Raw genomic sequence first — 229,732 nt, 5'->3', positions numbered from 1 at the left:
TTCAACGCGCGGAGCTCTTCCCTGCGGGTGCCGGTGACACCGGCACCGAAGCTGTTGCCGACGCCGTGCACGGTGACGATCCGCAGCGGTGGACTACCGGGGGCGGTCACTGAGTCTGCCTTTCAGAGGTGCGAAGCTGAGAGCGGCGACCTCGTTTCCGAATCCGGCGACCACGGTGGCGTCCGGGGTGACGGTGAGGGCCTTCACGGGCGAGGGACAGGGATACCTGGTCAGGCAGGTGCCCGAGCTCAGGTCCCACACCTGCACCGAGTAGCCGCCGGTGACGGCGTAGGGGCGGCCGTCCAGCCGCACCACCTCCAACGCGGACAAGAGGCCGGCGAAATGTTCCTGGACCAGGGCGCCGGTGGTCAGATCCCACACCCGCACCGCGAGGCCGTCCGCCGTGACGACGTGGGGACGGTTGTTCAACTCCACCACCCGTACCGCCTCCACCCGCCCGTTCGGGATGTGGCCGAGCAGCTCGCTCGGCTGCTCACCGTTGGTCAGGTCCCACACCCGTACCCGTCCGTGACTGCCGCCTGTGATGGCGACGGGGCGTCCGTCCAACTCCGCCACCGCCACCGCCATCACCGCGTCATGACCGGGGCCCGTCAATTCTCGGACCCGGGTCGCGGTGGTCAAGTCCCACACGAGCGCCGATCCGGAGTCGCCGTTGGTGACGGCGTGCGGGCGACCGTCCAGCTCGGCCACCGCCACCGCATTCAGCGAACGGAGGCCGGCCAGCTCTCGGCTGCGGGCGCCTGTGGTGAGGTCCCATACCCGCACCGACCCGTAGCTGCCGATGATGGCGTGCGGCCGGCCCTCCAGCTCTACCACCCGCAGGCCATGCACCGGCGTGGTGTGGCCGGTCAGTTCACGGATCAGGACGCCAGTGGCCACGTCCCAGATCAGCACTCGTCGGTCGAAGGCGCTCGTGACGGCGTGGGCGCGGCCGTCCAGTTCCATTGTCTCCACCGCGCTCACCTGATCCGTGTGACCGGCCACTTCAGGACGCTCGGCACTGACCGTCAGGTCCCAGACGAGCACCGACCCGTCCTGGCCGCCCGTGACGGCGTGTGGCCGGCCGTACAGCTCGACCACCCCCACGCCGCTCACCGCGCCCGTATGACCGGCGAGTTCACGGACCTGGACGCCAGTGGTGAGGTCCCACACAAGGACCGAACCGTCGTAGGCGCTGGTGATCGCGTGCGGCCGACCCTCCAGCTCCGTCACCTCCATCGCCGACACCCAGCGTGTGTGGCCGACCAGTTCACGGATTGCGGTGCCGGTGATGAGGTCCCACACGAGCACCCGCCCGTTGCCGCCGGTGACGGCGTGGGGTCGGCCCGCCAACTCCACCACCGCTGTCGCGGACACCTCGTCGTCGTGCCCCCCGGCCAGTTCGGCGACCTGCGTGCCGGTGGTCAGATCCCATACGCGGGCCGGACCTTTGCCACCGGTGATGGCGTGCGGACGCCCGTGCAGCTCCACCGCGGTGACCGTCGAGAGGTAGGCGCCCTCGTCGCTGTCGTCCTCGTCGTAGTCGATGTCGTCCTCGTGGACGTACAGCCAATGGGTCCTGGCAGCAGTGATCAGATCCCACACGACCATTTCACCGCTGAGGTCGCCGATGACGGCGTGGGGCCGGCCGTCTATCTCCATCGTCGCTATCGCGGTCACCATGCTGAAGCCACGCGCCAGTTCACGGACCCTGGTTCCGGTGGAGAGGTCCCACACGAGCACCGAACCGTCTTCCCCGCCCGTGATGGCGTGGGGCCGACCGTTCAGCTCCACCACCCGTAGCGCGGACACCTCGCCGTTGTGCGCTCCGGCCAGTTCGCGGGTCTCGGCGCCGGTGGTCAGGTCCCACAGCCGGACCGTGCCCTCGTTGTTGCCGGTGACGGCGTGGGGTCGGCCGTCCAGCTCCACCACTCCTGCCGCGGTCACCGAACACAGGGTGTCCGTGAGAGCGCGGACCAGTGCGGTGGAGATCTGGCTGCCTGTCGCCCACCGCACCTGCCAGTCCCTGTCCCCATGCAGCTGTGCCCGCAGCGAGGCGTTTCGGAAACGTGTCGCGTCCAGGGCGAGAAGCTGCCGGCGCTCCTCGGGGGACAGGTCGTGGTGCCTGGCCCAGGACGCCCGGTAGACCGCGGCGTTGAGCCTGGCCCGCTGGGAACGGGCGTGCCTGAGGGCATCCGCGAGGGCGTTGGGGTCGGCGTGCAGGAGGAAGCCGCCGTCGTCGAGGAGTTCGTCCAGACACCCGGCGCTGATCGCGTGCTGGGCGGTGTGCCGTAGCAGGTACGGGACGGCCCGATGCCACTGTCCGCGGCCCGAGGCGTCACGGGGTACGGAGTCCAGCAGCCGCTCGTACAGCCGCTCTGCCGGTCCGAGCGGGCGGCCCGGCGTTGTGGAGGCGCCCTGATCGAGTGGCCGTCCAACCGGGTCGCGCAGCCAGTCGGCGAGCCCTTCGTGGAAGAGCCGGTAGAGGGTGGTGCCGTCGTCGTCGACGTCGCGGCGCAGGTAGAAGCGGGCTTCCCCGTCCAGGAGCCGGTACAGGTCCGGCAGGGACAACGGGGTGGCGTCGTCGGTACGCGCGGCGCCTTCGGTAGGTGTGATGAAGGCCGGGGCGACCTGCGCCAGGACGCTTTCCGGCATGCCCCGGCCCTGGGCGAAGGAGAGGGCGGTCAGCACGGGCCGCAGGAGGGGCCGGTCGTCCAGGTGGCGTCGCAGGTCGAGTTCCAGAAGAGCGGGCAAGCTGCGGGGCACGGCCCGCCCCAGCGCGGCAGCTTCCTCGACGCCGCCGGGCAGGGGGCCGGTGAGGAGGTAGTGGGTGTAGAGCCCGGCGGTCAGGAACTCGCCCCACTGCAAGGCACCGGTGTCCTTGGTTTGTCCGTTGCCGTACCCGGTGAGCGTGTCGGCGATCGCCTTCGCCAGGGTGTCCCGAACCGGCCGCAGAGCACCGGCGGCATAGGGGCCCTCGGCCGCGAGGAGCCGCCTGACGTAGTCGGCCACGTCCCCGCGCACGGCCTGGGGCGGGGCGGCACTCAGGTCCATGCAGTCACCGGCGTCCCGTGCCAGGGCCAGCAGGCCGTGGAACCGCTCGTCGTCACGGGTGCCCACCAGCAGCCGCAGTCGGCTGCCCGGCCCGCGTGCCTGGCGGGCGAGCGGGAGCAGCAACGCGGTGGTGATGTCCTGGGGCCGCAGGGCTTCGTCGAGGGCGTCGATGACCACGGTGACCGGCCGCCCGTCCAGGGGCAGCATCCGCAGCAGGCGGTTCGCAGGGCTACGCGCAGCCGCCTCACTCGCGCCACCCCCGTCGAAATCGTCGGCTTCTCCGCGGATGTGCCGCAACTGGCGGGCCAGGGAGTCGACGACGTCGTCCAGGCCCAGGCGGCGTGCGTGGACCACGATGATCCGGTCGTTCGCCCCTGGGGCTCGGTTGCCCAGGCCCGCCCACAGGGACCTGGTGTGCCGGCGCAGGTCCGGGTGCGCGGCGCAGATCAGCACGCCGAGCAGCGCGGACTTCCCCGCGCCGGGCTTGCCCGTCAGCACGCGCAGCCCCGGCGCGGCCTTCTCGTCGTCGAGCCAGCCGGTGAGGACGTCCAGCTGAGCGGTTCGCCCGCTGAAGTAGCCCTCGGCCCAGTCGCGGTGCACCGGCTCCGCGCCGCCGGCGCGTCCCATGAAGTGCAGCGGGTCCACGGCCCAGTCCGCCAGCCGGGCTATCTCCGGCGGCAGGTCCGGGGCCACGGCGGGGGATCCACGATCGTGATCGAAGGAGGGGTTGGGGAAGAACGGCAGGTGGGACAGATCCGCGTGCCCGGGTACGAGGCTGGTCAGAATCGTCTGCGGCAGGCCGCCGGTCTGCGCGGCCAGCTCGTTGACCGTGTCCTCGATGTCCCTCCAGACCGTGTGCGGCGGGATGTACCGCACGGACGGATCGAAGCGCACCTTCAGGGTGCGGTACTTCTCCAGGACCTGTACCAGGGCCTGGCTCAGGCGGTAGCCGAACGCCCGCTGGCCGGGCCCGGAAGCGGCCAGCACCCAGGCCCGGCGCCGGGCGACATCCATGCGCGAATGCCAGGCGGTCACCGCGGCCTCGCCCGCGTAGCAGACGTCGAGGACGAAGAGTGTGGTCGGCCGGTGCCGCTGCGGGTGGTCCTCGATCAGGTCGATCCACGCGCCCACTGGCCGGCTCAGGCGCTCTCCGTCACTGCCCAGGACATAGAGCTTCTCGCTGCTGCCCTCGGCCAGTTCGCCGTGCCCGACGACGTGCACGATCAGCACGTCGACGTGCTGGGCCACCACGGCCTCCTCGACCAGCCTCCCGTACCCGTCCGCATCGAGGGACCCGGTGCCTGGGAACGGCTCGTACTGGAACTCCGACAGGATCTCGGCAACCCTGTCGGCGTGAACGGGGGCTTCCGCCAGCACGTCCAGTCCCGCGCGTGGAGGGTCACCGTCCTCGTCACGCGTCAACGCGATTCCCAAGGAGACCACGGCATGCCGTCGCGCTCCGCCCGCATTCCCCGTCGGCTGTCCAGCCGCTGTCGACTCCCGCACTGATCCTTCCCCGTCCGGCACATGCCCCGACCACCGGGCCAAGACCGACGCTAGACATGTCCGGCCGTCCCAGTGGCCACATCCGGCAAGAAAGCGGAAGGACGGGGACGGGATTCGACGACCGCTTGAGAGTGCGGCAGTCGAGACAGCCACGTCAAGGTTGCGGTTGAAAGTGTTTGCTATGACTTTCAACTCTCTTGCTGTAAACCTTTCGTGGCGGTACGGTCGCGCCGACGCCCGGCAATGACGCCGCGCCGCGGCGCAGGGGGGACCCAACTGAGCCGCACTCGCAAGGAGTTCAGCCTGTGATACCGACACACTCGGCGCCCCCGAAGCGCCACAGGAAGCACCGCCGCACCGCCGCCGCGGCCGCCGTCACCGCGCTCGCAGCGGCCGCGGCCGCCACCCTCGTCCTTCCCGGCACCACCGCCTCCGCCTCCCCGCCCGGCACCAAGGACGTCACCGCGGTGATGTTCGAGTGGAACTTCGCCTCGGTCGCCAAGGAGTGCACCAACACCCTCGGGCCGGCCGGTTACGGCTACGTCCAGGTCTCCCCGCCCCAGGAGCACATCCAGGGCTCGCAGTGGTGGACCTCGTACCAGCCCGTCAGCTACAAGATCGCCGGCCGTCTCGGTGACGCCACCGCCTTCCGGAACATGGTGAACACCTGCCACAACGCGGGTGTGAAGGTCGTCGTCGACACCGTCATCAACCACATGTCCGCGGGCAGTGGCACCGGCACCGGCGGCTCGTCGTACACGAAGTACGACTACCCCGGCCTGTACTCCGCGGCCGACATGAACGACTGCACGGCCACGATCAGCGACTACACCAACCGCGCCAACGTCCAGAACTGCGAACTGGTCGGCCTCGCCGACCTGGACACCGGCGAGGAGTACGTCCGCGCCACCATCGCCGGCTATATGAACACCCTGCTCGGCTACGGCGTGGACGGCTTCCGCATAGACGCGGCCAAGCACATGCCCGCCGCCGACCTCGCCAACATCAAGTCGCGTCTGAGCAACCCGTCGGTCTACTGGAAGCAGGAGGTCATCTACGGCAGCGGAGAGGCCGTCCAGCCCACCGAGTACACGGGCAACGGGGATGTGCAGGAGTTCCGGTACGCGTATGACCTGAAACGGGTCTTCAACAGCGAGAACCTCGCCTATCTGAAGAACTACGGCGAGGGCTGGGGCTACCTGAGCAGCGGCGTCGCCGGTGTCTTCGTCGACAACCACGACACCGAGCGCAACGGCTCGACCCTCAACTACAAGGACGGCGCCAACTACACCCTGGCCAACGTCTTCATGCTGGCCTACCCGTACGGCGCCCCGGACATCAACTCCGGCTACGAGTGGTCCAGCACGGATGCGGGGCCGCCCGGCAACGGCTCCGTCACCGCCTGCTGGCAGGACGGCTGGAAGTGCCAGCACGCCTGGCCGGAGATCATCCGCATGGTCGCCTTCCGCAACGCCACCCGCGGTGAGGCCGTCACCAACTGGTGGGACAACGGCGGCGACGCCATCGCCTTCGGGCGGGGCGGCAAGGGCTATGTGGCCATCAACCACGAGTCGGGCAGCCTGACCCGCACCTACCAGACGTCACTGGCGGCGGGCACGTACTGCGACGTGCAGAACAACACGACGGTGACGGTCAACTCCAGCGGCCAGTTCACGGCCACCCTGGGCTCCAACACCGCCCTCGCGATCTACTCCGGCAAGTCGAGCTGCTGAGTCCACCGTACCGCCGAGGCGGCCACCCCGGTCACGGCTGACCACGCCGGCGCAGGGGTGGCCGTCCGAGTATCTCGATGTACATGATCCGGCCGTGCACGACGTCGAGGATCAGATCGCCCGAGGAGGGCAGCAGCGGCACACAGCGATGGCCCGGACCGTACGGCTGTCCCGGCGGTCGGTCCGTCGTCCGGATGCTCTGGCAGAAGTCGTCGCGGCAGCCGCACTCGCCGACGAGGCGGACATCCCGCACGCAGACGGCCAGCCAGTGTTCCCCCTCCTCCTCCAAGAGGGTGGCCAGTTCGTCGACGAGCTCCGGGAAGACGTCGCGAACGAGCGGTGGTTCCTGCTCCATGCGAGGACGGTAGCCAGGGTGGTCGCGGGTGGCGACCGGTTATCCGTGGCACGGGTGGGGTTGACGTGTTCAGAACATCGTCCTACGTTCCGCCCTGTGAATGGGAGCGCTCCCACGATTGGCGGATCATGACACGCAGACTCAGGAAATGGACGCTGACGTCGCTGTCGGTGCTGCTGACAGCGGCCGGCTTCACCGCGGCGGGCACACCCAACGCCTACGCAGCCACGACGGCCACCGTCAACGGCTCCACCACCCACCAGCCCATCGACGGCTTCGGCTTCTCCGAGCACTTCGGACGGGCCGACATCATGCGCGGCTCGCAGGGCTTACCGGCTCAGAAACAGCGCGAGATCCTCGACCTGCTGCTCAACCGCACCACCGGCGCCGGCCTCAGCATCCTGCGCCTCGGCATCGACTCGGGCATCCAGCCCACCGACCCCGGCGGCCCGAACGCCACCCCCAAGTACGTCTGGGACCGCCAGGACAAGGGCCAGGTGTGGCTCGCCCAGCAGGCCAGGGCGTACGGGGTGAACCGCTTCTACGCCGACGCCTGGACCGCGCCCGGCTATATGAAGACCAACGGCACGGATGCCAACGGTGGCACGCTGTGCGGACTCTCCGGGGCCACCTGCGCGAGCGGCGACTGGCGGCGGGCGTACGCGAACTTCCTCGTCCAGTACGCGAGGTTCTACGGCCAGGAGGGCATCGGGATCACCGACCTCGGCTTCACCAACGAGCCCGACTGGACCGCGACGTACGACTCCATGCGGCTCACTCCCGCCCAGGCCGTGGAGTTCACCAAGGTCTTCGGGCCGGTCGCGAACGCGGCCGGGTACAAGGTGGCCTGCTGCGACTCCTTCGGCTGGAACCAGCAGAAGGCCTACAGCAGCGCCATCGAGGCGGACGCGACCGCCCGGAACCTCGTCGCCACCCACACCGGACACACCTACGCCAGCCGGGTCGACGGGCCGCTGCCCACCCAGAGGCGCACCTGGATGTCGGAGTGGTCGCCCGACGGCACCACCTGGAACGAGAACTGGGACGACGGCAGCGGCTACGACGGCTTCACCGTCGCCTCCGCGGTCCATGACGCCCTCACCAAGGGCAACACCAGCGGCTATGTGTACTGGTACGGCGCCTCGGTCGGCGCCACCCGCGGCCTGATCCAGATGGACGGGGCGAACTACCGGGTGTCCAAGCGGCTGTGGGCGCTGGCCAACTACAGCCGCTTCGTCCGCCCCGGCGCCACCCGCATCGCCGCCACCACTCCCGACACCAACCTCCGGCTGTCGGCCTTCCGCAACACCGACGGCACGCTCACCATCGTGGCGCTCAACGCGGGCACCGCCGCCCAGCAGGTGTCGTACAGCCTGCAGAACACCGGCATCACGACCGGGACCGCGACGCCGTACGTCACCAACGGCTCCAGCAGCATGGCCCGGCAGGCCGCCGTCGCGGTGAGCGGAGGCTTGCTGACCGCCACCGTCCCGGCCCGTTCCCTCGTCACCTACTCCGTCAAGCGATAGGAGTCGCCATGCGTGTGACCAGAATGCTCGGGGTCCTGGCCGCCGCCCTCGCCCTGCTGCTCGGCGCCATGGCATCGCCGTCGGCCGCCGCGCTGCCGAACAGCTTCCGGTGGAACTCCAGCGGCGTGCTGATCTCCCCGAAGTCCGACGCGGCCCACCAGCTCAGCGCGATCAAGGACCCGTCGGTCGTGTACCACAACGGCCGGTGGCACGTCTTCGCCAGCACCACGACCACCAACGGCACGTACAGCATGGTGTACCTGAACTTCGCCAGCTGGCAGGAGGCCGGTGCCGCGCAGCACCACTACCTGGACCGCACCGCGATCGGCGCCGGGTACAAGGCGGCGCCGCAGGTGTTCTGGTTCGCCCCGCAGAAGCTGTGGTACCTCGTCTACCAGACCGGGGACAACGCGGCGTACTCGACCACGACGGACATCGCCAACCCCGCCTCGTGGACCGCGCCGAAGAAGATCTACGCGAACGGCATGCCGCAGATCATCAAGGACAACATCGGCAGCGGCTACTGGGTCGACTTCTGGAACATCTGCGACAGCTCCAAGTGCTACCTGTTCTCCTCCGACGACAACGGGCACCTGTACCGCTCGGAGACCTCGGTGGCCAACTTCCCGAACGGCTTCACCAACACCGTCATCGCGCTGCGGGACGCCAACAAGTACCGCCTGTGGGAGGCGGCCAACGTCTACAGACTCAAGGACTCGGGCAGCTACCTGCTGCTCAACGAGGCGATCGGCGGCAACGGCAGGCGCTACTTCCGCTCCTGGACGTCGAACAGCATCGCCGGCACCTGGACCCCGCTGGCCGAGACCGAGTCCAATCCCTTCGCGCGGTCGAACAACGTCGCGTTCAGCGGCACTCCCTGGAGCCAGGACATCAGTCACGGAGAGATGGTCCGCCACTTCAACGACCAGTCCCTCACCATCAACCCGTGCCGACTCCAGTTCCTCTACCAGGGCATGGACCCCTCGGCGAGCGGCCCCTACAACACCCTGCCCTGGCGCCTCGGCCTGCTGACGCAGACGAACTCCTCCTGCTGAAAGTTCTTTCCTGTGGTTTCAGAAGTCTTGCTGTAAACCTTTCGACGGCGATACGGTCACGCGGGGTCGGACCCAAGAGAGCCGCAATCGCAAGGAGTCCATCTGTGATACCGAGATGGCCGACGCCGTCGAGGCGCCGAACAGCCCATGCCGGGCGGGTCGCCGCGGTCACCGTGACCGCGCTGGCCGCAGCACTCGTCCAGCCTCTGGCGGCGCGGGCGGACACCCCGCCTCCGCCGCCGTCCGACGCCAAGCTGGCCGCCGAGCCCGCCAGGCACGACGCGACCCGCGAGCAGTTCTACTTCGTCCTGCCGGACCGTTTCGCCAACGGCGACACGGCCAACGACAAGGGCGGCCTGACCGGCTCGCGCCTCGCCACCGGCTACGACCCCACCGACAAGGGCTTCTATCAGGGCGGTGACCTCAAGGGTCTGACCAAGAAGCTCGACTACATCAAGGGCCTCGGCACCACCGCCATCTGGATGGCCCCCATCTTCAAGAACCAGCCCGTGCAGGGGACGGGGAGCGACGCCTCGGCCGGCTACCACGGCTACTGGATCACCGACTTCACCCAGGTCGACCCGCACTTCGGCACCAACAAGGACTTGGAGACCCTCATCTCCAAGGCCCACGCCAAGGGCATGAAGGTCTTCTTCGACGTCATCACCAACCACACGGCCGACGTCGTCGACTATGAGGAGAAGTCGTACGGCTACCTCTCCAAGGGCGCCTTCCCCTACCTCACCAAGGACGGCAGGCCCTTCGACGACGCCGACTACACGGACGGGAGGTCCAGGTTCCCGGCCGTCGACGCCGACTCCTTCCCGCGCACCCCGACCGTCCCGGCCGCGAAGAAGAACGTCAAGGTCCCGTCGTGGCTCAACGACCCGACGATGTACCACAACCGCGGCGACTCCACCTTCGCCGGTGAGAGCTCCACGCACGGCGACTTCGGCGGCCTCGACGACCTGTGGACCGAGCGGCCCGAGGTCGTCAGCGGCATGGAGAAGATCTACCAGCGCTGGGTCAGGGACTTCGACATCGACGGCTTCCGGATCGACACCGTGAAGCACGTCAATCCGGAGTTCTGGACCCAGTGGGCCACGGCCCTCGACTCCTACGCGGCCAAGAAGGGCCGCGACGACTTCTTCATGTTCGGCGAGGTCTACTCCGCCGACACGAACGTCACCGCCCCGTACGTCACCCAGGGCCGCCTCGACGCCACGCTCGACTTCCCCTTCCAGGAGGCGGCACGGCAGTACGCCTCCCAGGGCGGCAGCGCGCGGAAGCTGGCCTCGGTCTTCGGTGACGACTACAAGTACACGACCGACAAGGCCAACGCCTACGAGCAGGTCACCTTCCTCGGCAACCACGACATGGGCCGCATCGGCTACTTCCTGAACCAGGACGACCCGAAGGCCACCGACGCCGAACTGCTCGCCAAGGACAGGCTCGCCAACGAGCTGATGTTCCTCAGCCGCGGCAACCCGGTCGTCTACTACGGCGACGAGCAGGGCTTCACCGGCGCCGGCGGCGACAAGGACGCCCGCCAGACCCTCTTCGCCTCGAAGACCGCCGACTACCTCGACGACGACCAGCTCGGCACCGACCGCACCCACGCGAGCGACGCCTACGACACCAGCGCCCCGCTCTACCGGCAGATCAGCGCCCTCTCGAAGCTACGCAAGGCCAACCCCGCCCTCGCCGACGGCATCCAGACCGAGCGCTACGCCGCCGACGGCCCCGGCGTCTACGCCTTCTCCCGTACCGACGCCCGGACCGGCACCGAGTACGTAGTCGCCTTCAACAACGCGGGCGAGGCGAAGCCGGCGACCTTCGCGACCGGTTCGGCGGGCATGACGTACAAGGGCCTCTACGGCACCGACGTCTCCCCGAAGAGCGACGCCGACAAGAAGCTCACGGTCACCGTCCCGGCCGGCTCGGCGATCGTCCTCAAGGCGACCGGCAGGCCCGCCAAGCCGGCCACCGAGCCGACGATCACGCTCAAGGCCCCGGCCGCCGGTGCCACCGGCACCGTCGAGATCGGCGCCGACGTGGACGGCGGGCAGCTCAACCGCGTCGTCTTCGCCGCGCAGGTCGGCGGCGGCAGGTGGCGGACCCTGGGGTCCGCCGACCACGCCCCGTACAAGGTCACGCAGGCCATCGGGAAGGACGTGCCGGCCGGAACGGCCCTGCGCTACAAGGCGGTCGTGATCGACTCCGCGGGCCGCACGGCGAGCGCGACAGCGGCGAGCACCACCGGTACCCCGCCCGCCCCCGAGACCCCCTCCGCCTCCTCCCGCGACTACGCGGTCGTCCACTACAAGCGCACCGACGGCGACTACGCGAACTGGGGCCTGTACGCCTGGGGCGACCTCGCCGACGGCGAGTCCACCGACTGGCCCGACAGCCACCCCTTCGTCGGCCGTGACTCCTACGGAGCCTTCGCCTACGTCAAGCTGAAGCCGGGCGCCTCCAGCGTCGGCTTCCTCGTCATCGACAAGGACGGCGACAAGGACGTCTCCGCCGACCGCACGATCGACGTCACCAAGACCGGCGAGATCTGGATCGAGCAGGGCAAGGAGACCGTCCGCACCGAGAAGCCGGCGGCCGACTACCCGGCCCCGGACAAGACCAAGGCCGTCCTGCACTACCAGCGCGCCGACGGCGACTACGACGGCTGGGGCCTGCACGTCTGGACGGGTGCCGCGAACCCCACCGACTGGTCGAACCCGCTCAAGCCGGTCAAGACTGATTCCTATGGCGCAGTCTTCGAGGTACCGCTCACCGACGGTGCCACCAGCCTCAGCTACATCCTCCACAAGGGCGACGAGAAGGACCTGCCCACCGACCAGTCGCTCGACCTCACGGCGAACGGCCATGAGGTGTGGCTGTTGAGCGGCCAGGAGAAGTACCTGCTCCCGCAGCCCGCGGGCTCCGCCGCCGCGCTCGACCTGACCACCTCCAAGGCGATCTGGATCGACCGGGACACGCTCGTCTGGAACGGCGCCGAGACGGCCGCCTCCACCCAGCTGCTGTACTCCCGCGACGGCTCGATCGAGGTCAAGGACGGCGCCCTGACCAGCGACGACGAGCGCTGGCTCCGGCTGTCCAAGACGGCGCTCACCGACGCCCAGAAGGCCAGGTTCCCGCACCTGAAGAACTACGCCGCCTGGTCCGTCGACCCGCGCGACCGCGACCGGGTCCGCGAGGCCCTCCGCGGTCAGCTCGTCGCCTCCCAGCGGGCCGCCAGCGGTGCCGTCCTGGCCGCGACCGGTGTACAGATCGCGGGCGTGCTCGACGACCTCTACTCCTCCGCGGCGACGAAGGCCGACTTCGGTCCGGCCTTCGCCAAGGGCCGTCCGACGCTCGCCGTCTGGGCGCCCACGGCCCAGTCGGTCAGGCTGGAGATCGGCGACTCCACCGTCGCCATGAAGCGGAACGACACCACCGGCGTCTGGTCCGTCACCGGTCCGCGGTCCTGGAAGAACAAGCCGTACCGGTACGTGGTGAAGGTCTGGGCGCCCAGCGTCCGCAAGGTCGTCACCAACAAGGTCACCGACCCCTACGCCGTCGCCCTCACCGCGAACTCCGAGCGCAGCCTGGTCGTCGACCTCGGCGACCGGTCCCTGGCGCCGAGCGGCTGGTCCACGTACACCAAGCCCAGGGCCGTACCGCTGAAGGACGCCCAGATCCAGGAGCTGCACATCCGGGACTTCTCGGTGGCGGACAAGACGGTGCCGGCGGGGGACCGGGGCACCTACCGCGCCTTCACCGACAAGCTCAGCGACGGCTCCAAGCACCTGAGGCGGCTGGCCGAGGCGGGCACGTCGTACGTCCATCTCCTGCCCGCCTTCGACATCGCCACCATCCCCGAGAAGAAGTCGGAGCAGGCGACCACCGACTGCGACCTGGCCTCCTTCCCGGCCGACTCCGACAAGCAGCAGGAGTGCGTGGCGAAGATCGCCGCGAAGGACGCCTTCAACTGGGGCTACGACCCGTACCACTACACGGTCCCCGAGGGCTCGTACGCCAGTGACCCGGACGGGACACGGCGCACGGTCGAGTTCCGCGAGATGGTCAAGGCGCTGAACGAGGACGGCCTCAGGGTCGTCATGGACGTCGTCTACAACCACACGGCGGCCAGCGGTCAGGCGGACACCTCCGTCCTCGACCGGATCGTCCCCGGCTACTACCAGCGGCTCCTGGCCGACGGCTCGGTCGCCAACAGCACCTGCTGCTCCAACACGGCCACCGAGAACGCCATGATGGGCAAGCTGGTCGTCGACTCGATCGTCACCTGGGCCAAGGAGTACAAGGTCGACGGCTTCCGCTTCGACCTCATGGGCCACCATCCGAAGGCCAACATCCTCGCGGTCAGGAAGGCCCTGGACGAGCTGACCCTTGCCAAGGACGGCGTCGACGGCAAGAAGATCATCCTGTACGGCGAAGGCTGGAACTTCGGCGAGATCGCCGACGACGCCCGGTTCGTCCAGGCCACGCAGAAGAACATGGCCGGCACCGGCATCGCCACCTTCTCCGACCGCGCGCGCGACGCCGTACGCGGCGGCGGCCCCTTCGACGAGGACCCGGGTGTCCAGGGCTTCGCGTCCGGTCTGTACACCGAACCCAACTCCTCGAAGAACAACGGCACTTCGGCGGAGCAGAAGGCCCGCCTGCTGCACTACCAGGACCTGATCAAGGTCGGCCTCTCCGGCAACCTCGCCGACTACCGCTTCACCGACACCGACGGCAAGGAGGTCAAGGGCTCAGAGGTCGACTACAACGGCGCACCCGCCGGCTACGCGGCCGCCCCCGGCGACGCCCTCGCCTACGCGGACGCGCACGACAACGAGTCGCTGTTCGACGCCCTCGCCTTCAAGCTGCCCACGACGGTGAGCGCCGGCGACCGCGCCCGGATGCAGGTCCTCGCCATGGCCACGGCCACCCTGTCGCAGGGCCCGGCCCTGTCCCAGGCGGGCACCGACCTGCTGCGCTCCAAGTCCCTGGACCGCAACTCCTACGACAGCGGCGACTGGTTCAACGCCATCCACTGGAACTGCGCCGACGGCAACGGCTTCGGACGGGGGCTGCCGCCGGCGGCCGACAACGCGTCCAAGTGGCCGTACGCCAAGCCTCTGCTGGGCACCGTCAAGGTCGGCTGCGAGCAGATCGAGGGCAGCTCGGCGGCGTACCAGGACCTGCTGCGGATCCGTACGACGGAGAGCGCCTTCTCCCTCGACACGGCCGGTCAGGTGCAGTCGAAGCTCTCCTTCCCGCTGTCCGGGAAGGACGAGACGCCCGGCGTGATCACCATGCGCCTCGGTGACCTGGTCGTCGTCTTCAACGCGACGCCCGAGCGGCAGGAGCAGAAGATCGCCTCACTGGCCGACGAGGGCTACCAGCTGCACCCGGTGCAGGCCTCGGGTGCGGACCCTGTCGTCAGGACCTCGTCGTACGACGAGGCGACGGGCACGTTCGCCGTCCCGGGACGCACGGTCGCCGTCTTCACCAGGGCTCACTGACACACGGGTGGGGCGGTCCGGTCACCGGGCCGCCCCGCTCGTGTGTCCGGTTAGGGTGAGCGCTGCTGACGTAGAACAGGAGTGCTCATGCCGCAGATCACCGTCGACTACTCGAACACGATCTCCCTGGACCGGGAGGGCTTCGCCCGGGACCTGCACACCGCGACCGTCGAGATCGCGGCGGCCAAGCCGGAGGCGTGCAAGACACAGTTCCGGCCCAGCCAGTACACGGCCTTCGGCTACGAGGACCCCGAGGAGCAGGGCCACGCGGTCGTCCACGTCACCCTCGGCCTGCTCGCCGGCCGAACGGACGAGACCAAGGCCAAACTGACCGAGAAGGTCCTGGACCTGCTGCGCAAGCACATCGAGGACAACGGCATCGTGCTGCACGCCTCCGCCGAGGTACGCGACCTCGACCCGTCGTACCGCAAGTTCGAACGCTAGGACGCCAGCGAGATCAGCCGGCCGACCAGCACGCTGAACGGGCCGTCGGCCGGCTCGTCCTTGAGCATGCGGCGCAACAGCGCGCCCATCTCCTCGTCGCAGGCGGCGCTGACGGCGGCCAGCGCGGCGAAGTCGTGCACGAGCTGCACCTCCAGCTCGGCGCGCGGGATGCGCCGGCCGTCGAGCCAGATCAGGGCCGTGGACTCGGCGAGCGAGATCCAGGAGCGGACGACCAGCTCCAGGCGGGCGGGCGGGTTCTCCACGTTCAGATGCGAAAGGATTTGGACATACGCGGCCTGCCGTACGGAGTCGATGAGCGCGTTCGTCGCCGTGGAGCCGACGGCCGGGCCGCCCCGCATCAGTGCCGAGAAACCGGGCCCGTGCTCGTCCACGAAGTCGAAGAACCGCCGCATCACCCGCAGCAGCCGTGCCCCCAGCGGCCCCTCGTGCGGCTCTACGAACCGGCTCGCCAGGTCGTCCGAGGCCCGCTTCAACGCGGCTTCGTACAGGCTGAGTTTGCCGGGGAAGTAGTGGTAGACCAGCGGGCGTGAGATGCCCGCGGCCGACGCTATCTCGTCGATGGAGACATCGTCGGGCGAGCGCTGGCTGAACAGTTCGAGGGCGACGCCGATCAACTGCTGCCGTCGCTCCTCGACTCCCATTCTTCGGCGTACCCCGGTAGTCATGCGAACACCTTACCGATCGATTCCGGCCCCGAACGGGCCGGACCGATCAAGGACGTTCACACACCCCCTCATGCCTGTGCTCACATGTCCAACACCAGGCGATCACTCCGTGCCCGCGACACACAGATCAGCATCGAGTCGGCCCGCTCCCCGTCGGTCAGCAGCTCGTCCCGGTGCTCCACCTCGCCCTCCAGCACCCGCTGTTGGCAGGTCCCGCAGAAGCCCTGCTCGCAGGAGTAGGCGGTGTCGGGCAACTCCGCCCGTACGGCGGCCAGTACGGTCGAGTCGGCCGGGACCGTCAACGTCCGCCCGCTGCGCCGCAGTTCGACCTCGAACGAACCGCCCGTCGAGGCACGCGGCGTGAACCGCTCCAGCTGGACGTGCGGGAACCGCTCCTCGACGGCGGCCATCAGCCCTTCCGGGCCGCAGCAGTACACGGCGGCGCCCTCGGGCACGTCCGCGAGGAGCCCGTCGAGGTCGGGCACCCCCTCCACGACGCTCACCCGGCCCCCGCCCAGCTTTTCGACCTCTTCCAGGAACGGCATCGAGGCGCGGTCCCGCCCGCAGTACAGCAGCCGCCACTCCACGCCCTCGCCCAGCGCCCGCAGCATCGGCAGCACGGGCGTGATCCCGATACCGCCCGCGACGAACACGTACGACGGCGCCTCCGCCAGTGGGAATCGGTTCCGTGGCCCCCGCACCTCCAGCTCCATCCCCTCCCGCACCTGCTCGTGCACCTCGCGCGAGCCGCCCCGCCCGTCCGCGACCAGCCTGGTCGCCACCGTGTACGACGAGCCGTCCTCCGGGTCCCCGCACAGCGAGTACTGCCGGACCAGCCCCGACGGCAGCACGAGATCGAGATGCGCGCCGGGCTCCCAGCCCGGCAGGTCGCGCCCCTCCAGCCGTAGCTGGACGACCCCCTCCGCGATCTCCTCCCGCGAGGCCACCAGCACCCGCAGCGCCCGCGACCGGGGCCGCCCGGAGACCGGCTCCTCCAGGGCGGGCATCGGCCACAGCGGAGAGGTCCGGATACGGCGCCGCATCGCCCGCCGGACGAGCAGGGCGGTCCCGGCGAGGACGGCGACCGTGCGCGGCTTCGGCATCAGGCGGCACCCTTCTCGGCGGCCAGGGCGGCGGGGGAGGAGGCCAGATAGGCGACGGCCTGCGCGGTGGAGCCCTCCTGCGAGGGGTGGTACGCGCGGCTCAGATACCGGGGGATGGACCTGAGCATCTCCCCGGTCGCCGGAAGCGTGCCCCGCCTGCCCCGGACGTAGAAGTCCTTGAAGGTGGCCCGGCCGTCGACGAGCGTCGGGTCGTTCTCCATGAAGAAACGCGCCCCGCGCTGCCACAGGAAGACCAGCGCGGCGAACGCCGTCGCCCAGGTCCGCACCCGCCGCCGGTAGTCGCCGTCGACATGCGTGAACAGGTCGAACGCCACCGACCGGTGCTCGACCTCCTCGGCGCCGTGCCAGCGCAGCAGGTCCAGCATGGTCGGGTCGGCGCCGCGCCGGTCCAGCTCCTGCGCGTTGAGCACCCAGTCGCCGAGGAAGGCGGTGTAGTGCTCGATGGCCGCGATGATCGCCACCCGCTCCATCAGCCACCAGCGGCGCGCGCGGCCCGGCGGCAGAGTGCGGTCGCCGAGCAGCTTCTCGAAGAGCCAGTCGACCTGGGCGGTGTACGGCGTCGGGTCGAGCCCCTGCTCCCGCAGATGCGGCAGCACCTCGTCATGGGCCTGCGAGTGCATCGCCTCCTGCCCGATGAACCCGATCACGTCCTCGCGCAGCCGCTCGTCCCGGATGTACGGCAGCACCTGCTTGTAGACATGCACGAACCACCGCTCGCCGGCGGGCAGGAGCAGATGCAGCACATTGATGGTGTGCGTGGTGAAGGGATCGCCGGGGACCCAGTGCAGCGGGGTGTCGTCCCAGGAGAAGGACACCTTGCGGGCCTTGAGGGGTATCCGGTCCTGCGTATTAGACATGGCGTCAATGTACTGACGGGTAGGACCGGGGTGAACCCTTGTGCGGCCCCTTATTTACTTTCCCGTCAGCAAGCCTGGGCCTCACTTGAGCCCGTCGATCGAGCGCCCGCTCTCCAACCTGCCCTGCAGCTCCGCCTGCGCACCCTGCTTCGCCCGCACCGCCAGCAGACTGCTCTCGGAGCTGCCACGCACCCCGCCCGTGGCCCGGATCGACTCCGTGTCCGCGGTGCCCGCCGCCAGCAGGTACCAGCCGCCCGCCCGCGCCTTCCACAGCACCCCCGCCAGCACATGCGGATCACGCGCCCCGCACGCCGGCACGTTCTGCGCCTTCGCCGCCACCGTCGCGTGCGTCGCGCCCGGCGTCCGGAACTGGGCCAGCACCCGCTCGCCACCGCCCCGCCAGGTCTCGGCACGCGAGCACACCCAGTCCGCGGCGCCGGTCCCGTCGGGCAGCGGCTGCCGGGCGTACGCCCAGGCGTTGACCGTGCGCACACCGGCCGAACGCATCGCGCCCAGCCAGCAGGAGTACGGCGCCCAGGTGTGCAGCGCCTGTGTGCCGGACACGTCCTTGGCCTCGCCGGGGCGGCCGGTGGTGAGACGGGCCGGGACCAGTTCGGCGAGGTCGGTCAGCAGCCGGGTGCCGGTGCCGTCGGTCACCTGGAGGGCGTTCCACGACGAGCACGCGCCGGTCTGCTGGGCGGCGGGGCTCGCCATCGGCGAGGTGACCCCGTCGGTCACCGTGAGGTCCATCGCCCCGGCGTCCGGCTTCAGCAGATCCCGCTCGGCCGCCTTCTTCACCCAGGGCGCCATCAGATAGCGGACATTGCCGTCGGCACGGCTCAGCACCACCGCGCTCGCCTCCGCCCTGGTCGCGTTGTCGACCCGCGAGAAGTCCAGGGCGGCACCGGCCGTGCCGTCCAGCGGCTCGGCGTAACGGGCGATGCGCAGACCGTCGTAGAGGATCACCACGCGCGCGTTGTCGACGGCGCCCGCGTACAGCAGTTGCGGCGCGCCGGACGGGCCGCCGGACGGGGTGCCGGGCGTCGCCGAGACGGTGACCGTTTCGCCGGGGCGCGCCCACACCGCGAGCGCGCGCCGCAGCAGGGCCGAGTCACCGGCGAGGTCGCCGCGCGCGGGCCACACGGAGAAGTCGGTACGGGCCGAGGACTGCCAGGCCAGCGTCGGGACCTTCGACAACTGGGCCGGGTCGAGGGCCGCCTCGGCAGCCGGGTTCTGCGCGTACGAGGGCGCGGCCGGACCGTCGGGGCCCCAGCCCTCACCGGGCAGACCGAGCAGCGCCCCGCACACCAGGAGCGCGGCCCCGGCGGCCAGCGCCGCCTTCGTGTGCTGTCTGCGCCGCATCAGGTCGGTGGGCCGGGCCTGGAGCGAGCACGGGTCGAACTCGGGGGAGTCGAGCAGCGCGTACTGCGCCGGGACGGCGTCGGCCTCCTCCAGCGCGTCGTCCACGTCCTCGACACCGGCCGCCTTCAGCACGTCGCGCACCTCGCCGTCCGGGAGCTGCTCCAGCCCGCGCAGCACGTAGGCCGCTCGCGCCGGGCCGGACAGCGCCGACAGCCGCTGGTCCAGCGCGAGCTCGTCGGCGCCGCCCGACCGGGGGAACAGGCGCAGGCCCCAGATCTGGGGCAGCAGGGGCGGCAACTGGGAGCGCTTCGGCCAGGCAAGGCGGCGCAACGGCAGACCCGCCTCCAGCGCCGTACTGAGAACCCGCAGTCGCAGCAGGGCGTACCCGGGGTCGCCCTCGCGTCCCGTCGACTGGGCCGGGATCGCGGGCGCCGACGCCGCCCGGCCCCGGGGCAGCGCACGCTGGGTGAGCGAGTGCGCGGTCACCACACGTCGGTTGCGGCCGAGGCTCGGCGGCAGCACCAGGTAGGCGAGCCGGACAAGACGCGGATAGTGCTCGACGAGCGCGGCCTCGGCCCGCTCGACATCGACGACCGGATCGGCGGATTCGGGTGCGGGGCGCGGGGCGACATCCTGTGACTGCACGTTCAGCAGAACGAGCGAATGGTCAGTAGGTCACAGTCGCCGGAGGTCGGCTGCCGTGTGCCGGCTCGTTGTGGCTGGTCGCGCCCCGCGGCGGAGCCGCATATCGATACCGCCCCGCGCCCCTCAGGGGCGCTGGCCGACCGGCGTATCCACCAGCGCCCGCGCATAATTCGCCATCGACCTCTGGTATCGCGGCAAGTGTCCCGCAAGCGCCTCCAGCACCAACGACAACCCCTCCCGATCCCGCCCGAGGCTCGAAAGACACAGCGCCAACGTCGCCCGCACGGCGTCGTCCAGCTCGTCCGACGGCGCGTCGAGCTCGGGCGTCAGCAACTTGACGCCTTCCTCCGCCAGTCCGATGTTCCGCAGCGAACTGGACAGCTGGATCTTGGCCCGCCGTGCCTTGTAGCCGCTCAGCCCGAGCTCCAGGGCCTCCCGGTACAGCGGCACCGCGTTGTCCGAGTGGCCCGTCGAGTCCCACGCGCACGCCCGCTCGAACGGCCCGAGCGGGCTGTCGGCCGGCAGTTCGGCGACGAGGGTGTCGATGACGGCGCGGAAGTCGGCCGCGTCCTGCTCCGCGTAGGTGTCGAACGTCGACCACGCGGCGGTCACGCGATCTTCCCAGTCCTGGTTCATCGCGCCACTTTCGCACGGTGGGGCGAACACCGGCAGCGGTATTTTGAGCGCTCCGCGTGCGGGAGCCGTATCCACCGGGAGGCCCTCAGGGAGGAAGACATGAAGGTGACCCGACCGATGCTGGTGGCGGCTGGTGCGGCGGCGGTGTTCGCGCTCGCAGGTTGCGGATCCGGCGGTGACGAGCAGGCCGCGGTGCCCGAGACCGCCACCGGCAGTCTGGAGCACCTGGCAGCCGAGGCGAAATGCGAGCCGAACATGCAGACCGACGCCGACGAGATCCGGCAGGCCATCTGCAAGAGCGGCAAGGAGAAGTACATCCTCGTCACGTTCGCCACAGATCGCGGTCAGCGCGAGTGGATCAACTCGGCGAAGGACTACGGCGGGTACTACCTCGTCGGTCGCAAGTGGGTGGCCGTCGGCCATAAGGACGTAGTCACGTCGTTGCGGGGCGAGCTGGGGGGAGGCATCGAGATAGGGACCGACCACTCCGGTCACTCGGACGACCACTCCGCCTCGCACAAAAGCTGACCACACGGAATCCGGACATGCGAAAGCCGGCGGTGGGAAATCCCACCGCCGGCTTTCTGGTGTGGGTCAGTTGCAGTCCTGGCCCGAGTTGATGCACTGGACGACCTGGTTCATCAGATCTTCGGACATGAAGTTGATGAAGTCGTTGTGGTCAGTGATCGGCTTGTGCAATTGCTCGGGGAAGCCGTCCACCGCGAACGGGTTCACGACCTGCCCGTTCTGGATCTGCGGGGCGGGAACGTCGTAGACCAGCTTGGCCTGCAGCTGCGGGATCGCCTGGAAACCGTTCGGGCAGCTGCCGTCCGCCTGGACGAAGGCAACGTGGTCACGGTGGTTGGCGCTGTCGGTGTTCTGACCGTCCCAGCAGCTCTGGAAGTTGGACGTCCGCACCACGGAGCTGCCCTCGGGGCAGATCGGGTACTGCTCCGTCAACTGCCGGTCCTCGAAGCCGGTGCAGCTCCAGGAGGTGTTGGCGTTCGCGAGACCGTTGGTGAACGCCTTGGCGTCACCGGTGATGATGCGCAGGGCCGTCGGCATCGCCACGACGTCGCTCGTCTTGTTGCCGACGAACTTCAGCTCCGCCTGGGAGGCACGCAGGACCTTGCCCACGTTGCCTTCGAGACCGCCACCGGCCTCGTTCGCGTCCGCCTCCTGCGTACCGTCCTGCAGACGCAGCACCGGCCAGTAGTACGTGGACTTGTCGGCCTGGTTCTGGCAGCTGGTGTCGGCCTGCAGGAACTCCTGATCGCTGGTGAAGGCGTCGTTGTCCTGGTTGCCGACGTAGTCGTGGCGGTGGTGGGCGCCGTTGTCGACACCGGGAGCGACAATGATGTTGTCCGTGTTGGCGTTGCCGTTCTCGTTGGTGCCGCACTCGGTGGTGAAGGTACCCGTCGAGCCGGAGTCGCCGTTCGCGGCCAGGCCGTTCTGCAGGTTGCGGGAGTTGGGCTGGACGTCCTCGATGTTGACGAAGTCCTGCGCCACCGGGCCGTTGCCGGCCTGGCCTCCGTTGCCCTCCGGCACCGGGTCGAGACCGTTGTCCTGGCCCTGACCGCCGTCCTGGCCCTGGTCCTGACCGTCGTTGTTCTGGTCCTGGTCCTGGCCGTCGTTGTTCTGGCCGTCACCGTTGCCGTCGTTGACCCCCGGCTGCTCGGCCGGGACGCCCTGGCACTGGGCGAGCTGGTCGAGGCCCTGCGGTCGCTGGCCACCGGCCCGGTTGATGTTGATACCGATCCGGTCGAGCGTGGCCACGCGCTTGGACTTCAGCGGGCCGAGGATGGCGTTGTTGACGAAGCCGGGGTCACCCGCCTGAGCCCTCCGCGTGTCCGCGAGACGCGCATAGGCGTCCGTGATCTGTTTGTCGAGCAGCGCCAGCTCCTTGGCGACACCTTGACGCGCGCCTTCCGGGACGTCTGTCAGCTGCTGGCCGACATCCGGGCAGTTGATCGTCGCGACCTGGGCGTTCGTGGACTTCGTCTGGTTCCACCCAGAGTTGTTGTCCTCGTGTGCCGAAGCATAGAAGTTGGCCCATACAAGCCCGCCCCCACCGAGCGCTAGGGCCGCCGTCCCAGCTATGGCCTTGGTGGCCAGCGGCATCCGGCGTTTTCTTGTGTTGCGTCCCATGGAACTCCTCTGACTTCCTTTTTCGGGGGCATCGAGGCGCCCGACAGGAGTGAAGCGGCTCCCATTCATACGGAGGGCGCCCCAGAGGTGTTCAGCCGTCCCGGAAATTGTTGAGAGATTCGTGAGAACGCCGCGTGCTCAACCGCCCCGAAAACACCGGTAGTTGTTGATCCCGCACGGCGGGTGCGCGGCCCGGTCCGATTTCACCGGCCATGGTCGAGATACGCGAGAACCGCCAGCACGCGACGGTTGTCGTCGTCCGACACCTCAAGGCCCAGTTTGGCGAAGATATTGGCGGTGTGTTTCGCGATGGCCCGTTCCGTGACGACGAGCCGGTCGGCGATGGCCGCGTTCGTCCGCCCCTGCGCCATCAGCTCCAGCACCTCCGTCTCCCGGGGGGTGAGCCGGGCCAGCGGCTGGTCGTCGGCCGCGCGCCGGGTCAGCAGCTGCTGGATCACCTGCGGGTCCATCGCGGTGCCGCCCGCCGCGACCCGCCGTACGGCGTCCACGAACTGGTCCGCGTCGAACACCCGGTCCTTCAGCAGATACCCCACCCCGCCGCTGCCGTCGGCCAGCAACTCCCGCGCGTACAGCTGCTCCACGTGCTGGGACAGCACCAGCACCGGCAGTCCCGGCTTCCTGCGCCGGGCCTCCAGCGCGCACTGCAGCCCCTCGTCGGTGTGGGTCGGCGGCAGACGTACGTCGACGACGGCGACGTCCGGTTCCAGCTCGGCCAGCGCCCGCGCCAGCTCGGGGCCGGTCTCGACGGCCGCCGCGATCTCGAAGTCGTAGGCCTGGAGGAGCCGGACGAGCCCGTCGCGCAGCAGGAACAGGTCTTCGGCTAGGACAACGCGCAAGGAATCTCCATGGTGACCATGGTGGGACCGCCCGCGGGCGAGCTGACGGCCAGGACGCCGTCGAATGTACCCAGTCGCCGCTCGACCCCGGCGAGCCCCGAACCGCTCCCGACCACCGCACCGCCCTTGCCGTTGTCGGTGACGCTGATCCGCAGCATGCCGCCGCCCTCGGCCACGTGATGCAGGTCGATCCAGATCCGGTCGGCGTCGGCATGCTTGACGGCGTTGGTGAGGACCTCGCTGACCGCGAAGTACGCCGCCGACTCCACAGGCGCCTCCGCCCGCCCGGACAGCTCCACGGTCACCTCGGTCGCCACCGGCAGCCGTAGCGCCAACGCCCGCACGGCGTCGCCCAGTCCACGCTCGGCCAGCACCGGCGGATGGATGCCGCGCACCAGGTCGCGCAGCTCGGCGAGGGCGTCCGCGGAGGACCGGCGGGCCTGCGCGACGAGCTGCTTGGCTTTCTCCGGGTCCTTGTCGAGGAGCATCTCGATGGTCCCGAGATCCATGCCCATCGCCACCAGCCGCGCCTGCGCCCCGTCGTGCAGATCCCGTTCGATACGGCGCAGCTCGGCGGCGGACGTGTCCACGGCGTCGCGCCGGGTCTCGGTCAACACCCGTACCCGTTCGGCCAGTTCCCCCTGGTTGGACGCGAGGACGGCCCGGGTGAGCCGGAAGTGGACCTGGAGCAGACGCGCGGTGAGGAAGTGGGCGAAGAAGAGCAGGACGAGCCCCAGAGCACCGGCGGCGAGCGCGGAAGCCTGCCCGGTGACCGGCACGAAGCCGTACCAGTACGTCCCTCCACCCGCGTCCGTGAAGGCCCGCCACAGCCCGGCGGCCACCGCGAACCCCTCCAACGGATAGATGAGCAGCACGGCCGGCAGCAGCGCGGTGACGAACCCCGCCGTCATGTCGACCGGCAGCCACCGCAGATCGCGCCAGGTCGCCGGGTCGCCCAGCATCCCGAAGGTCCGCGTCCACGGGTTGGCGACCCACGGCGACGGCGACGGCCGGTACGCCCGTGGAATCAGCACCCCGCCCCACTCTGCCGCCAGGACCCGCCGCCAGTCGGCGTACGCCCGCACCCCCGTCAGTACCCACGGCGTCGTGACCAGTCCGACGCCGATGGGGATGAGCGCGATGGACACGAGGGACAGGACGAAGCAGAGAACGGACCCCGGCAGTGCGACGAGGGCCAACGCCAGCCCCCGCAGCGCCGCGACCCCCATGCCGCGCGCCCTCGAACTCCGGCCGCTTTTCGTGTCATTGGTCATGGCGTCAGTCTCGCCGAGGGCCGCGGCACCGGTCACGGGGGCAGAACCCCCGATCAGGAGGTGGTGTCAGATACACCCCCAAGGCCCGCCAGCACCTTCGCCTCCACCTTTGGATCGAGCCCCTTGAGGGTCCGGTCCGGCCGCATGGGCGCCGCGCCGCCGAGGTCCTGGAGCCACCGCCAGGTGTCGGCGACGGTCTCCTCCACGGGCCGGCAGCGCAGCCCGGTCGCCAGGGCCCGGGACACGTCCGCGCTGTGCAGGGCGTCGTGCATGTCGCTGGCCGGCGGCACCCACACCGGCAGCTGCGTCCACGGCTCGATCCCCGCGTCGAGGATCACCTGCGGCTCGACCCACCGGAGCTCGGCCGCACCACCGACGGTCGCGACACAGGCGTCCAGCAGGCTGCCCATGGTGGCGTGTCCCTGCGGGCCGATCAGGTTGTACGGCCCGCTCAACTCCTGCTCCACCGCCCCCAACGTCCACTCCGCGAGATCACGGACGTCGACGTACTGGAGCGGCAGCTCCCGTGGCCCCGGAGCCAGCACCGGACCGCCACGGGCGATCCGGGCCAGCCACCACGGCAGCCGGCCGACGTTCTCGTACGGCCCGAGGAGCAGCCCGGCCCGCACGAGCACCGAGTGCTCGGCCCCGAACTCCTCGACGACGGCGAGTTCGGCGCCCAGCTTGTCCTGCGCGTACTCGGTCTGCTCCGCGCCGGGCTCGGCACCCGTCACCACCGGCGCGTCCTCGCCGAACCCCGCGGGCGGCGCCCACTCGTACACCGACACGCTCGACACGTACGCGTACCGCCCGGCGCGGCCCCGCAGCAGCCGCGCCGAGTCCCGCACCGCACGGGGCGCCGCCGACCAGGTGTCGACGACGGCGTCCCACTCACCCTCGGCCGCGAGCGCGGCCAGCCCGTCGGGCGCGGTGCGGTCGCCGTACAACGACCGCACCCCGGCCGGGCCCGGAGGTCCGGCGGGTGCCCCCCGGAAAGGCACAGTGTGCCGCCCCCGGTGGAAGACGGTCACCTCCCAGCCACGCCCGAGGGCCGCCTCCACGACGGCCCGTCCCGCGAACTCCGTACCACCCAGCACCAGAAGCCTCATACAGCCGACTCTGCACGCCGCGCGGCCCGGACGGAACAGGACTCTGCCGTCAGCAGAGGACGGGATCAGCGGCCGACCGGCGGGGTGTACTTGTAGCCGACCCGCCGCACGGTCCGGATCGTGTCCCGGTGCTCGGCGCCCAGCTTGCGGCGCAGCCGGGCGATGTGGACGTCGACGGTACGGCCGTCCCCCACATGCCCGTACCCCCACACCGTGGTGACCAGCTGGTCGCGGGTGTGCACGCGGTGCGGGTTGGCCACGAGGTGGGCGAGCAGCTCGAACTCCAGGTAGGTGAGGTCGAGTTCACGCCCGTCGACCGCCGCGGTGCGCCGCACGGTGTCGACGGTGACGAGCGGATCGCCCGCCGCGCCGACGGGCGCCGCGACTGGCGGGGGCTGCCGGTCGGCCGGAACGAGCACCAGGTAGCCGATCATCGGCGGCCGGCCGGGCAGCGCGGGCAGGGAGTGCTGGGGAGCGGGCAGCCAGGTGGCACCCGGGGGCAGGAGGTCCGCCAGGTCGATGAGCTCGTCCCGGTCGACGGCGCGCAGATGATGCCGGGCACCGGTCGGGGAGGTGAGCGTGGGGGCGGGGGAGAGGGAACGAGTGGTCGCCATGAGAGGTCAGCTCTTTTCGCGCGAGAGGTCCGTGGGGGACGTACGTCGTTGCGCGCTGGCCGAAGGCCGGGAGGTTACGGCTTTACAGGGCCCGCGCGTTCACGCGCGGCAACACACCCGGTCGAAGTCGTGGTGCTGACGGGAAGGCCAGAAGGGCTCAAGGTCATGGCGACCTGTCGCGGAGTACTTCTGGAAGCCGGTCATGCCCCCATTGAAGCAGACACCGACCATGGAAAGGAGCCTCCTCTCACTGCTCGGACGCCGACACGCCTCACATGGCGAAGGGGCGCCCACCACGACGGTGGACGCCCCTTCGGGGAAGCCGGGAGCCGGGCGGATCAGACCTGGCCGGCCTTCTCCAGCGCGGAGCAGCACGTGTCGACGAGCAGACGCGTCACCACGTACGGGTCGACGTTGGCGTTCGGGCGGCGGTCCTCGATGTAGCCCTTGCCGTCCTTCTCGACCTGCCACGGGATACGGACCGAGGCGCCGCGGTTGGAGACGCCGTAGGAGTACTCGTTCCACGGGGCGGTCTCGTGCAGACCGGTCAGGCGGTCGTCGATGCCGGCGCCGTAGTTCTTGACGTGGTCGAGCGGCTTGGAGCCCTCACCGAGCGACTCGCACGCGGTGATGATCGCGTCGTATCCCTCGCGCATCGCCTTCGTCGAGAAGTTGGTGTGCGCACCGGCGCCGTTCCAGTCGCCCTTCACCGGCTTCGGGTCCAGCGTCGCGGCGATGCCGAAGTCCTCGGCGGTGCGGTAGAGCAGCCAGCGGGCGACCCACAGGTGGTCGGAGACCTCCAGCGGGGAGACCGGGCCGACCTGGAACTCCCACTGACCGGGCATGACCTCGGCGTTGATGCCGGAGATCGCGAGACCGGCGGCCAGGCAGTTCTCCAGGTGGGCCTCGACGACCTCACGGCCGAAGATCTCGTCGGCGCCGACACCGCAGTAGTAGCCGCCCTGCGGGGCCGGGAAGCCGCCCTTGGGGAAGCCGAGCGGGTAACCGTCCTGGAAGAACGTGTACTCCTGCTCGATACCGAAGATCGGCTCCTGGGCGGCGAACTTCTCCGCCACCTCGGCGAGCGCTGCACGGGTGTTGCTGGCGTGCGGGGTGAGGTCGATGTTCAGGACCTCGCACAGCACCAGGATGTCGTCGCCGCCGCGGATCGGGTCGGGGCAGGAGAAGACCGGCTTGAGCACGCAGTCCGAGGCGTGGCCCTCGGCCTGGTTCGTGGAGGACCCGTCGAAGCCCCAGATCGGCAGCGAGTCGACACCGGCGGGAGAACCCGTCATGATCTTCGTCTTGGAACGAAGCTTGGCCGTCGGCTCGGTGCCGTCGATCCAGATGTACTCAGCCTTGAAGGTCACGGGCCACATCCTTCGGGGGTGGGTCTAGGCGCACTTGCGGGTGCTGCGGCGCAGCGGCACTGAGGCGCCGCACTTGATGCCCGCGAGCCTGTCAACAGGCGATTTCCCGATCATTGCCCGAATGTGAACCCCGTGTTACCGGCCGACGGTGTGGCGAGCTTCACGCCCGCCCGCACAAGCGGGGTCCCGCCACCCGTGGCCGCGAGCGGCGGGACCCCTGACACGTACGGCGTGGTTACCGGAGCCTCACCCCACCTTCTCGATCACCGCTCGCCGGATCAGGAACTTGCCGGCCTCTCGCACCTGCTCGAACGCCGCGTTGTTGAGCAGCACGCAGCTGCCGGAGACCGAGGTGACCTCCACCGTCGTGGACTTGTTGTTGTCCAGGTTGGTGACCTTCAGCTTCGTACCGGCCGGGAACTGGCTGCTGGAAGCGGCCGGGGCCCCGCCCTCACCGGAGAGCGTGACCGTCGACCCGTTGCAGACCTGCTGCCCCGAGGCCGCGGCACCGCCGCCGTTGCCCGCCGCGTCCCCCGCGTTCCCGGCGCCCTCGGCGCCTCCCGCCTCCTCGGCACCCGCCGGAGCACTCGGCGCCGCCGGCTGTGCGGCCTGGGAGTCCTGAGCCGACTCCCCGGCGACACACCCGGACGCCTCCTGCTGGACCTTGATCTGCGCGATCACGGCCTCGCGGTTGGCGATCCGCGCTTCGGACTGGGCGTCGGGATCGGCCCGTTGCCCGTCGATGAACCGCTGGTTGTTGCCGAGTGCGGTGGCGAGCCCCTGGCAGACGGTCGAGTCCGCGGCGGACTTGACCGTCGGCGCCTGCGAGGCGTTCGAGGTGTTCGCCATGACGAAGGCGCCGCCTCCCGCCACCGTCGCCGCACTCACCAACAGCGCGAGCTTCTTCTTTGCACTGACAGTTCTCCTACGCGACATGCGCGCCTCCTGAAGAGGTCGGGGAGCGTACGCCGCTATGTACGAGATACCGAACGTAGTTACTCAGTGGTCATGCGAGCCGCTCAAGTAACCTGCGTCACACCCGCCTTGGGAGCCCCTCAGGCGCCCTCCCGTGACAGCGCGTCCCGCACGGCCTCCTCGCTGCGCCCCACCACTGCCGTACCGTCCTGCGCCGTGATGATCGGCCGCTGGATCAGCTTCGGATGCTCGGCCAGCGCCCGCACCCACCGCTCCCGCGAACCCGCGTCCCGGGCCCACTCCTTGACCCCGAGCTCCTTGGCCTCGGCCTCCTGGGTCCGGGTGATGTCCCACGGCTCCAGCCCCAGCCGGTCGAGCACCTCCCTGATCTCGTCCTCGCTCGGCACGTCCTCCAGATAACGGCGGACGGTGTAGTCGGCCCCTTCGGCGTCGAGCAGTGTCAGGGCGCTACGGCACTTGGAACAGGCCGGATTGATCCAGATCTCCATGTCGCTCACGGTATCCCGAGCCGCCCGAGCCGATCCCGGACCGGGCCGCCGCCACCCTCCCGAGCCAGCCGGTGTTCGAATTTTCCGCCACCTCAACCACATCTCGCGACCCCACCGTGACAGAGACACAATTTCGTTGCTGACCAGGCCATTTCAGCGAACGCCCACACCCCCCGATTGTCAGTGCCGGGCAGTAAACTGTAAGCAGTGTTCGAGAGCGTCGCCGGGCAAGCCGGACGGCGCTCCACCGCGACAGGAGGATGCCTGTGCCCGCTGCCGCACTGAAGCAGAAGCCGGCCCGGAGGCCGCTGCCCACCCAGTCCACCGCGCAGCACCCGGTGCTGCTCGACCTGCCGTACGCGCCCGTGGAGAAGCGGCCGCTGCCGCCGGGCCGTCCGCGCGAGTGGTACATCACCCACAACCGCCGCCTCAAGGCCCTGCGCCTCGCGATAGCCCTCCTCGACACGGGCGTCTACATGCCCAACCAGGCCCGCAACGAGACGATCCGCAGCACAGCCGAGACGATCGGCGTCCACCCGCCGTCGGACACGACGTGCCACATGGTGCGGGCGCTCATGAGGTACTCCAGGTAAGCCGCGCCACGCCGGGTGCCCTCAGGACCACGGGCACCCGGCACCCGGTACCCGGCATCGGGCGACGGCCCACCGCTACGCCGACAACTCCCGCTCCAACGGCGTCCGGAACCGAGGCGTCACCCGAGCCGCCCCCACCCACCCCCGCAGCCGCTCCGCCTCCACCGCGACCGCCGCCTCCACGGCCCGCCGCTCCACGCTCCCCAGCTTCTCCAGCAACCGCCAGACGACCTCCCCGTCCCTGCGCTGGGCCCATCCGCCCACCACCCGTCCGTCCCACCACACCGTCGGCCCCACGTTGCCACTCCGGTCGAACAGCTGCGGCCACAGCTCCGGCGCCAGATACCACTCGCGCCGCTGCCACCCCATCGCCGTGGGGTCGAGCCCCGGCAGCAGTGCCGCCCACGGCTCCTCGGGCCCCGCCACCGGATCGACGTCGCCGTCGACGACGTACCCCGTCCCCTCGTCGAGGGACACGGCCCGCGCCCCCGTCGCCGCCAGCGCCCGGCGCACCTCGGTGACCCGCCACCCCGTCCACCACTTGAGGTCGGCCTCGGTCGCCGGCCCGCACACCGCGAGCCAGTTCCGCAGCAGCTCCGCCTGCGCCCCGGCGACGTCCAGCTCGGGATGCGCGGGTGCCGGCGCCCACCGGAACTGCGAGGACGTCCAGGAGCCCAGCGGCCGACCCCGCACCACCTTCCCCTCGACGCCCAGCACCCGCAGCAGCCGCGTCGAGACGGTGTGCACCCCCTCGTAGCTCTTGCCGGCCGCGTACACGAACTGCTCGCGCAACCGCGGCTCGTCCTGGGCGAGTTCGGCCGCCGTGGCCTGTCCGCGCCGCGCGAGCGCGGCCAGCGTCGACGCCTCGACCTCCGTCAGCCAGGCAGCGTCCGGCGCCCCCGCCGTCGCCATGTGCTTGACCAGCGAGGCCCGCTCCCGGGCGGCCACCGCGAGGCCGGTCGAGGCGTGCACGACGGCCGTCAGCCGGGTGGGGAAGACGAACACGGTGTGCCGCATGCCGTGCATCCGGACCAGCGCCCGCTCCTCGTACAACGCCCGCTCGGTCTCCGCCACGGTCTTCGCGGGCTCCGCCAGCCGCGCCCCCACGGCCAGGTACACGGTCGCCGGGTCGGTGCCGTGCAGCGCGACGAGCGACTCCGCGACCTCCTCCGGGCTCCCGGCCCGCGCCGCCCCCGCAAGCCGATGCCGCAGCCCCAGCCGAGCACGCCGCTCCGCCGCCCCGATGTACCGCAGTCCGTCACGCCCCATCCCGACCTCCACCCGTCGCGTACCAGTGACCGCATCCTCCCCGACGCCACTGACAACGGCCCCCGCGCGCCCGACGGCCCGTCACCCGATTGCCGTACCCGGCATGCGTCCACCCCCGGCCCCGCCTTCACTGCGATCAGGAGGTGACGGACCTCGCCCCGAGCGGGCGTGGCGGCGGGAGGCGCGATGGGCAGGCACGGCATACGAAGGCCGGTCGACGGGTCGGCCGTACCCGTACCGGCGCTCAGGGCGGACGTACACAGAACCCTCTCCCCATGACGACCCCCGCCACCCCTGCCGACCGGGCGCTTCGCGGCAAGACCGCCCGCAAGCTGGTCCCCCGGTCCGCGCACGCCGCCTGGGTCCCCTCCGTGGACCGCCCCGACCCCGTCGCCGTACTGGAACGCCAGGGCCGCGACCGGCTGCCGGAGCTGCTGCCGATCAGATACGGCAGGATGGCGGCGTCCCCCTTCGCGTTCCTGCGCGGCGCCGCCGCCGTGATGGCCGCCGACCTCGCCGCCGCCCCGCACACCGGCCTCACCGTGCAGCTGTGCGGCGACGCCCATCTGCTCAACTTCGGCCTGTACGCCTCGCCGGAACGCTCCCTGCTCTTCGACCTGAACGACTTCGACGAAACGTTCGGCGGACCCTTCGAGTGGGACGTCAAACGGCTCGCCACCTCGGTCGCCGTGGCCGCCCGCGAGATCGGCCACCCCGACGCCAAGGCCGGCCGAGCGGCCCTCGCGGCGGTGACGGCGTACCGCACCACCATGCGGCGGCTGGCCCGGCGCGGCGAACTGGACGTCTGGTACACGAGCATCGAGGCCGACCAGCTTCTGCCCCTGGTCCGCTCCACCCGCGACCGCCGCCGCGTCGAGGCCGGCCTCGGCCGCGCCCGCCGCCGCACCAGTCTGCGGGCCTTCGGCCGGCTGACCGAGGTCGTCGACGGCCGCCGCCGCATCATCCACGACCCGCCGCTCCTCGAACCCGCGGGCATGTCCGACATGGCCTCGCTGCGCAAGATCTTCAGCGACTACCGCTCGACCCTCACCGAGGAACGCCGACTGCTCCTCGACCGCTACCGCTTCGTCGACGCCGCCCGCAAGGTCGTCGGCGTCGGCAGCGTGGGACTGCGCTGTTTCATCGTGCTGCTCGCCGGGCGGGACACCGACGACCCTCTGTTCCTCCAGATCAAGGAGGCGCGGCCGTCCGTACTGGAGGAGCATCTGCCGAGCGGTCCGTACGTCCACCCCGGCCATCGCGTCGTCGCGGGGCAGCGGCTGTTGCAGGCGGCCAGTGACATCTTCCTCGGCTGGATGTCCGGGCCGCAGGGCCGTGCCTTCTACTGGCGCCAACTGCGCGACATGAAGGGCTCCGCGGACGTCGCCGGGATGAGCCCGGACGACCTCCTCGCCTACGCCCGGCTGTGCGGCACCGCCCTCGCCCGGGCACACGCCCGCTCCGGCGACCGTATCGCCATCGCCGGCTACCTCGGCAGTGCCGACACCTTCGACCGGGCGGTCACCGACTTCGCCCTGGCCTACGCCGACCAGACCGTCACCGACCACACGAGCCTGGGCGCGGCCGTCGGGGCGGGGGTGATCACCGCCGCGCCCGGGGTCTGACCACCTCAGACCCGCCCGGCGCCCCCGCCACGGGAAAAGGGGGTGCACGCCCGGTGACCGGATCCCTACGCTGGACACGCGTAACGGAGCAGCTCACGCCGCTTCGCGCAGGGCAGGCGTCACCCTGCGGACTCGACGCTAGTCTCTACGCACCGACGGACGGTCGCCCTTCCCCTGGGTTGTGTCCCTCGTGTTCACCGCTCAAGATCCAGATTCGATCCACGCTCACGGAGGCCCGTGATGGGCACCATCGTCATGTCCGGGACAGTCGTCCTGGTGATCTTAGGATTCGACAACCACCTCTACTGGCTGGCCGCCGTCGCGGTGCTCTTCCTCTACTCGCAGTACGGCCGGAGCTCCTCCGCGCCGAGCGGCAGGGCCGGGGGAGGGGCCTCGGCGGGAAGCTCCATGCCCGCGGACTACCGGTCCTACCGCGACCGCCGTGACATGCAGGCCAAGTGGGAGCGCCGCTACCGCCGCGAGCGCCCCCTCGAAGCCCGTCGGCAGGAGCGTGGGAAGAGCAAGTGAGACCAGTTCCGCTGGTAGCGCGCCCGCAGCCCGAGGCGCCTTCCGGTCACAGACCGGGGGCGCCCCACAGCGGGAACCAGCGGCCCAGGTCCTGCTCGATCCGCAGATCGTTCGTGAGGGCCGCCTTGACCCGCAGTTCCAACGAGTTGTCGCGCCGCTCCGCGGTGCCGGACAGCGGCGCGAACGGGTAGAAGGTGCCCCGCTTGTAGAGGTAGACGAGGGCGAGCCGCCTGCCCGCGTCGTCCTCGAACCCGGCCAGCGAGCACAGCAGCTGCGGCCCGAACCCGTTGACCTCCATCGCGCTGTTCACCGCGTGCAGGTCGTTGACCAGCTCCGGCAGATCGTCGGGCTTGCGCGTGGAGACCAGCCACGAGTAGCCGTAGCCGTCCCGCGTCAGCCGCACCGGCCGCCCCTCGCGCTCGGCGTCCGCGTCCAGCAGCGCCTGCACCTCGCGGTGCGTCTGTTCGAAGACGGCGCCCTCGACCGTCGCGAAGCACACCGCCCCGCTGCCCGTCGGCCGGAACCCGGCCGCGACCTCCAGGGTCACCGCGGCCGACGGCAGCGCGAAGAGCTGGTCGAGATCGGGCGCGACCGGCTTCGTACGGCCGAACAGGATGTCCAGCAGCCCCATGCTCACACCCCTCCGGGAGCCGCGGCCTCGCCCAGCTCGGCGGAGATCCGCCCCAGCTGGTCGAGCCGCTGCTCCAGGCTCGGGTGAGTGGAGAAGATCCGCGCCACGCCGGGCTCGCGGCCCAGCGCGGGCGTGAAGTAGAAGGCGTTGAAGGCCTGCGCCGTCCGTAGGTCCTTCGTCGGGATCCGGGCGATGTCGCCGGAGACCTTGGTCAGCGCGGAGGCCAGCGCCGAGGGCCGCCCGGTGAGCAGCGCCGCGGCCCGGTCGGCGGCCAGCTCCCGGTACCGGGACAGGGCCCGGATCAGCAGGAAGCTGATCGCGTACACGGCCGCCGACACACCCATCACGGCGGCGAAGACCACGGCGGTGTTCTGATCCCGCCGCCCGCCACCGAAGAGCTGACTGTAGAACGCGAACCGCACGATCAGCCCGGCGATCACCCCGAGGAACGAGGCCACCGTGATCACGGCGACGTCCTTGTGCGCCACATGCGACAGCTCGTGCGCGAGCACACCCTCCAGCTCGTCCGGCTCCAGCCGCCGCAGCAGCCCCGTGGTCACACAGACCACGGCATGGTCGGGGTTGCGCCCGGTCGCGAACGCGTTCGGCATGTCCATCTCCGACACGGCGACCACGGGCTTCGGCATGTCGGCGATGGCGCACAGCCGGTCGACGACCCCGTGCAGCTCGGGATACTCCTCCCGCTCCACGACCCGCCCCCGCATCGCGAACAGCGCGACCCGGTCGGAGAAGAAGTACTGCGCCCCCAGCAGTCCCGCTGCCACGACCACGACGAGCACCCAGGACTTCAGCAGAAATATCAACGCGACCACGAACGCCACGTACAACAACCCGAGCAGAAACAGAGTGATCCCCATCCGGGCGGTCAACCGCCGATCACTCCGGAACCGGCTCTGCATCTCGCATCACCCCGCGCGCACACTCAGGCACTCGTCCCACTGCCCAGTGTGCACCCGGTGACCCCCATGAACGGGTCGTGATCGGCCCTAGGGCCAGCAAAGGCCGCAGGGAGCGGCCGCCGCCTAGTAGGCCCCGCGGAAGTTGACGTAGCCCAGCAGCACGATCACCCCGGCGACGCAGCCGAGCACGATGGCCGTGGAGATCCAGCCCGACCGGCGCTGCCGTCGCGCCACATGATCGGGCTCGGCCCGGAACGGCACCGGCCCGGGCGGGTTCTCCTTCCAGCGGGCGGCGAGCATCCGGGCCCGGGCCGAGGGCTCCTTGTGCTCGGCGCTGTCCGCCCAGCGCAGATCGAACTCGCGCTCCTGGTCGTCCTGTTCGTGCCGCTCCGGCATCTCGTCCACCCCCGTGTCGTCCCAGCGACAGAAGAATAGAACATACGCCCGCGCCCCCGCCGTCGGTATGACAGCGGGGGCGCGGGCGCGATGCCTGGGTCAGGCGTCGACGGTGCCGATCACACGTCGAAGTAGAGCTCGAACTCGTGCGGGTGCGGACGCAGCTGCAGCGGCGCGATCTCGTTCGTGCGCTTGTAGTCGATCCACGTCTCGATCAGGTCCGGCGTGAAGACGTCGCCCTGGAGGAGGAACTCGTGGTCGGCCTCGAGCGAGTCGAGGACGGCCGGGAGGGAGGTCGGGACCTGCGCGACGTTCGCGTGCTCCTCGGGAGCCAGCTCGTAGAGGTCCTTGTCGATCGGCTCGGCCGGCTCGATCTTGTTCTTGATGCCGTCCAGGCCCGCGAGCAGCAGGGCCGAGAAGGCCAGGTACGGGTTGCCGGAGGAGTCGGGCGCGCGGAACTCGACGCGCTTGGCCTTCGGGTTGGAGCCCGTGATCGGGATACGCATCGCGGCGGAGCGGTTGCGCTGCGAGTAGACGAGGTTGATCGGGGCCTCGAAGCCGGGCACCAGACGGTGGTACGAGTTCACCGTCGGGTTGGTGAAGGCCAGCAGCGACGGGGCGTGCTTGAGGATGCCGCCGATGTAGTAGCGGGCGGTGTCCGACAGGCCCGCGTAACCGGCCTCGTCGTAGAAGAGCGGCTGGCCGCCGGTCCACAGCGACTGGTGGACGTGCATGCCCGAACCGTTGTCACCGAAGATCGGCTTCGGCATGAAGGTCGCGGTCTTGCCGTTGCGCCAGGCGACGTTCTTCACGATGTACTTGAAGAGCATCAGGTCGTCGGCCGCGGCGAGCAGCGTGTTGAACTTGTAGTTGATCTCGGCCTGGCCGGCGGTGCCCACCTCGTGGTGCTGGCGCTCGACCTTCAGGCCCTGCTTGTCCAGCTCCAGGGAGATCTCGGCACGCAGGTCGGCGAAGTGGTCGACCGGCGGAACCGGGAAGTAGCCGCCCTTGTAGCGGACCTTGTAACCACGGTTGTCCTCGAGGGCGCCGGTGTTCCAGGCGCCCGCCTCGGAGTCGATGTGGTAGAAGGACTCGTTCGCGCCGGTGGCGAAACGCACGCTGTCGAAGACGTAGAACTCGGCCTCAGGACCGAAGTACGCGGTGTCCGCGATACCGGTGGAGGCGAGGTAGGCCTCGGCCTTCTTGGCCACGTTCCGCGGGTCACGGGAGTACTGCTCGCCCGTGATCGGGTCGTGGATGAAGAAGTTGACGTTGAGGGTCTTGTCCCGGCGGAACGGGTCGACCCGGGCGGTCGACAGGTCCGCGCGCAGCGCCATGTCGGACTCGTGAATGGCCTGGAAACCACGGATCGACGATCCGTCGAAGGCGAGCTCCTCGTCCGGGTCGAACGCCTCGACGGGCACCGTGAAGTGCTGCATGACGCCCGGCAGGTCGCAGAAGCGGACGTCGACGAACTTGACGTCCTCGTCCGCGATGAACTTCTTGGCCTCGTCGGCGTTCTGGAACATCCAGCTCCTCCTACTCCCGACCGTCCGACCGGGGTGGTAGTTCGTTCGTGCGGCCAGTGCGGTGGCACACGCTGTCCTCGACCCTAGGGACGGGTGATTTCTCGGGCGTGACCCATTTGTTTCGCACACGTTAACCGGACATCCCGCACCTCACCCCACCTGTCCACATCGCAAAACGTGCACAGTACGGTGGTCGGGTGGACAAGAGGCAAGCAATCGGATCCTGGCTCTCGGGCCCCCGCGCGGCCGCCGAGGAAGCGGGTGTCGACTTCGGATACCGGGGTCAGCAACTCGGCCTTCCGGAGGACGGGCCGGGCTCCATCGCCCGCCCGGGACGACGGCTCGGAGCACTGGCCGTCGACTGGGGCATCAGCCTGTTGATCGCATACGGTCTCATCACCGACGGCTACGGCCAGGCGACCAGCAACTGGGCGCTGCTCCTCTTCTTCCTGATGAGCGTCCTGACCGTCGGCACCGTCGGCTACACCCCGGGCAAACGCCTCTTCGGCCTCCGCGTGGTCACCCTGGAGACCGGCACGGTCAACCCGCTGCGCGCCCTGCTGCGCACGGCCCTGCTGTGCGTCGCGATCCCGGCCCTGATCTGGGACCGCGACGGGCGGGGGCTGCACGACCGGCTGGCGCGGACCGTGGAAGTACGCATCTAGCGGCCGTATTCCTCACGTACGACGAAGGGGGCGCCCGGAGTGATCCGGGCGCCCCCTTTCTCGTACGAGCTTTCTCGTGCGAGGGAGATCAACGGGCCTTCGGTCCGCCCTTCGGCAGCTTCATGCCCTTGGGCATCGGGCCCTTCGGCAGCGGCATGTTGCTCATCAGGTCGCCCATGGCCTTCAGCCGGTCGTTGGTGGCGGTCACCTGGGGGCCGGTCAGCACGCGGGGCAGCTTCAGCATGGTGGTGCGCAGCTTCTTCAGCGAGACCTGGCCCTCGCCGACACCGACGACCAGATCGTGCACGGGCACGTCCGCGACGATGCGGTTCATCTTCTTCTTCTCGGCGGCCAGCAGGCTCTTCACCCGGTTCGGGTTGCCCTCGGCGACCAGCACGATGCCGGCCTTGCCGACGGCCCGGTGCACCACGTCCTGGCTGCGGTTCATCGCCACCGCGGGCGTCGTCGTCCAGCCCCGGCCGATGTTGTCCAGGACGGCCGCTGCCGCGCCCGGCTGGCCCTCCATCTGCCCGAAGGCCGCCCGCTCGGCCCGGCGCCCGAACACGATCGCCGACGCGAGGAAGGCGAGCAGCAGGCCCAGGATGCCGAGATAGATGGGGTGCCCGATCAAGAAGCCGATCGCGAGGAAGACACCGAAGGTGACGATTCCGACAGCCGCGAGTACAAGACCGATCTTCTTGTCGGCCCTGCGGGTCATCTTGTAGGTCAGAGCGATCTGCTTGAGTCGCCCGGGGTTCGCAGCGTCCGCTGCCGTGTCCTTCCTCGCCATGCCACGAAGTCTACGTGGCCCGGGGAGCGCCGACGACGGCAGTGCCGTGACGGACGGGGCAGGGCTCAGGGGCGGACGACGGTGACCTGGTCCAGGACGCGCTGTGCCTCGACCCGGTCCTTGGCGCGACGGCGGTCCTCCAGCACGGACGTCCAGGCGTTGCGACGGGCGGTGCGCTGGCCACTGCCCATCAGCAGCGACTCGACGGCACGCAGTGCAGTGGTGAACGACGGGATGGCGGTGGCGCGAACGGGCGCGGCCTGCATGGTGGAGGTCCCCCCTCGGGAATGGCGGCTTTGGTGAGTGGTGCACGGGGTGTACAACCAGGGTCACTGATTGGTGTTACCAGGGCGTGACCGACCGGTCAAACACCAATGAAGCCTTGATGTGTGGCCCGAAATGCTTGACGCGGCCCTGATGGGCCCCCTATCTGCGGGGACGTCCAGGGCCGCGTCAATCGGCCACTGCCGAGGGGCGGTTGCTTGTGCGCAGGTTCACATGAGCCGGGTGGCACTCCGTGCCATCAGACGGCCTGCGAGGCGACGTACGAACCACGCTTCTCGATGGCCATCTGGTACAGCCGGCCGGCACGGTAGGAGGACCGGACCAGCGGGCCGGACATCACACCGGAGAAGCCGATCTGCTCGGCCTCCTCCTTCAGCTCCACGAACTCCTGCGGCTTGACCCAGCGCTCCACGGGGTGGTGGCGGACGCTGGGGCGCAGGTACTGCGTGATGGTCACCAGTTCGCAGCCGGCGTCGTGCAACTGCTGCAGCGCCTCGCTGATCTCCTCGCGGGTCTCGCCCATGCCGAGGATCAGGTTGGACTTGGTGACCAGGCCGTAGTCGCGGGCCTCGGTGATGACCTTCAGGGAGCGCTCGTAGCGGAAGCCCGGGCGGATGCGCTTGAAGATGCGGGGGACCGTCTCGACGTTGTGCGCGAAGACCTCGGGGCGGGAGGCGAAGACCTCCTCCAGGAGCTCCGGTACGGCGTTGAAGTCGGGGGCGAGGAGCTCGACCTTGGTACGGCCGGCCTCGCGCTCGGCGGTCTGCTGGTGGATCTGGCGGACCGTCTCGGCGTACAGCCAGGCGCCGCCGTCCGGGAGGTCGTCGCGGGCGACGCCGGTGATGGTGGCGTAGTTCAGGTCCATGGTGACCACGGACTCGCCGACGCGGCGGGGTTCGTCGCGGTCGAGGGCCTCGGGCTTGCCGGTGTCGATCTGGCAGAAGTCACAGCGTCGGGTGCACTGGTCGCCGCCGATGAGGAAGGTCGCCTCGCGGTCCTCCCAGCACTCGTAGATGTTCGGGCAGCCGGCTTCCTGGCAGACCGTGTGCAGGCCCTCGCTCTTCACGAGGTTCTGCATCTTCGTGTACTCGGGACCCATTTTCGCCCGGGTCTTGATCCACTCGGGCTTGCGCTCGATGGGGGTCTGGCTGTTGCGGACCTCCAGGCGCAGCATCTTGCGTCCGTCGGGTGAGACTGCGGACACGTCGGCTCCCTGTAGCTTCGATTCTTCGGCGTACACCAGGGTACGCCCGTGCGTTTTGCCTCTCCGGGCTGGGCAACCTTGCGGAACGTCGGCGCATTCCTGTGGGCCCCACGTTTCCTCGCCCCCGCCGCCCCTACCCGTCCCATCCCTGGGGGCTGCGCCCCCAGACCCCCGCCATCGGCCCTGCGGGCCTCGTCCTCAAACGCCGGACGGGCTGAACAACCCAGCCCCTCCGGCGTTTGAGGAGCGGCGGGGGCGAGGAGCCCGGGGTTGGGTCACGCGGCCGGGGTCTTCTCGATTTGCCTGGGCTTCAGGTCCGCGTTCTCCAGTACGGCCTTCAGGTGGTGCTCCACCACAGGCAGCACCTCGTCGATCGTCACGTCCCGCCCGAGCTCACCCGCCAGCGAGGCGACCCCCGCATCCCGGATCCCGCAGGGGATGATCCGGTCGAACCACTTGTTGTCGGGGTTCACGTTCAGCGCGAAGCCGTGCATCGTGACGCCCTTCGCCACCCGGATCCCGATCGCCGCGATCTTGCGGTCCTCGCGCCGCTGGCCGGCGTTGGAGGGGGCGTACTCGGGCCCGTTCAGACGGGGGTCGAACTCCTCGTCGGTGAGCCGGGGGTCGAAGTCCAGGGCGAGGCCGCCGAGCGCCGGGCGCTGCTCCACGGGGTCGCCGAGGACCCAGACCCCGCTGCGGCCCTCGACCCGGCTGGTCTCCAGGCCGAACTCCGCGCAGGTGCGGATCAGGGCCTCCTCCAGGCGCCGGACATGGGCCACGACGTCCACGGGGCGGGGCAGCTTCTGGATCGGGTAGCCGACCAGCTGGCCCGGGCCGTGCCAGGTGATCTTGCCGCCGCGGTCCACGTCGATGACGGGGGTGCCGTCCAGGGGCCGCTCGTTGTCCGCCGTGCGCCGGCCGGCCGTGTACACCGGAGGGTGTTCGAGCAGCAGGACCGTGTCGGGGAGCTCGTCCTCGAACCGCGCCGCGTGCACCCGGCGCTGCTCGTCCCACGCCTCCTGGTACTCGACGGCGTTCGCGCCGAACCCCATACGGACGAACCGCAACTCACTCACGGCAAGCGCCTCCCTAGAAGCACCGGAAAGTCGTAAGGCACAAAGCGTGCCTACGCCACTGTACGACCGGCTTGTTCGGGTGACGTCTCACGGTCCGCGTCAGCCCGGCAGGGCAATCCTCACACGATCGGATGAATGGGCGGGGAAATGTGCGATCGGCTGCTTACTCTCCGCTACATTCGCGCCGTTCGAGAGGCCAAAAGGGCTGCTCACCGGCAATCCGGGCACTCGGCGGCCGTAGGGGGCCGCGAGGTCCGAAAGGCAGGAGACCGCACCGCAGATGACGGAACGACCCGCGCAGCGCACTCCCAACCGCCAGCTCGCCGCGCTCATTGCAGAAGCGGGATTCTCCAACGCGGGTCTCGCCCGCCGGGTGGACCAGCTCGGCCTCGAACACGGGCTTGATCTCAGATACGACAAGACATCGGTCACCCGCTGGCTGCGCGGGCAGCAGCCGCGCGGCACGACGCCCGCCCTCATCGCCGAGGTCTTCACCCGTCGCCTCGGCCGTCGGCTCTCCGCCCAGGACCTCGGGCTCGACGCCTGCGCGCCCGTGTACGCGGGGCTGGAGTTCGCCGCGACCCCCGAGGAGGCCGTCGACATCGTCAGCGGCCTGTGGCGCAAGGACTCCGGCAGCCATGCCGAGCTACGAAAGATCGCTTTCACGCCGGCCGGGCTCGTCGTGCCCAGCCGGGACTGGCTGATCGGCCGCGCCGACGAGAAGGTCGCCCGGGGCGAGCCGCTCGCCCGCATTCCGGTCCAGGGCCGACCCCCGGCCGTACCCCGCCAGCGCGGCCAGGCCGAGCGCGGCCCCGGCCAGAAGGTCACCGGTGGCGACATCGCCGCGCTGCGCTCGGTCGGCGAGCTGTTCCGCTCCCTCGACGACATGTACGGCGGCGGGCACGCCCGCCAGGCCCTCGTGCGCTACCTGGAGCACGAGTGCGAGCCGATGCTGCGCGGCACCTACGGCGAGCAGACCGGCCGCCGGCTGTTCCAGGCCGCCGCCGACCTCACGAGGCTCGCGGGCTGGACGTCGTTCGACATCGCGGCGCACGGGCTCGCCCAGCGCTACTTCGTGCAGTCGCTGCGCCTCGCGCAGGCCGCCGGGGACCGGGCGTTCGGCTCCTACGTCCTGGTCACCATGAGCCGCCAGGCCGTCTATCTCGCCCATGGCCGGGAGGCCGTCCAGCTCGCGCGGGTGGCCCAGCAGGGCGTGGGCACCAGCGCGCCCCCGGTCGTCCAGGCCCTGCTGCACGCGTGTGAGGCGCGCGGGCACGGCGTACTGGGCGAGGTGCGCGCCTGTACGGCCTCCCTGGTGCGGGCCGAGCGCGCCCTCGAAGCGGCGCGGCCCGGCGACGACGTTCCGCACTGGGCGCGGTTCTTCGACGAGGCACAGCTCGCCGACGAGTTCGGGCACTGCCACCGGGATCTTCAGCAGTTCCGGGCGGCGGCGCAGCATGCGGAGCGGTCGTTGCAGCTGCGGGCGCCCGCCTATGCCCGCAGCCGGTTGTTCTGCCGGGTCGTGCTCGCCTCCGCGCGGCTGGGGCTCGGTGAGCTCGATCAGGCCTGTGCGCTGGGGGCGGAGGCGGCGGGCGCTGCCGCGGAGATGCGGTCGGTTCGGGCGATCGAGTATGTCCGGGACTTCGAGCGGAGGTTGGAGCCGTACCGGGATGCGGCACCGGTGCGGGGGTATCGGGACAAGGTCGCGGCGCTGCTGTAGGGGGCTCGCCGCAACTTCGAACGGTTCGTGGCCGAGTGCTGCCTTCGTTGTGGCTGGTCGCGCCCACGCGGCGGAGCCGCGGATCGACACAGCCCCGCGCCCCTTACAGGGCGCGGGCGCCCTGCACCTGTCAAGCCGCTGCTCGTAACGGTTCCGCCCTGTTCATGGACCCCGCCGCCCCCAGGTCCGTCAGAATCGCCGCCGCGGCCCTGTGGGCCGAGTGGAGGGCGCCCTGGACGGTGCTGGTGTCTCGGTGGTCGCCGCATACGTACAGGCCCGCCAGGAGGCGTACCGGGCGGCGTAGGTCGTGGGGTGGGCGCATCGCGGGGACGGCCTCGGGGGTGTGGTGTACGGCGAGGGTCTCCCAGCGGGTGGTGGAGCTGCCGTAGAGGCGGGACAGGTGCATCCGTACGGCCGTGTCGATGTCGGGCGGCGGGGTGCCCAGCACCGTCGAGGAGATGAGGGCCCGGCCCGCCGGTGCGCGGGTCGGGTCCACCTGGCTGATCACCGCCGTGTGCGCGACCGGGCCGCCCCGGTCGGCGTCGAGCAGGAGCGAGGCGCCGGTCGTGGGCGGTTCGTCCGTCGTGTGGTGGACGACGGTCACCGGGTGGAAGTCGGGTACGCGCAGGCCGGGCAGCAGCTCGGCGGCGGTCCGGGCGTCCGTCGCCAGCAGGACGGCCCGGCACCGTATCTCGCCGTGCTCGGCGGTGGTGACGCAGGTCGTGGCGATCGACGTGACGCGTACGCCGGTGTGCACGGTGCCCGGCGGCAACCCCTGGGCCAGCAGTTCCGGCAGCGCCTCGGCGCCACTCTCGGGCAGGCACAGGCGTCCGCTCGCGAAGGCGCGCAGCGCCAGGTCCGCGCATCGGCTGGAGGTCGTCAGATCCGGGTCGCACAGCAGCGCGGCGAGCAGCGGACGCAGGAAACCGTCGATCGTGCGTGTGGGGACCCCGCGCTCCGCGAGGGCCTGTGCGGCCGGCAACTCCGGGCGGGCCAGCAGCCGTTCGACGGGGGCGGTGGCGAGCCGGGCGAGGGAGGCACCGAGCCGGGCCTGGTCGACGGCGGTGCCCAGGGGGGCGCCGGCCCGCACCCTCGGCAGGGTCGTCGGGCCTGGGATGCCGCGTACGGCAGCTGTCCTGGGCGTCCTGGGGGCGCTTGCCAGGGCGCGCACCGCGTGGAGTGCGCCCCTCGCGCGCCTCGCGCTCTTCGGGATGACGAACGCGCCCGCGCGCTGCCGGCGCCCGTCGCTGTGCAGCAGTACGCCCGGCGTGAAGGGGCGCAGTGCCAGCGCGTCGAGGCCGGGTGTCAGGCGTAGCTCCGGATACGACGTCGACAGAAGCTGTCCGATCCGGTCGAGCCGGAACCCGTCGATCTTCTCGGTCGACATGCGACCGCCCGGGCAGGGGGCGGCCTCCAGGACTGCGGTCCTCACTCCTGCGCTGGTCAGTCGATGCGCCGCGGAGAGTCCGGCGACCCCGGCTCCCACGATGACGACGTCCGCCTGGTACGCGGGCTCAAGCACGTGCCCCTCCTCGAGGTTGCGCGGCCGGTGGAGACGTCATGCCCCCAACAGGCGTCGGAGATACCCGAGTTCGGGACGAGGTTAGGGCCGTGACTGGTCGGAAACAGTCGCGCATGGACAGAGCACGGTCGCACGACGGTCGCATACGGACGTCCGCCCCTGTTCGGGCGGTACTCCGCGATTGCCGCGGGAGCCCCCTCTCCGCTACCCGACGGCCGCCCGGATCGCCCCCTCGATGTCCGGGAACGCGAAGGTGAAGCCCGACTCCAGCAGGCGCTTCGGGAGGACCCGTTGGCTGCCCAGTACATCCCCGGCCATCTCGCCGAGGACCGTGCGCAGTACGGGGGCCGGGACCGCGAAGAGGGTCGGGCGGTTCAGTACGCGGCCCATGACCTCGGTGATCTCACGGTTCGTCAGCGGCCGCGGTGCGGTCACGTTGAAGGGCCCCGACAGGCCGTCGGTGTCGATCAGATGCCGGATCGCGGCGACCTCGTCGTGCAGCGAGACGAACGACCAGTACTGCCGCCCGTCGCCCATGCGGCCGCCCAACCCGGCCTTGAACAGCGGGAACAGCCGCCCCCAGGCCCCGCCCCGCCGGGCCACCACCAGCCCCGTGCGGGGGAACACCGTCCGCACGCCGGCCGCCTGCGCGGGCGCCGCCGCGCCCTCCCAGTCCACGACCAGCGAGGGCAGGAAGCCCTCCCCGGGCGGCGCGCTCTCGTCGACGGTCCGCTCGCCGGTCTCGCCGTAGTAGCCGATCGCGCTGCCGTTCACGAAGACCCGCGGCGGCTTGTCCAGCGAGGCCATCGCCTCCGCGAGCGCCGCCGTACCCTGCACCCGGCCGCTCCGGAGCCTCGCCTTGTACGCCTCCGTCCAGCGTCGCGAGCCCACGTTCGCGCCGGCGAGATTGACCACGGCGTCACACCCGGCGAGCCCGGCCACGTCCACGTACTTTCGCTCGGGATCCCATCGCACCTCGTCCGCCGAACGGGGCGCGCGCCGCACCAGCCGTACCACCTCGTGCCCGTCCGCGACCAGCGATCGCACCAGGGCGCCTCCGATCAGTCCGGAGGAGCCGGCCACCGCGATTCTTGAAAGTTCCATAACCTCATCCTGTCTCTGACCGCATAAAGTCCCGGTCGGCTCCCCGGATCCCGGTCGTAGGGTGACGCGCATGTCCGATTCGTACGTACCCCGTATACGCGCCGCCCTGCCCGACGACGAGGAGGAGCTCGCGCACCTCGACCGGGTCACCTGGTCGCCGCTGCACGCGGTCATGCCCCGACCGCGGCCGCCGTACCGGCCGTTCTTCGACGAGCGGCACGCCCCCGAGGACCATCTGGTCGCGGAGCTCGACCGGCGCATCGTCGGCTACGTCCGGCTGGCCCTTGCCACTCCGCTCGCCTGCAACGCGCACGTCCGGCAGATCCAGGGCCTGGCCGTCGCCGACCAGGTCCGTGGCCGTGGCGTCGGCCGGACGCTGATCCGCGCGGCCGTCGCGGAGGCCCGCCGCAGGGGCGCTCGTCGGCTCACCCTGCGCGTCCTCGGCCACAACACACCGGCCCGCAAGCTGTACGAGTCCGAGGGGTTCGTGGTGGAGGGGGTACTGCCCGAGGAGTTCTTCCTGGACGGGGCGTATGTGGACGACGTGCTCATGGGGCGCGGTCTCTGACGGACCGCGGATGCGTGGGTGAGGCAAGCGCCTCAGGAGGTGACGAGGTCGCCCGTGTCCACCGGCGCCGTCGCGTTCGCCGCCCGCTTCGCGTCGGAGGCGACCTCGGCCGCCGTCAGGACGTAGCCCGTCTCGACGTCGGAGGTGGAACGGGCGAAGACGACGCCGAACACCTTGCCGTCGGTGGTCAGCAGCGGGCCGCCGGAGTTGCCGGGACGGACGGTGGAGCGGATCGAGTAGATCTCGCGGGTGACGGTCGCGTCGTTGTAGATGTTCTGGCCGGTCGCCCGCACCCGGTTCGCGACCGTCGCCGCCTGGAGGTTGAGATCGCCGTCCTCCGGATAGCCCGCCACGACCGCCGAGTCTCCGCGCGTGGCGTCGTCGTCGAACCCCAGGACGGGGGCGCGCAGATCGGGCACGTAGAGCACGGCCACGTCCCGCTGCGGGTCGAAGAGCACCACGCGTGACTCGTACGACCGCCCGACGCCGCCGACCCGGACGCTGGGTGCGTCGATCCCGGCCACGACGTGGGCGTTGGTCATCACGTGCTGCGGAGAGTAGACGAAGCCGCTGCCCTCGCGGCCCTGGTTGCCCGAGACGCCCTCGATCTTGACGGTGCTGAGCTTGGCGGCGTTCGTCGCGGCCGCGGTGACGCTGTCGCCGGAGGGTTTGGCGACCTCGGCGGTCGACTCGTTCTCGAACGGGTTGAAGACCTGGGGGAAGCCCGCCTCGGTGAGGGCGGTGGTGGCCCGGGAGAACCAGGCGGGTGTCGTGTCCGGCATGGCGTCCTGCACGGTGCCGAGCAGTCGGGAGTCGCGGATCGCGGAGCTGAGCACCGTGGAGGAGGACGCGGCGAGGACACTCGCCGCCACCCAGGCCACGATCAGCACGGCCACCGAGTTGGCCACGGCCCCACCGACGCCGTCGGCCACCCTGAGCGGCCCCCGGTCCAGCTCCCGGCGCAGCCGCAGGGCCAGCCGGCCGGCCAGCTCGTGCACCACCACGGCCGGGACCAGCACCGTGAGCACGGCGATCACGGTCGCCTGCGTCGTACCCGGTGTGGCCAGGTCCATCATCCACGGCAGGAGCCATACGCCGATCACCGCGCCGCCCACGAAACCGGCCAGCGAGACGCATCCCGCCACCAGTCCGCGCCGGTAGCCGGACGCCGCGTAGGCCAGGATCACCAGCAACAGCAGGATGTCGAGCAGGTCCACAGAGCCGCCTTTCTCTCGGACCCCTTAGTACGCGCGTAAGGCGCCCGTTGATCAGCACACGCACACATGCCGCCAGGAACCGGCCACGCCGCGTTCACCTGGAGAAACGCCCCGCATCGGGACGATGGTTCCACTGCGTGTCACACCACACATCGCGGGCGGACGTGATCCGTCGGACAGTAGGACCATGCGTGCCTTCCGACGGGTCACCCGAAGGGTCTTCCGGCGAACGCGGGGGAGACGAAGACCACGTGCCGTACGAATACCTTGGGCCGCGGGGGCGGCGTGGGCTGTGCGGAGGGATGGGGCGGCGGGGACGGGTGGTCCCCCGCGGCCAGGAGATGCGGCTGCGGGGGAGGGCGGTCCGGCGTGGCCGGGGGATGCGGCTGCGGGGGAGGGTGGTCCGGCGCGGCTAGGAGATGCGGCTGCGGGGGAGGGCGGTCCGGCGCGGCTAGGAGATACGGCTGCGGGGGAGGGTGGTCCGGCGCGTTCCGGGGATGCGGCTGCGGGGAGGGTTGGGCCGCTGCGGTCGGGGGCTGAGGCCGCAGGGAGTGCTCTGGCTGCGTCATCGAGGGATGACGGCGCGGGGAGGGGGGAGGCGGCGCGGCCGGGGGATGAGGTCGCGCTGAGGGGACGCGCGGCTGTTCCCGACGGTGCTGGGCGGTCGGCGGATGAGGGCGCGGGCCGGGGGGTGGGTGGGGGGTCCTTGCGGGGAGCTTCCGGCGAGGCGGGTGCGGGCCGCGGTGGGCGGGAGGTGCCTCGGGCATCGGGCGTGGGTGGGCGCGGGCGGGCCGTGCCGCCGGGATCGGGAGCGGGGCCTGAGCTTTCGCTGGGATCGGGCGTGAGTGGCGGGCAGGGGGCGTCGCGCGTGCCCGACGTCGCCTCCCCGCAGGACGGTGCGCACGGGGACGCGGTGTGCCGGGCGGATGAGCGGCCTGCGCGGAAAGGGGCGGCCGAGGGTGGGCGGACGGGCCGGGAGGAGCGGCTGAGCGGGGGAGGGGAGCAAGCTGTGCCGGGTCGGGGGGCCGGGTGGGCGCCTGCGCGGGGAGGGGCGGCCGAGGGTGGGCGGACAGGTCGGCGGGAGGAGTCGGGCGGGGCAGCGGAGCAGGTCGTGCCGGAGGGGTGGGCCGGGCCTACGCCCGGTGCCTCGCAGCGGCCCCCTACCCGCCCCCGCGTCCGCCCTCGTCCCTGCTCCCGGCCCCGACCTCGGCGTCGGCAACGGCCCCGCGCCCGTTGGCATGCCCGGGCCCGACGGCTGTCCCGAGCCCAGGCGCAGGACCGGAGATGGCTCCGGCCCGGCGCCGGGTGGCAGGCCCGGGGCCGGTCGCGGGCCACGCCGGAGTGGAGTGTTCCGCCCGCTCTGCTCGTGCTGCTCGGCTGCCTGCCCGGCCTCGCCGCCGTTCTCGCGCTGGCGTTGTGCGCGAGCGGGGTCGAGCGCCTCGTCGCGGCGTCCGCGCGGCCGGTCGCGGCGCGCCCCGCCGCCTCGCACCTGGCACCCCGGCCGCCCATCGTGCCGAGGTCGGCCTGGCTGGACGACGACACCCGGCGTGCCCAGCCGCCACCGCGCTATGACGACAGGGTCGTCGCCGTCTTCGTCCACCACACGGACTCGCCCAACGGCTACGACTGCGCCGACGTACCCCGCATCATCCGGTACGTGTACGCGGGCCAGACCGGGTCCCGCGACTGGGACGACATCGGCTACAACTTCCTCGTCGACCGCTGCGGCACCATCTACGAGGGCCGCGCGGGGGGCATCGACCGGCCGGTCACCGGCGCCCACACCCAGGGCTTCAACCACCGCACCACCGGCATCGCCGCCATCGGCACCTTCACGGCCGGGGTGCCGGTGCCGAAGGCCATGACCGACTCGATCGCCGCGCTGGCCGCGTGGAAGCTGGGGATCTCCGACACGGACCCGCGCGCGAAGGTCCGGCTGACCTCCAGCAACAGCCAGAGCCGCTACGCCTCCGGCGCCCACGCCGCACTCCCGGCGGTCGCCGGTCACAACGAGGGCTACATGACGAGCTGCCCCGGCGCGGCCCTCGCCGCCCGCCTCCCGGAGATCAGGGAGACAGCGGCCCGGCTGCAGGGCAGAGGGTGACCGCGAGGCGCCGTCCGTCTCCCGAACGTCGAACCTAGGACCTCTAGGTATAACCTAGAGGTCCTAGGAACGATGCTGCGCGCGCCGACAAGGAGTCTCACGATGCCCACCCCCACCGCAGGCACCCTGCGTGTGCCCGGAGCGACCCTGCACTATGAAGTGCGCGGCCAAGGGCCACTTCTGCTGCTGATCCCCGGTGGAACGGGCGGCTCGGCCGCCTTCGACGGCATCGCCGACGGCCTTGCCGCCGAATACACGGTCGCGACCTACGACCCGCGCGGCATGTGCCGAAGCGTGCTGGACGACCCCGAGGCCGAGCAGCGGGTGTCCGAACACGCCGACGACGCGTTCCGGATACTGGAACTGCTGTCGCCCCGGGAGCCCGCCCGGGTGTTCGGCGCCAGCTCGGGCGCCATCGCCGCGCTGCACCTGCTCACGGTTCGTCCGGAACGCGTCGAACGCGTCGTGGCGCATGAACCGCCGGTGGTGGAGGTCCTTCCGGACGCGGCCGAACATCGCGCCCTCGTCGCGCGCGTGCAGGAGACCTTCCGCACCCAGGGGCTCATGCCGGCGATGACCGTGTTCGCCGCAGGGCTGACGAAGGACGGCGGCACCACCGGGCCGACGGCCGGAGCCAGGCTTCCGCCGCAGGCGGCGGCGCGGGCCGAGCGGACGATGGCGGACCTGCCGTACTTCGTCGGGCGGATCGTGCCGAGCTTCATGTCCTACGCCCCGGACCTCCGGCGGTTGGAGGCGCTGTCGCACCGGCTGGTGCTCGCCTGCGGCCAGGACTCGCGCGGCGAACTGCCCTACCGTCCGGCCGCCTTCCTCGCCGAGCGCCTCGGCACGCATCTCCTGCACTTCCCCGGCGGGCACACGGGCCTGACCACTCACCCCGCCGAGTTCGGCGAAGCCTTGGGGAAGGCATTCCGCGTCACCGCCGCCCCAGATAGACCCCCAACGCCCGCTGAAGCACTTTCCCCTGGCTCCCCACCGGCAGCTCCCACTCCCCGAGCTGCTCCACCGCACGGCCGCCCGCACCCGTCTTGAACAGGAGCCGGCCGCGCAGGCGGTCCTCGGTGAGGACGGGAGTGATGGAGCGCAGGTCGTACGTCTTGGCGCCCGCGGCTCGCGCGTCGCCCAGCATCCGCCACAACAACGCGCTGCTGGGGCGGAGTTCGCGGCCCCGGCGGCCGGACGCGGCATAGGAGTGCCACACGCGGGAGCCGACGCTGATCATGAGTGCCGCGGAGAGCACCTCGCCGTCGTACTCGGCGACGTAGAGCCGCAGCCGGTCGTCGTCCTCGGCGTTCAGGGCCGCCCACATACGCCGGAAGTAGTCCAGCGGGCGGGCCTTGAAACCGTCGCGGGCGGCGGTCACGGTGTAGAGGCGGTGGAACTCGGGCAGGTCGGCGGCCGAGCCCCAGGAGACACGGACGCCCGCCGCCTCGGCCGTACGCAGGGACTGTTCCCAGTGCGGCGCGAGGGCCCCGCGCAGTTCGTCCACCGGGCGCCCCGCCAACGGGATCTCACAGCCGTAACGCGGCTGCCCGACGCCGAAGCCGCTCCCGTCGTCCTCCTCGCACCGCCGCCACCCGAGCCGCCCCAGCCGCTCCGCGACGTCCAGCGCGTAGCCGTCGATGCCGTCCGGCGGCAGCTCGCGCAGATGACGTACGTCGGGGTCGGCGATGCCCTCCGCCACGGTCGCCGCGTCCCAGTGACGTACGACGAGGGGCGGGCCGATCCGGACCGAGAACGCCCCGATCTTCTTCAGGTGGGCGACCAGCGGGTCCAGCCAGCGCTCCAGACGCGGCGTACGCCAGTCGATCGCGGGGCCGTCGGGCAGGTAGGCCAGGAAGCGCCGGGTCCCGGGCAACGGCCGGTACAGGACGAGCGCCGTCGCGACCAGTTCGCAGTCCTCGAACCAGCCGATGCTCTCCGGCAGCCAGTCGGGCTTCACATCGCCCCACTCGGGGATCTGGAGATGGCTCGCGTCGGGATACCGCCGCAGCCGGGCGAGGTGCTCCGCGCGCGGTATCTCCCGCACGAACAGGCTGGTCATGGGCAGGTTGCTCCTGGTCGGGGGCGGCCACCCTAAGCCGGAGCTCACGGAACCGGTCAAGAGACGGGGTGTGAACGTTCCCGGCCTGCCCGGTGACGTCGGTCACCAGGCAGGGCCGGGGAGCCCCGGGCTCACAGGTTTCTCGTAGTCGGCTCAAGGATCCCCCCGAGACAGCCTCCCTATCGTCCTTCCTGTCGTCATGCACACGCACTGACCGGAGGCGGGGACCATGAGCAACAGGTACAGCGACAGCAGGAGCGGCAAGCGCGTCTGGACCGTCGTCTGCGCGGTCGTGTCCGTCGTCCTTGGGCCGGCCGCCGTCACGGCGTCCGCGCTCGGCCAGGCCAACAACGCGCCGATGCACCACGCCGTCAAGGCCGAGCAGACGCAGGCCTACATCCCGTCCGACCTGAGCCGCAGGCGCGCCGCGGTCTGAGCCGCGACGGCTCGGTTCAGTCCTTGAACCGTTCCCACAGCTTGGGATACCGCTCCGCCAGCGCCTGTTCGTTCTCGAAGTCGACCGGTGTGCCCTCCGGTTCCGCGGGGGCGGGCGGGATGCCCAGGTCGGGGGCGACGGTGCCGGTGAGCTGTTCGTACGCCTCGTCCGCGGCGTAGCCGAGTTCCTCCGCGTCGCCGTCGAACTCCTCGTCGAAGTCGTCCAGCAGGTCGGCGAGCGAGTCCGGGTCGTGCACACCGCCCTCGTACACCTCGCGGCCCTGGCCGATCAGCCAGCACCGGAAGAAGTCGAACGCGTCGTCGCTGGCCCCGTCCAGCAGAACCCAGGCGGCGCCCCACAGATCCCAGGTGTACGCGCGGTTGTAGCGGGCCTCGAAGTGACGGGCGAAGTCGAGCACCGCGTCCGGGTCCTGCTGGAGCAGCCGGTCCACGAGCAGGTCGGCCTGCTCCTCGGGGTCGCCCTCGGCCGCCTCACGGGCGCCGTCCACCAGCTCCCAGAACTCCGTCTCGTCCATCACGGGTCAAGCATCGGCCCTGTGGGGGTGCGACGCACGTGGAGTGGGGCGGATTGTTATCGGCGTACCGCATCTGCCCTTCACGAGCCGTACAGCGCGGCCAGCCGTGCCGCGTCCCTCGCGAAACGCTCCCGCAGTTCCTCCGGTGCCAGTACCTCGACCTCCGGGCCGAGTGCCGCGAGCTGGGTGTGCGCGACCTCCTCGGACTCCACCGGGAGCCTCAGTGTCACCCAGCCGTCCCCGTCCGGGGCGCCCGCCGCCCGCAGCGCCTCCCGCGCGGAGTGCGGATCGACGGCGTACGGCAACCGGCGCACCCCGCCCGGCGACACCCGCACCACGACCTCGGCCCGCAGCAGGGACCGCGCGAACTGCTCGGCCCGCTCGTCCCAGAAACCCGGCAGATCGAACTCCTCGTCCCGTTCGAACCGCTCGGACCGCGTGTCACCGGGGTCGACTGCCGTGAAGCGGTCGATGCGGTACACCCGGTACGAGCCGTGACCGCTGAGTCCGCCGTCTCCCGCGACCCGGGCGCACAAATACCAGACCCCCGCCTTCAGCACGAGCCCGTACGGCTCCAGCTCCCGCTCGACCTCGTTCTCCCCGCGCCGGTACCGGGCCACGATCCGGCGGTCGTCCCACACCGCGTCCGCGACGGCCGGCAGCAGGTCGGGGGTCTTCGGTTCCTTGAACCAGTTCGGGGCGTCCAGGTGGAACCGCTGGGCGGCGGAACGGGAGGCGTCGCGCAGGGAGGGCATGAGGGCCGCGGACACCTTCAGCCGGGCGGCGGACGCGGCGTCCTCCAGGCCCATCTCGCGCAGTGCGCCCGGGACGCCGCTGAGGAACAACGCCTCGGCCTCGCTCCGGCCGAGGCCCGTCAGGCGGGTCCGGTATCCCCCGATGAGCCGGTAACCGCCGGCCCGGCCACGGTCGGCGTACACCGGGACCCCCGCCTCCGACAGCGCCTGCGCGTCCCGCGTGACCGTGCGCTCGGACACCTCCAGCTCACGCGCGAGTTCGGCGGCCGTCATGGAGGGCCGGGACTGGAGCAACAGCACCATCTTGATGAGCCGGGCAGCACGCATGCGCCCATGATGCCGGTCCTACCCGGCGATGATCCCGCCCCCGCCGCCCCTACCCATTCCCGCCCCTGGGGGCTGCGCCCCCAGACCCCCGCCGTCGGTCCTTCGGACCTCGTCCTCAGACGCCGGACGGGCTGAAAAGCCCAGCCCTCCCGGCGTAGCCCTCTGCGGGTGGGTGGGGGGTCGGGACGGTGATGGCCTCGTCCTCAGACGCCGGACGGGCTGGAAAACCCAGCCTTCCCGCCGTCGCCCCCTCCGGGTGGGTGGGGGTTCGGGACGGTCGGGGCCTCGTTCTCGAAACGCCGGACGGGCTGAAGTACTCAGCCCCTCCGGCGTTTGAGGAGCGGGGTCTGGGGCGGAGCCCCAGGAGGATGGGACGGGTAGGGGCGGCGGGGGCGAAGGAAAGCCCGGCCTACAGGCCGTACTTCTCCCGGGCCTCCTTGACCGCCGTCGCCTTGACCTCGCCCCGCTTCGCCAGCTGGGCCAGGGCCGCGACGACGATCGACTGGGCGTCGACGCCGAAGTGGCGGCGGGCCGCCTCCCGGGTGTCGGAGAGACCGAAGCCGTCCGCGCCCAGCGAGGAGTAGTCCTGCTCGACCCACTGCGCGATCTGGTCGGGCACCTGGCGCATGTAGTCGGAGACCGCCAGCACCGGACCCTCGGCACCCTGCAGCGCCTGACGGACGTACGGCACCCGCTCCTCGCCACGGAGCAGCGCCGCGTCCGCCTCCAGGGCGTCCCGCCGCAGCTCCGTCCAGGACGTCGCGGACCACACGTCGGCCGCCACACCCCACTCCTCGGCGAGCAGCTTCTGCGCCGCCAGCACCCAGTGGATCGCCGTACCGGAGCCCAGCAGCTGGATCCGCGGGGCGTTGGCCACCGGGGACAGCTCGGCCGACTCCGCCGTGTTGAAGCGGTACAGGCCCTTGACGATGCCCTCGTCGATGCCGAGGCCCGAGGGCTTCGCCGGCTGCGGGAGCGGCTCGTTGTAGACCGTCAGGTAGTAGAAGACGTTCGGGTCCTCACCCGGGGCCGCCTCGCCGTACATCCGGCGCAGACCGTCCTTGACGATCGTCGCGACCTCGTACGCGAACGCCGGGTCGTACGTCAGCGCCGCCGGGTTGGTGGCGGCGATGACCGGGGAGTGGCCGTCGGCGTGCTGGAGGCCCTCGCCCGTCAGCGTCGTACGGCCCGCCGTCGCGCCCACCAGGAAGCCGCGGCCCAGCTGGTCGCCGAGCTGCCACATCTGGTCGGCCGTACGCTGCCAGCCGAACATCGAGTAGAAGATGTAGAACGGGATCATCGCCTCACCGTGCGTGGAGTACGCGGTGGACGCGGCGATGAAGTCGGCCATCGAACCGGCCTCGGTGATCCCCTCGTTGAGGATCTGGCCGTTCTTGGCCTCCTTGTAGTACATCAGCTGGTCGCGGTCGACCGGCTCGTACGTCTGGCCCTTGGGGGAGTAGATGCCGAGGGACGGGAAGAGCGACTCCATGCCGAAGGTGCGCGCCTCGTCGGGGACGATCGGCACCCAGCGCTTGCCGGTCTCCTTGTCGCGGACCAGGTCCTTGATCAGGCGGACGAAGGCCATCGTGGTCGCCACGTTCTGCGAACCCGAGCCCTTGTCGAAGGACGCGAACGCCTTCTCGGCGGGGGCCGGCAGCGGGGCCAGCGGGTGCACGCGGCGGGCCGGGGCCGGGCCGCCGAGGGCCGCGCGGCGCTCCTGGAGGTAGCGGACCTCGGGGGAGTCGGCTCCGGGGTGGCCGTAGGGGACGACCCCGTCGACGAAGTCGCTGTCCTTGATCGGCAGCTCCAGCAGGTCACGCATCGCCTTGAACTCGTCCACCGTCAGCTTCTTCATCTGGTGGTTGGCGTTCTTCGACGCGAAGCCCTCGCCGAGGGTGAAGCCCTTGACCGTCTGGGCCAGGATCACGGTCGGCGCGCCCTTGAACTCCAGGGCCGCCTTGTACGCGGCGAAGACCTTGCGGGCCTCGTGGCCGCCGCGGGAGAGGTGGAAGCACTCAAGGATCTTGTCGTCGCTGAGCAGCTTCGCCATCTCGGCCAGCGCGGGGTCGGCCCCGAAGAAGTCCTGGCGGATGTAGGCGGCGTCACGGGTCTGGTACGTCTGCACCTGCGCGTCGGGTACCTCGCGCAGCCGGCGTACCAGCGCGCCGGTGGTGTCGAGCTGGAACAGCTCGTCCCAGGCCGTGCCCCACAGCGACTTCACGACGTTCCAGCCGGCGCCGCGGAACTGGGCCTCCAGCTCCTGCACGATCTTGAAGTTGGCGCGGACCGGGCCGTCGAGGCGCTGGAGGTTGCAGTTGATGACGAAGGTCAGGTTGTCCAGGCCCTCGCGGGAGGCGAGCGCGAGTGCCGCCGTGGACTCCGGCTCGTCCATCTCGCCGTCGCCGAGGAACGCCCAGACGTGCGAGTTCGAGACGTCCTTGATGCCGCGCGCCGTCAGATAGCGGTTGAAGCGCGCCTGGTAGATGGCGGAGAGCGGGCCGAGGCCCATGCTCACCGTCGGGAACTCCCACAGCCAGGGAAGACGGCGGGGGTGCGGGTAGGACGGCAGGCCGTTGCCGCCGGCCTCCTGACGGAAGTTGTCGAGGTGCTGCTCGGTGAGGCGGCCGTCGAGGAAGGCGCGGGCGTAGATGCCGGGGGAGGCGTGGCCCTGGATGTACAGCTGGTCGCCGGAGCCGTCCCCCTCCTTGCCCTTGAAGAAGTGGTTGAAGCCGGTCTCGTAGAGCCAGGCCGCGGAGGCGAAGGTGGCGATGTGGCCGCCGACGCCGTGTTTGCTGCCCCGGGTCACCATGGCGGCCGCGTTCCAGCGGTTCCACGCGGTGATACGGGACTCCATCGCCTCGTCACCGGGTACGGCGGGCTCGGCGGAGGTCGGGATGGTGTTGACGTAGTCGGTCTCGAGGAGCTTGGGCAGCGCGATGCCGGTGCCCTCGGCCCTCTCCAGCGTGCGGCGCATCAGGTATGCGGCGCGGTGCGGACCGGCTGCCTTGGCGACAGCGTCCAGGGAGGCCTGCCATTCGGCCGTCTCCTCCGGGTCACGGTCCGGGAGCTGGTCGAGCGCGCTCGGCTGGATGGCGTTGGGGTCGGTCATGTCGCCGCCTTCCTCAGTCGAAGGGGGTTCCCTCATCGGTAAGGGTTCGGGGTGCCCTTTGTCTTTGGCAGGACAGGGCGAAGACCTCGGTGGAGGTCCGTCGGCGACAATAACTCTCTGATCGATGATCGATCAAAGGGTTGTGGGCGAAAACCTCTTGATCACGAGAAAGTCGGCACGGGGTGCCTCCGGCAGTGGCACGGGGTGACCGCTCCGTCGGTGATTTGCGCAGGTGAGGAGGGGTGAGCGCGGATGAGCTCGGGAAGTCCGTAGTCCGTAGTCCGTAGTCCGTAGTCCGTAGTCCGCAGTCCGCAGTCCGCAGTCTGGCGGTGCGGTCGGCGGGGGCTGATCGCGCCCATGCGGCGGAGCCGCATATCGACGCAGCGCCGCGCCCCCTTCAGGGCGCCTGTCAGGCCCGGGGTGCGCAGCCGAGGACGTGACTCTTGACCAGGTCGGCGATGCGGGGGTCGCGGCGCTTGAACGCTGCCACCAGTTCCGCGTGTTCCTCCGCGTAGGACTGCTGCACGGTTCCCAGCCACCGGATGGACAGCGCCGTGAACACCTCGATGCCGAGGCCCTCCCAGGTATGCAGCAGCACCGAGTTGCCGGCGGCGCGGACCAGCTCGCGGTGGAAGGCGACGGTGTGCCGGACCTGGGCCGTGCCGTCGGAGTTGCGGTCGGCGTCGTACAGGGCGGTGACATGCGGGTCCAGGGCGGAGCAGTCCTCGGCGAGGCGGTCGGCCGCGAGCTCGGCGGCGATGGCCTCCAGGCCGGCCCGGACCGGGTAGCTCTCCTCCAGGTCGGCGGCCGTCAGGCTGCGGACGCGCACGCCCTTGTTCGGCGCGGACTCGATCAGGCGCAGGGACTCCAGCTCGCGCAGCGCCTCTCGAACCGGCGTCTGGCTGACCTCCAGCTCGGTGGCGATCCGCCGCTCCACGATTCGCTCGCCCGGCTGCCAGCGCCCGCTGATGATCCCCTCCAGGATGTGCTCGCGGATCTGTTCGCGCAGCGAGTGGATGACGGGGGCGGTCATGAGGGCTCCTTAGGGCGCGTTGACGTTTAGACAATACGGCCGTAGCGCTCCGCTGGGTGGGCCGACGGGGGTGCTTTGGTGCAGGTGAGACGAGACTTACACGGGGGATTGGGGGTGGGCGCCTGAGAGCTCGGTCCGGGGCGTCGGTGGGCGGGTGCGGGTGGTTCGTGGTTGCTCGCGCCGTTCCCCGCGCCCCTGAGGTGGGTCCGCTGCACCTGCCTCAAGGGGCGCGGGGAACGGCGCGACCAGCCAACGACTACCTGCAGCCGCCGACAACCCCGCACACCGATCTGTCAGGCGCCCCAAAAAATGACGCCCCGCCCGGAGAAGTTCCGGACGGGGCGTCGTGCAGCGTCAAGCCCTGGTGTTGCTTACAGGCCGAGCTCGACCTCGAACTCGCCCGCCTCCAGGATCGCCTTGACCGCCGTCAGGTAACGGGCCGCGTCGGCGCCGTCGACCAGGCGGTGGTCGTAGGAGAGGGTCAGGTAGGTCATGTCGCGAACGCCGATGACCGTGCCCTCCTCCGTCTCGATGACGGCAGGGCGCTTGACCGTCGCACCGATGCCGAGGATCGCGACCTGGCCCGGCGGCACGATGATCGTGTCGAAGAGCGCACCGCGCGAACCGGTGTTGGAGATGGTGAAGGTCGCGCCGGACAGCTCGTCCGGCGTGATCTTGTTGGCGCGGACCTTGCCGGCCAGGTCGGCCGTCGCCTTGGCGATACCGGCGATGTTGAGGTCACCGGCGTGCTTGATGACCGGGGTCATCAGGCCCTTCTCGGAGTCCACCGCGATACCGACGTTCTCGGTGTCGAAGTAGGTGATCGTGCCCTCGGCCTCGTTGATCTTGGCGTTGATCGGCGCGTGCGCCTTCAGCGCCTGGGCCGCGGCCTTGACGAAGAACGGCATCGGGGAGAGCTTGACGCCCTCACGGGCCGCGAACGCGTCCTTGGCCCGGGCGCGCAGCTTCATCAGACGCGTGACGTCGACCTCGACGACCGAGGACAGCTGCGCCTGCTCGTGCAGCGCCTTGACCATGTTGTCGCCGATGACCTTGCGGATGCGCGGCATCTTGACGGTCTGGCCACGGAGGGGGGAGGCCTCCAGGGACGGCGCCTTCTTGGCGGCGGCAGCGGCCGGGGCGGCAGCGGCGGGAGCCGGAGCAGCGGCGGCGGCCTTCGCGGCCTCGGCGGCGGCGATGACGTCCTGCTTGCGGATGCGGCCGCCGACGCCGGTTCCCTTGACGGTGCCCAGGTCGACGCCGTTCTCGGCGGCGAGCTTGCGCACCAGCGGGGTGACGTAGGCGCCCTCGTCGGTCGCCTTGGCGGCGGCCGGAGCGGCCGGAGCCGGGGTGACCGGGGCCGGGGCGGCCGGCGCGGGAGCCGGAGCCGCGGGCTGGGCCGGAGCCGGGGCGGCAGCGGCGGGCGCGGCCGGAGCGGCGGGGGCGGGAGCCGGAGCGGCGGGGGCGGCCGGAGCCGGAGCCGCGGCGGGGGCCGGGGCGGCCGGGGCCGGGGCGGGAGCCGGAGCGGCACCCGCGGCGCCGATGACGGCCAGCTTGGCGCCGACCTCGGCCGTCTCGTCCTCGCCGACCACGATCTCCAGCAGCGTGCCGGAGGTGGGCGCGGGGATCTCGGTGTCGACCTTGTCCGTGGAGACCTCGAGCAGGGGCTCGTCGGCCTCGACGCTGTCACCGACCGACTTCAGCCAGCGGGTGACGGTGCCCTCGGTGACGGACTCGCCGAGCGCGGGCAGGACGACGTCCGTGCCCTCGGCGGAGCCGGCACCGGCGGCGGCCTCGGCGGTGGGAGCCGGGGCGGGAGCGGCCTGCTCGGTGGACGGGGCGGCGGCCTGCGGGGCCGGCTCCGGCTCGGCGGCCGGGGCGGGCTCGGAGGCGGGGGCCGGGGCGGCCGCGGGGGCGCCGGTGCCGTCGTCGATCACGGCCAGCTCGGCGCCGACCTCGACCGTCTCGTCCTCGGCGACCTTGATGGAGGCCAGGACGCCGGCGGCGGGGGAGGGGATCTCGGTGTCGACCTTGTCGGTCGACACCTCGAGCAGGGGCTCGTCGGCCTCTACACGCTCACCCTCGGCCTTCAGCCAGCGGGTGACAGTGCCCTCGGTGACGCTCTCGCCGAGCGCCGGAAGGGTTACGGAAACCGCCATGGTTTCGGTTGCTCCTTACGAATTGCGGAAGTCTGAGTCGTCGCTTCGTCGACCGAGGGATCAGTCGTGCGCGTGCAGCGGCTTGCCGGCCAGGGCCAGGTGGGCCTCGCCGAGCGCCTCGTTCTGCGTCGGGTGGGCGTGGATGAGCTGGGCGACCTCGGCCGGCAGCGCCTCCCAGTTGTAGATCAGCTGGGCTTCGCCGACCTGCTCGCCCATGCGGTCGCCGACCATGTGGACGCCGACGACGGCACCGTCCTTGACCTGGACGAGCTTGATCTCGCCCGCGGTGTTCAGGATCTTGCTCTTGCCGTTGCCCGCCAGGTTGTACTTCAGAGCGACGACCTTGTCCGCGCCGTAGATCTCCTTGGCCTTGGCCTCGGTGATACCGACGGAGGCGACCTCCGGGTGGCAGTACGTCACCCGCGGGACACCGTCGTAGTCGATCGGAACGGTCTTCAGACCGGCCAGGCGCTCCGCCACCAGGATGCCCTCGGCGAAGCCGACGTGCGCGAGCTGGAGGGTCGGGACGAGGTCACCGACGGCGGAGATGGTCGGCACGTTGGTGCGCATGTACTCGTCGACGAGGACGTAGCCGCGGTCCATCGCGACGCCCTGCTCCTCGTAGCCGAGACCGGCGGAGACGGGCCCGCGGCCCACCGCGACCAGCAGGACCTCGGCCTCGAACTCCTTGCCGTCGGCCAGGGTGACCTTGACGCCGTCGGCGGTGTACTCGGCCTTCGAGAAGAAGGTGCCCAGGTTGAACTTGATGCCGCGCTTGCGGAACGCGCGCTCAAGAAGCTTCGAGGAGTTCTCGTCCTCGACCGGGACGAGGTGCTTGAGGCCCTCGATGACGGTGACGTCCGCACCGAAGGACTTCCAGGCGGAGGCGAACTCTACGCCGATGACGCCGCCGCCCAGGATGATCGCGGACTTCGGTACGCGGTCCAGGACGAGGGCGTGGTCCGAGGAGATGATGCGGTTGCCGTCGATCTCCAGGCCCGGCAGCGACTTCGGCACGGAGCCGGTCGCCAGCAGGACGTGGCGGCCCTGGACGCGCTGGCCGTTCACGTCGACGGAGGTCGGGGAGGAGAGGCGCCCCTCGCCCTCGATGTACGTCACCTTGCGGGAGGCGACAAGCCCCTGGAGGCCCTTGTACAGACCGGCGATGACACCGTCCTTGTACTTGTGGACCCCGGCGATGTCGATGCCCTCGAAGGTGGCCTTCACGCCGAACTGCTCGCTCTCGCGGGCCTGGTCGGCGATCTCGCCCGCGTGCAGCAGGGCCTTGGTGGGGATGCATCCCCGGTGCAGGCAGGTGCCGCCGACCTTGTCCTTCTCGATCAGGGCGACGTCCAGGCCCAGCTGCGCCCCGCGCAGGGCCGCGGCGTAACCGCCACTACCACCGCCGAGGATCACTAGGTCGAAAACGGTGCTGGCGTCGTTCGCCACGTCACGTCCTCCATGCATGTGCGCCTACGCCGGTCAGCGGTGACCGGTCGGCGGCTGGTGTCCGGCCGCTCTTTCTTCGGCCCTGTGGTGGGGGCCCTGTCCTGCCGAGCCCCATCTTCGCACTTGTCCACACCGAACGAGACGCCGGGCCGGTGTGTGAGACGTCCCACGTTCAGTTGAGCGGATGCCGGAGGCGCATGAATGAGGGGGCCCCGCCCTACCCGCGCGCGGAGCCCCCTTTTGTTCAGAGCAACCTCACCCCAGGTCGCCGGCCGCGGTGAGTTCGGCGAGCCGGACCAGCGTCCGCACCGCGCTGCCGGTACCACCCTTCGGGGTGTACCCGAAGGGACCGCCCTCGTTGAACGCCGGACCCGCGATGTCCAGGTGCGCCCACGTGATCCCCTCGCCCACGAACTCCCGCAGGAAGAGACCGGCGACCAGGCCGCCACCCATCCGCTCGCCCATGTTGGCGATGTCGGCGGTCGGCGAGTCCATGCCCTTGCGCAGATGCTCCGGCAGCGGCATCGGCCACGACGCCTCCCCGACCTCCTCGGCCGCCTCCACGATCGCGGAGCGGAACGCGTCGTCGTTGGCCATCACACCGAACGTGCGGTTGCCGAGCGCCAGCACCATCGCACCGGTCAGCGTCGCCACGTCCACGATCGCGTCCGGCTTCTCCTGGGACGCCGCCCACAGCGCGTCGGCGAGCACCAGTCGGCCCTCGGCGTCCGTGTTGAGGACCTCGACGGTCTTGCCGCTGTACATGCGCAGCACGTCACCGGGGCGCACGGCGGAGCCCGAGGGCATGTTCTCGGCCAGCGCCAGCCAGCCGGTGATGTTCACCTGGAGGCCGAGGCGCGCGGCGGCCACGACGGCGGCGAACACGGCGGCAGCGCCGCTCATGTCGCACTTCATCGTCTCGTTGTGCCCGGCCGGCTTCAGCGAGATGCCGCCCGAGTCGTAGGTGATGCCCTTGCCGACGAGGGCGAGGTGCTTGTCCGCCTTGGAGTGCGTGTACGACAGCTTCACCAGCCGCGGACCGGCCGCCGAGCCGGAGCCGACGCCGAGGATGCCGCCGTAGCCGCCCTTGGTCAGCGCCTTCTCGTCGAGCACCTGCACCTTGATGCCGTGCTCCTTGCCGGCCGCCGTGGCGATGGCGGCGAAGGACTCGGGGGTGAGGTCGTTGGGCGGGGTGTTGATCAGGTCGCGGGCGCGGTTGAGCTCCTCGACGACGGCGGTGGCACGCTCCAGCGCGGCCTTGTGCTCCTTGTCGCGGGGCTTGCCGCCGAGCAGCGCGGCCTCGGCGAGCGGGGCCTTGCCGTTCTTCTTCGCCGATACGTTCTTGCCGTTGTCCTTGTAGGCGTCGAAGGAGTACGCGCCGAGCAGCACGCCCTCGGCGACGGCGCCGACGTCACCGGCGTCGCCCAGCGGCAGCGCGAACGCGGCCTTCTTGGATCCGGCGAGGGCCCGGGCGGCGACACCGGCGGCCTTGCGCAGCGCCTCGCCGTCGTACTCGGCGTCCTTCTCCGGTGCGGCGCCCAGGCCAACCGCCACCACGAGCGGGGCCTTGAACCCGGCGGGCGCGGGGAGCTTCGTCACCTCGCCCTCGGCACCCGAGGCACCGAGGGTCTCCAGGACGCCGGCGAGCCTGCCGTCGTACGCCTTGTCCACGGCCTCGGCGCCCGGTGCGACGACCGGACCCGTGGCCTTGGGGCCGGAGCCCTTGGCGACACCGATCACGATCGCGTCGGCGCGCAGGCCGGGCGCCGCGGCGGTGCTGAGAGTGAGAGCAGTCACGGTGGTGAAATCTCGCTTCCGATGTGAAGTTTGCGATGGCCGAAAAGGTGTGGGTCGACCGGGCCCGACGGCCGACCCTATTTCCGACCCACGGACGCGGTCTCAACGGGTGCGGTATCAGCGGGGCCTTCCCCGGCACGGCGAACACTCGGGACGAGCCTACGCTCGTGTGAGCGTTCGCTCATTCCTGCGGGCGTTCATCCGTCGGTGGCGTCACGGTCATTTCTTGATCCTCTGCCTCGGTGAGCTGAGTCACACTCGTCTGGTTCCGGTGAGTGGTCTGCTTGCCGGTTTGCATGATTTCCACGGATCCTCCGCCGTTTCACCGCAAGCGGCCACAAGGGGATCTTCCGGGGGAAGGGGCGACCAATGGCGCAGAGTGCGCACAGATGGAGAAACTCGGCCGCTGTTCTGACGGCCACCGGTCTGCTGGCGCTGGGTCTGGGAGTGCCCGGCGCCGCGGCCGCAGCGCAGCCGCGCATCGATCTCAGGGTGCTGGTCGTGGACAACGGCGACAGTCCCGTCCGGGCGATCACCGCCCGGCTGAGGAGCACCGGCATCCCGTACACCACCGTCGACCTGACCGACGCCGGCCGTCCGACCATCACGGCCGCGTTCCTCAGCGACACGGTGAACGGCACGCCCCGCGCCAAGTACCAGGGCGTCGTCCTGCCCAACGAGGCGCCCTTCGGGGCGGGGTCGGCCGAGCAGACCGCGCTGGAGAGCTACGAGCGGACCTACGGCATCCCGCAGGTCGACGCCTACACCTGGGCCCACCCGGGCGTCGGTCTCGACTACACCGGCGAGGGCGGCTGGACCGGATCCCTCGACGGACGCGAGGCGGCCGTCACGGCCGAGGGCAGGTCGGGGTACTTCGGCTATCTCGACGGCGCCCTCACCTTCGAGGACAACGACCCGTCCGTACTGGAGAGCTACGGCTTCGTCGCCCGGCCCCGTGCCGGATTCACCAGCTATGTCGACGCCCCCGTGCCTGCCGGCTCCGGGCGCGGCAGCCTGATCGGCGAGTACAGCCACGACGGCCGCCGCGAGTTGGTGGTGACCTTCGCCTACAACGAGTACCAGCAGCAGTTCCAGGTCCTCGCCCGCGGCATCGTCGAATGGCTGACGCAGGGCGTGCACCTGGGGCAGGCCCGCAACTACTTCGCGGTGCACGTCGACGACGTCTTCGCGTCCGACGCCCGCTGGGACACCGAACGCAACTGCACGCCCGGCGACATCGACTGCGCGGGCGGCCCCGGCGAGGAGGTCCCGCCGATCCGGATGACCGCCGAGGACGCCGTCCACGCCGCGCAGTGGCAGCGGCAGCGCGGCTTCAAGCTGGACATGGTCTACAACGCCGGCTCCGGCGAGGAGTGGAAGAGCGAGAACGGCGGCACCGACCCGCTCGCCGACCGGCTGCTCGCCGACAAGGCGCAGTACCGCTGGATCAACCACACCTACACGCACCCCTTCCTCGGCTGCGTCCAGGACACCTCGACCGTCCCGTGGAGCTGCGCCAAGAACGCCGACGGCTCGACGAAGTACATGAGCCGCGCGGACATCTCCGCGCAGATCCGCGACAACCACGACTGGGGCGTCGCCAAGGGGCTCCCGCTCGACCGCACGGAACTCGTGACCGGCGAGCACTCCGGCCTGAAGACCCTGCCGCAGCAGCCCGCCGACAACCCCGACCTGGCCGGCGCCCTCGCCGACAACGGCGTCAAGTGGATCGCCTCCGACAACTCCCGTGAGCCCGCCCAGCGTTCGGTCGGCGCCGCCCGGACCGTGCCCCGGTACCCGATGAACGTCTACTACAACGTGGGCACCGAGGAGGAGATGGTCGACGAGTACAACTGGATCTACACCTCCACGGCCGACGGCGGCAGCGGCATCTGCGAGACCAACCCCGCTTCCACCTGCCTGGCCTCCCCCCTTGACCCCGTCACCGGATACGACGAGTACATCGTCCCGCTGGAGGCCCGTACCGCCCTCGGGCACGCGATCAGCAACGACCCGCGCCCGCACTACGCCCACCAGTCCAACCTGGCCGAGGACCGGACGCTCTACCCGGTCCTGGACAAGGTGCTCACCGACTACCAGTCGCTCTTCGCCGACAACACCCCGGTCGAGAACCTCGCCCAGAGCGCCATCGGCACCGAACTCCAACGCCGCGCCACCTGGCAGAGCGCCGTCACCAACGGCTCCGTCACGGCGTACCGCATCGGCAGGACGGTCACCGTCAAGGCGCCCAACGGGACACTGATCCCCGTGACCGCACCGGAGGGCACGACCAGGCAACTCCTGCTCGGCACCTCCGCGTTCGGGGCGCCGTACGCGGGCAGCCGCTCGGCCTGGACCAAGCCAGAGCTTCTGCAGAGCGCCGTCACACTGAAGTTGCCTTAGGGCATCGCCCCTTTTCTTGGGGGCGCGGGGCTGTTTTGGACTTGCGGCTACCGCCGCGTGGGCGCGACCAGCCACGACGCGGCGGTGCCGGGGTCCGGGCAGCAGTTCCCCGCACATCATCCGCACGACAGGGGGAAGCGCAGCCATGCCTACAGGCCGCCACGTCACCATGCTCACCGAAGGCACCTACCCACACGTCCACGGCGGAGTCAGCACCTGGTGCGACCAGCTCGTCAAGGGCATGCCGGAGGTCGACTTCCACATCGTCTCGCTCACCGGAACCGGCCGCGAACCGGTCACCTGGGAGCTGCCGCCCAACGTCCACCGACACACCTCCGTACCGACCTGGGGCCCACGCCCGGGGCACAGCCGGCCTCCGTACGGCAGGTCCCGGCGCCGTTTCATCAACGCCTACGAACGTTTCCTGCTCTCCTTCCTGGACCCCGACGCGTACTGCGACTTCGGCGAGGCCCTGGACGAGCTGGCCGGACTCGCCCGCGACGGACGGCTGTCGGCGGCCCTGCGCACCGAGTCGGCGCTGCGGTCGCTGATGTGGATATGGACGATGCCGCATCTGCCGACCGCGGCCGCCCACCCGACCGTCCACGACGCCCTGACCGCGACCGACCTGCTGGAACACGCCCTGCGCCCGCTCGGGATCCGGATCCCGGAGGACTCGGTGGCGCACGCGGTGAGCAGCGGCCTCGCCACGCTCCCCGCCCTCGCCGCCCGCAGGCTGGACGGCGTGCCGTTCCTCCTCACCGAGCACGGTATCTATCTGCGCGAGCGCTACCTCGGTTACCGCAGCGATCTCCAGCGCTGGCCCGTGAAGGCGTTCATGCTCGGCTTCTACCGTGAACTGAATTCACATGGTTACCGCACGGCCGACCTGATCACACCGTGCAACCGGTACAACCGTCGCTGGGAGGAGCGCGGCGGCGCCGACGCCGACCGGATCCGCACCGTCTACAACGGCGTCGACCCGCACGCCTTCCCGCACGCCGGCCCCGAGCCCGAAGCCCTCACCCTCACCTGGTGCGGCCGCGTCGACCCCATCAAGGACCTGAAGACCCTCCTGCGGGCCTACGCCATGGTCCGCGCCGAACTCCCGGAGACCCGCCTGCGCCTGTTCGGCCCGGTCCCGCCCGGCGGCGAGGCCTACCGCACCGAACTGGAGAAGCTCGCCGCCGAACTCGGTGTGACGGACGGCCTGACCTTCGAGGGCCGCATCAGCGAGGTCTGGCGCGCCTACGCAGCCGGTCACGTCGTCATGCTGTCGTCCATCTCGGAGGGCTTCCCGTTCTCCATCATCGAGGCCATGTCCTGCGGCCGTACGACGGTCTCGACGGACGTCGGGGGAGTGCGCGAGGCCGTCGGCGACACCGGCCTGGTCGTCCCCCCGCGTGAACCGGAGAAGATGGCGGCGGCCGCGCTGACCCTGCTCCGCGACGACGAACGGCGCCTGGAACTGGGGGAGTTGGCCCGACAGCGCGTAATCGACCGCTTCACGCTCCGTCGCTCCGTGGACAACTTCCGGACGATCTACCAGGAGCTCGCGGGCGGCGCCGAGGTCTACGAGCCCACGCTCGAGACGGTCGCCGACTGGACCCTCGAACTGCGCGATCCCTGGTACGAGAAGGTCGCGACGGACGGAACCGGCTGGTGAGCGGCAGCCTCTGGATGCCGCCCGGCGCCCACCCCGACACCCTGCCCGTCGTACCGCGCCAGCGCCCCACCCCCGGCTGGGCCCGGCCCGACCCCGTCGACGAACTCGCCGAACGCCTCGACGACTTCATAGCCGCCGCCGTCCACCCGGACGAGATCGCCGCGCTGCTGGAGTCCGACGGCCTGTCCGACGACCAGATACGCGAGCGCTACGGCGTGAAGGACTCGTTCGCCCTGGCGGAGGAGCTGTACGAACGGGTCGAGCGCCGCCACCCGGAGCCGGCCGGTCCGGTCCACGACCCCTGGCGGACCGGCCTGCTCGGCTGCCTCCTGCGCGGCGTGGTCTTCGCCCTCCCCGGCCTCGGCTACGTCCTCGGCGCCCCCTTCCTCACCGGCCCACGGGACGACTTCGACCTCCCCGCGGGTACGGTCCCGCTCCTGGCCGGCGCCCTGGTCGGCTGGACCTGGAACCAGGGGCTCGCACATCGGGCGTACTCCTGGCTGGGGTTGGGGGATCGAGGGGCCGCCCGCCGCGCGTTGCTGCTGGGCGCACCGGCGGGCGCCCTGCTCGGCATCCTGATGTCCCTGGCCGTAGCGGGCACCGCCCACCCGTCCGCGCTGGCTTTCGCGGCCGGCCAGTCGATCTACCTGGCCGCGGCGACGGTACTGCTGGTGCTGGGCCGCGAACGGGCGCTGCTGGCAGCGCTGTTGCCGATGGCGGCGGGAGCGGCTGTGACGCCGGCCCATCCGCTGCCCGACACCGCACGGCTCACCCTTCTCTTGGGTTCGCTGGCAGTGGTGGCCCTTCTAGGCCTACGGGAAGTGGCACTCCCCAAGGGGCGCGGGGCTGTGCACGATGTGCGGCTACCGCCGCGTGGGCGCGATCAACCACATCGAACCCGCAGCCGCCAAGAGGCGATGGGTCCCCCTCTCCTGGGCTCCCTCCCATACGCCGTCTTCGGCCTGGCCACAGGCATCCTGGTCCTCCACGCAGCCCTCGGAGACCCCCTCGCCGCCGTAGCCCTGACCCTCAGCATGGGCCCCGCCGAATGGCTCCTGTACCGCTTCCGCAGCGCATCCCTCGCGGGCCTGCGCTCCAGCGGCACCCCCAGGGCGTTCCGGCGCGCAACGGCCCGAACGGTCGCCGAATGCCTCGCCGCCTACCTGGCCGCCCTCCTCGCCCTCACCCTCACCACCGGCAGCACCGGCGTGCACCTGGCCGGTCTGCTCCTCCTCGGCGTCGTCCTGTGGACGGGCCTGCTGCTCCAGTCCTTCGGCGCGGTGCTCGGCACGACGACGATCTGCTGCGTGGCCGCCCTCGCCCAGACGGTCGCCCTGGTGACACACGCCGGCAGCCCGCACTGGATCGGCCTGATCGTCCACGCGACCGCGGCGGTGGCCCAAAGCGCCCTGGTCTGCGCCCTGTTGGGGAGAGTGACCGCCCACCGATGAAGGAGCTGCTGATCCCCTACTACGAGCACCCGTCCGCCCGCCGCGCCGAATGGGACGCGATCATCGCGGCCGCGCCCCGCCTCTACGGCGTCGTCCTGAACCCGGCCAGCGGCCCCGGCGACACACCCGACCCGGCGTTCGCCGAGGTCGCCGACAGGCTGCGGCGGGCGGACGTCCGGGTGCTCGGCTACACCGACACCGACTACGGCCGCAGACCCCGCGCCGACGTCGTACGGGACCTCGCACGGCACCGGGACTGGTACGACGCCGACGGCGTCTTCCTCGACCAGGTCGCCTCCGGCCGTGCGGAGTTGCCGTACTACCAGCGCCTCGCGGCGGCCGCCTGGGGCGCCGGTTACGGCACGGTCGTCCTCAACCACGGCACTCCACCGCACCCCGCGTACGCCAGGATCGCCGACGTCCTGGTCACCTTCGAGGGCACCTGGAAGTCGTACGCGGACACGCGATCGCAGGAGTGGCGGGGCGGCGGCACGGGCGTACGGCTGTGTCATCTCGTCCACGGCGTCCCGGCCGGCGTCGACCTGGCCGGAGCGGCCCGGGAGCGCGGGGCCCACGTGTACTGCGGGGTGCCGGGGATCGGGGATCATCCCTGGGGTACGTTGCCGCACGCTCTGGAGCCCATCCTGTGAGACGCGTTCTGCCGCTGGTCGCCCTGTTGTCACTGCTCGCGGGCTGCACCGCGGGGCCCGCCGAGGACGACGAGCCGAGCGGCCACCGCTGGCAGCCGCGCCCCGGCACGGCCTGGCAGTGGCAGCTCAGCGGCCGTCTCGACACCTCCGTCGACGTGCCGGTGTACGACATCGACGGCTTCGACCACTCGAAGGCCACGGTCGCCGAGCTGCATGGCCAGGACCGCAAGGTCATCTGCTACCTCTCCACCGGCGCCTGGGAGGACTGGCGCCCCGACGCCGGGAAGTTCCCCAGGTCGGTGCTCGGCAAGGGCAATGGCTGGGAGGGCGAGCGCTGGCTCGACATCCGGCGCACTGACGTCCTGGAGCCGTTGATCGCGGCCCGGATCGACATGTGCCGCGACAAGGGCTTCGACGCGGTCGAGCCGGACAACATGGACGGCTACCGCAACCGCACCGGCTTCCCGCTGAAGGCCGCCGACCAGCTCCGCTACAACCGCCTCGTCGCGAGACTGGCCCACGAGCGGGGTCTGGCGGTCGGCCTGAAGAACGACCTGGACCAGATCCCCGAACTGGTCGACGACTTCGACTTCGCGGTCAACGAGCAGTGCGCCCAGTACGAGGAGTGCACGGCCCTCAGCCCCTTCGTGAAGGCGGGCAAGGCGGTCTTCCACGTCGAGTACGAGGTCCCGACGCGCAGCTTCTGCGGTCAGTCGCGTCGTCTGAAGCTGAGTTCGATGCTGAAGAAGTACGAGCTGGGGGTGTGGCGCCGGCCGTGCTGAGAACCGGGCGGACCGGTGTCACCCCGGGGTCACCTCGCTGTCAGCCCAGGGCCAGGACCACGAGCGCGGTGGTCGCCGCCGTCTCCGCGAGGCCGCCGAAGACGTCGCCGGTGACGCCCCCGAAGCGGCGCGTGCAGTGCCGGAGCAGCAGCTCGGCGGCGCCGAGCGCGGCGAGGACCGCCAGAACCGTGCGGGCTGTGTCGTACGCCCCGAAGAGCGCCCCCGCGGCCGCGGCGACCCCGGTCACCGCCAGGGCGACGGCCACCGCGGCCCGTGCCGGAACGACGCCGGCGACCGCGGCCCCCAGCCCCTCCGGCCGGGCGGCGGGCACGCCGGTGCGCGCGGCGAGGGTGAGCGCGAGGCGGGCGGCGACGGCCGAGACGACGGTGGCGAGGGCGCCCCGGGCCCAGGAGCCGTCGTACAGCCGGGCGAGCGCGGCCACCTGCGCCAGCAGCACGAACACGAGCGTGATGACCCCGAAGGGGCCGATGTCCGACTGCTTCATGATCCGCAGCGCGTCCTCGGCGGGCTTTCCGCTGCCGAGCCCGTCGGCGGTGTCGGCGAGGCCGTCGAGATGCAGCCCACGGGTGAGTACGGCGGGGACGGCGGCGCCGGCGACGGCGGCGAGGAGGGGATCCGCACCCAGGAACAGCAGCACGAGTGCGGCGAGGGCCGCGCCGCAGCCGAGGACGACCCCCACCAGCGGGGCGCACAGCATTCCGCCGCGCGCCGCCTCCCGGTCCCAGCGGCTCACCTTCACGGGGAGGACGCTCAGGGTGCCGAAGGCGAAACGGAGACCGTGCAGGGGCGGCGGGGTCATGGACACGTCGGCAGCGTAGCCCGGACGTCCGCTCCGCCAGGCGGCCCGCCCCCGACCCGGACACACTGGGACCATGGGTGACTGGTGGCAGCGCAACATCGTCGAACCGGGGAAGCTTCCGCTGCTCCTGGCCCTGACCGCCTTCGTGGTCACCTTCCTCGTCACCCGTGTCATCACCCGCATGATCCGCGCGGGCAAGGGACCGTTCCGCAACATCGAGACCGGCTCGGTCCACATCCACCACGTCGTCCCCGGGATCCTCCTCACGGTCGTCGGCGGCTTCTGCGCGGTGGCCGGCGGACAGTGGGGATTCGGCTCGTCCGCGGCCGCCGTGGTCTTCGGGATCGGCGCGGGGCTCGTCCTGGACGAGTTCGCGCTGATCCTGCATCTGGACGACGTGTACTGGACCGAGGCGGGCCGCAAGAGCGTCGAGGTGGTCGTGCTCACCGCCGCTCTGGCCGGCCTGTTCCTCCTCGGCTACGCGCCCTTCGGGGTCAACGACCTCAGTGACGACGAGCTCCAGAACCGCGGGACGGTGCTCAGCACGATCGCCGGGAACTTCTTCGTCGCCCTGATCGCCCTCTTCAAGGGCAAGGCCCGTATGGCGATCTTCGGGGTGGTCATCCCCTTCGTCGCCCTGTTCGGCGCCGTCCGCCTGGCCCGTCCCGTCTCCCCGTGGGCGAAGCGCTTCTACCGGCGCCGCCCCCGCGCCCGTGCCAAGGCCTGGCTGCGCTCCTACCGCCACGACAAGCGCTGGATCGGGCCCAGCCGCAAAATTCAGGACTGGATCGGCGGCGCCCCCGACGTGGACCCGCCCCGGGCCCTGGAACGCCGCTGACGCACCGCCGACACCGCGCACAGCACCAGCACCGCCGCGATCGCCGCCAGGTGCTCCCTCCCGGCGAGATTGTCCTTCAGCGCCACCTCGACCACCATCGCCACGATCACCACGGAGGCGGTGACATACGCGCCGTAGCGCCAACCGAGGAAGACCGCCAGCCCCACCACGGCCGCCGACGGCCCCGTGTCCACGACCCGCGCGTCCGAGGCGGGCAGCCCGATCGGGTGGTCCGGACCCAGCGCGACGCCCACGCGCGCGTACAGCGTGCCGGCGAGGGTCGCGACGTAGGCGATGACGAGCGTCCGCCACCGGCCCAGACAGAGCTCCGCGATCCCGAACACCACCAGGATCTGCGCGAGCGCGCCCCACACCGGCAGGTCGAGGGCGGGCACGAACAGGGACAACGGCGTCCGCGCGAGCGCCGACCACAGCGGGTCCTCGGCGCGGACGGCCCCGAGGTCCTGGACGACCTGATACCCCCAGGACCGGTTCTGCACGACCTGCACGAGCCCCGTCAGACAGACGGCCCCCAGGGTCATCGGCACGACCGCCCACCATCGCCGTCCGGCCGACGCCCCCCGAACGGCGAGGTACAACGCCCCCCACTCGGCACGGATCCAGCGGCTGAGGGTGTCAGCTCTCACGAGGGGGGATCATAGGCGGACAATCAGGATGAGTCGCCCTCCGGCTCGGGCGTGGGCTCCTCGTCCTCCGGCGTCTCCGAGTCCTCCGGCGTCTTTGCGGGCTCCGGCTTCTCCGGGAGCTCCGCGGCCAGTGCCGCCGCGGCCTGGACCATCGGCAGGGCCAGCAGGCCGCCGGCGCCCTCGCCGACCTTCACACCCGGGTCGAGCAGGGGCTCCAGGGCCATGCGGTCCAAGGCCTTCGCCTGGCCCGGCTCCCCGCTGTCGTGGGCGGCCAGCCACCAGTCCGGCGCCCGGAACGCGATCCGCTGGCCCACCAGCGCACAGGCGGCGACCACGACCCCGTCCAGCACGACCGGCATCTTCCGCACCGCGCTCTGCAGCAGGAAGCCGGTGATCGCGGCGAGGTCCGCGCCGCCCACCGTCGCGAGCAGCTGGAGCTGATCCCCGAGCACGGGCCGCGCCCGGCGCAGCGCGTCCCGGATCGCCGAGCACTTGCGCATCCACGCCAGGTCGTCGATGGCCAGCCCGCCCCGCCCGGTGACCACCGACGCGTCGGTCCCGCACAGCGCGGCGACCAGCACCCCCGCCGCCGTGGTGCCGCCCACGCTCACATCGCCGAGCACCACCAGATCCGTACCGGAGTCGGCCTCCTCGTCGGCCACCGCCACCCCGGCCCGGAACGCCGCCTCGGCCTCCTCGGGCGTCAGCGCGTCCTCGACGTCGATACGGCCGCTGCCGCGCCGCACCCGATGCCGTACGACCGCCTCCGGCAGCGACTCCGGGTCGCAGTCCAGCGCCATGTCCACGACCCGCACCGGAACACCGAGCCGCCGCGCGAGCACCGCCACGGGCCGGCCGCCCTCGAGGATCTCCCGCACCAACTCCCCGGCGCTGCCCGCCTCGCGCGCCGACACGCCCAGCTCGGCGACCCCGTGGTCACCGGCGAACAGTACGACCCGCGGCTGTTCGATCGGCCGCACCGGCACGGCGGACTGCGCGGCGGCCAGCCACTCACCCAGTTCGTCCAGGCGGCCCAGCGCCCCGGGCGGCACGATCTGACGCTCACGGCGCGCCTCTGCGTCACGGCGTACCCCTCCGTCGGGGCGCTCGATCAGATCAGTGAAGTCGTCGAGATTAAGCGAGCTCATTCGCCGAACAGTACCGGCACCGGTCGAACAGAACGGCGCCACATGGCCCCCACGGGCCTCGCCACGTCACCACCGCATCCGCGTGACGTCGTTGCACCCGGGATTGGCATCCCATACGTTCCGTTTTGCAGTGGATTGTCGGGGCATGGTCCGGGCATGCTCGCACCGCCCGCCGTACCCCCCGGGCGTACGCCCCCGTCGTACGCCCCCGCGCCCGGGAGCCGCTCATGACCGCGACCGCACCCTCCGAACGACACCGCGCCGACTGCGCGTTCACCCTCGCCGCCTGCCGGGACCAGCGCTTCGTCCCCCGGCACCTACGCCTCACCCGGCTGCCCTACCGCCGGCTGAGAGCCGCGGCCCGCGCCGCGCTCCCCTTCCCCGAGCCGGAGAGCTGGCTGGACGTCGGCACGGGCTTCGCCCGCTTCCCGGAGGCGGCCAAGGAACTCTTCCCGTACACGGCGTTCGACGGCCTGGACCTCACCCACCGCGTCCTGGACGCCCGCGTCGCCGAGCGGGTGGAGGAAGCCCATGTCGGCCACCTCACCGATCCCCGCATCACGGCCCGCCTACGCGCCCGCTACGACGTCGTCAGCATGTTCCGCCACCTGGAACACGCCCCCGACCCCCGCGCGGAACTCCGCGCCGCCCTCACGGTCCTGCGGCCGGGGGGCCACCTCCTCCTCGAACTCCCCAACCCCCGCAGCGTGTTCGCCGTACTCCTCGGCCGACTGTGGATCCCGCACAGCCGGCCGGGCCACCTCCACCTGATGCCCCTGCACACCCTCTGCGAGGAACTCGAACTCCAGGGCTGCACGATCGTCTCGACGGACCACCGAGCCGCACACATCCCGTACGACATCGCGGCCACGACGTCCCTGGCCCTGACGCGACTCTTGCCCTCACTCCTGTCCCGAGCATGCGCACCCCTGGTAGCCGTGGCCTGGGCCTTGGACCACGTCCTGGCCCCGTTCCTACGTGCCACCCGCTTCTCGAACGCCTACAGAGTCATCGCCCGCAAGGAGCCGACCTGAGCGCGATCAACCACGACGCAGCCGCTGACGCACGACGACAAAGCGCGGCACTCTCATAGGCGCACTCAGCCACGAAGTACGAGCGCCTGCCCCGCCACCACCAGCACCACCTGCTCGCACTCCGAGGCGAACGCGGCATTCAGCCGCCCCAACTCATCCCGGTACCGCCGCCCCGACGCGGTGGCCGGCACAATCCCCGACCCCACCTCATTCGACACGGCGACAACAGTCCGCCGAGTCCCCCGCACCGCCTCCGTAAGCTCCCGCACCCGCTCCCGCAGAGCCTTCTCCCCACCCTCCGCCCACACCGCGTCGTCCCACGCCCCGACGGAGTCCATCGCATCCGTCAGCCAAAGGGACAGACAGTCGATCAACAACGGCGCCCCACCCTCGGAGAGCAACGGCACCAGATCGCACGTCTCGGCCGTACGCCACGACCCAGGCCGCCGCTCCCGGTGCACCGCGACCCGCGCCGCCCACTCCGTGTCCCCGCCCCGCGTGCCTCCGGTCGCCACGTACAGCACGTCCGGAAACGCCTCCAGCCGACGCTCCGCCTCCACCGACTTCCCCGACCGGGCGCCGCCCAGCACCAGTGTCCGGCGCGGCACGTCCGGCACGTCCTCGTACGCCCCCACCACCAGCGTCGTCCCGTCCGGCACCGCCCGCGCCCCCGCCGCGGCCAGCCGTCGCCGCAGCTCGGCCCCCGGCGGAGCGTCGTGGTCCAGATGTACGGCGACGACATCCGTGGTCGGCCCGAGCGCCCCCACCGCCCGCAGCTTGGCCAGCGCGTCCGGCCGCCCCACGACATCGGCGACCACCATGTCGTACATGCCGACGGCTCCGCTCTCCAGCCCGGCCGGCGCACCACCCGGCGGCAGATACAGCAGCCGCTGCCCGTCCGGACCGGTCACCGCGTACCCCGTGCCCGGCGAATCCATCGCCACCGCCCGCACCCGATGCCCCGTCAGCAGCGCCAACTCCCGCCCGTCCGGTACCCGCCCGGGCTGCGGAACCCCGGCCGGCACCTCGACGGCGGGCCCGTCGTGCGGATGCGACAACAGCACCTGCCGTACGTTCCCCAGCGAACGTCCGGCGCGGGCGGCCGCGAACGCCGCACCGGGCGTCAGATCCAGCAACAGCGCCCCGTCCACGAGCAGCGCGGTCGCGGCCCGCGCATCACCGCCGAGGGCGCTCGCGCACGCCGCGCACGGACAGTCGGGGCGGGGGAGTCCCGCGGGGGCACCGGTGCCGAGGAGAGTCAGTTCCACGCACTGATTTTCGCCGCTCGCCGCTCGTCCCGCGTGATGGAGGCCCCCTAAGGAGCAGACGCACACGAACCGCATACGCTGGTGCACTCAACGTGCTGACACCTTGGAGGCGTACATGGCGGCATGGACGTGGCGGTTCGAGAAGGCCGACGGGGCGGAGGTCCAGCCCGCGGTGCAGCCCGAGGAGTTCACCACCCAGGGGGACGCCGAGTCATGGATCGGGGAGCACTGGAAGGCACTTCAGGAGGGCGGCGCGGACCAGGTGCGCCTGTTCGAGGACGCCAGCGAGATCTACGGCCCGATGAGCCTGCACGCCGAGGCATGAGCCGAGGGGCGAGGGCGGCCGTACGCCCTCGCCCCGCTCCCTCGCCCACTGCCCCTCCCTCTCCCGTCACTGCTCACCCAGCGTCACATCCACCTTCTTCTCACTGCCGTTGCGGGTGTACGTCACCGCCGTCCGCTCACCCGGCTTCTCGCCGGCCAGTGCCTCGGCCAGGGACGTGATGGTGGTGATGTCCTCGTCACCCAGCCGGGTGATGATGTCCCCGCGCTGCAGACCGGCCCGGTCGGCCGCCCCGCCCGCCAGTACCTCGACGACGGCCACGCCCGCCGCCTGGTAGTCGTCGTTCACGACGGTACGGCCGGTGATGCCGAGCGCCGCCCGGCCCGAGTCGGTGACCCTGCCGTCCTCGATGATCTGGTCGGCGATCGACTTCACCGTGGACGCCGGGATCGCGAACCCGATGCCGGGCGCCGCGCCCTCCCCGAGGCCCGGGTCGACGGCGGCCAGGGTCGGGATGCCGATGACCTGGCTGTCGAGGTTCACCAGGGCACCACCGCTGTTGCCGGGGTTGATGGCGGCCGACGTCTGCACCATGTTGGCGATCGTCGCGCCCGTCCCCCCGTTGCCGCTGCCCTCGGTGACGGTCCGTCCGGTCGCCGAGACGATGCCCTGGGTCACGCTGGACGACAGCCCGAGCGGCGAGCCCATGGCCAGCACGATCTGCCCGACCGCCACCTTCGACGAGTCCCCGAACTCCGCCGCCTTCAGCCCGCCCGGCGCCTTGTCCAGCTTGATGACGGCCAGGTCCTGCTCCGGGTACGAGGAGACGAGCCGCGCGGTGAGCTCGTCCTCGCTGTTGGCGGTCGTCACCCGGAACGTCCGCTCGTCCCCGACGACGTGCGCGTTGGTGACGATGTGCCCCTGGCCGTCGTAGACCACACCCGACCCCAGGTCGTTCCTGGCCTGGATCTGCACGACCGACGGCAGGACGTCCTCGATCACCTGCAGATAGCCGTCCTGGAGGTCGTCGACCGCGCCGACCGCCTTCGGTACGGCCGCCTGCCGCGTCGAGTCCTCCCTCTCGCGGGTCGCCGAGGAGGCGGAACACGCGGAGAGCAGGCCGAGACAGCAGACGAGGACGGCGACCGCGACGGCCGGACGCCGGGCACGGGAACGGCGAGCATCCATGCCCCGAGTCTCACCGCGGGGCCGGGACGCGGCCCGTCCTGCTCACCCGAACGGGATCGAACGGGGGCGAACGGGCTCAGCCGCGCACCCCGCACAGGTGCAGCAGGGCCGCCACACCGCGATAGGGATCCGTCTTCCCGGCCCGCTCCTCGACCGCCAGCAGCGTCTCCACGTCCGCCGGGATCTCCGTCCCGTCGGCCGCCGTGTCGGTGAACACCCGCACCCCGTACCAGGCGTGCAGCGGCGCCGCGATCCCCGCGAGCGTCGCCGTCAGGTCCGCCAGCCGGTCGGCCCGCACGTCGAGCCCCAGCCGGTTCCGGTACGCGGTCGTGTCGAAGGCGGCCAGCGTCCCCGCCCAGTCCCTGGACAGTCCCGGCCGCATCGCCAGGGCGTCGCCGTTACGCACGAGCAGCGACAGCAGTCCGCCCGGGGCGAGCATCCGCGCCAGTCCGGCCAGCAGCGGGTCGGGCTCCTGGATGTACATCAGCACGCCGTGGCACAGCACGACGTCGAAGCTGCCCGGCAGAAAGTGGACGCCGGTGTCGCGTCCGTCGCCCTGGACGATACGCACCCGCTCCCGGATCCCCTCCGGCTCACCGGCGAGCTCCTCGCGGGCCGTCGCGATCATCTTCGGGTCCTGCTCGACGCCGGTCACCTGATGCCCGGCCCGGGCCAGCCGCAGGGCCTGCGTGCCCTGGCCCATCCCCACGTCGAGCACCCGCAGCCGCTGCCCGACCGGGAACCGCCCGGCTATCTGCTCGTCGAGCTGCCGCCCCACCAGCTCCTGCCGTACGACATCACGCAGCCCGCCCAGTTTGCTGAGCCACGCGTCGGCGGCACCCCCCGAAAAAGCAGTAGCGCTCAGGGCCGCTCTCCGCGCTTGACCTGAGGCTTCGGCAGCCGGAGCCGGCGCATCTGGAGGGAGCGCATCAGCGCGTAGGCGACAGCGCCGCGCCGGTTGGTGTCCGGGAAGCGCTCGGCGAGCCGCTTCTTCAGCCGGAAGCCGGTGACCACCGAGTCCAGGACGATCAGCACGATCACGACCAGCCACAACAGCAGCGCGATGTTCTGCAGCGCGGCCACGCGCACGATGCTCAGCGCGAGGATGACCACGGCCATCGGGAGGAAGAACTCCGCGACGTTGAAGCGCGAGTCGATGAAGTCACGCGCGAACTTGCGGACCGGGCCCTTGTCGCGGGCCGGCAGATACCGCTCGTCGCCCCCGGCCAGCGCCTGGCGCTGCTTCTCCAGCGCGGCCCGGCGCTCGTCGCGCTGCCGCTTGGCGGCCTCCTTGCGCGTCGTCGGCGTGTTGGCCACGCTGCGGCGCTGGGTCTGGGCCTCACTGCGCTTGGGCGTGGGGCGGCCCTTCGGGGCCTCGGGGTGGCGGGTCTGAGTGGAGTCGGTCACCAGCGCCTTGTCGGCGTCCTGGGCCTTCTCTTCCTTGGCACGGCTACGGAACACAAAACCCAAGGGTACGGGGTGCCAGGGGTTGGACCCCAGCCCCGTGGGGAACGATCCGGCAACACCAGTCGTCGTAGGGGGACAGAGGGGACGTTGCAGACGGTTCGTCCTCAGGCCGCGGAGTCACCCGGCAGCCACCCGGGGGTCACCTACTCCTTACGCCGGAGCAGGAGCGTCAGCAGTCGTCCTTGGGGATGAGCGCATCCGTCCCCGAACAGTGCGTCAATGGATGCAGGGCCCGTACTGTGGGTTCTGTCGCAGAGCTGGAGCTGGACGTCAGAAGGGGGCGCGCGAAGCCCATGAGCGGTGTCATGAAGCGTATGGGGATGATCTTCCGCGCGAAGGCGAACAAGGCCCTTGACCGGGCCGAGGACCCGCGCGAGACCCTCGATTACTCGTACCAGAAGCAGCTGGAGCTGCTCCAGAAGGTCCGCCGCGGCGTCGCCGACGTGGCCACCTCGCGCAAGCGCCTGGAACTCCAGCTCAACCAACTCCAGCAGCAGTCGTCGAAGCTGGAGGACCAGGGCCGCAAGGCGCTCGCGCTGGGCCGCGAGGACCTGGCCCGCGAGGCGCTCTCGCGCCGCGCCGCCCTCCAGCAGCAGGTGACGGATCTGGAGACCCAGCACGCGACCCTCCAGGGCGAGGAGGAGAAGCTCACCCTGGCGGCCCAGCGCCTCCAGGCCAAGGTCGACGCCTTCCGCACCAAGAAGGAGACGATCAAGGCCACGTACACCGCGGCCCAGGCCCAGACCCGCATCGGCGAGGCCTTCTCCGGCATCTCGGAGGAGATGGGCGACGTCGGCCTGGCGATCCAGCGCGCCGAGGACAAGACGGCCCAGCTCCAGGCCCGGGCCGGTGCCATCGACGAACTCCTCGCCTCGGGCGCCCTCGACGACCAGTCCGGCATGCACAAGGACGACATCCAGGCCGAGCTGGACCGGCTCTCCGGTGGTACGGATGTAGAGCTGGAACTGCAGCGCATGAAGGCGGAGCTGGCGGGCGGCTCGTCCTCGCAGCAGGCGATCGAGGGCGGCAACGGCCAGTCGCAGTCCCAGCAGCAACCGAAGGACACCCCGCGCTTCGACAAGCAGTAGCCGACGGGCGGGGCCCACGCCGAGGAGGCGAGATGGGCGACATGATCGTCCGGATCATGGGCGAGGGGCAGGTGAAGCTGTCCGACAGTCACCTGCCCGAGCTGAACAAGCTCGACGACGAGCTCCTGACGGAGATGGAGAACGGCGACGGCCCCGGCTTCCGCCGCACCCTCACCGCCCTCCTCTCCAAGGTCCGAGAACTGGGCGACCCCCTTCCCGACGACTCCCTGGAACCCTCGGAACTGATCCTGCCGTCGCCGGACGCGACGCTGGAGGAGGTCCGGGAGCTGCTGAGCGACGACGGCCTGATCCCGGGTTGACCGGAACGGGGGTCCGGGGGCGGCAGCCCCCAGTCGACGCGCACCGCAACGCCGGGCACACACCACAAGGAACCTCCAGTTGGCCCCCGTTCCAAGCCCCGCAGGGACCCGCCTGCGGCGACACCTCAAGGCGCACCCCATGGCGCTGGACGCGGCGCTCGCGGTCGCCGTGCTGGCCTGCATGGTCGCCGGCTCCTTCGTGGACCCGCACGGGAAGAACGAGGTCACCTGGGCCCTGCGCACCCCCGACGCGCTCAGCCTCGTGCTCATCACCCTCGGTGCCGCGGCCCTTGTCTTCCGCCGCCGCGCCCCCATGACGGTCCTCGCCCTCACCGGCACCGCCTCCGTGGTCGAGTCCGTCACCGGCGACCCCCGCGCCCCCGTCGCCATGTCCGCGGTCATCGCCCTGTACACCGTCGCCTCGACCACCGACCGCCCCACCACTTGGCGCGTCGGCCTGCTCACCATGACCGTGCTGACCGGCTCCGCGATGCTCGCCGGCCCCCTGCCCTGGTACGCCCAGGAGAACCTCGCCATCTTCGCCTGGACCGGCATCGGCGCCACCGCGGGCGACGCGGTCCGCAGCCGGCGCGCCTTCGTCGCAGCCATCCGCGAACGCGCCGAACGCGCCGAACGCACCCGTGAGGAGGAGGCCCGCCGCCGCGTCGCCGAGGAGCGTCTGCGGATCGCCCGGGACCTGCACGACGTCGTCGCCCACCACATCGCCCTCGTCAACGTCCAGGCCGGCGTCGCCTCCCACGTCATGGACAAGCGCCCCGACCAGGCCAAGGAGGCCCTGGCCCACGTACGCGAGGCCAGCCGCTCGGCGCTCAACGAACTCCGCGCGACGGTCGGCCTGCTCCGGCAGTCCGGCGACCCCGAGGCCCCCACCGAACCCGCCCCCGGCCTGGACCGCCTCGACGAACTCGTCGGCACGTTCCGCAGCGCGGGCCTCCGGGTGGAGATCGCCCGCGCCGACGAGGGCACCACGCTCCCCGCCGCCGTCGACCTGGCCGCCTACCGGGTCATCCAGGAAGCCCTCACCAACGTGCAGAAACACGCGGGCCCGGAGGCGAAGGCCGAGGTCAGCGTCGTCCGCGTCGGCCCGAACGTCGAGATCACCGTCCTCGACGACGGAGCCGGCGACGACGAGGGCGCCGAGGACGGCGGCCACGGACTGCTCGGCATGCGCGAGCGCGTCACCGCCCTGCGCGGCACCCTCACCACCGGCCCCCGCTACGGAGGCGGCTTCCGCGTCCATGCGATCCTGCCGGTCAAGAGCCGCACCCGCGCCGCGGACGACGCCGAATGACAACCGAAGACGCGGGACGCCCCTGACCTCCCCCCGACAGACGAGGACCCCCGCATGACCATCCGCGTCCTGCTCGCCGACGACCAGGCTCTGCTGCGCAGCGCGTTCCGGGTGCTGGTCGACTCCGAGCCCGACATGGAGGTCGTCGCCGAGGCCGCCGACGGCGCGGAGGCGGTGCGGCTGGCCAAGGAGAAGCGGGCGGACGTCGTCCTGATGGACATCCGGATGCCCGGTACCGACGGCCTCGCCGCCACCCGCATGATCAGCGCCGACCCGTCCCTCGCCCAGGTCCGTGTCGTCATCCTGACCACCTTCGAGGTCGACGACTACGTCGTGCAGTCGCTGCGCGCCGGCGCCTCCGGCTTCCTCGGCAAGGGCTCCGAACCCGACGAACTGCTCAGCGCCATCCGGGTCGCGGCCGGCGGCGAGGCCCTGCTGTCCCCGGCCGCCACCAAGGGCCTGATCGCCCGTTTCCTCGCCCAGGGCGACGGCACGGACGACGACCGCGACCCGGCCCGCGCCGAGCGGCTCGACGCCCTCACCGTCCGCGAGCGCGAGGTCCTCGTCCAGGTCGCCGGCGGGCACTCCAACGACGAGATCGCCGAGCGCCTCCAGGTCAGTCCGCTGACCGTGAAGACGCACGTCAACCGGGCCATGTCCAAGCTGGGCGCTCGCGACCGGGCCCAGCTCGTGGTGATCGCGTACGAGTCCGGGCTGGTACGTCCAAGGGTGGAGTGACCTCGAAGCGGCGTACTGCGCCCGGAGTAGGCGCCGTATAAGGAAATGGACCTGGGGCCTACGAAACCGGGCTCCCCGATGGCTCAGGGTGTAAGGGCGGGCGCTCACTTGTGCGCACAGACGCCCCTGCCACGTCCGCTGCCCACTTCTGCCGCTCACAGAAGAGAGACCCTGACCCATGTCCTGGCTGTCGAGATTCAGCCTCGCCCAACGTGCCCTGATAGGCCTGATGTCGATCATCGCCATCGCCTTCGGAGCGATCGCGATACCTCAGCTCAAACAGCAGCTGCTGCCCTCCATCGAACTGCCCATGGTGTCCGTGCTCGCGCCGTACCAGGGCGCCGCGCCGGACGTGGTCGAGAAGCAGGTCGTCGAGCCGATCGAGGACAGCCTCGAAGCCGTCGACGGCATCACCGGCGTCACCTCGACGGCGAGCGAGGGCAACGCCCTGATCATGGCGTCCTTCGACTACGGCCCCGACACCCAGCAGCTGGTCGCCGACGTCCAGCAGGCCGTCAACCGGGCCCGCGTACAGCTCCCGGACGACGTCGACCCGCAGGTCATCGCCGGATCCACGGACGACATCCCGACCGTCGTCCTCTCCGTCACCTCCGGCCAGGACCAGCAGGCCCTGGCCGACCAGCTCGACCGGACGCTGGTGCCGGACCTGAAGGACATCGACGGCGTCGGCCAGGTCACCGTCGACGGCGTACGCGACCTCCAGGTCACCGTCACCCCGGACGACGCGAAGCTGGCGAAGGCGGGCCTGACCTCGGCGGCCCTCTCCCAGGCCCTCCAGGCCGGCGGCGCGACCGTCCCGGCCGGCTCCTTCGACGAGGACGGCAGCAACCGCACGGTCCAGGTGGGCGGTGGCTTCACCTCGCTGGGGCAGATCAAGGACCTGATGGTCACCGGCGAAGGTGCCGCGGGCGCCTCCGCGAAGAAGCCGGTCCGCCTCGGTGACGTCGCCGCCGTCCAGCAGGAGCAGGCCGCGGCCGACTCCATCACGCGCACGAACGGCAAGCCGTCCCTCGCCATCGCCGTCACGATGGACCGCGACGGCAGCGCGGTCGCGATCTCGGAAGCGGTGCAGGACAAGCTCCCGGAGATGCGTAAGGACCTCGGTGCGGGCGCCACGGTCACGGTCGTCAGCGACCAGGGCCCGGCGGTCAAGAAGTCCATCGACGGACTGACCACGGAGGGCGCCCTCGGTCTGCTCTTCGCGGTCCTCATCATCCTGGTCTTCCTGGCGTCGATCCGCTCGACGCTGGTGACCGCGGTGTCCATCCCGCTGTCGGTGGTCCTGGCCCTGATCGTGCTGTGGACCAGGGACCTCTCGCTGAACATGCTGACGCTCGGCGCGCTGACCATCGCCATCGGCCGGGTCGTCGACGACTCGATCGTGGTCCTGGAGAACATCAAGCGGCACCTCGGCTACGGCGAGGAGCGCGAGGAGGCCATCCTCAAGGCGGTCCGCGAGGTCGCCGGGGCGGTCACCTCCTCCACCCTCACCACGGTCGCCGTCTTCCTGCCGATCGGCCTGACCGGCGGCATGGTGGGCGAGCTGTTCGGCTCCTTCAGCCTGACGGTGACGGCGGCCCTGCTGGCGTCGCTGCTGGTGTCGCTGACGGTCGTCCCGGTCCTGTCGTACTGGTTCCTGCGCGCCCCGAAGGGCACCCCGGAGGACGCCGACGAGGCGCGCCGCAAGGCCGAGGAGAAGGAGGCGAGGAGCAGGCTCCAGCGTCTCTATGTCCCCGTCCTGCGGTTCGCGACCCGGCGCCGCCTCACCAGCGTGCTGCTCGCGGCCGTCGTCCTCATCGGTACGTTCGGCATGGCGCCGCTGCTGAAGACGAACTTCTTCGACCAGGGCGAGCAGGAAGTCCTCACCGTCAAGCAGGAGTTGAAGCCGGGCACCAGCCTCTCGGCCACCGACGAGCAGGCGACGAAGGTCGAGAAGCTGCTCGCCGGCACCGAGGGCGTGAAGGACTACCAGGTCACGATCGGCTCGTCCGGCTTCATGGCCGCCTTCGGCGGCGGCACCGACACCAACCAGGCGTCGTACCAGGTGATGCTGGAGGACTCGGCGTCGTACGAGGACGTGCAGGACCGTGTCGAGGCGGGCCTGAAGAAGCTCGACGGCGTCGGTACGACCACCATCGCGGCCGGTGACGGCTTCGGCGCCCAGGACCTGAGCGTCGTCGTGAAGGCGGCCGACGGGGACGTGCTGCGCAAGGCGGCCGAGCAGGTCCGCGAGGCGGTGGCCGGCCTGGACGACGTCACGGACGTGACCAGCGACCTGGCGCAGAGCGTGCCGCGTATCTCGGTGAAGGCCAACGACAAGGCGGCCGCGGCCGGCTTCAACGACCAGACCCTCGGGATGGCCGTCGGCCAGGCGGTCCGCGGCAACACCGCGGCCCGCGCGACCCTCGACGACACCGAGCGGGACGTCGTCATCAGGTCCGCCAAGCCGGCGACGACGCTGAAGCAGCTTCAGGACCTGTCCCTGGGCAGGGTGAAGCTGGGTGACATCGCCGAGGTGAAGCTGGTGGACGGGCCGGTCTCGATGACCCGCATCGACGGCCAGCGCGCCGCCACCATCACGGCGAAGCCGACCGGTGACAACACCGGCGCGGTCAGCGCGGACCTCCAGGCAAAGATCAAAGAGCTGACGCTCCCGGCGGGCGCGACGGCGTCGATCGGCGGTGTCTCCGAGGACCAGGACGAGGCGTTCGCCAACCTGGGCCTGGCGATGCTGGCGGCCATCGCGATCGTGTTCATGCTGCTGGTGGCGACCTTCCGTTCGCTGATCCAGCCGCTGATCCTGCTCGTGTCGATCCCGTTCGCTGCGACCGGCGCGATCGGCCTCCTGGTGGCGACCGGCACTCCGATGGGCGTCCCCGCGATGATCGGCATGCTGATGCTGATCGGCATCGTGGTGACCAACGCGATCGTGCTGATCGACCTGATCAACCAGTACAGGCGGCAGGGCTACGGCGTCGTGGAGGCGGTGATCGAGGGTGGCCGGCACCGGCTGCGGCCCATCCTGATGACCGCGCTGGCGACGATCTTCGCGCTGCTGCCCATGGCCCTGGGTGTCACCGGCGAGGGCGGCTTCATCGCCCAGCCGCTGGCCGTGGTCGTCATCGGCGGTCTGATCACCTCGACCCTGCTGACCCTGCTCCTCGTCCCGACGCTGTACGCGATGGTGGAGCTCCGCAAGGAGCGCCGGGCGAAGAAGCGGGCGGCGAAGAGGGCGAAGAAGGCGGGCGTCCCGGACGAGCCGACGTCGGGTTCGGCCTCGGGGCCGGGTTCGGGTTCGGCGTCTGACGAGCCGGAACCGGCCGGGGTCTGATGTCCGGCGTGACAATCCGCACGACCTGAGCAGAAGCGGCCGGCCCGTCCCGGGAGAAACCCCGGGACGGGCCGGCCGTTTTCCCGGACCAGCCCAGGACCGTCGCGCCGCCCCGCATTGCGCCGCCGCGCACTGCGTCGCCCACAGCTGGCCGTCCGGCCAGGGCTCGCGGCCGGGCGGCCGCGGGCCGCGTCCCGGCCCGGGGTGACGCCACGGGAGTGCGCGCCGGCTGTCAGCGACGGCGACGGGTGTTGAGCCGGGCGGCCTGGCGTGTCAGGTAGTCGCGTTCGGCGAGGCCGGGTGCCTTCCGGGCCGCCTCGGCGTACAGCCGTGCCGCCGTCGCCAGGTCGCCGTCGCGTTCGTGGAGGTACGCCGCCGCCGCGGTGTGCCGGGGCAGCGAGTCGTCCAGCGCCGCGAGCGCGGCCAGCCCGGCGCGCGGCCCGTCGGCCTCGCCCACGGCCACCGCCCGGTTGAGGCGGACGACCGGGCTGTCGGTGAGGCGCGCGAGCTCGTCGTACCACTCGACGATCTGCACCCAGTCGGTCTCCTCGGCACTGAGCGCGTCGGCGTGCAGGGCCGCGATGGCGGCCTGGGCCTGGAACTCGCCGAGCCGGTCCCGGGCGAGGGCCGCCTGGAGGATCCGGACGCCCTCGGCGATCGACGCGGTGTCCCACCGGCCGCGGTCCTGCTCGGCGAGCGGCACCAGGCTGCCGTCGGGCGCGGTCCGGGAGGCGCGTCGGGCGTGGTGCAGCAGCATGAGGGCGAGCAGCCCCGCCACCTCGGGGTGGTCGATCGCGGCCGCGAGTTGCCGGGTGAGCCGGATGGCCTCGGCGGCGAGGTCGACATCGCCGGAGTAGCCCTCGTTGAAGACCAGGTAGAGCACGCGCAGCACGGTGGCGACGTCGCCGGGCTGGTCGAACCGTACGCCGGAGACGGTGCGCTTGGCCCGGCTGATGCGTTGCGCCATGGTCGCCTCGGGCACGAGGTAGGCCTGGGCGATCTGCCGGGTGGTGAGTCCGCCGACGGCACGCAGCGTCAGCGCGACCGCGGACGACGGGGTCAGCGAAGGGTGGGCGCACAGGAAGTAGAGCTGGAGCGTGTCGTCCACGTCGGGCGCGGGCCCGGGCGTCGGCTCCTCGTCGACCAGGTCCTCGCGCCGGCGGCGGGCGCTGTCCGCCCGGGCCTGGTCGAGGAACTTGCGTCAGGCCACGGTGACCAGCCAGCCCTTCGCATCACGCGGCGGATCGGCCGGCCACACCCGCACGGCCTCGACCAGCGCGTCCTGCACGGCGTCCTCGGCCGCCGCGAAGTCGGCTCCGCGGCGGACGAGGATCGTGAGCACGCTCGGGGTGAGGCTGCGCAGCAGTGCCTCATCCATGGACGAGGCACTCCGGAACGGTGGGCGGCGCGGTCAGGAACGGACGCACCTCCAGCCACTCGTGGATCGGCTTCCCGCCCGCGCCCGGGGCACCCGACAGCTCCCCGGCGAGCTCGACGGCCCGCTCGTAGCTGTCGACGTCGATCACCATCCAGCCGGCGATGAGGTCCTTGGTCTCGGCGAACGGCCCGTCGGTGACCGGTGGCCGCCCCTCACCGTCGTACCGGACCCACGCCCCCTCGGGCGCGAGCGCCTGACCGTCGACGAACTCACCCGTCTTCTCCAGCCGGGCCGCGAAGTCGTTCATGTACTGCACGTGCGCCGAGATCTCCTCCGGCGTCCACTGGTCCATCGGCACGTCGTTCACGGCAGCCGGGGCGCCACGGTAGTGCTTGAGCAACAGGTACTTCGCCATGGTCTCTCTCCTCGATGCTGTGCGACCCATTCTGGTCGCGTTCACCACGGGGACGGAGCCGATACCGGGTTCTCGACATCGCGCCGGAAGTTTTTTCGGCCCACCGCACATCGAGCCCGGCGAACAGTCCGACGGACCGGCCTCCGGATCTTTGTGTCTTCTGCCAGTACGACCTTGTCCCGGCCCGCCGGAAGACTTCCCGCCACAGGCCGCGGCTTGTCCCGGGACGGGACGGTCGCGGCCCTTGGACGTGACGACGAAGCACAGGGGAGGAACCCACGATGAGCGTGCAGCAGTACGACGAGATCGGTGAGGCGTTCGAGGGCTTCAAGTCCCTGCCGTTGACGCGGTACGGAGAGGTGCCCAGCTTTCTGGGCCTGGTCGGGGACGTGCGCGGCAGGTCGGTTCTCGACCTGGCCTGCGGCACCGGGTTCTACAGCAGGGAGTTCAAGCGGCGCGGCGCCACGGATGTGCTCGGCATCGACATCTCGGGCGAAATGGTCGCCGCCGCACAGCGGTTGGAGGAGGCCGACCCGCTGGGGGTGCGCTACGAGGTGGGCGATGTGGCCGAACTGCGCGCGCTTGAGCGGCGTTTCGACATCGCCCTCGGGGTCCAGCTGCTCAACTACGCGCAGAGCATCGCCGAGCTGGAGTCGATGTGCCGCAACGTGCACCGCGGCCTGGTGCCCGGCGGCGAGTTCTTCGTGCTCGCCCAGTCGCCCGACTACCCCGGCGGCGGGCAGGCCCTGGCCAAGTACGGCTTTCTCTGCGAGCCGACCGGCGAGAAGATCGAGACCGGGCCGCGCTTCCGGGTCACGGCGCTGCTCGACCCGCCGATCTCGATCATCGGCGCCGTGCCGAGCCGCGAACTCTACGAAGCGTCTCTGCGGGCCGCCGGATTCAGCGACCTGACCTGGGTGCCCCTGGAGGTGTCCGAGGCCGGCGTGCGCGAGTTCGGCGCGGACTTCTGGGCCGACTTCCTCGCCGAGCCCCCGCTGGAGATGCTGCGCTGCCGCGCCTGAGCGGAACGGACAAGGGCGGGGCCCGACCATCACGGTCGGGCCCCGCCCTCTTGCGTACGGCGCTCGGTCGTCCGCTTCCGGCCTGGCTACGGCAGCGCCAGCATCCGTTCCAGCGCCAGCTTCGCGAACGCCTCCGTCTCCTTGTCGACCTCGATCCGGTTGACCAGGTTGCCCTCGGCCAGCGACTCCAGGGTCCAGACCAGGTGGGGGAGGTCGATGCGGTTCATGGTCGAGCAGAAGCAGACCGTCTTGTCGAGGAAGACGATCTCCTTGCCCTCGGGCGCGAAACGGTTCGCCAGGCGCCGTACGAGGTTCAGCTCGGTCCCGATGGCCCACTTGGAGCCGGCCGGGGCGGCCTCCAGGGCCTTGATGATGTACTCGGTCGAACCGACGTAGTCCGCCGCCGCCACGACCTCGTGCTTGCACTCGGGGTGCACCAGGACGTTCACGCCCGGGATCCGTTCGCGGACGTCGTTCACCGAGTCCAGGCTGAAGCGGCCGTGCACCGAGCAGTGCCCGCGCCACAGGATCATCTTCGCGGCGCGCAGCTCGTCCGCCGTCAGCCCGCCGTTCGGCTTGTGCGGGTTGTAGACGACGCAGTCCTCCAGGGACATGCCCATGTCCCGGACGGCGGTGTTGCGGCCGAGGTGCTGGTCGGGCAGGAAGAGCACCTTCTCGCCCTGCTCGAACGCCCAGTCCAGGGCCCGTTTCGCGTTGGACGAGGTGCAGATCGTGCCGCCGTGCTTGCCCGTGAACGCCTTGATGTCCGCGGACGAGTTCATGTACGACACCGGCACGACCTGCTCGGCTATGCCGGCCTCGGTCAGCACGTCCCAGCACTCGGCGACCTGCTCCGCCGTCGCCATGTCGGCCATCGAGCAGCCGGCGGCGAGGTCGGGCAGGACGACCTTCTGGTCGTCGGACGTCAGGATGTCCGCGGACTCGGCCATGAAGTGCACGCCGCAGAACACGATGTACTCGGCCTCCGGGCGGGCGGCCGCGTCCCGGGCCAGCTTGAACGAGTCACCGGTCACATCCGCGAACTGGATGACCTCGTCGCGCTGGTAGTGGTGGCCGAGCACGAAGACCTTGTTCCCGAGCTTCTCCTTGGCCGCGCGGGCGCGCTCGACCAGGTCCGGGTCGGACGGCGAGGGAAGGTCGCCGGGACACTCGACGCCGCGCTCGCTCCTCGGGTCGGCCTCACGGCCGAGGAGCAGCAGGGCGAGGGGCGTCGGCTGTACGTCGAGCTCCTGGGTCTGGGCGGTGGTCACGACACGCACCCTTTCTGTTCTGCGGCTCGCCGGCACCGGAGAATCCGGACCCGGCGGGTCAAGCGGGACACCTTCATCGACCTTCTCGTCGATTTGACGCTATCTATCATAACTGGTTCACGTCAGTTTGACGATGGCCATCATGTCGATGTGACGTGAATCCCGGTGAGGGGTCGGCCTATTCCCCAAAGAGGCGTTTTCCGCTTCGCACGCCGTGTGCGAGCATGAAGAAAGACGGAAAGACAAGCGCCCGGCCCTGGAATGAATCCGCGGCCCCGCCGGTTGCACTCGTCGGCAAGCAGTCTCCGTACAACCCGGGAGAGATGTAGATGTCCGTATCGGACGAGACCAGCACCGCCACCGACGGCATCATCCTGAGTGACGCCGCCGCGGCCAAGGTCAAGGCCCTGCTCGACCAGGAAGGCCGCGACGACCTCGCGCTGCGTGTCGCCGTTCAGCCCGGTGGCTGCTCCGGCCTGCGCTACCAGCTCTTCTTCGACGAGCGCTCGCTCGACGGCGACGTCGTCAAGGACTTCGGCGGGGTCAAGGTCGTCACCGACCGCATGAGCGCCCCCTACCTGGGCGGCGCGTCCATCGACTTCGTGGACACGATCGAGAAGCAGGGCTTCACGATCGACAACCCGAACGCGACCGGCTCCTGCGCCTGCGGCGACTCCTTCAACTGAGCCGGCCCGGCCGAGCCCGGTAAGGGCCCGCCGACACGCGGAAAGGCGGCGACCCCCTCCGACGGGGCCGCCGCCTTCCTGTGTCCGCGGACCCTTACCGGGCCCCGGACGTCTGCGGTGTCGCCGGGAGCCGCGCCCCGGGCTTCTCCAGCGGGACCGCCTGGCCGTCCGTGCCCACGACCTTCCGGTCCCCGAGCGGCTCGTCCAGCTGAACGCTCCGGTGGAACAACTTGGCGATCTGGATGCACACCTGGCCCGACTGCGACGTCTCGGTCACCCGGATCGTCACCTCGTCACCGGTCTCGCTCGCCGTCACCTTGTACTCGGCGCACACCCCGCCCGTGAAGGCCACGGTCAGCTCCTTACCGTCGGCCGTGTAGCCGTCCGCCGCCACGTTCCGGATGATCGGCGACGAACTCGGCTCGTCCTTCGGCCCGCTCGGCCGCGGGGAGGCCGGTGCGGACGGCTCCTCGGACGGCGCCGACGAGACCAGGTACTCCGGGTCGATCGCCGGATACGTCACCGTGAAGCTGTCCCGCGCACCCGGCGACCGCACCTCGAACAGCCAGGACGGCACCAGCGCCTGCCGCGCCTCCACCTGGTGCGCGGCCAGCCCGAACACCGCCTTCTCGACCGTCAGGGTGTCCTTCGCCGGCGCCCCCGTCGACGCCTCCGCGCCACAGGGCGCCTCGAGCCGGTCCTTCAGCGGTACGGGACTGGCGCAGCCGCCGATCCCCATGCGGTGGCCGGTCCCCGGCGCCGCGTTCAGCAGCCCGAGCGTCCTCTCGGCGTCCAGCACCGGGTATGTGTCCCCCTTCACCGGCGCCTTCAACTGGCCGCTGCCGCCGACCACCTCACCCTGGGCGCTCACCGTCACCCCGGTCGTCCAGCCGTACGTGGGCAGCCCGCCCACCACGGGATCGGCGTTCACCACCCGCTGGGCGCCCATGAGCTGGCTCGCGTCGAGTTTCGCGTCGTCCTGGCCCACCGCCTTGAGCACCGGCGCGGCGGCCTTCTTCGCGGCGGCCTCGCTCACCGGGTCGTCGGTCGGCCCGGTGGGGTCCTGGCGGCAGACGGTGGTGCTCTCGCAGTTGTCGGTGCCGGGGGAGTACCGGGAGAACGTCCAGGTCCCCGGCGCCTGCTTGTTCACCTGGAGACTGGGCCCCGCCCCGTCCGTGGCGCCGACCCGCCAGGTCTCCCCCTGCGCGACCGGCTTCCCGTCCACCCCGAGCGCCTCGGCCAGCCGGGCCACCTCGGCCGCGCCGACCTCGCCGCCCGCCCGGTACACGGGCGCCGACCCGGGCCCGTCCGACAGCTCTGCGTCGACCTTGTAGGTGACGCCGTACGGGTTGGGCTCCCCGGGCGCGATGCCACCCGTACCGCCCGGACCGCGCTCGCTGTAGCCGTCGAGACGCAGCGGCGGCGGAGAGCCGCCGTCGGCCGCCCCGGACGCCGTACCACCGTCCGGCCCACCGGACGTACTCGCGGCGAGATAGGCCCCGCCGCCCCCGACGAGCAGTACGGCGGCGGCGACGGAGGCGATGATCGCGGGGGAGCGGCGCCGGGGCGCATCGGAGACATCGGCGTCTTCGCCGGCGGCGACGGCGGCGACATCAGGAGCGCCGTCGGCCGGATCCGCCCCCTCGGCGCCACCGACCTCGGCGACATGCTCGTCCCGGGTCCCGACCTCGACATCGTCCCTGGCATCGTCCTCGGAGCCGGAAACGGACGTGACGTCCTGCGAACCGCCGCCCGAAGCCTCGGCACCAGCGGCGTCCGCGTCCGCGCCCTTCTCCTGCCCGGCGACCTGCTCCTCGGCGGAGCCGTCGGCGCCCGTGTCGTCGTTCTCGGGTCGCTCGGTGTTCACCGCATCGCTCCTTCGGCTGCGCACATGTCCCATGCCCCTGACCCGACCCTGTCAAAAGAGTCGGCCTGTGGGGTCGTATCCCGCATCCCCTTTACGGGGGACGCCGATGGGACGCAGCGGGGGAGCGCGCGGTTCCCCGAACGGCGCAGTCGGCTCAGTCGCCGTAGTCCGACATCGCGTCCACCAGCCGCGCGGACCTCGGCGGCACGGTCACCCCATGGATGCGTGAAGGGGAGACGGGACGGGAAAGGACACGATCGGGAGCGGCCCAGTGAGGAGCCATCCGCGCGCAGTCACCCAGCAGGGACGCCAGGTCGACCTCCGGTTCGGCCGGAGCGGGGGCGCGGACCTCGAATTTCGTCATAGCGGCACCGTAGACACGCCGGAGCCCGCGAAGAAAGATCTACTATCGGGTAGTTCTGGCCACTTCAGAGTGCCGGTCACGCACGGTAGCGTGGACTGTCAATTCCGCCTCCCCGCAGGAGACCTCCCGCCGTGCGCATCGCAGTCACCGGCTCCATCGCCACCGACCACCTCATGACCTTCCCCGGCCGCTTCGCCGACCAGCTCGTCGCGGACCAACTGCACACGGTCTCGCTCTCCTTCCTGGTCGACAACCTCGACGTACGCCGGGGCGGCGTCGGCGCGAACATCGCCTTCGGCATGGGTCAGCTGGGCACGAACCCGATCCTGGTCGGCGCCGCGGGCTCCGACTTCGACGAGTACCGGGCCTGGCTGGACCGGCACGGCGTCGACACCGGCTCGGTCCGCATCTCCGAGACCCTGCACACCGCCCGGTTCGTCTGCACCACCGACGCCGACCACAACCAGATCGGCTCCTTCTACACCGGTGCGATGAGCGAGGCCCGCCTGATCGAGCTGAAGACCGTCGCGGACCGCGTCGGCGGCCTCGACCTGGTCCTGATCGGCGCCGACGACCCCGAGGGCATGCTCCGCCACACCGAGGAGTGCCGCGCCCGCCAGATCCCCTTCGCCGCCGACTTCTCCCAGCAGATCGCCCGCATGGACGGCGACGAGATCCGGATACTGCTGGACGGCGCGACGTACCTCTTCTCCAACGAGTACGAGAAGGGCCTCATCGAGTCCAAGACCGGCTGGACGGACGAGGAGATCCTCTCCAAGGTCGGCCACCGCGTCACGACCCTCGGATCGCGCGGCGTCCGCATCGAGCGGGCCGGCCACGACCCGATCGAGGTCGGCTGCCCCGAGGAGGAGCGCAAGGCCGACCCGACGGGTGTCGGCGACGCCTTCCGTGCGGGGTTCCTGTCGGGTCTGGCCTGGGGTGTCTCACTGGAGCGGGCCGCGCAGGTCGGGTGCATGCTGGCGACGCTCGTCATCGAGACGGTGGGGACGCAGGAGTATCAGCTGCGGCGGGGCCACTTCATGGAGCGGTTCACCAAGGCGTACGGGGACGCTGCCGCTGAGGAGGTCCGTAAGCACCTCGGCTGAGGCCGGGTGCGAGCGCGAGCGACTACGCGTCTGCCTCGGCGGGCGCGTCGTCGTGTGCGGGTGCGTGGGGGCTGGTCGCGCACACGCGGCGGTAGCCGCATATCGACACAGCCCCGCGCCCCTAGAGGCGGGCGTTCAGCTCGCCCGGCGGATCAAATACGCCGTTCCTCGTTCCGCCGGTTCCTCCCCTACGTACTCCTGCCCCCGCATCTCGCACCACGCCGGGATGTCGAGCCGGGCCGCCTCGTCATCGGCCAGTACCCGTACCAACCCCCCCACCGGCACGTCCCCGATGACCTTGGCGAGTTCGATGACGGGGATCGGGCACAGCTTGCCGAGGGAGTCCACGACCAGGACGTCGTCGCGTACGACCGTCTCGGCGGTCGGCGCGCCCAGCTTCTCCCGGACCCCGGCCACCGCGCCCGGCAGCACCTCCAGGAACCGCTCCACGTCCTGCGCGGCCGTCCCGAACGGCAACGAGACCCGCACATTCCCCTCACTCAGCACCCCCATCGCCCGCAGCACATGGCTGGGCGTCAGCGTGCTGCTCGTGCAGGACGAACCGGAGGAGACGGAGAACCCGGCGCGATCCAGCTCGTGCAGCAATGTCTCCCCGTCGACATAGAGACAGGAGAAGGTGACGATCCCGGGGAGCCGGCGCACCGGGTCGCCGACCACCTCCACGTCCGGCACCAGCCCCGGCACCTGAGCCCGGATCCGCTCCGTCAGCTCCCGCAGCCGTACCGCCTCTTGGGCCGCCTCCGCCCGCACCGCCCGCAGTGAGGCCGCCGCCGCCACGATCGCCGGGATGTTCTCGAACCCGGCAGCCCGCCCCGACTCCCGCTCGTCCGCGGGCCCTTGCGCGGCGAACCGCACGCCCTTGCGTACGACGAGCAGGCCGACGCCCGACGGCCCACCCCATTTGTGCGCACTCCCGGTCAGCACCGACCAGTCACCCTCGACGCGCCCCCACCCCAGCGACTGCGCCGCGTCCACCAGCAACGGCACCCCGGCCTCCCGGCACACCCCGGCCACCTCGGCCACCGGCTGCTCGGTCCCCACCTCGTGGTTGGCCGACTGGAGACACGCCAGCGCGGTGTCCGCCCGAAGGGCGTCCGCGTACGCGCCGGCGTTCACCGCCCCTGCCCGGTCCACAGCTACCTGCGTGACCGACCCGCCCCCGGCCGTGTGCGTGTCAGCCGCATGGAGCACAGAGGAGTGTTCGACCGCGGACACAATCAGGTGACGCCCGACCCGCCGCCGCCCGGCCAACACGCCCGCGACACCCGAATGCACGGCTCGGGTCCCGGACGAGGTGAAGACCAACTCGTCCGCCCGGCACCCCACGGCCTCGGCAGCCGCCTCCCGAGCCGCGTCCAGCAACATCCGGGCCCTACGGCCTTCCCGATACAGACGTGCGGGATCAGCCCACCCTTCATCGAGCGAGGCCTGTAGCGCCTGCCGGGCCACAGGATGAAGCGGAGCACTGGAAGCAGCGTCGAAGTAAGCCACATGGCAACGCTAAACGTCCGGTCACCGCAACGCCCTGAAGGGGCGCGCGACAGTGACATCAGCGGCTCCGCCGCGGGGCGCGACCAGCCCAAAATCACCCGCAGCCGCCAAACAAGCGAACCACCCCACCCCATAGGCACCCCTCCCCGCGAACCCCCGGAGGGCGTCGGCTAGGGTTTGGTCCGCATAAACATCCAAACCCCTGCCCGTCGCAGGGCGGCGACCGACCCGCGAGAAGGCCAGGCCGCAGCCATACCGCGCGGGCGAGACTCTCGGGAAGGCGCTACGTGAGTCCCAACGGCTCCGACCGCTCGCCGCGGCGCCCGATGCGGCGGAAGCTGCTGCAGGCAATGACCGCGGGCCTGGTCCTGGCGACAGCCACCGGTTGCTCGTACAACTGGGAAGACTTCCCCCGCCTTGGTATGCCCACCCCGACCACGGAAGAGGCTCCGCGGATCCTCTCCCTGTGGCAGGGGTCCTGGGCGGCTGCGCTCGCCGTCGGCGTGCTCGTGTGGGGTCTGATCCTGTGGAGCGCCATGTTCCACCGGCGCAGCCGCACCAAGGTCGAGGTTCCCCCGCAGACCCGGTACAACATGCCGATCGAGGCGCTGTACACGGTGGTCCCGCTCATCATCGTCTCGGTCCTCTTCTACTTCACGGCCCGCGACGAGTCGAAGCTCCTCGAGCTCAAGGACAAGCCCGACGTCACGATCAACGTCGTCGGCTTCCAGTGGAGCTGGGCCTTCAACTACGTCGAGCCCGTCGAGGGTTCCAGCGGCGACGCGAAGACGGCCAAGGAACTGGCCGCGATCCCGGACCGCTTCAAGGAAGACTTCCCGGCGAACGCCGGCGGCGTCTACGACGCGGGCACCCCGGGCACGCGGAACCCGCAGACGGGCAACCCGGGCCCCACCCTGTGGCTGCCCAAGGGCAAGACGGTCCGCTTCGTCCTCACCTCGCGTGACGTCATCCACTCCTTCTGGGTGGTGCCGTTCCTGATGAAGCAGGACGTCATCCCGGGCCACACCAACGCCTTCGAGGTGACCCCCAACAAGGAGGGCACCTTCCTGGGCAAGTGCGCCGAGCTGTGCGGCGTCGACCACTCCCGGATGCTGTTCAACGTGAAGGTCGTCTCCCCCGAGCGCTACGAGCAGCACCTCAAGGACCTCGCGAAGAAGGGGCAGACCGGTTACGTTCCCGCCGGCATCGCGCAGACGAGCCACGAGAAGAACCGGGAGACGACAAACCTGTGAGCATCCTCAACGAACCCCAGGGTGCCGCCGCAGCTGAGGACTCGTACGAGAACGAGCTGCCGGTTCGGCGCCGGCAACCCGGCAACGTCGTGGTCAAGTGGCTCACCACCACCGACCACAAGACGATCGGGACGCTGTACCTCGTCACGTCGTTCGCGTTCTTCGTGATCGGTGGCGTGATGGCGCTGCTCATGCGCGCCGAGCTGGCCCGTCCGGGCCTGCAGATCATGTCGAACGAGCAGTTCAACCAGGCGTTCACGATGCATGGCACGATCATGCTGCTGATGTTCGCGACGCCGCTGTTCGCGGGCTTCGCGAACTGGATCATGCCGCTGCAGATCGGCGCGCCGGACGTGGCGTTCCCCCGGCTGAACATGTTCGCGTACTGGCTGTACCTCTTCGGCTCGCTCATCGCGGTCGGCGGGTTCCTCACCCCGCAGGGTGCGGCCGACTTCGGCTGGTTCGCCTACAGCCCGCTGTCGGACGCCGTCCGCAGCCCGGGCATCGGCGCCGACATGTGGATCATGGGTCTGGCCTTCTCCGGCTTCGGCACCATCCTCGGCTCGGTCAACTTCATCACCACGATCATCTGCATGCGCGCCCCCGGCATGACCATGTTCCGCATGCCGATCTTCGTGTGGAACGTGCTGCTGACCGCGGTCCTGGTCCTGCTCGCCTTCCCCGTCCTCGCGGCGGCGCTCTTCGCGCTGGAGGCGGACCGCAAGTTCGGTGCCCATGTCTTCGACTCGGCCAACGGCGGAGCCTTGCTGTGGCAACACCTCTTCTGGTTCTTCGGCCATCCAGAGGTGTACATCATCGCGTTGCCGTTCTTCGGCATCATCAGTGAGGTCATCCCGGTCTTCTCCCGCAAGCCGATGTTCGGCTACATGGGTCTGATCGCGGCGACCATCGCCATCGCGGGTCTGTCCGTGACGGTGTGGGCGCACCACATGTACGTCACCGGAGGCGTCCTCCTACCGTTCTTCTCCTTCATGACGTTCCTCATCGCCGTACCGACAGGCGTGAAGTTCTTCAACTGGATCGGAACGATGTGGAAGGGCTCGTTGTCCTTCGAGACACCGATGCTCTGGGCGACCGGCTTCCTGATCACCTTCACCTTCGGTGGTCTGACCGGTGTCATCCTCGCCTCGCCGCCGATGGACTTCCACGTCTCCGACTCGTACTTCGTGGTGGCGCACTTCCACTACGTCGTCTTCGGCACCGTCGTCTTCGCGATGTTCTCCGGCTTCCACTTCTGGTGGCCGAAGATGACCGGCAAGATGCTCGACGAGCGCCTGGGCAAGATCACGTTCTGGACGCTGTTCATCGGCTTCCACGGCACCTTCCTGGTCCAGCACTGGCTGGGCGCGGAGGGCATGCCGCGGCGTTACGCGGACTACCTCGCGGCCGACGGCTTCACCGCCCTGAACACGATCTCGACGATCAGCTCGTTCGTGCTCGGCGCGTCGCTGCTGCCGTTCTTCTACAACGTGTGGAAGACCGCCAAGTACGGCAAGAAGATCGAGGTCGACGACCCGTGGGGCTACGGCCGCTCGCTCGAGTGGGCCACGTCCTGCCCGCCGCCGCGGCACAACTTCCTCACCCTGCCGCGGATTCGCTCCGAATCCCCGGCGTTCGACCTGCACCACCCTGAGATCGCCGCCCTCGACCAGCTCGAGAACGCTCCTCACGGTGAGAAGGCCCTCGCTGGTGGCAAGGAGGCCGGCAAGTGAAGATCCAGGGCAAGATGTTCATCTGGCTGAGCGTCTTCATCCTCGCCATGGCGGTCGTCTATGGCGTGTGGTCGAAGGAGCCGGCCGGCACGACGGCCCTCTTCCTGGCCTTCGGTCTGTCCATCATGATCGGCTTCTACCTGGGCTTCACGGCCCGGCGGGTCGACACGGGCGCCCAGGACAACAAGGAAGCGGACGTCGCGGACGACGCCGGCGAGGTCGGGTTCTTCAGCCCGCACAGCTGGCAGCCGCTCTCCCTCGCGATCGGAGGCGCCCTCGCCTTCCTGTCGATCGCGATCGGCTGGTGGCTGATGTACTTCTCGGCGCCGATGATCCTCATCGGCATCTGGGGCTGGGTCTTCGAGTACTACCGCGGTGAGAACCGCACCCAGTAGCACGAGCTGAGCTCACAGGAGCCCGGACACTCCGCCAGGAGAGTCCGGGCTCCCGCTTTTGCAGCAACGGGCGTCACCCGTACGCCCTATCCGGCGCGCCGTGGGTGACATGGCTTCCTAGCGTGAGGCCATGAGCCAAACACCGCGCAAGAGCACCGTCATAGGCTGCTCGCTGCTGCTGATAGCGATAGGCGCCGGCGCAGCCGGATGCAGCAGCGACGGCAACCCGCTGTCCGCCGAGCCCTACGACGCGGCCGACCAGATCGCCTTCAACGGCCCCACGGGCGACGGGCAGAAGGCCGACCCCGACAAGCCCCTGGAGATCACCGCAGAGGACTCCGACGGCCGCATCACGGACGTCACCGCCAGGGACGCCGCAGGACGCTATGTCGCGGGCGAACTCTCCGCCGACGGCACTCGCTGGCACAGCACCTCCCCGCTGGCCGCCAACGCCCGCTACACGGTCCGCGTGAGCACCGAGGACGAGGACGGCGCCCCCGGCCGCAAGGTCCTCACCTTCGACACCAGCAAGCCGACCAGCAACAAGCACCTGACGGTGACCTTCGGCCCCAAGGCGGGCACCTACGGCGTGGGCCAGCCCGTCACGGCCGAACTGAGCCAGCCCGTCAAGGACAACAACCAGCGCGCGACGGTCGAGCGGGCCCTGAAGGTCGAGTCCACCCCCTCCGTCGAGGGCACCTGGCACTGGGTGAGCGACAAGGAACTCCACTACCGCCCCCAGGAGTACTGGCCCGCCGGCGCCACCATCCAGGCCCGGAGCAACCTCGAGGGCATCAAGATCAGCGACCGCCTCCGGGGCGGCAAGGTCAAGCCCCTGCGGATCACCATCGGCGACCAGGTCATCGCCGTCACCGACGCCGCGACCCACCAGCTGACCCTCTACCGCAACGGCGAGGAGGTCCGCTCGATCCCGGTCACGACCGGCAAGCCCGGCTTCGAGACCCGCAACGGCGTCAAGGTCGTACTGGGCAAGGAGTACTTCGTACGTATGCGCAGCACCAGCATCGGCATCTCCGCGGGCTCCTCCGAGTCGTACGACCTGCCCGTCTACTACGCCACCCGCGTGACCTGGAGCGGCGAATACGTCCACGCCGCCCCCTGGTCCGTCGGCTCCCAGGGCTACGCCAACGTCAGCCACGGCTGCACCGGCATGAGCACCGCCAACGCCGCCTGGTTCTTCGAGAACATCCGCGAGGGCGACATCGTCAAGGTCATCAACTCGTACGGCAACACGATGGAACCGTTCGGCAACGGCTTCGGCGACTGGAACCTCGAGTGGAAGAACTGGCGCAACGGCAGCGCCCTGGTGGGCGGCACCCCGGAGGGCCCGAGCCCGTGGGAGAAGGCAAGACTGAGGCCGCAGAACGTCTGAACGCCTTCAGGGCAGCGCCCTCAGGGGCGCGGGGAACCGCGCGACCAGCCACAACAGGCCCGCAGCCGCCCGCGAACCGCGACCAGTCGAGCTCCTAGGCGCTCTGAAGGTTCTTCGTCCGCAGCAAAGAGGCCAACGCCCCCGCGAACTCCACGGGCTCCACCGGCAGCGTCACCGCCGCCTCGGCCCGACTCCACGTCGCCAGCCACGCATCCTGCGGCCGCCCGATCAGCAGCAGCACCGGCGGGCAGTTGAACACCTCGTCCTTGATCTGCCGGCAGACCCCCATGCCCCCCATGGGCACGGCCTCGCCGTCCAGCACACAGACGTCGATGCCCCCCTTGTCCAGCTCCTTGATGACGGCGGCCGGCGTCGCGCACTCCACGAACCGCACCACCGGCACATCCGGAGCGGGCCGGCGCCCGGTAGCCAACCTCACCTGCTCGCGGGTGTTGGAGTCGTCGCTGTAGACCAGCACCGTGGCGGTCGGCTGCATTGTTCCTCCGTGACGTCAGCGTCGTAAGGACAGGCCTGTTGGGCCGGATGCTACTCCCTTGAACACCACGTCAACACCGGTATGAACGGGGAAGACACTCCGAACGGCACCCCCCGGAGTGAGGGCGGGATAAGCGACCGACATAATGTCGGTCGTGGCGACAGCAACGACAGTAGACAAGGGTCACGCGCACCCGTCGGTCAACCGACCGAACCTCACCAGCGTCGGAACCATCATCTGGTTGAGTTCCGAGCTGATGTTCTTCGCGGCCCTCTTCGCGATGTACTTCACCCTGCGATCGGTGACCGGTCCGGACTTCTGGCATGAGAAGGCGGACGCCCTGAACTTCCCGTTCTCGGCGACGAACACCACGATCCTGGTGCTCTCCTCCCTCACCTGCCAGCTCGGCGTGTTCGCCGCCGAGCGCGGTGATGTGAAGAAGCTCCGGGGCTGGTTCATCGTCACCTTCATCATGGGTGCGATCTTCATCGGCGGTCAGGTGTACGAGTACACCGAGCTGGTCAAGCACGAGGGCCTCTCGCTCTCGTCCGACCCGTACGGCTCGGTCTTCTACCTGACCACCGGTTTCCACGGCCTGCACGTGACGGGCGGCCTGATCGCCTTCCTGCTGGTCCTCGGCCGCACCTACGCGGCGAAGAGGTTCACGCACGAGCAGGCGACCGCCGCGATCGTCGTGTCCTACTACTGGCACTTCGTCGATGTCGTCTGGATCGGCCTCTTCGCCACGATCTACATGATCAAGTAGCCGGGCCCGATCCCGCGCGCGTTCCACAAACGCACATACCGCAAGCATCGACGCAGAAGATCCTGACACCGGGGTAATCCGTGAAAAAGCTCTCCGCACGACGACGCCATCCGCTGGCGGCGGTCGTCGTCCTACTCCTCGCGCTGGCGTGCACGGGGGGGCTGTACGCCATGTTCGCTCCCGCGGACAAGGCGCAGGCCGAGGAAACCGCCCAGTCCCTCACCATCGAGGAGGGCAAGAAGCTCTACACCGTCGGCTGCGCCAGCTGCCACGGAACCGATGGTCAGGGCACCTCTGACGGTCCGAGCCTGGTGGGCGTCGGCGCCGCCGCCGTCGACTTCCAGGTCTCGACGGGCCGCATGCCGGCCGCCACCTCCCAGGGCGCCCAGGTCCCGAAGAAGAAGAACATCTACTCGCAGGCCGAGATCGACCAGCTCGCGGCGTTCATCGCCTCGCTGGGTGCCGGTCCGTCCGTCCCGACCGAGGAGCAGTACGGCCCCGAGGGCGCGGACATCGCCAAGGGCGGTGAGCTCTTCCGCAACAACTGTGCCCAGTGCCACAACTTCACCGGCAAGGGCGGCGCGCTGACGAAGGGCAAGTTCGCCCCGAGCCTGGAGAACGTCGAGCCGAAGCACATCTACGAGGCCATGCAGACCGGCCCGCAGAACATGCCGTCGTTCCCCGACACCACGCTGTCGGAGCAGAACAAGAAGGACATCATCGCGTACCTGCACGCGGTCAACAGCGACGAGACGGTCAACCCGGGTGGTCTGGAGCTGGGCGGCCTCGGGCCGGTCAGTGAGGGCCTCTTCGCCTGGATCTTCGGGCTCGGTGCACTGATCGCGGTCGCCGTCTGGGTCGCCGCTCGGACCGCAAAGGCCAAGAAGTCATGAGTAGCCAAGACATTCCAGAAGAGAACCTGCCCGCTGAGCAGGACGCCCACGTCGCGGTAGCGGACGAGAAGCACCCCTTCGCCGACCCCGGTCTGCCGCCCCACGAGCACCGGATCCAGGACATCGACGAGCGGGCCGCCAGGCGGTCCGAGCGCACGGTCGCCCTGCTGTTCACGGTGTCGATGCTGGCCACCGTCGGCTTCATCGCCTCGTACGTGGCGATCCCGCACGACAAGTCGGTCTTCGTCTTCCCGATCGGTCACCTCAACGCGCTGAACTTCGCGCTGGGTCTGACCCTCGGTGCGGCGCTGTTCTGCATCGGCGCGGGCGCGGTCCACTGGGCCCGCACCCTGATGTCCGACGTGGAGGTCGCGGACGAGCGGCACCCGATCGCGGCCGAGCCCGAGGTCAAGGCCAAGGTCATGGCCGACTTCAAGCAGGGCGCCAAGGAGTCCGCGCTGGGTCGCCGCAAGCTGATCCGCAACACGATGTTCGGCGCGCTGGCCCTGTTCCCGCTCTCCGGCGTCGTCCTGCTGCGTGACCTCGGCCCGCTGCCCGGGACCAAGCTCCGCCACACCCTGTGGTCCAAGGGCAAGCTGCTCGTCAACATGAACACCGACGAGCCGCTGCGTCCCTCGGACGTCGCGGTCGGCTCTCTCACCTTCGCCAAGCCGGAGGGCCTGGAGGAGCACGACCACGACTTCCAGAACGAGATCGCCAAGGCCGCCCTGATGATCGTCCGGCTCCAGCCCGACGACATCAAGGACAAGCGCGAGCTCGAGTGGTCGCACGAGGGCATCGTCGCGTACTCGAAGATCTGCACCCACGTCGGTTGCCCGATCTCCCTGTACGAGCAGCAGACGCACCACGTGCTCTGCCCCTGTCACCAGTCCACCTTCGACCTCTCCGACGGTGCCCGAGTGATCTTCGGCCCCGCCGGCCACGCCCTGCCGCAGCTGCGCATCGGCGTGAACGACGAGGGCTACCTCGAGGCGCTCGGCGACTTCGAAGAGCCCGTCGGTCCTGCATTCTGGGAGCGCGGATGAGCACTACAGAGACCACCGAGTCCCGCTCTCGCGGGAAGGCACCGGCCGGCGAGCGCGTAGCCGACTGGGCCGACGGCCGACTGGGGATCTACTCCCTGGCCAAGGCCAACATGCGCAAGATCTTCCCCGACCACTGGTCGTTCATGTTGGGTGAGGTCTGCCTCTACAGCTTCATCATCATCATCCTCACGGGTGTGTACCTGACGCTGTTCTTCCACCCGTCGATGAACGAGGTGGAGTACCACGGCAGTTACGTCCCGATGCAGGGACAGCTGATGAGTGAGGCGTTCAGCTCGACGCTGCACATCTCCTTCGATGTGCGCGGTGGTCTGCTGATCCGGCAGATCCACCACTGGGCCGCGCTGATCTTCCTCGCGGGCATGTTCGTGCACATGATGCGCGTGTTCTTCACGGGCGCGTTCCGCAAGCCGCGTGAGATCAACTGGCTGTTCGGCTTCCTGCTGTTCGTCCTGGGCATGTTCACCGGTTTCACCGGCTACTCCCTCCCGGACGACCTGCTCTCCGGCACCGGTGTCCGCTTCACCGAGGGCGCGATCCTGTCCATGCCGATCGTCGGCACGTACATCTCGTTCTTCCTCTTCGGCGGCGAGTTCCCGGGCGTCGACTTCGTGGCCCGGTTCTACTCGATCCACATCCTGCTGCTGCCGGGCATCATGCTCGGCCTGGTGGTCGGCCACCTGATCCTGGTCTTCTACCACAAGCACACGCAGTTCGCGGGCCCCGGAAAGAACAACAAGAACGTCGTCGGCATGCCGCTGCTGCCGGTCTACATGGCCAAGGCCGGAGGCTTCTTCTTCCTGGTCTTCGGCGTCATCGCGGTCATCGCGGCGGTCGCGCAGATCAACCCCGTCTGGGCCATCGGTCCCTACCGTCCGGACATGGTGTCCACGGGCGCCCAGCCCGACTGGTACATGGGCTTCGCCGAGGGTCTCGTCCGCTATATGCCGGGCTGGGAGATCAACCTGTGGGGTCACACGCTGGTCCTCGGCGTGTTCATCCCGCTGGTGCTCTTCGGCGTGGTCCTGGCGGCGATCGCGGTCTACCCGTTCATCGAGTCCTGGGTCACCGGCGACAAGCGCGAGCACCACATCCTGGACCGTCCGCGCAACGCCCCGACGCGTACCGCGTTCGGCGTCGCCTGGATCACGGTGTACATGATCGGTCTGGTCGGCGGTGGCAACGACCTGTGGGCCACCCACTTCCACCTGTCGATCAACGCGGTGACCTGGTTCGTCCGGATCGGCTTCTTCGTCGGACCGGTCCTCGCGTTCATCATCACCAAGCGGATCTGCCTCGGCCTCCAGCGCCGGGACAAGGACAAGGTGCTGCACGGCCGCGAGTCGGGCATCATCAAGCGCCTGCCGCACGGTGAGTTCATCGAGGTGCACGAGCCGCTCAGCCAGGACGCGCTGCACACCCTCACCGCGCACGAGCAGTACCAGCCGCTGGAGATCGGCCCGACGGTCGACGAGAACGGCGTCGAGCGCAAGGTGAAGGGCTCCGAGAAGCTGCGCGCCAAGCTCAGCAAGTCCTACTTCGGTGAGGACGGCCAGATTCCCAAGCCGTCCGTCGAGGAGTACAAGGAGATCACGAGCGGCCACGGCCACCACTGACGCTCCGCTGCTGGCGCCGCGTCGGAACCGCCGTCGCGCCAGTGCTGCTTAGCCACGCCACGGTTGAAGGGCCCCGTCCGTTGTACGGACGGGGCCCTTCGCCGTGCCCCGCGGCTGGATAGGGTGGACCTCGTTGAGACTCGCGTCCCGTAGTGCGGGACACCACAACTGACCCAGGAGCGGCTTATGAGCGCTGTGACCCCCGCTGGAGGCGACACCGCGGCGGGCCGTTCCTGGCCCGAGGTGCTGAGCGCCCTGCTCGCCGGCGAGGACCTGAGCGCCGGCGACACGGCCTGGGCGATGGACCGCTTCATGAGCGGCGAGGCCTCGGACGCCCAGATCGCCGGCTTCATGGTGGCGCTGCGGGCCAAGGGCGAGACGGTCGAGGAGATCAACGGTCTCGTCGAGGCGATGTACGCCCACGCCCAGCCGCTGGACATCCCCGGACCGGCCGTCGACATCGTCGGCACCGGCGGCGACCGGGCCAAGACGGTCAACATCTCCACGATGTCCGCCATCGTGATCGCGGGCGCCGGCGCGAAGGTCGTCAAGCACGGCAACCGGGCGTCGTCCTCCGCGAGCGGCTCCTCCGACGTGCTGGAGAAGCTCGGCATCAACCTGGACCTGTCGCCGCAGGGCGTGGCACGGGTGGTGGACGAGGCCGGCATCACCTTCTGCTTCGCCGCCAAGTTCCACCCCTCGATGCGCTTCGTCGGTGGCGTACGGCGGGACCTGGGCATCCCGACCTCGTTCAACCTCCTCGGCCCGCTGACCAACCCGGCCCGTGTCACGGCCTCCGCCGTCGGCTGCTTCGACACCCGCATGGCGGGGCTCATCGCCGGCGTGCTGGCCGAGCGCGGCTCTTCCGCGCTGGTGTTCCGCGGCGACGACGGCCTCGACGAGCTGACCACGACGGCCACGTCGAAGGTGTGGGCGGTCCGCGACGGCAAGGTGACCGAGGAGGCCTTCGACCCGCGCGACGTCGGCATCGAGCTGGTGCCGGTGGAGGCGCTGCGCGGCGCGGACGCCTCCTACAACGCGGAGGTCGCCAGGCGCCTGCTGGACGGCGAGCCGGGGCCGGTGCGCGATGCCGTACTGCTCAACTCGGCGGCGGCGCTGGTGGCGTTGGAGCCGACGGACGCCCCGCTCACGGAGCAGATCCGGCTGGGCATGGCGAGGGCCGCGCAGTCGATCGACTCGGGCGCGGCCAAGCGGACGCTGGACCTCTGGGTGGCGGCCAGCAACGCCTGAGCCGACAGCGTGTGACGCAGGGCGCAGTCCAGGATCCGGACTGCGCCCTTGCACATCGAAGATCGTATGGCAGGATGTTGGACCAGGTCATGAGTGACAGTCATGAGGCCCCGGCCGACTGTCCGGCAACCCTCCGTCCGTGGCGGGGTGCCCCGGGTGAGGACCAGGCCGTAGGCAGCGAGGTCTATGGCAAGCACGTGACCGAGGAGTTCCCCGTGAGCAAGCGAATGCGATAGGGCTGCCGAGCCCCGCCTCCGCGCACCCATTTTCTCTTCTCTGCATGCCTTCAACTCGCATGCCTCTCACGGGAGTTCCCCATGTCTGTCTCCACCGCTGCCGCCGACCAGACCGTTTGCGCCCCGCTGCCCGTTCTGGGCCGTGATGTCACCGTCCCGCTCGTCACCGGCGGCGAGGTCACCTACGCCGCGCTCGACTACGCCGCCAGCGCCCCCGCCCTGCAGCGCGTCTGGGACGACGTCGCCGCCTACGCCCCGTACTACGGCAGCGTCCACCGCGGGGCCGGCTACCTCTCCCAGCTCTCCACCGACCTGTTCGAGAACGCCCGCCGGACCGTCGCCGAGTTCCTGGACTGCCGGGACGGCGACCAGGTCGTGTTCACCCGGTCCACGACCGACTCCCTCAACCTCCTCGCGGCCGCCCTCCCGGCCGACTGCCAGGTCTTCGTGTTCGAGACCGAGCACCACGCCTCCCTGCTGCCGTGGAAGAACACGCAGGTCACCTACCTCAACGCCCCCCGCACCCCGCGCCAGGCCGTCGAGACCCTGGAGCGTGCCCTCGCCGATCGCGACCCGTACGGCCCGGCCCTGGTCTGCGTCACCGGCGCCTCGAACGTCACCGGTGAGCTGTGGCCCGTACGGGAACTGGCGGCGGCCGCGCACGCCCACGGCGCCCGGATCGTGCTCGACGGCGCGCAGCTCGCCCCGCACCACGCGGTGAGCGTCCAGGACCTCGACGTCGACTGGGTCGCCTTCTCCGGTCACAAGCTGTACGCCCCGTTCGGCTCCGGCGTGCTCGCCGGACGCGCCGACTGGCTGAGGGAGGCCGAGCCGTACCTCGCGGGCGGCGGCGCCAGCCGCAAGGTCAGCCGGCGCGAGGACGGGGGAGTGGACGTCGAGTGGCACGAGAGCGCCGCCCGTCACGAGGCCGGCTCGCCGAACGTCATCGGCGCCTACTCCATCGCCTCCGCCTGCAAGGCGCTGACGGAGGCGGGCTTCGACACCCTGGTCGCGCGTGAGCAGCACCTGATCGAGAAGGTGCGGGCCGGTCTCGCCGACGTCCCCGAGGTCCGGATCCTCTCCCTCTTCGGGGACGACGCCCCGCGCGTCGGTGTCATCTCCTTCGTCGTCGACGGCTGGAACAGCTCCCACTTCGCCGCCGCGCTCTCCGCCGAGTACGGCATCGGGGTACGCGACGGGCTGTTCTGCGCCCACCCGCTGGTCCGCACGCTGCTGGGCAGCGACCCGCAGACGCAGGGCGAGTGCGGTGCCCCGGAGGCGGCTCCGGGCGAGAAGTCCCTCAACGCGATCCGGGTGAGCTTCGGCGCCGGGACGCCGGACGAGCACGTCGAGCGGTTCGTGAACGCCGTGCGGGAGCTCGTGACGGACGGCGCGAAGTGGAACTACCGCACCGAGGACGGGCGTTGCGTGCCGGACACCTCCGCGTGAGCCGGTAGCCGGGCGCCCAACAGGATCATCCGCAGGGCGCGTTCGGTGGCGTCCGTGAGGAGTTCGGAGGCCCGCACCAGGGCCTCCGCCAGAGCCATCGGCGCCGGCAGGATCCCGCTGAACGCGTCCACGCCCGGCACGTCCTGGGCACCCTCGCCGAGCGTGCCCGCCAGCACGAGCACCGGACGGCCGTACAGCTTGGCCCGGCGGGCCACCTCGGCCGGGACCTTGCCCTTGGGCGTCTGGTGGTCCAGGGCGCCCTCGGCGGTCACGACCAGGTCGGCACGGGCGAGGCGGGCGTCCAGGTCGAGGTGGTCGAGGAGCACGTCGAAGCGGGGCAGGAGGCAGGCCCCGAGCGCGGCGAGGCCCGCGCCCAGACCCCCCGACGCCCCGGTGCCGGGGCCGTGGTGCAGATCGGTGCCCCCCAGATCGCGGGTGAGGACGTCCGCCCAGTTCTCCAGCCCCGCCGAGAGCTCCTCCACCTGCGCGGGCGTCGCCCCCTTCTGCGGACCGAAGACACGGGCCACGCCGCGCTCGCCGCACAGCACGTTGTACGGGTTGCAGGCGACCAGCAGCTCCACTTCACGCAGGCGCGGGTCCAGGCCGGACGGGTCGATCCGGGCGAGCCGAGTCAGCTCCCGCCCTCCACGGGCAAGTTCGAAGCCGTCGGCGTCCAGCAGCCGCGCGCCGAGCGCCTGGAGGGCCCCCGCGCCCCCGTCCGACGTACCCGAGTCGCCGCAGCCGACCAGGATCCGCCGTACGCCGGTGTCGAGCGCGGCGCGGATCAGCTCGCCGACGCCGTAAGTCGTCGTCGCCCCCGGGTCGCGCAGGGCGCGGGGCACCAGGGACAGCCCGGCCACCGCGGCCATCTCCACGACCGCCGTGTCCCGGGAGCCGAACAATGCGAAGTGCGTGCCGATGGTCTCGCCGACGGGCCCGGTCGCGGGCAGGGCGACAAGCCGTCCACCGGTGGCGGCGGCCAACGCGGCGGCGGTGCCCTCACCGCCGTCCACCAGGGGGATCAGGTCCACCACGACCTCGGGCAGCACCCGCCGCACCCCGTCGGCAATGGCATCGGCTGCGGCTTGGGCGGACAGCGACTCCTTGAAGCCACTGGGGGCGACGACGACGCGGGTCAACATCAGAGGGCTCCTGAGCAGATCGGATACGGGAGGGGCAACGCCCTGCTTTCAGGGGCGCGGGGCTGTGACATATGCGGCTCCGCCGCGCGGGCGCGACCAGCCACGACGGCGCGGCAGACAACACGACTCATCGCGTCACCGGCACACCGAGCACCGGCCACACCGCAACGGCAAACAGCAACACAAGCCCGGCAGTCAGCGGAGCCAACACCGCAGACAGCCGCAAAAGGTCGCGCGGCGTATACGTCGGCGTCCCAGGGAGGTCGGAGAAGAGCGTCACCGGCTTCGCGGAAGCCGGCAGCGTGTGGCAGAACCCGGCCGCCGCAGTGGACGCAAGCGCCGCCGCCACCGGATTCACGCCGGCCCCCACCGCCGCCGCGACCACCAGCGGCACCAGCACCGACGACCGGGCCGAACGGGACTGCAGGACCAGATGGGCCGCCGTACTGACCAGGATCACCACAGCCAGAAACCACATCGGGCTCACGCCCGTCGGCAGCCCCTCCACCAGCCACTTCGCCGCCCCGGAGTCGGCGAGCGCCACGCCCATCGCCATCGTCGCCGCCATGAACAGCAGCAGCGCCCACGGCACCGTCTTCAGCGCGTCCTTCAGATGCACGGTGCCGAGCGCCGGCGAGGCCGCCACCACCGCGCCGATCAGCGCCACCACGGCGGGCGGCACCCGGTGCAGCGGCTCGCTGCACCACAGCACCACGACCGTGCCCAGCAGCAGCGCGCACCGCTTCTCGGCCTGCGACCAGGGCCCGGTGACCGGGTCGTCGCTGTGCTCCTGGATCTGCTCGGGCGTGATGTGCACGGCGCCCTTGCGGTCCGCGCGCCGCGTACTCGTCAGGAGTACGGCCTCGGCGGCCAGGTGGGACGAGGCCACGGCGAGGGGCAGGCCCAGCAGCAGCCACTCCGTGAAGCCGATCCGGTCACCCGTCGCCTGCCACAGCACCGACACGGTGATCAGATGCGCGCCCGCCCCGATCAGGGTCGCCACCGCCGACAGCAGGATCACGGTCGGGAACAGCAATGCCAGCATCACGACCAGTCGCTTCCGGTCCGCCAGTACCTTGGCGAGCGCGAGGAACACCGGCAACGCCAGCGCGGCCCGACCGGAGGTGGCCGGCACCGCGAACGCCGTGACGACCAGGGCGGCCGTGGTCAGGTGCACGAGCTGTCGTACGGTGCGCGCCCCGCCGACCAGGAACGCCGCCGCCCGCCCCGCGAGCCCCGTCCGGGTCACCGCCGCCGCCAGCACGAAGGCGCAGATCAGCAACCACACCGTGGAGTCGCCGAGGGTGCCGAAGAGCGTGTCGCTGCTGATCACCCCGGTCACCGTGAGCGCGAGCCCGGCGCCGAGCGCGATGTACGTGTCGTCGACCGGCGTGGCGATCCAGGCGCAGGTCGCCAGTGCGAACACGGCGAGGGTGAGGCGGGCGTCGGCGCCGAGTGCCGGGAAGTTGCCGGGTACGGCGAGCAGCGCGCACAGGGAGAGCGCCACGCACAGGGCCGCGCTCAGTCGGAGGTTCAGGGTCACGTCATCGAGGGTTCACCTCGGCCGTGAGCCCTCGATGAGCCGTACATGAAGGAGACTTCACGCGGACCGGGGACCTCAGGCGGACAGGCGGTACCCCACGCCGCGCACCGTCTCGACCCGTTCGGCGCCGAGCTTCTTGCGCAGCGCCCGTACGTACACGTCCACGATGTTGGAGCCCGGATCGAAGTCGTAGCCCCACACGTGCGACAGGATCTGCTCGCGGGACAGTACCTGCCCCGGATGCCTCAGGAACAGTTCCAGCAGCACGAATTCACGGGCCGTCAGATCCACGGTCCGCGAGTCGGCCCGCGCCCGCCGCGTGCGCAGGTCCAGCGTCAGCGAGCCGGCCCGCAGCACCGTCACCTCGGGCGCCCTGGCCGCCGTGCGCAGCCGCAGCCGCACCCGGGCGAGCAGTTCCTCGAAGCGGAACGGCTTGGTCATCCAGTCGTCGGCGCCGCCCTCCAGACCGGCCACCGTGTCCCGTACGGAGTCCCGCGCGGTCAGCACGATCACCGGGACCGTCACCCGGGCCTCGCGCAGTTCGCGCAGCACCGTGAAGCCGTCGCGGCCGGGCAGGCCGATGTCGAGGACCACCAGGTCGAAGCCGCCGGTCAGCGCGTACTCGTACGCGGCGTCGCCGTCGCCGACGACGGTGGTGGTGAAGCCGTTGGAGCGCAGGCCCTTCTCGACGAAGGAGGCGATCCTGTCCTCGTCCTCGACGATGAGAATGCGGTTCACGTGTGTGCCTCTCCCAGTAGCAGGACGAAAGTGGCGCCGCCGCCGTCGGTGTCGCGCAGCCGCACCCGGCCGCCGTGCGCCTCCGCGATGGCCCGGACGATCGACAGGCCGAGCCCGGCCCCGGAGCCGCGGGCGCCGCGCCGGGACGTGCCGCGCCGGAACCGTTCGAAGATCACGTCGGCGTCCTGCGGCTGGACCCCGCCCCCGGAGTCGGCGACGTACAGCTCGATGCCCTGTCCGTCGGCGCGGGAGCCGATCCGGACGGTCTGGCCGGGCGCGGTGTGCTGCACGGCGTTCTGGGCGAGCTGGACCATGGCCTGGGTGATGCGCTGCGGGTCCAGCGCGGCCTCGACGTCGGCGATCTCGGCGAGCTGCCAGTCCCGTTCGCCGAGGGTGCGGGCCTTGACGTAGACGTCGGCGGTGAGTTCGGCGAGCTGGACCGGCTCGGGCGTGACGAAGTCGGGGCGCTCGGCCTTGGCGAGCAGCAGCAGGTCCTCGACGATCCGGCTCATCCGGTCCAGCTCGTCGGTGACCAGCCGTATCGTCTCCTCGCGCTCGGCCGGGTCGTCGCCCATCAGCTCCAGATGGCCGCGCACGATGGTGATCGGGGTGCGCAGCTCGTGGCCCGCGTCGTCGACGAACTCGCGCTGGGCGGCGAAGGCGCGCTCCAGCCGGTCGAGCATGTCGTTGAAGGTCTCCGCGAGCGCGGCGATGTCGTCCCGCCCGTGCACCGGTATACGGCGGGTGAGGTCCTGCTCGGTGAGCTGCGCCGCCGCGGTGCGCACCAGCCGCACGGGCTTGAGGATCCGGCCCGCGACCGCCCAGCCGATGCCGGTCGTCATCAGCAGGGCGACCCCGGAGATGGCGAGCAGGATACGGAACTCCTCGTTCACCGCGGCCTGTTCGCGCCCGGGGTGGAAGGCGACGACGAACGCGGCCTCCGCATCGCCGCCGGCGCGGGCGACGGCGACCTTGGCCCAGCGGATCTCGCCGGAGGCCCGGTGCAGGGTGCCCGTGGCGTCGGGTGAGTCGAAGATACGGCGACGGGCGTCGGCGTCCTTGTACAGGGGCACGGCGACGGGGATGTCACGCGGCTGGCGGAACTGCGCCGGGGTCGAACCCGGCCGGTCCACCAGGCCGATCAGCTCCTCGTCCGGGTCGGCGTACTGCCGTACCAGGAACTCCACCAGCAGCCGCGACGGGTCGGTGAACGGACGGCCGGTCTCCGGGTCGACGCCCCGCTCCTCGAAGTTGGCGAACTCCCCGGCCTCCTGCGCCAGCAGCCCGTTCACCCGATGGTCGACGTCCCGCAACAGAATGGACCGCGTGGTCGTAGCCACGGACACGAGCCCCACGGCCATGACGAACAGCAGCCACAGCAGAATCCGAACCCGGGCGGAAATCCGCCGCCGAACGGTGCTGGGGGGAGTCGTCACAAGGCACCGTCCCTCACTGCCGCGCCCCCGACGGGGCGCGGGGCGGTGACATCAGCGGCTCCGCCGCGGGGCGCGACCAGCCACCACGAACCCGCGGAAGACGGACGGCCGGTCGCGGCTCTTCCAGCGGAGCGCCTAGTCGTCGCCGGTCTCCCGGTCGGGGGCGTCGTCGGCATCGTCGTCACTCGTGGGGCTGTCGGTCACCGGGGGCCGGGAGACGACCTCGTCGCTCGGCGTCGGCGTGGGCCGGGTGGGCGTCGGTGTGGGGGAGCCGCTGTCCAGCTCCACCTTGGCCGGGACCTTCGGGGACTCCGGGTTGTCGGTGAGGGCGAAGCTGGTCGCGGCGATGCCGAGCGGAATCGCCACTACGGCGGCCAGCGCCGCGATCCGGTGCGAGAAGACCATGCGATCGAGCCTGCCCCCGGCACCCGGCTGTCAGGATGAGCCCAGGATGAGGAACTCTTCATCTTGGGCCGCCCGTGTCAGCTGTCCAGCCCGATGGCGAACGCGGCCTCGATGTCGTGCTGCGAGTACGTACGGAACGCCACGTGCGTGTCCGTCGCCTCCACCCCGGGGATCTTGCTGATCCGTCCCGGAATGACCTCGGCGAGATCCTCGTGCCGCTTCACCCGCACCATGGCGATCAGGTCGTACGTACCGGTGACCGAGAAGACCTCGGTGACGCTCTCCAGCGAAGCGATCCGCTCCGCGATCTCGGGGATCCGGTCCACGCTGGTCTTGATCAGGACGATCGCGGTGATCACGGCTGGTTCTCTCCCTCGGGGGCCGGAGCAGGGGCGGCCTTCACTCTAGTAGGCCGCCCGAACCTGGCCCACGCGTAGCCGAAGCCCAGTGCGAAGCCCACCAGGTGCGCCAGATAGGCCACGCCGGGCCCCTGGGCGGCCCGCCCCGCCGCCACCCATTGCAGGGCCGCCCAGAAGGGCAGCACGACCCACGCCGGGAAGCGCAGCGGCAGGAAGAGCAGGAACGGCAGCAGGCTTGTCACGCGAGCTCCGGGGAAGAGGAACAGGAACGCGCCCAGAACCGCCGAGATCGCCCCGGACGCGCCGACCAGGGACTGGGTGGAGTCGTCGTTGGCGGCCGCGTAGCCCAGCAGGGCCAGGTAGCCGCAGCCCAGGTAGAAGAGGGTGAACTGGACGCGGCCCATCCGTTCCTCGGTCATCGCGCCGAAGACGTAGAGGAAGAGCATGTTGCCGAGCAGGTGCACCCAGCTGCCGTGCACGAAGAGGGCCGTGGCGGGGGTCAGGGCGGCCCGGGGCGAGCCCTCGAACAGTTCCGCGGGCACGACACCCCAGCGGTGGAAGTAGGCCCGCTGCGTGGCGAGCAGTTCGCCGCCGGTGCCGTACGCCGGACCGAGCCCGGCCGCCGGGCCGATCAGGAAGACCAGGCAGCACACGGCGATCAGGGCATGGGTCACCGGCGCCGAAGGCCCCCGGACCGCGTTGCCGAAACGGGCCGGGAAGCGCACCGCGCGCCAGTTGCCGATCATGAATACAGAGCATGACGTAACGGGACGCACGTGCACAGACCGCCTCGCCGCCCGGGAGGTCCTCGGGACGGACGGGCGACGAGTACCCGCCAGGCCGTAGGGTAACGAGCCACACGCACCGGGTAGCCCGGCGCGTCGCTGACAATAGAGACCTAGAGGAAAGAGCACGGTCACGATGACGGTTCCCCTGCCGACCGACACCACGCGGTGGCGCTGCACCCTCTGCGGCAACCTCACGCGTTTCGACGTGACGCGCTCGTCCAAGGTCGTGGAGTACATGCACCTCGATCTGGCGGGCGAGCCCAAGGTCGAGGAGCGCGAGGTGCTCAGTGAGACCATCGAGTCCGTGCGCTGCCGCTGGTGCAACGCCGTGGACAAGGTGGAACTCGTGGACAGGCCGGGCGCCGGCTCCTGAGGATGGGGGTCCCCCCGCTCGAGCGAATTCGAGAGTGGAGGGCCCCGCACAGTATTGGGGTGTGACGGATGGTGGAGACACAAGGCGGGGGGCCGGGCGACGGCGCCGCCGAGGTACTCGACCGTCCGCTGCCCGACGGCGTACGGCGCAGAGTCGTACAGATCGTGTCCGACGGGTTCGGCGGGCTGACGGTCGGCGAACTGCCCGCACAGCTTCGGCAGTACGCCCGGTTCGCCCCGAACCGCCGGGCGAAGTTCGCCGGCAACGCGATGGCGGCGGCGCTGGAGACCGATCCGCTGTTCCGTCAGCGCATCGGCGAGAAGTTCAGAGAGGCCCAGCCGGAACTCACCGGCGCCCTCGACTCCGGCTCGGTGCCCGCGGCCGCGGATCCGCTCGACGTGGCGGCCGCGGCCTATGTTCTGCGGCCCACCGGCTGGGTCAAGTTGGTCACCGCGGCCGGCGAGGAGGCCCAGCGGGCCGACGCCGAGCGCGCCGACGAGGAGACCCGCGCCGAGCTGGAGCGGCTGCGCGAGGAACTCGCCCACGCCCGTGAGCACACCCGGCACGAGACCGAGCGGCTGCGCATCGAGCTGGACGCGGCGAAGAAGGAAGCCGAATCGCTCCACCGTAAGCTGCGCTCCGCGCTCAGCGACGTCAAGCGCGGCGAGGCCGCCCTGCGCAAGGTCCAGGGCGAGATCGAGACCGTACGGGCCGAGGGGCACGCCCAGGTCTCCGCCGCCGAGAGCGAGTCCCGGCGGCTCCGAGCGCGGCTCGGCGAGGCCGAGGCGGCCCTGGAGGCGACCCGCAAGGCGGCGCGCGAGGGGCGCAGCGTCGAGGACATGCGCGTCCGGCTGCTCCTGGACACCCTGCTGGACTCCGCCCAAGGGCTGCGCCGGGAACTGGCGTTGCCACCGGTCTCCGTACGGCCCGCCGAGACCGTCGACGCGGTCGAACCGGGGCGAATGACCCCGAAGGACATCGCCGCACGCGCGTTGTCCGAAAACGACCCCGCGATCCTCGACCAACTCCTCGCCCTGCCGCAGGCGCACCTGGTGGTCGACGGCTACAACGTCACCAAGACCGGCTACCCCCAGATGCCGCTGGAGAAGCAGCGTCTCCGGCTGCTCGGCCAGCTCTCGCAGCTCGCCGCGCAGACCGGCGCCGAGGTGACGTGCGTCTTCGACGGGGCCGAACTGGCCGCGCCGGTGCTGCTCGCGCCGCCGCGCGGCGTGCGGGTGCTGTTCTCGAAGCCGGGCGTGACCGCCGACGAACTGATCCGCCAGCTGGTGCGCGCCGAACCGCCCGGCCGGCCGGTCATCGTCGCCTCGACCGACCGCGAGGTGGCCGACGGGGTCGCCCGGGCCGGAGCCCGGCCGGTGGCTTCTGCGGTGCTTCTCAAGCGACTGTCCTGAAATCGTCAACGTACAGGCACAATGCCCGAATTGGCCCGGTGGTCGTGCGACGTAGGGTCAAGCCTGCATCACAGCATGTGAGTTGTGTGTAAAGAATGACGGGTGTGACGAGAATTTTCGTGTGAGGATTTGATCTGATCACAAGTAGGTCACTAGGGTCTGGCGTCGAACCTCCGAGCGGGTGATCACTCACAAGAAGGGTTTCACCTCCGTGGCGTCCCACCGTCGACCCAAGCAGCCCAGCCGAGCACGTGTGACCGTGCTGACCACAGCCGCCGCTGCTGCCGTGGCCATCTCTTCTCAGGCGGCCAACGCGGCCCCCAGCGAGAAGCCGAGCAAGGACGAGGTCAAGGCCAAGGTCGACAAGCTCTACGAGCAGGCCGAGCAGGCCACCGAGAAGTACAACGGGGCCAAGGAGAAGCAGGAGAAGCTCCAGAAGGAGATCTCCACCATCCAGGACAACGTCGCCCGCGGCCAGGAAGAGCTCAACGAGCTGCGCGACACGATGGGCCTCGCGGCCGCCGCCCAGTACCGCACGGGCAGCATCGACTCCTCCGTCCAGCTGTTCCTGTCGTCCGACCCGGACGACTACCTGGACAAGGCGTCCACGATGGACCAGCTGAGCGCCCAGCAGGTCGACTCGCTGAAGGAGATCCAGGCCAAGCAGCGCCAGCTCTCCCAGCAGCGTGCCGAGGCCTCGGACAAGCTCAAGGACCTCGCCTCCACCCGCACCGAGCTGGGCAAGAAGAAGAAGCAGGTCCAGGCCAAGCTCGCCGAGGCCCAGAAGCTGCTCAACACCCTGACGGCCGCCGAGAAGGCCGCGCTCGCCGCCGAGGAGCAGCGCGCCAGCCGCTCCGCCGCCGACCGCGTGGACCTCGGCAACGTCGGCTCCGCCTCAGGCCGGGCCCAGGCCGCTTTCCAGGCCGCCCAGAGCCAGATCGGCAAGCCGTACGTCTACGGCGCCACCGGCACCGCCTCCTACGACTGCTCGGGCCTGACCTCCTGGGCCTACGCCCAGGCCGGCGTCTCCATCCCGCGCACCTCCCAGGCCCAGGCCAACGCCGGCACCAGGATCTACTCGCAGAGCCAGCTCAAGGTCGGCGACCTGGTCATCTTCTACGGCGACCTGCACCACGTCGGTTTCTACGCGGGCAACGGCCAGATCCTGCACGCCCCGCGCAGCGGCACGGTCGTCCGCTACGAGTCGATCAACAACATGCCGTTCCAGTTCGGCGTCCGGATCTGATCCCGCCCGAACCCCCGCAAGATCAACACCGCGTGCCGCCCGAACGAGCGAATCACGACAACTTTCGCTGACCCCACGCCCCGCCCATGACCTGCGTCAGAGGCGGGGCGTCACTTTGTGTGCCCGGCGCGGTCGTTGGTCGTCACCCCGGCACGGAGCTACTGTCTGCCGCGTTTCCCCCTCGCCGGGGAAGGTCCTTGTCGTCAGCGGAAGGAGAGCGGCTTCCCGTGGGGTCCCATCGCCGCCTTGAATCGCCCGGGTTCGACCGGGGCGCCAACGCAGCCCTGTGCGTCATGTCGGCCGCCGCCGCGGCCATCGGGGTCGTACCGGCCACGGCCGCGCCGCACGACGACACCCGGGCCAAGGTGGACCGCCTCTACGAGGAGGCCGAGAAGGCCACCGAGGCCTACAACAAGGCCGACGAGCGCGCCGACAAGCTGCGGGAGCAGGTGCACGACGCGCAGGACCGGATCGCCCGGCAGCAGGAGGACATCAACTCCATGCGGGACGCCCTCGGTTCGCTGGCCGGCGCCCAATACCGCTCCGGGGGCCTCGACCCCTCCCTCGCCCTGCTGCTCTCCGAGGACCCGGAGGACTACCTCGACCGGGCCGCCCGGATCGCCCGGCTCAGCGCCCACCAGGCCGGCGAGCTCAAGGACCTCCAGGACGCCATGCGCGAAATCTCCCAGGAGCGGGCCGAGGCGGCTGGGAAACTCGTAGAACTGGAGAAGAGCCGCAAGACCGTCGCCGCCCACAAGCGGACCGTCGAGCACAAACTCGCCCAGGCCCGCCGGCTCCTCAACTCCCTCACGGCGGCCGACCGCGCCGCCTACGACCGCGCCTCCCGCTCCGGCCGTGACGTCATGCCCGACTTCGGCAGCCTCGCCGCACCCTCGGGCCGCGCGGCCGCCGCCATCGCCGCCGCCCACTCCGCGCTCGGCAAGCCGTACGTCTGGGGGGCCAACGGCCCCTCCGGCTTCGACTGCTCGGGCCTGATCCAGTGGTCCTACGCCCAGGCCGGCGTCGCCCTGCCGCGCACCTCGCAGGGTCAGCGGTACGCCGGCCGGCAGGTCCCGCTCTCCGAGGCCCAGCCCGGCGACGTCGTCACCTACCGCTCCGACGCCAGCCATGTCGGGATGTACGCCGGCAACGGCCAGGTGATCCACGCGCCCTACCCGGGCGCCCCGGTCCGCTATGACCCGGTGGGCATGATGCCGGGCGCGACCGTCACGAGGGTCTGAGCCGGGTCGGACGCGGGTCTGACCTCCGCGCCCCGCCCGCCGTACGATCGGGAAATGGCTGGTCGAAGGCGGGCGTCGGGAACGCGAGTCGTCATCGCGCTCTGTCTGCTGCTCGTCTCGCTGGTCGGCTGCGGCGGGCGGCCCGCCACCGACAGCGCCAAGGCCGAGGTGCAGCGCCTCCTCGACCGGCGGGCCGCCGCGATCCTCGACCACGACGAGACGGCGTATCTGCGCACGGGCGCCCGGGACCGGTACGGCAACCTGCGCGCGGTGCCCTTCGCCGCCTGGTCCTACCGCCTGACCGGCCTGCGGCGCACCGGCGACACCGCCCTCGCCGACGCCGAGCTCCGATACCGCGTCCAGGGCTACGACCGGGCCCCCGTCGGCGTCGGCCGCACCCTGAGCCTGAGCCTGGACGCGGAAGGCCGGTGGTACGTCGACGCCGAGCGGCCCGCGAAGGGCTCCGCGGCGCAGCTGTGGGACCAGGGCGAGGTCAGCGTCGTACGGGGTGACGACAGCCTCGTGCTGGGCGTCGGGCAGTCCGGCACGGCGCTTCGTTCGTACGCCGAGCTGGCGGACCGGGCCGTGCCGGCCGTGTCCCAGGCGTGGGGCACGCAGTGGCCCCGGCGGGTCGTCGTTCTCGTGCCCAAGTCGCTGGACGGGATGGCCGGGCTGCTGGGCGCGCCCGCCTCCTCCTACCGGGGGATCGCCGCGGTCACCACCGGGGAGACCGGCGCCCCGGCGAGCGCGCCCGCGGACCGGATCATCGTCAATCCCGATGCGTACGGCGTCCTCGGCGGCACCGGCAGGCAGGTCGTCCTCACCCACGAGACCACCCATGTCGCCACCCGCGCCCACACCACGGCCGCCACCCCGCTGTGGCTCTCCGAGGGCTACGCCGACTGGATCGGCTACCTCGGCAGCGGCCGCTCCCCGTCGCAGGCCGCGCCCGAGCTGTATCGCGCGGTGGCGGAGGGGCAGGTGCCGGAGGACTTGCCGGCCGATGCGGACTTCGGGTTCAGCGGGGACGGGGGGAGGCTGGCGCGGGCCTACGAAAGCGGGTGGATGGCCTGCCGGATGATCGCGGATCGGTGGGGGGAGGTCAGGCTCGCGGAGTTCTACCGGGCTGTGGGGGCGCATGAGGGGCGGGCCGGGGCGGTGGAGCGGGCGCTGAAGGACGTCCTGGGGACATCTCTGGAGGACTTCAGGGGGAAGTGGCGGGAGTATCTGCGGGCCCAACTGGGCTGACCCCGGTTTCCTCGCCCCCGCCGCCCCTACCCGTCCCATCCTCCTGGGGCTCCGCCCCAGACCCCGCTCCTCAAACGCCGGAGGGGCTGGATTTGCCGGGCCGGGGCTGGATCTTTCAGCCGACCCCCCACCCACCCGCAGGGGGCTGCGCCGGCCCAGGCATCTTCAGCCCGTCCGGCGTTTGAGGACGAGGCCCGCAGGGCCGACAGCGGGGGTCTGGGGGCGCAGCCCCCAGGGATGGGACGGGTAGGGGCGGCGGGGGCGAAGGAAGTCGGGGTTCAGGACGGCAGGCACGTTTCCCTGGGGCGGGGGGACTCGGTGGGGACGTGGGGTGGGGTCGGCCGGGGGACCGTGGAGCGCCACAGTTCGCGGGCCGCGAGGAGCGTGGCGAGGACCAGCAGACCGTTGCGCAGGAACAGCAGCGTGACCCCGAGACCGTCGCTGGCGACGACGTGGGAGAACCACACCGGAAACTCCAGCACCGTGACGAGGGACGCCGCGAGCACCAGCCCCACGGGAAGCCTCATCCGGCTCTCCCGGAAGCAGAGGCACACGGCCGCGAGCCCCACCAGCCACACCATGTACTGCGGACTGATCACCCGACTCGTCGTCACGAACATCAGCACCGCCACGAAGGCCCCGTCCGCGAGGGTGTGGCCGTGGAAGCTCCGCGCCCGCAACCGCCACACCAACAGCCAGCCGAACGCCAGCCCGCTCAGCACGAGCGCCGCCGTACTGACGACGTCGACATACGGACCGAGGAACTCCACCGACCCGTAGTTCAGCAGCACCTGCCCGTCCCAGCCGTACTGCCGGGCCACATGGAAGACCAGCGCCCCCAGCGACTCCACCTCCGTCCCCCGGTCCCGCTGGAAGGTCAGGAACGCGAAGGCACCCGGCATGGCGAGAGCGAACAGCGCCGCAAGCACCCCGGCGGTGAGCGCGGCCCAGACCCACGAACCGCGCCTCCGGGCCGCCACCAGCAGCAGCACCGGCCACACCTTCAGCATCGCCCCGAACGCCGTCAGCGCCCCCATCACCCTGGGATACCGCGTGCCCGCGAGCAACGCGGCCACGGCGACACCGGTGACCATCACGTCGTAGCGGGCGTACACCGTCGGCCCGAGCAGCGGAACTCCCACCACCCACACCCAGGCCCCGCGCAACGTCCGGCCCGGGCGCAGACCGGCGTACAGCAGGAGCAGCAGCACGACCAGGTCGGCGGCGAAGCACAGCACGAAGAACGCCGACGGGTAGTCCAGCCAGAACACCAGCGCGGGGGACAGGATCGGCAGCGCCGCGGCGGGCGGGTACTGCCAGGTCACGTCGTCCAGCGGGAACGTTCCGGTGCGCAGCACGTCGTACCAGCCCTGGTAGATCACCGCCACGTCGCTGGTGACGTCCGGGCCGGGGAAGACGTACACCTTGAACACGAAGAGCAGCAGCACCACCCTGGTCAGCGCCCAGATGCCCACAAGCCACGCCAGGGACCGCCGCGTGCCTGTCGTCTCCACCAGAACCCCTGCCGTTCGCTGCCCGTCTCAGTGCAACATGATGTCGTGTCCAGCTGTGTGCGGGCCACACACGTGGCCGAGCCCCACCTGTGAACGGCGGCTTCGATAGGGTCGGCGGCGATGCACAAGACGCTGATCGTGACCAACGACTTCCCGCCCCGTCCCGGCGGTATCCAGGCGTTCCTGCACAACATGGCGCTGCGCCTCGACCCGGAGCGGCTGGTGGTCTACGCCTCCACCTGGAAGCGGAGCCGCGAGGGCATCGAGGCCACCGCCGCCTTCGACGCCGAGCAGCCCTTCACGGTCGTACGGGACCGTACGACGATGCTGCTGCCGACGCCCGGCGCGACCCGGCGTGCGGTCGGGCTGCTGCGTGAGCACGGCTGTACGTCGGTGTGGTTCGGGGCGGCGGCCCCGCTCGGTCTGATGTCCCCGGCGCTGCGCAGGGCCGGCGCCGAGCGGCTGGTGGCCACCACCCACGGCCATGAGGCGGGGTGGGCCCAGCTGCCCGCGGCCCGGCAGCTGCTGGGGCGGATCGGGGAGTCGACGGACACGATCACCTACCTGGGCGAGTACACGCGCTCGCGGATCGCCACCGCCCTGACACCGGCCGCGGCCTCGCGGATGGTGCAGCTGCCGCCCGGGGTCGACGAGAAGACCTTCCATCCCGGGTCGGGCGGCGACGAGGTCCGGGCCCGGCTCGGCCTGACGGACCGCCCGGTCGTCGTCTGCGTCTCCCGGCTGGTCCGGCGCAAGGGCCAGGACACCCTGATCCAGGCCATGCCCCGCATCCTGGCCGCCGAGCCGGACACGGTATTGCTGATCGTCGGGGGCGGGCCCTACGAGGCCGACCTGCGCAGACTCGCCCGCGACACGGGCGTCGCCGACTCCGTCCACTTCACCGGCCCCGTCCCCTGGTCCGACCTCCCCGCCCACTACGGCGCCGGCGACGTCTTCGCGATGCCCTGCCGGACCAGGCGGCGGGGGCTGGACGTGGAGGGCCTCGGCATCGTCTACCTGGAGGCCTCGGCGACGGGCCTGCCGGTCGTGGCCGGGGACTCGGGCGGCGCACCGGATGCCGTACTGGACGGCGAGACGGGGTGGGTGGTGAGGGGCGGCTCTCCCGAGGAGGCGGCCGACCGCATCGTCACCCTCCTGGGAGACCCCGAGCTGCGCCGGCGGATGGGCGAGCGGGGCAGGGAATGGGTCGAGGAGAGGTGGCGCTGGGACCTACTGGCGGAGAAGCTTCAAACGCTGCTGTAGGACAACGCCCCATCTTTCAGGGGCGCGGGGAACTGCGCGACAAGCCACTAACAACCCGCACCCGCCCACAACGAATACGCGGCACCCCACTAGGCGGAACCCAATAATCCGCACATGCTGCGCACATGACATCAAACCTGATGCAGCGTCAGCTGACAAGACGTCACATCCTCGGCATGGCGGCACTCCAAACCGCAGCCACCCTCGGCTTCACCCGCATCGGTCTTCCCTCAGCCCAGTCCGCCGAGCCCGACGCAGTCGAATCCGCCCCGGCGATAGTCGTCGGCTCCGGCTACGGCGGCGCCGTGGCCGCCCTCCGTCTGGCCCAGGCCGGCATCCGCACCCTCGTCCTGGAGATGGGCCGCCTCTGGAACACGAGCGGCCCCGACGGCAAGGTCTTCTGCTCCACCGCCGCCCCCGACCGCCGCTCCATGTGGTTCCGCACCCGCACCGAGGCCCCGCTCGCCACCTTCCTGTGGCTGGACGTGGTCAACAAGGACATCAGCCCCTACCCGGGAGTCCTGGACCGCGTGCACTACGACCACATGTCCGTGTACGTCGGACGAGGCGTCGGCGGCGGCTCCCTGGTCAACGGCGGCATGGCCGTCACCCCGCTCCAGTCCTACTTCGCCGAGCAGTTCCCGACCGTGGACACCGCGGAGATGTACCGCACGTACTTCCCGCGCGCCCGTTCCATGCTCGGTGTCAACACCGTCGACCCCGCGTGGTTCGAGTCCACGGAGTGGTACCGCTTCACCAGGATCTCCCGCAAGCACGCGAGCAACGCCGGCCTGAAGACCACCTTCGTGCCCAACGTCTACGACTTCGGGTACATGCAGCGCGAGGCGGCCGGCGCAGCCACCAGGTCGGCACTCGCCGGCGAGGTCATCTACGGCAACAACCACGGCAAGCGCAGCCTCGACCAGACGTATCTCGCCTCCGCGCTCGGCACCGGGAACGTCACCATCCACACCCTGGAGCGGGTGAAGTCGATCAGCAGGGCCGCCGACGGGACGTACGTCCTGGCCGTCGACCGGCTCGACGACACCGGGGCCGTCGTGGAGACCAAGGAGTACGGCTGCACGTACCTCTTCCTCGGCGGTGGCAGCGTCGGCACCACCGAACTCCTGGTCCGCGCACGGGAGTCGGGCACCCTGCCCGCCCTGGACGCCGGCGTCGGCGCCGGGTGGGGGACCAACGGCAACGTCATGCTCGGGCGGGCCAACCATCTGTGGGACACCGTCGGGGCGAACCAGTCGACCATGCCGGTCATGGGAATCGACGACTGGGCCAACGCCGCCAACCCCGTCTTCGCCGAGATCGCGCCGTTGCCGACGGGCCTTGAGCACTGGGTCAGCCTCTATCTGGCGATCACCAAGAACCCGGAGCGCGCGTCGTTCTCGTACGACAGTGCCACGGGAGCCGTGAAGCTGGGCTGGAGCGCCGCGCAGAGTGCCGTGTCCGTGGGGATGGCGAAGAAGCTGTTCGACCGGATCAACCGGGCGAACACCACGATCTACCGGTACGACCTGTTCGGCTCGGGCAACAAGGTCTTCGCCGACGACTTCACGTACCACCCGCTGGGCGGTTGCGTGCTCGGGAAGGCCACCGACGACTACGGCCGGGTGAAGGGGTACTCGCGGCTCTACGTCACCGACGGCTCGCTCGTGCCCGGGTCGATCGGGGTGAACCCGTTCGTGACGATCACCGCGCTGGCCGAACGCACGATGGCGCGGGTCCTCGTGGAGGACACCGCGCCATGAGCCGTCGTACGAACGGAGCCTGCTACTTCTGGTAGATCGCCTCGATCTCGTCCGCGAAGTCCTTCGCCACGACGTTGCGCTTGAGCTTCAGCGACGGCGTCAGATGGCCCGAGTCCTCCGTGAACTGGGAGGGGAGAATGCGGAACTTCCGCACCGATTCCGCCTTCGACACCGCGGCGTTGCCGTCGTCGACCGCCGACTGGATCGCGGCCAGCAGGTCCGGGTCCTCGTGCAGCGACGCCGCGGTGGAGCCCGCCGGTTTGCCGTGGTCGGCGCACCAGCGGCCCAGGAACTCCTCGTCGATGGTGACCAGCGCGCCCACGAACGGCCGCCCGTCGCCCACCACCATGCACTCCGCGACCAGCGCGTGCGCCCGGATCCGGTCCTCGATCACGGCCGGGGCGACGTTCTTGCCGCCCGCGGTGACGATGATCTCCTTCTTGCGGCCGGTGATCCTGAGGTAGCCGTCCTCGTCGAGGGTGCCGATGTCACCGGTGTGGAACCAGCCGTCGGCCAGCGCCTCCTCGGTCGCGCCCGGGTTGTTCCAGTACTCCTTGAACAGGTGCTCGCCGTGCAGCAGCACCTCACCGTCGTCGGCGATACGGACCACCGAGCCCGGCAGGGGCTGGCCGACCGTACCGATCTTCTGGCGGTCCCAGGGGTTGAAGGCGGTGGCGGCGCAGGACTCGGTCAGGCCGTAGCCCTCCAGGACCGTGAAGCCGATGCCGCGGAAGAAGTGCCCGAGCCGCTCGCCCAGCGGCGCGCCGCCCGAGATGGCGTACTCGCCGCGACCGCCGAGAACGGCCCGCAGCTTGCTGTAGACGAGTTTGTCGAAGACCTTGTGTTTGATCTTCAGGCCGACCGGGGGGGCCGGACGGGGTGTCCAGCGCCTTGCTGTAGGCGATGGCCGTGTCCGCCGCCTTGTCGAAGATCTTGCCCTTGCCGTCGGCCTGCGCCTTGGCGCGGGCCGAGTTGTAGACCTTCTCGAAGACCCGCGGCACACCCAGGATCAGCGTCGGGCGGAACGCGGCAAGCTCGTCCGTGAGGTTCTTGATGTCCGGGACGGTGCCCAGCTTGATCGGCGCCATCATCGGCGCGACCTGCACGAGGCGGCCGAAGACGTGGGCCAGCGGGAGGAAGAGCAGGACCGAGCACTCGCCGGTGCGGAACAGGGGCCGCAGGCGCTCGACGATGTTGCCGCACTCGGCGAAGAAGCTGCGGTGGGTCAGCACACAGCCCTTGGGGCGGCCGGTCGTGCCGGAGGTGTAGACGATGGTCGCCGCGTCGTCGGCCTTCGCCAGCGAGCTGCGCTCCTCGACCGTCGCGTCGCTGATGTCCTGCCCGAGCCGGCCCAGCTCCTCGACGCCGCCGGCCTCGATCTGCCAGACGTGCTTGAGCGCGGGCAGCGCGTCGCGTACCGACTCGACGGCGGCGGTGTGGCCGTCCAACTCCGTGATCATGGCCGTCGCGCCCGAGTCACCGAGGATCCACTGCACCTGCTCGGGCGAGCTGGTCTCGTACACCGGCACGGTGACCGCGCCCGCGGACCAGATCGCGAAGTCCAGCAGGGTCCACTCGTAGCGCGTGCGGGACATCAGACCGACCCGGTCGCCCGGTCCGACCCCGGCGGCGATGAGCCCCTTCGCCGCCGCGTGCACCTCGGCGAGGAAGGTGGTGGCCGAGACGTCCTGCCAGGCGCCGCCCACCTTGCGGGCGATGACGGCGACGTCGGGGTGCTGCGCGGCGTTTCTGCGGACGATGTCGGTCAGATTGCCGTCCGCGGGGACCTCGTACAAAGCCGGAAGGCTGAACTCGCGCAAGACTGCTGCTCCTCATAGGGCGCCGGCGCCACGACGTTGTGCGATGCGACGGTGCGGTCCATGGCTCGGGCAAGTGCTCTGGGATTCACATGTTGAAACTCAGAGCACGACTGGACCGACCGGACGTTACCCGCCGGTATGGCTTCTTCGACAGGGGGGTCCGGCGAGATGTTCGCTGCGTCACACGGATTGGTACCTCTGCGCGCACAGTAGTCGAGCCGTCTGACGACTGGCCAGTAACCATCGGTCCGGCCGCCACTGTTCACGTTTGCCGCACACGCATACCCTTGATCGTCATGGCACCGACACCGACGGGAATCCGCAGGACCCGCGTCCATGTGGTCAGCGACGTACACGGCAACGCCCGCGACCTGGCCAAGGCCGGCGAGGGCGCGGACGCCTTGATATGCCTGGGTGACCTGGTGCTGTTCCTGGACTACGCCGACCACTCGCGCGGCATCTTCCCCGACCTGTTCGGCGTGGAGAACGCCGACCGCATCGTGGAACTGCGCACCGCCCGGCGCTTCGAGGAGGCGCGCGAGCTGGGGGCACGGCTGTGGGCCGGGATCGGCTCGGACCGGCGGTCGGTGATCGAGAAGGCGGTGCGCAAGCAGTACGCCGAGCTGTTCGCGGCGTTCCCGACACCGACGTACGCCACCTACGGCAATGTCGACATGCCGCCCCTGTGGCCGGAGTACGCCGGACCCGGCACGACGGTGCTGGACGGGGAGCGGGTCGAGATCGGCGGGTGGGTCTTCGGCTTCGTGGGCGGCGGGCTGCGCACGCCGATGCGGACGCCGTATGAGATCAGTGACGAGGAGTACGCGGCGAAGATCGAGGCCCTGGGGGAGGTGGACGTGCTCTGCACGCACATTCCGCCCGAGGTGCCCGAGTTGGTGTACGACACGGTGGCGCGGCGATTCGAGCGGGGCAGCAAGGCGCTGCTGGAGGCGATTCGGCGGACCCGACCCCGCTACTCCCTCTTCGGGCACGTCCATCAGCCGCTCGTCCGGCGGATGCGGATCGGGGCGACGGAGTGTGTGAACGTGGGGCACTTCGCCGCGTCGGGGAAGCCGTGGGCGCTGGAGTGGTGAGGTGGGGTGAAGTCGGCCGGCCAGGCGCGCGGTAGCCTTCACGCTGCGCACGCGTGCGCACCACGACTTCTTACCGGACCGCTTCTGGAGGAGCCACGGCGATGGCGGAACACACCAGCTCGAGCATCACGATCGAGGCGGCACCGGCCGATGTCATGGGGGTGATCGCCGACTTCGCGCGCTACCCGGACTGGACCGGTGAGGTGAAGGAGGCGGAGGTCCTCAAGACCGACGGCCAGGGCCGTGCCGAGCAGGTCCGGCTCGTCATGGACGCCGGGGCGATCAAGGACGACCAGGTGCTGGGATACACCTGGACCGGCGACAACGAGGTGTCCTGGACGCTGGTGAAGTCGCAGATGCTGCGGTCGCTCGACGGCTCGTACATCCTCAAGCCGGCCGGGGCGGGGGCGACCGAGGTCACCTACCAGCTGACGGTCGACGTCAAGATCCCGATGCTGGGGATGATCAAGCGCAAGGCGGAGAAGGTCATCATCGACCGGGCGTTGGCGGGGCTGAAGAAGCGGGTGGAGTCGGGCAAGTAGGGGTTCGCCCCCGCCGCCCCTACCCGTCCCATCCCAGGGGGTGCTGCCCCTTCGCCCCCGCCAGGGGGCTCCGCCCCTGGACCCCCATCGGCCTGAACGGCCTCGTCCTCAAACGCCGGACGGGCTGAATCCGCGGCCCCCGTAGCGCCGGGCTGCGTGACCCACCCCCGGCCGGGCTGAACCCCTACGTCCGTTACGGTTCACCCCCATGCGCACCATCCTGATCACCGGCCCCGGCGGCAGCGGCCGTACCACCGTCGCGGCCGCCACCGCGCTCGCCGCCGCCCGCGAGGGCACCCGGACCCTCGTCCTGAGTGCCGACCGCACCGACACCCTGGGCGCGGCACTCGGCGCGAGTACGGGACCGGCCCCGAGCGAGGTCGCGGCGAACCTCACCGCGTGGCGGCCCGACGCGGCCACCGGGTTCCGGGACGACCTCGCCGCCTTCCAGGAGCGCGCCTCCTCCGCGCTCGACCTGCTCGGCGCCTCCCGGCTCGACCCGGAAGAGGTCACTCCGCTGCCCGGCGCCGAGGAACTCGCGCTGCTGCGGGCACTGCGGGACGCCGCGCTGGCCGAGGCGCACGACCTCCTCGTCGTCGACCTGCCGGCCACCCCGCACGCCCTCGCCCTGCTCTCCCTCCCCGAAGAGCTGCGCCGCTACCTGCGCCGACTGCTCCCGCCCGAACGGCAGGCGGCCCGCGCGCTGCGGCCCGTGCTGGGGCGGCTGGCCGGGGTTCCGATGCCGGCGGAGTGGCTGTACGAGACCGCGGCACGCTGGGACCTCGACCTCGCCGCCGTCGAGGCCGTCGTCGCCGACCGGGACACCGTCGTACGGCTGGTCGCCGAGCCCGGTCCGGGCGGCGCCGACGCCGTACGGGCCGCCCGGCTCGCCCTCGCCCTGCGGGGACTGCGCCCCGACCTGCTGGTCGCCAACCGGGTCCTGCCGGAGGCGGAGGCGGTACCGGGCAGCTGGCTCGCCGGGCCCGTCGCACAGCAGCGCAAGACCCTGGAGGAGTGGCGGGAGGACGTCCACGACATCCGTGGTGTCGCCCACCTCGGGCGGGACCCGCGCGGCACCCATGACCTCGCCGACCTCGCCGTGCCCGTCGTCAACGACACGTCGTCCACGGTCGAGTGGCCCGTCACCGACCGGCTCGCCGAGGACGGCGTCCTCGTCTGGCACATCCCGCTGCCCGGCGCCGTACGCGATGAACTCGACCTCATCCGGCGCGGCGACGAACTCGTCGTCACCGCGGGGCAGTTCCGGCGTATCGTGCCGCTGCCGTCCGCCCTGCGCAGGTGCCGGGTGGACGGGGCCGGACTGCGCGACGGAGAGCTGCGGATCCGGTTCGCGCCGGACCCGGATCTCTGGCCGGGCGCACGGTGAAGCAGGTACGCCCGTTCGGGTAACGTCGTAGAGACGAACCGTAGTCAGGAGTCCGTCATGAGCGAAGAGCTCCCCCCGTCCGACGCCGGAGAGCACGAGGCGATCGACGAGGCACGGGCGACCGACGCCGACGCCTGGGCGACGGCGTGCGCCGAGGACCTCGCGCAGGAGAAGGAGCGCCGCCGCGCCCAGTACGGTCCGCAGCCGGGCGCCGCCGCAGAGGAACTGCGCAAGCTCGTCGACGCCGTCGCGGACAAGCTGTCCACCCTCCAGTCCCCGCTGCTCGGCGCGGTCGCCGGACCCGCCGCCCAGCAGGTGGTCAAGCAGGTCGTCGAGCAGGCCAAGGCGGCCGTCGAGCCCGTCATAGAGCGCAACCCGGACGTCTTCGACCACCTCGCCGCGGCCGGCAGCGAACTCCTCGCCGCCTACCGCTCCGCGGTCCAGGCCCAGGAACGGCGCTGGACCACCCGGGAGACCGGCGGGCACGACCTGGACGAGCGCCCGGACCGCCCCGACCGAGGCGACGACGCGGGTCCCGGAGAACGCATCGACCTGGACTGATTCCCCCGGATCCACAACCGTCGGCCGACCCCGTCCGCCGGGCGGACGACGGGGCCCCGACGGCAGGGCCTCGGGTACGGTTGGCCGTAGCGGGGCTCGACCGAAACTGAGGGATTCATGGGACTCACCATCGGCGTCGACATCGGCGGCACGAAGATCGCGGCCGGCGTGGTCGACGAGGAAGGCAACATCCTCTCGACCCACAAGGTGCCGACCCCGGGCACGCCCGAGGCCATCGTGGACGCCATTGCCTCCGCGGTGGAGGGCGCGCGCGCCGGGCACGAGATCGTCGGCGTGGGTATCGGTGCGGCCGGTTACGTCAACCGCCAGCGCTCGGAGGTGTACTTCGCCCCGAACATCGACTGGCGCAACGAGCCGCTGAAGGAGAAGGTCGAGGCCCGCGTCGGTCTCCCGGTCGTCGTGGAGAACGACGCCAACGCCGCCGCCTGGGGCGAGTACAAGTTCGGCGCCGGCAAGGGCCACCGCAACGTCATCTGCATCACGCTGGGCACCGGCCTCGGCGGCGGCATCATCATCGGCAACAAGCTGCGCCGCGGCCACTACGGCGTCGCCGCCGAGTTCGGCCACATCCGCATGGTCCCCGACGGCCTGCTGTGCGGCTGCGGCTCGCAGGGCTGCTGGGAGCAGTACGCCTCCGGCCGCGCCCTGGTCAGATACGCCAAGCAGCGCGCCAACGCCACCCCCGAGAACGCCGAGGTCCTGCTCGGCCTGGGCGACGGCACCCCCGACGGCATCGAGGGCAAGCACATCTCCATGGCCGCCCGCCAGGGCGACCCGGTCGCCGTCGACTCCTACCGCGAACTCGCCCGCTGGGCCGGCGCCGGCCTCGCCGACCTGGCCTCTCTCTTCGACCCGTCGGCCTTCATCGTCGGCGGCGGCCTCTCGGACGAGGGCGAACTGGTCCTCGACCCCATCCGCAAGTCCTACAAGCGCTGGCTCGTCGGCGGCAACTGGCGCCCGGTCGCCGACGTCATCGCCGCCCAGCTGGGCAACAAGGCGGGCCTGGTGGGCGCGGCGGACCTTGCCCGGGAGCCCGACCCGATCATGTAGAGGGACGGTGGGGCCAACCCCCTGGGGGCGCGGGGAACTGCGCGATCAGCCACGACGAACCGGCAGTCGCCAACGATCCTCGCGCCCCGACCCATTGGGCGTACATTGATCCACATGGCGCTGCTCCCTGAGTCCCGCACAGACCCCGACGGTTCAGCCCTCATCCGCGTCCTCAGCTACAACATCCGCTCCATGCGCGACGACACAGCCGCCCTGGCCCGTGTCATCACCGCCTGCGACCCCGACCTGGTCCTCATCCAGGAAGCCCCCCGTTTCTTCCGCTGGCGCAAGAAACTCTCCCGCCTGGCCCGCGCGGCGAACCTCGTCATCCTCACCGGCGGCGCCACGGCAGCAGGACCAGCCGTCCTGTGCAACCTGCGGGCCACGGTCGAACGCACGGAGGACGTACTCCTCCCCCTCACCCCCGGCCTCCACAGGCGCGGCTTCGCCACGGCAGTGGTCCGTTTCGGCGCCGCCCGCCTGGGCGTCCTCAGCTGCCATCTGTCCTTGCAGAAGGACGAGCGCCACGAGCAGGGAGGCATGATGCTCGACCGGCTCGCCGGGATGGGAGTGGAGCACGCCGTAGCGGGCGGCGACCTGAACGAACGCCCCGCCGGCCGCACCTTCCGCCGCATGGCCGACGACCTCCAGGACTGCTGGGCCACCGCTCCCTGGGGCGCCGAGTACACCTCGACCCCGGCCGACCCGCACCAGCGTATCGACGCGATCTTCGCCACCAAGGGCGTCGAGGTGCTCGGCTGCGGAGTGCCCGTGGGCCTCCCCGGCGTGACGGAGACAGACCTGAGGGCGGCCACGGACCACCTTCCGGTCCTGGCCGCCCTCAAAGTACCGGCGTCCTAGAGCGTCCTAGACGACCGCGCCCCGACCGGGATCCTCGTCGTCCTCGTCGTCCGTCCTCATCCGCATCACCAGCGTGGCGAACCCGCCCAGGAACCCGCCGATGCACAGCGTCGCCAGCCACCACGTCATGTCCCAGCCGAGCAGGACGGCGAGCAGCAGCAGGATCGGTCCGCCGATCACCCCGAGCCAGGCGAACTTCGCGGTCGCGTCGGCGGCGGGCAGCGGCGGTGGCTCCGGCGGGACGAAGTGGCCTTCGTCGTCCGCGTCGAAGTCCTCCTCGGAGGGCTCGGGCACGCTGTAGTCGCGCGGGCCGACGCCGGGCGCGAAGGAGACGGAGCTGCCCAGCGGCTTGACCGGCTTGTCCTCCCGGTCGCCCGTGGGCTCGTCGGCCTGCTTGGCCTTCGCGCCGTTGTCGCCCTTCTCGGGCTTCTCGCCCTTCTCGGGCTTGCGATCGCCGTCCGTCCCGTCGTTCGTCGCGCCGTTCGTGCCGTCGTTGGTGTCGGACTCCAGCAGCGCCAGGTCCTCCACCGACTTGAACGGCTTCGAGCCCGGCGGGTCCGGCGGCTCGTCGCCGTATCCGGCGACGATCGCGGCCCAGGCGGCGTCCTCGTCGAACGGGACGTGCTGCTCTTCCGGCTCGCGATCGTCGCGGTCCTCACGCCTCTCGCGGTCGGAGTCGTGCTCAGCCACGTGCAGTCGTCCCTTCTCTGCCGACGCCGGTCACGAGCCGGTCGATGAAGCCGATGCTCTGCTCGAAGATCCGGTCCGCGTCATGGTCCAACGTCGCCACGTGATAGCTCTGTTCCAGCACGATCTCCGTTACGTCCGTGGACGACACCCGACTCAGGATCCGGGCCGAGTCCGCCGCCGGCACCGTGTGGTCCTGGGCGCTGCGCAGAAGCAGCAGCGGCTGGGTGACCTGCGGCAACTCGCCGTCGACCAGCCGGAAGAAGTTGCGCAGCGAGTGGGCCGCGTGCAGCGGCACCCGGTCGTACCCGATCTCGACGCCGCCCTCCTTGGCGATGTCGCTCACGATGCCGGGCGCCGTACGGACGAAGTGGCGGGAGACCGGCAGGGTGTACGCGGACAGGCCGTGCACCTTGTTCGCCGGGTTGACGACCAGTACGCCCGCGACGCCCTCCCCGTGCTTGGCGGCGAGCCGCAGGGCCAGGGTGCCGCCCATGGAGAGGCCGGCCACGAAGACCCGGGCGCAGCGGTCGCGCAGATTGCGCAGCTCGCGGTCCACCTCGGCGTACCAGTCCTGCCAGCCGGTGAGTCGCATGTCCTCCCAGCGCGTGCCGTGGCCGGGCAGCAGCGGCAGCGAGACGGTGTGCCCGTGCTCGGCGAGATACGCCGCCCAGGGACGCAGCGACTGGGGGGAACCGGTGAAGCCGTGGCAGAGGAGGACCCCGGTCTCCCCGCCCTCGCGGCGGTACGGCTCGGCTCCAGGAAGGACCGGCACCTTACGGTCTCCTGTTCGTGAGAAGGACGGACGTTACAGCCAGGTGTGGTTCACCGTACGCGACCGCACTGACACCGACCAGGGTCGTCGGACTCATTGACAGTGCTCCGGGTTAAGGTCTGATCGACAGACACAGGAGGCACTCGGTTGTTGTACGGCGCGATGAAGGTGGCCATCGGGGGACCGTTGAAGGTCGCCTTCCGGCCCTGGGTGGAGGGCCTGGAGAACATTCCGGCCGAGGGCGCCGCGATCCTCGCGAGCAACCACCTCTCGTTTTCCGATTCGTTCTTCCTGCCCGCGGTCCTGGACCGCAAGGTGACCTTCATCGCGAAGGCCGAGTACTTCACGACGCCCGGCGTCAAAGGCCGGATGACGGCCGCGTTCTTCAAGGGCGTCGGCCAGCTGCCCGTCGACCGCTCCGGGGCGCGAGGGGCGGGCGAGGCGGCCATCAAGAGCGGCATAGAGGTGCTGGAGCGCGGTGAGCTGTTCGGTATCTATCCGGAGGGCACGCGCTCGCCCGACGGGCGGCTCTACCGGGGCAAGCCCGGCGGCCTCGCGCGCGTGGCGCTCGCCACCGGAGCGCCGGTCATCCCGGTCGCCATGATCGACACGGAGAAGATCCAGCCGCCCGGCCAGGTCATGCCCAAGCTCATGCGGCCGGGCATCCGGATCGGCGAGCCCCTGGACTTCAGCCGGTACCAGGGCATGGAGCACGACCGCTTCGTGCTCCGCGCGCTGACCGACGAGGTCATGTACGAGATCATGAAGCTCTCCGGCCAGGAGTACGTCGACATGTACGCGACGGCCGCCAAGCGGCAGATCGCGGATGCCGCGAAGGCCGAGAAGGAACAGTCGAAGAAGGAACAGGCGAAGAAGCCGAAGTAGGCGGACGAGGAGCGCTCGGGGCCCTGGCAGGGCAGTCCGGGCGGGCGACTCGAAAACATGGGGTGGGGGCAATGGCCAAGCGCGAGCGGGTCATGAGGATGTCGGTCGAGCAGCCGCTGTGGCGTGCGCTCGCCGGCTACCGGGTGCTGACCATGGTGTACGCGATCGGGCTGTTCATCAGCGCCTACGACGAGATCGCCCGCCCCTGGGTGGCCATCGCCTACTACGCCGTACTGGCCGTGTGGACCCTGGCCACCCTGCCCCGGGTGGCGAACGCCGCGAGCTGCACCAAGCGCTTCCTCGCCGCCGACCTCACCATCGCCCTGGCCGGCATCCTGCTCACCCGGCTCGCCGAGACACCCGCGCGGGTCGACGCCGGGTCCCCGACCCTGCCGTCCATATGGACCGCGGGCGCCGTGCTCGCGTTCGCCATCAAGGGCGGCTGGCGCTGGGCCGCCTTCGCCTCCACGCTGGTCGCCGCCGCCAACCTGGTCCACCGCTCCGGCGTACCGACCCGCGACACCGTCCACATGGTGCTGCTGGTCTGGATCGCGTCCATCGCCATCGGCTACGTCGTCGAGGTGGCCCGCGCCTCCGAGCGCACCCTGGCCCGCGCCCTGGAGATCGAGGCGGCGACCCGGGAGCGGGAGCGGCTCGCGCGGGACATCCACGACGGCGTGCTCCAGGTGCTGGCGATGGTGCAGCGGCGCGGCGCCGTGATCGGCGGTGAGGCGGCCGAGCTGGGCCGGATGGCCGGCGAGCAGGAGGTCGCGCTGCGCACGCTGGTCTCGGGCGGCCTGGTGCCGGTGTCGCGCGTGTCGGACGACGCCGCCGAGGGGGCCGTCGTGGTCGCCGTGGAGGAGCCCGACGACTCCACCGGTCCCGTCGATCTGCGCGCGCTGCTCGCCCCCTACGCCGGAGCCAAGGTCAGTCTCGCCGAGCCCGGCGCGCCCGTGACGCTGGCCCCGGCCGCCGCGCGGGAGCTGGCCGCGGCCGTGGGCGCGGCCCTGGGCAACGTCCGCAAGCACGCGGGGGAGCACGCGCGTGCGTGGATCCTCGTCGAGGATGAGCCCGACGAGGTGATCGTCACCGTACGGGACGACGGACCCGGCATCCCCGAGGGCCGGCTCGCCCAGGCCGAGGGCGAGGGGCGCCTCGGTGTCGCTCTGTCGATCCGGGGGCGGCTGCGGGACCTCGGCGGCAGCGCCGAGCTGATCTCGGTGCCGGGCCAGGGCACCGAAGTGGAACTGAAGGTACCGAAGGCCGACAGTGCTTCACGGGGGAAGGCTGAGCAGCGATGACGGACACCGCGCACGGGCAGGACGGACAGCAGGACCCGATCAAGGTCATGGTGGTCGACGACCACCCCATGTGGCGCGACGCGGTCGCCCGCGACCTGGCGGAGTCCGGTCTCGACGTGGTGGCCACGGCGGGCGACGGCGACCAGGCCGTCCGCCGCGCCAAGGCCGCCGCCCCCGATGTCCTCGTCCTGGACCTCAACCTGCCCGCCAAGCCCGGCGTCCAGGTCTGCAAGGAACTGGTGGCCCACAACCCCGCCCTCCGCGTCCTGGTGCTCTCCGCGAGCGGCGAGCACGCCGACGTCCTGGAGGCCGTGAAGTCGGGCGCCACCGGCTATCTGCTGAAGTCGGCCTCGACGGAGGAACTCCTCGACGCGGTGCGCCGTACGGCCGTCGGCGACCCCGTGTTCACGCCGGGCCTGGCCGGTCTGGTCCTCGGCGAGTACCGCCGCCTCGCCTCCGACCCGGGGCCCGCCGCCCCCGACGCCGACCAGCCGAAGGCCCCGCAGCTCACCGAGCGCGAGACCGAGGTGTTGCGGCTCGTCGCCAAGGGCCTGAGCTACAAGCAGATCGCCGAACGCCTGGTCATCTCCCACCGCACGGTCCAGAACCACGTGCAGAACACCCTCGGCAAACTCCAGCTGCACAACCGCGTGGAGCTGGTGCGGTACGCGATAGAGCGCGGCCTCGACGACGAGTGATCCAACGGTCGTCCGATTGACGGCGCGTAAACCAAACACCCGGCGGTTCACCGGAATTGCCGTTCCGACCCATCCCGTTGTGACCTGGATCACCATTAGCGTGGCCTCACCAGGCAACCGCGGCGAAGGGACATTTCCATGCGGGTCGGAGTACTGACCGGAGGCGGCGACTGCCCCGGTCTCAACGCCGTCATCCGGGCCGTCGTCCGCAAGGGCGTGCAGGAGTACGGCTACGACTTCGTCGGCTTCCGGGACGGCTGGCGAGGTCCGCTCGAGAACGACACCATCCGTCTCGACATCCCCGTCGTGCGCGGCATCCTGCCCCGCGGCGGCACCATCCTCGGCTCCTCGCGCACCAACCCCCTCAAGCAGGAGGACGGCATCCGGCGCATCAAGGAGAACCTCGCCAAGCAGGAGGTCGAGGCGCTCATCGCGATCGGCGGCGAGGACACCCTCGGCGTCGCCGCCCGCCTCTCCGACGAGTACGGTGTGCCCTGCGTCGGCGTACCCAAGACGATCGACAACGACCTGTCCGCCACCGACTACACCTTCGGCTTCGACACCGCCGTCGGTATCGCGACCGAGGCGATCGACCGGCTGCACACCACCGCCGAGTCCCATATGCGCGTCCTGGTCTGCGAGGTGATGGGCCGTCACGCCGGCTGGATCGCCATCCACTCCGGGCTGGCCGGCGGCGCCAACGTCATCCTCATCCCCGAGCAGCGCTTCGACGTCGACAAGGTCTGCGCCTGGATCACCTCCCGCTTCAAGGCGTCCTACGCCCCCATCGTGGTCGTCGCCGAGGGCGCCATGCCGAAGGACGGCGACATGGTCCTCAAGGACGAGTCGCTGGACTCCTTCGGGCACGTCCGGCTCTCCGGGGTCGGCGAATGGCTGGCCAAGGAGATCGAGAAGCGCACCGGCAAGGAGGCCCGTACGACGGTCCTCGGCCACATCCAGCGCGGCGGCACCCCGAGCGCCTTCGACCGCTGGCTCGCCACCCGCTTCGGCCTGCACGCCATCGAGGCCGTGCGCGACGGCGACTTCGGCAAGATGGTCGCCCTGCGCGGCACCGACATCGTCCGCGTCCCGATCGGGGAGGCGACGGCCAAGCTGAAGACGGTGGATCCGAAGCTGTACGACGAGGTCGGCGTGTTCTTCGGCTGACGCGGGCCGGGGGGGGGGGGGGGGGGGGGGGGGGGCGAAGACCACCCCCCCCCCCCCCCCCACCCCCCCCACCCCCCCCCCTCCCCCCCACCCCCCCCCCCCCCCCCCCCCCCCCTGCCCCCCCCCCCCCCCCCCCCCCCCCCCCGCCGACTAGACGGTCGTGTTCCGCAACTGACCGACCAACTCCCGTACGACGGCTGTCCCGTTCAGCGTCAGGATCGACTCCGGGTGGAACTGCACCCCGGCGAACCCGGACCCCCGTACGGCGTGCACCTCCCCGCTGTCCGCCCTGCTGATCTCGATGCCGTGCGAGCCCAGCTCCTCGGCCACGTCGTCGTCGCAGCGGGCCACGAAGCTGTTGTAGAAGCCGACGGTCTCCGGCCGCCCGAACAGGTCGATCGTCGTCTGCGCCCCCTGGTACGGCACTTGCTTCCGTACGATCTCCAGCCCCAGCTCGGCCGCGATCAGCTCGTGCCCGAGGCAGACGCCGAGCACACCGTGCCGGTGGTCGCGGATGACCTGGGCGGTGAGGTCGCGCAGGAAGCGCATCTTGGGGTCGGTGAGGTCGGAGGGATCCCCGGGGCCGGGGCCCAGCACGACCGGTCCCTCGTGCGCGAGTACCGCCTCCCGCAGCCCGTCCTCGTCGTAGCGCCGGACGCTCACGTCCAGCCCGCTCGACCGCAGCACATGCGCGAGCATCGCCGTGAAGGTGTCCTCGCCGTCGACGACCAGGGCGTGCCCGGTCAGCTCCTCGGACCGCTCCTGCATCCGCAGCCAGAACGGGGCCAGCGAGGCCCGGCGCCCGTCGAGCGCGGCACGCACGCGTGGGTCGTCGGCGAGACGTACGCGCGCGTGCTCCGCACGGGGCCGGGACGGTCGTACGCCGAGTGCCGCCAGGACCCCCGCCGCCTTCGCATGGGTCTCCGCGACCTCGCTCGCCGGGTCCGAACCGCGTACGAGCGTCGCGCCGACCGGCACCCGCAGTCCGCCCGCCGCGTCGATGTCGGCCGTGCGGATGAGGATGGGGGAGTCCAGGGTCTGCGCGCCACCGGAGTCGCGGCCGATCAGGGCCAGCGCACCGGCGTAGTAGCCGCGCCCGCCGACCTCGTGCCGCTCGATCACCCGGCAGGCGTTCTGCACGGGCGAGCCGGTCACGGTGGCCGCGAACATGGTCTCCTTCAGGACCTCCCGCACATCCAGCGAGGACTTCCCGCGCAGCTCGTACTCGGTGTGCGCGAGATGCGCCATCTCCTTCAGCCGGGGCCCGACGACCACGCCGCCCATGTCGCCGACGGTGCACATCATCTTGAGCTCCTCGTCGACGACCATCGACAGCTCCTCGATCTCCTTGCCGTCGGCGAGGAAGTCGAGCAGATGCTCGGGGGTGGGGCCGTCCGCCGGGTAGCGGTACGTCCCGCTGATCGGGTTCATCACGACGGTCCCGCCGGACATCCGTACGTGCACCTCGGGGCTCGCCCCGACCAGCGTCCGCTCCCCGGTGTACACGACGAAGGTCCAGTACGCGCCCCGCTCGCCCTCCAGCAGCCGCCGGAACAGCGCCAGCGCGTCGGCCCGTCCGAATCCCGGGATCCGTCCCTCGTACGTGCGCCGGATCACGAAGTTCGCGCCCTCGCCGCGCCCGATCTCGTCCCGCAGCACCCGCCCGACGATCTCGCGGTACTCCTCGTCGGCGACGTCGAAGCCGCCGTCCTCGACCCGCACGTCGTGGGCCGGGAGCTGCTCCAGGGCGTCGGCGAGCGGGACGGCGTACGTCTCCTCGGGGGTCAGCACCGCCAGCGGCGTGCCGTCGTCGCGGACGTCGAAGCCGCGCTCGCGGATCTGTCGGAAGGGAACGAGGGCCAAGCCCTCGTCAGGGAGGTCGGCCAGGCGGTCGTAGGTGGCGACCGGCCCGATGAGGACCTCGACCGTGTCGTGGTCCTGGCCCGGGGTGCGGCGGCGCAGCAGGGCGAACGGGCGGGGGTCGTCCGGCAAGCCGAGCAGGTTCATGGGTCCGTGCTCCTTCTCAGTGAGACTCGGTGGTACTCAGTCGGAGAGGAACGGACCCCGGGAAACGCCGAAGGCCGCCCCTCGGGCGGCCTTCGCGAAGTGTGTCGTACGCGCGATCAGTGGGCCGCCGGATGAGCGGTCCACCACCAGTTCTGGATCGAGTGCGCGAACATGCGAGGCACCCTACCCGATGTCCGAGGCGTGTACCTCGTGTCTCAATTGCTGGGCATGGGGCGGGACGCCCGACACGACCCCGTAATGTTGAGGGCGTGACCGTGAACGCTAAGACCAGCGCGAGTGCTGGCAACACCTGGCGAGACCTGCCCGCGGCGCAGCAGCCCGAGTACCCCGACACCGAGGCTCTGCGCGCAGTCGTTGCGGAGCTGGAGTCGTATCCGCCGCTCGTCTTCGCGGGCGAGTGCGACCAGCTGCGCGCCCGGATGGCGGCCGTCGCCAAGGGAGAGGCGTTCCTCCTCCAGGGCGGCGACTGCGCCGAGGCCTTCGACGCGGTGTCCGCCGACCACATCCGCAACAAGCTCAAGACCCTGCTCCAGATGGGCGCCGTGCTGACGTACGCCGCATCGGTGCCGGTCGTGAAGGTCGGCCGTATCGCCGGCCAGTACTCCAAGCCGCGCTCCAAGGGCACCGAGACCCGCGACGGCGTGACCCTGCCGACCTACCGGGGTGACTCGGTCAACGGCTTCGACTTCAACGAGGCCGCCCGCGTCCCGGACCCCGAGCGCCTGAAGCGGATGTACAACGCGTCCGCCTCGACGCTCAACCTGGTGCGCGCCTTCACCACCGGCGGCTACGCCGACCTGCGACAGGTGCACGCCTGGAACCAGGACTTCGTGAAGTCGTCCCCGTCGGGCCAGCGCTACGAGCAGCTCGCCCGCGAGATCGACCAGGCGCTGAACTTCATGCACGCCTGCGGGGCGGACCCGGAGGAGTTCAAGACCGTCGAGTTCTACTCCTCGCACGAGGCGCTGCTGCTCGACTACGAGTCCGCCCTGACCAGGGTCGACTCCCGCACCGGGCAGCTGTACGACGTCTCGGCGCACATGGTGTGGATCGGTGAGCGCACCCGGCAGCTGGACCACGCGCACATCGAGTTCGCCTCGAAGATCCGCAACCCGATCGGGATCAAGCTCGGCCCGACGACGACGGCCGAGGAGGCGCTGCAGTACATCGAGCGCCTGGACCCCGACCGTGAGCCGGGCCGGCTGACCTTCATCGTCCGCATGGGCGCCGACAAGGTCCGCGACAAGCTCCCCGAGCTGGTCGAGAAGGTCACCGCCTCGGGCGCGACCGTGGCCTGGGTGACCGACCCGATGCACGGCAACACCTTCGAGGCGGCCTCCGGTCACAAGACCCGCCGCTTCGACGACGTGCTCGACGAGGTCAAGGGCTTCTTCGAGGTCCACAAGGCCCTCGGCACCCACCCGGGCGGCATCCACGTGGAGCTCACCGGCGACGACGTCACCGAGTGCGTGGGCGGCGGCGACGAGATCTTCGTCGACGATCTGCACCAGCGCTACGAGACGGCCTGCGACCCGCGGCTCAACCGCAGCCAGTCGCTCGACCTGGCCTTCCTCGTCGCGGAGATGTACCGGGACCAGTGACGGCATCGCCTGTCACAGGGACGTGAGTGGGGCGCGGATCACATTCGATCCGCGCCCCACAGCACTTTTACCGTTCCTGTGAGCCGGGTAAGGTTAGGTTAGCCTCACCGATCAAGGGGATGGCACGACTTCGATCCCGGCGGGAGGTGATCCGCGTGTACGTCTGCAGTTGCTTCGGTGTCACCGAGCAGCAGGTCAAGAAGCACGCGGAGGACGGTGCCTGTACGCCCCGCCAGATAGCGTCCGCCTGCAAGGCCGGCACCGACTGCGGATCGTGCGTACGCCGGATCCAGGCGATCCTGGGCCGGGGGGCGTGCCCCCGCCGTGAGCTGGCCGACCAGGGCAAGCCGGTGCTCACCGACCTGGCGGACGCGGCGTAGCTCCCGTCGGCTCGCTCCCTAGCTGGGCTGCTCGATCTGCTGCGCGATGTACAGCGCCTCACCCAGCTTGTCGATGAGCTCCAGCTGGGTGTCCAGGTAGTCGATGTGGTGCTCCTCGTCTTCGAGGATCGACTCGAAGAGATTCGCGGACGTGATGTCGCCCTTGGTGCGCATCACCTCGATACCCCGCTTGAGACGGTCGATCGCCTCGACCTCGACCTGCCGGTCGGCCTGGAACATCTCGGTGACCGTCTGGCCGACCCGCACATGGAACAGGCGCTGGTAGTTGGGCAGGCCGTCCAGCATGAGGATGCGCTCGGTGATCTTGTCCGCGTGCTTCATCTCATCGATGGACTCTTCACGCGTGTACTTGGCGAGCTTCGTCCAGCCTTTGTTGTCCTGGATCCGGTAGTGCAGCCAGTACTGGTTGATCGCCGTCAGCTCGCCGGTCAGCTGCTCGTTCAGGAATTCGAGGACCTCGGGGTCGCCCTGCATCGCAGAGGCTCCTTCCACGCGGGGGAACTGGCAGGTTGCGCCGCATGATTGCACCGGCAGCGAAGATCGTCCAGTAAGTCTTCACTTAGTAAGTTAGGGCATGCTTAGTCCGTTATGAGGTGAATTGAGGAGGGGTGTGGTCAGGTGCACTGCCCCAGGTCTGTCAGGATGGAGTCATGGGTCAGCCGGTGGAGCGCGAAGGTGGAGCAGCAGCACACTCCGAGCTCCCGCCGGGACAGCGGCTGCAGCGCGGCTGGCCCGTCACCCACTACGGACCGGTCCCCAAGTTCCGGCCCGAACGCTGGGAGTTCAGGGTGTTCGGGGCGACCGTCGACGGTGAGAAGCACTGCTGGACCCATGAGGAGTTCACGGCCCTGCCGTACAAGACCGTCCTCGCCGATCTGCACTGCGTCACCAAGTTCAGCATGCTCGGTGCGGAGTGGGGCGGCATTCCGGCCCGGACGATCCTGGAGATCGCCCCGCCCGCGCCGACCGTCACCCATGTGATGGTGTGGGCGGAGTACGGCTTCAGCTCCAACCTGCGCCTCGCCGACTTCGCCTCCGAGCGCGCGATCTTCGCCACCCACAAGGACGGCGAACTGCTCACGGCGGAGCACGGATTCCCCCTCCGCCTGGTCGTCCCCCATCTCTACGCCTGGAAGGGGCCCAAGTGGGTCCGGGGCGTGGAGTACATGACCGCCGACCGTCGCGGCTTCTGGGAGGAGCGCGGCTACCACAACATCGGCGACCCCTGGAAGGAACAGCGGTACTCCTACCAGGAGGAGCCCGGGGACGGGCCCGAGCTCTGACTCCTGACGTCGGTCAGCCGTGGTACTGGTGCACCACCGCGTGGCCCTTGCCGCGCCCGATCATCCACTTGTTGACCGGTGTCGTCAGGACGAAGGCGACGGCCAGCGCGATGGCCAGCACCCACCAGAACAGCGGGTCGGCGAGCTCGGCGTCCATCGCACCCGGCCACAGCACGATCACGCCGTTGTCGACCAGCTCCATCACGGCGATGGACAGGGTGTCCGCCGCCAGCGCCACCTTGAGCGCGGCGCGCAGGTCGACACCCGCTTTCAGTACGCCCCACAGGGTGAGCGCGTAGCCGAAGAAGAACGCGAGAACGATCGCCAGTATCAGTGTCGGCACGTTGTCCCAGCCGAGCGCGGTGCCGATCACCATGCCCAGTACCTCGCCGATGGCACAGCCGGTGAGGCAGTGCAGGGTGGCCCGGACGGCCATCGCCCAGCTGCTGGTGGCGGCCGGCTCGTGGTGGTGCGCGTGTGACGCTTGTGCTTCGTGTTGCATGACGGCCCCCAATGTCAGGTCACGGTTCCTGCACCGAGCAAGAACCGTATACCCCCCTGGGGTATTCCGTAACGACTTACCCGTCCCGGAGTTTCTTCAGCCGCTCCACGTCCGCCGTGTGTCCTTCCTTCCCGCCGGGCGTCTCGATGATCAGCGGTACGCCCTCGGTGGCCGGGTGCGTCATCAGCGCCCGGAACGGGTCCTCGCCGATATGACCCGCGCCGATGTTCTCGTGCCGGTCCTTGTGCGCGCCGACGACGTCCTTGGAGTCATTGGCGTGGATCAGCTTCAGCCGCCCCTCGCCGACGGTGTCCACCAGCAGGTCGAGCGTCTGGTGCATGCCGGACGGGCCGGTCAGATCATGGCCGGCGGCGAAGATGTGGCAGGTGTCCAGGCATACGCCGAGCTTCGGGTGGGCGTCCAGCGCCTCGAAGTACGGCCCGAAGTCCCAGGTGCGGGAGCAGAGCGAGGCGCCCTGGCCGGCGGTGGACTCCAGGAGCAGATACGGGTCGTCGTCGTGGGTCAGCTCGTCGAGCAGCGGCAGCAGGTGCTCCCGTACCTGCTTCAGGGCCACCGACCGCTCCCGGCCACCGGTCGCGCTGCCCGTGTGCACGACCACGCCCAGCGCGCCGATCTCCCGGCCGCGGCGCAGCGAGTGCCGTAGCGACTCCACCGACTTCTCGACCGTCGCCTCGGTGTGCGAGCCGAAGTTGATCAGATACGGCGCATGCACGTACGCCGGGATCGACTCGGCCGCGCAGATCGCGCGGAACTCCTCGTCCTGCCGCGGGTTCCCGGCCGGCGTCGCCCAGCCGCGCGGGTTGGCGACGAAGACCTGGACCGTCTCGGCCTTGAGGTCATGGGCGTAGGTGAGCCCGACGGAGCTGAGGCCGCCGGCCACGGGGACGTGGCCGCCGACGGGATTGCGGGAGGGGCCGGGAGGGGTTCCCGGGGTGGCGGACTGCTGACTCTTCACCCGTTCAGGGTGTCATGGCAGCCACCCGCCCCGGTCATCGGATGGTGATCGTGATCGTCGACCCCTTGGGCGCGGTCTTCCCGCCCTTCACGGACTGCTTCTTGACCGTGTCGCCGAACAGGCCGAGCAGGCCGCGGTCCTCGTCGACCTCGAAGCCGGCGGCCTTCAGCTCCGCCGTGGCGTCGTCGACGCTGTCACCGACCACGTCCGGGACCTCGATCATCTCGGGTCCCTTGGACAGCGTCAGGGTGACGGTGTCGCCCTCGGCGGCCGGCTTGCCGCCCGCAGCCGGAGACTGCTGGGCGACCTGGCCCGCGTCGAACTCGGAGTTGACCCGCGTGGGGGCGATCCTCACCTTCAGGCCGGCCTCCTCCAGCTCGGCCCGCGCGTCGGCCGGGCGCTCGCCGGTGACGTCCGGGACGTCCACCGGGCTGCCCTTGCTGACGGTGAGCTCGATCGCGGAGCCGGAGCGGACCTTGGTGCCGGTCCCGGGGACCGAGGAGATCACGGAGCCCCTGGTCACGTCGTCGTTGAACTCCCGGTTCACGACGCCCGGCTCCAGGCCGATCTCCTTCAGCTCGCTCCTCGCCTTGTCCAGCGGGTAGCCCTGGAGATCGGGCACCTTCACGGTCTTCGGGCCCAGCGAGAGGACCAGAGCCACGGAGTCGTTGTGCCGGATGCGGGCGCCCGACTTCGGGTCCGAGCTGATGACCGTGCCGCGGTCGAAGGTGTCGCTGTACGCGCGCTCGACCTTGCCGACCTCCAGCCCGGCGTCCTCCAGGCGGTCCTTGGCCTGCGCCTCGGTCTTGGAGAGCAGCGGCGGGACCTCGGTGAACTGGCCGGAGTTGATGTACCAGATGCCGACGCCGAGGCCGAGGGCCAGCAAAACGGCGGCGACGACGAGCAGCGGGCCGCGCGGAGCACGCGCGGTGCGCCCCCGCTGGGGCGGCGGGGGCGGGGGAGTCTCCAGCCGGCTGGTCCGGTTGAAGACGGCCTCGGGCTCGTCCTCGTTCACGGGCAGCGGCCGCTGGATCGTCAGCGCGCGCGGGATCACGCTCGTACGGTCGTCGGCGTTGCCGTGCTCCGTCGTGAGCGCCTGCGGCGGCACCGCGTCCAGCTGGTCCTCGCTGAGCGCGGCCCGCGTCTGCCGGGCCTGGGCGAGCAGCGCCACGGCGTCGTACGGGCGGAGATCCGGGGTGCGCGCGGTGGCCGCGGCGACCAGCACGTCGAGCTCGTACGCCAGTCCCGGCGCGATCGCCGAGGGTGGCGGGACGTCTTCGTGCAGGTGCTTGTAGAGCACCACGGCGGGGGAGTCCCCGTCGTGCGGCTTGTCGCCGGTGAGCATCTCGTAGAGCACGACCCCGCACGCGTACACGTCGACGCGGGCGTCGGCGGCGCCGGGCTGCTCGATCTGCTCGGGCGCGAGATAGGAGACGGTGCCGAGCACGGCACCGGTGGTGCTCGTCACGGTGTCCACGGAGCGCACGAGCCCGAAGTCGGCGACCTTGACCCGGCCGTCGTCCCCTATCAGCACGTTCTCCGGCTTCATGTCCCGGTGCACGAAACCGGCCCGGTGCGCGGCGCCGAGCGCGGCGAGCACCGGCTCCAGGATGTCCAGGGCGGCCCGGGGCTGGAGCGCTCCGCGCTCGCGCAGGACGTCACGCAGGGTGCAGCCCGCGACGTACTCCATGGCGAGATAGACGTACGACCCGTCGGTGCCCTGGTCGAAGACCTGCACCACATTGGGGTGCGCCAGCCGGGCGACGGACTTCGCCTCCCGGATGAACCGCTCGACGAAGACCCCGTCGACCGCCAGCGCCGGATGCATCACCTTGAGCGCGAGCACGCGGTCCAGGCGGGTGTCCACGGCCCGGTAGACCGTGGCCATCCCGCCGACGGCGATCCGCGCGTCCACGCGATACCGGCCGTCGAGCACCTGCCCGACCAGAGGGTCCTGAAGGGTCGTATCCACGCAGGTGAGTGTACGAGCCGACACTGACACGACTGCCGGTTCGGCCAGGATCGGCCCGGTACTGCAGCCGACCTGTGACGCAAACCACGCTGTGGCGGCCGCCGATGGCGCTCAGCCCCCACGGCGGGTGGGCGAGCAGTGGGGACTGCGACGCCGTTCAGAAGGCGGGACGCTCCGGATCCAACACGGCCAGGCCCTCCGCAGGAGACGACGCCTCCGCGAAGTGCCGCTTCGGGATCCGCCCCGCCCGGTACGCCAAGCGCCCCGCCTCCACCGCGTGCCGCATCGCGTCGGCCATCAGCACCGGCTCCTGCGCCCGCGTCACGGCCGAGGCGAGCATCACGCCCGCGCACCCCAGCTCCATCGCCAGCGCCGCGTCCGAAGCCGTACCGGCGCCCGCGTCCAGAATCACCGGCACACGCGCGTGCTCCATGATCAACTGGAAGTTGTGCGGATTGCGGATGCCGAGCCCCGACCCGATCGGAGAGCCGAGCGGCATGATCGCCGCACAGCCCACGTCCTGAAGCTTCCGCGCCAGCACGGGGTCGTCGTTCGTGTACGGCAGCACCGTGAACCCGTCGTCCACCAGCGTCTCCGCCGCGTCCAGCAACTCGATCGGATCAGGCAGCAGCGTCCGCTCGTCGGCGATGACCTCCAGCTTGATCAGATCCGTTCCGAGCGCCTCGCGCGCGAGGCGGGCCGTCAGCACGGCCTCTCCGGCCGTGAAGCACCCCGCCGTGTTCGGCAGCACCCGGATCCCGAGCTTCTCCAGGACCGACAGCACGGAGCCGTGCACCGAAGGGTCCACCCGCCGCATCGCGACCGTGGTCAGCTCCGTGCCGGACGCCACCAGCGCCCGCTCCAGGACCTCCAGGCTGGGCGCCCCGCCCGTGCCCATGATCAGCCGGGACGTGAAGGACGTGTCGCCGATGACAAAGGGATCGTCGGCCATGGTTCAGCCTCCTTGGACGGCGGTGAGGACCTCGACGCGGTCCCCCTCGGAGAGGGACGTCGACGGCCACTGCGCGCGCGGGACGACGGTTTCGTTGAGGGCGGCGGCCACTCCGGAGGGCGCCGCGGTGAGCATCCGTACGGCGACGTCGAGCGCCGTACCGGGAGCGACCTCTCGCCGCTCCCCGTTGAGGGAGATGTTCATGCGGGCTGCTCCGTGCGTACGGCGTGCTCGGTGAGCGCGGCGGGAGAGAAACGCATCGGCGTGAACGGACGGGCCTCGTCCGGGAGTTCACCGGTGGTCAGCACATGGGCCATGGCGTCGCCGGTGACCGGCGTGAGCAGTACGCCGTTGCGGTAGTGCCCGGTGGCCAGCGAGAGCCCCGCAAGCTCGGTCGGGCCGAGCAGCGGCGCGTTGTCGGGGGAGCCGGGGCGCAGGCCCGCGCGGGTCTCGGTGAGCGGTAGCTCCGTGATGCCGGGTACCAGCTCGTGGGCGTCGCGCAGCAGCTCGTACACCCCGCCCGCGGTCACCGTCGTGTCCCAGCCCAGCTCCTCGCTCGTCGCGCCCACGACCAGCTCCCCGCTCTCGCGCGGCACCAGGTACACCTGGCTGCCCCGCACCACGGCCCGCACGGTCCGGCTCAGGAACGGCGCGTACCGCTTCGGCACGGTCAGCCGCAGCACCTGCCCCTTCACGGGGCGCACCGGCGGCAGTACGTCGTCCGGGACCCCCGCGAGTCGCCCGCTGAGGCTGCCGGCCGCGAGGACCACCTGGCCGGCGCCGAGCTCGGTACCGCCCGTCGTGGTGACGCCCGCCGCCCGGTTCCGTACGACGTCCAGGCGCTCGGCCCACGTGCGGTGGAAGGCGACCCCCGCCCGCTCGCACGCGGCCACCAGCGCCGCGGCAAGCCGCCGCGGGTCGATCTGGTGGTCGCCGTCCACCCGGAGCCCGCCGCGCACGCCCGGCGCGAGCATCGGCTCCAGACGCCGGCACTCACGCCCCGACAGCCACTCTGAGTCCAGCCCCGACTGGCGTTGCAGGGTGTGCAGTTCGCGCAGGTGGGCGCGGTCGTCGGCGTCCAGGGCCACGGCGAGCGTGCCGCACCGGCGGTAGCCGAGGTCATGGCCGGTGACGTCGGTGAGCTCGGCCGCGAAATCCGGGTAGCGGCGGGCCGAGGCGAGGTTCAGGCCGAGCAGGGTCTGCTCGCCGTAGTGCAGTTCCGTGACGGCCGCCAGCATCCCGGCGGCCACCTGGGCGGCCCCGCCGCCCGGCTCCGGATCCACGACCGCCGTCGTGAACCCGCGCTGCGCGGCCCGCCACGCCGTGACCAGGCCGATGATTCCGCCCCCGATGACGAGGACGTCTGACGTTCGCGTACGCGACATGGGCGTCCAGCCCCTCCCTTCGCCGGCATGACCCGGATCAGGTTCGTACGGTCGGAGGCCGCCCAGCCTCCCTCTCAGCCCGGTGCGTCCGGGCTCCCGCGAGTGCTCTACGTTGGCCACCCTAGCCCGCCGCCGTAGGTCTCAGTAAGGGAGCCTCCGCCCGTGCCCCGCTCGCTCGACGGTCTCGTCCTCGCCCCCGTGGCCGACCAAGCCCCAGGTCAGGTGGGTACCCGCACCCGGTTCACGTACCACGAGAAGGACGGCGAGATCTGGGCCGAGTACGCCGGCGGAGACGTGGTGCGCGGGCACCTGGTGGGCACCAGGGACGGCGACCGGCTGGACTTCCGGTACGTGCAGCTGAAGCGGGACGGGACGACGTCGTCGGGGCACTGTGTGTCGACGGTGGTCGAGCTGCCGGACGGGCGGGTGCGACTGGACGAGACCTGGGAGTGGGAGTCGCAGGACGGCTCGGGGACCAGCGTTGTGGAGCAGCTCACCGAGCACGCCCCCTGACTGACGGACAGTCACTTGTCTATGGTGATCAGGTGAGCGAGCAGACGCAGCAACGGGGCACGTCACCGACGCCCCGCGTGGTCATCGCCGGCGCGGGTATGGCCGGGGTGCAGACAGCGGTCGCCCTGCGGGAACAGGGCTTCACCGGGACCGTCACCCTGATCGGCGCCGAGCCCCATCAGCCCTACGACCGGCCGCCCCTGTCCAAGGCCGTACTGCTCGGCAAGGCCGAGGGCTCCGCCTTCGACGTGGACTTCGAGGCGCTCGGCATCGAACTGCGGCTGGGGCGCGAGGTACTGGGCGTGCGCACCGCCGACCACGAGCTGGACACCGAGGCCGGGCCCGTCCCGTACGACGTACTCGTCCTCGCCACCGGCGCCGAACCGATCCGGCTGCCGGGCGCGGGCGGCGTCCCCGGGGTGCATCTGCTGCGCACCCTGGACGACGCCGAGCGGCTGCGGCCGGTGCTCGCCCGGCAGCACGACATCGTGGTCGTCGGCGCGGGCTGGATCGGCGCCGAGTTCGCCACGGCCGCGCGCGAGGCGGGCTGCGCGGTGACCGTCGTGGAGGCCGCCGACCGGCCGCTCGCGGGGGCGCTGCCCGCGGAGGTGGCGGCGCCGATGACCTCCTGGTACGAGGACAGCGGGGCGGTTCTGCGGACGCACGCGCGCGTGGAGCGCGTCGAGCTCGGCGCGGTGATCCTCGACGACGGCTCGCGGCTGCCGGCGGGCGCCGTCGTGGTCGGCATCGGGGCGCGCCCCGCCACGGCCTGGCTGGCCGGCTCGGGCATCGAGCTCGGAGCGCACGGCGAGGTCGTCGCCGACGACCGGCTGCGCAGCTCCGTACCCGACGTCTACGCGGTCGGTGACTGCGCCTCCTTCCCTTCGGGAAGGTACGGCGAGCGCCTGCTGGTCCACCACTGGGACAACGCGCTCCAGGGCCCTCGCACGGTCGCCGCGAACATCCTCGGCGAGACCTCCGCCGTCTACGACCCCGTGCCGTACTTCTGGTCCGAGCAGTTCGGCCGTTTCGTCCAGTACGCCGGCCATCACGCCGCCGCCGACACGCTGCTGTGGCGCGGCGACCCGTCGGGGCCCGCCTGGACGGTCTGCTGGCTGCGGGGCGCCCGTCTCGTCGCCCTGCTGGCGGTGGGCCGGCCGAGGGATCTGGCGCAGGGGCGGCGGTTGATCGAGGCGGGCACGCCGATGAACGCCGAGCTGCTGGTGGACCCGGCCAAGCCGATGAAGACGGCGACGGCGTAGCGCGCCGGCCCTGCCCGGGTGGACCGGCCTGGCTTCCGACTGTCAGTGGCAGATGGCAGGCTTGTTTCCGTGACCGAGATTGACGCAAAGATCGATGCTCTCGTCCCCGCCTGGCTCACCCTGCCCGACATCGCAGAGATGCTCGATGTCGAGGTGACGCGTGTGCGGCAGCTGGTCAAGGAGGGCCAGCTCATCGCCGTACGCCGAGGTGAGAACCGCGCACTGCACGTCCCTGCCGCCTTCATCGACGGGGACAAGGTCGTCAAGGGCCTGTCCGGGACCCTGACGCTCCTGCGGGACGACGGCTTCACCGACGAAGAGATGCTGGAGTGGCTCTTCACTCCCGACGAGAGCCTGCCCGGCACCCCGGCGCAGGCCCTCAGCGAGAATCGCGGCACGGAGGTGAAGCGCCGCGCCCAGGCGCTCGCCGTCTGACCCCACCAACTGATCCGAACACCGTCCGGCGTACGGGCCGGGGCCTTGCGGGCCACGGCCGCGGGTGACCGCGGCCGTGGGCGGCGGGGGCTGGGGGCGCGCCGACGGGCGTTGCCGCCGGCTTCTCGGGCCTGGCCCGTGAGTCGGTGCGGCGCTGTGCCATTCAGCTCAGGCTTCGGGCGCAAAATGCCTGGTCTGCGCTGAGGCTTCGCGCCTTGCCATGGGATCACACAGGTACCGTGCCGCTCCGGATACCGTGCCACCGTCCGGCACCAGCCCGATGTCACCCGCCCGGCAACCCGATCCCAGGGGGCTCCCGTATGTCCGAAACCGCCGCCGCAGGCACCGCCCGCGCTCAGCTCGCCGACGCTCGGCTCTATCTCTGCACCGACGCCCGTAAGCGCCAGGGCGACCTCCCGGAGTTCCTCGACGCCGTGCTGGCCGGTGGTGTCGACATAGTGCAGTTGCGGGACAAGGGCATGGAGGCGGCCGAGGAGCTGGAGCACCTGAAGGTGTTCGCCGACGCCTGCGCCCGGCACGGCAAGCTGCTCGCGGTCAACGACCGTGCCGATGTGGCGCACGCCGCCGGTGCCGACGTCCTGCACCTCGGCCAGGGCGACCTCCCTGTCCCCGCCGCGCGCGCGATCCTCGGCGACGACGTCCTCGTCGGCCGCTCGACGCACGCCGACTCGGAGGCCGACGCGGCCGCCGTCCAGGAGGGCGTGGACTACTTCTGCACCGGCCCCTGCTGGCCGACCCCCACCAAGCCCGGCCGCCACGCCCCCGGCCTCGACCTGGTCCGCCACACCGCCGCGCTCGGCACGGACCGTCCCTGGTTCGCCATCGGCGGCATCGACCTGACCAACCTCGACGAGGTGCTGCAGGCGGGCGCCCGCCGTGTCGTCGTCGTACGGGCGATCACCGAGGCGGCCGACCCGGCAGGGGCGGCGGCGGAGTTCGCGAAGCGACTGCGGCAGGCGTAGGCCCGGCCCGGCGCGGCGGCTCCCTCAAGGGCCGCGTCTCATTTTCGCCCTGGCTCGTCTCAGTCAGTGGTCAGTGCCGTAGGGATTCACGGTCCCGGGGCTCCGTCCGGCCCCGGTGATGTTGCTTTGTGGCCCTTGTTGTCCAAGGCGTGGACAACAACCCGGCAATTCGGGCAAATGCCCGGCGCCCGGTTGGGGGACCGGGGACCCCTGGCTAACCTGCGAGTATGGCCCTCGGCACCGCATCCATCAGGTCGGACCACGCTCGTACCGTGCGCGAGATGCTCGCGACCGGCAAGACGACGTATTCCTTCGAGTTCTACGCCCCCAAGACCCCGAAGGGCGAGCGGAACCTGTGGAACGCGCTGCGCCGGGTCGAGGCCGTCGGACCCGACTTCGTCTCCGTGACGTACGGCGCGGGCGGCTCCACCCGCGCGGGCACGGTCAAGGCGACCGAGGCCATCGCCTCGGACACCACGCTCACCCCGATCGCCCACCTCACCGCCGTCGACCACTCGGTGGCCGACCTGCGCAACATCATCGGGCAGTACGCCGACGCCGGGATCCGCAACATGCTGGCACTGCGCGGCGACCCGCCCGGCGACCCGCTCGGCGACTGGGTGCGGCACCCGCGTGGCCTGACCTACGCCGCCGAGCTCGTCGAACTGATCAAGGCGTCCGGAGATTTCTGCGTGGGCGTCGCGGCCTTCCCGGCGATGCACCCGCGCTCCGCCGACTGGGAGGCGGACGTCGGTCACTTCGTCGACAAGTGCCGCGCCGGGGCGGACTACGCGATCACGCAGATGTTCTTCGAACCCGAGGACTACCTGCGGTTGCGCGACCGTGTCTCGGCCGCCGGCTGCGACACCCCGATCATTCCGGAGATCATGCCGATCGCCAGCGTAAGGACGCTGGAGCGGATCCCGTCCCTCACCAACGCCTCCTTCCCGGCCGCCCTGAAAGAGCGGATCCTCACAGCAAAGGACGATCCGGCGGCTGTACGCTCCATTGGTATCGAGTTCGCCACGGAGTTCTGCGCACGGCTGCTGGCCGAGGGAGTGCCCGGACTGCACTTCATCACGCTCAACAACTCCACGGCGACGCTGGAAATCTACGAGAACCTGGGCCTGCACCACCCACCGCAGGCCTAGACCGGCCGTCCTGATATACGTCACACTGCGTAGGCGGCCACTGGGAGAGGGGCGTACATGGGCTGGACGGTCCTCTACATCGCGTTCGGCGTGGTCGCGCTGTGGCTGCTGGGCGAAGTGCTGTTGCAGTACAAGGCGCGGCTGCGTTGGCGGCTGCTCGCCTTCGTGGGCTTCCTCGGCGTCGTGGTCGGGGTGCTGATCCCGTCCGTCATCGTCATCGGTCTGGGCGCGGCGGCCTTCGCGGTCGGCCAGACCTACGTCACGCTGTCGTTCCGCCGCGGCTTCTCGGCCGGCTGGGCCGTCTCCGCACCGGCCCTCGGCCCCCTGACCGCGGCCAAGCGCCGCCGCGGTGAACCGGACCGCCAGGAGCCGACCCTGGAGGTCTCCGACCTCGAGGCGACCGGCGGTTTCGCGGGCGACGACGCCAACTACGGTCGGGACGACGCCAACTACGGTCGGGACGACGCCAACTTCGGTCGGGACGACGCCAACTACGGTCGGGGCGAGGCCGGTTACGGCCAGGACGACTACGACCGCGACGACGTCTTCACCCCCTCCCGCCCGGATCGGCCCACGGCCGCGGAGACGGCCTCCGTCTACGAGCCCCAGCCCCTCCCCGAGGACACCGGCTCGTACGGCATATACAGCGATCCGGCCTACGCCGCCGCCGACCAGAACTACGCGGCCGCCGGCCAGCCCCAGGACCAGTACGCGACGGCCGACCAGAGCTACGGGTACGACGTCGGCTACTCCGGCTACGACCAGCAGCAGTACGGCTACGACGCCACCGGCCAGCAGCAGTACGCCGCCTATTCCGACCCGTACATCGGCACCCAGACCTACGGCGACGCCTCCTACGACGCCTACGGTCAGCAGCAGTACGGCCAGCAGGGCTACGCCCAGGACCAGTACGGCACCGGCACCTACGGAGAGACCCCGCCCGGCGGCGTCTGGGTCCCGCAGCAGCGCACCGACGAGACGTACGGCGGCGAACTCCCGCCTGAGCAGCAGTACCCGTACCAGGGCAACGGCCAGCAGCAGGACCAGGGGAACGGGTACGACGAGCAGTACCGCTTCTGACTCACTGCGACCCCCGGAACTCCGGCCCCTCCACGATCAGCCCGGCCACCAGCGCGCCCGACATACCGGCGTGCGGAAGCCCGCCACCGGGGTGGGACCAGCCGCCGACGGTGAACAGGCCGGGGATGGCCGTGCTGTTGGACGGGTGCAGCAGACGTCCGGCGCCCGCGGCGAGCGCAGGCGCCGGAACCGCTCCGCCCTCCGTGCCGGTCGCCTCTGCGATGTCGGCCGGAGTACACACCTCGTGCCAGAGGAGGCGGTCGCGCAGGCCCGGCACGGCACGCTCGGCGACGGCGATCAGATTCTCGGCGTGCAGGTCGAAGACCTCCCGCTCCGCCCAGCCCCGGTCGGGTTGCTCGGGCACCACCGAGCTCAGTGTGATCGCTTCATGCCCGAGGTCCGGGACCAGTTCGGCGTCGTCGGGCCGCAGTACGGTGACCGTGGGCCGCGCGGGCATGCCAGGAGCGGTGCCGAACAGAGCGTCCAGTTCGGTCTCGCGATCCTCCGCGTGCACGACCGTGCGGTGCGCCGTACCTTCCGGTCGGCCGCCTCGCAGCGCCAGCAGCACCGTCAGTCGGCTCGCTGCCCCGTGCTGGGGCACGACCTCGTCCGCGCCTCGGACCGCCGCTTCTCGCACGAGACGGTCCAGCACCCCGGGGGTGACCCCGGCGACCACGAAGTCCGCCTCCGCCGCCGTCCCGTCGGCCAGCTCCACCCCCGCCGCCCGGCCGTCCTTGTCCAGGACGCGCACGACCTCGGCACCGAAGCTGAAGTCGACCCTCCTGGCCACGCACCGCTCGTACACCGCCCGCGCCAACTCCCGTATGCCGCCCCGCACATACCAGGTCCCGAACGCGTGCTCCAGGTACGGCAGCACCGCCGCGCTCGCGGGGGCCACGCGCGGGTCCAGGCCGTAGGCGAGCGCGTGGCTCTCCAGCAGGGCGACGAGCCGGGGGTCGCGCAGCTCCCAGGCACCGACCTCGGCGAGGGTGCCGGCCCGGCGGGTGCGCAGGAGGCGCTTGTGGGGGACCGCCGGGTAGGGCTCGCGGTCGGCCAGCACCTGCCAGTTCGGCCACAGGGGCTCCTCCAGCAGGGGCCTGCGCGTGCGGTCCCACGCCTCGCGGGCGCGGACCAGGAAGTCGCCCCAGCGACCGCCCCTTCCGGCGCCCAGCGCCTCGTCGAGGGCGGCCACGACGCCCGCGCGTGAGGCGTTCGGCAGGGAGAGCTCGGTGCCGTCCGCGAAGACGTGCAGGGCGGACGGGTCGACCTGGACCAGCTCGACGCACGCCTCCAGCGGCTCCTTGCCGGTCTTGATGAACAGGTCGCGGTACACGGCCGGGAGCGGGAGCAGCCCGGGGCCCGTGTCGAACCCGAAGCCGTCGCGCTCGAAGCGGCGCACCGCTCCGCCGTACGTCTGCGTACGCTCGTACACCGCCACCCGGTGGCCCGCGACGGCCAGCCGGGCAGCGGCCGCCATCGCGCCCATCCCGGCGCCGATCACCGCAATCCGTGCCATGCGTGGGACTTTATCGGCCGCCACTGACAACGGCTCACTGACCTCGAAGGACGGCTCAGCCGGACCGCTGGGTCGCCGTCTGCCCGAGCCGTTTCTCGGCCCGGCGGCGCAGGAAGCGACGGATCCGAGAGACCAGGAAGAAGAGCAGCAGCAACCCGGCGAGCAGCAGGGTGCCCGCGATGACCGCGGCGGCGACGGGGTAGAAGATCGCGAGGGTGATGAGGGCGCCGACCCCGAGATCCTCGGCGATGCTCACCACGATGTTGCTGAACGGCTCCGGCGAGGTGTTGACCGCCATCCGTGTCCCGGCCTTGACCAGGTGGCTGACCAGGGCCGTGGAACCGCCGACCGCGCCCGCAGCCAGCTCCGGCAGCGACCCGCTCTGCCCGGCGAGCAGCGCCGCGACGACCGCGCCGGCCACCGGCCGGACCACCGTGTGCACCGAGTCCCACGCCGAGTCCACGTACGGGATCTTGTCGGCGACGGCCTCGCACAGGAAGAGCACACCGGCCGCGATCAGTACGTCGGGACGTTGCAGTGCCTCGGGCACCTCGTCGCTCAGCCCGGTCGCGCCGAACACGCCGAGCAGCAGGATCACGGCGTAGGAGTTGATGCCGCTGGCCCAGGCGCTGGTGAAGATCAGGGGAAGTATGGACACGGACGCGATCGTAACCAGTCGGCGACGGAGGGGTCTTGGGGTTGAGTGCGCAGGCCTGAGTACGCGTACCTAGCCGGTGAGATGAGTACGCGCGCGGATGGGGGCCGACCTGCGTGAAGGAGAGAGTGGAGGCACGGAGAAGGGGTTCGGCTCCGGCACCGGCGACACGGGGCGCCGGAACGGAGCTACCCCGGATCCGCTCCTTCCGCCGGCCAGGCGTCGGCGGGAGCGAGACCGGGGGACCCGGGGGAACGACCGAACGGGGGTCCGGCGGGGGGACACGGGGGAGTACGGGGGAAACGGGGAACGGGGGAGCAGGAGAAGGCGCCGGTTCGAGAGTGGCCCGCGGGGGACGCGGCCACTTTCGGACCGGCGCTTTCGTCTGCCGACCTGCCGCCCACACGGCACGGCGGCTTCAGCGGCGCCCGCTCACCCGGCCCTGCAACAGCCGGGACAGCGCCGCGTGCACATCGTCCAAGGAGCGCTCCGGCTGGAACGACTTCCAGTCGAGCGCGGCCACCAGGACCATGCCGACCAGCGCGGAGGCGGTCAGCGCGACATCGATCTCCTCGCTGAACTCGCCGTTCTCCACGCCGTCGCGCAGCACCCCCTCGACGACTGCCACGGCCTGCTGCCGGACCACCATCAGCGTGGACTGCCAGGTCCGGTTCGTCCGCCACAGCTCGGCGACGTAGAGCTGGGTGAAGGACGGGTAGCGGTCGATGAAGACCAGCCCCGCGCGGACCATCGCGTCCAGGGCGTCCACCTTGGTGCCGCCGTCCCGGGCGGTCTTCTCGGCCGCCTCCCGGAGGGAGGCGGTCAGGAGTCCCACTCCGTGGCGCAGCAGCTCCTCGAAGAGGACCGACTTGCTGGCGAAGTTGTAGTAGACCGTGCCCTTCGCCACCCCGGCCCGCTCGGCGATCTCGTCGACGGTGGTGGCGGAGAAGCCCTGTTCGGCGATGAGCGTGACGGCCGCCTCGTAGAGCTTCTGCCGGGTGGCCTCACGGCGCGTGCTGCCGCCCGACGCGGCGTTGCTGCTTTCCATGGCCCTGATTGTCCCGCGCGCGCTCACAGGGTCAGCTCCGGGTGCAGCCGGTCGAGCGTCCACACCTGCCGGCGCCGGGCCGACAGCGCGGTCAGCGCGACGGCGCCCGCGGTGAAGGCGACGAGCACCACGCACGCGTGCCACACCGGTCCCAGTCCGCCGCCCGTGATGAGCCTCCTGAGCGCCTCCACCACGTAGCTCATCGGCAGGAAGGGGTGGAGCGCGTTGAAGAAGCCCGGGCTGGTCTGTACGGGGTACGTGCCGCCCGCGGACGTCAACTGGAGCATCAGCAGGGCCAGGACGAGGATCCGGCCCGCCGCGCCGAAGCGCGCGTTCAGCCACTGCACGATCGCGGAGAAGCAGGCCGTCACCAGGAACAGGAAGCCCACCGTCCCGGCCGCCCGCGCCATCTGAAGACCGATCGCCCAGTGCAGCACCGACATCAGCGCCACGGTCTGGAGCACCCCGATCGCCACCACGGGCAGCCAGCCGGCCAGCGCGATCCGCCAGGCGGAGGCGCCCGCGGCGAGCGCGCGGCGGTTCATCGGCGCGATCAGCATGTACGCCACCATCGCGCCCACCCACAGGGACAGCGGGATGAAGTAAGGCGCGAACCCGGTGCCGTAGTTGGCCGCCTTGTGCATGTCCCGGGAGACGAGCTGGACCGGGTCGGCCATGACTTCGGTGCGCTGGTCGCGGGCCTTCTTGTCGTAGTCGGGGATCTGCTCGGCGCCGTCGTGCAGTCCGTCGGAGAGCTTCCCGGAGCCGTCGACGAGCTTGTAGATGCCGCCGTTGAGGTCGACCGCGCCGGTCTTGAGTTCGCCCACGCCGGTGTCCAGGTCCACCGCGCCGGACTTGGCCCCGCCGAGGCCGGAGTGCAGCTTCTCGGCGCCCGCGGCGACCTTGGCGGCGCCCTGGTTCAGCTTGTTGATCCGGGTGACGGCGTCGTCGAGGTCCTCGGAGAGCCGCGGCGCGCGTTCGGCGAGCGCCCGGGACTGCTTCTGGAGGGTGGCGAGGTTCTTGTCGAGCTTCTTCAGATCGCTGTCGTGGTCGGCGATCAGGGTGTTGAGGTCGTCGGCGATCGTCGCCACGTCCGCGGCCGAGCTCTTGGCCTTCTTCAGGTCGGCGCAGGCCGGGTCGGGCAGGACCGCCTTCTCGCAACGCGCCTCGTAGACGCCGTTCAGCACGTCGGAGGCCGCATGGGCGCCCTTGGCGGCGCCCGGGGCGTGCTCCACCAGGTCGTCGAGGTTGTTGCGGATCGCTCCGGAGGTGTCGGCGACCAGCTTGGCGGTGTCCCCGATGGTCTTCTCGTTGTCCTGGAAGAACGGGCCGATCTTCTTGTCGACTCCGTTGACCCGGTCGGCCAGTGTCTGCGTCCCCTCGGCCACCTTCCGGGAGCCGCTCTCCAGGTCGCCCGCGCCCTTGTTGAGCTTCTTCAGGCCCGTGGACAGCTTGCCGCTGCCCTTCTTGGCCTCCTTCAGCCCGTCGGCGAGGTCCTTGGAGCCCTTCTCCGCCTTCCCGATGCCGCCTTCGAGCTTGTCGGCGCCGGACGCGGCCTTGACCGTCGCGCCGTGGATGTCGGAGAACGAGACGAAGATCCGGTCCAGGAACGACCGCGACGCCTTGGTGGACGCGGCCTCGCGCACCTCACTGAAGACCGTCCGCGAGATCTGCCCGACGATGTAGTTGTTCGCGTCGTTCGTACGCACCTGGAGAGCACCCGTCTCCGGCGAGTCGCCCGCGCTGGACGCGATCCGCTCGCTGAAGTCGGCCGGCATGGTCAACGACAGGTAGTAGGTGCCGTCCTCGACGCCCTTCTCGGCCTCGGCGGCACTCACCTCCCGCCAGTCGAAGACGTCGCTCTCGCGCAGTCCCTTGGTGATGTCATCGCCGGCGGCGAGCTTCTTGTCGCCGGCCTTCGCCCCCTTGTCGTCGTTCACGAGGGCCACGGGAATGCGGTCGAGACGGCCGTACGGGTCCCAGAACGACCACAGGTACAGGGCGCCGTACAGCAGGGGCAGCACCAGCAGTGCGACCAGGGCGGCGCGCGGCAGCTTCCCCCGGCCGAAGCGCCTCAGCTCAAGCGCGGCCAGCCTCGGCGAGCGCATCGGCGGCCTCCTTTCCGTCGGATTCCGGGGCAGCGGTCTTCGGGGCAGCGGTCGCGGAAGCGGCGGCCTCAGGGGCGGTGGACACCTTGACGGTGCCGTCGGGGGCCTCGCTGCACACCGCGACCACCGTCGTGCCGGCCTCGGCGATCGACCTCAACAGCGCCCAGGCCTCGGCTCGTTCGGCGTCCGACAGCTTGAGGTCGGTGTCGTCGACGCCGAGCACGCGCGGGTCCGAGATCAGGGCCAGCGCGATCGACAGCCGCAGCGCCTCCAGCCGCTCCAGATCCCGTACGGCCGTACGGGAGCCCTTGGGCAGGGACTCCAGGTCCAGGCCCGCAGCGGTCAGCGCCGCGTCGATCCGCCGCCGCTCCTCGTCCCCGCGCTCGCCCCGCCGGCGCAGCAGCCCGCGCACCGAGTCGCCGAACCGCCGCTGCAGCAGCGCCCGTTCGTGGAGGTGCTCGGCGACGGTCAGGGCCGGGTCCAGGTCGGTCACACCCGGAACATGGGCCAGGGCGCTGACCCGCCGCACCGCCGCCATGCGCCTGGGCAGCCCCGCGTCGCCGACGGCGGCGGAGCCCTCGGTCGGCTTCATCCGGCCCGTGAGCGCGAGCAGCAGACAGGTACGGCCCGTACCGGACGGCCCCTCGATCGTGATCAGCGAACCGGCCTCCGCCTCGAAGGAGACCCCGCGGAACGCCCATCCGCGAGGACCTTCGAGGCCGAGGCCGTGGGCCGTGACGCCGGCTGCGGCCACGGTTCCCCCCATCCCTGCCCCCTCATTTTGAACTGACTGGTCAGTGCAAAAACTAGCCCGAACGCTCGATCGACGCAAAACCCCAGGTCAGAACGGATTGTCAGTGCCATACCCCACGATGGGCACATACGGCATCCCGTAGCGGGCATGCCGTCACACAGACGACAGGAGGTTCGTCATGGCCAGCTATCACGCAGCAGCCGCCCGTCGGCGCGGCGCCACCGGCCCTGCCCCCTCACTGACCGGCCCGGCGAGCGACGTGCACCCCGTGCTCCGCCGGGCCACGGCCCCGCCCGCCGCCCTCGACCTGCTCGCCCAGGCCCGTGCCGGACTGGACGAGGCCGCCGTTCTGGAAACACCGAACGAGCGCTACGCCACGGCCCACCTCTCCGCCCTGCGCACGGCCGCCGCCGTACTCGCCGCGCGGGGGCGCCCCGAACCCACGCCCAGGCGTCGCGCCCGGATCAGGAGCGCGTGGGAAGTGCTCCCCGAGATCGCGCCCGAACTCGCCGAGTGGAGCGCGCTGTTCGCCTCCGGGGCCCGGCGCCGCGCCCGGGCCGAGGCGGGCATCCAGGGCGCGGTCAGCCGCCGGGACGCCGACGACCTGATACGCGACGTGGCGATGTTCCTGCGTCTCGTGGAGCGGATGCTGGTTCTCCAGCCGGTCCTGCCGCAGCCGCGACCGGACGCGGACGGGGCGGAGGGCGGCGGCTCGCGTCACGCGCGCGACGACATGCCGGACGCGGGCTGACGGCGGATCGGCCCGGATCCGGGCTCCGTCCGTCGGAGGGGACGGGCGACGTCACGCGGCACCGCGATGGCCGGTCGCGCTGCCGCAGGCAATAGGGTGGAGGGCGCCTGAAGCCTTCCCACCCCGTGACCCGGGCCGGGGGGAGGCAGCCCGTTCGCTCCGCCGTGCAAGTGGCGGTGCCGCGCCGAGGAGTCAACTGCCGTGTCGGACCCTATGCGGCCCCGCGCCGCCCTCCGTACCGCCGTGGTCTGGGAGGTCCTCCAGGACGCCCTGGACCGCCGTGTGAAGGCCACGGGTCGCCAGGCGCTCGACGTCCTCGACACCGGAGGCGGCAGCGGCAACTTCGCGGTGCCTCTCGCCCGCCTCGGCCACCGCGTCACCGTGGTCGACCCCAGCCCGAACGCGCTCTTCGCCCTGGAGCGCCGCGCCGCCGAGGCCGAGGTCGCCGACCGGGTGAAGGGCGTCCAGGGCGACGCCCACGGCCTCTTCGACGTGGTCGAGCGAGGCGGGTACGACGTCGTGCTGTGCCACGGCGTCCTGGAGTACGTCGACGACCCCGCCGAGGGCGTCCGCAACGCCGTGGCCGCCCTGCGCGCCGAGGGCGTACTCAGCCTGCTCGCCGCCGGACTGGGCGGAGCGGTCCTGGCACGGGCCCTCGCCGGTCACTTCAAGGAGGCCAAGCAGGCCCTTCAGGACCCGGACGGCCGCTGGGGCCAGGGCGACCCGGTGCCGCGCCGTTTCACCGCCGAGCAGCTCACCGGACTGGTCGAGGGTGCCGGCCTCACCGTCGGCGCCGTGCACGGCGTCCGCGTCTTCGCCGACCTCGTCCCCGGGGTCCTGGTGGACACCGAGCCCGGCGCCCTGGAGGCGCTGCTGAAGCTGGAGGAGGCGGCCGCCGAACTGCCCGCCTTCCACTCGGTGGCCACCCAGCTGCACGTGCTCGGCGAGACGGGGGAGACCACCGCGGCCTGAGCCGCCCGCCGCGCCTTCCGTGGGCGGACCCGGGCGCGCGCCGTTGATCAGGGACTTGGCTGCACATGGAGTACGCCACAGGCCCCCCGATCGGACGCTGGGCGCCGTATGATCGAGGGAGACCGTTCCGGCATGACGAGTCGGCCGCTGGGGAATGCAGATCTCAGCGAGCCGGGACGTCCATGCCGGAGCCCGGTTGGCCAATTGGCGTAGAGGGGCGGGTTTCACGGGGGCGATTCCCTGCCTATCCTGAAGGGACCCCCCGGGTCGCCCCGGCGACTGCACGATGAGGAGGACTCCGTGCCGCTCTCGGAGCACGAGCAGCGAATGCTCGAGCAGATGGAGCGAGCGCTGTACGCCGAAGATCCCAAGTTCGCGACAGCGCTTGAGGGAAGCGGGCTGCGTACGTACACCCGGCGACGGGTCTACCAGGCGGTCGCGGGCTTCCTCGTAGGTATCGCGCTCCTCATGGCTGGAATGGTCGCCAAGCAGGTCTGGCTCAGCGTGGTGGGCTTCCTCGTCATGCTGGGCTGTGCGGTACTCGCCGTGACCGGCTGGCGCAAGGCCCCCAAGCCGGGCGAACAGCCCGCCGGTGGTCAGCAGGCCCGCCGCCAGCCACGCCAGAAGCGGTCCATGATGGATCGCATCGAAGAGCGCTGGCAGCGCCGCCGCGACGAACAGGGCGGCCATTAGCTCGACGAGCAGCTCCCATACAGACGCAGGGGGTGACCACCGGTGGGTGGCCACCCCCTGACGCATGCCTGGACGTATGCCTGCTGACCTGTTCGTGGGCTGACGCAGGACTGGCCTGAGCAGTGCCGGGCTACGGGGGCGGGCGGGGCCGAGCCCCGTCCACGCCCCCTCAGCCCACAGTCACCCCCGCTGACCCGGGGTGGACGGCCTGCGCAGCGCCGGTCGGGCCGCGGCGGCTCGCTGCTTGACAGTGATCCACCAGTCCGACAGCGCCCAGACCACCCGCACGCCGGAGCGTGGGGCCAGCAGAGCGCGCAGCCTCGTCGTCCGGTCGGCCCTGGAGCCGAGCTGGGTGACGACGCCGCGGACATCCTCCGCGAGGCCGGCCACCGGGCGGGGACTGGGCGCGTACAGGACCTGTTCCACCGCGTCGGCCACTCGGTGCACCGAGGCCGCGGTCGCCGGTTCGAGGTGGCCCAGCCGCACGATACGGGCGGCGGTCTTACGGGGGGTCTGGGAGTCGTCCGGGGCGATACCGAAGTCCCAGGCCGTGTCCGTCAGTTCCTGCCATACCGCCAAGACGTGCAGCGACACGTCGGCCTGCGTGCGGCCATGCGCTCCCAGCCGTTTCGCTCTCGTCCGCTGCCGCCACAGCATGGGCGCCAGCGGGATCAGCAGCGCCGCGGCTCCACCGAGCGCCCAGGCCAGGACGACGTACCACTTCGGCCCGTCGTCATCCGTGGCCGGCGCGGCCGCCGGGGACTGGCTCGCGCACAGCTCCGGGTTCCGCCCCGCGCAGCTCTCGCTCGCGGAGGGCGAGGCGGAGGGACCCGTGCTGGCCGACTGCGTGGGCCGCGCCACGTCCGGCAGCGTGGAGCCGGGCGTGTCCGACTGGGTGTACGCCGGTACCGAGCCACGGGTCGGCGTCGGCTCGAAGCGGGTCCAGCCCACGCCCTCGAAGTACAGCTCCGGCCACGCGTGAGCGTCCCTCAGCCCCACCGAGACCGAGCTGGCGCTCTGCGCGGTACCGGGCGCGAAGCCCACCGCGACCCGGGCCGGTATGCCCAGCGAGCGGGCCATCGCCGCCATCGCGAAGGAGAAGTGGACGCAGAAGCCCTGCTTGTCCTTCAGGAAGCGCGCTATGGCCTGCCGGCCGCTGCCGACCTTGACGTTGGTGTCGTACTGGAAGCCGCCCGTGATCGCGAAGTAGTCCTGAAGCTTGACGGCCTGCTCGTAGTGGCTGGTCGCCCCTTCGGTGACCTCACGCGCGGTCCGGGCGACCACCGCCGGCAGCGAGTCGGGGAGCTTCGTGAACTCGCGCTTCAGGGCGGAAGGCGGCTCCGGCGCGTCGGCCAGTTGTTCCGCCGTCGGCTGTACGTCGAGGCTGCGCACGGTGTACGTCGCCCCACGCGTGGTCTGCCGACGGTCGCCGACGACCGTCATGCCCAGCGGTTCGTACCGCCAGTTGCCCGTGATGTCCACGCCGCTCGGGGGGTACGGCATCGGCAGCCAGTTCTGGGCGTACCAGTCCGCGGCCGAGATGGTCGTCTCGACCTGGGTGCGCCGGACGTCCGGGCCGAGGCCGAAGGGCGTCGGGAACTCGTCGGGCACCGCCTGGATGTTGCGCTTGGACGGCTGCCAGGTGGTGCCGTCGAAGTCGTCCAGGGACACGATCCGCAGATACAGGTCCGCCAGGTCGGCCGTGTCGGTCCTGAGGGTCAGGACCTCGCGGTCCTCCTCCACGTTCAGACTGTCGCGCAGCGACACCAGCGGGTTCACCGCGGAGATCGTGCCGCCGCTCCCGCTGCCGGAGCCCACCCCGGCGCCCGCGGCGTCCAGCAGGCCGCCGTTCATCGCGGGCAGCCCGACCGGCACCACCAGGGCGAGGCCCAGCGCGACCGCGCCGATGCGCCGTCCCGTGCGGACCGGGGCCACCGCGCCGGTCGGCTCACCGCCGGCTCCCCGTGGGGCCCCGCCGAAGACCCGGCCCCACTGCGAGAGCCGGTCGCGCCCCTCGGCCAGGAGCAGCATGAGGTAGCCCGCGGCGGCCACCAGGAACCACAGCCAGTCCCCGGCACCGTCGGCCAGCCCCGCGGCCACCGAGTACAGCGCCAGCAGCGGCAGCCCGGCCGGTGCGGCGCTGCGGAACGTCACCGCGAGGGTGTCCACCGCCAGGCCGATGACCAGGACACCGCCGATGAGCATCAGCCGGATGCCCTCCGACAGCGGGGCCGGGATCGAGTACCGGCTGACGTCGTCCCCGCCCGCCTGCAACAGGTCGCCGAAGTGACGGAAGGCCTCCGGGCCGGGGATCACCCCGATGATCGCCTGCTTGTCGGCGAAGACCAGGGTCAGCAGCATCAGGGCGACGAGGGCCTGCACCGCCACCGTCAGGGGACGGGCCAGCGGTACGCGCCGGGCCGCCATGCCCACGCCTGTCTGGATCGCCAGCAGGAAGACCGCCTGGATCAGCCAGGTGACCGGGGAGACCAGCGGCAGCAGAGCGCAGGAGGCCATCAGTGTGGCCGCCGCGGCGCACAGCGCCATCCGCGTCCGCCCGCTCATGACCGTCCCCCCTCGCCCCGCGCGCCACCGGCCGCGACCGCGTCCGTACGCGCTCGGTCAGCCTGACGCCACAGCTCGTCCAGCGAGGCGGCCCGCGGCACGCTCAGGGCCGTCCAGCCCGCCTCCCGCAGCATCCTCAGCCGTTCCCCGCTCCTGTCCAACGCGCCGGACACATCGGTCGGTTCCCGCACCCACGCCGCGCTGTCCAGCACGAAGGCCACCGCGCCGCCGCTGCGCTGACGCATCTTGGCGGCCACCGCCGCCTGCTCCTCGTCGAGGTCGCCGAAGAAGGCGACCAGCAGCCCCTCGTTGCCGCCGCGCAGCACGTCGTACGCCCGCGACAGACCCGTACCGTCCGAGTGGTCGATCACCGCGAGGGTGTCCATCATCAGCCCGGCCGCGTCCGCGGACTCCTGGCTCGCGCCCGCGAACCCGTCGGCGCCCTCACCGGGCACCGAGCTGCCGGTGTCGGTCAACAGGCGGACGGAGAAGCCCCGCTCCAGCATGTGGACCAGCACGGACGCCGCGCCCGACACGGCCCACTCGAAGGCCGAGTCCGGGCCCGCGCCCTGGAAGGCCAGGCCCCGCGTGTCCAGCAGCACCGTGCAGCGGGAGCGCTGCGGCTGCTCCTCGCGGCGCACCATCAGTTCGCCGTAGCGCGCGGTGGAGCGCCAGTGCACGCGGCGCAGGTCGTCGCCGTAGCGGTACCCGCGCGGGATCACGTCGTCCTCGCCCGCCAGCGCCAGCGAGCGCTGCCGCCCGTCGCCGTACCCCTTCGCCTCGCCGCTGAAGCGCACCGGCGGGAGCGGCTCCACGCGCGGGATGACCGTCAGGGTGTCGTACGTCGAGAAGGAGCGGGTCAGCTCGCACATGCCGAACGGGTCGCTCAGGCGCAGCTGCAACGGGCCCAGGGGATAGCGGCCGCGCAGGTCGGAGCGGACCCGGTAGGACACCTCGCGGCGGCCGCCCGCCTCCACCCGGTCCAGGACGAAGCGCGGGCGCGGCCCGAGGACGTACGGCACCCGGTCCTGGAGCATCAGCAGGCCGGTGGGCAGCCGGGAGACGTTGTCCATCCGCAGATGCACGCGGGCCTCGCTGCCGGCGGGTACGCGCGCGGGGGCGAGCCTTCGGCTGCCGGCGACCCGGTACCGGGTGCGGTACAGCACCGTGGCGCACACCAGCGGGAGCACCGCCAGCAGCAGGCCGACGCGCAGCAGGTCGCTCTGGCCGAGGACGTAGGCACAGACGGCGGCCGCGACCCCGGCGGCCAGGAAGGAACGGCCACGCGTGGTCAGACCGGCCAGTGCGGTGCGGATCCCGCTCTTCTCGCCGCGGTCCGCCTCCACCTGCCCGGTCCCACCGGAGGTCATCCGAGCCTCCGCGGCGGCTGCTGGCCGTACACCGGAGTCCCGCGCCCCAGGCCGCCGAAGCCGCTCTGCTGCTGAGGCGCGGCGGGCACCGGGGTGCGCTGGAGGATCTCCTGGACGACCTGCTCGGAGGTACGGCGGTTCAGCTGGGCCTGCGCGGTGGGCAGCAGGCGGTGGGCCAGGACGGCCACGGCGAGGGCCTGCACGTCGTCCGGCAGCGCGTACTCCCGGCCGCTCAGGGCCGCCGACGCCTTCGCCGCGCGCAGCAGATGCAGCGTCGCGCGCGGGGAGGCGCCGAGTCTGAGGTCCGGGTGGGTGCGCGTGGCGGCGACCAGCTCCACCGCGTACCGGCGCACGGGCTCGGCGACATGGACGCCGCGGACGGCGTCGATCAGCTTCACGATGTCGTGCGCGTGCGCCACCGGCTGGAGGTCCTCCAGCGGCGAGACCCCGCCGTGCACGTCCAGCATCTGCAGTTCGGCCTCCACGCTGGGGTAGCCGACGGAGACACGGGCCATGAAACGGTCGCGCTGGGCCTCGGGCAGCGGGTAGGTGCCCTCCATCTCGACCGGGTTCTGCGTGGCCACCACCATGAAGGGGCTCGGCAGCTCGTAGGTCTGGCCGTCGATCGTGACCTGGCGCTCCTCCATGGACTCCAGCAGCGCGGACTGCGTCTTCGGCGAGGCGCGGTTGATCTCGTCGCCGATCACGATCTGGGCGAAGATCGCGCCGGGCTTGAACTCGAAGTCCTTGCGCTGCTGGTCCCAGATGGAGACACCGGTGATGTCGGACGGCAGCAGGTCCGGCGTGAACTGGATACGCCGGACGGAACAGTCGATGGACCGCGCCAGCGCCTTGGCCAGCATCGTCTTGCCCACGCCGGGGACATCCTCGATCAGAAGATGCCCCTCGGCGAGCAGTACGGTCAGCGAAAGCCGTACGACCTCGGGCTTGCCCTCGATCACACCCTCCACCGAACTGCGGACACGCTCCACAGTGGCGGTCAGATCAGTGAGGCTCGCTCGATCGTCATAGGTCGTCACCCGGCCCTCCTCGGCCCGTTCTTTCCGGGCCGACGCGATGCGGACCGGCCCACCCCTGGAACTCGGACACCACGCGGGGAATGTTCCGCGTGCTGCCACACTCGCATTCTTGCTGCCGTTACCGATTCGTGTCACTCGACTGTGGACAACTGTCCGCGATATGTCAGGGCTTAGGGCCTTTTGTGCCCCGCGAAGCCGGAATTGACAGCGAAACGACAGCTGGGGCGGAGGGTTACGCGGGGTCGATCTCGCGCAGCAGACCCGTCTTCACGTCGAAGACGAAGCCGCGGACGTCGTCGGTGTGCTCCAGGAACGGCGAGGTGCGCACGCGCTGCATCGACTGCCGCACGTCCTGGTCGACGTCCCGGAAGGACTCCACCGCCCAGGCGGGCCGCTGGCCGACCTCCAGCTCCAGCTCGGTGCGGAAGTCCTCGGTGAGGGACTCCAGGCCGCAGCCGGTGTGATGGATCAGCACCACGCTGCGGGTGCCGAGCTTGCGCTGGCTGATGGTGAGCGAGCGGATCACGTCGTCGGTGACCACGCCGCCCGCGTTGCGGATGGTGTGACAGTCGCCGAGTTCCAGGCCGAGCGCGGCGTGCAGGTCGAGCCGGGCGTCCATGCAGGCGACGACGGCGACGTGGAGCACAGGGCGGGCGTCCATGCCCGGGTCGGTGAACGCGGAGGCGTAGCGCTCGTTGGCCTCGACCAGGCGGTCGGTGACCGTGCCGCGGACTATCGCACTCTCGGGGCCAGCGGGAACCGATGCAGAAGTCGTCATACCCATGACGTTACTGGTCACGTCCGAAATGGTCCTGCTGTGAGAGGGGACAAAGAACGCCATTGAGTCTTGTTGTGAGCTAACCCACTGGGGTGGCGTGAGGGCGCCCATACGAGCGATTTCACGCATGGGGCGGCTGGGCCGGAACCCGAAGCGGCGACGCGCAGGCCGGTTGATTGACCGCGAGACACCGTGGACTAAAGTGACGCGAAGCGGGAGGCGAGACTCCCTGCTGGACTGAATTCCCCGGAGACCCCGGTGATTTTCCGGAGATCTCCCCGCGTGCGCGGCGCGTACGCACGGCTCGGCCTCCTCCCGCTCCCGGTCGGCTGACGCTTCCGGCGCCGGCAGGCCTCCCCATTCACTGGGGTTCCCCAGTCTGTCGGGGCGGGCGGGGACCCGGCGGTGTGTACGGCCCCGCCGGATCTGAGAGGGCCCCTTGAGCCAGAGTCGACATGTCCCGGTGATGCTCCAGCGGTGCCTGGACCTGTTGGCCCCCGCCCTTCAGCGGCCCGGAGCGGTGGTCGTCGACTGCACCCTCGGGCTCGGCGGCCACAGCGAGGCCCTGCTCCAGCGGTTCCCAGAGGCCCGGCTCGTCGCCCTCGACCGGGACAAGGAGGCCCTGCGCCTGTCCGGCGAGCGACTAGCCCCGTTCGGCGAACGCGCGACCCTCGTGCACGCCGTCTACGACGAGCTCCCCGACGTCCTGGACAGGCTCGGCATCGCGCGCGTGCAGGGCGTCCTGTTCGACCTCGGCGTCTCCTCCATGCAGCTCGACGAGGCCGACCGCGGCTTCGCCTACGCCCAGGACGCCCCCCTCGACATGCGCATGGACCAGACGACCGGCGTCAGCGCCGCCGAGGTCCTCAACACCTACCCGCCCGGCGAACTCGTCCGGATCCTGCGGGCGTACGGCGAGGAGAAGCAGGCCAAGCGGATCGTGGCCGCCATCGTGCGCGAGCGCGACAAGGAGCCGTTCACCAACAGCGCCCGGCTCGTGGAGCTCATCCGGGACGCGCTGCCGCAGGCCGCCAAGCGCACCGGCGGCAACCCGGCCAAGCGCACCTTCCAGGCGCTGCGCATCGAGGTCAACGGCGAGCTCTCCGTCCTGGAGCGGGCGATCCCGGCCGCGGTGGAGGCCCTCGCCGTCGGCGGGCGGATCGCGGTGCTGTCGTACCACTCGCTGGAGGACCGGCTGGTCAAGCAGGTGTTCGCGGCCGGCGCCGCCAACACCGCGCCGCCCGGGCTGCCCGTCGTCCCCGAGCAGTACCAGCCCCGACTCAAGCTGCTGACGCGCGGTGCCGAACTTCCCACCGAGGAAGAGGTCGCCGAGAACCGCCGCGCCGCACCTGCGCGTCTGCGGGGCGCCGAACGCATCAGGGAGTCCATCGAATGACAGCCGGGAGGCAGGGGCGGGTGTCCGGGTCCAGTATCCAAACCCATGAGTTGGAAAACCGGACCCGGGGGAGGGCAAGTGAGTAGGAAACCCGAACTGAGGGGTCGGGCCGCCCGGCTCGCGCGGCTCTTCCCCTCCGGGGCCCGGCAGGCCGCCCGTGCCCCCTTCGTCCTCCTCGTCGTCCTCCTCCTCGGCGGTGGCCTCATCGGGCTCCTCGTGCTGAACTCCGCCCTCAGTGAAGGCGCGTTCAGGCTCGACGACCTCCAGAAGGAGACGAAGTCCCTCACCGACGAGGAACAGTCCCTCCAGCGGGACATCGACGCCTACTCCGCCCCCGACGCCCTCCAGCGCCGCGCCCTCGAACTCGGCATGGTCCCCGGCGGCGACCCCGCCTTCCTCAACCCCGACGGCTCGGTCAGGGGCGCCCCCAGCCCCGCGCCCGGAGGCCAGGGCGCCGCGTACAACCCGCTCGCCCTCGCCCCCGAGGCCCTGGTCACCGAGCCAGGACCGCCGCCGGTGACCGAGGCGACGCCCACCACGCCGGGCCCCGAGGCGACGCCCACCGTGCCCACCTCCCCGGCCACCCCCACCGAGCCGCAGCCCGCGGCCACCTACGCCGTGCCCCAGTACGCGCCCTCCGTCCAGCAGTCCACCGCATACCCGACCCCCGGCAGGTGACGGAAGTGTCCGACAGGGAACCGCCCCGCCGCCGCGTGCCCGGCCCCGCGAAGCCCGCCCGCTCCGCCGGCGCCCAGCGACGCCCGGGCCCCGGCGCCCGCCCGGCCCGCCGGCCGAGCAGGCCCCGCCCGATGCCCACCGGCAGGATCCGGCTCGGCAGCCCCCGCCCCCGGCTGCGCATGGTCGGCCTGGCCCTGACCCTCGTCCTGGCCGTCTTCGTCGTACGACTGCTCCAGGTGCAGGGCGTCGAGGCGAGCACCTATGCCGCCAAGGCCGAGAAGAACCGCTACGTGGGCTACACCCTGGCCGCCGAGCGCGGCGGCATCACCGACCGCAACGGCGTGGCGCTCGCGACCAGCGTGGACGCGTACGACATCACCGCCGACCCCACCCTGTTCTCCCGTGAGCAGCTGAAGATCGACGACGGCCCCGAGCAGGCGGCCGCCCTCCTCGCGCCGATCCTCGGCCAGGAGCCGGAGAAGATCGTCCACAAGCTCCGGCCCGCGAACAAGAACCTGCGTTACACCCTGCTGGCCAGCCGCCAGACCCCGCAGGTCTGGAAGCAGATCAAGGACCTGAAGAGCGCGCTGGCCACCAAGGCCGAGAGCGACAAGAGCACGGTCAACGTCCTCGCGGGCGTCCTGTCGGTCGCCAGCAGCAAGCGCGTGTACCCGAACGGCGACCTCGCCGCCGGGATACTGGGCTGGGTCAACGCCGACGGCAAGGGCGGCGGCGGTATCGAGCAGCAGCTGAACAAGCAGCTGTCCGGCAAGGACGGCGAGATCCGCTACGCCCAGTCCGGCGGCCGCCAGGTCCCCACCGTGGGCTCCACCGAGACGCCCGCCGTGCCCGGCAGCGACGTCGAGCTCACCATCGACCGCGACATCCAGTGGGCCGCCCAGAACGCGATCAGCGAGCAGGTCCAGGAGTCCAAGGCGGACCGCGGCTATGTGATCGTCCAGGACACCCGCACCGGCGAGATCCTCGCCCTGGCCAACTCGCCCGGCTTCGACCCGAACGACCTGTCCGCGGCCAACAGCGCGAACATGGGCAACGCGGCCCTTCGGGACGCCTACGAGCCCGGCTCCACCGCCAAGGTCATGTCGATGGCCGCCGTACTGGAGGAGGGCGTGGCCACCCCCGGCACGCATGTCATCGTGCCCAACCGGCTGCACCGCGGCGACCGGCTGTTCCGGGACGACATCGACCACGAGACCTGGTTCCTCACGCTCAACGGCGTGCTCGCCAAGTCCAGCAACATCGGCACCATCCTGGCCACCGGCCAGCTCGGCAAGACCCAGCGAGAGGTCAACAAGGTCCTCTACAGCTACCTGCGCAAGTTCGGTATCGGCAGCTACACCGGGCTCGGCTTCCCCGGCGAGACCCCGGGCATCCTGGCGGCGCCGGACAAGTGGTCGACGTCGCAGCAGTACACGATCCCTTTCGGCCAGGGCTTCTCCCTCAACGCGCTGCAGGCGGCCTCGATCTACTCGACGATCGCCAACGGCGGCGTCCGCGTCGAACCCACGCTCGTACGCGGCACCGAGGGGCCCGACGGGAAGTTCACCGAGGCCCCCAAGCCCGAGAAGACCCGGGTCGTCAGCGCCAAGACGGCGAAGACCCTCGCCCAGATGCTGGAGTCGGTCGTGGACGACCGGGAGGGCACCGGCACCAAGGCGCGCATCCCCGGCTACCGGGTCGCGGGCAAGACGGGTACGGCGAACCGAGTGGATCCGGCCACCGGCAAGTACCGCGGCTACACGTCGTCGTTCGCCGGATTCGCGCCCGCGGACAAGCCCCGTGTCACGGTCTACTGCGCCATTCAGAACGCCACCCAGGGAAGCTACTTCGGCGGCCAGATCTGCGGACCCGTCTACAAGAAGGTGATGGAGTTCGCCCTGAAGACCCTCCAGGTCCCGCCGACCGGGGCCAAGGCCGCCAAACTCCCGGTCGAGTTCAACTGACCACCCTGATCAGCACCGAGCAGCCAGGAAACACCTCGTGACAACGATCACTCCCGATCCCGGGAACCAGAGCACGCCTCGCACCTCTCCCACCCGTCACCCACCACCACCCCTGCCGGACCGCGCTGTGCGCGGGCCCCTATTTAGCTCCCAGGCGGGTGCGCCCGGTACGCTCACCGCCGTGCCACACGCTGATCAGTCCCAAACCACCCAGAAGGGGCATCCCGTGACGTATCCCGGGCCGCCCAGGCCGGTGCAGGTCTCCGCCACACCCCTCGCGGAACTCGCCGATCAGCTGGGTGCCGCCGCGCCGGACCGCGCGGACGCCGCCGTAGCGGTCACGGGCATCACCCATGACTCGCGCGCCGTCCGCCCCGGCGATCTGTACGCCGCTCTCCCGGGCGCCCGCCTGCACGGCGCCGACTTCGTCACGCAGGCCGCGGGCCTGGGCGCGGTCGCCGTGCTGACCGACCCGAGCGGCGCCGAGCGCGCCGCCGTGACCGGCCTGCCGGTCCTGGTGGTCGAGGATCCCCGCGGGCAGATGGGTGAACTGGCGGCCACGATCTACGGCCACCCCGGACGCGATCTCCTCCAGATCGGCATCACCGGCACCTCGGGCAAGACCACCACGGCGTATCTCGTCGAGGGCGCCCTCAAGACCGCCCGGTCGACCGGGCTCATCGGCACGGTCGAGATGCGCATCGGCGACGAGCGCATCAAGTCCGAGCGGACCACGCCCGAAGCCACCGACCTGCAGGCCCTGTTCGCCGTCATGCGCGAACGCGGCGTGGAGGCGGTCGCCATGGAGGTCTCCAGCCACGCGCTGGTCCTCGGCCGGGTCGACGGCTGTGTCTTCGACATCGCCGTGTTCACCAACCTCAGCCCGGAACACATGGAGTTCCACTCCGACATGGAGGACTACTTCCGGGCCAAGGCGCAGCTGTTCACCCCGAAACGCAGCAGGCTCGGCGTGGTCAACCTCGACGACGAGTACGGCCGCAGGCTGGTCAAGGAGGCCGGCGTCCCGGTCGTCACCTACTCCGCCGAGGGCCACCCCGACGCCGACTGGCGCGCCGATGACGTGACCATCGGCCCCATGGACTCGACGTTCACCGTGATCGGCCCGAAGGGCGAGCGGATCGCCGCCAGGTCGCCGATCGCCGGGCCCTTCAACGTGGCGAACACCCTCGCCGCCATCACCGCCCTGGCCGCCGCCGGCCTCGACGTCCAGACCGCCGCCGACGGCATCGCCGCGGTGCCGGGCGTGCCGGGCCGCCTTGAGCGGGTTGACGCCGGGCAGCCGTATCTCGCGGTCGTGGACTACGCCCACAAGACCGACGCCGTCGAATCGGTGCTCAAGGCGCTCCGCAAGGTCACCGAGGGCAGCCTGCACGTCGTCCTCGGCTGCGGCGGCGACCGGGACGTGACCAAGCGCGAGCCGATGGGCGCGGCCGCGGCCCGGCTGGCCGACACCGCCGTACTGACCTCCGACAACCCCCGCTCCGAGGACCCCCTCGCGATCCTCGCAACCATGCTCCAGGGCGCGGCGTCCGTACCGGCACACGAGCGTGGCGAGGTCCAGGTCTTCGAGGACCGGGCCGCCGCCATCGCCGCGGCCGTCGCCCGCGCACAGCCCGGCGACACCGTGCTGGTCGCCGGCAAGGGCCATGAGCAGGGCCAGGACATCGCCGGAGTGGTCCGTCCCTTCGACGACCGCCAGGTCCTGCGCGAAGCTATCCAGAAGACCCAGGGATGAACTTGTGATCGCCCTCTCCCTCGCCGAGATCGCAGAAGTCGTCGGCGGGCAGACGCACGACATACCGGATCCGTCCGTCCAGGTCACCGGACCGGTCGTCCGGGACTCCCGGGAAGTGGAGCCCGGCACCCTCTTCGCCGCCTTCGTCGGCGAGCGCGTGGACGGCCACGACTTCGCCGGCAAGGTCGTCGAAGCGGGCGCGGTCGCCGTACTGGCGTCGCGTCCCGTCGGCGTTCCCGCGATCGTCGTGGCCGACGTCCAGACGGCCCTCGGCGCCCTCGCCCGGCATGTCGTACGCCGGCTCGGCGCGACCCTCGTCGCCCTGACCGGCTCGGCGGGCAAGACCAGCACCAAGGACCTGGTCGCCCAGGTGCTCCAGCGCAAGGCGCCCACCGTGTTCACGCCGGGCTCGCTCAACAACGAGATCGGGTTGCCCCTGACCGCGCTCAGCGCCACCGAGGAGACCAGGTTCCTCGTCCTGGAGATGGGCGCCCGCGGCATCGGCCACATCCGCTACCTCGCCGATCTGACGCCGCCGAAGATCGGCCTGGTGCTCAACGTCGGCACCGCCCACATCGGCGAGTTCGGCGGCCGCGAGCAGATCGCGCAGGCCAAGGGCGAGTTGGTGGAGAGCCTTCCGGAGGACGGCGCGGCGATCCTCAACGCCGACGATCCCCTCGTACGGGCCATGGCGTCCCGTACGAAGGCGAAGGTGATTCTTTTCGGAGAGTCCGGCGAAGCGGACGTACGCGCCGAGAACGTGCGACTCACGGACAGCGGACAGCCTTCCTTCGTGCTTCACACACCCTCCGGGTGCAGCGATGTGACCATGCGCCTGTACGGTGAGCACCACGTGTCGAACGCGCTCGCCGCGGCCGCCGTCGCCCATGAGCTGGGCATGTCCGCGGAAGAGATCGCCACCGCGCTCTGCGAGGCGGGCTCCCTCTCCCGCTGGCGGATGGAGGTCACCGAGCGCCCGGACGGCGTGACGGTCGTCAACGACGCCTACAACGCGAACCCCGAGTCCATGCGAGCCGCTCTGCGTGCGCTCGCGGCCATGGGCAGGGGGCGTCGTACGTGGGCGGTGCTCGGCAAGATGGCCGAGCTCGGGGACGAGGCGCTCGCCGAGCACGACGCGGTCGGACGGCTCGCCGTCCGGCTCAACGTCAGCAAGCTCGTCGCGGTCGGGGGCAGGGAAGCGTCCTGGCTGCAACTGGGCGCATATAACGAGGGTTCGTGGGGTGAGGAGTCGGTGCACGTGTCCGACGCACAGGCGGCGGTCGACCTGTTGCGCAGCGAGTTGCGCCCGGGGGACGTCGTGCTCGTGAAGGCGTCCCGTTCGGTCGGTCTGGAGAGCGTCGCCGAGGCGCTGCTCTCGGGCGGTACCCAGGGTGAGGTTGCCGCCCGATGATGAATCAGATCCTGTTCTCAGGAGTCATTGGCCTCTTCCTGACCCTGGTCGGCACCCCGCTGCTGATCAAGCTGCTGGCCCGCAAGGGCTACGGCCAGTACATCCGTGACGACGGCCCGCGCGAGCACCACGCCAAGCGCGGTACGCCGACCATGGGCGGTATCGCCTTCATCCTGGCGACGATCGCGGCGTACTTCCTGTCCAAGCTGATCACCGGCAAGCCGCCGACGTTCTCCGGCATCCTGGTGATCGGTCTGATGGCCGGCATGGGTCTGGTCGGCTTCCTGGACGACTACATCAAGATCGTCAAGCGTCGCTCGCTCGGTCTGCGGGCCAAGGCCAAGATGGCGGGCCAGCTGCTCGGCGGTATCGCCTTCGCGGTGCTCTCGCTGCAGTTCGCGGACAACCGGGGCAACACCCCGGCCTCCACCAAGATCTCCTTCGTACAGGACTTCGGCTGGTCCATCGGCCCGGTGCTGTTCGTCGTGTGGGCGCTGTTCATGATCCTCGCCATGTCGAACGGCGTGAACCTGACGGACGGCCTGGACGGCCTCGCCACCGGCGCCTCCGTGCTGGTCTTCGGCGCGTACACGTTCATCGGGGTCTGGCAGTTCCAGGAGTCCTGTGCCAACGCGCAGATCCTGCCCAACCCGAACGCCTGCTACGAAGTGCGCGATCCACTCGACCTCGCCGTCGTCTCCTCCGCGCTGATGGGCGCCTGCCTCGGCTTCCTGTGGTGGAACACGTCGCCGGCCAAGATCTTCATGGGTGACACCGGTTCGCTGGCCCTCGGCGGCGCGCTCGCCGGTCTCGCCATCTGCTCGCGCACCGAACTGCTGCTAGCCATCCTCGGCGGCCTGTTCGTGCTGATCACCATGTCGGTGGTCATCCAGGTCGGCTCCTTCCGCCTCACCGGCAAGCGCGTCTTCCGTATGGCGCCACTCCAGCACCACTTCGAACTCAAGGGCTGGTCCGAAGTCCTTGTGGTGGTCCGCTTCTGGATCATCCAGGGCATCTGTGTGATTGTCGGACTCGGCCTCTTCTATGCGGGATGGGCAGCGGACAAGTGACCGACTGGCAGGGGAAGAACGTCACCGTCGCGGGACTCGGCGTCTCCGGGATCCCGGCGGCCAAGGTGCTGCACGCGCGCGGGGCGAACGTCACGGTCGTCAACGACGGCGACGACGCACGCGCGCGTGCCCAGGCCGCCGAACTGGAGGCGCTCGGTATCACCGTCCGCCTCGGCGACGGGGCGACCCTGCCCGAAGGCACCGAACTCATCGTCACCGCACCCGGCTGGAAGCCGGACAAGCCGCTGTTCACGGCGGCCCGTGAGGCGGGCGTCCCGGTCTGGGGCGACGTCGAGCTGGCCTGGCGGCTGCGCGGCCCGGACGCCGCGCCCTGGCTCGCCGTCACCGGCACCAACGGCAAGACCACGACCGTCCAGATGCTCGCCTCCATCCTCAAGGCGGCGGGCCTGCGGACGGCCGCCGTCGGCAACATCGGCGTCTCCCTCCTCGACGCGGTGCTCGGCGACGAGCAGTACGACGTCCTCGCCGTGGAGTTGTCCAGCTACCAGCTGCACTGGGCGCCCTCACTGCGGGCGCACTCCGCGGTCGTGCTGAACCTCGCCCCGGACCACCTCGACTGGCACGGCTCCATGGAGGCGTACGCGCGCGACAAGGGCCGTATCTACGAGGGCAATCGCGTCGCCTGTGTCTACAACGTCGCCGACAAGGCCACCGAGGACCTGGTGCGCGCGGCGGACGTCGAGGAGGGCTGCCGGGCCATCGGCTTCACCCTCGGCACCCCGGGCCCGTCCCAACTCGGTGTCGTCGAGGGCATCCTGGTCGACCGCGCCTTCGTCGAGAACCGGCAGAAGAACGCCCAGGAGCTCGCCGAGGTCGCCGACGTCAACCCGCCGGCCCCGCACAACATCGCCAACGCCCTCGCGGCAGCGGCCCTCGCCCGGGCCTACGGCGTGCCCGCCAGGGCCGTACGGGACGGCCTGCGCGCCTTCACCCCGGACGCCCATCGCATCGCGCATGTGGCGGACCTGGACGGGGTCGCGTACATCGACGACTCCAAGGCCACCAACACCCACGCGGCGGAAGCCTCGTTGGCTGCGTACGAGTCCATCGTCTGGATCGCGGGCGGGCTCGCCAAGGGCGCCGTCTTCGAGGAACTGGTCGCCAAGTCGGCCGAACGGCTGCGTGGAGTCGTGCTCATCGGCGCCGATCGTGCCCTGATCCGTGAAGCCCTCGCGCGACACGCGCCGGAAGTACCCGTCGTCGACCTCGACCGGACCGACACTGGGGCGATGCTCGCGGCGGTCCAGGAAGCGAAGCGGCTCGCCCGGCCCGGTGACACGGTGCTGCTCGCCCCGGCCTGTGCCTCGATGGACATGTTCGTCAACTACAACCAGCGCGGTGACGTGTTCGCGGAGGCGGTTCGCGAACTCGGCGCGGGCGCCTGACGCCGGGTCTCGGCCACTGCGGGTGCTTCGGGACCCTTGGAGGGACGCGTGACTCGGATGTGGCCGGACGGTACGTACTCCCACGGCGAGGCGGTGGGCGCCGATGCCCGGTAGCCGTACGGGACGGCCCCCCGTCCAGCGCGCCGTTCGGCGCCCCGTCGTTCCCCGGCCGTCGTCGCACGACAACGCCGTACGGCGGCTCTACATCCGGCTCAACCGGGCGTGGGACCGGCCGCTGACCGCGTACTACCTGATCCTCGGCGGCAGCCTGCTGATCACCGTGCTCGGTCTGGTGATGGTCTACTCGGCCTCCCAGATCACCGCCCTGCAGATGTCGCTGCCCGGGTCGTACTTCTTCCGCAAGCAGCTGCTGGCCGCGGCGATCGGCGCCGGTCTGCTGTTCGCCGCCTCGCGGATGCCGGTGAAGCTGCACCGGGCGCTCGCCTACCCGATCCTCGCGGGCGCCGTCTTCCTGATGGCGCTGGTGCAGGTCCCCGGGATAGGGGTCGCGGTCAACGGCAACCAGAACTGGATCGCCCTCGGCGGCTCCTTCCAGATCCAGCCCAGCGAGTTCGGCAAGCTGGCGCTGGTGCTGTGGGGCGCGGACCTGATCGCCCGCAAAGAGGACAAGAAGCTGCTCACGCAGTGGAAGCACATGCTGGTGCCGCTCGTGCCGGTCGCCTTCATGCTGCTCGGGCTGATCATGCTCGGCGGCGACATGGGTACGGCGATCATCCTGTCGGCGATCCTCTTCGGCCTGCTGTGGCTGGCCGGGGCGCCGACCCGGCTGTTCGTGGGGGTTCTGTCGATCGCCGGCCTGATCGGCCTGCTCCTGATCAAGACCAGCCAGAACCGCATGGCCCGCCTCCAGTGCCTGGGCGCCACCGAACCGCGCAGCGGCGCCGTCGACTGCTGGCAGGCCGTGCACGGCATCTACGCGCTCGCCTCGGGCGGAATCTTCGGCTCCGGGCTCGGTGCGAGCGTGGAGAAATGGGGCCAACTACCCGAAGCCCACACCGACTTCATCTTCGCCGTCACCGGTGAGGAACTGGGCCTGGCGGGGACGCTGTCGGTGCTCGCCCTGTTCGCGGCTCTAGGCTATGCGGGTATCCGCGTGGCCGGACGCACGGAGGACCGCTTCGTCAGGTATGCCGCGGGAGGTGTGACCACCTGGATCACCGCGCAAGCTGTGATCAACATCGGTGCGGTGCTCGGCCTGCTGCCGATCGCCGGCGTCCCCCTTCCGCTGTTCTCCTACGGAGGATCCGCCCTGCTGCCGACCATGTTCGCCATCGGGCTGCTGATCGCGTTCGCGCGCGACGAGCCCGCTGCGCGGGCAGCGCTTTCCGTGCGGCAACCCCGCTTTGGTAGAAAGCGTGCGGGAGGCGCCGGCTCCGGCCGGGCGCCTCGGAGATGGAACACGATGCGACGGCGTGCCTCGGCGGCGCGCTCGTCCGGAGAGCGGTGAATTTCGGTGCATGTCGTACTCGCCGGTGGGGGGACCGCCGGCCACATCGAGCCCGCGCTCGCCCTCGCGGACGCCCTGCGCAGGCAGGACCCGACCGTGGGGATCACGGCCCTGGGCACGGAGCGCGGCCTGGAGACCAAGCTCGTCCCGCAGCGGGGCTACGAGCTCGCGCTGATCCCCGCCGTGCCGCTGCCCCGCAAGCCCACGCCCGAACTGATCACCGTCCCGGGCCGACTGCGCGGCACGATCAAGGCGACCGAGCAGATCCTGGAGCGCACCAAGGCGGACGCCGTCGTCGGCTTCGGCGGCTATGTCGCCCTGCCCGGCTACCTCGCCGCCAAGCGCCTAGGCGTGCCGATCATCATCCACGAGGCCAACGCCCGCCCGGGCCTCGCCAACAAGATCGGTTCGCGCTACGCCGCCCAGGTCGCCGTCTCCACCCCGGACAGCAAGCTCCGCAACTCGCGCTACATCGGCATCCCGCTGCGCCGGACCATCGCCACCCTCGACCGGGCCGCCGTCCGCCCCGAGGCCCGCGCCGCGTTCGGCCTCGACCCGAACCTGCCCACGCTGCTGGTCTCCGGCGGCTCGCAGGGCGCCCGCCGCCTCAACGAGGTCGTCCAGCAGGTCGCGCCCTGGCTCCAGCAGGCCGGAATCCAGATCCTGCACGCGGTCGGCCCGAAGAACGAACTGCCGCAGGTGCACCAGATGCCGGGAATGCCCCCGTACATCCCGGTACCGTACGTGGACCGGATGGACCTCGCGTACGCCGCGGCCGACATGATGCTCTGCCGCGCGGGCGCGATGACCGTCGCCGAACTCTCCGCCGTCGGACTCCCGGCCGCCTATGTCCCGCTGCCCATCGGCAACGGCGAACAGCGGCTCAACGCCCAGCCGGTGGTCAAGGCCGGCGGCGGACTGCTGGTCGACGACGCGGAGCTCACGCCCGAGTGGGTGCAGCAGAACGTCCTGCCCGTGCTCGCCGACCCGCACCGGCTGTACGAGATGTCCCGCGCCGCAAGCGAGTTCGGCCGCCGGGACGCCGACGACCTGCTCGTCGGCATGGTGTACGAGGCGATCGCCTCGCATCGCCGCTAGGAACGTATGACGGAGGGCAGGGAGCGTGGCCGGACCGACGACCGCGGAGCGCGGTGAACGCCAGCAGGAGTCGTCCGACCCGCCCCTCGCCCGGCGATTGAGGCCGACTCCGAGACTTCGTACGATCATCATCCTTCTTGTGGTGCTCGTCCTTCTCGGCGCGGGCTCCGTGTGGCTGCTGTACGGCTCCAAGTGGCTGCGCGTCGAGCGCGTATCCGTCTCCGGGACCCAGGTTCTGACGCCCGAACAGGTCCAGGAGGTGGCCGACGTCCCCGTGGGCGCGCCGCTGATTTCCGTCGACATCGACGCGATTGAGGCACGGCTGCTCCAGGAATTGCCCCGAATTGACGCGGTTGACGTGGTTCGCTCCTGGCCGCATGGAATCAGTCTTAAAGTGGCGGAGCGTACTCCGGTTCTGATTGTCCAAAAGGACGGAAAGTTCGTCGAAGTGGACAAGGAAGGCGTCCGTTTCGCCACGGTTTCTCAGCCTCCGAAAGGCGTTGCCGCGCTGGAATTGACGGTGTCCCGGTCGAGTACCGCGGCCGCGAGCCTGCGCCGCTTCGGGGAGAGCCGGCTGGTGCGGGAGGCGGTGCGCGTCGCCGGGGCCCTTCCGGACGCCGTCGCGCGCGACACCCAGGTCGTCAAGGTCCGTTCCTACGACGACATCTCGCTGGCTCTGACCGGCGGGCGGACCGTCGCCTGGGGGAGCGGCGAGAAGGGGGCCGCGAAGGCCCGCACACTCACCGCTCTCATGAAAGCCTCGCCGGATGCGCGGTACTTCGACGTCAGCGTTCCCACCGCGCCTGCGTCATCAGGGAGTTGACGCACATCCGCGCAGGCCAGCACCCTGGTTGGGCAGCGACATGGCTGATCACATAGGGTGAAAAGAAAAACGGGAGGTTCGGCGTGTTCGTTGAACGTGCGCCACTTGTCGACTTAGTGTCCTGTTCAGAAGACTTCAAGGAACAGACACACTGGTAACCCTAAACTTCAGGGTTAGGGTTCGGGTCGGCGCTACGGACCGTCCCATTCGGCATCAGTCGCGGTTCACGAAGCACAGCCTCTTCGTGATCCGACGACCCGTAACTCGAGGCGAGAGGCCTTCGACGTGGCAGCACCGCAGAACTACCTCGCAGTCATCAAAGTCATCGGTGTCGGCGGCGGTGGTGTCAATGCCATCAACCGGATGATCGAGGTCGGTCTCAAGGGCGTCGAGTTCATCGCCATCAACACCGACGCGCAAGCTCTGTTGATGAGCGACGCCGACGTCAAGCTCGACGTCGGCCGTGAACTCACCCGCGGACTCGGCGCCGGAGCCAACCCGGCCGTCGGCCGCAAGGCCGCCGAGGACCACCGCGAGGAGATCGAGGAGGTCCTCAAGGGGGCCGACATGGTCTTCGTGACGGCCGGTGAAGGCGGCGGCACCGGGACCGGCGGCGCGCCCGTCGTGGCCAACATCGCCCGCTCTCTCGGCGCCCTCACCATCGGCGTGGTCACGCGCCCGTTCACCTTCGAGGGACGGCGCCGCGCCAACCAGGCCGAGGACGGCATCGCCGAACTCCGCGAAGAGGTCGACACCCTCATCGTCATTCCGAACGACCGGTTGCTGTCCATCTCGGACCGCCAGGTCTCGGTCCTCGACGCCTTCAAGTCGGCCGACCAGGTCCTGCTCTCCGGTGTCCAGGGCATCACCGACCTCATCACCACCCCTGGCCTCATCAACCTCGACTTCGCCGACGTGAAGTCGGTCATGTCCGAGGCCGGTTCGGCCCTCATGGGCATCGGTTCGGCCCGCGGCGACGACCGCGCGGTGGCCGCGGCCGAGATGGCGATCTCCTCGCCGCTGCTGGAAGCCTCCATCGACGGCGCCCGCGGCGTACTGCTCTCCATCTCCGGTGGCTCCGACCTCGGTCTGTTCGAGATCAACGAGGCCGCCCAGCTGGTCAGCGAGGCCGCCCACCCCGAGGCCAACATCATCTTCGGCGCGGTCATCGACGACGCCCTCGGCGACGAGGTCCGGGTCACCGTGATCGCGGCCGGCTTCGACGGGGGGCAGCCGCCGGCCCGCCGGGACAACGTCCTCGGTTCGACCTCGTCGTCCTCCTCCTCCCCTTCCTCGGCCCCGGCCCGCCGCGAGGAGCCCACTCCGGTACGGCCGGCCGAGAGCCGCCCGTCCTTCGGCTCGCTCGGCAGCGTCACGCCGAAGGAGGAGCCCGAGTCCGCGCCCGAGCCGGTGAACGACATCCCGGTCGCCCCGCCGGTGCCGCCGTCGCGGACCTACGCCGACAGCGCGGCCGAGGAGCTGGACGTTCCGGACTTCCTTAAGTGATCCTTCAGACGTGATAGGACAGCGCGACACCGTGAGCGGCGCGCACTTCGCCTTCACCGACCGGTGGGGCGGGGTGAGCGCCGCTCCGTATGAGGAGCTCAACCTCGGCGGAGCGGTCGGCGACGACAGCGAGGCCGTACTGACCAACCGCGAGCTCGCCGCCAAGTCCCTGGGGCTCGGGCCGGGCGAGGTCGTCTGGATGAACCAGGTGCACGGGGCGGACGTCGTCGTGGTCGAAGGGCCATGGCGTGATCGCCCGGTGCCCGAGGTCGACGCGATCGTCACCGTGCAGCGGGGTCTCGCCCTCGCCGTACTCACCGCCGACTGCGTGCCGGTCCTGCTGGCCGATCCGGTCGCCGGGGTCGTCGGCGCGGCCCACGCGGGGCGGCCCGGCATGATCGCCGGGGTCGTCCCGGCCACGCTACGCGCGATGACGGACCTGGGCGCCGAGCCGTCCCGGATCGTCGCCCGCACCGGCCCCGCCGTCTGCGGACGGTGCTACGAGGTGCCCGAGGCGATGCGCGCCGAAGTGGCCGCCGTGGAGCCGGCGGCGTACGCCGAGACGAGTTGGGGCACGCCTGCGGTGGACGTGGCCGCCGGAGTGCACGCCCAGCTCGGGCGCCTCGGGGTGCGCGACCGGGAGCAGTCGCCGGTCTGCACGCTTCAGTCGCGCGACCACTTCTCGTACCGCCGCGACCGCACCACCGGTCGGCTCGCGGGCTATGTATGGCTGGACTGAATGGACATGACGGACCGTAAGGACGAACTCGCCGCGAACCTGGCGAAGGTGGAGGACCGCATCGCCGCGGCGTGCGCGGCGGCCGGGCGCGCCCGCGAGGAGGTGACCCTGATCGTGGTCACCAAGACCTATCCCGCGAGCGATGTGCGGATGCTGTCGGAACTCGGTGTGCGCCATGTCGCCGAGAACCGCGATCAGGACGCTGCGCCGAAGGCCACCGAATGCTCGGATCTGCCCCTTGCGTGGCATTTTGTCGGCCAGTTGCAGACCAACAAAGTGCGATCTGTGGTCGGTTACGCGGATCTCGTGCAGTCCGTCGATCGTTCCAAGCTGGTGACGGCCCTGTCGAAGGAGGCCGTTCGGCAGGAGCGCGAGATCGGCTGCCTGATCCAGGTGGCGCTGGACGCGGGAGACAGTGAGCGGGGTGAGAGGGGTGGGGTGGCGCCGGGCGGGATCGAAGAGTTGGCCGACCTGGTCGCGAAGGCCCCCGGGCTGAGGCTCGACGGGCTCATGACCGTCGCCCCGCTCAGCGGGGAGTACGCGGGGCGCCAACAGGCGGCGTTCGAGCGGTTGATGGATTTGTCGACGGACCTGCGCCGAGCTCATCCGGCTGCGAACATGGTCTCGGCAGGGATGAGTGCAGACCTCGAAGAGGCCGTGGCGGCCGGTGCGACACATGTGCGCGTCGGCACTGCGGTACTCGGAGTCCGCCCCAGGCTCGGGTAACGTCGCCAGGAAGTCGGACCACAGTAGAAAATATGGTCAATATCGCCGAAAGGCGGGCGTAACGACCGCGTGGATCGCGGGCACTTGGCAGTCGATCCACCACAGAGCGGAGGACTCAGAGCATGGCCGGCGCGATGCGCAAGATGGCGGTCTACCTCGGCCTCGTGGAGGACGATGGGTACGACGGCCGGGGGTTCGACCCCGATGACGACTTCGAGCCCGAACTGGACCCGGAGCCCGAGCGGGACCATCGACGGCACGAGCCGTCCCACCAGTCGCACAGTGCACACCAGTCCCAAAGGGACGAAGAGGTGCGAATCGTACAGCCGCCCGCGCCGCGTGAACCCGTGGCCCGATCGACTTCGCTACCCGCGGAATCCGGCCGTCCGGCGCGCATCGCGCCCGTGGCGTCCATCACACAAGAACGCGCAAGCCTGGAGAAGAACGCACCGGTGATCATGCCCAAGGTCGTGTCGGAACGAGAGCCGTACCGGATCACCACACTTCACCCGCGGACCTACAACGAGGCCCGTACCATCGGGGAACACTTCCGTGAAGGCACCCCGGTGATCATGAATCTGACTGAGATGGATGACACAGACGCGAAGCGACTTGTCGACTTTGCGGCTGGTTTGGTGTTTGGTCTTCACGGCAGCATCGAGCGGGTGACGCAGAAGGTGTTCCTGTTGTCGCCTGCTAACGTCGATGTCACGGCGGAGGACAAGGCCCGTATCGCAGAGGGCGGGTTCTTCAACCAGAGCTGAGACGCACCACCGGAAACAACCGCACGGATCAGGGAACAGGGGAGAGGGAAGCACCAGTCATGAGCGTGGTCTTGCAGGTTCTCTACATCGCGCTGATGGTCTTCCTCATCGTGCTTATCTTCCGGTTGGTCATGGACTACGTCTTCCAGTTCGCCCGCTCGTGGCAACCCGGCAAGGCGATGGTGGTCGTTCTGGAGGCCACCTACACTGTCACTGATCCACCGCTCAAGCTTCTGCGGCGGGTCATCCCGCCGCTGCGTCTCGGGGGCGTGGCGCTCGACCTGTCCTTCTTCGTACTGATGATCATCGTCTACATCCTGATCACGCTCGTGCGGAGCGCGATGTGAGCGATGTGACAGATACGGTCTTGCCGACTGCCGACGACAACGTTGAGGTGAAGAGATGCCGTTGACCCCCGAGGACGTGCGGAACAAGCAGTTCACGACCGTCCGCCTCCGAGAAGGCTATGACGAGGACGAGGTCGATGCCTTCCTCGATGAGGTCGAAGCCGAACTGACGCGACTGCTCCGCGAGAACGAGGACCTGCGCGCCAAGCTGGCCGCGGCCACGCGCGCGGCTGCGCAGAACCAGCAGAACATGCGCAAGCCCCCGGAGGGTCCCGGCGGCCCGCAGGACCAGCAGCAGGGCGGCATGCCTCAGCAGGGCATGCGCGGTCCCGGCGCTCCTGTCCCCGCCGGCATATCGGGCCCGCCGCAGCAGCAGATGGGCGGCCCCATGGGAGGCCCGCCCCAGCTGCCCAGCGGTGCTCCGCAGCTGCCCGCCGGTCCCGGCGGTCAGGGTGGCCCGCAGGGTCCCGGTCCGATGGGCCAGGGTCCGGGGCCGATGGGCCAGCCCCCGATGCAGCAGCAGATGGGTGGCCCGATGGGCGGTCCGATGGGTGGCCCCGGCCCCATGGGCGGCCCGGGGCAGGGAGGCCCCGGTGGCGACAGCGCCGCCCGTGTCCTCTCGCTGGCCCAGCAGACCGCCGACCAGGCGATCGCCGAGGCTCGTTCCGAGGCCAACAAGATCGTCGGCGAGGCGCGTTCGCGTGCCGAGGGTCTTGAGCGTGACGCCCGTGCCAAGGCCGACGCCCTGGAGCGGGACGCGCAGGAGAAGCACCGCGTCGCGATGGGCTCCCTGGAGTCCGCCCGCGCCACGCTGGAGCGCAAGGTCGAGGACCTGCGCGGCTTCGAGCGCGAGTACCGCACGCGGCTGAAGTCCTACCTCGAGTCGCAGCTGCGCCAGCTGGAGACCCAGGCGGACGACTCGCTCGCCCCGCCGCGGACCCCGGCCACGGCGTCCCTCCCGCCGTCCCCGGCGCCCTCCATGGCACCGGCCGGCGCGAGCGCCCCGTCGTACGGCGGCAACCAGACGATGGGCGGCGCCCCGTCTCCGGCTGCTCCGTCCTACGGCGGTCAGCAGCAGATGTCCCCGGCGATGACCCAGCCCATGGCACCGGTCCGGCCGCAGGGTCCGTCCCCGATGGGTCAGGCTCCGTCGCCGATGCGCGGGTTCCTCATCGACGAGGACGACAACTGACGGTAGGTAGTACGCCGTAGGCGTCGGCAGCGTTCAGGGCGGGGCCCCGGATTTCGATCCGGGGCCCCGCCCTTGTGCTACGCGTGTTCATGGAGTTTGCGGTGTTTGTTCGGGGATCGGATGCGGTGTCCGACGTACACAACGCCGAAGGCCCGGGCCGACCAAGTTTTTTGGCGGCCCGGGCCTTCGATGCGCGTGGGGTGTGTGACTACGCCTTGCGCAGGCGGAACGTCAGGGTCAGGCCCTCGTCCTCGAACGGGGAGCCGTAGCTGTCGTCCGCCTCGCCCTGGGCGAAGTCCGTGGCGAGGACCTCGTCGGCGATGAGCTCGGCGTGCTCGGCCAGCGCCGCGCTGGTCGCCGGGTCCGTCGCCGTCCAGCGCAGGGCGATCCGGTCGGCCACGTCCAGGCCGCTGTTCTTGCGGGCCTCCTGGATCAGGCGGATCGCGTCACGGGCCAGGCCGGCGCGGCGCAGCTCCTCCGTGATCTCCAGGTCCAGGGCGACCGTCGCGCCCGAGTCGGACGCCACCGACCAGCCCTCGCGCGGGGTCTCCGTGATGATCACCTCGTCCGGAGCGAGGGTGATCGTCTCACCGTCGACCTCCACCGACGCCGTGCCCTCGCGCAGGGCCAGGGACAGCGCCGCGGCGTCCGCGTTGGCCACGGCCTTCGCCACGTCCTGGACGCGCTTGCCGAAACGCTTGCCCAGGGCGCGGAAGTTGGCCTTGGCGGTGGTGTCCACCAGGCTGCCGCCGACCTCGGACAGCGATGCCAGGGAGGAGACGTTCAGCTCTTCCGTGATCTGCGCGTGCAGTTCGCGGTCGAGGGACTCGAAGCCCGTCGCCGCCACCAGGGCACGGGACAGCGGCTGACGCGTCTTCACGCCCGACTCCGCGCGCGTGGCACGGCCCAGCTCGACCAGTCGGCGGACCAGGACCATCTGCTTGGACAGCTCCGGGTCGATCGCCGACAGGTCGGCCTCCGGCCAGGACGCCAGGTGCACCGACTCCGGCGCGTCCGGGGCCACCGGGACGATCAGGTCCTGCCAGACCCGCTCGGTGATGAACGGGGTCAGCGGGGCCATCAGCTTGGTGACCGTCTCGACGACCTCGTGCAGGGTGCGCAGCGCCGCCTTGTCGCCCTGCCAGAAGCGGCGGCGCGAGCGGCGGACGTACCAGTTGGACAGGTCGTCGACGAACGCCGAGAGCAGCTTGCCGGCGCGCTGGGTGTCGTACGCCTCCAGGGACTGGGTCACCTGGTCGGTCAGCGCGTGCAGCTCGGACAGCAGCCAGCGGTCCAGGACCGGGCGGTCGGCCGGGGCCGGGTCGGCGGCGGAGGGCGCCCAGTTCGACGTACGGGCGTACAGGGCCTGGAAGGCGACCGTGTTCCAGTAGGTGAGGAGGGTCTTGCGCACCACCTCCTGGATCGTGCCGTGGCCCACGCGGCGTGCCGCCCACGGGGAGCCGCCGGCCGCCATGAACCAGCGCACCGCGTCCGCGCCGTGCTGGTCCATCAGCGGGATCGGCTGGAGGATGTTGCCCAGGTGCTTGGACATCTTGCGGCCGTCCTCGGCGAGGATGTGGCCGAGGCAGACGACGTTCTCGTACGACGACTTGTCGAAGACCAGGGTGCCGACCGCCATCAGCGTGTAGAACCAGCCGCGCGTCTGGTCGATCGCCTCACTGATGAACTGCGCCGGGTAGCGGCTCTCGAAGAGCTCCTTGTTCTTGTACGGGTAGCCCCACTGCGCGAACGGCATCGAGCCCGAGTCGTACCAGGCGTCGATGACCTCGGGCACGCGCGTGGCCGTCTTGCCGCAGCCGTCCTTCGGGCAGCCGAAGGTGACGTCGTCGATGTACGGGCGGTGCGGGTCCAGGTCCGTCTGGTCGCTGCCGGTCAGCTCGGTGAGTTCCGCGCGGGAGCCGACGCAGGTGAGGTGGTCGTCCTCGCAGCGCCAGATCGGCAGCGGGGTGCCCCAGTAGCGGTTGCGGGACAGCGCCCAGTCGATGTTGTTGTTCAGCCAGTCGCCGAAGCGGCCGTGCTTGACCGAGCCCGGGAACCAGTTGGTGTTCTCGTTCTCCTGGAGGAGGCGGTCCTTGACGGCCGTGGTGCGGATGTACCAGGACGGCTGCGCGTAGTAGAGCAGCGCGGTGTGGCAGCGCCAGCAGTGCGGGTAGCTGTGCTCGTACGCGATGTGCTTGAAGAGCCGGCCGCGCTGCTGGAGGTCTTCGGTGAGCTTTTCGTCCGCCTTCTTGAAGAAGACGCCGCCTACCAGCGGGACGTCCTCCTCGAAGGTGCCGTCGGGGCGGACCGGGTTCACGACCGGCAGGTCGTAGGCGCGGCAGACCTTGAGGTCGTCCTCACCGAAGGCGGGGGACTGGTGGACCAGACCCGTGCCGTCCTCGGTGGTGACGTACTCGGCGTTGACCACGTAGTGGGCGGGTGCCGGGAACTCGACCAGCTCGAACGGGCGCTCGTACGTCCAGCGCTCCATCTCGGCGCCGGTGAAGGACTGGCCGGTGGTCTCCCAGCCCTCGCCGAGGGCCTTGGCGACGAGGGGCTCGGCGACGACGAGCTTCTCCTCGCCGTTCGTCGCGACGACGTACGTCACGTCGGGGTGCGCGGCCACGGCGGTGTTGGACACCAGGGTCCAGGGAGTGGTCGTCCACACCAGGAGCGCGGCCTCGCCGGCGAGCGGACCGGAGGTGAGCGGGAAGCGGACGTACACGGACGGGTCCACGACCGTCTCGTAGCCCTGGGCCAGCTCGTGGTCGGACAGGCCGGTGCCGCAGCGGGGGCACCAGGGGGCGACGCGGTGGTCCTGGACCAGCAGGCCCTTGTTGAAGATCTCCTTGAGCGACCACCAGACGGACTCGATGTACTCGGGCTCCATCGTGACGTAGGCGTCGTCGAGGTCGACCCAGTAGCCCATGCGGGTCGTCAGGTCGGAGAAGGCGTCGGTGTGGCGCAGCACGGACTCGCGGCACTTGGCGTTGAACTCGGCGATGCCGTACGCCTCGATGTCCTTCTTGCCGGAGAAGCCGAGCTCCTTCTCGACGGCCAGCTCCACCGGGAGGCCGTGGCAGTCCCAGCCGGCCTTGCGGGCCACGTGGTAGCCGCGCATGGTGCGGAAGCGGGGGAAGACGTCCTTGAAGACGCGGGCCTCGATGTGGTGGGCGCCGGGCATGCCGTTGGCGGTGGGCGGGCCCTCGTAGAACACCCACTCGGGGCGGCCCTGGGACTGCTCCAGGCTCTTGGCGAAGATCTTCTGCTCGCGCCAGAAGTCGAGCACGGCGTGCTCGAGGGCGGGCAGGTCGACCTGGGCGGGTACCTGGCGGTACGTCGGCGTTGTCATCAGCGGGCTTCCTCCGGCGGACTTGCTGCCTTCCGTCCGGAGGGACGAGAGCCGTGTCTTTCCGTACGCCGGTTTCGGCGCGCTCCCGCGGTACCACCCTCCTTGGCCCTCCGACGCGGGGTGTGCGGCGGCGAGCCCCCTCATTGGGGTCGCGAGCCGGTTCTACTCGCCGCTGCGCCTTGGCTGCGGCTTTCTTCCGGCGGCTCCGGGGTGATCTTCACGTCGCGCTCGCCCCCGGGCTTCCACCGTCCCCGGGTCGCTCTGGGCTGCGTACGTCGCTACTCGTCCCCATCCAAGCTTTTCGCTCCGCCCAGTGTACGGCGCTCCGAGGACAGTGGCCGACCGGTTTTCCGGGGGCGATCGGCGGCCGTGTCGGGGCGGCCGGGGTGACCCGAATGGAGCGGTACGCGTGTTCGGATTCTGGGACGTCCGGCGCGATTGCATACCCGGCGGGGAGCTGGGCACAACGGTTGCAGGTCTCCCGCGCTGCATGCGCGAGGCGGGCGAATCGGGCGGTGTGCCCCGTTGCCGCGGGACTCATGTCGATTTATCGTCCCAGCACGATTCGCGAGCAAGATCACAATATGTGAAGGGGCCGCGGCATGGTGGCGAAGAAGACCGCCGTACAGCAGTCGGCGTCGAGCAGATCCCTCCATGCGGGCGCCTCCGGCGGGGTGGGAGTGGGGGCGGGGGTCGCCGGTGGTGTGGGGGCTTCCGGTGGTGTGGGTGTGCCCGGTGGTGCCAGTGGCTCACGTGATGGCGCTGTGTCGGTGGGTGCGGGGGCCTCTGGTGGGGCCGGTGTGTCCGGCGGTGCTGGGGCTTCCGGTGGTGCGGCCAAGGATGTGGGTGGGAAGAAGAGCACGCAGGGGGGTGCGGCGGGGGCGCGAGACGGGAAGCCGGTGAAGGCGGTGCGGAGGGCTGACAAGGCGGCGGCTGGGAGGACAGGGGCTTCCACGGCGGGCGGGAAGGCGACCGCTCCTAAGGCGGGCGGTGGAAGAGCGGTTCCATCGAAGACCGTCACCAAGAAGGTCGTCGACGAGAAGACCCCGGCGAAGAAGGCGGCAGCCAAGGGGAGTGCCGACAAGTCCGATGCCAGGAAGGGCACCGAGGGGAAGACCGGGGAGGCGGCGGCCAGGAGGAGCACGGCGAAGGAAGCTGTGGCGGCGAGGAAGACGGTGGCAGATGAAGGTGCCGCCAAGAAGGGAGCAGTCAAGGAAAGTGCTGCGAAGAAGGCAGCTGCGAAGACGGCGGCTGCGAAGAAGGCAGCTGCCAAGGGGGTGGCTGCGAAGGTGTCCGCGGGAAAGGAAGCTGCCGGTCAGAAGGCTTCCCGGAAGAAGGGGGCTGGTGATCAGGGGGCCGCGGCCAAGGTGAGTGCGGTCGAGAAGGGGGCGGTCGAGAAGGGGGCAGTCGAGAACGGTGCGGCCGGCAAGGGCTCCGCCAAGGCGAGCGCGGCAAAGCAGGGGTCGGCGGGAAAGAGTGTCGCCAAGGTGGGCGCGGCTGGGAAGGGCGGGACAAGAAAGAGCGTGGCCGAGGTGAGTGGCGCGGGGAGGGGCTCGGTAGCGAAGAGCGCGGCCGAGGTGAGCGGCGTGGGTAAGGGTTCGGCCAAGAAGAGTGCGGTCGAAGTGAGCCGCGCGGGGGAGGGCTCGGCAGCGAAGGGCGCGGCTGAAGCGACCGGCGCGGAGAAGCGCTCGGCGAGGAAGAGCGCGGCAGCGAAGGGCTCGGCGAGGAACAGCGCGGCAGCGAAGGGCTCGGCGACCGGTGGCCCGGCGGCTGAGGGGGCGGCGACGAGCGCGGCAGTGAAGGGCTCGGTGGCGAAGGGGGCGGGTGAGGTGCGGGCGGCTGGGGTGCGTGGGGTCGCCGAGGGCAGGGCCAAGAAGGTGGGCGCGGCGCGGGCCGCGGAGCAGACGGGAGCCACGACGGTGGTTGCGAAGAAGACTCCTGGCACGGCCACGGCGGCCAAGACCGCCGTTCCCAAGGCACGCATCGCCGCGGCGGAGCCCGGCGAACTCGCGGTGCGCCCCGGTGAGGACCCCTGGACTCCGGAGGAGGTCGAGGAGGCGCGCGCCGAGCTGCAGGCCGAGGAGACGCGGCTGCGTGAGGAGATCACCTCGTCCGAGCAGTCCCTCGTCGGCCTGATGCGGGACTCCGGGGACGGCGCGGGCGACGACCAGGCGGACACCGGCGCCAAGAACATCACGCGCGAGCACGAACTGGCGCTCGCCGCCAACGCGCGCGAGATGCTCGAACAGACCGAGCGGGCTCTGGAGCGGCTCGACGCGGGCACGTACGGCCTGTGCGAGAACTGCGGCAACCCGATCGGCAAGGCACGGATGCAGGCCTTCCCGCGCGCGACCCTGTGCGTCGAGTGCAAGCAGAAGCAGGAACGCCGGTACTGACCGGTAGGCGGGTGCCCCCGGACGTGTCGTACTCTCGTCCTCAGTCAGGTACCTAGGTTGAGGGACTCACGTGGCAGAGGCGGAGCGCATCATCGGTACGCCGGATACCCCAGAGGCGGCGGGAGCCGAGCCGGAGCAGGCCGCCGGGCACGCGAACGACACCGCGGCCGAGCGGCCCCGGGGCAGGCGACGGATCGCCGTGTTGTTCGGCGTCGCCGTGTTCGCGTACGCCCTCGACCTGGTCAGCAAGATGCTCGTGGTCGCCAAGCTGGAGCACCACCCGCCGATCGAGATCATCGGTGACTGGCTGAAGTTCGAGGCGATCCGCAACGCGGGCGCGGCCTTCGGCTTCGGCGAGGCCTTCACCGTGATCTTCACGGTGATCGCGGCGGCCGTGATCGTGGTGATCGCCCGGCTCGCCCGCAAGCTCTACAGCCTGCCCTGGGCCATCGCGCTCGGCCTGCTGCTCGGCGGCGCCCTCGGCAACCTCACCGACCGGATCTTCCGTTCGCCGGGCGTCTTCGAGGGCGCGGTCGTGGACTTCATCGCGCCCAAGCACTTCGCCGTGTTCAACCTGGCCGACTCGGCGATCGTGTGCGGCGGCATCCTGATCGTCCTGCTGTCGTTCAAGGGCCTGGACCCCGACGGGACCGTCCACAAGGACTGAGCCCGCGAGGGGCCGAAAGGAGTTTTCCACAGGCTCCGTACGGGGGTGACTCACCCGTCCGGCATACTCGACGGGTGAGCACGATTCCCGAGATCCGTACCCTGCCCGTGCCCGACGGCCTGGAGGGCGAGCGTGTCGACGCCGCCATCTCCCGCATGTTCGGCTTCTCCAGGACCAAGGCGGCCGAGCTGGCCGGGGCGGGCAAGGTCCAGGTCGACGGCGCCGTGGTCGGCAAGTCCGAGCGGGTCCGCGGCGGGGCCTGGCTGGAAGTCGAGATGCCGGGCGCGCCCGCGCCGGTGCAGATCGTCGCCGAGCCGGTCGAGGGCATGGAGATCGTGCACGACGACGATGACGTGGTCGTGATCGTCAAGCCCGTCGGGGTCGCCGCCCATCCGTCGCCGGGCTGGTCCGGGCCGACCGTCATCGGCGGGCTCGCCGCCGCCGGATACCGGATCTCGACCTCCGGTGCCGCCGAGCGCCAGGGCATCGTGCACCGGCTCGACGTGGGCACGTCCGGGCTGATGGTCGTCGCCAAGTCCGAGTACGCGTACACCTCGCTCAAGCGCCAGTTCAAGGAGCGCACGGTCGACAAGCGGTACCACACGCTCGTCCAGGGCCACCCCGACCCGACCAGCGGCACCATCGACGCACCCATCGGCCGCCACCCGAACCACGACTACAAGTGGGCCGTCACCGCCGAGGGCAAGCCGTCGATCACGCACTACGACCTCATCGAGGCGTTCCGCGCGGCCTCTCTCCTCGACGTGAAGCTGGAGACCGGCCGCACCCACCAGATCCGCGTCCACATGGCCGCCCACCGGCACCCCTGCGTCGGCGACCTGACCTACGGCGCCGACCCGACGCTCGCCAAGCGGCTCCGGCTGACCCGCCAGTGGCTGCACGCCGTACGGCTCGGCTTCGAGCACCCGGGGGACGGGCAGTGGGCCGAGTTCGAGAGCGACTACCCGGCCGACCTCCAGAAGGCCTTGGACCAGGTCCGCGAGGAGACATACGCGTGAGTTCGCCGTCGCCGTCGCCGTCCACGTCCGGGTCCGCGTCGTACGCGGTGCGCGTCGCCGAGGACCCCGCCGACCGCGAGGCCTGCTTCGCGGTGCGCAAGGAGGTCTTCGTCGTCGAGCAGGGCGTCCCGCAGGAGATCGAGTACGACGCCCATGACGCCGAGGCCGTGCATGTGCTGGCCGTCCGGGAGGACGGGCTGCCGCTCGGGACCGGGCGGCTGCTGCACGGCGAGGCGGCCGCGGCGAAGGCCGACGGCGACGCGACGGTGGGCTCGCTGGGGCGGCTCGCCGTGACGCAGGCCGCGCGCGGCCTCGGCGTCGGCGCGGCCCTGGTGCGGGCCATCGAGGACGCGGCACGCGCGCGTGGGCTCGCGGCCGTGGACCTGCACGCGCAGACGCATGCGCTGGGGTTCTACGAGCGGCTGGGATACGTGGCGTACGGGCCGGAATTCCCCGACGCGGGGATACCGCACCGGGCGATGCGGCGCGCTCTGTAGCCGAGGGCCCGTAGGCGCTGGTGGGAAATTCGGCGTGGCAGGCTTGAGACCTGTTGTGTGGACGTCGACCCTCCCGGAGCGCTGACCGTGGATCAGTTGGCCCTGTTGTTCGTGCTGTTGCTCGGGGCCGTGGTGAGTGTCCCGGTGGGCGACCGGCTGGGGCTGCCGGCACCAGTGCTGATGACGCTGCTCGGGATCGTGCTGGCGCTGCTCGAATTCGTGCCGAACGTCGAGGTTCCGCCGGACCTGATCCTGCCGCTGCTGTTGCCGCCGCTGCTCTACGCCGCCGTACGACGGACGTCCTGGCGGCAGTTCGCGGCGAATGTGCGGCCCATCTTCCTGCTGGCCGTGGCGCTGGTGTTCGTCACGACGCTGTGTGTGGCCGCGACCGCCCACGCGATCGTGCCGGGGCTGCCCGTCGCGGCCGCCGTGGCGCTCGGCGCGCTCGTCGCGCCGCCCGATCCGGTCGCGGCGACCGCCGTGGCGGGCCAACTCGGGCTGCCGCGGCGGCTGGTGTCCATCCTGGAGGGCGAGGGGCTCTTCAACGACGTGACAGCCATCGTGCTCTACCACGTGGCCATCGCCGCCGCCGTGAGCGGCACCTTCTCCCCCTGGCAGGCCGGGCTCGACCTGGTGCTGTCGGCCGTGGTGGCGCTGGCCGTCGGGCTCGTGCTCGGCTGGGGCGCCAACAAGCTCATGGATCTGCTCGGGGACCCGACCCTCCAGATCGGGCTCTCGCTGCTCGTGCCGTACGCCTCGTACGTGATGGCCGAGGAGCTCCACGGCTCCGGCGTGCTCGCCGTGCTCATCACCGCCCTGTTCCTCGCCGAGTACGCCACCGACGCCGACGACGTGATGACGCGGCTCGCCGGGCACACCTTCTGGGACATCGTCGACACGCTGGTCACCGGTGTCGCCTTCGGCCTGATCGGGCTCGAACTGCACAACGCGGTGCGCACGGCGTCCGGGCGGTGGGACGAGATGCTCGGCTGGGCGGCCGCGATCGTCTGCGTCGTCGTCCTCGTGAGGCTGCTGTATCTGCTGCCGGCGACCTGGCTCACCAAGCGGATGCACGCCAAGCGGGACGTCGACGAGGAGATCCCGACCAGCTGGCGGGAGACCGTCGTGATGTGGTGGGCGGGGATGCGTGGCGTGGCCTCGGTGGCGCTGGCGCTGGCCGTTCCGCTGGAGACCGACTCGGGCGCCCCGTTCCCCGACCGGGACGAGATCATCTTCATCGCGTTCGGCGTGATCATGGCGACGCTGGTGCTGCAGGGGCTGACCCTGCCATGGCTGGTCAAGCGGCTCGGGGTGCGGGCCGACAGCGCGCGGGAGAAGGAGTTCGAGAAGCAGCTGGCGGTGCGCGCGGCGCGGGCGGCGAAGCGGCGGCTGAAGGAGATCGAGGAGGTCGAGGACCTGCCCGAGGAACTGTCCGAGCAGATGCTGCGGCGGGCGTTCGAGATCGGGGTGCGGATCAGCCCGGACATGGGCGAGGAGGAGCGCAGGGAGGCGCATGAGCAGCGGGTGCGGCGGCTGAAGCGGGTGCGCCGGATCCAGGGCGAGCTGCTGAGCGCGGCGCGGCACGAGGTGCTGGCGGCGCGCAGCGAGCCGGGGGCCGATCCGGAGGTCGTGGACCGGGTGCTGCGGCATTTGGACGTGCGCAGTCTGAGGTGATCTGGCCGTCGGCGGCCGTCCTTTCGTACGATCTGATCATGGCTCGCAACGTTGTCATCAGCGGAGGCGGTACGGGAATCGGGCTCGCGGCGGCACAGCTGTTCGCGGCGGACGGGGACCGGGTGCTGCTGCTCGGCAGACGCGCCGAGGCACTGGAGAGGGCCCGTGTGCCCGGGGCTCTCAGCTACGCGGCGGACCTGAGCAAGCCTCGCGGTGTGCGGGGCGTGGAGCGGTTCGTGGCGTCGGAGTTCGGGACCGTGGACGTGCTGATCCACAGCGCCGGCGGCTCCGGATATCGGGAGCCCAAGGTGGACAGCGACGAGCCGCTCGACGTCGTCCTGCACAACTGGACCCTCAACTTCGGCCTCAACACCCTGACCGCGGCCCTGCTGACCGAGGCCCTGAAGGACCGGCTCGCCGACCCCGGCGGGCGGGTGCTGTTCCTCAGCTCCATCGCCGCCTTCCGGGGCTCCGGCAGCGGGGCGTACGCGGCGTCGAAGGCCGCGCTGCATCCGTACGCCCATGATCTGGCCCGGCAGCTGGGGCCGCGCGGGATCACCGTGAACGTGGTCGCGCCCGGGTACGTCGAGGACACCGAGTTCTTCGGCGACGCGATGGACGAGGAGCGGCGCGCGCGGCTGATCGCGGAGACCTCGACCGGGCGTGCCGGCGCGCCCGGGGACGTGGCCGCCACCCTGCACTGGCTGGCGTCCCACGCCGCCGGGCACATCACCTCGCAGATCATCCAGGTCAACGGCGGGGCCGAGCGCGGCCACTGAGCGCTCCGCGGGGTGCTCCGCGGGGTGCTCCGCGGGTTGTGCCGGGGGTTGTGCCGCGGTTTGTCGTCGTGCGTCTGCTGCGCCGTTGTGGCTGATCGCGCAGTTCCCCGCGCCCCTTACGGGGCGGGGCGCTGTGGTGGGAGGTGGTCGTGCTGATGGGTGCGACGGGCACCCGGGACGCGGTTGGTGACCGGGTAGCCGGGGGGCAGGGCCGCGTCCGCGGCGTTGACGCGTGGCAGCGCGTACGGGTGTTCGTCGGCCAGCCAGCGGATCAGCTGCTCGCGCACCGCGACCCGCACCGTCCACAGGTCGTCCGCGTCCTTCGCCGTCACCAGGGCCCGCACCTCCATGGTGCTCGGCGTCGAGTCCGTGACCACCAGGCCGTAGTCGCGGCCGTCCCACGCCGGGCACGCGCGCAGGACGTCACGCAGCTTCTCGCGCATCTTCTCCATCGGTGCCGAGTGGTCGACGTGGAGGAAGACGGTGCCGGTCATCTGGGCGCCGCCGCGCGACCAGTTCTCGAAAGCCTTCGAGGTGAAGTACGACACCGGCATCGTGATCCGGCGCTCGTCCCAGGTCCGCACCGTCAGGAACGTCAGCGTGATCTCCTCGACGGTGCCCCACTCGCCGTCCACGACCACCGTGTCCCCGAGGCGCACCATGTCCCCGAAGGCGATCTGGAACCCGGCGAACATGTTGCTCAGCGTGGACTGGGCCGCGACACCGGCGACGATGCCGAGGATGCCGGCCGAGGCCAGCAGGGAGGCTCCGGCCGCGCGGAAGGCCGGGAACGTCAGCAGCATCGCGGCGACGGCCACCACGCCGACGACCGCCGACACCACGCGCATGATCAGCGTCACCTGGGTGCGCACCCGTCGGACCCGGGCCGCGTCACGGTGGACGCGGGCGTAGCGGCTGTACGACGTCTCCACGATCGCCGCCGCGATCCGGATCGCCAGCCAGGCCGTCGCCCCGATCAGCACCAGCGTCAGCACCCGGCCGACGGCGCCCCGGTGCTCAGGGAGCAGATCGGCCTCGTGGTACGACGCTCTGAGCAGGGCCGTGCACAGAACGAGCTGGTAGGGGATGCGGCTGCGGCGCAGCAGACCCCACAGCGGGGTCTCACTGTGCCGTGCGTCGGCCTTGCGCATCAGACGGTCGGTGGCCCACCCGATGACCAGGGTGAGCAGGACCGAGCCGCCGATCACGATCAGCGGGCGGAGTATGTTCTCCATGCCGTCGAAGGTAACCACCCGAGGCCGGTCATGAACATGTGCGCCGGTGAGGCGGTGGTCACGGCGTTGTCGTACCCGGCTGGCACCATGGCCTCATGAACATCGTGCTCTTTCACTCGACCTATGGCCTCAGGCCCGCGGTGCGCCGGGCCGCGGACCGGCTGCGCGCCGCCGGACACGAGGTGTGGACGCCGGACCTCTTCGAGGGACGTACGTTCGAGACGGTCGAGGAGGGCATGGAGTTCAACGACTCGGTCGGCAAGGACGAGCTGCTGAAGCGGGCCGTGCTCGCCGCCGCGCCCTACTCGGAGCGGGGTCTCGTGTACGCCGGGTTCTCGCTCGGTGCCTCCGTCGCCCAGACCCTGGCGCTCGGCGACGAGAAGGCCCGCGGCCTGCTGCTTCTGCACGGCACGTCGGACATCGCGGCGACCGCCTCGGTGGACGAGCTGCCGGTGCAGCTGCATGTCGCCGAGCCGGACCCGTTCGAGACGGACGACTGGCTGAGCGCCTGGTACCTCCAGATGGGCAGGGCGGGCGCCGACGTCGAGGTGTACAGATACGCAGGAGCCGGCCATCTCTACACCGACCCCGACCTGCCGGACTACGACGAGGAGGCCGCCGAGGCCACCTGGCGGGTGGCGCTCGGCTTCCTCGAGACCCTCTAGCCCGGGTCCCGCAAACGGGTCGTCAGCACTTCTTCGGCGGGTGCACCAGCGACGGGAAGTGCCCGGACCACACCCAGGCCACGGGCTGGGAGTCGTAGATCCGGTACCAGAGGTTCCCCGACGGGGTGGCGGTCGTGGAGCAGGCGATCCGCAGGGTCGTGCCCCGCGGCTCCGAGCGGTACCGCGTCGACGAGGAAGTGGGCTTGGCGTAGATGGGGGCGCTGGCGCTCGCCACGGTCAGGTTGACGTACGCCGGTGCCCGGGTGGCCCGCGCTTCCTGCGCCTGGGCGGAGGTGGCGCCGAGTCCCGCGAGGGCCAGTGCGGTGCCGAGCACCGCGGTCTTCGTCAGGGCACTTTTTTTGGGGGGGCCATGTGACTCCCATCGTGAACACGACTGTCGGGCCGCCGCGACAGCGACCCGACAGTATGTTCGATGTTGGAATGATCTTCTCGGTTGCCTCGGAGCGTGGTCCTTACACCGTTCTTTACAGCGGCTTCTACACCGGGTCGTACGTCCGCTCGACCTTCTGCGTCCCGCTGCGCGTGCGGTACGAACGCGCCCAGGAGGCGGTCGCGTTCTGCTTCGCCTTGTCGGACAGGACGTAGTAGTCCATCTGCGCGCGCTCGGCCGTGATGTCGAGGATGCCGTAGCCGTGGCGGTCGGTGTCGACCCAGTGGACGTGCCGGTTGGCGGCCCTGATGATCGGCGAGGCGATGGCGGAGACCGTGCCCTCGGGGACCTTCACGAGGTCGTCGAGGTTGTCGGAGGTGACCGAGGTGACGACGAACTCCGTCGCGGCGGAGGCCGACAGCGGGTAGGTGCCGGCGTCCACGGGCACGTCGTTGGCCCATGCCATGTGGATGTCGCCGGTCAGGAACACCGTGTTGCGGATGGCGTTCGCGCGCAGATGGGCGAGGAGTTCGCGGCGGTCGTCGGTGTAGCCGTCCCACTGGTCGGGGTTCAGGGCGAGGCCCTCCTGCGGCAGGCCCATCAGCTTGGCGAGGGGCTTCAGCAGGTCGGCGGTGAGGGAGCCGATCGCGAACGGGGAGATCATCACCGAATTCCCGACCAGCCGCCAGGTGGTGTCGGAGGACTTCAGCCCCGCCTTCAGCCAGTCCAGTTGGGCCCGCCCGGTGAGCGTACGGTCCGGGTCGTCGACCTCGCCGTTGCCGACGGAGACCTGCTGCGAGCGGAAGGAGCGCAGGTCCAGCAGGGAGAGGTCGGCGAGCTTGCCGAAGCGCAGCCGGCGGTAGGTGGTGCCGGCGATGGCCGGGCGCACCGGCATCCACTCGAAGTAGGCCTGCTTGGCGGCGGCCCGGCGCGCGGCCCAGCTGCCCTCGGCGCCCTCGGTGTGGTTCTCGGCGCCGCCCGACCAGGCGTCGTTGGCGATCTCGTGGTCGTCCCAGATCGCGATGACGGGAGCCTTGGTGTGCAGGGCCTGAAGGTCCGGGTCCGTCTTGTACTTGCCGTGCCGGACGCGGTAGTCGGCGAGGGTGAGGATCTCGTGGGTGGGTGCGGTCTGCCGTACGACGGTGCCGCGCGTGCCGTACTCGCCGGTGCCGTACTCGTAGATGTAGTCACCGAGATGCAGCCAGGCGTCCAGGTCGCCGCGGGCCGCGAGATGGCGGTACGAGGAGAAGTAGCCGCCCTCCCAGTTGGCGCAGGAGACGACACCGAAGCGCAGGCCCGCGACGGACGCGGTCGCCGCCGGCGCGGTGCGGGTACGCGCCGCCGGGGAGTCCGCGGCGCCGGCCGAGAAGCGGAACCAGTAGTCGGTGGCCGGCTCCAGGCCGCGTATGTCCGCCTTGACGGTGTGGTCGGAGGCGGCGGTCGCGGTGGTCGAGCCTTTGGCGACGATGTTCGTCAGCGCCTTGTCCTTGGCGACGATCCAGCTGACCTCGGTGTCCGGGCCCAGCCCGGAACCGGGGGTCGCCTCGGGTGTGGGCGTCACCCGGGTCCACAGCAGGACGCCGTCGGGCAGCGGGTCGCCGGAGGCGACGCCGTGCAGGAAGGCGGGGGCCGCGTCGGCGGCGCCGGCCGGCAGGGCGGCCGCGAGCGGGCCGGCCAGGACAGCCGTCGCCGCCGCGGCCTTGACGACCGTACGGCGGCGAGGGGCAAGGGAGTTGAGTCGCTCGGATGATCTGAGTCGATTGGTCACGAGCGATCAGGTTACTGGTCGGTATGAACGAGAGCGGGCGAACTGGTGAAAGTTCGCCCGCTCTTCGCGCGAAGGCTGCCTTCCGGGGCCTCCGGCTGTCTTGTGGCGGCCCTACGGCCTAGGGCTGCCGTACGGTCGGCGTCAGCCCTTGAGGGCCGCGTCCACCGCCTTGGTGAACTCGTCCGCCGTCCAACCCGTGTTGGGATTGGAGGTCTCGAGCTTCTTGCCGTCCATGACGAAGCTCGGGGTGCCCGTCACGCCGTCCTTGTTGGTGTCGAAGGTCTTCGACATGGCCAGCGCCCAGGCGTCGTACGTGCCCTTCTTCACCGCGTTCTGGAACTTGGTGTTGTTCTTCAGGGCGGGGACGGAGTTCCCGATCTCGATCAGGTAGTCGTCGTCCTTGAACTTGTCGTCGGACTCCACCGGGTGGTACTTCGCCGAGTACAGCGCGGTCTTGTACTCGAGGAACGCCTCCGGGCTCACGTTCAGCGCGGCACCCATGGCGCTCATCGCGTTCTTGGAGCCCTCGCCGCGGGCTCCGATCTCGTCGTCCTTCATCTGGTCGCCGTCGAGGAACGTGCCGCCGACGAACTGGACCTTGTACTTGCCGGCCTCGACGTCCTTGTCGACGACAGAGCCCGCGGCCTGCTCGAACGAGGCACAGACGGGGCAGCGCGGGTCCTCGTAGATCTTGAGGGTCTTCTTGGCGCTGTCCTTGCCGATGACGACGGTCGTGCCGTTGGTGCCGGAGGTGTTGGCCGGCGCGACGACCTTGGCGTCCGTCATCGACTCCCAGTGGCTGGGCTTGTTGGCCTGGACGACCGCGTAGCCGATGCCACCGGCCGCCGCCAGGACGCCGACGACCGAGCAGGCGACGATGACCTGCCGCCTGACCTTGGCCCGCTTGGCCTCGCGCTCACGCTCGGCGCGCAGCCGCTCCCGGGCCGCCGACTTCGCCGACTGGCTGTTCCGCTTGCTCATCTTGGTGATCTCCATGGGGACACGCACACCTGTGTGTGCGGGATACGTATCGGGAGGTGGTGGTGCTCGAAATGCCGTGCGCGTGTGACCGGTGACGTTGCGGACGGTTCACACGAGGGCGGGTGAGCACGGAGGGCCACGCCGTCCCAGGGAGTGCGCGAGGAGGAGGCTGCGGGCGGCGGCCGTACGGCGGGCGGGCCGCGGCAGCCGACGGGCCGGTGCGGTCCGGCGGACCGTCACCGCGGCGACCGCCAGCAGCAGTGGGCGGAACGTCGTCGCGGCCACGGCCCGCACCAGCTGTTCCAGCGCCCGCTCGCCGCGTCGCAGCCAGGCGGCGGCGACGAGGCCGACCCCGATGTGCGCGCCGAGCAGCAGCCAGGCGGTGGCCGGGTCGGCGTGGGCGAGGAGACCGCCGAGCTTGTCGGGGTCGGTGCCGGTGACCTGGGCCAGCGGGGTGCCGACCCGGGTGCCGTCGCCGCACAGCACGTCCCAGCCGACCGAGGCCAGCGGTCCGGCGACCGGTCCACCCGCCTTGCCGTAACAGACGTGCTGGCCGGTGGTGAGGATCGTGTCGGCGGCCAGTTCCAGCGGGATCAGCAGGGCGGCGATCCGCCCGAAGCTCCGCTCGCGGCCGGCCAGGGCGTACGCCAGGACGAACACGGCGGCCGCGAGCAGGGCCACCGTGTTCAACGGCAGGGGTGCCCGCGACAGCAGCACGTGCGACGCGGTGCTGAGCGTCACGACGAGTGACGTGAACAGCGCCGCGCGTACGGCTCGCAGCTGGGTCCCGGATATGTCCATAGCGGAGGAGAGTGTGTCACGTGGTCCTGTAAGAGACCCCTAAAGGATGCCTGTGAGCGGTCGGGGAACGCCGGTGAGCGACCTTTCCGTCACAGACCCGGAATCCGGCCGTTGCGGAAAAGGTCCACGAAGATCTGGTGGTCGCCGCGCGCGCGTGCGCCGTAGTCGTGGGCGAAGGAGACCAGGAGCTCCGCGAAGCCGTCCTCGTCGGCCGCGATGGCAGCGTCGATGGCCCGCTCGGTGGAGAAGGGCACCAGGGACTCGCCGGAGGTGTCGTCCGCCGCCGCGTGCATCGTGGCCGTGGCCCGGCCGAGGTCGGCGACGACCGCCGCGATCTCCTCCGGCTCGTCGATGTCGCCCCAGTCCAGGTCCACCGCGTACGGCGAGACCTCGGCGACCAGCTGGCCCGCGCCGTCGAGCTCGGTCCAGCCGAGCCACGGGTCGGCGTTGGCCTGGAGGGCGCGCTGGGAGATCACCGTGCGGTGGCCCTCGTGCTGGAAGTAGTCGTGCAGCGCTTGGTCCGTGATGTGCCGGGAGACGGCCGGGGTCTGGGCCTGCTTGATGTAGATCACCACGTCGTTCTCGAGGGCGTCGGTGTGGCCTTCCAGCAGGATGTTGTACGACGGCAGCCCGGCCGAGCCGATGCCGATGCCGCGGCGGCCGACCACGTCCTTCACCCGGTACGAGTCCGGGCGGGCCAGCGAGGCGTCCGGCAGTGTCTCCAGGTAGCCGTCGAAGGCGGCGAGCACCTTGTAGCGCGTGGCCGCGTCCAGCTCGATGGAGCCGCCGCCCGCGGCGAAGCGGCGCTCGAAGTCGCGGATCTCGGTCATCGACTCCAGCAGCCCGAAGCGGGTCAGCGCGCGGGCGTCGCGCAGCGCGTCCAGCAGCGGTCCCTGGGCGGTGTCCAGCGTGAACGGCGGCACCTCGTCGCTCTTGGCGCCGGTCGCGAGCGCGTGCACGCGCTCGCGGTAGGCGGCCGCGTAGATGCGCACCAGCTCGGTGATCTGCTCGTCGCCGAGGGCCTTCGCGTACCCGATGAGGGCGATGGAGGCGGCGAAGCGCTTGAGGTCCCAGGTGAAGGGGCCGACGTAGGCCTCGTCGAAGTCGTTGACGTTGAAGATCAGCCGTCCGTTGGCGTCCATGTACGTGCCGAAGTTCTCCGCGTGCAGGTCGCCGTGGATCCACACGCGCGAGGTGCGCTCGTCCAGGAACGGGCCGCCCCGCTTCTCGGCTTCGAGATCGTGGTAGAAGAGGCACGCCGTACCGCGGTAGAACGCGAAGGCCGAGGCCGCCATCTTCCGGAACTTCACGCGGAACGCGGCCGGGTCGGCGGCCAGGAGCTCGCCGAAGGCGGTCTCGAAGACGGCGAGGATCTCGTCGCCGCGCTGCTCGTCGTTGAGCTGGGGGACCGACATCGCTGGGTGCCTCCTGGTTGGTGCATGTGTACGACAGCGTTTCTGTCGTCTCCAACGGACGGGCCCACGGGAAAGTGCCCGCGGTCCTCGCTGTGAAGGTACGCGGGGGAGCCCCGCGAGTGTCAGTCCCGAGGCATAGACTTCGACGCTGTCCCCGGAAGTGTCCGTCCGCCTGTCACCGAGTGTTTTCCATGGAGGCCAAGCCGTGTCAAAGCCGCCGTTCACGCACCTGCACGTCCACACCCAGTACTCGCTGCTGGACGGTGCCGCGCGGCTGAAGGACATGTTCAACGCCTGCAACGAGATGGGCATGACGCACATCGCCATGTCCGACCACGGCAACCTCCACGGGGCGTACGACTTCTTCCACACCGCGAAGAAGGCCGGGGTCACCCCGATCATCGGGATCGAGGCGTACGTCGCCCCCGAGTCCCGGCGCAACAAGCGCAAGATCCAGTGGGGCCAGCCGCACCAGAAGCGCGACGACGTCTCCGGTTCGGGTGGTTACACCCACAAGACGATGTGGGCCGTGAACAAGACGGGCCTGCACAACATCTTCCGGCTGTCCTCCGACGCGTACGCCGAGGGCTGGCTCCAGAAGTGGCCCCGGATGGACAAGGAGACGATCTCCCAGTGGTCCGAGGGGATCGTCGCCTCCACCGGCTGCCCCTCCGGCGAGGTCCAGACCCGGCTGCGGCTGGGACAGGAGGAGGAGGCCCTGAAGGCCGCCGCCGACTACCAGGACATCTTCGGCAAGGACCGCTACTTCCTGGAGCTGATGGACCACGGCATCGACATCGAGCACCGGGTCCGCGACGGCCTGCTGGAGATCGGCCGGAAGCTCGGCATCCCCCCGCTGGTCACCAACGACTCGCACTACACGTACGCGCACGAGGCGACCGCCCACGACGCCCTGCTCTGCATCCAGACCGGCAAGAACCTCTCCGACCCGGACCGCTTCAAGTTCGACGGCACCGGCTACTACCTGAAGTCCACGGACGAGATGTACGCCATCGACTCCTCCGACGCCTGGCAGGAGGGCTGCGCCAACACCCTCCTGGTCGCCGAGATGGTCGACACCGAGGGCATGTTCGAGGCCAAGAACCTCATGCCGAAGTTCGACATCCCCGAGGGCTACACCGAGGTCACCTGGTTCAAGGAGGAGGTCCGCCGCGGCATGGAGCGCCGCTTCCCCGGCGGCATCCCCGAGGACCGCCAGAAGCAGGCCGAGTACGAGATGGACGTCATCATCTCGATGGGCTTCCCCGGCTACTTCCTCGTCGTCGCCGACTTCATCATGTGGGCCAAGAACAACGGCATCGCGGTCGGCCCCGGCCGAGGCTCCGCGGCCGGCTCGATCGTCGCCTACGCCATGGGCATCACCGACCTCGACCCCATCCCGCACGGCCTGATCTTCGAGCGGTTCCTCAACCCCGAGCGCATCTCGATGCCCGATGTCGACATCGACTTCGACGAGCGCCGGCGCGTCGAGGTGATCAGGTACGTGACGGAGAAGTACGGCGCCGACAAGGTCGCCATGATCGGCACCTACGGCAAGATCAAGGCGAAGAACGCGATCAAGGACTCCGCGCGCGTGCTGGGCTACCCGTACGCCATGGGCGACCGCCTCACCAAGGCCATGCCCGCCGACGTCCTCGGCAAGGGCATCGACCTCAACGGCATCACCGACCCCTCCCACCCCCGCTACAGCGAGGCGGGCGAGATCCGGTCGATGTACGAGAACGAGCCGGACGTGAAGAAGGTCATCGACACCGCGAAGGGCGTCGAGGGCCTGGTCCGGCAGATGGGCGTGCACGCCGCCGGCGTGATCATGTCCAGCGAGACCATCACCGAGCACGTACCCGTCTGGGTCCGGCACACCGACGGCGTGACCATCACACAGTGGGACTACCCGAGCTGCGAGTCGCTCGGCCTGCTGAAGATGGACTTCCTCGGCCTGCGCAACCTGACGATCATGGACGACGCCGTCAAGATGGTGAAGTCCAACAAGGGCATCGACCTGGAGCTGCTGAGCCTCCCGCTGGACGACCCGACGACCTTCGAACTGCTGCAGCGCGGCGAGACCCTGGGCGTCTTCCAGTTCGACGGCGGCCCCATGCGCTCGCTGCTGCGCCTGATGAAGCCCGACAACTTCGAAGACATCTCCGCCGTCTCCGCGCTCTACCGTCCCGGCCCGATGGGCATGGACTCGCACACCAACTACGCGCTGCGCAAGAACAAGCTCCAGGAGATCACCCCCATCCACAAGGAGCTCGAAGAGCCCCTCAGGGAGGTCCTGGACGTCACCTACGGCCTGATCGTCTACCAGGAGCAGGTGCAGAAGGCCGCCCAGATCATCGCCGGCTACTCGCTCGGCGAGGCCGACATCCTCCGCCGGGTGATGGGCAAGAAGAAGCCCGAGGAACTGGCGAAGAACTTCGTCCTCTTCCAGGACGGCGCCCGTAAGAAGGGCTACAGCGACGAGGCCATCCAGGCCCTGTGGGACGTGCTGGTCCCGTTCGCCGGCTACGCCTTCAACAAGGCGCACTCGGCCGCGTACGGCCTGGTCTCGTACTGGACCGCCTACCTCAAGGCGAACCACCCCGCCGAGTACATGGCCGCGCTGCTGACGTCCGTCAAGGACGACAAGGACAAGTCCGCGGTCTACCTCAACGAGTGCCGCCGCATGGGCATCAAGGTGCTCCCGCCGAACGTCAACGAGTCGGTGCACAACTTCGCCGCCCAGGGCGACGACGTGATCCTCTTCGGCCTCGAAGCGGTCCGCAACGTCGGCACCAACGTGGTCGAGTCGATCATCAAGAGCCGCAAGGCCAAGGGCAAGTACGCCTCCTTCCCCGACTACCTCGACAAGGTCGACGCGACCGCGTGCAACAAGCGCACCACGGAGTCGCTGATCAAGGCGGGCGCGTTCGACACCCTGGGGCACACCCGCAAGGGCCTCACCGCGCACTTCGAGCCGATGATCGACAACGTGGTCGCGGTCAAGCGCAAGGAGGCCGAGGGCCAGTTCGACCTCTTCGGCGGCATGGGCGAGGAGGAGAGCGACGAGCCCGGCTTCGGACTCGACGTCGTCTTCACCGACGAGGAGTGGGACAAGACCTATCTGCTCGCCCAGGAGCGGGAGATGCTCGGTCTGTACGTCTCCGACCACCCGCTCTTCGGTCTGGAGCACGTGCTGTCCGACAAGGCCGACGCGGGCATCGCCCAGCTGACGGGCGGCGAGCACGCCGACGGGGCCGTGGTGACCATCGGCGGCATCATCTCGGGCCTCCAGCGCAAGATGACCAAGCAGGGCAACGCCTGGGCCATCGCCACCGTCGAGGACCTCGCCGGCTCCATCGAGTGCATGTTCTTCCCGGCGACGTACCAGCTCGTCTCGACCCAACTCGTCGAGGACGCGGTCGTGTTCGTCAAGGGCCGACTCGACAAGCGCGAGGACGTGCCGCGGCTGGTCGCGATGGAGCTCCAGGTCCCCGACCTGTCCAACGCGGGCACCAACGCGCCCGTGATCCTCACCATTCCGGCCACCAGGGTCACCCCGCCGATGATCAACCGCCTCGGCGAGATCCTCACCCACCACAAGGGCGACAGCGAGGTCCGCATCAAGCTCCAGGGACCGACCAAGACCACGGTGCTCCGGCTGGACCGGCACCGGGTGAAGCCCGATCCGGCGCTGTTCGGTGACCTGAAGGTGCTGCTCGGACCGTCCTGTCTCGCCGGCTGAACACGCTGTACGCGCGAGAGGGGCGCTCCCCGCACGGGGTGCGCCCCTCTTCATGTGCCTGGGTCTCAACAACCCGTTATGCAGATGTCAGTTGTGACCGAAGCGCTTCTGCCGCCCCTTGCGGGCCATGTCGCCGGGGGTCACCTGCGCGATGCGCTGCTCGGTCTGCGTCTCCATCGACGGCTGCTGGGCCTGCTGCTGACCACGCTCGGACTGCGGCTGCTTACGGTCCTGCTTCTTGTTCTTGGCCATGGTGATGCCTCCTGTGGGGATCTAGGGGCCAGGGCCGGGACCAGATTCACATAGGCTTATAAAGAACGCATTTCGGATAATTACCGTGTGTAACAGCGGTTGTCGGGGCGTGAGGCATGGCGCGTCAAGGAGGCGATGCCCCGAAACGCCACGCCGAAGATCGAGTTCGCCCCGTTAACCCCCGCGCGGTCGGGCAGACTCGAAGGAAGCCCAAAGCAAACCTCCCGGGAAGAGGGTGAGACGCGTGGACCGCTGCATCGTCCTGGTGGACGCCGGGTATCTGCTGGGGGCCGCCGCGAGCCTCCTCGCCGGGGAACCCTCCCGGTCCCGGATCACCGTCGACCACGCCGCCCTCATCCAGGGGTTGCGCGAACGCGCGGAGTCCGACACCCAACAGCCCCTGCTGCGCATCTACTGGTTCGACGGCGCCCCCGACCGTGTGCCCCAACCCGAGCACCGCAGGCTGCGCGTGATGCCCCGGGTCACCGTCCGGCTCGGCGCCCTGACCCGCAGCGACGGCCGCTGGGCGCAGAAGGGCGTGGACGCGGCGATGCACGCCGAACTGACCGAACTGGCCCGCAACCGCGCCTGTTCCGACGTCGTGCTGGTGACCGGCGACGGCGATCTGCTGCCGGGCATGATGGCCGCCAAGGAGCACGGGGTCGCCGTACACCTGTGGGCCGTCCAGGCCGCCGACGGCGACTACAACCAGTCCGAGGACCTGGTCGCCGAGGCCGACGAGCGGCGCGTCCTGGACCGGACGTGGATCACCAAGGCCGTCCGCGCCAAGGAGCTCACCGGGGTGTGCGCGCCGCCGCCCGCGCCCCGGCCCGAGATCGCCGCGATCCTCTCCGCGCCGCTGCCCGACTCCGCGCTCGGCGGGCGGGCCGAGCGGACCGCCGAGGAGAGCGAGCACGCCCCGGCCGCCGCCTCGGAGAACGGCACGCAGGAGCGGGTGCCCGCCCCCAAGGGCGTGCCCACGCCGAAGGACCTCGCCGCCCTGCGCGCACCCGGTGTGCCGCCCGCCCAGCCTCCGGCGAGCGCGACGCTGCGCTGGTCCTCCGACAAGGGGTGGGTCGACCGGCCCGGCGTCGCGGCCGAGTCGCCCGACGTCGCCTCGATGCCGACCCTCGCGCAGCTGACCACGGCGGAGCAGCGCTGGGCCGACCGCGAGGAGGACATCACCACGGTCGGCGGCGACCCGTACGAGGTGGGGCAGGTCTTCGCCCGCCGCTGGATGGCCCGGCTCGGGGAGCAGGGGCATCTGCAGAAGCTGTCCGGGATGTATCCGCGGATCCCGCACCGGATCGACGGGGAACTGCTCAGGTACGCGGCCCGCTTCGGGCTGCTCGCGCACAAGGACGACCAGATCGACGAGCACGACCGGTACGCGATCCGGGCCGGGTTCTGGCGGGAGATCGACGTACGGACGGCCGCGGAGCACGCGCCCGCCGGGGAGTGAGCCGGACGGGTGACGGCGAGTCCGGCACCGCCGGGCCCCGCGCCCGCCGTCGACGTTGAGCGTCGTTGCGGCTGATTTGTGGGGCCCGGTGGATTTCGGGCGGCGAGCTGGCGGTTTGTGGCGACTGGCCGACCCGAGGGCGGATCAGGGTTGTCGACCCCTTAGGCTCGTCCCTTGTGAGTACGCGCGCGGCACAGGCACTTCGGCACAGCGGCGATGTCGTGTGCGCGGTGCGCGGGCTGACCAAGACCTACCCGGCGGTCCGGGGGCGGCGCGGCTCGCCCGGCACGCCCGAGGTGCGGGCCACCGACGACGTACGGCTGGACATCCGGCGCGGCGAGATCTTCGGACTGCTCGGCCCGAACGGCGCCGGCAAGACCACCCTCGTCCGCCAGCTCACCGGGCTGATGCGCCCCGATCGCGGCAGCGTGGAGATCCTCGGCCACGACATCGTGCGGCACCCCGAGCGGGCCGCGCGGATCCTCGCCTACCTCGGCCAGGAGTCCACCGCTCTCGACGAACTGACCGTCTCGCTGGCCGCCGAGACCACCGGGCGGCTGCGCGGCCTGGACGTACGGCAGGCGCGGGCCGAACGGGACGCCGTACTCGACGAGCTGGGCCTCGGACCGCTCGCCGGTCGGCCGATCAAGAAGCTCTCCGGTGGTCAGCGCCGGCTGGCCTGCTTCGCCGCCGCACTGGTCGGGGAGCGGCCGCTGCTCGTGCTGGACGAGCCGACCACCGCGATGGACCCGGTGGCCCGGCGGGCCGTGTGGTCGGCCGTGGACCGGCGACGGGCCGAGCGTGCGACGACCGTGCTGCTCGTCACCCACAACGTCATCGAGGCCGAGACCGTGCTCGACCGGGTCGCGGTGCTCGACCAGGGCCGCGTCATCGCCTGCGACACCCCGTCCGGGCTCAAGGAACGGGTCGCGGGCGAGGTCCGGGTCGAGCTGTTGTGGCGGGACCGGGCGCCCCTGGAGGTGCCCGAGGTAGCCGCGCTCCAGGACCGGGTCGTGGAGTCCGGGCGGCGCTGGACGCTGCGGCTCGCCCCGGAGGAGGCCCGAGCGGTCGTCGCCACCGTCACCGGCGGGGCCGCGTTCGCCGCGCTGGACGACTTCACGCTGGCCACGCCGAGCCTGGAGGACGTCTATCTGGCGCTGGGCGGGGACGCACAGCAGGGGCTGGTGAAGGCTTGAGCACGCAGACTGTCGTTTCCGTATCCGTCTTCGTACACGTGCGGAATGGGGCCACCGGACGGAACAGGGGCACCTCCCCGGTGGACCCCCGTGTGAAAGGGAGCAGCGCCACGTGAGTGTCGTACCCGCCGAGGTTCTGCCGGGCAGCGCCCTGGCCGTGGACGAGACGGCCCGCCCGGCCGCGGCCGAGCTCGGGCCGCGGGCGCGGCTGTGGCCGTCGCTGTGCGCCGTGTACCGGGCGCAGCTCTCCCGTGCCCGGGTCGCGCGCATCCCGCTGCTCTTCGTGGCGACCTTCCAGTCGATCGGGATCATGATCCTGATGCGCGGGGTCGTGGACGGCGGCGCCGAGGCCCAGGCCGTGGTCGCCGGGTCGTCCGTGCTCGTCGTGGCCTTCGTCGCGCTGAACCTGCTCGCCCAGTACTTCGGGCAGCTGCGGGCCAGCGGCGGGCTCGACCACTACGCCACACTGCCCGTGCCGCCCGCCGCGGTGGTGCTGGGGGCGGCGGGGGCGTACGCCTCCTTCACCGTGCCGGGCACCGTGGTCACGGCCGTCTTCGGGTGTGTGCTGTTCGGGCTGCCGGTGGCGCATCTGTGGGTGCTCGTCGCCGTGATCCCGCTGGCCGGCGCCGCGCTCGCCGGACTCGGTGCCGCACTCGGGCTGCTCGCGCCGCGGCCCGAACTGGCGACACTGCTCGGGCAGTTGGGGATGTCCGCGGCTCTGCTGCTGGGCGTGCTGCCGGCCGACCGGATGCCCGAGGTGGTGCGGTTCACTCGGGATCTGCTGCCCTCGACGTACGGCGTGGAGGCCTTCGCGCGGACCTTCGGGCCGCACCCCGACTGGGCCTTCGTGCTCGGGGACCTGGCCGTGTGCGGGGTGGTCGGCGTCGTCTCGCTGGCCATCGCCACCTGGGCGTACCGCCGGGCGGCCGTCCGGTGAAGCGCCGCACAGGGCGGCCTGGCACGATGGCAGGGTGACCGCTCCGCTGACTCCTCCGCCGCATCCGCGTGACCAGTCCCCGCAGCAGGGCTGGCAGCCGCCCGCTGCCGCCGCCGGGCAGGCTCACGGACCTCATGGGTCTCATGGGCCTCATGGGGCTGGTGCTCATGGCTCTTACGGGTCCCATGACGCGTACGGCATATCCGGCTCGTACGGACAGGACGGCCCTGGGATGAAGACCGAGGTGCGGGAGGCCGCCGTGGTCGCGGTGGTGCTGGGGGTCTTCGGGGCGTTGCTCGGGGTGCTGTGGTGGTGGCTGGCGCCGAGCGTGCCGCTGGTCGGCGACGTCGTCGACGAGAGCTGGGTCGTCTACTTCAAGGATTCCGAGGGGGAGCAGGCTGTCGGGGTGGACGGAACGTTCACTCTGCTCGCGCTCGCGTTTGGGCTGGTGAGTGCGGTTGCGGTCTTTCTGTGGCGGCGGCGTGGGGGTGTGCCGTTGGTGGTGGGGCTCGCTGTCGGGGGGTTCGTCGGGGCGTTGCTGGCCTGGCGGGTCGGGGTGTGGCTCGGGCCTACGGGGGATGTGATCGCCCATGCCAAGGAGGTGGGCAAGGGGGTCGCGTTCTCGGCGCCGTTGAAGTTGGGGGCCAAGGGGGCGTTGTTGGCGTGGCCGTTGGGGGCGTTGCTGGTGCACCTCGGGCTGACGGCGTTGTTCGGGCCTCGGGACGCCGATCCATATCAGCTGCAGCCTCCGGCGGGGCAGCAGGGGCCGTACGGGGCCTAGTCGACCAGGGTTTTCTCGCCCCCGCCGCCCCTACCCGTCCCATCCCCAGGGGCGCCTGCCCCTTCGACCCCGGACCCTGGGGGCCTGCGGCCCCCAGACCCCCGCGGCGGCGCGGCGGACGGGCTGGAAAGCCTTTGTCCCCTACGCCGGACGGCGACCGTGGTTCGAGCGGCCCTTCTTGATACGCCACCTTCGTTTCCGCGTCTTCTTCGACATGTCCCTCGTACTTAACCGAGGATGCGAGGCGCGTCGAGGGGTCACGCACGTCCGATGGGGGCGAGGGTCGCGTTCGTGAGCTTGGTCAGGTCGTCGGGGGAGAGTTCGACCTCCAGGCCCCGGCGACCGGCCGAGACGCAGATCGTGGGGTGGGCCGTGGCCGAGGTGTCCAGCACCGTGGGGAGTTTCTTGCGCTGGCCCAGAGGGGAGATGCCGCCGCGGACGTAGCCCGTGGTGCGTTCCGCCAGGCTCGGGTCGGCCATCGCGGCGCGCTTGCCATGGACCGCCGAGGCGAGGGCTTTGAGGTCTAGCTGGCCGGCGACGGGGACCACGGCCACGGTCAGGGCGCCGTCCACGTCCGCCACGAGGGTCTTGAAGACGCGGTCGGGGGAGACGCCCATCGCCTCGGCGGCCTCCTCGCCGTAGGACGGGTGGGCGGGGTCGTGGTCGTAGGCGTGGACCGTGTACTCGACGCCCGCAGCCGTGAGGGCGACCGTCGCCGGGGTGCCGCCTGCCGATTGCTGCTGGTTCTTCTTCGACTTCTTCGCCATGTCGTTCCGCTCAGTTGAGACTCGTCGGGCCGCGCGTCAGGTCCGACGCCGGGAGCGAGGGCAGCGTACGGATGATCGAGGTCTCGGCGCGCAGGAGTTTCAGCTCGTCGCGCAGGCGGGACGCGGTGTCGGGGGCCTGGAGGAGGCGTTGCTTCGTCGGGGTGTCCAGCATCATCGCCGCCGCCACCAGGTAGGAGACGACCGAGGGCTGGTCCGGGAGGTCGGCGGTCGTGGACAGGGAGCGTTCGCGGGCGCCCGCCAGGCGCTTCTGGTACTGGCGGAAGGCCCGCAGCACCCCCTCCGCCAGCGCCCCGGCCTCGTCGCCCGGCTCCTCCGGGAGCTCCTCCAGCTCCGCCGTCAGGAACGGGCCCGAGGCGTCCACCGAGAGCAGGCGTACGCGCGTCGTACCCGTCGCCAGCACCTCGAAGGTGCCGTCGGCCCGCTCCCGGATCGTCGCGGCGTCCGCCACACAGCCCACCCCGTGGAAGGCCTTGACCGGGTCCGGGCCGAAGCCCGCCGCGGGGCCGCGCTCGGGGACGGAGGTGGGGTCCGGCATGCCGGGGGCGCTCTGGGCGACCTCGTGGCCGTCGCGGATCGCCACGACGGCGAAACGGCGCGGTTCCTCCTCGGCGGTCTTCTGGAGGTCGCGCATCATGGCGCGGTAGCGCTCCTCGAAGACGTTCAGCGGCAGCACGAGTCCCGGGAACAGCACCGAGTTCAGGGGAAACAGCGGAAGGCGGACGGTCACGGCGCCAAAGCCTAGTGGTCGCCGGAGTGAACGCGTCCGGCGTGCCCATCCTGTGGATGCCCGGTACGCCCCCTCGGCGCGTGGGCACCGGTCGTCCGCAGCCGCACCTCGTCGCGCACCTCCAGGAAACGGCCCAGCGGATCCTCCGAGAACCGGCTCCAGGGGTAGGACGTGGCGTACGGGCCGATCAGCCGCAGCTGCTCCAGGGCCTCCTCCCAGCGGCTGAGGCGTACCAGGACGTACGTCAGCTTGTTGCGGATCGCGGCCGGCCAGAGGTCGGCGGCCGGGAAGCGGGCGGAGAGCGCGATGGCCCGGTCGGCCGCCGCGGCCAGCCGCTCGGGCGGCACGCCCGGACCGCAGCCGTCGTTCAGGTAGGCCAGGACGGCCCGGGCCGGCAGCGCCTGCATCAGGGAGTCAACCGGGGCGTCCTGTGCGGCCCGGTCGGCGAAGTCGAGGCACTCCCGGTGGGAGCCGTGCCAGGACGAGGCGAGGTAGCGCAGAGCCGCGACATGGCAGCCGTAGTGGAGCGGGGCGCGGCGCAGCGCCGCCTCCCAGAGCTCGCCGAAGTAGGTGTGGCCGGCGCGTGCGCCGCGCGCGTGGTCCAGCGCGATCCGCCACGGCACCGGGTCGCGGTCATCGGCGCGCGCGGCGGCGGTGATCAGCGGGCTCACCCCGCGCAGCAGCTCGGCCCGGGCCGGTGACCGCCAGGCGTGGTCCACCGCGAGCTGGGCGCGGACCAGGAGCATGTCCGGGTCCTGCGGGGCGGCCGCGTGCCAGGCCTCCAGCCACTCCGGCCGGGAGCGCGCGAAGGCCGCGAGGCGCAGCGCGTAACCGTCGCGGCTCTCCCACAGCGCTCTGTGGCGGGTGGTGGCGAGCAGTTCGGCGGCGGCCTCGTAGGCGCCCCGCCCGGCCCCGACCAGCGCCGGTCCGAGCAGGTCGTCGGGCGCGTCGAGGAGCACCTCGTCGTCGGTGGGGAGTCCGACGGCGCGGTGTTCTACGGTCCTTGGCGTCCGGGACGCACGGCCGAACGGGGGCAGCAGAGCCATGGTGTCGACCATTGAAAGTCGGCTGGTCACGCCCGCGCCATAGGGAACGGACAACACGTGGAAAGTTGTACGCGGGCAGGTCAAGAACGGGTAAAGGTCAACTGTTCAACAACTGTCCGACATTCATCTGTTCGGCTCAGCAGTCCCACTCGGTCTCGTCGGCCTCATTGACCTCAGAGGCAGGCCTCAACGACCTCGCCAGCCTCACCGATCGCACCAGTTTCAGCGATGTCAGTTGCGGCGCAACATGCGCGTCGCCCCCGTCGCCACCGTCGTCGCCAGGATCCAGCCCAGCAGGATCATCGCCGCGGCCAGCCACTGCCAGGCGCCGCTCAGCTGCCAGAACCCGACCTGGCCCAGGTCGATGACCGGCAGCAGCAGGTCGAGGGCGAACAGGGGAGGGTTCCACGTCGGGTGCTCGCCGCCCTTGATCGGCGGATGGTCGGCATAGGTGAAGGCCACCGAACTCGCGGCCCACAGCACCGCCATCCACACGGCCGCGCGGCCCGGCCGATAGCCGTAGGCGACCATCCAGTCCTGCGCGTACCCCCACAGCTTGGCCGCGGGCGGCAGCGTCTCGCGGCGGCGGCGCTGCTTGGCGAGCAGCACCTCGCGCGCGTCCTCGTCCTCGCCGCCGGCCCGCAGCACGGCGGCCAGCCGCTCGTACGGCTCCGGGTTGTACTCGGCGGTCGCCGCGGTCACCCACTCCAGCCGCCGCTCCAGCGGGAACGGGCCGCGCGGCACGAGGTTCTCGTAGGTGAAGCCGCCCATGTGCAGCAGGCCGGGGCCGGGCCAGGCGTCCGCCCGGTCCATCAGGTTGACGACCCGCGCCCCCGACAGCACCACCCCGCCGCGCTCCGGCCGCTCGCCGAGGAAGCGCAGCTCGGGCGTCTGGATGCGGCGCAGCGACAGTTCCTGCTCGTCGGTGAAGGTGAACCGGGCCCGTTCCAGGTCCACCGCGTCCCCGAACCGCCCGTCGTCCAACCGCACCCCGCCCTGGCACGCGAACCGCTGGATCCGTGTCCCGCGCGCGGGCGTACGGCCGCTCAGCAGCGGGCTGCCGACGCCCGCCGGGGTCAGATACAGCGTGCGCCCGACGGTCAGCTGGGGGGCGTTCAGCGCGAGCCGTGTATACGGGTTCACCAGCCGTGCGCCCCGCAGGCTCAGCGACACGCCGATGCTGGCGCCGCGCAGACTCAGCTCACCGTGGGACTCCAGCATCTCGGCCTGGAGGTCCTGGCCGACGCTGATGCCGTCCGCGGCCATGGAGCGGCCGCTGCGGTCGCGGTAGACGATGGCCTGGTTGAGCAGCAGGTCCGTGCCGATCTGGGCGTCGGTGAGCCGGATGCCGTTGTGGAAGCGGCAGCGCGGCAGATGCAGATCGCCCTCGGTGTGCACCCGGGCGGCCTCCAGACGCGGCACCGCGCAGTCCACCAGCCGTACGGTCGTGAAATGGGCCTCCGGCAGCCGGATCTCCCGGTCGAAGCGGCAGCCGCGCATCTCCACGTAGGGCACCACCGTGCCGCCCGCGAGGTCCATCGTGTCGCTGATCCGTACGCCGACGAGCTTCAGCGACGACACGCGGCCCGCGAGGGCCGGCGGGCCGTCCAGCAGCAGCCAGCAGATGATCCGGGCGCGTACGGTGCGCTCGTCTCCCCAGGGATGCCCGCCGTGCGGATCGTCGACGACGGTGTCGCCGCTGCTCAGGTCGTACACGCTGCCGTTGCGGAAGGCCTGCCACATGCCGAGTTCGGCGGCGGTCAGGTCGTTCGGCAGTTCGTCCGGCAGGTCTCCGTCACGGAGGCCGGCACCTTCGGTCACGTTTCGCCCATCCCCCTCATCTACTCATGGGTTCGTACAACTGTTCATGCCCGCTGGGTGACGCTCCGAACGCAAGACGTGAAGGCGATCTTCCGGGTTCCGAGTGGATCTTCGGAGGGATTCGTATCAGCCATTGATACGCGCGAACGACGCCGGAGCGCGGTCTGAGAGAATTGAGCCCGTGATCTCCCGAATCGATCTGCGCGGCGACGCCCTCCCCGAGGGTCCCGCCCTGCGCGACCTGCTGCCCCGAGCCGACTTCGACGTATCGGCCGCCCTGGAGAAGGTGCGTCCGATCTGCGAAGCCGTGCATCATCGGGGCGACGCGGCGCTGATCGACTTCGCGGAGAAGTTCGACGGGGTGAAGCTCGACCAGGTGCGGGTGCCCGCACAGGCGCTCACGCGCGCGTTGGCGGAGCTCGACCCGGCCGTGCGCGCGGCCCTGGAGGAGTCCATCCGCCGCGCCCGCCTCGTCCACCGCGAGCAGCGCCGTACGACGCACACCACCCAGGTCGTGCCCGGCGGCTCCGTCACCGAGAAGTGGGTGCCCGTCGACCGGGTCGGGCTGTACGCGCCCGGCGGCCGCTCGGTCTACCCGTCCTCCGTGGTCATGAACGTCGTCCCGGCCCAGGAGGCCGGCGTCGAGTCGATCGCGCTCGCTTCGCCCGCCCAGGCCGAGTTCGGCGGCCTCCCGCACCCGACGATCCTCGCCGCGTGCGCGCTGCTCGGCGTCGACGAGGTGTACGCCGCCGGGGGCGCGACGGCCGTCGCGATGTTCGCGTACGGCACCGAGTCCTGCCCGCCCGCCGACATGGTCACCGGCCCCGGCAACATCTGGGTCGCCGCCGCCAAGCGCTACTTCACCGGCAAGATCGGCATCGACGCCGAGGCCGGCCCGACCGAGATCGCGGTCCTCGCCGACGCCACCGCCGACCCGGTGCACGTCGCCTCCGACCTGATCAGCCAGGCCGAGCACGACCCGCTGGCCGCCGCCGTCCTGGTCACCGACTCCGTGGACCTCGCGGACGCGGTGGAGAAGGAGCTGGAGCCGCAGGTCGCCGCCACCAAGCACATCGACGACCGGATCGTCCCGGCCCTCAAGGGCAGGCAGTCCGCGATCGTCCTGGTCGACGGTGTCGAGGAGGGCCTCAAGGTGGTCGACGCGTACGGCGCCGAGCACCTGGAGATCCAGACCGCCGACGCGGCCGCCGTGGCCGACCGGGTGCGCAACGCCGGAGCGATCTTCATCGGCCCCTGGGCGCCCGTCTCGCTCGGCGACTACGCCGCCGGGTCCAACCACGTGCTGCCCACCGGCGGCTGCGCCTGCCACTCCTCCGGCCTGTCCGTCCAGTCCTTCCTGCGCGGCATCCACATCGTCGACTACACCAAGGACGCGCTGGCCGAGGTCGCGCATCACGTGGTCACGCTGGCGGAGGCGGAGGACCTGCCGGCGCACGGCGCGGCGATCAAGGCCAGGTTCGGCTGGAAGGTACCGACGAGCAAGTGAACGACGTACGTATCGACGATCTCCCCGTACGGGACGAGCTGCGCGGCAAGTCCCCCTACGGCGCGCCCCAGTTGGACGTCCCCGTACGGCTGAACACCAACGAGAACCCCTACCCGCTGCCCGATGCCCTGGTCGAGCGGATCACCGAGCGCGTCCGCGAGGCGGCCCGCAACCTCAACCGCTACCCGGACCGGGACGCGGTCGAGCTGCGCACGAAGCTCGCCGAGTACCTGACGAACACGTCCGGCCATGAGGTGGGCCTCGCGAACGTCTGGGCGGCCAACGGCTCCAACGAGGTCATCCAGCAGCTGCTGCAGACCTTCGGCGGACCGGGCCGCACCGCGATCGGCTTCGAGCCGTCGTACTCGATGCACGGCCTCATCTCGCGCGGCACCGGAACCGGCTGGATCTCCGGTCCGCGGGGCGAGGACTTCACGATCGACCTCGCCGCCGCCGAGCAGGCCATCGCCGAGAACCGGCCTGACGTCGTCTTCGTCACCACCCCCAACAACCCCACGGGCACCGCGGTCCCGCCCGAGACCGTCCTCGCGCTGTACGAGGCCGCGCAGGCGGCGAAGCCGTCGATGGTCGTGGTCGACGAGGCGTACATCGAGTTCAGCCACGGCGACTCGCTGCTGCCGCTGCTCGAGGGCCGGCCGAACCTCGTCGTCTCCCGGACGATGTCCAAGGCCTTCGGCGCCGCCGGCCTGCGCCTCGGCTACCTCGCCGCGCACCCGGCGGTCGTCGACGCCGTCCAGCTCGTACGGCTGCCGTACCACCTGTCGGCCGTCACCCAGGCGACCGCCCTGGCCGCCCTGGAGCACACCGACACGCTGCTCAAGTACGTCGAGCAGCTGAAGGCGGAGCGGGACCGGCTGGTCACCGAACTGCTGGCGATCGGCTACGACGTCACCGCGTCGGACGCCAACTTCGTGCAGTTCGGGCGGTTCGACGACGCCCACGCCGTCTGGCGGCGGATCCTCGACCGGGGCGTCCTGGTCCGGGACAACGGCGTACCGGGCTGGCTGCGGGTGACCGCCGGAACCCCCGAAGAGAACGACGCGTTCCTCGACGCGGTCCGTGAACTGAAGAAGGAGCAGAGCGCATGAACCGCGTAGGACGCATAGAGCGGGTGACGAAGGAGACCTCCGTCCTCGTCGAGATCGACCTCGACGGATCCGGCAAGGTCGATGTGTCGACCGGCGTCGGCTTCTACGACCACATGCTCGACCAGCTGGGCCGCCACGGCCTGTTCGACCTCACGGTCAAGACCGAGGGCGACCTGCACATCGACTCCCACCACACCATCGAGGACACCGCCCTCGCGCTCGGCGCCGCCTTCAAGCAGGCCCTCGGCGACAAGGTGGGCATCTACCGCTTCGGCAACTGCACGGTCCCGCTGGACGAGTCCCTCGCCCAGGTCACCGTCGACCTCTCCGGCCGCCCCTACCTCGTGCACACCGAGCCCGAGAACATGGCGCCGATGATCGGCGAGTACGACACCACGATGACCCGGCACATCCTGGAGTCCTTCGTCGCCCAGGCCCAGATCGCCCTGCACGTGCACGTGCCGTACGGGCGCAACGCCCACCACATCGTGGAGTGCCAGTTCAAGGCGCTGGCCCGGGCCCTGCGGTACGCCTCCGAGCGCGACCCGCGCGCGGCGGGCATCCTTCCCTCCACGAAGGGTGCGCTGTGAACGGCCTCTCCACGGTCCTGATCGTCGTCGGTCTCTTCCTGATCGGCGGGATCATCTCCTTCGTCAAGCAGCAGATGCCGAAGAACCTCATCGTGCTGCTCTCCATAGGCGCCGCGATGTGTCTCGTGGCCGGCGTCGTGAGGCTGGAGGTGTGGAATTGAGCAACGGAGTGAAGAAGGTCGTCGTCTTCGACTACGGCTTCGGCAACGTCCGCTCCGCCGAACGCGCCCTCGCGCGCGCGGGCGCCGACGTCGAGATCACCCGTGACTTCGACAGGGCCATGAACGCCGACGGCCTGCTGGTGCCGGGCGTCGGTGCCTTCGCCGCCTGCATGCAGGGACTGAAGGAGGCGCGCGGCGACTGGATCGTCGAGCGGCGACTGGCCGGAGGGCGCCCCGTGATGGGCATCTGCGTCGGCATGCAGATCCTCTTCGCGCGCGGCATCGAGCACGGCGTGGAGACCGAGGGCATGGGCGAGTGGCCGGGCTCGGTCGAGCCGCTCCAGGCCGACATCGTGCCCCACATGGGCTGGAACACCGTCGACGTGGCGGCCGGCTCCGAGCTGTTCGCCGGCCTGGACGCGGACGCGCGCTTCTACTTCGTGCACTCCTACGCCGTCCACGACTGGACCCTTCAGACCGGGAACCCGCTGATGACCGCACCGCTGGTCACCTGGTCGACGCACGGCAAGCCCTTCGTGGCCGCCGTGGAGAACGGCGCCCTGTGGGCCACGCAGTTCCACCCCGAGAAGTCCGGCGACGCCGGAGCGCAGCTGCTCACCAACTGGATCGGAACCCTGTAGAGACATGGCCAAGCTCGAACTCCTCCCCGCCGTCGACGTCCGCGACGGCCAGGCCGTCCGCCTCGTGCACGGCGAGTCCGGCACCGAGACCTCCTACGGCTCCCCGCTGGAGGCCGCCCTGGCCTGGCAGCGGTCGGGCGCCGAGTGGCTGCACCTGGTCGACCTGGACGCCGCCTTCGGCACCGGCGACAACCGTGAGCTGATCGCCGAGGTCGCGAAGGCAATGGACATCAAGGTCGAGCTGTCCGGCGGCATCCGCGACGACGCCTCCCTGGCCGCCGCGCTCGCCACGGGCTGCACGCGCGTGAACCTCGGTACGGCCGCCCTGGAGACCCCGGAGTGGGTCGCCAAGGTCATCGCCGCCCACGGCGACAAGATCGCGGTGGGCCTGGACGTACGGGGCACCACGCTGCGCGGCCGCGGCTGGACCCGCGACGGCGGCGACCTCTACGAGACGCTGGAGCGCCTCAACAACGAGGGCTGCGCGCGCTACGTCGTCACGGACATCGCCAAGGACGGCACGCTCCAGGGCCCCAACCTGGAGCTGCTGAAGAACGTCTGCGCGGCGACGGACCGTCCGGTCGTCGCCTCCGGCGGCGTCTCCTCCCTGGACGACCTGCGGGCCATCGCCGAGCTGGTCCCGCTCGGTGTCGAGGGCTCCATCGTCGGGAAGGCCCTGTACGCGAAGGCGTTCACCCTGGAAGAGGCCTTGGAGGCTGTGTCGCGATGACGTCCGATGCCGTGCGGCGCGTGCAGAGCGGAAGTCCCTGGGAAGAGTCCTTCGGTTTCGCACGCGCCGTCGCGGCGGGTGACCGCGTCCTGGTCGGGGGCACGACCTCCTTCAAGGGCGACGTGCTGTACGGGGAGGGCGACCCGTACGAGCAGGCCAAGGTCGCCTTCACCAGCGCGCTCGAGGCGCTCGGCGAGTTCGGGCTCGGCGTCGAGTCCGTGATCCGGACCAGGACGTACCTCACCCACGCGCGCGACGTGGACGCCGTGGGCCGCGCCCACAAGGAGTTCTTCGACACGGTGCGCCCGGTCACGACGTTGCTCGTCGTGGAGGGTTTCGTGGACTCGCGCATCCTGGTCGAAGTGGAAATAGAAGCATTCAGAGGACGTTAGAGGAGCCGGTTTCATGACCCTGGCGGTCCGAGTCATCCCCTGCCTGGACGTGGACAACGGCCGGGTCGTCAAGGGCGTCAACTTCCAGAACCTGCGCGACGCGGGCGACCCCGTCGAGATGGCCAAGGTGTACGACGCCGAGGGCGCAGACGAGCTGACGTTCCTGGACATCACCGCGTCGTCCGGCAACCGCGAGACGACCTACGACGTCGTGCGCCGCACGGCCGAGCAGGTCTTCATCCCGCTCACCGTCGGCGGCGGCGTCCGCACGGCCGAGGACGTGGACAAGCTGCTGCGCGCCGGCGCCGACAAGGTGGGCGTCAACACCGCGGCCATCGCGCGCCCTGACCTCATCCGCGAGATCGCCGAGCGCTTCGGCCGGCAGGTCCTGGTCCTCTCGGTGGACGCGCGGCGCACCCCCGAGGGCACCTTCGAGGTCACCACCCACGGCGGCCGCAAGGGAACCGGCATCGACGCCGTCGAGTGGGCGCACCGCGCGGCCGACCTGGGCGCCGGCGAGATCCTGCTCAACTCGATGGACGCCGACGGCACCAAGGACGGCTACGACCTGGAGATGATCCAGGCCGTACGCAAGCACGTCACGGTCCCGGTGATCGCCTCCGGCGGCGCCGGCAAGCTCGCCGACTTCGCACCGGCCATCGAGTCCGGCGCGGACGCGGTACTCGCAGCCTCGGTGTTCCACTTCGGCGACCTGCGGATCGGCGAGGTGAAGGACGCGCTGCGAGGGGCGGGGCACCCCGTCCGCTGACGCCCCGGTCCCGGCAGCCGGCCTGATCCAGACGACAGGGCCTAGATCCCCAGCTGCTTGCCCTCGTGCAGCTTCGCGATGGCGTCCTTGTCGCCGTCCAGTTCCACCTTGGCGGCGTTCTGCCGGCCGTAGGCGAACAGCAGAAGCTCCGAGGGCTCGCCGGTCACCGTGACGACGGGCGTGCCCTTGTGGGCGACCGCCGTCTGGCCGTCGGGGCGGCGCAGCACCAGGCCGGTGGGCGCGGTGCGGCCCACCAGGCGGGCCGAGCGCTCCAGCCGGGACCACAGGGCGTCCTGGAAGACCGGGTCGAGTTCGCGGGGCGTCCAGTCCGGCTGGGCGCGGCGCACGTCCTCCGTGTGGACGTAGAACTCGATCGTGTTCGACGCCTCGTCGATCTGCTTGAGCTGGAAGGGCGAGAAGCGCGGCGGGCCGGTGCGGATGAGCTGGATCAGCTCCTCGTACGGCTTCGCCGCGAACTCCTCCATCGCCCTGTCCAGCCGCGGTCCGAGCTGCTTGATCAGAATGCCGGCGGCCGCGTCCGGGCGGCGCTCGCGCACCACCACGTGCGCGGCCAGGTCGCGGGTCGTCCAGCCCTCGCAGAGAGTGGGGGCGTCCGGGCCCTCGGCCTCCAAGAGGTCGGCCATGAGAAGTCGTTCACGCTTGGCGAAGGTCGACATGCAGTCAGCCTACGACCACGTATCAGGTACGCCCACCCGTCACCCGCATCCACGAAGTGGACATCGGACCGTCACTGTCAGTGGCAGGCGGCACAATGGCTTGCATGACCACCAGCACGCCCCGCCGCCCCAGTGGGCTGGACCCCGAGATCGCCGCACGCCTCAAGCGCAGCGCGGACGGGCTCCTGCCCGCCATCGCCCAGCAGTACGACACCGGAGAGATGCTGATGCTGGGCTGGATGGACGACGAGGCGCTGCATCGGACGCTCACCACCGGCCGCTGCACCTACTGGTCGCGCAGCCGCCAGGAGTACTGGGTCAAGGGCGACACCTCAGGCCACTTCCAGTGGGTGAAGTCCGTCGCCCTCGACTGCGACGCCGACACCGTGCTCGTCCGGGTCGACCAGGTCGGCGCCGCCTGCCACACGGGCGCGCGGACCTGCTTCGACGAGGACGTGCTGCTCAAGGACGGCGCCGATTCCGGCGCACCGGCCTCGGATCAGTAGGGTCAGCCGCCATGGACCTTGAGACCTTCCGCAAGCTCGCCACCGACCGGCGTGTCATCCCGGTCACCCGCAAGCTCCTCGCCGACGGCGACACCCCGGTCGCCCTCTACCGCAAGCTCGCCGCGGAGCGCCCGGGCACGTTCCTGCTGGAGTCCGCGGAGAACGGCCGCTCCTGGTCCCGCTACTCGTTCGTCGGCGTGCGATCAGCGGCGACGCTGACGGCTCGTGACGGCCAGGCCCACTGGCTCGGCGTCCCGCCCGTCGGCGTCCCCGTCGGCGGCGACCCGCTGGCCGCCCTGCGCGCCACCATCGAGGCCCTGCACACCCCCCATCAGGAGGGCCTGCCGCCCTTCACCGGCGGCATGGTCGGCTACCTCGGCTACGACATCGTGCGCCGCCTGGAGAAGATCGGCCCCGGCGAGCGGGACGACCTGAAGCTGCCCGAGCTGACCATGCTGCTCACCAGCGACCTCGCCGTCATGGACCACTGGGAGGGCTCGGTCCTGCTGATCGCCAACGCGATCAACCACAACGACCTCGACACGGGCGTCGACGAGGCCTACGCCGACGCGGTCGCCCGCCTCGACGCCATGGAGGCCGACCTCTCCCGCGCGGTCGCCCAGCCGCCCGCCGTCCTCCCGCCCTCCGAGCTCCCCGAGTACACCGCGCTGTGGGGTGGCGAGGACTTCCAGGAGGCCGTCGAGGACATCAAGGAGCGCATCCGGGCCGGCGAGGCCTTCCAGGTCGTCCCCTCCCAGCGCTTCGAAACACCGTGCACGGCAAGCGCGTTGGACGTCTACCGGGTGCTCCGGGCGACCAACCCCTCCCCGTACATGTACCTGTTCCGCTTCGACGGCTTCGACGTCGTCGGGTCCTCGCCCGAAGCCCTCGTGAAGGTCGAGGACGGACAGGCCATGGTCCACCCCATCGCCGGCACCCGTTGGCGCGGCGCCACCCCGCAGGAGGACCAGGCCCTCGCCGACGAACTCCTCGCCGACCCCAAGGAGCGCGCCGAGCACCTGATGCTGGTCGACCTGGGCCGCAACGACCTGGGGCGGGTCTGCGAGCCCGGCTCGGTCGAGGTCGTCGACTTCATGTCCATCGAGCGGTACTCGCACGTGATGCACATCGTCTCCACGGTCACCGGACGCGTGGCACCCGGCCGCACCGCCTTCGACGTCCTGACGGCCTGCTTCCCGGCCGGCACCCTCTCCGGCGCGCCCAAGCCCCGGGCGATGCAGATCATCGACGAACTCGAACCGTCCCGCCGGGGGCTGTACGGCGGCTGCGTCGGCTATCTCGACTTCGCGGGCGACTCCGACACCGCCATCGCCATCCGTACGGCCCTGCTGCGCGGCGGCACGGCCTACGTCCAGGCGGGCGCGGGCATCGTCGCCGACTCGGACCCGGTCGCCGAGGACACCGAATGCCGGAACAAGGCGGCGGCGGTCCTGCGGGCCGTCCACACCGCGAACCGGCTCAAGTGAGCCCTCGCGCCCGCCTCGGGTGAACCCCGCGGCCGCTTCAGCCGAACCCCGGGTGACCGATCGCCCGGGGTTCGGGTGATAGTGGAGTACGTGACTGCTGTTCCGCACCCCCGTTCCGAAGCCCCCGGTTCCGCCCGGGCCGGCCGTATGAGCCTCGCCGTAGCCCTGCTGTGCGGCGCGCTCGGCGCGGCCGTCGCGCTGCTCTCGACCCGGCAGCGCTGGTCGGAGGGCACCGTGACGGTGGCCGGCGGCCCGTTCCCCCTGATCGCCAAGGGCAGCGACGTCACCGGCGTCCCCGCGGCCCTGGCCATAGTGGGGCTCGCCGCGCTCGTCGCCGTCTTCGCCGTCCGCCGCGCAGGCCGCTTCATGGTCGCCGCCCTGCTCGCGCTCTCCGGCGCCGGCACCGTCGCCGCCGCCCTGCTCGGCGCCTCCGACAGCTCCGCGCTGGACGAGAAGGCCGCCCAGGCCTCCGGCGACACCTCGGCCACCGTCCAGGCCCTCACCCACACCGCCTGGCCGTACGTCGCGGCCGTCGGCGGCGCCCTGATCCTGCTCGCCGGGCTGCTGGCCCTGCGCTACGGCCGGCTGTGGCCCGGCATGTCCGGCCGCTACGAGCGCGGCGGCGCCCCCCGGCCCCGCCGCAGGTCCCCGGCCGCAGACCCCGACCGCCCCGAGGAACTCTGGAAGGCCCTGGACCGCGGCGAGGACCCGACCCGAAGCTGACCGGCACCGACCGGGGCGGGCACGCCGTGACCCCCGATCACCGCGCGCGGGCGCGTGCGGGACAATGACAGCGAGCGACCGGCTCACCCACGTACACACGTACACAGCAAGAGGAGCAAGCAATGGCGGGCAGCAGCCACGGTCACACCCCGGCCGCCTGGACCGGTGTCACGATCGCCTTCATCGGTTTCTGCGTCTCGGGCGCCTTCATGGTGATGGCCCAGCCCGCGGGCTTCTGGGCCGGCCTGGGCGTCGTGATCCTCGGCGGCGTCGTCGGCTGGGTCATGCGCGGCATGGGCCTCGGCCAGCCCAAGGAGGCCCACAACGCGCTCGTCGAGCAGCAGCGTGAGCCGGCGAGCGTCAAGAGCTGACACACGTACGACTTCGCTGAGGGGCGACCGGGTGCCGACAGGGCGCGCAGGGCGCCCCTCACGCGTGCGCGGGGCACAATGCGAGGTGTGAACGCCGACAGCCGCAGGGTGACAGGACCGCGTACGGGCGCCGCTGCCGCGCTCGGGCGGCTGGCCGTCCCCGGCGGGGTCCTCGCGGCCGTCGCCGGCGCCTTCGCCTACGTCGGCGCGGTGGACCCGAACGAGCCCGGCCACTACCCCGCCTGTCCGCTCCTGCAGTACACCGGCATCTACTGCCCCGGCTGCGGCGGACTGCGCAGTGCGCACGCCGTGGTCCACGGGGACTTCCTCGCGGCGCTCCAGGACAACGCGCTCGCCGTCGCCGGCTACGCGCTCTTCGCCGTGCTGTGGACCGTGTGGGTGGTCCGGGCGGTGCGCGGACGCCCGTTCAGGGTCGATCCCGGGCCTGTGCAGCTGTGGGCCGCCGGGGCGTTGCTGCTGGTCTTCACGGTTGTCCGGAACCTGCCGTTCGGTGGCTGGCTACATCCTTGATCAATTGGAGAACGCCCAGGTAGTGGGATTGCCGGCAACCGGATGCGAAGCCTTGGCCTTCCTCCGGATACCATCGAGTGACCGTAGGTTTCGTACCGCTTTCATAGTCCAACCGTCTGGAAGGGGGCCGCTCGCGTGAGTGTGCTCGACGAGATCATCGACGGAGTCCGTGCCGACCTCGCGGAGCGGCAGGCGCGCGTCAGCCTCGACGAGCTCAAGGAGCGCGCGGCCAAGGCTCCCGCGGCCAAGGACGGGGTCGCCGCGCTCAAGGGCGACGGCGTCAAGGTCATCTGCGAGGTCAAGCGCTCCAGCCCCTCCAAGGGCGCGCTGGCCGCCATCGCCGACCCGGCCGGCCTCGCCGCGGACTACGAGGCGGGCGGCGCGGCCGTCATCTCCGTCCTCACCGAACAGCGCCGCTTCGGCGGCTCGCTCGCCGACCTGGAGGCCGTCCGCGCCCGCGTGGACATCCCGGTCCTGCGCAAGGACTTCATCGTCACGTCGTACCAGCTGTGGGAGGCCCGCGCGTACGGCGCCGACCTCGCCCTGCTGATCGTCGCGGCCCTCGACCAGTCGGCCCTGGAGTCGCTGATCGAGCGCGCGGTGTCCATCGGCCTGACCCCGCTGGTCGAGGTGCACGACGAGGACGAGGTCGAGCGTGCCGTGGACGCGGGTGCCAAGATCATCGGCGTCAACGCGCGCAATCTGAAGACCCTGGAGGTCGACCGCGGCACCTTCGAGCGCATCGCGCCCGAGATCCCGGCCGGTCTCGTCAAGGTCGCCGAATCGGGCGTCCGCGGCCCCCACGACCTCATCGCCTACGCCAACGCCGGCGCCGACGCGGTCCTGGTCGGCGAGTCCCTCGTCACGGGCAAGGACCCGAAGTCCGCGGTCTCCGACCTGGTGGCGGCGGGCGAGCACCCGGCGCTCCGCCACGGCAGAGGCTGATCACCCGCTAGGCTGACCCCGATGACTCTCACCGTGACCACCGTGGACCGGCACGCCCGCCTCGCGCGCGGCTGCCGTCCCCGAGGCTGCCGCGCTCCGGCACGCCGTGTGCACGGCCGCAGGGTCAGGTACGTCATCGGTGACGAACCCGGGCAGGTCAACGGCCGCCGATGGCAGCGCGCCCCTTAGGGGCGCGGGGAACTGCGCGACGAGCCACAGTCGGCCGGCAGCCGACTGACGAAGCCCCGCCCCCACGGCGATCAGTGCATTCACACACACTCACCGTGAGGTTTCCGCATGCCCAGCGAGTTCTTCATCCCTGACCCCGAGGGCCAGGTCCCGAGCCCCGAAGGCTACTTCGGCGCGTTCGGCGGCAAGTTCATCCCGGAGGCCCTCGTCGCCGCCGTCGACGAGGTGGCCGTCGAGTACGACAAGGCCAAGCACGACCCCGAGTTCGCCCGCGAGCTCGACGACCTCCTGGTCAACTACACCGGCCGCCCCAGCTCCCTCACCGAGGTCCCCCGTTTCGCCGCGGAAGCGGGCGGCGCCCGGATCTTCCTGAAGCGGGAAGACCTCAACCACACCGGCTCCCACAAGATCAACAACGTCCTCGGCCAGGCCCTGCTCACCAAGCGCATGGGCAAGACCCGGGTGATCGCGGAGACTGGCGCCGGCCAGCACGGCGTCGCCACGGCGACGGCCTGCGCCCTGTTCGGCCTCGACTGCACCATCTACATGGGCGAGATCGACACCCGGCGCCAGGCCCTCAACGTGGCCCGCATGCGCATGCTCGGCGCCGAGGTCATCGCCGTGAAGTCCGGCAGCCGTACCCTCAAGGACGCCATCAACGAGGCGTTCCGCGACTGGGTCGCCAACGTCGACCGCACGCACTACCTCTTCGGTACGGTCGCCGGCCCGCACCCCTTCCCCGCCATGGTCCGCGACTTCCACCGCGTGATCGGCGTCGAGGCCCGCCGCCAGCTCCTGGAGCGCGCCGGACGCCTCCCCGACGCGGCCGTCGCCTGCGTCGGCGGCGGCTCCAACGCCATCGGCCTCTTCCACGCCTTCATCCCCGACACGGACGTACGCCTCATCGGCTGCGAGCCCGCCGGGCACGGCGTCGAGACCGGTGAGCACGCGGCCACGCTGACCGCCGGTGAGCCCGGCATCCTGCACGGCTCCCGCTCCTACGTCCTCCAGGACGAGGAGGGCCAGATCACCGAGCCGTACTCGATCTCGGCCGGCCTGGACTACCCCGGCATCGGCCCGGAGCACTCCTACCTCAAGGACTCCGGCCGCGGCGAGTACCGCGCGGTCACCGACGACGCGGCGATGCAGGCCCTGCGTCTGCTGTCGCGAACCGAGGGCATCATCCCGGCGATCGAGAGCGCCCACGCGCTCGCGGGCGCCCTGGAGGTCGGCCGGGAGCTGGGCAAGGACGGCCTGATCGTCGTCAACCTGTCCGGCCGCGGTGACAAGGACATGGACACGGCCGCGCGGTACTTCGGCCTGTACGACACGGACGCGGCCGTCGCCGCGGACGAGGCCGGCACCGGCGCGGAGATCGAGGGGGACGCCAAGTGAGCGGGAACATCCGACTGCTGTCCGACACCCTCGCCGCCGCCAGGGCCGAGGGCCGATCCGCCCTCATGGCCTACCTCCCGGCCGGGTTCCCGAGCGTGGACGGCGGCATCGAGGCGATCAAGGCCGCCCTCGACGGCGGCGCGGACGTCGTGGAGGTCGGGCTGCCGCACAGCGACCCCGTCCTCGACGGCCCCGTCATCCAGACCGCCGACGACATCGCCCTGCGCGGCGGCGTCAAGATCGCGGACGCGATGCGGACGGTCAAGGAGGCCCACGAGGCCACCGGGAAGCCCATCCTCGTCATGACGTACTGGAACCCCATCGACCGCTACGGCGTCGAGCGCTTCACCGCCGAGCTGGCCGAGGCGGGCGGCGCGGGCTGCATCCTGCCCGACCTGCCCGTCCAGGAGTCGGCGCTGTGGAGGGAGCACGCCGAGAAGCACGGGCTCGCGACGGTCTTCGTCGTGGCGCCCAGCAGCAAGGACGAGCGGCTCGCGCAGATCACCGCGGCGGGCAGCGGATTCGTCTACGCCGCCTCGCTGATGGGCGTCACCGGCACCCGCGAGTCCGTGGGCGCACAGGCGCAGGACCTGGTCGAACGCACCCGGGCCACCGGCACCGACCTGCCCGTCTGCGTCGGGCTCGGCGTCTCCAACGCCGACCAGGCCGCCGAGGTCGCCGGCTTCGCCGACGGCGTGATCGTCGGCTCGGCCTTCGTCAAGCGGATGCTGGACGCGCCGGACGACGCGGCCGGCGTCGAGGCCGTCCGCGCGCTCGCCGGTGAGCTGGCGAAGGGCGTGCGCGGCCAGGCGTAACACCTTCAGGGGTGAAAGATCT

General features: G+C 70.8%; 205 protein-coding genes, 4 pseudogenes and 2 riboswitches (1 of these 211 running past the window's edge). Of the genes and pseudogenes, 116 read left to right on the top strand and 93 right to left on the bottom strand.

Features of this window, described 5'->3' with window-relative positions; translation table 11 throughout:
* Both ACZ4UU_RS02850 and ACZ4UU_RS02845 read right to left on the bottom strand, forming a co-directional pair.
* Positions 1-110 carry the beginning of a serine peptidase gene (locus ACZ4UU_RS02850; RefSeq protein WP_468036113.1) on the bottom strand. 781 nt of this gene lie to the left of the window's left edge, so 110 of the gene's 891 nt are visible here — the first part of the coding sequence; its start codon is at positions 108-110; the stop codon falls past the left edge of the window.
* The gene (locus ACZ4UU_RS02845; RefSeq protein ID WP_468036112.1) at positions 94-4,488 is read right to left on the bottom strand and encodes a P-loop domain-containing protein; all 4,395 of its coding nucleotides are present in this window, start codon (positions 4,486-4,488) and stop codon (positions 94-96) included. Before ACZ4UU_RS02845 ends, ACZ4UU_RS02850 begins: the two co-directional genes overlap by 17 nt.
* A gap of 380 nt (positions 4,489-4,868) precedes the next feature.
* On the opposite strand from ACZ4UU_RS02845, the gene ACZ4UU_RS02840 reads away from it, so the two are divergent.
* Positions 4,869-6,293: an alpha-amylase gene (locus ACZ4UU_RS02840; protein WP_468036405.1), complete on the top strand. Its 1,425-nt coding sequence runs from the start codon at positions 4,869-4,871 to the stop codon at positions 6,291-6,293.
* Positions 6,294-6,324: 31 nt separating this feature from the next.
* On the opposite strand, the gene ACZ4UU_RS02835 is transcribed toward ACZ4UU_RS02840, so the two are convergent.
* Positions 6,325-6,648, bottom strand: coding sequence for a hypothetical protein (locus ACZ4UU_RS02835; RefSeq protein ID WP_468036111.1), 324 nt, complete (start codon positions 6,646-6,648; stop codon positions 6,325-6,327).
* A gap of 128 nt (positions 6,649-6,776) precedes the next feature.
* Between ACZ4UU_RS02835 and ACZ4UU_RS02830 the strand changes: the two genes are divergently transcribed.
* The 4 genes and pseudogenes from ACZ4UU_RS02830 to ACZ4UU_RS02815 all read left to right on the top strand — a co-directional run bounded on the left by ACZ4UU_RS02830 (position 6,777) and on the right by ACZ4UU_RS02815 (position 15,201).
* The gene (locus ACZ4UU_RS02830; protein ID WP_468036110.1) at positions 6,777-8,177 is read left to right on the top strand and encodes a glycoside hydrolase family 30 protein; all 1,401 of its coding nucleotides are present in this window, start codon (positions 6,777-6,779) and stop codon (positions 8,175-8,177) included.
* 80 nt (positions 8,178-8,257) lie between these two features.
* Positions 8,258-9,232 (top strand): annotated as a pseudogene (locus ACZ4UU_RS02825) (glycoside hydrolase family 62 protein); the annotation flags it as partial.
* A 104-nt stretch (positions 9,233-9,336) separates the two neighbouring features.
* On the top strand, positions 9,337-14,757 hold the full coding sequence (pulA, locus tag ACZ4UU_RS02820; RefSeq protein WP_468036109.1) for a pullulanase-type alpha-1,6-glucosidase: 5,421 nt from the start codon (positions 9,337-9,339) through the stop codon (positions 14,755-14,757).
* A gap of 87 nt (positions 14,758-14,844) precedes the next feature.
* Positions 14,845-15,201, top strand: coding sequence for a 5-carboxymethyl-2-hydroxymuconate Delta-isomerase (locus ACZ4UU_RS02815; RefSeq protein ID WP_468036108.1), 357 nt, complete (start codon positions 14,845-14,847; stop codon positions 15,199-15,201).
* On the opposite strand, the gene ACZ4UU_RS02810 is transcribed toward ACZ4UU_RS02815, so the two are convergent.
* The 5 genes from ACZ4UU_RS02810 to ACZ4UU_RS02790 form a co-directional block, all read right to left on the bottom strand.
* Positions 15,198-15,887: a TetR/AcrR family transcriptional regulator gene (locus ACZ4UU_RS02810; protein ID WP_468036107.1), complete on the bottom strand. Its 690-nt coding sequence runs from the start codon at positions 15,885-15,887 to the stop codon at positions 15,198-15,200. The two genes, ACZ4UU_RS02815 and ACZ4UU_RS02810, sit on opposite strands and share 4 nt — an antisense overlap.
* A gap of 80 nt (positions 15,888-15,967) precedes the next feature.
* Positions 15,968-16,990 carry a PDR/VanB family oxidoreductase gene (locus ACZ4UU_RS02805; RefSeq protein ID WP_468036106.1) on the bottom strand — a complete coding sequence of 341 codons (1,023 nt, stop codon included), beginning with the start codon at positions 16,988-16,990 and terminating at the stop codon, positions 15,968-15,970.
* Positions 16,990-17,868: a metal-dependent hydrolase gene (locus ACZ4UU_RS02800; protein ID WP_468036105.1), complete on the bottom strand. Its 879-nt coding sequence runs from the start codon at positions 17,866-17,868 to the stop codon at positions 16,990-16,992. The genes ACZ4UU_RS02805 and ACZ4UU_RS02800 overlap by 1 nt, the downstream gene beginning before the upstream one ends.
* Before the next feature lie 81 nt (positions 17,869-17,949).
* Entirely contained in the window at positions 17,950-19,875 is a 1,926-nt protein-coding gene (locus ACZ4UU_RS02795; RefSeq protein ID WP_468036104.1) for a hypothetical protein, read from the bottom strand.
* 123 nt (positions 19,876-19,998) lie between these two features.
* Positions 19,999-20,511, bottom strand: coding sequence for a tetratricopeptide repeat protein (locus tag ACZ4UU_RS02790; protein WP_468036103.1), 513 nt, complete (start codon positions 20,509-20,511; stop codon positions 19,999-20,001).
* A 99-nt stretch (positions 20,512-20,610) separates the two neighbouring features.
* On the opposite strand from ACZ4UU_RS02790, the gene ACZ4UU_RS02785 reads away from it, so the two are divergent.
* Positions 20,611-21,039 carry a hypothetical protein gene (locus ACZ4UU_RS02785; protein ID WP_468036102.1) on the top strand — a complete coding sequence of 143 codons (429 nt, stop codon included), beginning with the start codon at positions 20,611-20,613 and terminating at the stop codon, positions 21,037-21,039.
* A 66-nt stretch (positions 21,040-21,105) separates the two neighbouring features.
* Here the strand turns inward: ACZ4UU_RS02785 and ACZ4UU_RS02780 are convergent, their stop codons facing one another.
* From ACZ4UU_RS02780 to ACZ4UU_RS02745, 8 genes are all read right to left on the bottom strand, one after another.
* The gene (locus ACZ4UU_RS02780; RefSeq protein WP_468036101.1) at positions 21,106-22,659 is read right to left on the bottom strand and encodes a DUF1996 domain-containing protein; all 1,554 of its coding nucleotides are present in this window, start codon (positions 22,657-22,659) and stop codon (positions 21,106-21,108) included.
* A 203-nt stretch (positions 22,660-22,862) separates the two neighbouring features.
* Positions 22,863-23,516, bottom strand: a complete 654-nt coding sequence (locus tag ACZ4UU_RS02775; protein WP_234762448.1) for a LuxR C-terminal-related transcriptional regulator — start codon at positions 23,514-23,516, stop codon at positions 22,863-22,865.
* Complete coding sequence (locus ACZ4UU_RS02770; protein ID WP_468036100.1) at positions 23,501-24,790, bottom strand: sensor histidine kinase; 1,290 nt, start codon at positions 24,788-24,790, stop codon at positions 23,501-23,503. The genes ACZ4UU_RS02775 and ACZ4UU_RS02770 overlap by 16 nt, the downstream gene beginning before the upstream one ends.
* Positions 24,791-24,843: 53 nt before the next feature.
* On the bottom strand, positions 24,844-25,899 hold the full coding sequence (locus ACZ4UU_RS02765; protein WP_468036099.1) for an NAD-dependent epimerase/dehydratase family protein: 1,056 nt from the start codon (positions 25,897-25,899) through the stop codon (positions 24,844-24,846).
* Positions 25,900-25,964: 65 nt separating this feature from the next.
* On the bottom strand, positions 25,965-26,513 hold the full coding sequence (locus ACZ4UU_RS02760) for a winged helix-turn-helix domain-containing protein (RefSeq protein WP_468036098.1): 549 nt from the start codon (positions 26,511-26,513) through the stop codon (positions 25,965-25,967).
* 338 nt (positions 26,514-26,851) lie between these two features.
* Positions 26,852-27,883 carry a glutamine synthetase gene (gene glnII / locus ACZ4UU_RS02755; protein ID WP_468036097.1) on the bottom strand — a complete coding sequence of 344 codons (1,032 nt, stop codon included), beginning with the start codon at positions 27,881-27,883 and terminating at the stop codon, positions 26,852-26,854.
* 246 nt (positions 27,884-28,129) lie between these two features.
* Positions 28,130-28,819: an RlpA-like double-psi beta-barrel domain-containing protein gene (locus ACZ4UU_RS02750; RefSeq protein WP_468036096.1), complete on the bottom strand. Its 690-nt coding sequence runs from the start codon at positions 28,817-28,819 to the stop codon at positions 28,130-28,132.
* Positions 28,820-28,938: 119 nt separating this feature from the next.
* Complete coding sequence (locus tag ACZ4UU_RS02745) at positions 28,939-29,307, bottom strand: arsenate reductase family protein (RefSeq protein ID WP_468036095.1); 369 nt, start codon at positions 29,305-29,307, stop codon at positions 28,939-28,941.
* A 266-nt stretch (positions 29,308-29,573) separates the two neighbouring features.
* Here ACZ4UU_RS02745 and ACZ4UU_RS02740 point away from each other — a divergent pair, with 266 nt between their 5' ends.
* Entirely contained in the window at positions 29,574-29,900 is a 327-nt protein-coding gene (locus ACZ4UU_RS02740) for a hypothetical protein (protein ID WP_468036094.1), read from the top strand.
* A gap of 75 nt (positions 29,901-29,975) precedes the next feature.
* On the opposite strand, the gene ACZ4UU_RS02735 is transcribed toward ACZ4UU_RS02740, so the two are convergent.
* Positions 29,976-31,169 (bottom strand): winged helix DNA-binding domain-containing protein, encoded by a 1,194-nt coding sequence (locus ACZ4UU_RS02735; protein WP_468036093.1) that lies wholly within the window; start codon positions 31,167-31,169, stop codon positions 29,976-29,978.
* A 275-nt stretch (positions 31,170-31,444) separates the two neighbouring features.
* Between ACZ4UU_RS02735 and ACZ4UU_RS02730 the strand changes: the two genes are divergently transcribed.
* Positions 31,445-32,794, top strand: a complete 1,350-nt coding sequence (locus tag ACZ4UU_RS02730) for a DUF2252 domain-containing protein (protein ID WP_468036092.1) — start codon at positions 31,445-31,447, stop codon at positions 32,792-32,794.
* Between the two features lie 240 nt (positions 32,795-33,034).
* Positions 33,035-33,322, top strand: coding sequence for a hypothetical protein (locus ACZ4UU_RS02725; RefSeq protein ID WP_468036091.1), 288 nt, complete (start codon positions 33,035-33,037; stop codon positions 33,320-33,322).
* A gap of 46 nt (positions 33,323-33,368) precedes the next feature.
* On the opposite strand, the gene pspAB is transcribed toward ACZ4UU_RS02725, so the two are convergent.
* From pspAB to glnA, 4 genes are all read right to left on the bottom strand, one after another.
* Positions 33,369-33,953, bottom strand: a complete 585-nt coding sequence (pspAB, locus tag ACZ4UU_RS02720) for a PspA-associated protein PspAB (RefSeq protein ID WP_468036090.1) — start codon at positions 33,951-33,953, stop codon at positions 33,369-33,371.
* 2 nt (positions 33,954-33,955) lie between these two features.
* Positions 33,956-34,873 carry a zinc metalloprotease HtpX gene (gene htpX, locus ACZ4UU_RS02715; RefSeq protein WP_468036089.1) on the bottom strand — a complete coding sequence of 306 codons (918 nt, stop codon included), beginning with the start codon at positions 34,871-34,873 and terminating at the stop codon, positions 33,956-33,958.
* Between the two features lie 123 nt (positions 34,874-34,996).
* Positions 34,997-35,269 carry an SCO2583/SCO2584 N-terminal domain-containing protein gene (locus ACZ4UU_RS02710; protein ID WP_468036088.1) on the bottom strand — a complete coding sequence of 91 codons (273 nt, stop codon included), beginning with the start codon at positions 35,267-35,269 and terminating at the stop codon, positions 34,997-34,999.
* A gap of 119 nt (positions 35,270-35,388) precedes the next feature.
* A complete protein-coding gene (gene glnA, locus ACZ4UU_RS02705) occupies positions 35,389-36,798 on the bottom strand; it encodes a type I glutamate--ammonia ligase (RefSeq protein ID WP_468036087.1) in 1,410 nt (469 codons plus the stop codon).
* A gap of 197 nt (positions 36,799-36,995) precedes the next feature.
* Between glnA and ACZ4UU_RS02700 the strand changes: the two genes are divergently transcribed.
* Positions 36,996-37,463, top strand: a complete 468-nt coding sequence (locus tag ACZ4UU_RS02700; RefSeq protein WP_468036086.1) for an RDD family protein — start codon at positions 36,996-36,998, stop codon at positions 37,461-37,463.
* Between the two features lie 88 nt (positions 37,464-37,551).
* On the opposite strand, the gene ACZ4UU_RS02695 is transcribed toward ACZ4UU_RS02700, so the two are convergent.
* The 3 genes from ACZ4UU_RS02695 to lipA all read right to left on the bottom strand — a co-directional run bounded on the left by ACZ4UU_RS02695 (position 37,552) and on the right by lipA (position 39,742).
* Positions 37,552-38,253: a DUF4191 domain-containing protein gene (locus ACZ4UU_RS02695; protein WP_468036085.1), complete on the bottom strand. Its 702-nt coding sequence runs from the start codon at positions 38,251-38,253 to the stop codon at positions 37,552-37,554.
* Positions 38,254-38,318: 65 nt separating this feature from the next.
* Entirely contained in the window at positions 38,319-38,519 is a 201-nt protein-coding gene (locus ACZ4UU_RS02690) for an SCO2195 family GlnR-regulated protein (protein ID WP_234768113.1), read from the bottom strand.
* Between the two features lie 257 nt (positions 38,520-38,776).
* Positions 38,777-39,742 carry a lipoyl synthase gene (gene lipA / locus ACZ4UU_RS02685; RefSeq protein WP_468036084.1) on the bottom strand — a complete coding sequence of 322 codons (966 nt, stop codon included), beginning with the start codon at positions 39,740-39,742 and terminating at the stop codon, positions 38,777-38,779.
* Between the two features lie 49 nt (positions 39,743-39,791).
* On the opposite strand from lipA, the pseudogene ACZ4UU_RS02680 reads away from it, so the two are divergent.
* A pseudogene (locus ACZ4UU_RS02680) lies at positions 39,792-39,959 on the top strand (cobyrinate a,c-diamide synthase); the annotation flags it as partial.
* A gap of 58 nt (positions 39,960-40,017) precedes the next feature.
* On the opposite strand, the gene lipB reads toward ACZ4UU_RS02680, so the two are convergent.
* Positions 40,018-40,818 carry a lipoyl(octanoyl) transferase LipB gene (gene lipB / locus ACZ4UU_RS02675; protein WP_468036083.1) on the bottom strand — a complete coding sequence of 267 codons (801 nt, stop codon included), beginning with the start codon at positions 40,816-40,818 and terminating at the stop codon, positions 40,018-40,020.
* Between the two features lie 280 nt (positions 40,819-41,098).
* Here lipB and ACZ4UU_RS02670 point away from each other — a divergent pair, with 280 nt between their 5' ends.
* Positions 41,099-42,538, top strand: a complete 1,440-nt coding sequence (locus tag ACZ4UU_RS02670) for a regulator (protein WP_468036082.1) — start codon at positions 41,099-41,101, stop codon at positions 42,536-42,538.
* Between the two features lie 130 nt (positions 42,539-42,668).
* On the opposite strand, the gene ACZ4UU_RS02665 is transcribed toward ACZ4UU_RS02670, so the two are convergent.
* Positions 42,669-44,060 carry an NAD(P)/FAD-dependent oxidoreductase gene (locus tag ACZ4UU_RS02665; RefSeq protein WP_468036081.1) on the bottom strand — a complete coding sequence of 464 codons (1,392 nt, stop codon included), beginning with the start codon at positions 44,058-44,060 and terminating at the stop codon, positions 42,669-42,671.
* A 204-nt stretch (positions 44,061-44,264) separates the two neighbouring features.
* Positions 44,265-45,164, bottom strand: a complete 900-nt coding sequence (locus ACZ4UU_RS02660) for a TIGR01777 family oxidoreductase (RefSeq protein ID WP_468036080.1) — start codon at positions 45,162-45,164, stop codon at positions 44,265-44,267.
* Positions 45,165-45,234: 70 nt separating this feature from the next.
* Between ACZ4UU_RS02660 and ACZ4UU_RS02655 the strand changes: the two genes are divergently transcribed.
* On the top strand, positions 45,235-45,732 hold the full coding sequence (locus ACZ4UU_RS02655) for a GNAT family N-acetyltransferase (protein ID WP_468036079.1): 498 nt from the start codon (positions 45,235-45,237) through the stop codon (positions 45,730-45,732).
* A gap of 32 nt (positions 45,733-45,764) precedes the next feature.
* Here the strand turns inward: ACZ4UU_RS02655 and ACZ4UU_RS02650 are convergent, their stop codons facing one another.
* A complete protein-coding gene (locus ACZ4UU_RS02650) occupies positions 45,765-46,949 on the bottom strand; it encodes a MarP family serine protease (protein WP_468036078.1) in 1,185 nt (394 codons plus the stop codon).
* Positions 46,950-48,309: 1,360 nt separating this feature from the next.
* On the opposite strand from ACZ4UU_RS02650, the gene ACZ4UU_RS02645 reads away from it, so the two are divergent.
* Together ACZ4UU_RS02645 and ACZ4UU_RS02640 are read left to right on the top strand one after the other, a co-directional pair.
* On the top strand, positions 48,310-49,053 hold the full coding sequence (locus tag ACZ4UU_RS02645) for a peptidoglycan recognition protein family protein (RefSeq protein ID WP_468036404.1): 744 nt from the start codon (positions 48,310-48,312) through the stop codon (positions 49,051-49,053).
* Between the two features lie 102 nt (positions 49,054-49,155).
* Positions 49,156-50,103, top strand: coding sequence for an alpha/beta fold hydrolase (locus tag ACZ4UU_RS02640; protein WP_468036077.1), 948 nt, complete (start codon positions 49,156-49,158; stop codon positions 50,101-50,103).
* Here ACZ4UU_RS02640 and ACZ4UU_RS02635 read toward each other — a convergent pair.
* Positions 49,988-51,115: a lipid II:glycine glycyltransferase FemX gene (locus ACZ4UU_RS02635; protein WP_468036076.1), complete on the bottom strand. Its 1,128-nt coding sequence runs from the start codon at positions 51,113-51,115 to the stop codon at positions 49,988-49,990. The two genes, ACZ4UU_RS02640 and ACZ4UU_RS02635, sit on opposite strands and share 116 nt — an antisense overlap.
* A gap of 229 nt (positions 51,116-51,344) precedes the next feature.
* Here ACZ4UU_RS02635 and ACZ4UU_RS02630 point away from each other — a divergent pair, with 229 nt between their 5' ends.
* Entirely contained in the window at positions 51,345-51,551 is a 207-nt protein-coding gene (locus ACZ4UU_RS02630; protein WP_468036075.1) for a hypothetical protein, read from the top strand.
* A 16-nt stretch (positions 51,552-51,567) separates the two neighbouring features.
* On the opposite strand, the gene ACZ4UU_RS02625 is transcribed toward ACZ4UU_RS02630, so the two are convergent.
* The 8 genes from ACZ4UU_RS02625 to ACZ4UU_RS02590 form a co-directional block, all read right to left on the bottom strand.
* Positions 51,568-52,086: a DUF4240 domain-containing protein gene (locus ACZ4UU_RS02625; protein ID WP_468036403.1), complete on the bottom strand. Its 519-nt coding sequence runs from the start codon at positions 52,084-52,086 to the stop codon at positions 51,568-51,570.
* Between the two features lie 80 nt (positions 52,087-52,166).
* The gene (locus ACZ4UU_RS02620; protein WP_468036074.1) at positions 52,167-53,168 is read right to left on the bottom strand and encodes a helix-turn-helix transcriptional regulator; all 1,002 of its coding nucleotides are present in this window, start codon (positions 53,166-53,168) and stop codon (positions 52,167-52,169) included.
* A 409-nt stretch (positions 53,169-53,577) separates the two neighbouring features.
* Entirely contained in the window at positions 53,578-56,280 is a 2,703-nt protein-coding gene (gene aceE / locus ACZ4UU_RS02615; RefSeq protein ID WP_468036073.1) for a pyruvate dehydrogenase (acetyl-transferring), homodimeric type, read from the bottom strand.
* A gap of 409 nt (positions 56,281-56,689) precedes the next feature.
* Complete coding sequence (locus ACZ4UU_RS02610) at positions 56,690-57,313, bottom strand: GntR family transcriptional regulator (RefSeq protein ID WP_468036072.1); 624 nt, start codon at positions 57,311-57,313, stop codon at positions 56,690-56,692.
* Positions 57,314-57,684: 371 nt separating this feature from the next.
* Entirely contained in the window at positions 57,685-59,472 is a 1,788-nt protein-coding gene (gene sucB, locus ACZ4UU_RS02605; RefSeq protein WP_468036071.1) for a 2-oxoglutarate dehydrogenase, E2 component, dihydrolipoamide succinyltransferase, read from the bottom strand.
* A 60-nt stretch (positions 59,473-59,532) separates the two neighbouring features.
* Positions 59,533-60,921 (bottom strand): dihydrolipoyl dehydrogenase, encoded by a 1,389-nt coding sequence (lpdA, locus tag ACZ4UU_RS02600; RefSeq protein WP_062718874.1) that lies wholly within the window; start codon positions 60,919-60,921, stop codon positions 59,533-59,535.
* A gap of 255 nt (positions 60,922-61,176) precedes the next feature.
* Positions 61,177-62,718 carry a leucyl aminopeptidase gene (locus ACZ4UU_RS02595; protein WP_468036070.1) on the bottom strand — a complete coding sequence of 514 codons (1,542 nt, stop codon included), beginning with the start codon at positions 62,716-62,718 and terminating at the stop codon, positions 61,177-61,179.
* Between the two features lie 181 nt (positions 62,719-62,899).
* Positions 62,900-63,025 carry a hypothetical protein gene (locus ACZ4UU_RS02590; RefSeq protein WP_468036069.1) on the bottom strand — a complete coding sequence of 42 codons (126 nt, stop codon included), beginning with the start codon at positions 63,023-63,025 and terminating at the stop codon, positions 62,900-62,902.
* 62 nt (positions 63,026-63,087) lie between these two features.
* Between ACZ4UU_RS02590 and ACZ4UU_RS02585 the strand changes: the two genes are divergently transcribed.
* The 5 genes from ACZ4UU_RS02585 to ACZ4UU_RS02565 all read left to right on the top strand — a co-directional run bounded on the left by ACZ4UU_RS02585 (position 63,088) and on the right by ACZ4UU_RS02565 (position 69,670).
* The gene (locus tag ACZ4UU_RS02585) at positions 63,088-65,121 is read left to right on the top strand and encodes a hypothetical protein (RefSeq protein WP_468036068.1); all 2,034 of its coding nucleotides are present in this window, start codon (positions 63,088-63,090) and stop codon (positions 65,119-65,121) included.
* 145 nt (positions 65,122-65,266) lie between these two features.
* Positions 65,267-66,787, top strand: coding sequence for a GT4 family glycosyltransferase PelF (gene pelF, locus ACZ4UU_RS02580; RefSeq protein WP_468036067.1), 1,521 nt, complete (start codon positions 65,267-65,269; stop codon positions 66,785-66,787).
* Positions 66,784-68,238 carry a hypothetical protein gene (locus ACZ4UU_RS02575; RefSeq protein WP_468036066.1) on the top strand — a complete coding sequence of 485 codons (1,455 nt, stop codon included), beginning with the start codon at positions 66,784-66,786 and terminating at the stop codon, positions 68,236-68,238. Before pelF ends, ACZ4UU_RS02575 begins: the two co-directional genes overlap by 4 nt.
* On the top strand, positions 68,235-68,888 hold the full coding sequence (locus tag ACZ4UU_RS02570) for a spherulation-specific family 4 protein (protein WP_468036065.1): 654 nt from the start codon (positions 68,235-68,237) through the stop codon (positions 68,886-68,888). The genes ACZ4UU_RS02575 and ACZ4UU_RS02570 overlap by 4 nt, the downstream gene beginning before the upstream one ends.
* The gene (locus ACZ4UU_RS02565) at positions 68,885-69,670 is read left to right on the top strand and encodes an endo alpha-1,4 polygalactosaminidase (RefSeq protein WP_468036064.1); all 786 of its coding nucleotides are present in this window, start codon (positions 68,885-68,887) and stop codon (positions 69,668-69,670) included. Before ACZ4UU_RS02570 ends, ACZ4UU_RS02565 begins: the two co-directional genes overlap by 4 nt.
* Positions 69,671-69,710: 40 nt before the next feature.
* Here the strand turns inward: ACZ4UU_RS02565 and ACZ4UU_RS02560 are convergent, their stop codons facing one another.
* Positions 69,711-70,490, bottom strand: coding sequence for an adenosylcobinamide-GDP ribazoletransferase (locus ACZ4UU_RS02560; RefSeq protein WP_468036402.1), 780 nt, complete (start codon positions 70,488-70,490; stop codon positions 69,711-69,713).
* 73 nt (positions 70,491-70,563) lie between these two features.
* Here ACZ4UU_RS02560 and ACZ4UU_RS02555 point away from each other — a divergent pair, with 73 nt between their 5' ends.
* A complete protein-coding gene (locus ACZ4UU_RS02555; RefSeq protein WP_468036063.1) occupies positions 70,564-71,328 on the top strand; it encodes a hypothetical protein in 765 nt (254 codons plus the stop codon).
* Here ACZ4UU_RS02555 and ACZ4UU_RS02550 read toward each other — a convergent pair.
* Both ACZ4UU_RS02550 and cobT read right to left on the bottom strand, forming a co-directional pair.
* Positions 71,268-71,975: a hypothetical protein gene (locus tag ACZ4UU_RS02550; protein WP_468036062.1), complete on the bottom strand. Its 708-nt coding sequence runs from the start codon at positions 71,973-71,975 to the stop codon at positions 71,268-71,270. The genes ACZ4UU_RS02555 and ACZ4UU_RS02550 overlap by 61 nt on opposite strands.
* Positions 71,976-71,998: 23 nt before the next feature.
* Positions 71,999-73,123 (bottom strand): nicotinate-nucleotide--dimethylbenzimidazole phosphoribosyltransferase, encoded by a 1,125-nt coding sequence (gene cobT / locus ACZ4UU_RS02545; RefSeq protein ID WP_468036061.1) that lies wholly within the window; start codon positions 73,121-73,123, stop codon positions 71,999-72,001.
* 227 nt (positions 73,124-73,350) lie between these two features.
* On the opposite strand from cobT, the gene ACZ4UU_RS02540 reads away from it, so the two are divergent.
* Complete coding sequence (locus tag ACZ4UU_RS02540) at positions 73,351-74,157, top strand: class I SAM-dependent methyltransferase (RefSeq protein WP_468036060.1); 807 nt, start codon at positions 73,351-73,353, stop codon at positions 74,155-74,157.
* Between the two features lie 65 nt (positions 74,158-74,222).
* On the opposite strand, the gene ACZ4UU_RS02535 is transcribed toward ACZ4UU_RS02540, so the two are convergent.
* Positions 74,223-75,425, bottom strand: a complete 1,203-nt coding sequence (locus ACZ4UU_RS02535) for a bifunctional adenosylcobinamide kinase/adenosylcobinamide-phosphate guanylyltransferase (protein WP_468036059.1) — start codon at positions 75,423-75,425, stop codon at positions 74,223-74,225.
* Between the two features lie 115 nt (positions 75,426-75,540).
* Between ACZ4UU_RS02535 and ACZ4UU_RS02530 the strand changes: the two genes are divergently transcribed.
* Positions 75,541-75,750 (top strand): hypothetical protein, encoded by a 210-nt coding sequence (locus ACZ4UU_RS02530; protein WP_217209484.1) that lies wholly within the window; start codon positions 75,541-75,543, stop codon positions 75,748-75,750.
* 66 nt (positions 75,751-75,816) lie between these two features.
* Here ACZ4UU_RS02530 and ACZ4UU_RS02525 read toward each other — a convergent pair whose 3' ends face one another.
* From ACZ4UU_RS02525 to ACZ4UU_RS02515, 3 genes are all read right to left on the bottom strand, one after another.
* Complete coding sequence (locus ACZ4UU_RS02525; protein WP_468036058.1) at positions 75,817-76,896, bottom strand: S1C family serine protease; 1,080 nt, start codon at positions 76,894-76,896, stop codon at positions 75,817-75,819.
* 76 nt (positions 76,897-76,972) lie between these two features.
* Positions 76,973-77,674, bottom strand: coding sequence for a class I SAM-dependent methyltransferase (locus tag ACZ4UU_RS02520; protein WP_468036057.1), 702 nt, complete (start codon positions 77,672-77,674; stop codon positions 76,973-76,975).
* Positions 77,675-77,757: 83 nt separating this feature from the next.
* Complete coding sequence (locus ACZ4UU_RS02515; protein ID WP_468036401.1) at positions 77,758-78,396, bottom strand: DUF3043 domain-containing protein; 639 nt, start codon at positions 78,394-78,396, stop codon at positions 77,758-77,760.
* A 260-nt stretch (positions 78,397-78,656) separates the two neighbouring features.
* Here ACZ4UU_RS02515 and ACZ4UU_RS02510 point away from each other — a divergent pair, with 260 nt between their 5' ends.
* From ACZ4UU_RS02510 to ACZ4UU_RS02490, 5 genes are all read left to right on the top strand, one after another.
* Positions 78,657-79,451, top strand: a complete 795-nt coding sequence (locus ACZ4UU_RS02510) for a PspA/IM30 family protein (RefSeq protein ID WP_468036056.1) — start codon at positions 78,657-78,659, stop codon at positions 79,449-79,451.
* A 41-nt stretch (positions 79,452-79,492) separates the two neighbouring features.
* Positions 79,493-79,771 (top strand): PspA-associated protein PspAA, encoded by a 279-nt coding sequence (gene pspAA / locus ACZ4UU_RS02505; RefSeq protein ID WP_062719341.1) that lies wholly within the window; start codon positions 79,493-79,495, stop codon positions 79,769-79,771.
* Positions 79,772-79,850: 79 nt separating this feature from the next.
* Positions 79,851-81,083, top strand: coding sequence for a sensor histidine kinase (locus tag ACZ4UU_RS02500; protein WP_468036055.1), 1,233 nt, complete (start codon positions 79,851-79,853; stop codon positions 81,081-81,083).
* A gap of 54 nt (positions 81,084-81,137) precedes the next feature.
* The gene (locus tag ACZ4UU_RS02495) at positions 81,138-81,821 is read left to right on the top strand and encodes a response regulator (RefSeq protein ID WP_468036054.1); all 684 of its coding nucleotides are present in this window, start codon (positions 81,138-81,140) and stop codon (positions 81,819-81,821) included.
* 178 nt (positions 81,822-81,999) lie between these two features.
* The gene (locus tag ACZ4UU_RS02490) at positions 82,000-85,173 is read left to right on the top strand and encodes an efflux RND transporter permease subunit (RefSeq protein ID WP_468036053.1); all 3,174 of its coding nucleotides are present in this window, start codon (positions 82,000-82,002) and stop codon (positions 85,171-85,173) included.
* A 232-nt stretch (positions 85,174-85,405) separates the two neighbouring features.
* Here the strand turns inward: ACZ4UU_RS02490 and ACZ4UU_RS02485 are convergent.
* Both ACZ4UU_RS02485 and ACZ4UU_RS02480 read right to left on the bottom strand, forming a co-directional pair.
* A pseudogene (locus tag ACZ4UU_RS02485) lies at positions 85,406-86,551 on the bottom strand (RNA polymerase sigma factor).
* Positions 86,544-86,966, bottom strand: a complete 423-nt coding sequence (locus ACZ4UU_RS02480; protein WP_468036052.1) for a YciI family protein — start codon at positions 86,964-86,966, stop codon at positions 86,544-86,546. The pseudogene ACZ4UU_RS02485 and the gene ACZ4UU_RS02480 overlap by 8 nt, the downstream one beginning before the upstream one ends.
* Positions 86,967-87,247: 281 nt before the next feature.
* Here ACZ4UU_RS02480 and ACZ4UU_RS02475 point away from each other — a divergent pair, with 281 nt between their 5' ends.
* Complete coding sequence (locus ACZ4UU_RS02475) at positions 87,248-87,988, top strand: class I SAM-dependent methyltransferase (RefSeq protein ID WP_468036051.1); 741 nt, start codon at positions 87,248-87,250, stop codon at positions 87,986-87,988.
* A gap of 86 nt (positions 87,989-88,074) precedes the next feature.
* On the opposite strand, the gene nadA is transcribed toward ACZ4UU_RS02475, so the two are convergent.
* A complete protein-coding gene (nadA, locus tag ACZ4UU_RS02470) occupies positions 88,075-89,259 on the bottom strand; it encodes a quinolinate synthase NadA (RefSeq protein ID WP_217209465.1) in 1,185 nt (394 codons plus the stop codon).
* Between the two features lie 329 nt (positions 89,260-89,588).
* Between nadA and ACZ4UU_RS02465 the strand changes: the two genes are divergently transcribed.
* Positions 89,589-89,945 (top strand): iron-sulfur cluster assembly accessory protein, encoded by a 357-nt coding sequence (locus tag ACZ4UU_RS02465; RefSeq protein ID WP_031487357.1) that lies wholly within the window; start codon positions 89,589-89,591, stop codon positions 89,943-89,945.
* A 94-nt stretch (positions 89,946-90,039) separates the two neighbouring features.
* Here ACZ4UU_RS02465 and ACZ4UU_RS02460 read toward each other — a convergent pair whose 3' ends face one another.
* Complete coding sequence (locus ACZ4UU_RS02460) at positions 90,040-91,812, bottom strand: hypothetical protein (protein ID WP_468036050.1); 1,773 nt, start codon at positions 91,810-91,812, stop codon at positions 90,040-90,042.
* 154 nt (positions 91,813-91,966) lie between these two features.
* Positions 91,967-92,176, bottom strand: coding sequence for a hypothetical protein (locus ACZ4UU_RS02455; protein ID WP_468036049.1), 210 nt, complete (start codon positions 92,174-92,176; stop codon positions 91,967-91,969).
* 131 nt (positions 92,177-92,307) lie between these two features.
* Here ACZ4UU_RS02455 and ACZ4UU_RS02450 point away from each other — a divergent pair, with 131 nt between their 5' ends.
* Positions 92,308-93,282, top strand: a complete 975-nt coding sequence (locus ACZ4UU_RS02450) for a carbohydrate kinase family protein (protein WP_468036048.1) — start codon at positions 92,308-92,310, stop codon at positions 93,280-93,282.
* A 135-nt stretch (positions 93,283-93,417) separates the two neighbouring features.
* On the opposite strand, the gene ACZ4UU_RS02445 is transcribed toward ACZ4UU_RS02450, so the two are convergent.
* Positions 93,418-94,794, bottom strand: coding sequence for an aminotransferase class V-fold PLP-dependent enzyme (locus ACZ4UU_RS02445; protein ID WP_468036047.1), 1,377 nt, complete (start codon positions 94,792-94,794; stop codon positions 93,418-93,420).
* A gap of 287 nt (positions 94,795-95,081) precedes the next feature.
* Here ACZ4UU_RS02445 and ctaC point away from each other — a divergent pair, with 287 nt between their 5' ends.
* The 4 genes from ctaC (at position 95,082) to ACZ4UU_RS02425 (ending at position 99,568) form a co-directional block, all read left to right on the top strand.
* Positions 95,082-96,047, top strand: coding sequence for an aa3-type cytochrome oxidase subunit II (gene ctaC / locus ACZ4UU_RS02440; RefSeq protein WP_468036046.1), 966 nt, complete (start codon positions 95,082-95,084; stop codon positions 96,045-96,047).
* Entirely contained in the window at positions 96,044-97,780 is a 1,737-nt protein-coding gene (gene ctaD, locus ACZ4UU_RS02435) for an aa3-type cytochrome oxidase subunit I (RefSeq protein WP_468036045.1), read from the top strand. Before ctaC ends, ctaD begins: the two co-directional genes overlap by 4 nt.
* Positions 97,777-98,175 carry a cytochrome c oxidase subunit 4 gene (locus ACZ4UU_RS02430; protein WP_468036044.1) on the top strand — a complete coding sequence of 133 codons (399 nt, stop codon included), beginning with the start codon at positions 97,777-97,779 and terminating at the stop codon, positions 98,173-98,175. Before ctaD ends, ACZ4UU_RS02430 begins: the two co-directional genes overlap by 4 nt.
* 130 nt (positions 98,176-98,305) lie before the next feature.
* Entirely contained in the window at positions 98,306-99,568 is a 1,263-nt protein-coding gene (locus ACZ4UU_RS02425; RefSeq protein WP_468036043.1) for a L,D-transpeptidase, read from the top strand.
* A gap of 94 nt (positions 99,569-99,662) precedes the next feature.
* Here the strand turns inward: ACZ4UU_RS02425 and ACZ4UU_RS02420 are convergent, their stop codons facing one another.
* The gene (locus ACZ4UU_RS02420) at positions 99,663-100,064 is read right to left on the bottom strand and encodes a response regulator (protein WP_468036042.1); all 402 of its coding nucleotides are present in this window, start codon (positions 100,062-100,064) and stop codon (positions 99,663-99,665) included.
* Positions 100,065-100,209: 145 nt separating this feature from the next.
* Between ACZ4UU_RS02420 and ctaE the strand changes: the two genes are divergently transcribed.
* The 6 genes from ctaE (at position 100,210) to ACZ4UU_RS02390 (ending at position 107,339) form a co-directional block, all read left to right on the top strand.
* Positions 100,210-100,830 (top strand): aa3-type cytochrome oxidase subunit III, encoded by a 621-nt coding sequence (ctaE, locus tag ACZ4UU_RS02415; RefSeq protein ID WP_019756799.1) that lies wholly within the window; start codon positions 100,210-100,212, stop codon positions 100,828-100,830.
* Positions 100,831-100,910: 80 nt separating this feature from the next.
* On the top strand, positions 100,911-101,723 hold the full coding sequence (gene qcrC / locus ACZ4UU_RS02410; protein WP_468036041.1) for a cytochrome bc1 complex diheme cytochrome c subunit: 813 nt from the start codon (positions 100,911-100,913) through the stop codon (positions 101,721-101,723).
* Positions 101,720-102,769, top strand: a complete 1,050-nt coding sequence (gene qcrA / locus ACZ4UU_RS02405; RefSeq protein ID WP_468036040.1) for a cytochrome bc1 complex Rieske iron-sulfur subunit — start codon at positions 101,720-101,722, stop codon at positions 102,767-102,769. Before qcrC ends, qcrA begins: the two co-directional genes overlap by 4 nt.
* Positions 102,766-104,403: a cytochrome bc1 complex cytochrome b subunit gene (qcrB, locus tag ACZ4UU_RS02400; protein WP_468036039.1), complete on the top strand. Its 1,638-nt coding sequence runs from the start codon at positions 102,766-102,768 to the stop codon at positions 104,401-104,403. Before qcrA ends, qcrB begins: the two co-directional genes overlap by 4 nt.
* Positions 104,404-104,589: 186 nt before the next feature.
* On the top strand, positions 104,590-105,654 hold the full coding sequence (gene trpD / locus ACZ4UU_RS02395; protein WP_468036038.1) for an anthranilate phosphoribosyltransferase: 1,065 nt from the start codon (positions 104,590-104,592) through the stop codon (positions 105,652-105,654).
* 85 nt (positions 105,655-105,739) lie between these two features.
* Positions 105,740-105,856, top strand: a riboswitch (SAM riboswitch).
* Positions 105,857-105,971: 115 nt separating this feature from the next.
* Positions 105,972-107,339, top strand: a complete 1,368-nt coding sequence (locus ACZ4UU_RS02390; protein WP_468036037.1) for an aminotransferase class V-fold PLP-dependent enzyme — start codon at positions 105,972-105,974, stop codon at positions 107,337-107,339.
* On the opposite strand, the gene ACZ4UU_RS02385 is transcribed toward ACZ4UU_RS02390, so the two are convergent.
* From ACZ4UU_RS02385 to ACZ4UU_RS02355, 7 genes are all read right to left on the bottom strand, one after another.
* Positions 107,294-108,481 (bottom strand): glycerate kinase, encoded by a 1,188-nt coding sequence (locus ACZ4UU_RS02385; RefSeq protein ID WP_468036036.1) that lies wholly within the window; start codon positions 108,479-108,481, stop codon positions 107,294-107,296. The two genes, ACZ4UU_RS02390 and ACZ4UU_RS02385, sit on opposite strands and share 46 nt — an antisense overlap.
* 127 nt (positions 108,482-108,608) lie before the next feature.
* Positions 108,609-110,024: an SLC13 family permease gene (locus ACZ4UU_RS02380; protein WP_468036035.1), complete on the bottom strand. Its 1,416-nt coding sequence runs from the start codon at positions 110,022-110,024 to the stop codon at positions 108,609-108,611.
* Between the two features lie 75 nt (positions 110,025-110,099).
* On the bottom strand, positions 110,100-110,762 hold the full coding sequence (locus ACZ4UU_RS02375) for a response regulator transcription factor (protein ID WP_468036034.1): 663 nt from the start codon (positions 110,760-110,762) through the stop codon (positions 110,100-110,102).
* Positions 110,759-112,123, bottom strand: a complete 1,365-nt coding sequence (locus ACZ4UU_RS02370; RefSeq protein ID WP_468036400.1) for a sensor histidine kinase — start codon at positions 112,121-112,123, stop codon at positions 110,759-110,761. Before ACZ4UU_RS02370 ends, ACZ4UU_RS02375 begins: the two co-directional genes overlap by 4 nt.
* Positions 112,124-112,333: 210 nt before the next feature.
* A complete protein-coding gene (locus ACZ4UU_RS02365) occupies positions 112,334-112,603 on the bottom strand; it encodes a small secreted hydrophilic protein (protein ID WP_468036033.1) in 270 nt (89 codons plus the stop codon).
* Between the two features lie 77 nt (positions 112,604-112,680).
* The gene (locus tag ACZ4UU_RS02360) at positions 112,681-112,962 is read right to left on the bottom strand and encodes an Lrp/AsnC family transcriptional regulator (RefSeq protein ID WP_062718959.1); all 282 of its coding nucleotides are present in this window, start codon (positions 112,960-112,962) and stop codon (positions 112,681-112,683) included.
* Positions 112,959-113,708 (bottom strand): rhomboid family intramembrane serine protease, encoded by a 750-nt coding sequence (locus tag ACZ4UU_RS02355; RefSeq protein WP_468036032.1) that lies wholly within the window; start codon positions 113,706-113,708, stop codon positions 112,959-112,961. Before ACZ4UU_RS02355 ends, ACZ4UU_RS02360 begins: the two co-directional genes overlap by 4 nt.
* A 175-nt stretch (positions 113,709-113,883) precedes the next feature.
* On the opposite strand from ACZ4UU_RS02355, the gene ACZ4UU_RS02350 reads away from it, so the two are divergent.
* The 5 genes from ACZ4UU_RS02350 (at position 113,884) to ACZ4UU_RS02330 (ending at position 119,270) form a co-directional block, all read left to right on the top strand.
* Positions 113,884-114,123, top strand: a complete 240-nt coding sequence (locus tag ACZ4UU_RS02350; RefSeq protein ID WP_030047674.1) for a hypothetical protein — start codon at positions 113,884-113,886, stop codon at positions 114,121-114,123.
* A 68-nt stretch (positions 114,124-114,191) separates the two neighbouring features.
* Positions 114,192-115,535 carry an NYN domain-containing protein gene (locus ACZ4UU_RS02345; protein WP_468036031.1) on the top strand — a complete coding sequence of 448 codons (1,344 nt, stop codon included), beginning with the start codon at positions 114,192-114,194 and terminating at the stop codon, positions 115,533-115,535.
* 211 nt (positions 115,536-115,746) lie between these two features.
* Positions 115,747-116,781 (top strand): C40 family peptidase, encoded by a 1,035-nt coding sequence (locus ACZ4UU_RS02340; protein WP_468036399.1) that lies wholly within the window; start codon positions 115,747-115,749, stop codon positions 116,779-116,781.
* 227 nt (positions 116,782-117,008) lie between these two features.
* A complete protein-coding gene (locus tag ACZ4UU_RS02335; RefSeq protein ID WP_468036030.1) occupies positions 117,009-118,022 on the top strand; it encodes a C40 family peptidase in 1,014 nt (337 codons plus the stop codon).
* Positions 118,023-118,076: 54 nt separating this feature from the next.
* A complete protein-coding gene (locus tag ACZ4UU_RS02330; protein WP_468036029.1) occupies positions 118,077-119,270 on the top strand; it encodes a hypothetical protein in 1,194 nt (397 codons plus the stop codon).
* Between the two features lie 278 nt (positions 119,271-119,548).
* On the opposite strand, the gene ACZ4UU_RS02325 is transcribed toward ACZ4UU_RS02330, so the two are convergent.
* Positions 119,549-120,784: a glycosyltransferase 87 family protein gene (locus ACZ4UU_RS02325; RefSeq protein WP_468036028.1), complete on the bottom strand. Its 1,236-nt coding sequence runs from the start codon at positions 120,782-120,784 to the stop codon at positions 119,549-119,551.
* 120 nt (positions 120,785-120,904) lie between these two features.
* Between ACZ4UU_RS02325 and ACZ4UU_RS02320 the strand changes: the two genes are divergently transcribed.
* The gene (locus tag ACZ4UU_RS02320) at positions 120,905-122,047 is read left to right on the top strand and encodes a glycosyltransferase family 4 protein (protein WP_468036027.1); all 1,143 of its coding nucleotides are present in this window, start codon (positions 120,905-120,907) and stop codon (positions 122,045-122,047) included.
* Between the two features lie 140 nt (positions 122,048-122,187).
* Positions 122,188-123,810 (top strand): GMC oxidoreductase, encoded by a 1,623-nt coding sequence (locus tag ACZ4UU_RS02315; RefSeq protein WP_468036398.1) that lies wholly within the window; start codon positions 122,188-122,190, stop codon positions 123,808-123,810.
* A gap of 22 nt (positions 123,811-123,832) precedes the next feature.
* Here the strand turns inward: ACZ4UU_RS02315 and ACZ4UU_RS02310 are convergent.
* A pseudogene (locus ACZ4UU_RS02310) lies at positions 123,833-125,630 on the bottom strand (AMP-dependent synthetase/ligase).
* A gap of 296 nt (positions 125,631-125,926) precedes the next feature.
* Here ACZ4UU_RS02310 and ACZ4UU_RS02305 point away from each other — a divergent pair.
* The 6 genes from ACZ4UU_RS02305 to ACZ4UU_RS02280 all read left to right on the top strand — a co-directional run bounded on the left by ACZ4UU_RS02305 (position 125,927) and on the right by ACZ4UU_RS02280 (position 131,146).
* Positions 125,927-126,724: a metallophosphoesterase family protein gene (locus ACZ4UU_RS02305; RefSeq protein ID WP_468036026.1), complete on the top strand. Its 798-nt coding sequence runs from the start codon at positions 125,927-125,929 to the stop codon at positions 126,722-126,724.
* Between the two features lie 101 nt (positions 126,725-126,825).
* Positions 126,826-127,266, top strand: a complete 441-nt coding sequence (locus ACZ4UU_RS02300; protein ID WP_468036025.1) for an SRPBCC family protein — start codon at positions 126,826-126,828, stop codon at positions 127,264-127,266.
* A gap of 208 nt (positions 127,267-127,474) precedes the next feature.
* On the top strand, positions 127,475-128,653 hold the full coding sequence (locus ACZ4UU_RS02295; RefSeq protein WP_468036024.1) for an ArsA family ATPase: 1,179 nt from the start codon (positions 127,475-127,477) through the stop codon (positions 128,651-128,653).
* Between the two features lie 57 nt (positions 128,654-128,710).
* Positions 128,711-129,214 (top strand): DUF5304 domain-containing protein, encoded by a 504-nt coding sequence (locus ACZ4UU_RS02290; RefSeq protein ID WP_468036023.1) that lies wholly within the window; start codon positions 128,711-128,713, stop codon positions 129,212-129,214.
* 117 nt (positions 129,215-129,331) lie between these two features.
* Positions 129,332-130,285: an ROK family glucokinase gene (locus ACZ4UU_RS02285; RefSeq protein WP_468036022.1), complete on the top strand. Its 954-nt coding sequence runs from the start codon at positions 129,332-129,334 to the stop codon at positions 130,283-130,285.
* A 114-nt stretch (positions 130,286-130,399) separates the two neighbouring features.
* Positions 130,400-131,146, top strand: a complete 747-nt coding sequence (locus ACZ4UU_RS02280; protein WP_468036021.1) for an endonuclease/exonuclease/phosphatase family protein — start codon at positions 130,400-130,402, stop codon at positions 131,144-131,146.
* 6 nt (positions 131,147-131,152) lie between these two features.
* On the opposite strand, the gene ACZ4UU_RS02275 is transcribed toward ACZ4UU_RS02280, so the two are convergent.
* Both ACZ4UU_RS02275 and ACZ4UU_RS02270 read right to left on the bottom strand, forming a co-directional pair.
* Positions 131,153-131,836, bottom strand: a complete 684-nt coding sequence (locus ACZ4UU_RS02275; RefSeq protein WP_468036020.1) for a hypothetical protein — start codon at positions 131,834-131,836, stop codon at positions 131,153-131,155.
* Positions 131,829-132,608: an alpha/beta hydrolase gene (locus ACZ4UU_RS02270; protein ID WP_468036019.1), complete on the bottom strand. Its 780-nt coding sequence runs from the start codon at positions 132,606-132,608 to the stop codon at positions 131,829-131,831. The genes ACZ4UU_RS02275 and ACZ4UU_RS02270 overlap by 8 nt, the downstream gene beginning before the upstream one ends.
* A 150-nt stretch (positions 132,609-132,758) precedes the next feature.
* Here ACZ4UU_RS02270 and ACZ4UU_RS02265 point away from each other — a divergent pair, with 150 nt between their 5' ends.
* The 4 genes from ACZ4UU_RS02265 to ACZ4UU_RS02250 all read left to right on the top strand — a co-directional run bounded on the left by ACZ4UU_RS02265 (position 132,759) and on the right by ACZ4UU_RS02250 (position 136,659).
* Complete coding sequence (locus ACZ4UU_RS02265; protein ID WP_234764810.1) at positions 132,759-133,493, top strand: lysophospholipid acyltransferase family protein; 735 nt, start codon at positions 132,759-132,761, stop codon at positions 133,491-133,493.
* Between the two features lie 71 nt (positions 133,494-133,564).
* Positions 133,565-134,794 carry a MacS family sensor histidine kinase gene (gene macS / locus ACZ4UU_RS02260; protein WP_468036018.1) on the top strand — a complete coding sequence of 410 codons (1,230 nt, stop codon included), beginning with the start codon at positions 133,565-133,567 and terminating at the stop codon, positions 134,792-134,794.
* Positions 134,791-135,492 carry a response regulator gene (locus ACZ4UU_RS02255; RefSeq protein WP_468036017.1) on the top strand — a complete coding sequence of 234 codons (702 nt, stop codon included), beginning with the start codon at positions 134,791-134,793 and terminating at the stop codon, positions 135,490-135,492. The genes macS and ACZ4UU_RS02255 overlap by 4 nt, the downstream gene beginning before the upstream one ends.
* 138 nt (positions 135,493-135,630) lie before the next feature.
* Positions 135,631-136,659, top strand: coding sequence for a 6-phosphofructokinase (locus ACZ4UU_RS02250; protein WP_468036016.1), 1,029 nt, complete (start codon positions 135,631-135,633; stop codon positions 136,657-136,659).
* 150 nt (positions 136,660-136,809) lie between these two features.
* Here ACZ4UU_RS02250 and ACZ4UU_RS02245 read toward each other — a convergent pair whose 3' ends face one another.
* The gene (locus tag ACZ4UU_RS02245) at positions 136,810-138,666 is read right to left on the bottom strand and encodes an anthranilate synthase family protein (RefSeq protein ID WP_468036015.1); all 1,857 of its coding nucleotides are present in this window, start codon (positions 138,664-138,666) and stop codon (positions 136,810-136,812) included.
* Positions 138,667-138,782: 116 nt separating this feature from the next.
* Positions 138,783-138,839: a trp operon leader peptide gene (locus tag ACZ4UU_RS02240; RefSeq protein ID WP_076973970.1), complete on the bottom strand. Its 57-nt coding sequence runs from the start codon at positions 138,837-138,839 to the stop codon at positions 138,783-138,785.
* A 96-nt stretch (positions 138,840-138,935) separates the two neighbouring features.
* Between ACZ4UU_RS02240 and ACZ4UU_RS02235 the strand changes: the two genes are divergently transcribed.
* Both ACZ4UU_RS02235 and ACZ4UU_RS02230 read left to right on the top strand, forming a co-directional pair.
* A complete protein-coding gene (locus ACZ4UU_RS02235) occupies positions 138,936-140,288 on the top strand; it encodes a class II 3-deoxy-7-phosphoheptulonate synthase (protein ID WP_383444490.1) in 1,353 nt (450 codons plus the stop codon).
* A gap of 119 nt (positions 140,289-140,407) precedes the next feature.
* Positions 140,408-140,668: a (2Fe-2S)-binding protein gene (locus tag ACZ4UU_RS02230; protein ID WP_468036014.1), complete on the top strand. Its 261-nt coding sequence runs from the start codon at positions 140,408-140,410 to the stop codon at positions 140,666-140,668.
* An 18-nt stretch (positions 140,669-140,686) separates the two neighbouring features.
* Here the strand turns inward: ACZ4UU_RS02230 and bfr are convergent, their stop codons facing one another.
* Positions 140,687-141,163, bottom strand: a complete 477-nt coding sequence (gene bfr, locus ACZ4UU_RS02225; protein ID WP_062702861.1) for a bacterioferritin — start codon at positions 141,161-141,163, stop codon at positions 140,687-140,689.
* 176 nt (positions 141,164-141,339) lie between these two features.
* On the opposite strand from bfr, the gene ACZ4UU_RS02220 reads away from it, so the two are divergent.
* Positions 141,340-141,972 (top strand): sulfite oxidase-like oxidoreductase, encoded by a 633-nt coding sequence (locus ACZ4UU_RS02220; protein WP_468036013.1) that lies wholly within the window; start codon positions 141,340-141,342, stop codon positions 141,970-141,972.
* Positions 141,973-141,985: 13 nt separating this feature from the next.
* Here the strand turns inward: ACZ4UU_RS02220 and ACZ4UU_RS02215 are convergent, their stop codons facing one another.
* The 6 genes from ACZ4UU_RS02215 to thiO all read right to left on the bottom strand — a co-directional run bounded on the left by ACZ4UU_RS02215 (position 141,986) and on the right by thiO (position 147,759).
* Positions 141,986-142,474 carry a DUF4396 domain-containing protein gene (locus tag ACZ4UU_RS02215; protein ID WP_468036012.1) on the bottom strand — a complete coding sequence of 163 codons (489 nt, stop codon included), beginning with the start codon at positions 142,472-142,474 and terminating at the stop codon, positions 141,986-141,988.
* 76 nt (positions 142,475-142,550) lie between these two features.
* Positions 142,551-143,450, bottom strand: a complete 900-nt coding sequence (locus ACZ4UU_RS02210) for a deoxyribonuclease IV (protein WP_468036011.1) — start codon at positions 143,448-143,450, stop codon at positions 142,551-142,553.
* A 34-nt stretch (positions 143,451-143,484) separates the two neighbouring features.
* Entirely contained in the window at positions 143,485-145,422 is a 1,938-nt protein-coding gene (gene pknB, locus ACZ4UU_RS02205; RefSeq protein WP_468036010.1) for a Stk1 family PASTA domain-containing Ser/Thr kinase, read from the bottom strand.
* A 157-nt stretch (positions 145,423-145,579) separates the two neighbouring features.
* Positions 145,580-146,374, bottom strand: a complete 795-nt coding sequence (locus ACZ4UU_RS02200; protein WP_468036009.1) for a thiazole synthase — start codon at positions 146,372-146,374, stop codon at positions 145,580-145,582.
* Between the two features lie 3 nt (positions 146,375-146,377).
* A complete protein-coding gene (gene thiS, locus ACZ4UU_RS02195) occupies positions 146,378-146,578 on the bottom strand; it encodes a sulfur carrier protein ThiS (RefSeq protein WP_468036008.1) in 201 nt (66 codons plus the stop codon).
* Positions 146,575-147,759 (bottom strand): glycine oxidase ThiO, encoded by a 1,185-nt coding sequence (gene thiO / locus ACZ4UU_RS02190; protein ID WP_468036007.1) that lies wholly within the window; start codon positions 147,757-147,759, stop codon positions 146,575-146,577. Before thiO ends, thiS begins: the two co-directional genes overlap by 4 nt.
* Positions 147,757-147,869, bottom strand: a riboswitch (TPP riboswitch). It overlaps the preceding gene by 3 nt.
* A gap of 52 nt (positions 147,870-147,921) precedes the next feature.
* On the opposite strand from thiO, the gene ACZ4UU_RS02185 reads away from it, so the two are divergent.
* From ACZ4UU_RS02185 to ACZ4UU_RS02160, 6 genes are all read left to right on the top strand, one after another.
* The gene (locus ACZ4UU_RS02185) at positions 147,922-148,272 is read left to right on the top strand and encodes an avidin-fold protein (RefSeq protein ID WP_468036006.1); all 351 of its coding nucleotides are present in this window, start codon (positions 147,922-147,924) and stop codon (positions 148,270-148,272) included.
* A gap of 32 nt (positions 148,273-148,304) precedes the next feature.
* Positions 148,305-149,534 (top strand): NAD(P)/FAD-dependent oxidoreductase, encoded by a 1,230-nt coding sequence (locus tag ACZ4UU_RS02180; protein ID WP_468036005.1) that lies wholly within the window; start codon positions 148,305-148,307, stop codon positions 149,532-149,534.
* 69 nt (positions 149,535-149,603) lie between these two features.
* Positions 149,604-149,969 carry an Rv2175c family DNA-binding protein gene (locus ACZ4UU_RS02175; RefSeq protein WP_031483328.1) on the top strand — a complete coding sequence of 122 codons (366 nt, stop codon included), beginning with the start codon at positions 149,604-149,606 and terminating at the stop codon, positions 149,967-149,969.
* A gap of 320 nt (positions 149,970-150,289) precedes the next feature.
* Entirely contained in the window at positions 150,290-150,952 is a 663-nt protein-coding gene (gene thiE / locus ACZ4UU_RS02170) for a thiamine phosphate synthase (protein WP_468036004.1), read from the top strand.
* Positions 150,953-151,179: 227 nt separating this feature from the next.
* Positions 151,180-152,103: a methylenetetrahydrofolate reductase [NAD(P)H] gene (metF, locus tag ACZ4UU_RS02165; RefSeq protein ID WP_468036003.1), complete on the top strand. Its 924-nt coding sequence runs from the start codon at positions 151,180-151,182 to the stop codon at positions 152,101-152,103.
* 57 nt (positions 152,104-152,160) lie between these two features.
* On the top strand, positions 152,161-153,183 hold the full coding sequence (locus ACZ4UU_RS02160; RefSeq protein ID WP_468036002.1) for an SCO2102 family sporulation regulator: 1,023 nt from the start codon (positions 152,161-152,163) through the stop codon (positions 153,181-153,183).
* A gap of 1 nt (position 153,184) precedes the next feature.
* Here the strand turns inward: ACZ4UU_RS02160 and ACZ4UU_RS02155 are convergent, their stop codons facing one another.
* The 5 genes from ACZ4UU_RS02155 to ACZ4UU_RS02135 form a co-directional block, all read right to left on the bottom strand.
* Positions 153,185-154,699, bottom strand: a complete 1,515-nt coding sequence (locus tag ACZ4UU_RS02155) for a phytoene desaturase family protein (RefSeq protein WP_468036001.1) — start codon at positions 154,697-154,699, stop codon at positions 153,185-153,187.
* 55 nt (positions 154,700-154,754) lie between these two features.
* Entirely contained in the window at positions 154,755-155,357 is a 603-nt protein-coding gene (locus ACZ4UU_RS02150; RefSeq protein WP_468036000.1) for a DUF4126 domain-containing protein, read from the bottom strand.
* A 415-nt stretch (positions 155,358-155,772) separates the two neighbouring features.
* Positions 155,773-156,402: a TetR/AcrR family transcriptional regulator gene (locus ACZ4UU_RS02145; protein WP_468035999.1), complete on the bottom strand. Its 630-nt coding sequence runs from the start codon at positions 156,400-156,402 to the stop codon at positions 155,773-155,775.
* A 23-nt stretch (positions 156,403-156,425) separates the two neighbouring features.
* Entirely contained in the window at positions 156,426-158,510 is a 2,085-nt protein-coding gene (locus tag ACZ4UU_RS02140) for a YhgE/Pip family protein (protein WP_468035998.1), read from the bottom strand.
* Positions 158,482-159,276 (bottom strand): ATP-binding cassette domain-containing protein, encoded by a 795-nt coding sequence (locus tag ACZ4UU_RS02135; RefSeq protein ID WP_468035997.1) that lies wholly within the window; start codon positions 159,274-159,276, stop codon positions 158,482-158,484. Before ACZ4UU_RS02135 ends, ACZ4UU_RS02140 begins: the two co-directional genes overlap by 29 nt.
* Positions 159,277-159,442: 166 nt before the next feature.
* On the opposite strand from ACZ4UU_RS02135, the gene ACZ4UU_RS02130 reads away from it, so the two are divergent.
* The 3 genes from ACZ4UU_RS02130 (at position 159,443) to ACZ4UU_RS02120 (ending at position 161,680) form a co-directional block, all read left to right on the top strand.
* Complete coding sequence (locus tag ACZ4UU_RS02130; RefSeq protein ID WP_468035996.1) at positions 159,443-160,015, top strand: SAV_6107 family HEPN domain-containing protein; 573 nt, start codon at positions 159,443-159,445, stop codon at positions 160,013-160,015.
* A 201-nt stretch (positions 160,016-160,216) separates the two neighbouring features.
* Entirely contained in the window at positions 160,217-160,987 is a 771-nt protein-coding gene (locus ACZ4UU_RS02125) for a methyltransferase (protein WP_468035995.1), read from the top strand.
* Positions 160,988-161,287: 300 nt separating this feature from the next.
* Complete coding sequence (locus ACZ4UU_RS02120) at positions 161,288-161,680, top strand: DUF3040 domain-containing protein (RefSeq protein WP_062718999.1); 393 nt, start codon at positions 161,288-161,290, stop codon at positions 161,678-161,680.
* 180 nt (positions 161,681-161,860) lie between these two features.
* Here ACZ4UU_RS02120 and ACZ4UU_RS02115 read toward each other — a convergent pair whose 3' ends face one another.
* The 4 genes from ACZ4UU_RS02115 to ACZ4UU_RS02100 all read right to left on the bottom strand — a co-directional run bounded on the left by ACZ4UU_RS02115 (position 161,861) and on the right by ACZ4UU_RS02100 (position 167,496).
* Positions 161,861-164,245: a transglutaminase TgpA family protein gene (locus tag ACZ4UU_RS02115; RefSeq protein ID WP_468035994.1), complete on the bottom strand. Its 2,385-nt coding sequence runs from the start codon at positions 164,243-164,245 to the stop codon at positions 161,861-161,863.
* Positions 164,242-165,615: a DUF58 domain-containing protein gene (locus tag ACZ4UU_RS02110; RefSeq protein WP_468035993.1), complete on the bottom strand. Its 1,374-nt coding sequence runs from the start codon at positions 165,613-165,615 to the stop codon at positions 164,242-164,244. The genes ACZ4UU_RS02115 and ACZ4UU_RS02110 overlap by 4 nt, the downstream gene beginning before the upstream one ends.
* Positions 165,612-166,655 carry an AAA family ATPase gene (locus ACZ4UU_RS02105; protein WP_468035992.1) on the bottom strand — a complete coding sequence of 348 codons (1,044 nt, stop codon included), beginning with the start codon at positions 166,653-166,655 and terminating at the stop codon, positions 165,612-165,614. The genes ACZ4UU_RS02110 and ACZ4UU_RS02105 overlap by 4 nt, the downstream gene beginning before the upstream one ends.
* Positions 166,656-166,887: 232 nt before the next feature.
* Positions 166,888-167,496, bottom strand: coding sequence for a beta-class carbonic anhydrase (locus ACZ4UU_RS02100; RefSeq protein ID WP_468035991.1), 609 nt, complete (start codon positions 167,494-167,496; stop codon positions 166,888-166,890).
* 376 nt (positions 167,497-167,872) lie between these two features.
* Here ACZ4UU_RS02100 and rsmH point away from each other — a divergent pair, with 376 nt between their 5' ends.
* The 16 genes from rsmH to ACZ4UU_RS02020 all read left to right on the top strand — a co-directional run bounded on the left by rsmH (position 167,873) and on the right by ACZ4UU_RS02020 (position 185,777).
* Positions 167,873-168,829 carry a 16S rRNA (cytosine(1402)-N(4))-methyltransferase RsmH gene (rsmH, locus tag ACZ4UU_RS02095; RefSeq protein WP_468035990.1) on the top strand — a complete coding sequence of 319 codons (957 nt, stop codon included), beginning with the start codon at positions 167,873-167,875 and terminating at the stop codon, positions 168,827-168,829.
* Positions 168,830-168,907: 78 nt separating this feature from the next.
* Positions 168,908-169,507 carry a cell division protein FtsL gene (gene ftsL / locus ACZ4UU_RS02090; RefSeq protein ID WP_468035989.1) on the top strand — a complete coding sequence of 200 codons (600 nt, stop codon included), beginning with the start codon at positions 168,908-168,910 and terminating at the stop codon, positions 169,505-169,507.
* A 5-nt stretch (positions 169,508-169,512) separates the two neighbouring features.
* Entirely contained in the window at positions 169,513-171,471 is a 1,959-nt protein-coding gene (locus ACZ4UU_RS02085; protein ID WP_468035988.1) for a peptidoglycan D,D-transpeptidase FtsI family protein, read from the top strand.
* Between the two features lie 226 nt (positions 171,472-171,697).
* Positions 171,698-173,227: a UDP-N-acetylmuramoyl-L-alanyl-D-glutamate--2,6-diaminopimelate ligase gene (locus ACZ4UU_RS02080; RefSeq protein ID WP_468035987.1), complete on the top strand. Its 1,530-nt coding sequence runs from the start codon at positions 171,698-171,700 to the stop codon at positions 173,225-173,227.
* A 4-nt stretch (positions 173,228-173,231) separates the two neighbouring features.
* Positions 173,232-174,638 (top strand): UDP-N-acetylmuramoyl-tripeptide--D-alanyl-D-alanine ligase, encoded by a 1,407-nt coding sequence (locus ACZ4UU_RS02075; RefSeq protein ID WP_468035986.1) that lies wholly within the window; start codon positions 173,232-173,234, stop codon positions 174,636-174,638.
* Positions 174,635-175,708, top strand: a complete 1,074-nt coding sequence (gene mraY / locus ACZ4UU_RS02070) for a phospho-N-acetylmuramoyl-pentapeptide-transferase (protein WP_468035985.1) — start codon at positions 174,635-174,637, stop codon at positions 175,706-175,708. The genes ACZ4UU_RS02075 and mraY overlap by 4 nt, the downstream gene beginning before the upstream one ends.
* A complete protein-coding gene (gene murD, locus ACZ4UU_RS02065; protein ID WP_468035984.1) occupies positions 175,690-177,114 on the top strand; it encodes a UDP-N-acetylmuramoyl-L-alanine--D-glutamate ligase in 1,425 nt (474 codons plus the stop codon). The genes mraY and murD overlap by 19 nt, the downstream gene beginning before the upstream one ends.
* Before the next feature lie 103 nt (positions 177,115-177,217).
* Positions 177,218-178,582 (top strand): putative lipid II flippase FtsW, encoded by a 1,365-nt coding sequence (gene ftsW / locus ACZ4UU_RS02060; protein ID WP_468035983.1) that lies wholly within the window; start codon positions 177,218-177,220, stop codon positions 178,580-178,582.
* Positions 178,583-178,588: 6 nt separating this feature from the next.
* A complete protein-coding gene (murG, locus tag ACZ4UU_RS02055; protein WP_468035982.1) occupies positions 178,589-179,680 on the top strand; it encodes an undecaprenyldiphospho-muramoylpentapeptide beta-N-acetylglucosaminyltransferase in 1,092 nt (363 codons plus the stop codon).
* Positions 179,681-179,705: 25 nt separating this feature from the next.
* Complete coding sequence (locus ACZ4UU_RS02050) at positions 179,706-180,503, top strand: cell division protein FtsQ/DivIB (protein ID WP_468035981.1); 798 nt, start codon at positions 179,706-179,708, stop codon at positions 180,501-180,503.
* A gap of 285 nt (positions 180,504-180,788) precedes the next feature.
* A complete protein-coding gene (gene ftsZ, locus ACZ4UU_RS02045) occupies positions 180,789-182,009 on the top strand; it encodes a cell division protein FtsZ (RefSeq protein WP_468035980.1) in 1,221 nt (406 codons plus the stop codon).
* 10 nt (positions 182,010-182,019) lie between these two features.
* Positions 182,020-182,748: a peptidoglycan editing factor PgeF gene (gene pgeF, locus ACZ4UU_RS02040; protein ID WP_468035979.1), complete on the top strand. Its 729-nt coding sequence runs from the start codon at positions 182,020-182,022 to the stop codon at positions 182,746-182,748.
* A gap of 6 nt (positions 182,749-182,754) precedes the next feature.
* Entirely contained in the window at positions 182,755-183,474 is a 720-nt protein-coding gene (locus tag ACZ4UU_RS02035; RefSeq protein ID WP_468035978.1) for a YggS family pyridoxal phosphate-dependent enzyme, read from the top strand.
* Positions 183,475-183,596: 122 nt separating this feature from the next.
* A complete protein-coding gene (locus tag ACZ4UU_RS02030) occupies positions 183,597-184,238 on the top strand; it encodes a cell division protein SepF (RefSeq protein ID WP_030049252.1) in 642 nt (213 codons plus the stop codon).
* Positions 184,239-184,297: 59 nt separating this feature from the next.
* Positions 184,298-184,585, top strand: coding sequence for a YggT family protein (locus ACZ4UU_RS02025; RefSeq protein WP_004001943.1), 288 nt, complete (start codon positions 184,298-184,300; stop codon positions 184,583-184,585).
* Positions 184,586-184,640: 55 nt separating this feature from the next.
* The gene (locus ACZ4UU_RS02020) at positions 184,641-185,777 is read left to right on the top strand and encodes a DivIVA domain-containing protein (protein ID WP_468035977.1); all 1,137 of its coding nucleotides are present in this window, start codon (positions 184,641-184,643) and stop codon (positions 185,775-185,777) included.
* A 208-nt stretch (positions 185,778-185,985) separates the two neighbouring features.
* On the opposite strand, the gene ileS is transcribed toward ACZ4UU_RS02020, so the two are convergent.
* The gene (gene ileS / locus ACZ4UU_RS02015; protein WP_468035976.1) at positions 185,986-189,129 is read right to left on the bottom strand and encodes an isoleucine--tRNA ligase; all 3,144 of its coding nucleotides are present in this window, start codon (positions 189,127-189,129) and stop codon (positions 185,986-185,988) included.
* A 1,367-nt stretch (positions 189,130-190,496) separates the two neighbouring features.
* On the opposite strand from ileS, the gene ACZ4UU_RS02010 reads away from it, so the two are divergent.
* From ACZ4UU_RS02010 to ACZ4UU_RS01985, 6 genes are all read left to right on the top strand, one after another.
* Entirely contained in the window at positions 190,497-191,525 is a 1,029-nt protein-coding gene (locus ACZ4UU_RS02010) for a TraR/DksA family transcriptional regulator (protein ID WP_468035975.1), read from the top strand.
* Positions 191,526-191,595: 70 nt separating this feature from the next.
* Positions 191,596-192,192, top strand: coding sequence for a signal peptidase II (lspA, locus tag ACZ4UU_RS02005; protein ID WP_468035974.1), 597 nt, complete (start codon positions 191,596-191,598; stop codon positions 192,190-192,192).
* A 74-nt stretch (positions 192,193-192,266) separates the two neighbouring features.
* Positions 192,267-193,211: an RluA family pseudouridine synthase gene (locus ACZ4UU_RS02000; RefSeq protein ID WP_468035973.1), complete on the top strand. Its 945-nt coding sequence runs from the start codon at positions 192,267-192,269 to the stop codon at positions 193,209-193,211.
* Positions 193,208-193,708, top strand: coding sequence for a GNAT family N-acetyltransferase (locus ACZ4UU_RS01995; RefSeq protein ID WP_468035972.1), 501 nt, complete (start codon positions 193,208-193,210; stop codon positions 193,706-193,708). Before ACZ4UU_RS02000 ends, ACZ4UU_RS01995 begins: the two co-directional genes overlap by 4 nt.
* A gap of 87 nt (positions 193,709-193,795) precedes the next feature.
* A complete protein-coding gene (locus ACZ4UU_RS01990) occupies positions 193,796-195,382 on the top strand; it encodes a Na+/H+ antiporter (RefSeq protein ID WP_468035971.1) in 1,587 nt (528 codons plus the stop codon).
* A 38-nt stretch (positions 195,383-195,420) separates the two neighbouring features.
* The gene (locus ACZ4UU_RS01985) at positions 195,421-196,161 is read left to right on the top strand and encodes an SDR family NAD(P)-dependent oxidoreductase (RefSeq protein WP_468035970.1); all 741 of its coding nucleotides are present in this window, start codon (positions 195,421-195,423) and stop codon (positions 196,159-196,161) included.
* Between the two features lie 116 nt (positions 196,162-196,277).
* On the opposite strand, the gene ACZ4UU_RS01980 is transcribed toward ACZ4UU_RS01985, so the two are convergent.
* Entirely contained in the window at positions 196,278-197,396 is a 1,119-nt protein-coding gene (locus ACZ4UU_RS01980; protein WP_468035969.1) for a mechanosensitive ion channel family protein, read from the bottom strand.
* Between the two features lie 95 nt (positions 197,397-197,491).
* Between ACZ4UU_RS01980 and ACZ4UU_RS01975 the strand changes: the two genes are divergently transcribed.
* A complete protein-coding gene (locus ACZ4UU_RS01975; protein ID WP_468035968.1) occupies positions 197,492-198,061 on the top strand; it encodes a dienelactone hydrolase family protein in 570 nt (189 codons plus the stop codon).
* A 22-nt stretch (positions 198,062-198,083) separates the two neighbouring features.
* Here ACZ4UU_RS01975 and ACZ4UU_RS01970 read toward each other — a convergent pair whose 3' ends face one another.
* From ACZ4UU_RS01970 to ACZ4UU_RS01950, 5 genes are all read right to left on the bottom strand, one after another.
* Positions 198,084-198,395 (bottom strand): hypothetical protein, encoded by a 312-nt coding sequence (locus ACZ4UU_RS01970; RefSeq protein WP_468035967.1) that lies wholly within the window; start codon positions 198,393-198,395, stop codon positions 198,084-198,086.
* Between the two features lie 163 nt (positions 198,396-198,558).
* The gene (locus ACZ4UU_RS01965) at positions 198,559-200,220 is read right to left on the bottom strand and encodes an alkaline phosphatase D family protein (protein WP_468035966.1); all 1,662 of its coding nucleotides are present in this window, start codon (positions 200,218-200,220) and stop codon (positions 198,559-198,561) included.
* Between the two features lie 141 nt (positions 200,221-200,361).
* On the bottom strand, positions 200,362-201,201 hold the full coding sequence (locus tag ACZ4UU_RS01960) for a DsbA family protein (RefSeq protein ID WP_468036397.1): 840 nt from the start codon (positions 201,199-201,201) through the stop codon (positions 200,362-200,364).
* 108 nt (positions 201,202-201,309) lie between these two features.
* On the bottom strand, positions 201,310-202,002 hold the full coding sequence (locus ACZ4UU_RS01955; RefSeq protein WP_468035965.1) for a hypothetical protein: 693 nt from the start codon (positions 202,000-202,002) through the stop codon (positions 201,310-201,312).
* 89 nt (positions 202,003-202,091) lie between these two features.
* The gene (locus ACZ4UU_RS01950) at positions 202,092-203,417 is read right to left on the bottom strand and encodes a DUF2252 domain-containing protein (RefSeq protein WP_468035964.1); all 1,326 of its coding nucleotides are present in this window, start codon (positions 203,415-203,417) and stop codon (positions 202,092-202,094) included.
* A gap of 205 nt (positions 203,418-203,622) precedes the next feature.
* Between ACZ4UU_RS01950 and dnaE the strand changes: the two genes are divergently transcribed.
* On the top strand, positions 203,623-207,162 hold the full coding sequence (gene dnaE, locus ACZ4UU_RS01945; RefSeq protein WP_468035963.1) for a DNA polymerase III subunit alpha: 3,540 nt from the start codon (positions 203,623-203,625) through the stop codon (positions 207,160-207,162).
* Positions 207,163-207,249: 87 nt separating this feature from the next.
* Here dnaE and ACZ4UU_RS01940 read toward each other — a convergent pair whose 3' ends face one another.
* Entirely contained in the window at positions 207,250-207,414 is a 165-nt protein-coding gene (locus ACZ4UU_RS01940; RefSeq protein WP_468035962.1) for a hypothetical protein, read from the bottom strand.
* A 244-nt stretch (positions 207,415-207,658) separates the two neighbouring features.
* On the opposite strand from ACZ4UU_RS01940, the gene ACZ4UU_RS01935 reads away from it, so the two are divergent.
* The 4 genes from ACZ4UU_RS01935 to ACZ4UU_RS01920 all read left to right on the top strand — a co-directional run bounded on the left by ACZ4UU_RS01935 (position 207,659) and on the right by ACZ4UU_RS01920 (position 211,790).
* Positions 207,659-208,876, top strand: a complete 1,218-nt coding sequence (locus ACZ4UU_RS01935; RefSeq protein WP_468035961.1) for an NYN domain-containing protein — start codon at positions 207,659-207,661, stop codon at positions 208,874-208,876.
* A gap of 221 nt (positions 208,877-209,097) precedes the next feature.
* Complete coding sequence (locus ACZ4UU_RS01930; RefSeq protein WP_468036396.1) at positions 209,098-210,072, top strand: ABC transporter ATP-binding protein; 975 nt, start codon at positions 209,098-209,100, stop codon at positions 210,070-210,072.
* Positions 210,073-210,184: 112 nt separating this feature from the next.
* Entirely contained in the window at positions 210,185-211,009 is an 825-nt protein-coding gene (locus tag ACZ4UU_RS01925) for an ABC transporter permease (RefSeq protein WP_468035960.1), read from the top strand.
* Positions 211,010-211,043: 34 nt separating this feature from the next.
* Positions 211,044-211,790 carry an AAA family ATPase gene (locus ACZ4UU_RS01920; protein ID WP_468035959.1) on the top strand — a complete coding sequence of 249 codons (747 nt, stop codon included), beginning with the start codon at positions 211,044-211,046 and terminating at the stop codon, positions 211,788-211,790.
* 257 nt (positions 211,791-212,047) lie between these two features.
* On the opposite strand, the gene ybaK is transcribed toward ACZ4UU_RS01920, so the two are convergent.
* From ybaK to ACZ4UU_RS01900, 4 genes are all read right to left on the bottom strand, one after another.
* Positions 212,048-212,557, bottom strand: a complete 510-nt coding sequence (ybaK, locus tag ACZ4UU_RS01915; RefSeq protein ID WP_468035958.1) for a Cys-tRNA(Pro) deacylase — start codon at positions 212,555-212,557, stop codon at positions 212,048-212,050.
* A gap of 10 nt (positions 212,558-212,567) precedes the next feature.
* The gene (locus ACZ4UU_RS01910; protein WP_468035957.1) at positions 212,568-213,305 is read right to left on the bottom strand and encodes an LON peptidase substrate-binding domain-containing protein; all 738 of its coding nucleotides are present in this window, start codon (positions 213,303-213,305) and stop codon (positions 212,568-212,570) included.
* 11 nt (positions 213,306-213,316) lie between these two features.
* Entirely contained in the window at positions 213,317-214,363 is a 1,047-nt protein-coding gene (locus ACZ4UU_RS01905; protein WP_468036395.1) for a hypothetical protein, read from the bottom strand.
* A gap of 219 nt (positions 214,364-214,582) precedes the next feature.
* Positions 214,583-216,172 (bottom strand): oxidoreductase, encoded by a 1,590-nt coding sequence (locus ACZ4UU_RS01900; protein WP_468035956.1) that lies wholly within the window; start codon positions 216,170-216,172, stop codon positions 214,583-214,585.
* A 181-nt stretch (positions 216,173-216,353) separates the two neighbouring features.
* Between ACZ4UU_RS01900 and hisD the strand changes: the two genes are divergently transcribed.
* The 8 genes from hisD to hisF are packed head-to-tail and all read left to right on the top strand — an operon-like array spanning position 216,354 to position 222,071.
* Complete coding sequence (hisD, locus tag ACZ4UU_RS01895) at positions 216,354-217,679, top strand: histidinol dehydrogenase (RefSeq protein WP_468035955.1); 1,326 nt, start codon at positions 216,354-216,356, stop codon at positions 217,677-217,679.
* Entirely contained in the window at positions 217,676-218,788 is a 1,113-nt protein-coding gene (locus ACZ4UU_RS01890) for a histidinol-phosphate transaminase (RefSeq protein ID WP_468035954.1), read from the top strand. The genes hisD and ACZ4UU_RS01890 overlap by 4 nt, the downstream gene beginning before the upstream one ends.
* A complete protein-coding gene (hisB, locus tag ACZ4UU_RS01885; RefSeq protein WP_062719038.1) occupies positions 218,785-219,378 on the top strand; it encodes an imidazoleglycerol-phosphate dehydratase HisB in 594 nt (197 codons plus the stop codon). Before ACZ4UU_RS01890 ends, hisB begins: the two co-directional genes overlap by 4 nt.
* On the top strand, positions 219,375-219,539 hold the full coding sequence (locus tag ACZ4UU_RS01880; protein WP_062719039.1) for a hypothetical protein: 165 nt from the start codon (positions 219,375-219,377) through the stop codon (positions 219,537-219,539). Before hisB ends, ACZ4UU_RS01880 begins: the two co-directional genes overlap by 4 nt.
* A complete protein-coding gene (gene hisH, locus ACZ4UU_RS01875; RefSeq protein WP_468035953.1) occupies positions 219,530-220,180 on the top strand; it encodes an imidazole glycerol phosphate synthase subunit HisH in 651 nt (216 codons plus the stop codon). The genes ACZ4UU_RS01880 and hisH overlap by 10 nt, the downstream gene beginning before the upstream one ends.
* A 4-nt stretch (positions 220,181-220,184) precedes the next feature.
* Positions 220,185-220,910 carry a bifunctional 1-(5-phosphoribosyl)-5-((5-phosphoribosylamino)methylideneamino)imidazole-4-carboxamide isomerase/phosphoribosylanthranilate isomerase PriA gene (gene priA / locus ACZ4UU_RS01870; RefSeq protein ID WP_468035952.1) on the top strand — a complete coding sequence of 242 codons (726 nt, stop codon included), beginning with the start codon at positions 220,185-220,187 and terminating at the stop codon, positions 220,908-220,910.
* Positions 220,907-221,302 carry a RidA family protein gene (locus ACZ4UU_RS01865; RefSeq protein WP_468035951.1) on the top strand — a complete coding sequence of 132 codons (396 nt, stop codon included), beginning with the start codon at positions 220,907-220,909 and terminating at the stop codon, positions 221,300-221,302. The genes priA and ACZ4UU_RS01865 overlap by 4 nt, the downstream gene beginning before the upstream one ends.
* A 13-nt stretch (positions 221,303-221,315) precedes the next feature.
* Positions 221,316-222,071, top strand: a complete 756-nt coding sequence (gene hisF, locus ACZ4UU_RS01860; RefSeq protein WP_468035950.1) for an imidazole glycerol phosphate synthase subunit HisF — start codon at positions 221,316-221,318, stop codon at positions 222,069-222,071.
* Positions 222,072-222,112: 41 nt separating this feature from the next.
* On the opposite strand, the gene ACZ4UU_RS01855 is transcribed toward hisF, so the two are convergent.
* Positions 222,113-222,748: a TIGR03085 family metal-binding protein gene (locus tag ACZ4UU_RS01855; RefSeq protein ID WP_383444685.1), complete on the bottom strand. Its 636-nt coding sequence runs from the start codon at positions 222,746-222,748 to the stop codon at positions 222,113-222,115.
* 95 nt (positions 222,749-222,843) lie between these two features.
* Here ACZ4UU_RS01855 and hisI point away from each other — a divergent pair, with 95 nt between their 5' ends.
* The 9 genes from hisI to trpA all read left to right on the top strand — a co-directional run bounded on the left by hisI (position 222,844) and on the right by trpA (position 229,710).
* Positions 222,844-223,254, top strand: coding sequence for a phosphoribosyl-AMP cyclohydrolase (gene hisI / locus ACZ4UU_RS01850; protein WP_468035949.1), 411 nt, complete (start codon positions 222,844-222,846; stop codon positions 223,252-223,254).
* 11 nt (positions 223,255-223,265) lie between these two features.
* Positions 223,266-224,741, top strand: a complete 1,476-nt coding sequence (locus tag ACZ4UU_RS01845; RefSeq protein WP_468035948.1) for an anthranilate synthase component I — start codon at positions 223,266-223,268, stop codon at positions 224,739-224,741.
* An 81-nt stretch (positions 224,742-224,822) separates the two neighbouring features.
* On the top strand, positions 224,823-225,464 hold the full coding sequence (locus tag ACZ4UU_RS01840; protein WP_468035947.1) for a TIGR02234 family membrane protein: 642 nt from the start codon (positions 224,823-224,825) through the stop codon (positions 225,462-225,464).
* Between the two features lie 122 nt (positions 225,465-225,586).
* Complete coding sequence (locus ACZ4UU_RS01835) at positions 225,587-225,835, top strand: HGxxPAAW family protein (RefSeq protein ID WP_468035946.1); 249 nt, start codon at positions 225,587-225,589, stop codon at positions 225,833-225,835.
* Between the two features lie 78 nt (positions 225,836-225,913).
* Positions 225,914-226,366 carry a DUF2752 domain-containing protein gene (locus ACZ4UU_RS01830; RefSeq protein WP_468035945.1) on the top strand — a complete coding sequence of 151 codons (453 nt, stop codon included), beginning with the start codon at positions 225,914-225,916 and terminating at the stop codon, positions 226,364-226,366.
* Between the two features lie 135 nt (positions 226,367-226,501).
* A complete protein-coding gene (gene trpC, locus ACZ4UU_RS01825) occupies positions 226,502-227,311 on the top strand; it encodes an indole-3-glycerol phosphate synthase TrpC (RefSeq protein WP_468035944.1) in 810 nt (269 codons plus the stop codon).
* Between the two features lie 21 nt (positions 227,312-227,332).
* Entirely contained in the window at positions 227,333-227,500 is a 168-nt protein-coding gene (gene trpM, locus ACZ4UU_RS01820; RefSeq protein ID WP_398821491.1) for a tryptophan biosynthesis modulator TrpM, read from the top strand.
* Between the two features lie 108 nt (positions 227,501-227,608).
* Entirely contained in the window at positions 227,609-228,895 is a 1,287-nt protein-coding gene (gene trpB / locus ACZ4UU_RS01815; protein WP_468035943.1) for a tryptophan synthase subunit beta, read from the top strand.
* Positions 228,892-229,710 carry a tryptophan synthase subunit alpha gene (gene trpA / locus ACZ4UU_RS01810; protein ID WP_468035942.1) on the top strand — a complete coding sequence of 273 codons (819 nt, stop codon included), beginning with the start codon at positions 228,892-228,894 and terminating at the stop codon, positions 229,708-229,710. The genes trpB and trpA overlap by 4 nt, the downstream gene beginning before the upstream one ends.
* The last annotated feature ends 22 nt before the right edge of the window (positions 229,711-229,732 follow it).

The organism is Streptomyces sp. NPDC028907, from assembly GCF_055564995.1.
The sequence above is the reverse complement of the archived record's forward strand: the minus strand, read 5'-3'. Positions and strand labels throughout refer to the sequence as shown.

Coding starts and splice junctions, on each gene's coding strand:
- ACZ4UU_RS02100 (WP_468035991.1), bottom strand. CDS start 167,496: ATGGCGTTCTTTGTCCCCTCTCACAGCAGGACCATTTCGGACGTGACC.
- ACZ4UU_RS02785 (WP_468036102.1), top strand. CDS start 20,611: ATGAAGGTGACCCGACCGATGCTGGTGGCGGCTGGTGCGGCGGCGGTG.
- ACZ4UU_RS02670 (WP_468036082.1), top strand. CDS start 41,099: ATGACGGAACGACCCGCGCAGCGCACTCCCAACCGCCAGCTCGCCGCG.
- ACZ4UU_RS02350 (WP_030047674.1), top strand. CDS start 113,884: ATGACGGTTCCCCTGCCGACCGACACCACGCGGTGGCGCTGCACCCTC.
- ACZ4UU_RS02640 (WP_468036077.1), top strand. CDS start 49,156: ATGCCCACCCCCACCGCAGGCACCCTGCGTGTGCCCGGAGCGACCCTG.
- ACZ4UU_RS02830 (WP_468036110.1), top strand. CDS start 6,777: ATGACACGCAGACTCAGGAAATGGACGCTGACGTCGCTGTCGGTGCTG.
- hisI (WP_468035949.1), top strand. CDS start 222,844: ATGGCTTGCATGACCACCAGCACGCCCCGCCGCCCCAGTGGGCTGGAC.
- ACZ4UU_RS02425 (WP_468036043.1), top strand. CDS start 98,306: ATGAGCCAAACACCGCGCAAGAGCACCGTCATAGGCTGCTCGCTGCTG.
- ACZ4UU_RS02230 (WP_468036014.1), top strand. CDS start 140,408: ATGGCACGACTTCGATCCCGGCGGGAGGTGATCCGCGTGTACGTCTGC.
- hisF (WP_468035950.1), top strand. CDS start 221,316: ATGACCCTGGCGGTCCGAGTCATCCCCTGCCTGGACGTGGACAACGGC.
- ACZ4UU_RS02765 (WP_468036099.1), bottom strand. CDS start 25,899: ATGAGGCTTCTGGTGCTGGGTGGTACGGAGTTCGCGGGACGGGCCGTC.
- ybaK (WP_468035958.1), bottom strand. CDS start 212,557: ATGGCGAAGAAGTCGAAGAAGAACCAGCAGCAATCGGCAGGCGGCACC.
- trpB (WP_468035943.1), top strand. CDS start 227,609: ATGCCCAGCGAGTTCTTCATCCCTGACCCCGAGGGCCAGGTCCCGAGC.
- ACZ4UU_RS02635 (WP_468036076.1), bottom strand. CDS start 51,115: ATGACCAGCCTGTTCGTGCGGGAGATACCGCGCGCGGAGCACCTCGCC.
- ACZ4UU_RS02480 (WP_468036052.1), bottom strand. CDS start 86,966: ATGGCGAAGTACCTGTTGCTCAAGCACTACCGTGGCGCCCCGGCTGCC.
- murD (WP_468035984.1), top strand. CDS start 175,690: ATGGGCAGCGGACAAGTGACCGACTGGCAGGGGAAGAACGTCACCGTC.
- ACZ4UU_RS02475 (WP_468036051.1), top strand. CDS start 87,248: ATGAGCGTGCAGCAGTACGACGAGATCGGTGAGGCGTTCGAGGGCTTC.
- ACZ4UU_RS02805 (WP_468036106.1), bottom strand. CDS start 16,990: ATGCCGAAGCCGCGCACGGTCGCCGTCCTCGCCGGGACCGCCCTGCTC.
- ACZ4UU_RS02200 (WP_468036009.1), bottom strand. CDS start 146,374: ATGGCCGACGATCCCTTTGTCATCGGCGACACGTCCTTCACGTCCCGG.
- ACZ4UU_RS02290 (WP_468036023.1), top strand. CDS start 128,711: ATGAGCGAAGAGCTCCCCCCGTCCGACGCCGGAGAGCACGAGGCGATC.
- ACZ4UU_RS02490 (WP_468036053.1), top strand. CDS start 82,000: ATGTCCTGGCTGTCGAGATTCAGCCTCGCCCAACGTGCCCTGATAGGC.
- ACZ4UU_RS02465 (WP_031487357.1), top strand. CDS start 89,589: ATGTCCGTATCGGACGAGACCAGCACCGCCACCGACGGCATCATCCTG.
- ACZ4UU_RS02530 (WP_217209484.1), top strand. CDS start 75,541: ATGGCGGCATGGACGTGGCGGTTCGAGAAGGCCGACGGGGCGGAGGTC.
- ACZ4UU_RS02385 (WP_468036036.1), bottom strand. CDS start 108,481: ATGTTGACCCGCGTCGTCGTCGCCCCCAGTGGCTTCAAGGAGTCGCTG.
- ACZ4UU_RS02585 (WP_468036068.1), top strand. CDS start 63,088: ATGGCGCAGAGTGCGCACAGATGGAGAAACTCGGCCGCTGTTCTGACG.
- ACZ4UU_RS02555 (WP_468036063.1), top strand. CDS start 70,564: ATGGGTGACTGGTGGCAGCGCAACATCGTCGAACCGGGGAAGCTTCCG.
- ctaE (WP_019756799.1), top strand. CDS start 100,210: ATGTCGGTCGTGGCGACAGCAACGACAGTAGACAAGGGTCACGCGCAC.
- ACZ4UU_RS02320 (WP_468036027.1), top strand. CDS start 120,905: ATGCACAAGACGCTGATCGTGACCAACGACTTCCCGCCCCGTCCCGGC.
- ACZ4UU_RS02365 (WP_468036033.1), bottom strand. CDS start 112,603: ATGGTCTTCTCGCACCGGATCGCGGCGCTGGCCGCCGTAGTGGCGATT.
- ACZ4UU_RS02760 (WP_468036098.1), bottom strand. CDS start 26,513: ATGGCGACCACTCGTTCCCTCTCCCCCGCCCCCACGCTCACCTCCCCG.
- ACZ4UU_RS01905 (WP_468036395.1), bottom strand. CDS start 214,363: ATGGTCGACACCATGGCTCTGCTGCCCCCGTTCGGCCGTGCGTCCCGG.
- ACZ4UU_RS02745 (WP_468036095.1), bottom strand. CDS start 29,307: ATGGAGATCTGGATCAATCCGGCCTGTTCCAAGTGCCGTAGCGCCCTG.
- ACZ4UU_RS02625 (WP_468036403.1), bottom strand. CDS start 52,086: ATGGACGAGACGGAGTTCTGGGAGCTGGTGGACGGCGCCCGTGAGGCG.
- ACZ4UU_RS02110 (WP_468035993.1), bottom strand. CDS start 165,615: ATGACCTCCGGTGGGACCGGGCAGGTGGAGGCGGACCGCGGCGAGAAG.
- trpM (WP_398821491.1), top strand. CDS start 227,333: ATGACTCTCACCGTGACCACCGTGGACCGGCACGCCCGCCTCGCGCGC.
- ACZ4UU_RS02245 (WP_468036015.1), bottom strand. CDS start 138,666: ATGAACCTGCTCGGCTTGCCGGACGACCCCCGCCCGTTCGCCCTGCTG.
- ACZ4UU_RS02140 (WP_468035998.1), bottom strand. CDS start 158,510: ATGCGCTCGCCGAGGCTGGCCGCGCTTGAGCTGAGGCGCTTCGGCCGG.
- ACZ4UU_RS02835 (WP_468036111.1), bottom strand. CDS start 6,648: ATGGAGCAGGAACCACCGCTCGTTCGCGACGTCTTCCCGGAGCTCGTC.
- ACZ4UU_RS02370 (WP_468036400.1), bottom strand. CDS start 112,123: ATGGCCGTGGGGCTCGTGTCCGTGGCTACGACCACGCGGTCCATTCTG.
- ACZ4UU_RS01985 (WP_468035970.1), top strand. CDS start 195,421: ATGGCTCGCAACGTTGTCATCAGCGGAGGCGGTACGGGAATCGGGCTC.
- hisB (WP_062719038.1), top strand. CDS start 218,785: ATGAACCGCGTAGGACGCATAGAGCGGGTGACGAAGGAGACCTCCGTC.
- ACZ4UU_RS02355 (WP_468036032.1), bottom strand. CDS start 113,708: ATGATCGGCAACTGGCGCGCGGTGCGCTTCCCGGCCCGTTTCGGCAAC.
- ftsW (WP_468035983.1), top strand. CDS start 177,218: ATGCCCGGTAGCCGTACGGGACGGCCCCCCGTCCAGCGCGCCGTTCGG.
- ACZ4UU_RS02800 (WP_468036105.1), bottom strand. CDS start 17,868: ATGTCTAATACGCAGGACCGGATACCCCTCAAGGCCCGCAAGGTGTCC.
- ACZ4UU_RS02620 (WP_468036074.1), bottom strand. CDS start 53,168: ATGCGTGCTGCCCGGCTCATCAAGATGGTGCTGTTGCTCCAGTCCCGG.
- ACZ4UU_RS02610 (WP_468036072.1), bottom strand. CDS start 57,313: ATGACCGCCCCCGTCATCCACTCGCTGCGCGAACAGATCCGCGAGCAC.
- ACZ4UU_RS02570 (WP_468036065.1), top strand. CDS start 68,235: ATGAAGGAGCTGCTGATCCCCTACTACGAGCACCCGTCCGCCCGCCGC.
- ACZ4UU_RS02655 (WP_468036079.1), top strand. CDS start 45,235: ATGTCCGATTCGTACGTACCCCGTATACGCGCCGCCCTGCCCGACGAC.
- ACZ4UU_RS02115 (WP_468035994.1), bottom strand. CDS start 164,245: ATGAGCGGGCGGACGCGGATGGCGCTGTGCGCCGCGGCGGCCACACTG.
- thiS (WP_468036008.1), bottom strand. CDS start 146,578: ATGAACATCTCCCTCAACGGGGAGCGGCGAGAGGTCGCTCCCGGTACG.
- ACZ4UU_RS02280 (WP_468036021.1), top strand. CDS start 130,400: ATGGCGCTGCTCCCTGAGTCCCGCACAGACCCCGACGGTTCAGCCCTC.
- qcrA (WP_468036040.1), top strand. CDS start 101,720: ATGAGTAGCCAAGACATTCCAGAAGAGAACCTGCCCGCTGAGCAGGAC.
- ACZ4UU_RS02330 (WP_468036029.1), top strand. CDS start 118,077: ATGGCTGGTCGAAGGCGGGCGTCGGGAACGCGAGTCGTCATCGCGCTC.
- thiE (WP_468036004.1), top strand. CDS start 150,290: ATGTCCGAAACCGCCGCCGCAGGCACCGCCCGCGCTCAGCTCGCCGAC.
- ACZ4UU_RS01940 (WP_468035962.1), bottom strand. CDS start 207,414: ATGGCCAAGAACAAGAAGCAGGACCGTAAGCAGCCGCAGTCCGAGCGT.
- ACZ4UU_RS02510 (WP_468036056.1), top strand. CDS start 78,657: ATGAGCGGTGTCATGAAGCGTATGGGGATGATCTTCCGCGCGAAGGCG.
- ACZ4UU_RS02540 (WP_468036060.1), top strand. CDS start 73,351: ATGACCGCGACCGCACCCTCCGAACGACACCGCGCCGACTGCGCGTTC.
- htpX (WP_468036089.1), bottom strand. CDS start 34,873: ATGCAGAGCCGGTTCCGGAGTGATCGGCGGTTGACCGCCCGGATGGGG.
- ACZ4UU_RS02725 (WP_468036091.1), top strand. CDS start 33,035: ATGGGCACCATCGTCATGTCCGGGACAGTCGTCCTGGTGATCTTAGGA.
- bfr (WP_062702861.1), bottom strand. CDS start 141,163: ATGCAGGGCGACCCCGAGGTCCTCGAATTCCTGAACGAGCAGCTGACC.
- ACZ4UU_RS02525 (WP_468036058.1), bottom strand. CDS start 76,896: ATGGATGCTCGCCGTTCCCGTGCCCGGCGTCCGGCCGTCGCGGTCGCC.
- ACZ4UU_RS02695 (WP_468036085.1), bottom strand. CDS start 38,253: ATGGCGAGGAAGGACACGGCAGCGGACGCTGCGAACCCCGGGCGACTC.
- ACZ4UU_RS02220 (WP_468036013.1), top strand. CDS start 141,340: ATGGGTCAGCCGGTGGAGCGCGAAGGTGGAGCAGCAGCACACTCCGAG.
- qcrB (WP_468036039.1), top strand. CDS start 102,766: ATGAGCACTACAGAGACCACCGAGTCCCGCTCTCGCGGGAAGGCACCG.
- pelF (WP_468036067.1), top strand. CDS start 65,267: ATGCCTACAGGCCGCCACGTCACCATGCTCACCGAAGGCACCTACCCA.
- ACZ4UU_RS02130 (WP_468035996.1), top strand. CDS start 159,443: ATGGCCAGCTATCACGCAGCAGCCGCCCGTCGGCGCGGCGCCACCGGC.
- pspAB (WP_468036090.1), bottom strand. CDS start 33,953: ATGGGGCTGCTGGACATCCTGTTCGGCCGTACGAAGCCGGTCGCGCCC.
- ileS (WP_468035976.1), bottom strand. CDS start 189,129: ATGACAACGCCGACGTACCGCCAGGTACCCGCCCAGGTCGACCTGCCC.
- metF (WP_468036003.1), top strand. CDS start 151,180: ATGGCCCTCGGCACCGCATCCATCAGGTCGGACCACGCTCGTACCGTG.
- ACZ4UU_RS02155 (WP_468036001.1), bottom strand. CDS start 154,699: ATGGCACGGATTGCGGTGATCGGCGCCGGGATGGGCGCGATGGCGGCC.
- ACZ4UU_RS02345 (WP_468036031.1), top strand. CDS start 114,192: ATGGTGGAGACACAAGGCGGGGGGCCGGGCGACGGCGCCGCCGAGGTA.
- ACZ4UU_RS02305 (WP_468036026.1), top strand. CDS start 125,927: ATGGCACCGACACCGACGGGAATCCGCAGGACCCGCGTCCATGTGGTC.
- ACZ4UU_RS02215 (WP_468036012.1), bottom strand. CDS start 142,474: ATGCAACACGAAGCACAAGCGTCACACGCGCACCACCACGAGCCGGCC.
- ACZ4UU_RS02495 (WP_468036054.1), top strand. CDS start 81,138: ATGACCATCCGCGTCCTGCTCGCCGACGACCAGGCTCTGCTGCGCAGC.
- ACZ4UU_RS02250 (WP_468036016.1), top strand. CDS start 135,631: ATGCGGGTCGGAGTACTGACCGGAGGCGGCGACTGCCCCGGTCTCAAC.
- ACZ4UU_RS01975 (WP_468035968.1), top strand. CDS start 197,492: ATGAACATCGTGCTCTTTCACTCGACCTATGGCCTCAGGCCCGCGGTG.
- ACZ4UU_RS02710 (WP_468036088.1), bottom strand. CDS start 35,269: ATGCCGGAGCGGCACGAACAGGACGACCAGGAGCGCGAGTTCGATCTG.
- macS (WP_468036018.1), top strand. CDS start 133,565: ATGGCCAAGCGCGAGCGGGTCATGAGGATGTCGGTCGAGCAGCCGCTG.
- ACZ4UU_RS01845 (WP_468035948.1), top strand. CDS start 223,266: ATGGACCTTGAGACCTTCCGCAAGCTCGCCACCGACCGGCGTGTCATC.
- ACZ4UU_RS02020 (WP_468035977.1), top strand. CDS start 184,641: ATGCCGTTGACCCCCGAGGACGTGCGGAACAAGCAGTTCACGACCGTC.
- ACZ4UU_RS02420 (WP_468036042.1), bottom strand. CDS start 100,064: ATGCAGCCGACCGCCACGGTGCTGGTCTACAGCGACGACTCCAACACC.
- ACZ4UU_RS01835 (WP_468035946.1), top strand. CDS start 225,587: ATGGCGGGCAGCAGCCACGGTCACACCCCGGCCGCCTGGACCGGTGTC.
- ACZ4UU_RS02455 (WP_468036049.1), bottom strand. CDS start 92,176: ATGACGAAATTCGAGGTCCGCGCCCCCGCTCCGGCCGAACCGGAGGTC.
- ACZ4UU_RS01855 (WP_383444685.1), bottom strand. CDS start 222,748: ATGTCGACCTTCGCCAAGCGTGAACGACTTCTCATGGCCGACCTCTTG.
- ACZ4UU_RS02810 (WP_468036107.1), bottom strand. CDS start 15,887: ATGACTACCGGGGTACGCCGAAGAATGGGAGTCGAGGAGCGACGGCAG.
- ACZ4UU_RS02135 (WP_468035997.1), bottom strand. CDS start 159,276: ATGGGGGGAACCGTGGCCGCAGCCGGCGTCACGGCCCACGGCCTCGGC.
- ACZ4UU_RS02780 (WP_468036101.1), bottom strand. CDS start 22,659: ATGGGACGCAACACAAGAAAACGCCGGATGCCGCTGGCCACCAAGGCC.
- cobT (WP_468036061.1), bottom strand. CDS start 73,123: ATGAGCTCGCTTAATCTCGACGACTTCACTGATCTGATCGAGCGCCCC.
- sucB (WP_468036071.1), bottom strand. CDS start 59,472: ATGGCGGTTTCCGTAACCCTTCCGGCGCTCGGCGAGAGCGTCACCGAG.
- pspAA (WP_062719341.1), top strand. CDS start 79,493: ATGATCGTCCGGATCATGGGCGAGGGGCAGGTGAAGCTGTCCGACAGT.
- ACZ4UU_RS02630 (WP_468036075.1), top strand. CDS start 51,345: ATGAGCAACAGGTACAGCGACAGCAGGAGCGGCAAGCGCGTCTGGACC.
- ACZ4UU_RS02160 (WP_468036002.1), top strand. CDS start 152,161: ATGGGCTGGACGGTCCTCTACATCGCGTTCGGCGTGGTCGCGCTGTGG.
- ACZ4UU_RS02660 (WP_468036080.1), bottom strand. CDS start 45,164: ATGGAACTTTCAAGAATCGCGGTGGCCGGCTCCTCCGGACTGATCGGA.
- ACZ4UU_RS02390 (WP_468036037.1), top strand. CDS start 105,972: ATGTCTGTCTCCACCGCTGCCGCCGACCAGACCGTTTGCGCCCCGCTG.
- ACZ4UU_RS02750 (WP_468036096.1), bottom strand. CDS start 28,819: ATGTCGCGTAGGAGAACTGTCAGTGCAAAGAAGAAGCTCGCGCTGTTG.
- ACZ4UU_RS02025 (WP_004001943.1), top strand. CDS start 184,298: ATGAGCGTGGTCTTGCAGGTTCTCTACATCGCGCTGATGGTCTTCCTC.
- ACZ4UU_RS01830 (WP_468035945.1), top strand. CDS start 225,914: ATGCGAGGTGTGAACGCCGACAGCCGCAGGGTGACAGGACCGCGTACG.
- ACZ4UU_RS01980 (WP_468035969.1), bottom strand. CDS start 197,396: ATGGAGAACATACTCCGCCCGCTGATCGTGATCGGCGGCTCGGTCCTG.
- trpD (WP_468036038.1), top strand. CDS start 104,590: ATGAGCGCTGTGACCCCCGCTGGAGGCGACACCGCGGCGGGCCGTTCC.
- ACZ4UU_RS02560 (WP_468036402.1), bottom strand. CDS start 70,490: ATGACCCCGCCGCCCCTGCACGGTCTCCGTTTCGCCTTCGGCACCCTG.
- mraY (WP_468035985.1), top strand. CDS start 174,635: ATGATGAATCAGATCCTGTTCTCAGGAGTCATTGGCCTCTTCCTGACC.
- ACZ4UU_RS02145 (WP_468035999.1), bottom strand. CDS start 156,402: ATGGAAAGCAGCAACGCCGCGTCGGGCGGCAGCACGCGCCGTGAGGCC.
- ACZ4UU_RS01955 (WP_468035965.1), bottom strand. CDS start 202,002: ATGGACATATCCGGGACCCAGCTGCGAGCCGTACGCGCGGCGCTGTTC.
- ACZ4UU_RS02035 (WP_468035978.1), top strand. CDS start 182,755: ATGACGGACCGTAAGGACGAACTCGCCGCGAACCTGGCGAAGGTGGAG.
- priA (WP_468035952.1), top strand. CDS start 220,185: ATGGCCAAGCTCGAACTCCTCCCCGCCGTCGACGTCCGCGACGGCCAG.
- ACZ4UU_RS02730 (WP_468036092.1), top strand. CDS start 31,445: ATGACGACCCCCGCCACCCCTGCCGACCGGGCGCTTCGCGGCAAGACC.
- thiO (WP_468036007.1), bottom strand. CDS start 147,759: ATGTCGCGTACGCGAACGTCAGACGTCCTCGTCATCGGGGGCGGAATC.
- aceE (WP_468036073.1), bottom strand. CDS start 56,280: ATGACCGACCCCAACGCCATCCAGCCGAGCGCGCTCGACCAGCTCCCG.
- ACZ4UU_RS02735 (WP_468036093.1), bottom strand. CDS start 31,169: ATGGGGCGTGACGGACTGCGGTACATCGGGGCGGCGGAGCGGCGTGCT.
- ACZ4UU_RS02790 (WP_468036103.1), bottom strand. CDS start 20,511: ATGAACCAGGACTGGGAAGATCGCGTGACCGCCGCGTGGTCGACGTTC.
- ACZ4UU_RS01960 (WP_468036397.1), bottom strand. CDS start 201,201: ATGAGCAAGCGGAACAGCCAGTCGGCGAAGTCGGCGGCCCGGGAGCGG.
- ACZ4UU_RS02255 (WP_468036017.1), top strand. CDS start 134,791: ATGACGGACACCGCGCACGGGCAGGACGGACAGCAGGACCCGATCAAG.
- ACZ4UU_RS02690 (WP_234768113.1), bottom strand. CDS start 38,519: ATGCAGGCCGCGCCCGTTCGCGCCACCGCCATCCCGTCGTTCACCACT.
- ACZ4UU_RS02315 (WP_468036398.1), top strand. CDS start 122,188: ATGCAGCGTCAGCTGACAAGACGTCACATCCTCGGCATGGCGGCACTC.
- ACZ4UU_RS02770 (WP_468036100.1), bottom strand. CDS start 24,790: ATGACCAATGACACGAAAAGCGGCCGGAGTTCGAGGGCGCGCGGCATG.
- ACZ4UU_RS02285 (WP_468036022.1), top strand. CDS start 129,332: ATGGGACTCACCATCGGCGTCGACATCGGCGGCACGAAGATCGCGGCC.
- ACZ4UU_RS02295 (WP_468036024.1), top strand. CDS start 127,475: ATGCGCACCATCCTGATCACCGGCCCCGGCGGCAGCGGCCGTACCACC.
- ACZ4UU_RS02300 (WP_468036025.1), top strand. CDS start 126,826: ATGGCGGAACACACCAGCTCGAGCATCACGATCGAGGCGGCACCGGCC.
- ACZ4UU_RS01865 (WP_468035951.1), top strand. CDS start 220,907: ATGACGTCCGATGCCGTGCGGCGCGTGCAGAGCGGAAGTCCCTGGGAA.
- ACZ4UU_RS01950 (WP_468035964.1), bottom strand. CDS start 203,417: ATGTCGGTCCCCCAGCTCAACGACGAGCAGCGCGGCGACGAGATCCTC.
- glnA (WP_468036087.1), bottom strand. CDS start 36,798: ATGTTCCAGAACGCCGACGAGGCCAAGAAGTTCATCGCGGACGAGGAC.
- ACZ4UU_RS02815 (WP_468036108.1), top strand. CDS start 14,845: ATGCCGCAGATCACCGTCGACTACTCGAACACGATCTCCCTGGACCGG.
- ACZ4UU_RS02030 (WP_030049252.1), top strand. CDS start 183,597: ATGGCCGGCGCGATGCGCAAGATGGCGGTCTACCTCGGCCTCGTGGAG.